Here is a 230,686-nt window from a genome sequence, read left to right on the forward strand (position 1 = left end):
GCTTTGCTAGTTTCAGCATGTTTTCAAGATGAATTTCGCTAAAAGGGGTCTCACGCGGGACTAAAATCAGCTGCCCACGTTCTTTTATAACCACGTCAGCAGCGCGCTCAAGTAAGTTATCTGATGCCCCAACAGCAATGGCAGACACTGAGCCCGCACTACATGGGCAAACCACCATTTTCTTCGGCGCGGCTGAGCCAGATGCAACAGGACTAAACCAGTTATCTTTACCAAATACTTTTAGTTGCTCTGGCGCGGCATTAAAGAGCGTACTGAGCTGTTCAGTTGCTTTATCTTCGTTGCCCGACAGTTTTATATTCGATTCGGTATCAAGCACCACTCTTGCCGCACTTGAGATCAGTACATACACCTGAAACTGCTGCTCAAGTAATACCTCTAGTAACCGTAAGCCATAAGGGGCACCTGAGGCACCGCTAAAAGCTAAGGTTATTTTATCTTTAAATTGCATACAGTTATGCTCCGTATACTGGTTAGTTTTGTTCAAGTGTGCTGATTAAACGCTGATGAATACCTTCAAAGCCACCATTACTCATTATTAAAATATGTTGTGACGGCGCACTTCCTTCAGCAACTGCTGCAATGATTTCCTCAGTGCTTGGCATACAATGCATACCTGCTTTATCTGCGTATTCTTTTAATGACCAGCTTAAGTTTTCAGGTTCAAATAAATACACATCATCGGCAGCTTTTAGGGAATCAATCAAGGTTTGTTGATGCACACCCATTTTCATGGTGTTTGAGCGCGGCTCTAAAATGGCAATAATCTTCTCATCGCCCACTTTTGCACGTAAACCTGCAAGAGTTGTTTTAATTGCCGTTGGGTGATGTGCAAAATCGTCATACACTTTAATGCCATTCACATCGGCTTTTAGCTCCATGCGGCGCTTAGGAGAAATAAACTCTGCTAAACCAGCAATGCTCACTGACACAGCAATCCCGACATGACGAGCGGCTGCAATAGCCATAATGGCATTTTTGACATTGTGCTCGCCCATCGCTTGCCACGATACAACGCCCTGCACTTCCCCTGCTAATAATACTTCAAATTCACTGCCATCAGCTTTAAGCAAGCGGTAATCCCAGTCTCCCGACAGTGTTTCGCTCTCGCTCCAAAGGCCTCGTTCAATCACATCTTGTAGTGCTTCATCTTGGCTTGGCCAAATGACTTTGCCACTACCAGGTAGTGTACGCATCAGGTGGTGAAATTGTTTCTTTATGGCGTTTAAATCTTCAAAAATATCCGCATGATCAAATTCAAGATTATTTAGGATTAAAGTGCGTGGTAAGTAATGTACAAACTTACTGCGTTTATCAAAAAAGGCGGTATCGTATTCGTCGGCTTCAATTACAAAAAACGGGGTTTCGCCAACACGTGCAGACACACCAAAATTTTGCACAATGCCACCAATTAAGAACCCTGGTTTCATACCGGCATACTCTAATAACCATGCCAGCATACTCGCTGTGGTTGTTTTGCCATGCGTACCCGCAACAGCTAAAACCCACGAGTTTTGTAGTAAATTATGTTTTAACCATTCTGGGCCCGAGGTATAAGGTAGGCCCTTATCAAGCACATATTCAACACAGGGATTGCCACGACTCATCGCATTACCAATCACCACCATATCAGGGGCTGGCTCAAGTTGTGCAACGTCATAACCTTGAGTTAGTGTGATACCCAGCTCTTCTAATTGTGTGCTCATCGGCGGGTACACATTTTGATCAGAGCCTGTCACTGTATGACCTAACGATTTAGCGATTGCGGCGATACCACCCATAAAGGTGCCACAAATTCCAAGAATATGAATATGCATCTACTGTCCTGAGCAAAATGAATGATAGATAAAATAAGCCGTTATAATGCCAAATATAAGCTTTACTTACCATTACTACACGGCAATAGACTTTTGCCAAATAACCAACATAAAAAAACACCTCAATTTGAGGTGCTTTTCTAATCAAGCTAAATCTCTACTTACAGCATTAAAAATGCAAACAAACCGACACCAAGTAGTAAGCGATAGATAACAAATGGCATCATCCCCATACGCTCAATCACTTTTAAGAAAAAGAAAATACAGGCATATGCAGATATAAAAGATAAGCCAGCGCCAAGCATCAAGGTATTCCACTCTACGATATGATCGCCAAGAGCCAACTCTATTGTGTAATATAGTCCCATCATTAAAATAACAGGAATAGCCAATAAAAATGAAAAGCGTGCGGCACTTTGCTTATTCATACCCAGCATTAAACCTGCGGTCATAGTAATACCTGACCGTGATGTGCCTGGGATCATAGCCATCGCCTGTGCCATGCCAATCATAAGTGCGGATTTCCAGTTCAGTTGGTAAATCGTTTTGGTTTGCTTACCTTTTGCATCGGCATACCAAAGTAATAAGCCAAACAAAATAGTCGTTACCGCGATCACCCATGCACTACGTAGGTAAAGCTCTATTAAATCTTTAAAAATAAGCCCAAGAATAGCCGCAGGTATCGTGCCTACTATGATCCACCAACCTAGCTTACTATCATCGGTTGCACCTTGTGAGCCAAACGATTTAAACCAAGCGCCAAGAATATCGACCACTTCTTTTCTAAAGTACAGAACAACTGCACCTAAGGTTCCAACGTGAACAGCCACATCAAATGCTAAACCTTGGTCTTGCCACCCGAGAATCTGCGACGGAAGAATTAAATGCGCTGAGCTAGAAATAGGTAAAAACTCAGTCAGTCCTTGAATTAAAGCTAAAACAATTATCTCAATAATACTCATGGGTTAGTAAACTCCACCTTCCATAGTTTTTGTTGCGGGTTATCATAATTATCCCATAGCTGAGCAAGGGTTAGCTTCGCTACGGGGTGAAAAAAATCGGGAGCTATTTCTGCTAAAGGCTGAAGCACAAAAGCATTTTTTGTAATTTCATCTCGCGGTAATTGTGCGGGATAATCACATATAACATCATCATAAAAAAGTAAGTCTAAATCGAGTGTACGCGGGCTAAACTTTTTATCTGCACGAGTACGACCATTATCAAGCTCAATTTGTTTCAATAATTTGCACAACTTCTCAAGAGGTATATCCGTCTTGGCCGCAACCACTGAGTTATAAAAATTATTTCCAGCAAAACCAACCGCTTCACTCTCATAAACTGATGAGTGTACAAAATCGGGGAAGTAAGATTTCAAGGCTATAAGCGCTTGGTGAAGATAATGCTCTTTATTGACATTAGAACCTAGACTAATAAAAATTTGCGCCATTATTAGCTTACCTTACGGCGGGTTATCTCAACGCCCACCGTTTGCGCTTGTGGCACAGCGGCTGGTTTACTGACACGAATAGTTACTTGGTTGGTAGCAAATTCAGTAAGAATAAGTGCAGCCAATTGCTCAACTAAGGTTTCAAGCAACTCAACAGGCTTCGCCGTTGTATGTTCAATAACACGCTCACTCACTTTCGCATAATCAAGTGCAAGGTTTATATCATCGGTTGCTGCAGCGGCTGAGATATCACAAAGCATTTCAATATCAAAATATAAGCTTTGTTTACTTTCTTTTTCAAAATCATATACACCAATGATGGTGTCTACGTGCAGTTGTGATATATATACCTTGTCCATTAAGACTCCAAATGACATAAATATGTAAGGTAAAACAACCTTATGCGCTTATTGATCTTAATAATACGCTTTATAAGCTGTCATAATGTTTTAATATATTAAAATTACCCCTACAATAACGGATAGATTGTTAGTATTTTTTTGTAACAATCTAATCGAAAAAATAGCGGCAGACGGTTTTGCCGCCAATGATAGCCCAAAAGTGCCGATTAAAAAATAAGGAAGCGCGTGTTAGCAGTTTTAATGTTAGTTTTAGCCTATTTACTAGGATCGGTTTCGTCCGCTATCCTTGTTTCTCGGCTATTTAGACTACCAGACCCACGCAGTCATGGATCGAATAACCCTGGAGCCACCAACGTTTACCGCCTCGGTGGAAAGTTACCCGCTGTATTAGTGCTTGTGTTTGACATATTAAAAGGAACGATCCCTGTTTGGGGCGCTTACTTTTTAAACATAGAGCCTCTGATGCTCGGTCTTATCGGTGTTGCAGCATGTCTAGGCCATATGTACCCATTATTTTTTGGCTTTAAAGGCGGAAAAGCCGTTGCCACTGCTTTTGGTACCTTGCTACCTATTGGTTTATCTCTAGGTGGGATGCTAATCACAACTTGGCTGCTAATTATTGCAATTACACGTTATTCATCACTCGCGGCATTAGTGACAGTATCTCTTGCACCGCTTTACACATGGTGGATAAAGCCACTTTATACTTTGCCGGTAACATTTTTAACGGTATTAATTATTTTTCGCCATAGAGCGAATATGACACGTTTGATGTGTGGCGATGAACCAAAGGTTGGGGCTAAGAAAAAAGCCCCAGAAAATGAATAGCGCTTATAACGGCTCAAGAGAATCGATTGGCCAGCGCGGCTTAGTTTTCATATCAAGACTTGCAAATTGCCCTGCTTTTAAACGCTGCATACCGGCATAAGCGATCATTGCACCATTATCTGTACAAAACTCAGTACGCGGGTAATACACGCGCCCTTTCATGCCTTGCATTACACGTTCTAGTTGCGAACGTAATTGAACATTGGCACTTACACCACCTGCAATCACTAAACGTTTAATGGCTGTTTGTTTTAATGCACGTTTACATTTAATGATAAGCGTATCAATAACGGCTGTTTGGAATGCATGTGCGATGTCTGCTTTAGTTTGCTCGTCATCATCGTTATCACGAATCGCAATTGATGCTGCGGTTTTCAAACCACTAAAGCTAAAGTCTAAACCTGGTTTATCTGTCATCGGGCGTGGGAATACAAATCGCTCTGGCGTGCCTTGCTCCGCAAGTTTTGCTAGGCGAGGGCCACCGGGGTAATCAAGACCTAGTAATTTAGCAGTTTTATCAAACGCTTCACCCGCCGCATCATCCACCGACTCACCCAAGACTTCGTACTCACCAATACCTGACACTTTAACCATCATGGTATGGCCGCCCGAGACAAGCAGCGCAATAAACGGAAATTCTGGCTGTTCTTCTTCAAGCATAGGGGCAAGTAAATGACCCTCCATATGGTGAACAGCCACAGCGGGGATGTTCCAACCATAGGCTAGTGAACGGCCAATCGAGGTGCCCACAAGTAAAGCTCCCACGAGGCCTGGGCCTGCCGTATAAGCAATGCCATCTAAGTCTTCAGGGCCACAACCCGCTTGTGCAAACGCCGCATCAATTAACGGTAAGGTTTTGCGTACATGGTCCCGTGATGCAAGTTCTGGCACTACACCGCCGTAGTCTGCATGTACTTTAACTTGGCTGTATAGTTGATGTGCTAATAAGCCTTGTTCATCATCATAAATGGCAATACCTGTTTCATCACATGATGATTCAATACCTAAAATTCGCATCAATTACTCCGCCAATAAAAAACAAACGCGCATTTTACAGCGAAAATACGCATTACTGAACATTAAATTGCAATACCAATGTTGGTTTGACCGTCAGATACCGCAAGCTGTTTAAGCTCTTTTACGTTCTGGGAAGTAATTCGGCCCATTTGCTCTACAAAATCAATAAGTTCAGCAAGCACATCAATTTCATATTGCATTAAAGGGTGCTCACGTACGGCCTTGTTATCAGCCAACTCACCATCAACAGTCAGTTGATACTCAATATAACGTGCGACTGAGGCCTGGGAAATTTTACTGATGTTTAGAAATTCTTGTTCATCTTTTGCCATTAAACCATGCAACATGCCAAGCAATGCCGTTGCTGTATCAATCGCTGGGTATACACCAAACATATCAAAATCATTTAATTCAGGTACATTAGGCTCAATTTTTTCAATTTGCTTCTCAAGGCTAATTTTACTTTTGGGTAGTAAAATTTTCTCCCAACACACACTTAACGCACTACGAAACACGGATCCGTCACCAAACCCTGTGGCTTCGCTAAATAGGGCATAGTTAGGCAACATACGCTCAAGCAATGCACCACCCAAAACCGCTTTTTGTAAATAGTTTAATTCTCTAATACGTTGAAAATTATTCGCTTTCGTCATTCTTTACAGTCCACAAGACCAACATATTTCAAACGTTGACCCATTAAGCTCGCTACATGTTGGGCAAACCCAGTCAGGAGCGGATTGTTTCACTTGCTGGTAGTTTATCAATATTTCGCGCGCCTGGCGCTCTTTTATCGCATAAACTCGTACTTCGACTCCCGTTTGCTCAAATGGGATCTCGCCGAGAGCGCCTTGCAACATTTCACCTTGCAGCTCACATTGAATTCCAGCGCTTTCTAACAACCCTTTAATTATGTTAGCTTGCAAGGCATTCTCAGCCCTAAAAATCCCCACCCAAGTAAATGAATCACCAGTATTATCTTGATTTAAATTATTTTTTTGCAAATTGATTCTCTTTTACTTTGCACGACTTTAAACCTAAGCTACTCTAGCTATTGACCTTTGTGCAACCCATATTTAAAGGCGGCTTAATGACACTTACAACCCCAGGACTACTCTTCCCTGCAATTTCTCTTTTGTTGCTAGCGTATACGAATCGCTTTTTAGTACTTGCTCAGTTAATTCGTGAGCTTAACGCACGTGAAGGTGACTGCATTCGTCCTTTAGTTGTTGCACAAATCGAAAACCTTAGAAAACGAATTAAATTAATAAGAGTGATGCAAGTATATGGTGTCGCTTCATTTTTTATGTGCACTCTTTCTATGTTTGCTTTATTTATTGAATTTAATACCACAGGCATTGTGCTATTTGGGATAAGCCTTGCTAGCCTCGCTTTATCCTTATTAACCTCGTTGTATGAAATCCACATTTCGTGCGATGCAATCGAAATCGAACTTCAGAATATCGAAAAAAAACCACTTTCAGATAAGGCAGAGTAAATTTCTGCCTCTATACTTATTGTTACGAGAAATAACAATAAGTGGTGCGTGCGTGGATGACTTTTTGTTTTCTGATGAACGATTAGAAGAGAGTGATATACAAACTGAAGAGCCTGAATATTGGCACATTCTTGTTGTTGACGACGAAGAAGATATCCATCAGGTTACTAAGCTTGTGCTTGCAGGTTTCACCTTTGAAGGAAAAGGATTGCGCTTTTACGATGCCTATTCGGCAGCCGAAGCCAAAGAGTTTTTAAAAAAGGACATCCCCTTCTCAGTGGCCTTGGTTGATGTTGTTATGGAAACCAACCACGCAGGTCTTGATTTAATTCAATATATACGTGATGACATCGATAATCACGATATTCGCCTAATATTAAGAACAGGGCAACCAGGTGAAGCACCTGAAGAATCTATTATTCGTGATTACGACATAAACGACTATAAAAATAAAACAGAGCTCACTGCAATTAAAATCAAAACACTGCTTTATTCTGCACTGAGAGCGCATCGTGATATTCAGATTATTGACCGTCATAAACACGGTCTTGAGCAAATAATTAATGCATCGGCAAATTTTTTAAAATGCGACAGTGTCCATGAGTTTGCATCAACAATTTTAAGCCATGTCACCAACGTGATGGGTATAAATGATGCCCAAATATATTGCGCCGCCGCCGTCAACTTACAATCATCCCCCGCCACTGATTTTCAGTTGCTCGCCGCATCTGGCGTAGGTCCAACACCAAAGCAAAGCACTATTCCAAATGAAGTAAAAAGCTTATTTATAGATGCTCATGAGCGTAAGTCTTCGCTAAAAACAAGTACTGACTATATAGGTTACTTTCCAACTAAAGCTGGCCTTGAAACCATGTTATACGTGCACAAAGGCACAAAACTTCAATCAACAGATCATCAACTACTGGAGTTTTATGCAAACAATATAGCACTGGCTTATGACAACCTAAAGCTACGAGAGATGGTTAAAGATTCACAAAAAGAGTTATCGTATATTTTGGGGGAAGCTGTTGAAAAACGCTCAAAAGAAACAGGCTCACACGTAAAGCGTGTCGCACTTTATAGTGAACTCCTAGCAAAACTCTCCCAGTTAGATCCATTCCAGTGCGAAATTATTAAACTTGCCTCCCCATTGCACGACATAGGAAAAATAAGTATTCCTGACAATATCTTAAATAAACCAGGCAAATTAGATGAGCACGAGTGGAAAATAATGAAAAACCACGCTCAAATCGGCTATGAAATTCTAAAAAATTCAAGTAACGAGATTTTAAGTTGTGGTGCAACAATCTCTCACCAACATCATGAAAAGTGGGACGGTACAGGTTACCCTCAAGGTTTATCAGGAAGTAATATTCATATTGTCGGCCGTATTACCGCTATTGCCGATGTATTTGATGCACTGTGTAGCGACCGCTGTTATAAAAAAGCATGGCCATTAGAAGACGCATTAACATTAATAAAAGAGCAACGAGGGAAACATTTTGATCCAACTTTAGTCGATATATTACTTGAAAATTTAACACTTTTCCTAGAGATTAAAGACCGATACCCTGATTAGTGTAACTTTTCGGTAAACAACACTTTCCAAAATAGGTACTATAATTTACTATGCCATCGTAAAGTATAATTATTTTGCCTGGATGTAAGGGCTTACTTATAACAAGGGACTATTTAAAGTGAGATTTGAACAACTTGAACAATTCGTTGCACTAGGCGTGCTCAGGCATTTTCGCCAAGCTGCAGAAAAAACTCAAATTAGTACTTCAGCATTAACTCGCAGTATTCAAACGCTCGAGGATGAAATTGGTTATGAGCTTGTCACCCGCTCTACCCGCTCGGTAAAACTAACCAAAGAGGGTGAACTTTTCTTAGAATACGCAAAACAAACCCTTAATAATTTAGAAGAAACGAAAAAACGTTTATTTGAATCATTAAATGGCTGCGTTAACGAAAAGCTTGTCATTGGTTACACAACTAAAGCAAGTACTGTTGTGCCTGTTTCTTGTGGGCAATTTTTAGCTCAGTACCCACACGTAAAAATTGAAATGCAACTACAAGAGCAAGGCGAACTTATTCGTAAATTGCAACTGGGTGAAATAGACATAAGCGTGTGCTCGCAGGCAATGAATAGTATTGGCAGCGACATCCACTTACCAGACCAACTTATCCTATTTGTTTCAAAAGATCACCCGCTTGCTAATAAGAGCGATATTAGTAAACGTGATTTGGCTGACTACCCAATGTACAGTTGTTTTGCACAGTCGAAGCAAGTTCAAACTATGCTTAACGAAGCAGTTGACTCATTCAATAAATCATCAAGCATTAAAGTTGGTAGTATTGAACAGGTGATGGATGGCCTTAAAAAGTCAGATCATATTGCAATTGCAAGCATTGAGCATGCTAACAGTGTTTCTTCTGACTCTGAGCTACTTTTATTAAAAACGAATAAAGGGATCGCTCATGAACAATTGGTTATTCAAACTAATGAGCAGGTTAATGAAAACTCGCATATTAGTCATTTATTAGATTTAATTGAAAAGACAGCGTTATCTAGTCACAACTAACGCATACATTTAAGCTAGCCTTGCAAGCAAAGGCTAGCTCCCTTCTTCACTTAATCATCAACATATTGCATAAAAAGCGTGCATGATTCTTTTTTTCAGCTACACTTACGCACCTTTTTTTGATTGTGCACATGAATGACCGCGCAACTTATTTCCAACACCTATTTAGACGCAATAGAACAAACCGGCTATGCCATTGTTGAAAACGCAATTGATGAAAACTTACTAACTGATTTAATTGCAGATTGTTATCGTATTAATCCGCATTTTCATACTGCGGGAATTGGTCGTTTGAACGACCAACAAATTGATAAAACCATCCGTAAAGATAAGACCTTTTGGTTTGATAGTTCAAGCCAAGCACAAATTACTTATCTTGCGACCATGGAAGCGATAAAGACACAGTTAAACCGCAGTTTTTTCTTAGGGCTGTTTGACTATGAATGCCATTATGCAAAGTATCAACAAGGCGACTTTTATAAAAAACACTATGATGCCTTCAAGGGTCGTTCAAACCGTATTTTTACAACCGTCTGTTATTTAAATACACCTGATTCAGGTGGTGAACTCGTCATCTATAAGCCAAAAAGCAAAGATATTGAGGTCATTGTAAAACCTCAAGCGGGTACACTTGTGATGTTTGAAAGCGAACGCTTCATGCACGAAGTATTACCAGCAGAAGATGTTCGCTACTCGATTGCAGGCTGGTTCAGAAAAAATGCCTCAATCAGCGGAATTATAGACCCGCCAAGATAATGAGCTAAAATGGCAATGGCAAGGAAGCTGCTAAACCTATAAATATCACTAAACCCACATAGTGATTATTTAAAAAAGCTTTAAAACAAGGATCCCGCTCGCGGCCATGAATGAGTTTTTGTTGATAAAGTAAAAAGCCAACTCCAGCAGCCAATCCAAGCCAATAATAAAGACCGAGTTGGTTACTAAGGCCTATATAAGCAAGAATCGCTACAAACAAGGCATTGAGTAAAAAGATAATGTGCCTATCATAACTCGCAAACAAAATAGCTGTTGATTTAACACCTATTTTCAAATCATCATCTCTATCAACCATGGCATACATGGTGTCATAAGCCACAGTCCAAACAAGGTTAGCAATAAATAAAAGCCATGCTTCTACAGGTACTGAACCAATCGAGGCCATATAAGCCATTGGGATAGCCCAACTAAATGCCGCACCAAGCACAACTTGCGGTAATTGGGTATAACGCTTCATAAATGGATAACAAAATGCCAGCGCGAGTGCGCCAAACGACAGCAATATCGTTGACCATCCGAGCATTAACACTAAGCCAAATGCCACTGCAATAAGCAGCACAAATAAACTCAAAGCCTCACCACTTGAAACTAACCCCGCAGCCAATGGGCGCTGTGCTGTGCGTTTTACTGAGCCATCAATTTTACGATCTGCGTAATCATTAATCACACAACCGGCACTACGCATTACAAAGACCCCTAGGCTAAATACGACAAAATTTAGCACGCTAGGCGCGCCTTGATTCGCAAGCCAAAGTGCCCAATATGTTGGCCAAAGCAATAACAAAGTCCCTATTGGTTTATCGGTACGCATCAATTGCTTATAGTAAGGGATATGTGCGATGTGTAATGCAGCTAATTTCATAAGTAAATATAGGCTCCAGGTAAGAAGACTTCAGCAACTAAAAAATGCGCACGAGATAGCGAAAACACACTGCGTCTACCCCATAACATCTGCGGTTCTAAACCTAACTCATTTATAAGAGAATCTAGTTGGTGTTGCTCTGAAAATTCAGCCACTTCAATTTCGGTGCGTAAAAGACTGGGATCTTGGAAAATAACATCGCCTAAAGGCCTTGTACCCATACTTAACAACTGTTGCTTTTTTAGGGTATCATCTGCTGGCAACCAGCTTTGCGCATATACCATAGGCTTGTTATCACAAAGCAATAATACTTCGCGGTTTAATGCGTGACTTAAAGATGTATTTAATAGTGCTTGCTGCTCTGAGGTTAAGTCAAAAGGTGTTTCATTGAGCACATGAACAGAAAACTGTTGGCAATGACTTTTGAGCTTAGCGGTCAATGAGCCCGCTTCTAGCAACCAGCTTTGTTGCTGCTGCGTTAAATGTGGGTAGGCTGATGCCGATTGCCAATCGGCAACTAATGATATTGGGAATTTAGTCACAACAACTCAGTATTTTAAGAAACCGCGCAAATGATATCACTGCAAAACGTTTGGCAAAAGCCATCATTTAATCTCAACAACAGTTAAAATTCTTACAACAACCTGTATCTCTAGTGAGTTTGGGTATAGACTAAAAACCATTGAAAGGGTGGACTATTTTTAACTATGAAAAAATCGTTATTATCAATTTATTTGATATGCCTATTAGCAGTTAATGCAACACTTAGTTTTTCGGCACATGCCGAGTCAAAAGTCGGTTATTTTGGTTTTGAACCAGACATAATTACCAACTATATTGGCCAAGGTAACAAAAAGCTTGGTTATGTGCGTATTACGGTCGATCTTATGCTCAATGACATGTCGGATATCCGTGTCGTAGAACATCATACCCCTTTGCTGCGTGATGCGATTGTTGAAATTCTTTCTAAAGAGCCTGAAGAGAACATCAAGTCGCTTACCGGTCGAGAAGAAATAAGAAAGCGCTGTACTGAAAAGTTAAAAACACTTTTAAAACAAGAAACTGGGCAAGAAATAGTGCGTGAAGTATTGTTCACTAAATACTTATATCACTAGCCATAATAAGTGACGGCAAACGCCGTCACAGATTACTTTAACGGCGCGAAAGTAACTTATCTGATACAGCATAAGCCATACCTGATAAAAGCCCCGCAAGATGCGCCCAGTTAGCCATATTGACAGGTAACATTTCAACAAAGCCTAAAACCAGCCAAACAAGCATAAAACCAACAATACTTTTGCTGACTAAAGGCGGCTCTGTTGGTCTCATTGCACTGTATATCCAACAAAAGCCTAGCAAGCCGTAGACCACGCCACTCAAGCCACCAAAATTAGGCCCAACCAATAAAAACTGTGCCCAGTTACTGAAAAATGAGGTCACTAAAAATAAGCCGACTAAGGTTAACTTTCCACTGCGCTTTTCAATGTCATTACCTAGTGTCATCCACCAAATTAAATTAAAAATTAAATGGATAGCACTAAAATGCACGATTGCTGGTGTAAACCAACTAAGCGGTTGCGCAGGATTAAACTGTAGCATCCGATAAATGGTATCAAAACCACCGAGTAAAAAAGCCACAAAAATCGCTATTGATACTAGCGTGACTGTGCGATTGAGCCAGCTTAATGCTTTAAAACGCGTTTTTAGGTTGAGCGACTGACCTTGGTAAGAAAGTGATGATTGTGTGCTACCCACTTGCCAAGAGGCTTGCAGATACTTTTCATCATGTGGATTTGCAGCAAACTCTTGCCATAATGGTTGAGCTTGATGGAAATGCTCTGGAGCAACACAAATAATGACAGTTTCACCGTCTTCAGAGCGAAGCTCACCTTGTAAGCCTTTGCTTTTAATATAGTCAATAAACCCCTGCGCTGCGCGAGGGTTATTTATGCTGCCCAGTTCAATCATCGTTCAATATGCTCCGGAAGTTGTGTTTGCCAAGCTGTAAAGCCTCCATCCATACTGTAAACATCTTCAAAGCCCTGCTCAACTAAGTAGCTCGCAGCACCTTGAGAACTCACACCATGATAGCAAACAATAATGATTGGCTGATCGAACTCTTTATTCATCATAAACTCGCTAATATTAGCATTTGATAAATGCTCAGAGCCTGGAATGTGACCCGTTTGAAACGAGTTAGGGTCACGAATATCGGCAATCACAACGTCTTCTTTATCTAAAAGCGCAAACGTGTCGCTTACTGAAATATGCTTGTATGACATAATACTCTCTAAACTAAAAAGGCGGCAATCTGCCGCCTTATCACTATAAACGGCACTAATCCCAGTTAAGGATTACTTTACCAGATTGGCCTGAAATCATGGTATCAAAGCCCTCTTGGAAATCATCCACAGAGAACTGGTGAGTAATAATTGGTTTCAGATCAAGGCCTGATTGAATTAAGCTGGCCATTTTATACCAAGTTTCAAACATTTCACGGCCATAAATACCTTTGATAATTAAGCCTTTGAAAATAACTTGGTTCCAATCAACCGCCATATCTGAAGGTGGAATACCTAGCATAGCGATTTTGCCACCGTGATTCATGTTATTAAGCATGCTGTTAAATGCAACTGGCACACCCGACATTTCAAGGCCAATATCAAAGCCTTCTGTCATGCCAAGCTCTTTCATTACATCTTCAAGCTTTTCAGTTGCTACGTTTACTGCACGAGTAGCGCCCATTTTACGCGCTAAATCTAGGCGGTATTCGTTTACGTCAGTGATAACCACATGACGTGCACCAACGTGTTTAGCAACCGCTGCTGCCATGATACCAATTGGGCCAGCCCCCGTGATTAACACGTCTTCACCGACTAAATCAAACGACAACGCTGTGTGTACAGCATTACCGAATGGGTCAAAGATTGATGCTAACTCATCAGGAATGTTATCTGGAATTTTAAATGCATTGAAAGCAGGGATCACAAGGTATTCAGCAAATGCACCTTCGCGATTAACACCAACACCTGTGGTGTTACGACATAAATGTACACGGCCAGCACGACAGTTACGACAGTGACCACAGGTAATATGCCCTTCGCCCGATACACGGTCACCCACTTGGAAACCACGTACTTCTTGGCCCATATCAACCACTTCACCTACATATTCGTGGCCAACGACCATTGGCGTAGGAATTGTATTTTGTGCCCACTCATCCCATTTATAAATATGGACATCTGTTCCACAAATTGCTGTTTTGCGGATTTTAATAAGCAGATCGTTATGACCAACTTCAGGCTTTGGCGCATCAGTCATCCAAATTCCTGGTTCTGCTTTTAATTTAGATAATGCTTTCATGATTCACACTCAATTAAACAAAACCGAAGCAAAGGCTTCGGTTTAGGAAATAAAATTAGATAACACCCATTTCTTTACCAATACGGGTAAAGGCAGCTATTGCAGTGTCTAATTGCTCTTTTGTATGCGCCGCTGAAATTTGCGTACGAATACGTGCTTGACCTTTAGGTACCACAGGGAATGAGAAACCCGTTACGTAAATACCCTCAGCAAGTAATTTGTCTGCCATGGCTGAGGCAACTTTAGCATCGCCTAACATCACAGGAATGATCGCGTGATCTTTACCTGCACAGGTAAAGCCAGCCGCTTCCATTTGTTCACGGAAATATTTTGCGTTGTCCCAAAGCTTAGCGCGTAACTCGCCGCCGTTGCTCAGCATTTCAAGTACTTTAATTGATGCTGTAACAATTGATGGCGCAAGTGAATTTGAGAAAAGATACGGGCGCGAGCGTTGACGTAACCATTCAACGATTTCTTTCTTACCTGATGTGTAACCACCTGATGCGCCGCCCAGTGCTTTACCCAAGGTACCTGTGATGATATCGACACGGTCAAGTACACCACAGTACTCAGGTGTGCCTTTACCATTTTCACCTACAAAACCAACCGCGTGAGAGTCATCCACCATCACTAACGCATCATATTTATCAGCTAGGTCACACACCGCTTCAAGATTACAAATTACGCCGTCCATTGAGAAAACGCCGTCTGTTGCGATGAGTTTTGTTTTAGCACCCGCTTCATCAGCTGCAATAAGTTGCTTTTCAAGGTCGCTCATGTCGTTATTGGCATAACGGAAACGCTTAGCTTTACAAAGACGTACACCATCAATGATCGAAGCATGGTTTAAAGCGTCAGAGATAATCGCATCATCTGGGCCTAGGATAGTTTCGAATAAACCTGCGTTTGCATCAAAACATGATGAGTAAAGAATGGTATCTTCTGTTTCTAAAAACGCAGAAATCTTTTCTTCTAATGTTTTATGAATATCTTGCGTACCACAAATAAAACGGACTGATGCAACACCAAAACCGTGATCATCAAGACCTTGTTGCGCAGCTTTAATTAGCTCTGGGCTATTTGCTAGACCTAAGTAGTTATTTGCACAAAAGTTGATAACTTTATCACCCGATGCAACTTCAATTTGAGCCTGTTGTTGTGAGGTAATAACACGTTCGCTTTTGTATAGACCTTCAGCTTTTACTTCGTCTATTTGTTGCTGAAGCTGATTAAAAAACGCAGATGCTCTCATCTGAAATCTCCAAATAATCTTTTAAATAATCAGAGCCGATTAGCTGTGACTGTGAAATTTGCGCCTATTGTAAAAGCTTAGGCGAACAATTGCACTGTTTGTAGTTCGTCGCACGCCTTGAATGGGTGCGGATTTGCGAAATAAAACTGGTCTTACCTGCTATGAGTGTAAAACCAGAGCAGGTAAGTCGGCTAATGACTCACAAACGATATCAGCATGTTGTTCTGTTGACTCTGCGTAACTTTGCCCTGAACGCACCAATACACGCGTGGCAATACTTGCCCTTTCAGCTGCAATTAAATCTCCCAGCTTATCACCAACCATGATACTTTTTTTAGGGTCAATATCATGCTCAGTAATAGCCTGTAAAAGCATTCCTGGCGCAGGTTTACGACAGTCACACTCTTGCAAATAACTCGCTTGTGCTTTTGTTGGATGATGTGGACAAAAGTAAACCGCGAGAATAGGCACGCCATGACGTTTAAACTCGTCTTTCATCCAAGCTGTTAGATTATGAAAATCCTGCTCTGAATAGTAGCCCCGACCAATTCCCGATTGATTAGTAACCACCACAATTTCGTAGCCATCATCAGTAAACTTTTTGCAGGCATCAAACACACCGGCAACAAATTCAAACTCTTGTGGTTTATACACATAACCGTGATCAATGTTCACCACACCATCACGGTCTAAAAATAATACTTTCTTCATTTCAGTTGCTCTTTCAACACGACAAGGTCAAACATTAAAGTGACATCTTCTACACTAATCTGTGTCATTAGATCTGCCCCTTTAACACGCGTCCCCCATGGTAATTGTTCAGCTATTTTACCCGTTTGCTTAACAAGGTTTTGATGATAAACCTCAACCACGTAATCTTGGTACAAATAAGGACCTGTTCGTTTTGGGTTTGAATGAGCGTATAACCCTATCACAGGCGTGCCAACCGTAACCGCCATATGGGCAGGGCCAGTATCAGGAGCAAGCACTAAAGACGCGCGCTTTAACACACATAACAGCTCTTTGAGCTGAGTTTTACCGACAAGATTCAAAATAGGCGTCTTACTGTGACTAATGATTTGCTCTGCAAGCGTTTCTTCGAGCGGCGTTGGGCCACCCGTAATCACTACCGAGAAACCTTGATTGTGAGCATAGTCAGCAAGTGCTGCATAACGCTCAGGCAACCAATTTCGCTCTTTTTTGCTTGCCGCAGGTGAAATCACAAAAATACGCCCTGCTAAACGCTCTTCACCTAGTAACGTATCAGCAGCTTGCTGGTGCTGCTCAGTAATTGGCATCTGCCAGCTTGGTTGATAGTCAGGCACACCAATGGCGCTCGCAAACCCTTTAAAACCTTCCAACACATGAGCCTCGGCTTGTGGTGCAATGCGCTTATTAATAAACAAGCTATGTAACTCTTTTGCTCGCGCCCAATCAAAGCCAACTTTTATTTTGGCAGGAATACAACGTGCTGCAAGGTTTGCTCTCAGTGCTACTTGCATATGTAGTAACACATCAAATTGTCGACCTTTAAAAACCTGTTTAAGCTGTTTGTAAGCTTGCTTACCTTGTTTTTTATCGAACACCACAAATTCAACACCTGGTAAATCAGCCAGTAACATCGCTTCGATTTTACCAATCACCCAGGTAATTTTTGCCTTAGGATGCGCTTTTTGAATAGCTTGCACAGCCGATACTGCATGGCAAACATCACCAATAGCCGAAAGCCTTAATATACATATTTCTGAATACGAGGTTGAATGAGTCACACGTGCCCTTAGCAACAGCAAATAAAATGCGATCTTAAATTAACTTTGTGCTATTGCAAGTACTTATACGAAATGCCAAAAATACGGTACTATAATAAGCATTGATCGTTAATACGTTAAGTTGTTATGTTTGAGACTCTGCATCAAAAAAATACCACGCTACTTTGTCACCCCGCTTATACACAGTTACTCACTTGCGAGTGGTTTGATGCTGACTTTTGGCAACAACAAAATAAAATTGTTGGCGCTAAAAAAGGCCGTGCAACAGCCTGGTTTTTTAAACATGATCAATTAACCGCTGTGTTAAGGCACTACTGGCGTGGTGGCCTTGTTGGTAAACTTTTAACTGATCAGTATCTTTACTTAGGTTTAGAAAAGACGCGTGTGTATAAAGAATTTTCGCTAATGATGCGCTTATCTGAATTGGGTTTGAATGTACCCACTCCAATAGCAGCGAAAGTCACAACTCATGGCTTGATTTATCGTGGCGATATAATTACCCAAGCAGTGAAAGGCGCACAAAGCTTACTCGATATACTTATTACACGAGCCCTGAATCAGGATGAATTAAAAAAAGTAGCAACAACACTCAGTGAATTTCACAACCACGGGGTATATCACGCAGATTTAAACATCAATAACATCTTATTTGACGATAGCGGTAACGTCTTCATTATTGACTTCGACCGTGGTGAAATAAAGCAACCAGAAGCAAGTTGGCGACAAGAAAATATGAAACGCTTGGCACGTTCATTTGCAAAAGAACAAGGCCGTAACGAAGTTATGCATTGGCAGCAAAGCGATTGGCAGTTACTCATTTGTGAGTACCAAGCACAACTAAAACATTAACTAAAATATGTGACTTTTTATGGGAAGCTAACAATATTTTCATTGTTTAAGGTTTCTAAGAAAGCGGCAATATTTTCAACCTCTTCTTCAGTGAGCTTTTTACCTAATTGGTGCCAACCAGTTAAACGAATAGCTTCTTGTAACGTTGCTGCAGCTCCGTCATGAAAATACGGTGCTGTGTTTGCCACATTTCGCAAACTTGGTACCTTAAATAAATAATCATGATCTTTTCTATTGGTCACCTCCCCCATTCCCCTATCATCTCGATTAGGGTATGGGTTTACGATCCCCATTTTCATTGTGAACTGCCCACCTAAAAGACGACCACTATGACAACTTGCACAACTATTCTCTTGAAACTGTAAAAGACCTCGCTTCTCCTGCGCTGTCAGTGCCTCATTATCACCATTCAGGTAGCGATCAAATCGGTCTTTTGTGATCAATGTTCTTTGAAAGGATGCTAACGCTTTGGTTATATTTTCAAAAGTGAGCGCAGGGCTTGAACGAGCAAAGGCATGCTCAAACTCTTTGCTGTATAAAACATTAAGTTTATCAACAGCCTCTTGCTTACTAGCTAACGCCATTTCATGTTCACTTAATAATGGTTCGCTGGCTTGCTGCTCTAGATTTTCAGCCCTTGCATCCCAGTTTTGGGCAAATTGAAAACCAGCATTCCATGTAGATGGGGCATTCCTGCGCCCTTTTATGCCTAAGGCACCTACTGAAACAACCTTAGCATCATGACCTTGCCCTGCATTTAGTAAGTTGTGACATGAATTGCAAGATTGGCTATTGTTGCTAGATAAACGTGTTTCAAAATAAAGCTTTTTACCTAACTGAATTAATGCGGGCGTGTCTGCATCACTGCGTGGCATTTTTTCAGGAATAACACCAAACACAGATAATGCATTCTGACGAAGTGCTTTGTCCTCTATATCGGTTTGCTTTGCATGTGTATTTAAAGTTAAAGAAGCTGATAACACAATAAAAAGTGTTAGCTTCTTAAATAAGACTACAATCAACTGGTTAATATTCATATCGCTGCAAGTTAAATAAAAAAGCGGCTTTAAATAAAACCGCTTTGTTGCATTACTTAATTATTTGAGATCGAAACGATCAGCCTGCATAACTTTGACCCATGCTTTGATAAAATCATTAACAAAACGTTCTTTTGATGTATCGAAAGCATAAACCTCTGCAACGGCTCTAAGCTCAGCTGATGAGCCAAAGATTAAATCAACCGGTGTGGCTGTGTATTTAAGCTTATCAGTTTTTCTATCTACCCCTTCATAGATATCACCATTTCGTTTCCACTTGGTAGACATATCTAATAAGTTAACGAAAAAGTCATTGCTTAGTACACCAGGTTTATCAGTAAAGACACCATGCTTGCTGGAATTATTCGCACCAAGTACACGCATTCCACCCACTAACACTGTCATCTCAGGTACCGTTAACGCTAGTTGGTCAGCTTTATCAACAAGTGCCTCAGTAGGAGATTTGTAATAGCCTTTTTGATAATAATTTTGAAATCCATCTGCTTTAGGCTCCAACAAAGAAAACGAGTTGATATCTGTTTGCGCTTGGGTTGCATCACCTCGACCTGGTGAAAATGGCACTGTTACCTTAAATCCAGCCTCTTTAGCTGCTTTTTCAATGCCTGTAGCTCCTGCAAGTACAATTGTATCTGCGAGAGAAATCTTACGGCCTCCTCGCGACTTTTTGTTAAAGTCATCTTTCACTTTTTTCAGCTTAGCAATCACTTTTGCAGTGTCTTTTGGTGCATTCACAGCCCAGTCTTTTTGCGGCTGTAAGGCAATGCGTGCTCCATTAGCGCCTCCTCGCATATCTGAATTTCGATAAGAAGCAGCCGATGTCCACGCAACTCTGACTAACTCGGAAACGGTTAAACCTGAATTTAAAATATTACTTTTCAGAGTTTTAATGTCGTTTGCATTAACCAGTTTGTAACTTGGCTTGTCTATTGGGTCTTGCCAAATTAGCTTCTCTTTTGGAAACGCATCACCTAAATAGTTATCTCGAGGTCCCATATCACGGTGAGTCAGTTTGTACCACGCTTTTGCGAATGCTAAGCGGTATTCTTCTGGATCGGCTAGGAATCTTTCCGCAATTTTTCGATATGCAGGGTCAAACTTCAATGCCAAATCAGCTGTTGTCATAACTGGCGGATTGAACTTTCCTTTAACATGCGCATCTGGAACCACTTTATGTAAAGACTCATTCGTCGGTACCCAAATAATCGCCCCACCAGGGCTTTTTGTTTTTTTCCACTCAAAGTTTAAAAGGTTAGATAAGTAAAGCGATGTCCAGCGAGTTGGTGATTGCGTCCACGCTCCCTCAAGACCACTTGTAACAGTGTCTTCAGAGTGGCCTTTACCACACTTATTTTTCCAGCCTAACCCTTGCTCTTCAAGTCCAGCAGCACCTGGCTCAGGGCCGATACATTTTGCCGCTTTATGCGCACCGTGCATTTTTCCAAATGTGTGACCACCGGCAATAAGTGCTAACGTTTCTTCGTCATTCATCGCCATACGGGCAAAAGATTCTCTGATGTTAGCCGCTGAATCAACAGGATCAGGAACACCATTTGGCCCTTCAGGGTTCACATAAATCAACCCCATATGAACAGCTGCAAGAGGTCTTTTTAATTTACCATCAGCCTCTCGTCGGTCACTTGCTAACATTTCAACTTCAGGGCCCCAATAAACCATATCAGGCTCCCAATCGTCTTGGCGGCCTGCGGCAAAACCATATGTTTTAAAGCCCATATTCTCAAGAGACACATTGCCTGCAAGTACTATAAGGTCACCCCAAGAAATAAGTTCACCGTATTTTTGTTTAACTGGCCAAAGTAGTCGACGCGCCTTGTCTAAACTTGCGTTATCTGGCCAGCTATTTAGGGGATCAAATCTTTGTTGGCCTCCACCGGCTCCGCCTCTGCCATCAAGCGTTCGATAAGTTCCTGCGGCATGCCATGTCATACGTATAAAGAAAGGACCATAATTTCCCCAGTCTGCGGGCCACCAGTCCTGAGAGTCTGTGAGTGTTTTATTAATATCGCTTTTCAATGCATTCATATCGAGCTTAGAAAATGCTTTCTTATAATCAAAGTTTTCTCCTAGCGGGTTAGAGCGAGAGTCATGATCACGCAGCGGAGCTAGGTCAACCTGATTTGGCCACCAAAATAGGTTTGATTTTGCCTGATTTTGAGCAACATGGCCGCTACCAACAGCGCCTTTAGGCTTGCTCATTTGAGCTTCAGCCGCAATCCCCTCAAAATTAATAATAATAGCCAGCGCACTGGCTATTATGGTGTACTTGCTAACAATACGGTTATTCATAACATAATCCTCAAACTAATATAATTTTTAAACTACCTATTTAAAATCAAGCCAAACACCTAAATAATCTAAAACTAAAACATTAGAAATTTAGAGAAATTAAGCTCAACAGAATTTAAACTCACAAAAATAAACTAATATGAAAACCAACCTCCTTCATATCGAAAAAACGATATAAAACGACCTACCACCCCTTCTAACCTGCTAATGTGTAACTTGTGGTAGGTACGTTTTAAGCTGTGCAAAGCCCTGAAAGTGGTTAGTTACTGCAACTCAAAATTTGCTTACACGATGCAATACCGTGCATGAGTTTTTATGTCGCACAAATGAAAGAACCTCATTATTAACAACGTACTAAAACCTAACCAACGACAGACCTTTTTTAGATACATTAGATGCAAAATACGTTTAAATAAAATCGATTTTATAGATTATATTAATTTATTTTCTTGATTAAATAATGATAAACAACTAGAAAACAAAGCAGATTATAAAATTTCAAAAACAGGTAAGTAGTGAAAAATAATGATAAAAATTTTGATTTTTAAATTTTCAAAATTAAAAAAGCTCATAAAGGAAAAATAAATAGAACACAATATCAGCAAGTTAAAAGCGACTTTTAAATATAAAGATAAACAGGCAGCAAAAAACAGAACTTTAGTTCTATAGTTAGCTGTAATTTACTAGGAAGTAAGAACTTACTTTAAAGGTAAGATTAAAATATGACTATAAAGACTAATCATAGCAGTCATATTTTTCGGCTTGAATTGACCCCTTGCTTGATCTAAATCAGGCTTTTACTTATTAATTAATAAGTAAAAGCCTTTATAAAAATCAGCTACAGACTGGCTGCTTCGTAAAGGGCGGAGAAAAGCCCACCACTTTAGGGTTAGGGTTGTTTAATTTTACTAATCACATTAGAGGTTGAGCACCCGTCAAGAAACTCAAGCACTTCAACTTTGCCACCATGACGCAAAACATGCTCTGCACCTGCAATTTGCTCAACAGTGTAATCGCCTCCTTTGACGAGTACATCAGGGCTGATCGTTTCAATGAGTTTGGCTGGTGTATCATTTTCTTCTACGCTACCAAATGGGATCACCCAATCGACAGAAGCAAGTGCACTTAATACCATTGCACGCTCTTGTAATGGGTTAATTGGTCGTTCAGGGCCTTTTAATCGCGAAATAGACTCATCGTTATTCAAGCCCACAACTAAGCGATCGCCTCTTGCTTTTGCTTGCGCTAAATAACGCACATGCCCCGCATGAAGGATATCAAAGCAACCGTTTGTGAAGACTATTCTCTCACCATTTTGCTTTGCAAACTCAATATGTTGTAAAACATCGTCAAACGGCGTTTGATAGTGCTCACCTGTTTGCTGTAAGTATTGACCAAGTTTACGGCTAAGCTCTTCAGGAGACACGGTTGCGGCACCAAGTTTACTAACAGCAATCCCCGCCGCAAGGTTGGCAATTTCAACAGCATCCTTAGGCGTCATTCCAGCGCCTAACATGACCGCTAAGGTCGCGATAACCGTATCTCCCGCTCCGGTAACATCACTCACTTCAAGCTCTTGAGCTGCAAAGTCAAACTTTTCAGCTTCGCTTATCAAGGACATGCCTTGTTCTGAACGTGTTAATAACATAGCCGCAATACCTGCTTCACTAATAAGCATGCGTGCGCTGTCTGTTAAGCTTTGCTCTGAACCTGTTTGTCCACCAGCAAGTTTAAACTCGTTTAAATTAGGCGTTATGTAGTCTGCACCACGATATAAATTAAGATCCGATGATTTTGGATCGATAAGTACTGTTTTTCCGGCTTTTTTAGCAACCTGAATCATTGCCTGAATCAAGCTAAGTGAACCTTTGTTGTAATCTGAAAACAATACGAAATCGTAATCATCAAGCACTAACTCTAAGCGGTTAAGTAATAATTGGCTGTGCTGCTCAGTAAAGGTTTCTTCTAAATCAAGGCGAACAACTTGTTGATGTCGGCTTATGACACGCATTTTAGAAATTGTAGGTAGCTCACAAACACTGACTAGCTGAGAATCTATTTTTTCCGAGCTTAAAATTGTTTCAAGGATCTGCCCACTTTCATCTTCGCCAACTAGACCTAGCAGCCCTACTTTGCCATCTAAACGGGCTATATTCTTTGCAACATTTGCCGCGCCACCCGCCTTATCTTCAAACTTACTGACTTTAACGATAGGTACCGGCGCTTCTGGGGAAATACGCCCTGAATCGCCATGCCAGTATCTATCTAGCATGACATCACCAACAACCAAAATACGTGCTTTAGAAAGGTTTTTTAGTAACGCTAAATCCATTACTTTTGCTCCGCTACAACCATATCGATGGCTTCACACAACCAATGACCAATAAACATGTGCGCTTCTTGAATACGTGCTGTTTCGTCATTTTTAATAATAATCGGTAACTTCGCGATATCTTTCACTTTACCGCCATCGCGGCCTGTTAAAGCCACAGTATACGCACCAATTTCATTTGCAGCAGCCAGCGCAAGATTAATATTAGGGCTCGTGCCTGAAGTCGTTAAGCCAATCACTAAGTCATCAGCCTTACATAGCGCTTGAACTTGGCGTTCAAATACCGTGTCAAAGTGGTAGTCATTACTGTGTGCTGTCAGAATAGAGGTGTCTGTTGTAAGCGCAATAGAAGCAAGTGGGCCTCGCTCTAATTTATAGCGAACGACAAACTCTGCAGCAAGATGTTGTGCATCGGCTGCACTACCACCATTACCAAACCAAATCACTTTTCCGCCAGCTTGTAATGTACTATGGCATGCTTCAAGAAGCTGCATCACTTCTGGGTGATAGGTTTCCATCGTTTCAAACAACATTTGATGACGGTTTAAACTCTCTAGGTAGCTTGCCGCTACAGAATCAAGATTAGACATAGATATTCCTCAAAAATAAATAACGGCTTCGCTTACCAAAATAATGCAACGGATAACCAAGTATAGTTCTCTCCAAACACATCTTCACCATAGGTCAGTGTTGTCTCGAGTGTGTGTTCATTCCATTGACGTGTATTACTCAATTGAAGTTCAACTGCTTTTTCATAGTCTGCGCTTGTTTGCCCAAATTCATTTAAATAATTACTTTCGTTTTCAATTAAGGTTAACTTACCACGCCATAAAGAACTAAGGCTCTCATTGTAAGTAAGTTCCATACTATGTACTTGAGTAGGTGGCGCATCTGCATAAACCTTCGCAACGCCATCTGCATGAAAATCACTATAACGCTGATCAGCTGCATAGTGGCCAGTCACAAATCCACCCACCGTATTGCCGTTAACTGGATAAATTTCGTTTACATACCATAGGCTGTGCATATTGGTATATTCATACCTTAATGACATGGCATCTGTCATTTTCGGTAAGAAAAAGCCCACATTGCTTACTGTGTTGCCAAATTGATAGTTTTTATGGTTTTTAGTGTCCTCACCGCCATACTCAAAATAAAGTTCAATGGGCATGCCCCAATTAAAGTTTACGGTACTGGTAATTGTCGCGTATTGATCGCCAAGTTCGTTATCTTTACTCCCTGTAAGGCCAGAGTTGTCGTTTCCAGCAGGGTCAAAAAATGCATCAAACACATCACCTGCATCAACCTTACGAGGACCACCACCAAATTGCATCATACGGTTGATGCCAATTTTCCAACCATTGATTGGCTCAATACTAAAATGCGTACCTGCAAGCTTAGGTGTACCACTATGAAGCTCATTTTGATAAAGGATGCCGTTATCAACATGCTCTAATTCTGAATAGTACAGCTCAAAGTCGAAATTCCACCAATTATGTGCTGGCTGAACCATGCCTATCGATACCGATGGCGCTGTTTTTGCGTTGGTAGAAATCACTTGCGCAGAGTGTTTAAATGGTGAGAACCAATGCTCTTTATAACCAATATTTAATTGAAGATCTTCACCAGCAAAACTAACGAATGTGTTGTAATTTACAAACTTATTAGCTTTAGCACGATAATCAAGACCAACTTGCACTAATGTGTAATCGTTCGCACGCCATATGCCTTCAAAAAAGCCTTGCCCCCACTCATCAGAACTCAAACCTCGCTGATTCGCTATTTGTTTGCTGGTATCAGAGTCAACCTGAAGTTTCACGCCGACGCGAGTTATAGCATCATCACTTTGATAAGGTTTAATCTTAGCGCGAATAGCTGCGACCAATGCAGGCTCAGAGCTTTCTAGTTTAGTGAGTGCTGTCTCGACTTCAGCCAACCGATAAGGTTTAGCCATCGGTGTCCCAGAGGTAAGTGCAAATAGTGTATCTAATTGATGATCAAGCTGTGCGTCCATGCCTATAGGTAAGTAGGCTGTGGGCGTTGCAAATAGTGGGGAGGAACAACTAAGTAACACACCTACAATTGAGGCTTTTATCATTTTTAATTTCATAACTACATAGTCCCTATACAAAGTATTTGAAATATTACCAAATTCGACGCGTCGACACACTTAAAACTCTTAAAGATAACTGTTTTTAACATTTTATATTCAGCTGAGCTATGTTCCACGTTATCATAGCGTTTTATCTATGTTGTAGGCACAGTGATGGCGCGTATTTTATACTCCTTGATTTTATATATACTTAGCCCGCTTATTATCTTCTATCTATACGTGCTAAGGGGTAAAAAAAATGGCGGTTATCGTCATCATTTTGCGGAGCGCTTTGGTTTTTTAGCAACTAAAAAGCAAGATATTGTTATTCATTGCGCATCGGTTGGTGAGGTGCTTGCAGCAACGCCGCTCATAAAAGCTATCAAACAACACAATCCCAATTTAAGTATTTTAGTAACATGCAATACCCCGACGGGCCGTGAGCAAATAAAAAACAACTTCCAAGACTCTGTTAATTACTGTTATTTACCTATTGATTTTCCTGACGCCACTCACCGCTTTTTAAAACGAGCTAAACCTCAAGTACTGTGTATTTTGGAAACAGAGCTGTGGCCCAATTTAATGGCGCAAAGCAATAAACGTGGGATTAAAGTGCTTATTTTAAACGCGCGCCTTTCTGTTAAATCACAGCAGGGTTATCAAAAGGTGATGCCACTAACAAAAGTGATTATGAATTCAATCAGTGCTCTTGCAAGTCATAACCAAGATGATGCGAACCGTTTCATTGAGCTTGGTTTAAAGCCTGAAAAGGTGCGAGTATTTGGCTCTATTAAGTTTGATATCACGCCAACAAATGAACAATTAATTAAAGTCGCTGCACTTAAAAGTCAATATAACAACGAGCGATTTATTTGGGTTGCAGGCTCTACTCACCCCGTTGAGCATGAGCTTATTTTAACTGCTCATGAGAAGCTGTTAAAAACGTTACCCAACGCTCTTTTGATTATTGCTCCGCGACACCCAGAGCAATTTGATAAAGTTGCGGAGATATTAAAAAGTTCAAATTTGAGCTTTAGTCGTCGCAGTGAAGATAACTATAACAACCAACAAGTTGTGCTAGCAGACACGTTAGGTGAGTTACAATGCTTATATGGTGTGGCAAACATCAGCTATGTTGGCGGTAGTTTAATAGAACGAGGCGGCCATAACCCATTAGAGTCAGCTGCGTTTTCTGTTGGCGTATTAGCAGGCCCTCATACTTATAACTTTGACCATATTTATCCTGAGCTGATTAGTGCTTTAGGAGCTAAAACCGTTACCGATGAAAATCACCTTGCTGATACGCTTATCGCTTTGAGTACTGATGTACAAGAGACGATTAAGCTTGGTCAACAAGCTGCGAAGTGCGTCGCTAATAACCAAGGTGCTATTAGCAAAACTGTCAATTTAATTGAGCTTTACTTAGAAAGTTAGAATAGATAAATAGAGAAATAACGTGAGTTCAAAGCACACTATGAATCGCCCAGAAAAACAAATGCGCGAATGGGTATCCAGCGTAATTGTAAAATACAATTTTTGCCCCTTTGCCCGTAAAGAAGTTGAAAGTAATTGCATTCATTATCAAATCAGTCAGTCAGTAACGATTGATGATGCGGTAATGGATATGCTTCACGAGTGTAACGAGCTAGACCAACAAGCACAGCGTGAAACAACACTTTTGATGTTTGAGCAAGGCTTTAAGGATTTTGAAGAGTTCTTAGATTTAGTCGATTTAGCCAATGCACTTTTAGCTGCGCAAGGGTATGAAGGTAAATATCAAATAGCCAACTTTCATCCTGACTATGTATTTGCTGACAGTGATGACAGTGATGCTGCTAATTACACCAATCGTGCACCTTACCCAACGCTGCATTTAATTCGTGAAGCCAGCATGAGCGAAGCGCTAGAAAACTACGATGAACCTGAGTCTATCCCAGAGCGTAATATTAAACTTGCAAGACGCAAAGGCATCGACTTTTGGCAACAGTTACTACAAAACAGCATTAATAAAAAATAAAGCCAGCATTGCTGGCTTTTTAGTTAGTACGAAGACTATTTTTTAACCCACTCACCATTTACTTCAATATAATGGCCAGACTTTGTTTTCTCGATGGTTTTTGCTGCTGCAAGGGCTTCCACTTGCGACAAAGACAAGTTATTCTTTTTCGCAAGCTTTAAATACTGCTCTTTACGCTTGGCATTTATATCGTTAATAAGTGCTTTCGCTTCACTATTATTTACCACTAAGCCTAAATAACCCGAGCTATCTTCACCTACTAATCCTTGGTTTTTTGCATCATCTAGGCTAATTGCCCAAGCAGAAAATGATAAACAAACAGCACTAATTAAAGTGATCACATTCAATTTTTTAAGTTGTAATTTACGCATGTTTGCTCCTTAGAATAATTCACTATCATCACTGAACAGGGTATCAAGTTCTTTATCCACTTTAACGCGGATCTCATGGTCAACTTTTACGTTTAAGTTGATTGTAATTGGCTCTTTCGCTGCCACCTCAACACGGTGAGTACAGGCACTTAAAAGCCCTAAAGCTGTTAGCATTACTAACCATTTAGCCATTATCGCTTCCTTTTTTTGCATACTCTTTTTCAACTCTTTGAGTAATTTCGTCACTTAAGCGCAACGCCCTTAATAAGGTGAACACGTTCTCTTCATGGTTATAATTAAAATTAACCGCTTGTTGCTGTTGTTCATTATAGCCTTGTAAGTTTACACCTAAGTGCAACCAACCATCTGGCTTTAAATCTACGCTACTTTTTAGCTGTTTAATAGCTAAGTTTTCTAACAAACTCAGTGTCGTACTCAACTCTTGTTGCTGCGCTTTTACCGCTTCGAAGCCAGCGTTATTAGTGATCAGCAGTTTACCTTCTCCTTGGTTCACTAACTGCCCTTGCTTTACTGCAATACCTTGCTTATTTATCGTAATAGGCAGTGTCCCTGCCAGTCGTCCTGATAAACTAATACCTGACTCTGCATCTAGGGTGACGAGCTTACTAGCATCTATATTCTCAAACTTAGCCGTGACAGTTTGACTATCAAGCAATGGACAAAATTGATTGACAACAAACGCTCCGCCTAACACATGCCCTGTCACCTTTGATACACAAGGCTTATTATTATCAAGATTTAATCGGCCTTGTACTTTTTTTACAACGGCACCCGCTCGCAGTTCATTGAGTGTAAATTTAGTTGGCACAATATTAAGCTGCCCTGAATTAAACGCACCTTCAATATCGACATTAAAGTCATTAGCAAGGTAATCATTATATAGCGCTGCTAATTTTGCGATCCGAATATCACCCTTTGCCTGCTGTAAATTTACATCGCCTTTTATAATCCCTGAAACAACACCATCAGTAATTGTCACGAGCGGTTCGAATTGGGAAATGATAGGGTTGAACTTTGCTATAGCTTGTTCTGGTATCACTAACTCAAATGGATGCGCAACCTTGGACATATGATGGCTGACAAGCGCCTCCAAGCCATCTGCAAACACATGATGCGTTGCTTGTAAGGCTCTGCTTTGCAAAGCATTAGTTACTATTGAGAGCTTATTTAAGGTAACTTTTGGAGTTATTAATTTAGCGGCTGTGGTTTTTGCATCAATATCGGCAAATAATTCACCCACACTTAAGTCGCTATTTACACTGAGCTCATTCTTGATTTTCAAAACTTGAATCTCATTGTAATTTATAGACTTAGCTTGACTACTTACTTTAGCACTTAAGTGTTGCTCATCACTTAGTTGAGTATCAATATGGCTAGTAAACTCAGTTATTTTTAGGTCTGCTAAAAGCGCATTTTTAGCACTTACATCTGCGGTGAGTTTTCCAACTGTAGGCTTAGAGAGCAATTCATTAACACTCAACTTGCCACTAACCTGAATACCATCAGCCTTAAAATCTAAAAATGCAGGGTGTGAACCCAATGACAGCTGAAAATCTGCAGTAACGTTTTTTTCATTCAAATGCGCATTGAGCTTAAATTCATCAATATCTCTACTAATAAAATCAATGCCAACTTGGCTATTAAGTGATGCGAGCGGATCCAGCAAAGAAAGTGTTGTATTACTCACTGTAATCTCACTTTGCCCTTCAGTTGTTAGCAGTTTTACAATTGGGACTGATAGCCGCTCACCTTCAACAGTTACAGGCTGTTCAATTTGTAACTGCCAATTAAGCGGGAACTGCGCTTCAATAAATGATTGGTGTTGTTGATTTGCTGTGGTGTTTAAGCAGTCTCGGTTTGCACTAAGTTGATTTTGTAAAGCGGATAAATCCGCGTATAGATGCTGTTGATTTAATTGGTACTTAGCACTTGCTTGTCCTTGAGTAGTAAAACTTAACTCACATTGCTCGAAAGCGTGCTGATAATTTGCATTAATTACGCTTTCAATCGCAACCGTAATGCCATCAAACCTAAGCTGTGACTCGCTGGTAAAATGGCTATCTTTTGGTAACTCAATGAATCGCTCAGCTATTTTATCATCAAGGGCAATACTGGCTTTGACTTCATAATTAGCGATTACAACGTCTGCATTAAGGTCACGTGAAACCGTAAAATGGTTTAGGCGTTTTTCATGTATTGCCAACCTAATGGGGTTATCGGTAAACGGTGAGACGACATCAAGCTGCTGAATGCTTATTAGCGGTCTTTGTTCAGGCAGTGTTAGAGCAAGCTTTTTAAATTCGGTTTGCGTTGAATTTGATGCTTGTTTGTCTGCCAAGTTACTGACAGTCAAATTAGCTCGGGAAATTGTCACCTGCTGCTTATTAGCAATAATACCTGCTAACTCAATTTGCTGCCCTTGATAGGTTAAGCATAATTTATCGATACTTAAATCAAGCTTGCGAGTTAATGACCAGTCAATACAGTGAAGCTCAACGCCATTTTTACCAAGCATAGGTGTTAAGTACCACGATGTCAGTGGTAACCTGAACAGATACGCCAACAGCACCACGCTTAGCATGACTCCTAGCAGACCAACGCACGCTCGCTTAAAACTCAAAAAACTCTCCTTGCCTTTGAACTTACACTTACTAGCACTATTATAAACAAAAAGGCTGCACTTAATAGTGCAGCCTTTTAGTTTAAACGGTTTGTATGAACCTAGCTTGTATAGCTAAGTTCTAGCCAACGTTTTTACGTGCGTTGCGGAACATACGCATCCATGGGCTATCCTCTGTCCACTCATCTGGGTGCCATGAGTTAGCTACAGTACGGAATACACGCTCTGGGTGCGGCATCATAACCGTTGCACGACCATCAGTAGAAGTAATACCTGTGATACCTTCTGGCGAGCCATTCGGGTTAGCAGGGTATTGCGTTGTTGGGTTACCGTAGTTATCAACAAACTTCACTGCCACAGTACCTGACTCAAGCGCTGCTTTAACTGCATCAGCGTTTGCGAACTCAGCATGACCTTCACCATGTGAAACAGCGATAGGCATACGTGAACCAGCCATACCATTAAAGAATACCGATGGGTTTTCTTGCACTTCTACAAGGCTAAAGCGAGCTTCAAAACGCTCTGACTTATTCGTTACGAAACGTGGCCAGTGCTCAGTGCCTGGGATCAATTCTTTCAATGTTGAAAGCATTTGACAGCCATTACACACACCTAAGCTGAATGTATCTTCGCGGTGGAAGAAGCTTTGGAACTGCTCACGCGCCATCTCATTAAATAAGATTGACTTAGCCCAGCCTTCACCTGCACCCAATACGTCACCGTAAGAGAAACCACCACATGCCACTAAGCCTTTAAATTGCTCAAGTGTTAAACGACCTTCAAGAATGTCGCTCATGTGCACGTCAACCGCTGCAAAGCCTGCACGGTTAAATGCCGCAGCCATTTCTAAGTGAGAGTTAACGCCTTGCTCACGTAGAATCGCCATTTTCGGCTTCGCACCAGTTGCAATATAAGGCGCTGCAACATCTTCGTTTAAATCAAAGCTTAGTTTTACGTTAAGACCTGGGTCTTTTGCGTCAAATTTAGCGTCAAACTCTTGCTTAGCACACTCAGGGTTATCACGACGTGCTTGCATTTGGTAAGTTGTTTCTGCCCAAATAGTACGAAGCTCAGTACGCGTATGGTTAAGAACCACATCATCACCACGAGTGAATAGCACGCGGTCATCAGCGTTTAGTGCACCAATTTCATGGCTGATAGCTGCTAAGCCGTGATCTGCAAGAACCGCTTTTACTGCATCTAAGTCAGCATTTGCCACTTGGATAACTGCACCTAGCTCTTCATTATAAAGCGCTTCGATGTCTGAACCTGTTAAGCCAGCAAGGTCAACAGTTACACCCGTGTGACCAGCAAATGCCATTTCAGCGATAGTCGTGAATAAACCACCATCAGAACGGTCATGGTAAGCAAGTAACTTGTTATCAGCAACAAGCGCTTGCATTGCTTCATAGAAGCCTTTTAATAGTGCTGGGTTATCAACATCAGGTGTTACATCACCTAGTTGCTTATAAACCTGTGCAAGGCTTGATGCGCCCAGTCGGTTTTGACCCGCACCTAAATCAACTAATAATAGTGATGAATCACCTTTATCAGTACGTAGCTGTGGCGTTACTGTTTTACGCACATCTTCAACACGACCAAAGGCAGTAATGATCAGTGATAATGGTGCAGTAACTGATTTTTGCTCACCGTTTTCATCCCATTGAGTTTTCATCGACATTGAGTCTTTACCCACAGGGATAGTTAAACCAAGTGCCGGACAAAGCTCTTCACCCACCGCTTTAACAGCCTCAAAAAGACCTGCATCTTCGCCTGGGTGACCTGCTGCAGCCATCCAGTTTGCAGATAGCTTAATATTTTCAAGGCCACCGATGTTAGCACACGCGATGTTCGTTAGTGACTCAGCCACAGCTAAACGAGCAGAAGCACCGTAGTTTAAAAGTGCAGCTGGTGTACGTTCACCCAGTGACATTGCTTCACCGTGGTAAGTATCAAACGCAGCGGCTGTTACCGCACAGTTTGCTACTGGCACCTGCCAAGGACCGACCATTTGGTCACGCGCAACTAAACCCGTTACCGTACGGTCACCAATGGTGATTAAGAATGTTTTCTCTGCAATCGTTGGTAGGCGTAATAAACGCTGTGCAGCATCTGCCGCATCAATGTTAGCAACGTCTAATGGCTGTGATTGCGCTTTTTTAGATTCCACTTCACGATGCATTTTTGGTGCTTTACCAAGTAAAACATCAAGCGGAAGATCAACAGGGTTGTTACCGAAGTGGCTATCTTCAACCGTTAAGTGGCGCTCTTCTGTCGCTTCACCAATAACCGCATATTGTGCACGTTCACGTTTACAGATTGCTTCAAAGCGCGCGAAGTCTTCAGCAGCAACCGCTAATACGTAACGCTCTTGAGATTCGTTACACCAAATTTCGTGTGGTGCCATACCCGGCTCATCGTTTGGAATATCACGAAGTTGGAATTTACCACCACGACCACCGTCGTCTACAAGCTCAGGGAATGCGTTTGAAAGACCACCTGCACCCACATCGTGGATGAAAGCGATTGGGTTTGCATCACCTAACTGCCAACATTTATCGATAACTTCCTGACAACGACGTTCCATTTCTGGGTTTTCACGCTGTACCGATGCAAAGTCTAAATCTTCGTTTGATTGGCCTGATGTCATACTAGATGCAGCACCACCACCAAGACCGATGTTCATCGCCGGACCACCTAGTGCGATAAGTTTTGCACCTACAGGGATTTCACCTTTTTGAACATGCTCAGAACGAATGTTACCTAAACCACCTGCAAGCATGATTGGCTTGTGGTAACCACGTACCTCGATACCGTTATGGCTTGATACTTTTTCTTCGTATGTACGGAAGTAACCAAGTAAGTTAGGACGACCAAATTCGTTATTGAATGCCGCGCCACCTAATGGACCTTCAGTCATAATATCCAGTGCATTAACGATACGACCAGGTTTACCGAAGTCTGTTTCCCATGGCTGCTCGTAACCTGGAATACGTAGGTTAGATACAGTGAAGCCAACTAAACCCGCTTTAGGCTTAGAGCCTCGGCCTGTAGCACCTTCATCACGAATCTCACCACCCGAACCTGTTGATGCACCTGAGAATGGCGCAATCGCTGTTGGGTGGTTGTGCGTTTCAACTTTCATCAAGATTTCGATGTTTTCTTGATGGTATGCGTACTCGCCTTCATTGTTCGGGAAGAAACGACCCGCTACTGACCCCTTCATTACCGCTGCGTTATCTTTATAGGCAGATAACACGTTTTCAGGGTTTTGCTCGTAGGTGTTTTTGATCATTTTGAACAATGATTTTGGCTGTTCGATGCCATCGATTGTCCAATCAGCGTTAAAGATTTTATGACGACAATGCTCAGAGTTTGCTTGTGCAAACATGAATAATTCGATGTCGTTCGGGTTACGCCCTAACTTTTGGAAGTTTTCTACCAAGTAATCAATTTCGTCTTCTGCAAGCGCAAAACCTTGCTCAACGTTTGCTTTTGCAAGCGCTTCACGGCCACCACCTAAAATGTCAACTGATGACATTGGACGTGGTTCGTCGTGACGGAATAATTTAGCTGCATCAGCCATATCCGCGTGCGTTGCTTCAGTCATACGGTCATGTAATAACGCTGCAACTTCAGCTGTTTGCTCAGCTGATAGATTACCTTCAACGTAGTATGCAATACCACGCTCAACACGGTGAACTTGGCTTAAGCCACAATTATGTGCAATGTCAGTTGCTTTTGATGCCCAAGGCGAGATAGTACCTGGGCGCGGCGTTACAAGTATTAACGTGCCAGCAGGGGTATGCTCGGCGATCGTTGGACCATAAGTAAGCAGCTTTTCTAGCTTTGTTTGCTCATCGGCTGAAAGTTCAGCAGTAAGATCAGCAAAATGCATAAACTCGGCATAAACGTCAGTGACTGGAAGTTGTGCCTGTTGGCAACGCGCTAAAATTTTCTGAACTCTAAAATCGGAAAGTGCTGGTGCACCACGAAGGATCAACATAGGTATTTTCATCCGGGGTTAGGGATTGAACGATATTTTAGGCGCGTATTATAGTGCAAATAACGCCTAGATTTAACTCAAAATTGCGCTTTTATTTAAATAATCTTCATAACCGCTTTTATGTTTGCAACAATCAAGTACCTTAATACGCGTTATTTTTTCGCAGGTTCTTGTTCTGTATGACTTATCTATTTGCAACCTTGATGCCTTTATTAATTTAAAATAGATATATAAAACTATTCGCCAAGTGACGCAGCTTTGAAGTTTTGCTATAACGGTAAGGTAATGGTTTAAGGGGCATTTATAATCTATGCAAAAGTTACTCGCTATTTTTAGTTTAGTGCTCATGTTATGTGCATGCGATATGCAACAACCGCCTTCGCAACTAGCTCATATCAAGGCGCAGAATAAAATCAGAGTTGGCACTTTAGCTGGCGCGAGTAACTACTATCAAGCACCACAAGGTGTGCAAGGCTTCGAGTATGAGCTTGCTCAAGAATTTGCTGACTATGTTGGTGTTGAGCTTGAAATGGTGCCCTTTTTTAACTTATCAGATATGTTCTCCCGCCTAGAAAATGGCGACTTAGACGTAATAGCTTCAGGACTTACGTACAATACGATTCGCGCTAAGCATTATCGCTTCGGTCCAACTTATCGCACCATTAGTCAGAAACTAGTTTACAAACAAGGCCGTGTTCGCCCCCGCGAATTCGACGATTTAACTGGCAACTTAACCGTGCTTGCAAAAAGCAGTCACTCACTTGCTTTACAGCAATTAAAACAACTTCACCCGACTTTGAGCTGGAATGAAACAGAGGACATGGATGAAGAAGAGTTATTGCAAGCTGTGATTGATGGTGAGATTGACTACACCCTCGCTGACTCGCATACATTGTCATTGTTTCGCCGTTACCACCCTAATTTAAGCATTGGCTTTTCGGTCACCCGAAACGATCCAATTGCATGGGTTTTAAGAAAAGATGGTGATGACTCTTTATATGCTTTAATGGTGCCTTTTTTCGGCGATATAAAACAAACGAACCAGCTTTACGTGCTTGAAGAAAAGTACTTTGGCCATGTGCGCCAATTTAACTATGTAAATACCCTTGCCTATATCGAAGCGATTAAAGAAACATTACCTAAATATCAGCCTTGGTTTGAACAATACGCTGGAAATATTGACTGGCGCTTACTTGCTGCACTGAGCTATCAAGAATCAATGTGGAATCCCAAGGCTAAATCGCCTACTGGGGTTCGTGGTATCATGATGTTAACTCAAGCTACAGCCAAACAAGTTGGCGTAACCAACCGTTTAGCACCTGAGCAAAATATCAAAGGTGGCGCTGAATATTTAGCCCAACTAATCTCTTGGATCCCTGAGCGAATTCCACAACCTGACCGTACATGGTTTGCACTCGCTTCATATAATGTGGGTTGGGGGCATGTAAATGATGCGCGTATTATTACCGAGCAAGAAGGTGCCAGCCCTGATAAATGGGCTGATGTGAAAAAACGTTTACCGCTTTTAATTAAAAAACGCTATTACCGTAAAACTAAATATGGCTATGCACGTGGTGATGTTGCAGTGAAATATGTTGATAATATTCGTCGTTACTATGACGCTTTGGTTTGGCTTGATGAAAACGACGCTATTTCAAACCCGAGTGATGAAGAAGCTATAACGCAACAAGAAGACCCTAATTTGCCAGATAATAACGACAAACAGGGTAAACCTGACAATGAGCAACAAGCAGCTAATACTGAACAAAACAAGTTAAACAATAACTAACCGATACTGCAGAAATCAGTTTACTTGTCATCAAATGATCATTATCTTCTAGGACAATGTCATAATTCATGCCATGCTTTCTCTCACTTTAGGAGCTCACATGTTAAAAAGAAGACGTACCACACATAAATTTAAGCGTAATGTGATTTACTCTACAGCAACACGCCGTCGAATCATGCTACGTAATACACACAAAAAAGTTATTTGGCGCCGCCGTTTATTTGCAATGCAATTAATGGAAGCACAAGAAACCCCAGCAACGCCGGTTGTTTAACTAGGCGTTGCGAGCAGCAAGCTTTGCCGCTTTTTTCTCTTCTCTACGGCGTTTAAAAAACGCTGAAATTACCGCCCCACACTGTTCACCCATTACATCACTGGTTACTTCAACTTGATGATTTAGTCTTGGTTCTTGTAATAGGTTCATAATTGACCCTGCAGATCCTGTTTTTGCATCTTTAGCACCAAATACTAAACGTTTGATACGGCTATGCACCAATAATCCTGCACACATAGAGCAAGGTTCTAAGGTCACGTATAAAGTACAATCAACCAAACGATAGTTATTAAGTACTTTACCCCCTTCACGTATAGCTATCATTTCAGCATGGGCTGAAGGGTCATTATCAGTAATTGAGCGGTTATAACCAGAAGCTATGAGTTGATTATCCTTTACCAGAACTGCACCAACAGGAATTTCATCAATCGCTTCTGCTTTACTTGCAAAAGTGAGGGCTTTTTCCATCCAATACTCATCACTATATTGTTCGCTCATAAATCACACAAAACTTGTAAAACTGTGAGTAATTATACCTAGTTAGTCAATAAAAAGGGCAATAAATACTGCTACACTAAAAAATTAACGCAAATTTTAGTGGCTTTTCCATGGCTCAATGGACCTATATTGCGCTATAATCTCGCGCTTTTTTTATTTCGCTAATAGCAATTCAACTAGGTAAATTTGTTGATTTACAATTTGCAATTGATATCAATACACGGGTAGCAAATGAAATTTCCTGGACGCCGCAGGCATAAACATTATTTTCCAGTGGAAGCTAAAGATCCACTTACTAATCAACTCAACTCAACGGAACGACTACAACGTAGTTACATAACCGGTATCGACCAAATTGTGGTCGACATTGAAGCTAAAGTTGATCAAGCTTTCCTTGATGAATTTCAATTGCGCCGCGGTATGTCGCAAGTCATTGATAACGATATTACCAATGCCCTATACGACCGCCTAAAGCTCAATAACATGGTCGATTATGAATTTGCTGGTGGCACTATTGGCAACACAATGCACAATTATTCGACGCTTGCTGATGACCGTTCAGTATTACTTGGCGTTATGAGTGAGAATATCAAAATTGGTAGTTATGCATACCGCTTTTTATGTAATACCTCTAGCCGCGTAGATCTTGATTATTTACAACCTGTTGATGGACCTATTGGACGCTGCTTTACCTTGATCGACGAAACGGGTGAGCGTACTTTTGCCATCAGTGCAGGCCTTATGAACCACCTTCGCCCTGAATCAATTGATAAAGAACTCATAGAGAACTCATCAGCATTGGTGATCAGCGCCTACTTAATGCGTACACAGGGCGATGAAACCATGACTGACGCAACAATGCAGGCCGTGAAGTATGCCAATGATGCAGGTGTCCCCGTGGTATTAACACTCGGTACTAAGTTCTTAATTGAACAAGACCCTACTTGGTGGGCTGAATTTGTTAAGGAACATGTTGATATTCTTGCGATGAACGAGGAAGAAGGTCTAGCCATTACAGGTTTTGAAGATCCGCTTCTTGCAGCAGATAAAGCCCTTGATTGGACTGACTTAGTGATATGTACAGCCGGCGAAAAAGGCTTATTTATGGCCGGTTATGTCGATGATTCATTCAAGCGTGAAACAGAATACCCACTTCTACCAGGTGCAATCGCAGATTTTAACCGTTACGAGTTTTCGCGCGCAATGCGTAAAGAGGACTGCCAAAACCCAATTCGTGCATATAGCCACACTGCGCCATTTATGGGTGGTCCTGATAGCATTAAAAATACCAATGGCGCAGGTGATTGCGCGTTGGCTGCGGTATTACATGATTTATCAGCGAATGTGTACCACAAACTCAATGTGGCAAACTCAGCGAAGCATCAGCAACCTGCTATGACTTACTCATCGCTTGCACAAATTAGTAAATACGCGAACCGTGCAAGTTATGAAGTACTTGTTCAGCATTCACCACGTTTATCGCGTGGTTTACCTGAACGCGAAGATTGTTTAGAGCAAGTTTACTGGGATCAGTAACCACGACTAAAAAATCGAAATATCCAGTTTCTGGGATAAGCGCTCAAGAGCCGCTATCCCAGCCACTGAGTTTCCATATGAATTTAAGCGTGGTGCCCATACCGCAATCGTAAACTGATTAGGTAACACTGCTAAGATTGTTCCGGATACCCCTGATTTTCCGGGCATGCCTACACGGTAACCGAAATCCCCCGCAGCATCGTATAAACCACTGGTAAACAGTAGCGAATTAAGTTGTTTATTTTGCCTCGCACTCAGTACTTTATTGCCGTGGGCATCTTTGCCCTGATTAGCGAGGTAATTGTAAGCTTTTGCTAATTCAACGCAGTTCAATTCGATGGCACAGAAATTAAAATAAGCCCACAAGACATCATCTACTTCGTTATTAAAATTACCAAATGATTTCATTAAATGTGCCATGGCCGCATTGCGATGACGAAATTCATATTCAGAGTTAGCCACTTTTTTGTCGATTATGACGCTTGGATTCCCTGATAACTGCCGAAATGATTCAAGCATAGAATGCATCGGTGCAGACAGTCGACTGTAAAGCGCATCACATGTCACAATGGCACCAGCATTAATAAATGGGTTACGTGGGATGCCGTGTTCAAACTCAAGTTGGGTCAGTGAGTTAAACGCTGTACCAGAAGGCTCTTTACCTACTCGCTGCCACAGCTCATCCCCATAACGCTGAAGCGCCAAAGTCAGGGTCATTACTTTAGAAACTGATTGAATAGTAAAACGCGCACTACAGTCACCACCGCAGTAAGTTTGACCGTCTACGGTATGAATCGCTATAGCGAACTGATTTGGCTCAACCTCTGCTAGCGCAGGAATATAGTCAGCAACCTTACCTTGGCTCAGTAATGGCTGAACTTCTTTGGTTATTTCATCTAATACATGTTGATAATCAATCTGTGACATACCGCGTCCTTAAAACAAAAAGCCCCGCATTTGCGAGGCTCTGTAGTCTACTAGAGATGGTTCAGTTTTACTCTTAAATTAACTCATTGCTGTTTGCAATTTTTTCATCGCTGTTTTCTCTAGCTGACGAACACGCTCTGCTGAAACATTGTATTTTTCAGCAAGCTCTTGCAGTGTTGCTTTATCATCTGCTAACCAGCGCGCACTAACGATATCTTGCGAGCGCTCATCAAGGGTTTTTAATGCGCTGAATAAACGTGCATGAGATTGCTCTTGCCATTGCTGCTCTTCAATATCATCAGCAAGGTCAGCGCTGCCATCTGTTAAATACTGTACTGGCGAATATGTGCTTGTCGGTGCGTCATCATTATCGTCGCCCGTTAAATCAAAGCCCATATCTTGGCCACTCATACGTGATTCCATCTCACGTACTTCTTTTTCACTTACACCTAGCTCATTAGCAACTGTGCTAACCTCAGCTTGGTTGAACCAACCTAAACGCTTTTTGTTTTTGCGTAGGTTGAAGAATAATTTACGTTGCGCTTTAGTTGTTGCAACTTTCACGATACGCCAGTTTTTTAATACGTATTCATGAATTTCTGCTTTGATCCAGTGTACTGCAAATGAGACCAAACGAACACCGACACTTGGGTCAAAGCGTTTTACCGCTTTCATCAGACCGATGTTACCTTCTTGAATCAAATCAGCTTGCGGTAGACCATAGCCCGAATAGCTTTTTGCAATGTGAGCAACAAAGCGAAGATGTGACATAATGAGTTGCTTTGCAGCATCAAGATCACCTTCTTCCTGAAGACGTGTCGCTAACTGTTTTTCTTTCTCAGCATCAAGCATAGGAATCGTGCTAACAGCTTGAAGATAGCCATCCATACTTGCGCTTTGTTGACCTACAGTAAGTGCCATTGCGTATAAATCTTTACTCATTTTTCACCTCAGTGATAAACATTTTAAAACCATCTTAGCACTCTTTAAACGAGAGTGCTAATTTCAATTAAAAACTTTTTTGAACCTCAGATCAAGTGGTTTTTTTATCTATTTTTAGTCTACGCTAACACGCTGAATATGCGGTGAATTCTAGCTTTAATTGAAAGAGCGATAAATTTATTACTGCTTTTATTTAGCGCTAATAGAGCAGTGTAACAACGAATTGTTACACTTTATTGTTATACTTTATCGGGTTCTATTTCTTTTATATAGCGGCTAACTGATAAGTAAGACCCGACAAAGCCGAGGGCTGTTGCAAGTGCAACTAAAACGCCGAACTCCGACATTGTCAGACCGATTAAATCAAAGCTGGTTTCATAGACGCCCGCCACTTCACTAACCGCACTGCCTAGCCACCACATCATTAGAGCAACACAAATAAAAGAGAACAAGCCACCAATAATACCGTACCAAACCCCTGTCCATAAAAATGGCGCATGAATAAAGGTGTTTGTCGCACCGACTAGCTTCATCACTTGAATTTCTTCTTTTTTGTCCATTATTGATAAGCGGATAGTATTACCAATGATTAAAGTAACAGAGGTTAATAATAGTAGGGCAATAGTGATTACGCTCTCTTTTAATAAACTTAATAGCGCATTCAAACGCTCGAGCCACGCGATATCAAGCTTACCAAAATCAACCTCACGCTCAGCCTCTAGTTTTTTAAGTAATTGCTCTGCTGCATTAGGTTGACGGTGACGAATGGTGGGCGTAACGATAACAACATCAGGCAGTGGATTTGCATCAAGGTATTCCAGTGCTTGGCCAAAACCAGATACCTGTTTAAACTCAGTTAGTGCGTCCCCTTTTGAAATAAACTCCACTTTATCGATTTCAGGATAAAGAGCTAAACGTTTCACTAGGGTCTGCGTTTGTTGCTGAGTCATACTTTCTTTAACAAACAACGAAATTTCTGCCGCTTCTTCAAAACCACTACTCACTTGAGATACATTTTTAACCACTAAATACAAAGTGGCAGGTAAAGTTAAACTCAAGCCTAAAACAGCAATCGTCATCAGTGATGCAAGAGGTGTTCGCCACATTTCACCTAAACTATGCACACCTTGTCGAATAAGGTTCATTATAAAAAAGTAAGGCGAAGCAAAAAATGATTTTTGTTGTCCCTCTGTTTGGCTTGAGCGACTTTTGAATAATAAACTCATAGTGTTTCCTCCGCTAACGGATCTTGAATCATTCGACCATCCTTTAACGTGAGGCTGCGGTATCGCATACGCGCAATCAAACCAATATCATGAGTTGCAATTAATACTGTTGTACCATGGTGGTTAAAATCCTCGAATAAGCGCAGGATATCCATTGAAAGCTCAGGATCTAAATTACCTGTTGGTTCATCAGCTAATAAAATTGGTGGCGAATTAACAATCGCTCTGGCGATCCCTACACGCTGTTGCTCACCACCAGATAAAGTAGCAGGACTACATTTAGCCTTATCGAGCAAGCCAACCTTATCCAGTGCACCATGAACACGTTTAGCAATTTGCTTGTGATGCGTTCCTTCAATCACAAGTGGTAAGGCAACGTTATCAAATACAGAATAACGCTCTAAAAGGCGATGGTTCTGAAAAATAATACCAATATCACGACGAATATACGGGACCTGGCGTGATTTAACGGCATTTAAATCCACACCATTTATTAGTACCTGCCCTGCTGATGGGCGCTCCATGAGGCTAATGAGCTTTAACAAAGTACTTTTACCAGCACCACTATGGCCTGTTAAAAAAGCAAGCTCGCCAGGCTTAATATGAAAGCTGACTTTTTCAAGGGCACGGTGGCCCCCCGGATAGGTTTTACTGACTTGCTGAAAATTTATCATTTTAATTATCAATCATCTTACAGCTAAAAAGGGAGTTAACTCCCTTTTTAATTAGTTATGCATCGTCCTCATCTTGGCTAAACAGCGCATCAATGAAGTCATTACTGTTAAAGGTGCGAAGGTCGTCAATTCCTTCACCAACACCTATGTAACGAATTGGAATATTAAACTTATCTGCTACAGCAAAGATGACTCCACCTTTTGCCGTACCATCTAACTTAGATAATGTGATACCGGTTAAACCAACGCATTCATTAAAAAGTTTTACTTGGCTAATCGCATTCTGACCCGTACCCGCATCAATTGTTAACATTACTTCATGCGGTGCATCAGGGTCTATTTTTTTCATTACGCGGGCTATTTTTTCAAGCTCTTGCATAAGGTTATCTTTATTTTGCAAACGCCCTGCTGTATCAGCGATTAACACATCTACATTACGTGCTTTTGCCGCTTGAAAAGCATCAAATACAACTGAGGCACTGTCTGCGCCAGTGTGCTGAGCAATGACCGGAATGCTGTTACGCTCACCCCATACTTGTAGCTGCTCAACAGCTGCAGCACGGAAGGTATCACCTGCGGCTAACATGACCGACTTACCTTCATTTTGGAATTGCTTCGCAAGTTTACCGATAGTCGTTGTTTTACCAACGCCATTGACACCCACCATTAAGATCACAAATGGCTTTTTATCACCTGATACAACCAACGGCTGCTCAGCAGTTTTAAGCATATCAGCCATTTCTTGCTTCATTAACTCATAAAGAGCATCACCATCTTTTAACTGCTTACGATCCGCTGCATCAGTTAGGTTATCAATCAACTTCATTGTTGTATCAACACCTAAATCTGCTGTTAATAACTGTGTTTCTAGTTCTTCGAATAACTCATCGTCTATTTTCTTACCGCTAAAGATAGAGGCAAAGCCAGAGCCAATATTAACGCGAGTTTTTAATAGACCTTTTTTAAGGCGTGCGAAGAAACCTTCTTTCTTTGGTTTTTCAGCTGCGGCTTGTGCAGCTTTCTCTTGCTCTAAACGTTCTGCTTCTGCAATGCGTTCTTGCTCTAAGCGTTCAGCTTCTACCTTTTCTGCAGCAATACGCTCTTGTTCTAAACGCTCAGCTTCTGCCTTTTCTGCAGCAATGCGTTCTTGCTCTAAACGTTCCGCTTCTGCCTTTTCTGCAGCAATACGCTCTTGCTCTAAACGTTCAGCTTCTGCCTTTTCTGCTGCGATACGTTCTTGTTCTAAACGTTCTACCTTTTCTGCCGCGATACGCTCTTGCTCTAAGCGTTCTGCTTGTGCTTTCTCTGCCGCGATACGCTCTTGCTCTACACGTTCAGCTTCTGCCTTTTCTGCTGCAATACGCTCTTGTTCTAAACGCTCTGCTTCTGCCTTTTCTGCTGCGATACGTTCTTGTTCTAAACGTTCAGCCTCTGCCTTTTCTGCAGCAGCTTGCTCAGCTTCACGCTGCGCTTTTTCAGCAGCAACGCGTTCTTGCTCTAATTTCATTGCGGCTTCTTGCTCAGCAAGGCGAGCTTGTTGTTCACGGCGCTCTTGCTCTGCCGCTTGCTGCTCTTGAGCTAAACGCTCTGCTTCTGCCTTTTCTGCTGCAATGCGCTCTTGTTCTAAACGTTCAGCCTCTGCCTTTTCTGCAGCAGCTTGCTCAGCTTCACGCTCTGCTTTTTCAGCAGCAACGCGTTCTTGCTCTAAACGCTCAGCTTCGGCCTTTTCGGCTGCAATACGCTCTTGCTCTAAACGTTCAGCTTCCGCTTTTTCTGCTGCGATACGTTCTTGTTCTAAACGTTCAGCTTCCGCTTTTTCGGCTTCAATACGCTGTTGTTCTTCTAATTGCTTCTGGTTATCAGCCTCTTTTGCTGCTTGCTCTGTTTGTTGTTTTTCTGATTTGCCAAAACCAAACCAAGACAAGAATTTATTTTTTTTTGCCATACTTGCTAATAACCACTTATAAAAATCTGATAAACTTACATGAATAATAGGTTGGTGATAGTTCAGCTACTTTCAGCCAAACCAAAACGGGTACCATCTATCGCTAAGACACTAATAGTAACACTTTTAGTGCAGTAGAAAAATGACACACTAGCTATAAAGCACAATATTATCTGAGCTAGGTATCAGTTACCATTTATTAGTGAGTTAAATGAGAAAAAAATCAACACCTAATCGCCAAATTAAAGCGACAAGCAATAAGTCAAGCAATGGCTTTATTCGCATCATTAGCGGTCAATTTCGCGGTAGAAAACTTCCGGTCAAAGATGTACAAGGCTTACGCCCAACAACGGATCGAATAAAAGAAACCGTGTTTAATTGGTTAATGCAAGATACCCGAGGTGCAAACGTACTCGATTGCTATGCAGGATCTGGAGGGCTTGGTTTTGAAGCGCTTTCTCGGTTTGCGGCACATACGGTCTTTTTTGAGCTTGATAAAAGCGCAGCAGCACAGCTAAACAACAACATAGCCACTTTGCAACTTGATAATGCCACTGTAAAACAGGGCAATAGCCTAGCGCTTTTAGATAATAATGATAAAAATAAAAAGTTTGATCTAGTTTTTGTTGACCCACCTTTTCGCCAAAACTTGGCCGAAAAAAGTTGTTTATTACTCGAATCAAATCAATGGTTAACTGAGCAAGCGTTAATTTATGTGGAAGTTGAAAGCGAACTAAAAAGCCTAGAAACTCCTAGTAACTGGTTGCTACTAAAAGAAAAATCAGCAGGACAAGTAATTTGTCGCTTGTATCAACGCGCGGCAAATTAACGCTGTTTTGCCATCCTAGTTTCTGTTAATATTATCCTTTACATGTGGTGTTGCTTCGGATTACAATACCGCACCATTTTTGAACCACTTGATCGTTATTCGATCAACTTGAGCAACGCTCATTATTTAGGTAGGTGAATTTTTAATGCCAGTAATTAAAGTAAGAGAGAACGAACCGTTTGACGTAGCACTTCGTCGCTTCAAGCGTTCATGTGAAAAAGCAGGTATCCTTTCAGAAGTTCGTCGTCGCGAGCACTATGAAAAACCAACAGCTGAGCGTAAGCGTAAAAAAGCTGCTGCAGTAAAGCGTCACATGAAGAAGCTTTCTCGCGATAACGCACGTCGCGTTAAATTATACTAATCAGTATTTGGTCTTGTATAAATGAGCCTTTTATTGACGCTAAAAGATGCGCAAAAAGATGCGATGAAGGCAAAAGACAAAGAACGTCTTAAGCCTATCCGCATGGTACTTGCTGCTATCAAGCAACGTGAAATTGACGAGCAAATCACGCTAGACGACGACGGTATTACCGCTGTTTTAGTGAAGCTTGTAAAACAGCGTCGCGACTCTTACACCCAGTATATTGATGCGGGTCGTGAAGATTTAGCTGAAATTGAAGCCAATGAGATTAAAGCTCTTGAAGAATTCTTACCTCAACAATTGAGTGAAGAAGAAATCATAGCACTTATTGACTCGGCTATTGCTGATACAAATGCAGCGGGTATGCAAGACATGGGTAAGGTAATGGGAGTGATCAAAAGCAAAGCTGAAGGTCGTGCCGATTTAGGTAAGATTTCTGGCTTAATCAAGCAACGATTAACTGCCTAACCCCCACATACAGATGTATGATTCAAGCAAACCGAGCCTAGTGCTCGGTTTCTTGCTTTTGAGCTTTTATATAATCACCTTTTGTGTTCAAATCTTACTTTAAATGCAAAAATAGTGCAGGAAAAAACAACAGCCATGGCCGGAAAAATCCCTCGACAGTTTATTGATGATTTACTCGCTCGTACCGATATTGTTGAGTTAATTGATTCAAAAGTTGGCCTAAAAAAAGCGGGAAAAGACTACCAAGCTTGTTGTCCTTTTCATAACGAAAAAACCCCCTCTTTTACCGTCTCCCAAGATAAACAGTTTTATCATTGCTTTGGTTGTGGTGCCAATGGTAATGCCATTTCATTTGTCATGGAATATGACAAACTAGAATTTGTTGATGCTATTGAAGAATTAGCAAGTATGCTTAATTTAGACGTACCTCGCGAGCAAGGCACAAGTTCAGGCCCGCAACGTACCGCTGAACAAAAGCGCTCTGATTACGATTTAATGCTCCATGCTGCACGCTTTTATCAGCATCAATTAAAGCACCATGCTAATTCTAAAACCGTGATTGATTATATTAAAGGTCGTGGTTTAAGTGGCGAAACGGCAAAAAAATTCATGATTGGCTATGCGCCGAGTGAGTGGGAAGCACTGTGTCAGCAACTAGGTCGCAATAAAGAGCAAAAAGAACAGCTAGTAGAGTTAAAACTCGCATCTGAAAAGTCACCAGGTCGCCAATTTGACTTCTTCCGTGACCGACTCATGTTCCCTATTCGCGACAAACGCGGTCGAGTAATCGCGTTTGGTGGCCGTGTTATGCAGGCGGATCAAGGACCTAAATACCTGAACTCGCCGGAAACGCGTATTTTCCATAAAGGTTTTGAACTTTATGGCTTGTACGAAGCTAAGCAAGCTCATAAAAAACTGGACCATATTTTAATTGTCGAAGGTTATATGGACGTGGTTGCTTTAGCTGAGCAAGGTATCGAATATGCCGTTGCAGCCCTTGGTACAGCAACCACCGCAGAACATATGCACACTTTATTTAGAACCACAGATAAAGTGATTTGCTGCTACGACGGTGACCGTGCAGGTCGCGATGCTGCTTGGCGTGCCCTTGAGAATGCACTTCCTTATCTTGCCGATGGAAAGTCATTACAATTTGTATTTTTACCTGACGGTGAAGATCCAGACTCGCTGGTACAAAAAGAAGGCAAAGACGCTTTTGAAGCACGATTAAACGACGCGGATGATTTTAGTAAAGTGCTCTTTAATAAGCTCAGCCAAGAGGTTGACCTAACCCAAGATGCGGGTAAAGCAAAATTACTGAGTGATGCCCTGCCACTGATTGAAAAAATCCCCAGTGATTTTTACCAAGAGAATATTTTAGAACACCTTGGCCGCTTAATTGGTCGAACGCGAGAACAGTTAAATAACCGCGTAAAATCACCAAAGCAGCAACATGCAATTGAACGTAAATTTAAGATCACGCCAATGCGCCAAGCTATTGGTATTTTATTGCAACATCCACACTTAGCGACCAGCATTGCTTATATGCCAGAATTGGCAGAAATGAAAATTGCTGGTATTGAACTTTTTTTACATATCCAACACTTAGCACTAGAGCGACAAGGAATTACAACTGCACAAATTCTTGAGTCATTTCGTGATAGTGCGCAGTATGATGCCCTTGTGAAATTAGCAACTTGGCAACACCAAATAAATGACGATCGTTTAGAAACTGTTTTTAAAAATACTTTTAAATTTATTGAAGACCAGTGTTTAAATTATCGACTAGAGACCCTATTAATAAAAGACAAGACCCAAGGGTTAACAAGCGAAGAACGTCTTGAGTGTCACTTACTGACACAAGCGTTAAAAGGCAGCAACAGCTAGTCAGATTTGAATTATGCTGTTATACTGTGCTATTCACTGCGTCTAGTTAGTTTTCGTTTCGCTTATAAAGCGAGCTGGCGCCTGTTGTATCAACTTTCAGAGTGGAAGAATAAATCTCTATGGATCCAACTCCTCAGTCACAATTAAAGCTTCTGATTCAAAAAGGTAAAGAGCAAGGTTATTTAACTTTTGCAGAAGTTAATGATCACCTTCCACAAGACATTATCGACTCAGATCAGGTAGAAGATATCATTAGCATGATTAATGATATGGGTATCAAGGTAAGTGAAAACGCACCTGATGCCGATGAATTAATGATGCAAGAAACAACGACAGACGAAGACGCAGCAGAAGCCGCGGCCGCTGCACTTGCGACTGTAGAAAAAGAGATCGGTCGAACAACTGACCCTGTCCGCATGTACATGCGTGAAATGGGTACTGTTGAACTACTTACACGTGAAGGCGAAATTGTAATCGCTAAGCGTATCGAAGAAGGTATCAACCAAGTTCAGATTTCAGTTGCTGAATACCCTGAAGCAATTACTTACCTACTCGAGCAGTGGGATAAATTTGAAGCTGAAGAAATGCGCTTAAGCGATATTATTTCAGGCTTTTTCGATCCTAATAATGAAGACGAATCACAAATTTCAGCAACGCATATCGGTTCTGAGTTAAACGAAGAACAGTTAGACGAAGAAGACGATGATAGCGATGATGAAGACAGTGATGATGATGACGACGGTGATGATGATGAAGCTGATACAGGACCAGATCCTGAAGAAGCACGTATTCACTTCGAAAATCTACGTGATCTTTATAATAAAGCGCGTGATACATTTGAAGAAAAAGGTCGCTCTCATCCTGACTCATTAGCTGCTATTACCGAAATCGGCGAGTTATTTAAAACATTTAAGCTAGTTCCAAAACAGTTTGACCGCATGGTAAACAACATGCGCGAAATGATGGACAGAGTGCGTGTTCAAGAACGTCTTATCATGAAGCAAGCGGTTCAAATAGCTAAGCTTCCAAAGAAAACGTTCGTTAAGCACTTTGCTAATAATGAAACAGATACTAGCTGGATCGACCTTGAAATTGCGGCTAACGAAAAGCACTCAGTTAAGCTTGAAGAAGTAAAACCTGAGATCATTCGCTGTATCCAAAAATTAAGCGCAATCGAAGAAAGTACTGGTTTAAGTATTGAACGTATTAAAGACATCAACCGCCGTATGAGCATTGGTGAAGCGAAAGCCCGCCGTGCGAAAAAGGAAATGGTAGAAGCTAACTTACGTCTTGTAATTTCGATTGCGAAAAAATATACCAACCGTGGACTACAATTCTTAGACCTTATTCAAGAAGGTAATATTGGTCTAATGAAGGCGGTTGATAAGTTCGAGTATCGTCGTGGTTATAAGTTCTCAACTTATGCAACATGGTGGATCCGTCAAGCAATTACACGTTCAATTGCTGACCAAGCACGTACTATCCGTATTCCTGTGCACATGATAGAAACGATTAATAAGCTGAATCGTATTTCTCGTCAAATGTTACAAGAAATGGGCCGCGAACCTAATCCAGAAGAATTAGCTGAGCGTATGTTAATGCCTGAAGATAAAATTCGTAAGGTATTGAAAATCGCGAAAGAGCCTATTTCAATGGAAACGCCAATCGGTGATGATGAAGATTCGCACTTAGGTGACTTCATTGAAGATACGACCATTGATTCGCCAATTGATTCTGCAACGATGGAATCGCTACGTGGTGCAACCAATGACGTATTAGCTGGCTTAACAGCGCGTGAAGCGAAAGTACTTCGTATGCGTTTTGGTATCGATATGAACACAGACCATACATTAGAAGAAGTAGGTAAACAATTTGACGTAACACGTGAACGTATTCGTCAAATCGAAGCGAAAGCGTTACGTAAATTACGTCACCCTTCTCGCTCAGACTTACTGAAAAGCTTCTTAGACGCTAAGTAATTACACTGCACTATTAATAACTAAAAGGCCGCTGTTGCGGCCTTTTTTCTATTCGAGAGATTATCATGGCTTGGATCCAAATTCGAATTAATGCAAACGCTGATAATGCTGACATGATCAGTGATTTACTGATGGACACAGGTAGTGCATCAGTGACTTATGTCGATGCAAAAGACACCCCGATTTACGAACCAAAACTGGGGACCGTTCAACTATGGGCTGATACTACAGTGATTGGCCTGTATGACGCTAACCATGATATGGACAGTGTAGTGTCGACATTAAAAGCTGAAGCGACACTCGCTGACAAGCTTGTATATAAAATCGAACAACTTGAAGACAAAGACTGGGAACGTGAGTGGATGGACAACTTCCACCCGATTCAATTTGGTGAGCGCTTATGGATCTGTCCGAGTTGGCGAGATATTCCTGATCCTAGCGCTGTTAACGTATTACTTGACCCAGGCCTTGCATTTGGTACAGGTACACACGCAACGACTGCACTATGTTTGAAGTGGCTGGAAAGCCAAGATCTAACAGGTAAAACTGTGGTCGACTTTGGTTGCGGCTCGGGTATTTTAGGCATAGCGGCCATAAAACTAGGTGCTGAGCGTATGATCGGTATCGATATTGACCCACAAGCCATTGAAGCAAGCCGCGATAATGCAGAGCGTAATGGCGTGGCCGACAAACTTGAAGTCTACTTGCCAGAAGATCAGCCTGAATTTAGCGCTGATATCGTCGTTGCAAACATTCTTGCGCAACCATTAAGAGAGCTTCATGAGGTCATTTTAGGATTGTTGAAACCCAATGGTAAAATTGCCATGTCAGGTATTTTAGAAGAGCAAGCTCAATCTGTTGCCGACGTTTATGCCCCATTTTTAGCCCTTGATGATATCGCCATTGAAGGTGAATGGACACGCGTGAGCGGCACAAAAAAGGCATAAAACAGATAATACTTTTAATCCATAACACGCAAGGTAAAGCCACTATTTAACAGGCTTTACCTTATTTTTACATGCGTAAATTTTACCATTTTAAAACGGCTAAATTTTTTTTGTTTAAATAACAAACAAATCGACCCGCTCGTCAAACTGTTATCAAAAGTCAATACAAAAAGGGCAAAAAAAAGTCACTTTTGTTCAATTTATAGCCTTTGATTTTTGGAAAAAAAACCGTAAACTTAGCGCCCCTTGAAAAGAGGCCTATTGAATAACAGTGCGTATCGGTTCATACCAACTTGAGAACAATGTAATTGTCGCGCCTATGGCAGGCATTACAGACAGACCATTTCGACAACTTTGCCGACGCTTAGGTGCCGGGCTTGCTGTATCTGAAATGCTCTCGTCGAACCCGAAAGTGTGGAAAACCGAAAAGTCGATGAACCGTATGGATCACAGCGGAGAATCGGGTATTCGCTCGGTGCAAATTGCCGGAGCCGATCCTGAGCTTATGGCACAGGCAGCACAATTCAATGTCAGCAATGGTGCACAAATCATAGATATTAATATGGGGTGCCCTGCTAAAAAAGTGAATAAGAAACTCGCAGGCTCTGCCTTATTACAGTTTCCTGAATTAGTAGAAGAGATACTCGATGCGGTTGTTAATGCAGTCGATGTCCCAGTAACACTGAAAATCCGAACTGGATGGGATCAGGATAACCGTAATGGTGTCGAGATTGCGAGCATAGCTGAACGCTATGGCATTGCTTCACTGGCTGTACATGGACGCACGCGCGCATGTATGTATAAAGGTGAAGCGGAGTACGCCACAATTAGGGATATTAAACGTTCAGTATCTATACCTGTTGTCGCCAATGGTGATATTACATCACCAGAAAAAGCAAAACAGGTTTTAGATTATACGGGTGCAGATGCCATTATGATTGGTCGAGCCGCCCAAGGTCGCCCTTGGATTTTTAGGGAGATAGACCACTATTTGCGAACTGGAGAACATTTGCCAGCACCTGAAATTGCAGAGGTGCGAAGCATTTTGATGGAGCATTTAGACAATCTTCATCAGTTTTACGGGGAGCCAATGGGAGCGCGTATCGCTCGAAAGCATGTATCTTGGTATTTGCAAACCCATGACAGTGACGGTCAGTTTAGGCGAGTATTTAATGCGTTAGATAACCCACAGGCACAAATCGACGCATTAGAAGAATACTTTAAAACACTAGCAGCTAACTAAGAAAGAAAGAGACATATAACGATGTTCGAACAAAACGTGACTTCTCCATTTATCACAAACCCTCATGTACAGTCACACGAGAAACCACAGCCGTTGCGTGATGCAGTGAAAAAAGCGGTTCATCACTACTTAAAGCAACTTAATGGTCAAGACGTACAAGACGTATACGACCTTGTTCTTTCTGAGCTAGAAGCACCATTACTTGAAGAAGTAATGACGTATACGCGTGGTAACCAAACTCGTGCAGCAATCTTACTAGGTATCAACCGTGGTACTTTACGTAAGAAGCTTAAAAAATACGGCATGAACTAATACCCGTTATATTGAATCTGTAATCACTCTAACGAGCTATCGTTATAATTGCTTACAGCTTCATAGTAACTGGTAATAAGTTATTGAAAAAAGCACCTTAGGGTGCTTTTTTTATAACGACGAAAACTATGCAAAATCCTCATCCTTTAAACATCGTCTTTTGAGCCATATTCAGTTAAAATACCGCCTTTCTAAGCTAGCTCAAACATTGAGGTAATCAAAACTACAATGGATACACATCGTCCAATTCGTCGCGCACTATTAAGTGTGTCAGATAAAACCGGTATCGTTGAATTTGCTCGCGCTCTTGAAGCACAAGGCGTGGATATTTTATCAACGGGCGGTACTTGCAAATTACTTGCTGATAACGGCATCAAAGTCACTGAAGTATCTGACCATACTGGTCACCCTGAGATCATGGATGGTCGCGTAAAAACACTTCATCCAAAAATTCACGGCGGCATCTTAGCACGTCGCGGTCAAGATGAAGACGTAATGAGCGAGAATAACATCTCTGCTATCGATATCGTTGTAGTTAACTTATACCCCTTCGCAAACACTGTTGCGAAAGAAGACTGCAGCCTAGAAGATGCGATTGAAAACATTGATATCGGTGGTCCAACGATGGTTCGCGCAGCGGCGAAAAACCATAAAGACGTGACTATTGTCGTCAATGCAAAAGATTACGACCGTGTAATCAGCGAAATGCAAAGCAACAACGGTTCAACAACGTATAAAACACGTTTTGACCTAGCAATCGCGGCTTACGAGCACACAGCTCAGTACGATGGCATGATTGCAAACTACTTCGGCAAGATGGTTCCTGACTACACAGAAGAAGCTGCTATCGATACTAAGTTCCCACGTACTATCAACATGCAGTTCACTAAGAAGCAAGATATGCGCTACGGTGAAAACTCACACCAAGACGCCGCTTTTTATGTTGAAAACGACTTAACTGAAGCGTCTGTTGCAACAGCGGTACAACTGCAAGGTAAAGCACTTTCTTACAACAATATTGCTGACACTGATGCGGCATTAGAGTGTGTAAAAGAATTCGACGTACCAGCGTGTGTTATTGTAAAACATGCAAACCCTTGTGGTGTGTCAATTGGTGACAACATTCTTGAAGCCTATGATCGCGCATTCAAAACTGACCCTACATCAGCATTTGGTGGCATAATTGCATTCAACAAAGAATTAGATGCAGACACGGCAGAAGCGATTGTTGCGCGTCAATTTGTTGAAGTTATCATCGCACCTAAAGTATCTGAAGCGGCGGCACAAATTGTATCTGCTAAGCAAAACGTACGTTTATTAGAGTGCGGCGAGTGGACAGGTAATGCTACAGGCCATGACATCAAACGAGTAAATGGCGGAATCCTAGTTCAAGACCGTGACCTTGGCATGGTAACGCAGAGCGATCTTAAAGTTGTCACTAAGCGCCAGCCAACTGAGCAAGAGTTAAAAGACTTATTATTCTGCTGGAAAGTAGCTAAATTCGTTAAGTCGAACGCGATTGTTTATGCACGTGACGGCATGACTATCGGTGTAGGTGCAGGCCAAATGAGCCGTGTTTACTCAGCGAAAATTGCAGGTATCAAAGCAGCTGATGAGAACTTAGAAGTAAAAGGTTCTGTTATGGCATCTGATGCATTCTTCCCGTTCCGTGACGGTATTGATGCCGCTCGCGACGCTGGCATCACAGCTGTTATTCAACCTGGTGGTTCAATGCGTGATGAAGAAGTTATCGCCGCAGCTGACGAAGCAGGTATGGCAATGGTATTCACAGGTATGCGCCATTTCCGCCACTAATCACACAAAGGGTTAAACAGCGTGTTTAACCCTTTTTGTTTGCTACAAATTCACGTATTCTGATTACTAATTGCTTAATTAATGAAGGAACAGACGATGAAATTTGCTCTAAAATCTATACTTGTTGCAAGCCTTACTCTTGCTTCTGCACATGCTCTTAGCCAAGACCTAAACTCAGCACTCACTAAAGCAGTCAGTGCAGCTGAGCGTAGTGATAACAGTGCCCGTGATGAATATCGTCACCCAGTCGAAACGCTTAACTTTTTTGGTTTTGAGCCATCAATGACTGTCGTTGAGATTGCGCCTGGCGGTGGCTGGTATACTGAGATTTTAGCTCCAGCATTAAAAGGTAAAGGGACTTATTATGCAGCACATTTCCCAGCTGATTCCTCAGTAGGTTACTACCAGCGTTCACTCGCAGGGTTTAAAAAGAAAATTGCAGGAGATGCACGCTTCAGTGAAGTAAAACTCACAGAATTTGCACCGAGCACGCATCTTGATATCGCTCCTGCTGGCAGCGCTGATATGGTTTTAACCTTCAGAAATGTTCACAACTGGTACATGGGCAAAGATAAAGAAGGCGCACTAAGCGCATTCAAATCATTTTATAAAGCCCTAAAGCCAGGCGGTACACTTGGTGTTGTTGAACACCGTTTACCAGAACAGCGCAGCGATGAAGATCAGAAATCATCAGGTTATATGAAGCAAAGCTATGTAATTGATATTGCCAAACAAGCTGGCTTTGAACTCGTAGCAAGCAGTGACATTAATGCAAACTCACTTGATACAGCTGATCACCCTAAAGGGGTGTGGACACTCCCACCAAGCCTTCGTTTAGGCGAAAAAGATGCCGCGAAGTATAAAGCGATTGGTGAAAGTGACCGCATGACGCTGAAGTTTAAAAAACCGCTTTAAATAGGATTATTTCGCCATGAATGTACTTGTCATCGGCAGTGGTGGCCGCGAACACGCACTTGCGTTTAAGGCTGCCCAAAACAGTAAAGTAAACACCGTTTTCGTTGCTCCTGGTAACGCAGGCACGGCTCTTGAGCCAAAACTTGAGAACGTTGCAATCAATGTTGAAGAGCTTGAAGGTCTTTTAGCTTTCGCTAAAGAAAACAACGTTGAACTAACCATTGTTGGTCCTGAAGTACCACTGGTACTGGGTGTTGTTGATACATTCCGTGAACACGGTTTAGCTATTTTCGGCCCTACAGCTGGTGCGGCCCAATTAGAAGGCTCTAAATCGTTCACCAAAGACTTCTTGGCTCGCCATAAGATCCCGACTGCTGATTACCAAACCTTTGAGCAAATCGATCCTGCCCTTGAATACCTCAAGGAAAAAGGTGCACCGATTGTTGTTAAGGCTGACGGTTTAGCTGCGGGTAAAGGTGTTATTGTCGCCATGACAGAGCTTGAAGCTGAAGAAGCTATTCGCGATATGCTTGCTGGCAACAGCTTTGGTGAGGCAGGCAGCCGTGTGGTTATCGAAGAGTTCTTAGAAGGTGAAGAAGCGTCTTTTATTGTCATGGTCGATGGCAAAAACGTACTGCCATTTGCAACAAGCCAAGATCACAAACGTGCTTACAATGGCGATAAAGGTCCAAATACTGGTGGTATGGGTGCGTACTCACCTGCGCCAGTTGTGACTGATGAAATTCACCAACGTATCATGAATGAAGTGATTAACCCTACCGTTGAGGGAATGGCAAAAGAAGGCCACCCTTACACAGGTTTCTTGTATGCAGGCCTTATGATTGCTGCGGATGGAACACCAAAGGTTATTGAGTACAATTGTCGTTTTGGTGACCCTGAAACGCAACCTATGATGCTTCGTCTTAAATCAGATCTTGTTGAGCTAATTGAAGCGGCTAACCGTGAAGAGCTTGATAAAACAGATATTGAATTTGACCCTCGTGCAGCAGTTGGTGTTGTTTTAGCTGCAAAAGGCTACCCAGGCAGCTACCCGAAAGGTGATGCGATCAATGGCTTACAAGTAACCTACCCTGAAGGTGAAAAAGTATTCCACGCGGGCACCAAGCAAGATGGCGAGCATGTAGTTACGGCTGGCGGTCGAGTATTGTGTGCAACAGCACTTGGCAATACAGTCACTGAAGCACAACAACGTGCCTATAAGCTTGTTGATGATATTAGCTGGGAAGGTATGGAATACCGCACTGACATCGCTTATCGCGCAATAGCGCGCGAAAAAGCGTAAGGTCAAACCAGTTAAATCTAAGAAAAAGCGCAGTTTATCTGTGCTTTTTTAATGCTACACTATTGAGGAGCCAAACTAAGCTAAGAAGTCATTTTGAATAGTAAAACGCTAAAATATCATTTTTTGTCATTTTTTATTCTTGCGATCTTATTTTTTATTATCTGCACTTTATCGTCTCACTTGGCGAGCCCAACTCGTTACACCATTGACAAAACAGCCCCTGTTTACTCTCAAAATTCTTACTACATTGATGAGACTAAGTCGCTTACTCTTTCACAGTTTTTAAGTGAACCGAGCAAACTTGAAAAAAAGCCTTTTAAGCACATTGAGTGGGATTTAGCCGCAAAAGATTACTGGTTAAAGCTCGATTTAGAAAACAGGCAGCCGAACCCGATTGATTTGTTTATTCATTTTGATAACCCTATGGTTGACTACCTCACTGTGTATCAACTCAATGAACAGCAACAACTTACTAGCACGATTGAACTAGGTGATAAGGTCAGTGAGCTTTCTTTATTTCAGTACAGTACACCACACACCCCTTTAACATTAAAGGGCAGTGAAAAAGTCTCTTTGGTCATAAAAGTAGATACTGTCGGGATCAGCAAAACACCCATCAATATTTACGGTAAAAAAGAGTTTCAAGACTTATTGCGTTCACAAGCTGGTATTTGGGGAATATTTATTGGCGTGCTGATTATGGCTGCTCTTTACAACCTTGTACTTTTTTTGGGTATCCGTGATCGTGTTTATCTCATTTATATTGGCTACATTATTTCTGCCCTCTTGTTGATGGGCTCTGTGCTTGGGTTTGGCTTTTACCTTTGGCCACTGTCTTGGCAATTATTTTTTAACGAAAAAATAGTGTTTAGTAATTACGCTATTGCCTTTTTTACCGTTGCATTTTGCACCATGTTTTTGCGCTATCACAAAGATAATTGCCGACTATATAAGCTGAGCCTTAGCTTCTTGGCTGTTCTTTTCAGCTTAGGCTTAATGAGCTTTTTTATGCTGGAGTATAACTCCTCGAAGATCTTTTTTGCCATGATGGTCATTCTTTATATTTTATGTATTACCATGATTTATAAGAAACTAATTAGTGGTTTCAGATGGGCGAAGTTTTATGTCATGTCATGGATACCGCTTATTATTGGTGCTGCTGTACAGCCACTGGAATTAACTGGCTTTATTCCTTACAGTTTTACAACTCGTCACTTGTTCTTAATAGCCATACTTTGTGAGATTGTTTTAATGGCAATGGCACTGGCTGACAGAGTGCGTTATCAACGCGAAAAAGCGCTGTATCACGCAACTCATACTCAACAAACAAAACTATTAAACCAAGCCATGCTCAAGCAAGGGTACATGAGTTTAATAAATGAAAAACGCAGCGCACATTTGTGTTTAATTAAGATTGAGCAATTCAATGCATTACTTAGCATCTTAAACCCGAGCCAAAGTAGTAAAATTATCACAACGGTTGCTCTTTCGTTAGAAAACCACTTAGCCAAGCATAGACAGTTTATTAACCTTGAATATGCACTGGATAATAGCCCTAAAATAGCTGATCTAGGCAATGGTATGCTGGCCTTTATATCAACCAAAATACAGCCCAAAAGCGACTTATACGATGAGTTAAGTAATATTGCTAAACAACTGCCAAAGCAATATAAAATTGCAGGCCTCGATTTGCAGCTTTATTACCGATTCAGCGTTACCGAACCCATTGAAAATGATGGCTTTGACTCTTGGTTACAACGGGGATTTCTCGCAATTTCTCAAAAACAGGCGATTAAAACTCTCGACTCTGCCTATGTTGATATGGATTTAAGCTTGGCTGCATCATTACAGCACGCTATTCGTAATGAGCAATTAGCGATATATTTACAACCAATCATTGATTTACGCACGGGCAAAATTGCAGGAGCTGAAGCCCTACTACGCTGGCCAAGTGCTCATCAAAATTTAAATATCGAACAACTAATCCAGCTTGCTGAACGAACGGGACTTATCAATGAATTGAGCTTATGGGTAATTGAAAAAGCATGTCAAACTATAGCAAAGCTCAATCAGCACGGACATAAAGAACATACGATTAGTGTTAACTTAAGTGCCAAAAACTTAGCCATTCCTAAACTGGTTGAAAAAATTGAAAATACCATTCTAAAACGAGGTATTTTTGCCAATCAGTTAAAATTTGAACTAACTGAATATGCACTGATAAAAAACCACAAGGATATGATACGCTTTGTTAATGAGTTAAATAAATTAGGGAGCCAAGTGATTTTAGATGACTTTGGCACTGGCTACTCTTCCCTTAATTACTTAGTTAATTACTCGTTTAGCACAATTAAAGTAGATAAATCGTTTATTCTCGATTTAACCAATAACGATACTCACCAAGTGATCGTAAAAACAGCGATTGATATGGCCCATAACCTTGACATGAATATCACGGTCGAGGGGATAGAAGATCAAGAAACTGAGCAACTTCTTATAAAAATGGGGGCTGATCATGGCCAAGGCTACTTTTACAGCAAAGCCTTGGCAGTTGATGAATATCTTGAGCTTATCGACACACAATCGAAATAGAGCGTGTTACACTACCCCTTTTACATCTTTAGGGGCCAAGTAAAGATGCAAGGTACATTGCGTAAACTCAAGTCGACTCACAGTACACCTGTACAATATCAACTACCTGTTGGTGATGAACTAGTACCTTTAAACGACTATATAGGAAAAACACTCACACTCACGTACACCGGTAATATCTTTTGTTGTAACTGTGGCAAGAAAACCAAAAAAAGTTACTCACAAGGACACTGTTTTGTCTGTATGCGCAAACTAGCAAGCTGCGATATGTGTATTATGAAACCCGAAACTTGTCACTATGACCAAGGCACGTGTCGTGAGCCACAGTGGGGCGAAGAAAACTGCATGATCCCGCACTATGTGTATTTAGCAAATACTTCTGGCTTGAAAGTGGGTATTACCCGTCATACACAAATCCCGACCCGCTGGATTGACCAAGGGGCAACTCAAGCACTACCTATTTTTAAAGTACAGACTCGTTTGCAATCAGGTTTAGTTGAAGTAGCGTTAGCCAAGTTTATTGCTGATAAAACCAATTGGCGTAATATGCTAAAAGGGCAATCTGACGTGCTCGACCTAAAGGCTGCTGCCACAGAGTTACTGCCACAAATAGAAGAAAAGTTAGATGAACTTGCCGAGTTATTTGGTGCAACAGCCATCGAAAAACTAGATGAGGACGTTGTGACTCTTGATTACCCTGTCGACGAATATCCAACCAAGATCAGCTCATTCAATTTTGATAAGGCTCCAGAGGTCTCAGGTGTTTTAAAAGGTATTAAGGGCCAATACTTAATTTTTGACACTGGCGTCATTAATATTCGAAAGTTTACTTCTTATGAAATCACCCTAAGCTAAACTATTTTTGAGTATTAAGATAAAAGTCATACCACTGCTGCTTCGTAATGGGGCGGCAGAAATAATAGCCTTGAATCGTGTCGCAGTTAAGCGCTTGTAAGTAGTTTAACTGCTCCACTTTCTCAACACCTTCTGCAACAACGTGTATATTCAAGCTTTTAGCCAATGTCACAATCGCCGAAACAATCTCACTATTACCATATTCATCAGGGACTTTAGCAATAAAGCTGGCGTCAATTTTAAGTGTATCGATAGGCAGCTTGGTTAGATAACTCAATGCTGAATAGCCTGTCCCAAAGTCGTCAAGTGTAATATGTACGCCCAACTTTTTAAGTGCCAGCAACTCTTGTTTAGCTTCACTAAAATGACTTATGAAGCAGCTCTCAGTGAGTTCGACTTCAAGTTTGCATGGGTCCACCTCATACTCTCTCAATAAGCGTTCAACATTAGAAGCCAATTGCCCTTGCCGTAAATGATTGGCTGAAATATTAATCGCTAAACGTCCTGCTTCAATATCATTTCGCTGCCATATCGCTAACTCTTTACAGGCTTGTTCTATAACCCACATATCCAGCTTTACAATTAAGCCAAGTTCTTCTGCCAATGGAATGAATTTAGCTGGGGAGATAACACCTAAGCTTGGCTCCTGCCAACGCAGTAAGGCTTCCACGCCACATATTCGGCCACTTTCAAGGTGTTGCTTCGGCTGATAGTACAGTTCAAACTCATCGTTTTCTATGGCCGTTTGCAAACGGCTCATCATCGCAAGCCGCTCAAGAGAGCGCGCATTCATGGCCGGCTTAAATAATTGAAATGAGTTTCGCCCCACCTCTTTTGCCCGATACATTGCAATATCAGCATGTTTAAGCAAGGTAGCACTATCAATACCATCATCTGGAAACACTGCGGCTCCAATGGAAGCGGTTATCGCCACCACCTGCTCATTAATTAACAAAGGCATACTGACTTGTTGCAAGACCTGCTCTGCAAATCCAAGTAATGCTTCAATCCTCTCAACTTCGCATAAAAGTACAAACTCATCTCCACCTAAACGAGCTAGGGTATCCCCCTCAGGTAGTACAGATGAAATGCGCTCTGCAATTTGCTGTAAAAGATTGTCACCTGCATCATGACCTAGGCTGTCATTCACCTCTTTAAAACGGTCTAAGTCAACAAACATAACGGCTAATAAATCTTGATTACGCTTTGCTGCACTTAACGCAATTGACAACCTATCGTGAAATAACCGCCTATTTGGCAAGCCTGTAAGTTCATCGTAATACGCCAATTGTGAGATTTTTTCTTCCGCTCGCTTACGCTCGGTTATATCACTAAAAATAGCCGCATAGAGTACTTCATCAACATTAGGATCTTTAATTTGAATAATCGTCAGCCATTCAACAAACTCTTCACCGCTTTTTTTACGGTTGCAAATTTCTCCTTGCCAAACCCCTTCATACTCTATGGCATGCCACATTTTTTGATAAAATGAACGGCTGTGTGAGGAGGAGCTTAAAATGCTTGGTCGCTTGCCAATCACTTCATGTTCTTCAAACCCTGTGAGTCGAGTAAATGCAGGGTTAACTTGAATAATCGTGCCATCTTTACGAGTTAGCATGATGCCATCCAATGATGCATCAATAATTTTATTCGCTAAAAATAAATTTCGTTGCGACTTTTGTAAGGCAATATCGCGCTGCTCAATCGCTCGTTCAAGTTCACAGCAATACGCTGACTCTATTTCTGTGATTAAATCAGCAAACGAAATGACCCCACAAATATCAGTCTCTCTGACCGCTAAATGGCGAACATTATGTTCAGACATAAGACGATATGCATCAAACAAACTACTGTCGCTATCTATCTCTATCAATGGATAACTTGCGTATTGCCAACAAGGGTTAAGCCATTCGGTTTGAATAATTAGCCCAACAATATCTCGCTGTGTGATAATGCCATGAATATCCAAGGCTGGATTATAAACAAGCACACTTTCTAGGCGGCTCGTGCGCATAATTTCTACTACGCTTTCTATTGGCAAATTTGCATCAACAATGTCTAATTCAGTGCGATATTGTTCATGAATAGGACGAAATTGTAGGTAGTGATCAAGCCCTTGATTGTGCACAATATCCGACAAGCTCAACATACCAACAGGCTGTTTCTCGCTATTCATAACTAATAAGTGTCGAATACCATGCTGTTGAAAGCGCAGTGTCGCATCGCTCAGTAAACACTGACTAGGCACGGACACCACCGGTGCTGACATAACTTCATGAATAGGTACATTTTTAAATTCAGAGCTTGTAATATCAACATGTAGGCAGTCCGCTTCAGTCCATATACCAACAATGGATTGATCATGTTTAACAAAAATAGCAGTCACACTATGAACATGCATCAACCGCACAGCATCAACCAAAGGGGTATGTGCAGGGCACGATACCAGCTTTTGCGAAATAACATCCCCGACCTTTTGATGCCGTCTTGGTTGATTCATAAGTAGACTTACCTAGTTCTTACAGGAATTAGCAATTATAATCATTTCAATCTTTCGGGCTTTGATACAGGACAATAAATGCAATTTTCATTTCCTTTAATCATTTTTAGTAAGCAGGAAATAGCGCACCTTGAAGGTGAGAGCGACTTAAATGATTTTCTGTATGGTTTAACTAAGGAGCAAAGAAACGGGCTTTTATTATTGAATAAAGCTGGAAGGTACTTTGATTTATATAACAACGACGTGACACCAATCACAAGCACAGAACTGGCAAAACGAGTGACGCAACAACTTGCGCAAGAGGGTATCTGCTGCTTGAGTAAAGTAACTCAATTAACACCAGAACAAGCTTTTGTGATGCTAGATAATTAAGCTGTATCCACCAGCGCTTTAATATGAGCCACAGCACTGCGCCCTAGTGCTGACAAGGCATACCCACCTTCTAAAAATGACACAATTCCTTTGCAGCCTTGTTGCTGGCATAGCTCTGCTAATTGAGATGTAAGCCAAGCGTAGTCATCTTCAACAAATTTCAAACTTGCCATGTCATCTTCTAAATGTGCATCAAACCCCGCACTAATAAACAATAACTCGGGGTTAAATTCAGTTAGTTTAGGTAACCACTGCTCATAATAAACCGCTTTTAAATCAGTCCCATCGCTGGCGATAGGCAGCGGTGAATTAACCAAAGTCGCATTATTTTCAACTGCTGTATTAGGATAGAATGGATGCTGAAACAAAGAGCAAAACAGTACATTGTCATCGTCTAAAAAGATGTCTTGTGTGCCGTTTCCGTGGTGAACATCAAAATCAACAATGGCAATGCGTTTCACCCCTTTGCTTTTGGCATACTGCACAGCAATTGCTAAATTATTAAACACACAAAAACCAGCAGAGGTTGTCCTGTTTGCATGATGACCTGGCGGCCTGACTGAACAAAAAGCGGCATCTAGCTTATCAGCAAGAATTTCATCAACAGCTAATAACCCAGCGCCAACGGCACGTTCAATTGCTTTCATTGAGTCGGGACACAGCCATGTATCACCATCAAGTTCTGCAAGGCCTGACTCTGGAATGGTTTGCTCTACGTGACGCACCAAAGACTCATCGTGGGCACGTAAAAAATCTTCACGTGTGGCTTTTGGAGCTTGTAAATGAGTGACTGCAATATCAACACCGCTTGCCAGTAAGCGGTCAGTGATCATATCTAAACGCGCAGGACATTCAGGGTGATCTTCAATCATTTTATGTTTTCGACAAAATGGATGAGAGATAACGGCCGTTCTCATTGCGCGCTCCTTGAAGTAAATGTCAGCCAATTATAACAAAGCCGCTTTTGAGCGGCTTTGCGACTTTGGTTTACTTTTTAGCTTGTAAATCTAGGTTTCTAAAATCAAAGCTAAAATCTGTCACGGCAGTTGAAACTGCTCGCATCTTGGCGCTTTCAACGCGGTTTTCGGGACTCATTTGAAACTCAATAAATGCATCGGCTTCAAGTAGCTTTTCATCCCACTTCACAATAAACGTATTACCCGTGTAATGCTCAAGCTGGCCTTTCAAACGTTTAGTATGCGTAAAGTCGATACGTAACTGCCCATTAAGCTCTTCGATTACCACATCACCATACCAGTTATCATGCAGTGTGCCTGTGTAATTTATATTTGGTAGCTTTGGTTGGTAATCTGCCGGTGTTTCTGGTTTAGCATTTGCGTTGGCTTTTTCTTTACCTTCAAAGTGCTTTTTAGCTAACTCTTCTACCCAATCTTTATCTTCCAAATCCAACGCATCTTCAAGCACTTCATAGGTAACTGCGGATAACGCACTAAATGCTTGCTGGTTAGTTAAAATAACGATACCAAGATTTTTTTCTGGTAGTAAAGTCACCTGAGAGACCATACCTAAAATCCCACCACCATGGCCTAATTTTTTAATGCCATGAAAATCTTCAATACTCCAGCCTAAGCCATAGCCTCTAAATTGTTGATGGTACGCCTCGTAAGCACTTTTCGATGCTAAAGAGGTAATATGCGGGTGCCACATTTGCTGTTGCTGCTGCTCAGTAAATAACTGTTCGCCATTTGGCATTTTTCCATGCGCAAGTTGCGTGCGTAGCCACTGGCTCATATCATTAACACTTGAAGCGATAGCACCGGCACCACGAAAGTCTTCTAAATAATTAACAAAAAACGGGTGTAACTGACCATCCATAGGAATATGCCCTGTGGCCCAGTTTTTATTACTTTCTGGAATGCGTGAAAAACCAGCTCGAGAGTTTTTCATATCAAGTGGCTCTAGAATATTTTTCTCGATATAATCATTCCAGCTCATCCCTGACACACGTGCTACAACCTCACCAGCGGTCACAAACATTAAGTTGTTATACGCATATTTACTACGAAAACTACTGGCTGGTTTTAAGTACTTAAGACCAGCAATGATTTCATCAACCGATTTATCGGTGTCAGGCCAAATCATTAAGTCGCCCTGCCCTAAACCCAGGCCACTACGGTGACTCAATAAATCACGAATCGTCATTTCACGTGTTACATAAGGGTCATACAGGCGAAACTCAGGCAGATGATCAATTACTTTATCATCCCAGCTTAACTTTCCCTCATCTATAAGCTTCGCTAAAGCGGCTGCTGTAAATGCTTTCGTATTTGAGGCGATACCAAATAAAGTGTCTTTATTAACCTTTTTACCCGTATCAAGGTTGGTCACACCAAACCCTTTTGCCAAAACGACTTTGTCATTTTCAACAATGGCAACAGCCATCCCAGGCACATCAAAACGTGCCATTGATGTTTCAATTACTTGCTCAATTTTTTCACTGTCGATATCAGCGTAACTAAAGAATGAACAGCTTGATAATAAGGCCGCAGCAACGGCTAGTTTACACAGTTTCATAATGTCCCTTGGTCGTTTTTATTGTTGTGAATAGCGAACTCTCTCGCTGCTCGGGTTTTATCTGGATCATCGCAACTTTCGCGCGCGAGTATTGAGTCACTGTAATCATTTGGCACGCCAGCTTCAAGCGCGCCGCGATGAACATGCTGTAGATACCAGTCGAATGGCAAAAGAGTAGCGTCTAATGTATTGGCAATATAACAATGTGCTGTTAATTGCTCTCCATCTAACAATTCAACACACACATCAACGCAATCATAACGAGGGCCTTCAATCGTATCTAGCATCGCTTTTTCATCTTCATTAAGCTCATAGACGACCCCATAAACGAGTGCGTCTAACTGAGAGGTTTGGCGAACACTGCATTTCGCTGAGCCATCGGTACTGACCATATCAAATGTCAGCTCGTAACCTCTGAGTAAGGCTGTGCCTATACGTTTTGCTTGAGGTAATCGTGCCAACAACCGATTTGATGACATGTTTGAACCAAACGAAAAATTATAGATAGTCATAATTCACCTTACACAACAACACGAATGGCCAGCGCAATTAAGATCACGCCGATACCTCGATCAAACCAGAAACCACTTTTTAAGAAAAATTCTCGCACAGCGGCTTTTGATAACACCAGTGATAAACATGAAAACCACACCCAAGTTGCCAAAGCCATATACATACCATAGCTTGCTTGCACTAATACTGGGGTCTCAGGGCTGATAACTAATGTAAAGAGCGACATAAAAAACAGTGTTGCTTTTGGGTTCAGTGCATTGGTAAAAAAGCCACGTCTAAAAGCTTTATACACAGACTCAGGCTCAGCCTGAGCAAGCGTTTGCTGTGTATTATCAGCCGGTTTTGCACTACGTAAAGCTTGTACGCCTAAATAAGCTAGATAAGCACCCGCCACATATTTTAATGCCATAAATAAGCTCGGCGATTGCGATAAAATGAGGGCAACACCTAATACACAATAGGCAACATGAAGTAAAATGGCAGCCCCCACCCCCGCACTTGTCCATAGTGCATTTTGACGACCATGCTGAATACTTTGCTTAAGCACAACAGCAAAGTCAGGGCCTGGACTTGCAACAGCAAAAAAATGCGCAACTGCAATTAATAAAAATTCATCTAAATACGGCACTGATTATTTACCCTACTTTTTGTTCATCCAACGCCAGTAATAGCGGATTAGCACTACTATTAACTAATAACTTTATTTGCTTTTGCGCTTTCTTATACTGACCTCGCAAATGAGGCTTCAGGTATTTTTTAGACTGATTATCGCCTTTAAAATGCGATACCAAAGCATGCATAAATAAGGTTTGCGGTTCAGTCAATGCAGCTTGGCGATTGGCATAGGGGTTATAACCACATCCACAGCCCCCTTTAAACTGATACACAGTATTGCTCATCATCACACCAAACCCTAAAAAACAAGCAAGCGCGTCGCTGGCCTGTGGTAAAAACTCTTTACCGCCAGGAGGTAAAACACCAACATGATGAATTAATACTGTCGCCAGTGTTCCAGCAAAGCTCGCAACTAAGTCTTGTGGCTGATTTATTTGGTTTGGATTAAACGACACATTAATTAAGTGATTCGCAGGCACAATTAACTGAGCATGCTCTCCTCTTAGAGAAGCCTGAAATTCAAAATGCGGAAATACCTGCGGGACCAGCTGTGATGGTGATACTAAATTTACAGGCCACGCCTTCATCCCCGCATAGCCAACGACGCGAGAAAATACCGTTTTAGCCATATCTTCAACACTTGTGACACTGTCTGGGAAAAACTGGCCATTGGGTAGTACAATCTGCGTCTTGTGTAAAAAGTAGTCGCTATCAAAATGCTCAACAGCCCATATAAATGTGTCTATCAGCCACTGTTGCTCCTGCTCGTCAAGTAAGGGAGCTGATTTAAATAGGGTTAACATGTTTACTCTTGTCCTTGCGCCCACTGCCATGCATCCGTGTTATAAAGCGGAACGGTTGATAAAGCATGGTGATGACTGCCTGATGATTCTTTTGTCGAATATGATAAATACAGAAGAGTACGGGTTGGTGCATCGTAAATACGACGCACCTTCAATGACTTAAATAAAATACTCTTTGATGATTTAAATACCACATCGCCAGATTTACTGCGGTCTATTTTTTGTAACTGTTCAGCAGTAATGGGGCCAGTTTGACGACAAGCAATTGACATATCTGAAGGATCTGCAAAATCAAGATTTGCTTCAATATGGCTGATATGACAGGTAACACCACTAATGATTGGATCTTGTTGCGATACCACTTTGATATCTTTAGTCGTAAATAATCCTAAACTTACAGAAGCCGCGTCATCGGAACAACCATTCAACAAGATGACTGAGGCTGCCAGTGCAGCAAGTTTTAGTGTCTTCATCTTCGTTATCCTTATTAAAAAGCGATAGTTGTCCATTTACAACTATTTGCTTGCTATGTTTCAATACTATCTCAAAATATCTTCAACAACGAGCACCTAAACAATGAAAAAATCGCTTGGTTTACTGTGTTTAATGTTCTTAAGTAGTACCGCTCACGCAGGCTACTCTATTAGCGCCGGTTTCGGCAAAAACTTTACTAATTCGGTGCAAACCGAAGAAAACCTAAAAATTGAGCTTGAGGATGACAGTCATTTTACTGTCAGCCTTGATAGAACCATTGATAATGCTCGTTATGGTTTCTTTTATTCAGCAACTGAACTTGATATGAAAGACCAAGCCAACAAGCAAGTCGAGATGCAATACCTGCTATTTCAAAGTGCCGTAGAAGTGCCCTTAACTGACCATATAGTCGGTTTTGTTGGTGCTCAAATTGGCGCAAATCACGTCAGCACTGATTTTGCTGACTCCGACACTTTTTTTACCTCAGGCTTATACGGTGGTGCTGAGTACCTATTTAGCGACCAAGCGCGTATTTATGTTGAAACTCGCTGGTTGGCGACTATTGTAAATAATGCAAGTAACATCTCATGTACTTTGCCTGCATCCGAAAACGAACAATGCCTTTGGCACTTCGATGGTGATGTATTAAACCAATTTCAAACAAACATCGGTTTTAGTTACCGCTTTTAAGGAAGAGCCCCATGCCGCATATTGTTATTGAACATTCAGAAGATCTCCCTATTCTTCCTCAAGTGCTGGTTGAAAAAGTCCACCAAGCTGTATTCGACTCTGGTTTATTCGAATTATCGGCCATTAAAACACGTGCCATTGCCTACCAACACTATGAACTAGGTGAAGGGAAAGATGGCTTCATCCATATTGCCGCATCTATCATGGAAGGCAGAACCGTTGAACAAAAGCAGCAACTAAGCGAACAACTACTTAATTGCTTAAGCAAGTACTGTCGGCGTTCTTACAGTTTAAGTGTAAACATTTATGATATGAGCCCTGATATTTATCGTAAGTGCTAATTTTACTGCGGCAGAAATGCCGCAGGAAGACGCTTAATTTCAATCTCAGGTGACAGGTATCCTGTGTATACAAGCCAGCGTTCATCATCCACATAGGTCAACCCTGATGAACGACTATAAGCACGCTCGGGTAATGCCATCACATCAAAATGCTGTTTTTTCACCACGTCATAATAACTAATACGATAATCACCAACGCGTACTTTGAAATAATAAATACGCGCATTATGGTATTCGTTCTTACTTACATATAACCACGAAAAATGCCTCGCTAAATGAATATCATCAACAAGTACTTGTTCTTGCCCCGTTTCATGGTGTTTTATCCATATAGCCTTATTGTTATCAGTAAAAAGAATATCACCCGATGATAACTCAACAGCATATTTAGCAGGAGAACTTATCACTTTACCAAGGTTATTACCTTTTAAATCAAATCGATAAACATAATCGTTGTCTGACACAAGAATAGATTGGTTATCACTAGACCACGTTGGTTTGCGTGCATAGGCAAATGGAATATTTAACGCTTGCCTCTTATCGAGTTTAAAGTCATATAGATAAAGCATACTTTGCCCTTTATCCAGCACTGAAAACAAAATGTAGCGCCCATCCTTTGACCACGTTGGGTCAAATATTTGTCCAATAACATGTGGAAAGCTCGTCAACTGTTTACGCGAGCTTGCATCTGGGTTCACTATCCATAATTGAGAGCTGCCAGACTCATTTGATACATACAGTAGCTTTTTCTGCACCGAGTTATATTCAGGAAAAAGAGAGCTAAAATTAGTAGAGAGCATAGAAAAAGGTGAACTGGCAACTTGTTCATCAATTTTTAACCGTGTAATCACCTTGTCTATATCCCATTGATGAAAATAAACACTGCCATCAGCACTATACCTTGGCGAACTCATCCCTGCCACTTGAGTATTAATCAGCTTTTGCTGTTCAATATCGAAGAAAAAACCATAACGCTTCCCGCCTTTAGTTGCCGAAAAAACCAGTAAGTTCTTATTCGGATGCCAATCAACACCATGAATAAAAGCAAAGTTTGGAGTGAGTCGTTTAGCTTGCCCTGTTTGTACATCAACCATAAAAAGTGCTTGCTGGTCGTTTTCAACATTACGAGTAACCACAACATATTTTGCATCAGGTGAAAACGACACAGATTCATCGTTAATATGGCAATAGTCACCACAAGGAATCGATGTTTCGTGTAGGTTATCTGATTCAAGGTTCAGTAACTTAATGCGGCTTACCGTTTCACCGGCTTCGGTTACATACTCACCGATATAAGCGAGTGTTTTACCATCTGCACTGACATCAAGATCAGTTCCACCTTCGCGGCGACATTCACTCAGGACAACGCTCGTCGCATTCACAAGTGATAGTTTCACTATTTCGCACGCATTGCTTTGCGTATAACGATAGTAATATAAGGTGCTTGAGTCAGGGCTAAACACGGAGCGCCCTTCAGTCTGTGCACTGTCAGTTAACTGTTTTGCAGGGTGTTCAGGAAAATGGAGGTCACGTAAATATAAATCCGCAGATTTATCTAAGAGGCGCCATGAGTAAACTAAGTAATGTTGATCATTTGATACGGCAGGATAAATTTCACGTCCAGGGCTTGCTGTTACACTTTCTATACTATTTATCGGCATCACAAAGGCCGTGTGCTGCTTTGTTTGATAACTAGAAACATACCAAAATACACACGCAGCAAATACGCAAAGTATAAATACAGCAGCAACACTATAAAGTTGAGAACGTTTGAAACTAGGTGTATTTTCTTTAGGCTGCTGTTCAATTTTTTCAGGTGATTGAACCAATCGATACCCTGTCTTACGCAAGGTTTCAATGTAACTTGAGTTTGGGTCTAATTCTTTAAACGCCTTACGTAAATGCCAAATAGCATTTGTTAACGCCTTCTCTCCTACAAAATGGTTACCATCCCAAACAAGATTAATTAACTCTTCGCGAGTAATTGGCTCAGGATAACGGGCAACTAAACAACCTAATAACTCGATGAATTTAGGCTGTAAAACGTGCTCACTATCATCACAAACTAGTTTATTTTCAAGGGGATTAATTGTACACCGACCCAAACGGTAGGCGTGATGAGTGGTTTCCATTAAGTCTAAACTTAACCTCTTTTTAGATTTCTAGACGTGTATTTAGCTATCAATTTATCTCAAATAACAATGATTAACCAGCATTATAATTGTCAATAAGTTGACAGCGCAAAAATAACAACACATTGATTTTAAACGAATAGATATTAAATAGATATAAAATAGAGAGATAAACGAGTCACTAAAGATTGCAGTTGTATTCACATTTTTATAAAAAAATTTACGTCAATACCGACAAACCGGGGTGTTGTTCACTGTAAATTTTAACTGCCCTTAAAAGAGCAGCGCTCTGGTTTCACACAACTAAAAATAAAATAAGTACAACTAGGAACGCCTGTGAGAAATCTACTAACTAAGCCTTGTGCAATAGCGCTTGCTGTTGCCAGTGGTTTTAGCCAACATGCACTTGCTAATGAAACAGACATTGCACGCACAGCTAATACCAGCCCTGCAATCAAAGAACAAAACGAAACACCCGAAAAAATTATCGTTACGGGCTCACGTATAAAACGAGACAGCTTTTCGATACCCACGCCACTGGTTACTATGAACCGTGACGCAATCCTTGATACTGGGTTAACGAATTTATCTGATATTTTAGTCGATAACATGCCTGCACTGAGTGAGAGCATAGGTAATACCACCAGCCAATCAAGTGTTTCAGCAACCGGTTTATCAACGGTTCAACTTAGAGATTTAGGCGCTAACCGTACACTGACACTGATTGATGGTCGTCGTGTTGTTTCAAACAGCTACAGTGGTAATTACGTTAGTTTAAACACCATTCCTAGCGGCATGGTTGAACGCGTTGAAATAATTAGTGGCGGTGCATCGGCAACCTATGGGGCAGATGCGGTCGCAGGTGTTGTAAATATAATTACTCAATCGAAAAAAGAAGGCTTCGACTTTAAAGCCAATACAGGTGAAACAACTGATGGTGGCGGTAAAGAGTTTACCCTTGACTTAAATTACGGCACCTCATTTGCCGATGATCGCGGCTATGCATATTTCAGTGCTAACTGGGACCGTGATTTTGGCATGACGTTTTACGACCGTAAACGTGCGCAGATTGAAGATAGCTACGATTATGACCCTGAACGCATGTGTAATGTGATGCAAACAGCCGATGGCGACCAATGTATGCGCGACATCACTCAAGCTGACTGGGTAAGCAAAAGCGACGGTATTCCTGGCGGTGTGTTCTTAGAAAATAGCCGTAACGACACACAATTTTGGTATGACGGTCAAACTCTACGTGATGACTGGAAAGGGAATGAAGAAATTTACGGCATCAACTCTAATCAATACGTGATGCTGGATGTGCCAAGCGATAACTTCTCAACGGCACTGAAAATCGACTTTGACTTAACAGATGACGTTATGCTGTACGCACAGGTACAATACAGTGACAGTGGCTCATTTAACAATAAGTCTCCAGAGGATGAGTACGAAGGAGCTTTTGTACCTCGCTATGATCCCGTCACTGGCGATCCACTTTCAGATGTTGCACCAGGTTATATTCCAATTGATAACCCTTATGTGCCGCAAGAAATCTTAGATGCCAACCCATATAAAGATCGTATTTATTGGGATCGTCGTTTTAGTGAAGTGGGTAATATCAGTACTGATAACACACGTAAAACGATTCGTAGCTGGGCAGGTTTACAGGGGACACTCTTTAATGGTGAATGGGATTGGGATGTATCAGCTAGCTATGGTCGCTTCACTCAACATCAAGTTCGTAGCAATGAGTTAAACACAGTAAAACTAAGCCAAGCTTTACAAGCTGAGGAGCTTGCTGATGGCACAATCCAATGTATTGATGAAGCAGCTCGCGCAGCAGGCTGCGTGCCTATCAATTTGTTTGGCGAAGGGTCAATCACTGATGACATGGCGGCATGGATACGTACTAATCCGGTTATTGATACCGAAATTAAACAATATGGCGTAGTCGGTTACATTGCTGGTGACTTATTTGAACTACCAGCAGGCTCAGTGTCGGCTGTATTTGGTGGTGAATACCGTAAAGATAGCCAAGATCTAAAAACCAGTGATGATATGAAATCCGGTGGTATCACCTTTAACTATGTACCAAACTTCTACGGTGAAGTTGAAGTCTATGAGGCCTTTGCAGAACTTGCAATCCCACTGTTAAAAGATGCACCACTGGCAAAAAACTTAAGTGCTGAAACGTCACTTCGTTTGGCTAATTACAGCATGGAAAACGTCAATACAGTTGCCAGCTACAAACTCGGTATTTTTTGGGAGCCTATCGAAGGCTATGCTTTTAGAGCGAATTATGCACGTGCGCAGCGTGCGCCAACCATCACTGAACTTATGTCACCACCGCGTGGCGATTACGACAGCTATGATGATATTTGTGATGGTTTAACTGCAACATCGACTAAACCAGGTCACGATAACTGTCGCAAAGAGCCGACTTTAGCTGCGCAACTTGCTGCCGATCCTGATTTCGAATTTAACGATGAAAATAACAGTTATTCACCTGGCGCTGGTAATGAAAACTTGAAAGAAGAAACTGCCGATACGTATACGTTTGGCATCACAGTGGCACCTGCGTTTTTAGACAATTTCAACCTTGCGGTTGACTACTATGATATTGCAATTGTCGATGCAATTTCGCAGATCAGTAATGAAAACATCATGCGTGAATGTTACGACTCTGAAGTTGCGTGGGGAGCTGAAAACACCTTCTGTAATGATATTACCCGTAATAATGAAGGCAATATTATTAAGGTTTTACAACGCCAATATAACCTCGATGAGCTCACAGCTAGAGGCTATGATGTGGTTGCACAGTACAAGCTTGATTTTGACAGTTATGGTCAACTCTCGTTAAAGCTTGATTATAATCACGTGATTGAAAACTCACAGACCTATGAAGGCCTCGATGGTAGCTTAGTAACCAGTCATTACGCAGGCTATGGTCGCACTAAAGATAAAGCGTCAATGTCGATTACTTGGCGTAATGATGATCTACGTATTCGCTGGCGTACAAATTTCTTAGGCTCGTTTAAAGCAAGCCAGAGTCTTGAAGAAGATTACAATGAGTATGTAGCCGAAAATGATGCCCGCTGTGAGGCTGGTGAAGATACCTGTATTAGTAACCCAGAAAAACTTGCCTACCAAGATTATGGCTCGTTCTTAAAACACAGCCTTTCAGCGTCTTACACTTTGTCACTTGGTAAACAAAGCCAACTACGCGTATTCGGTGGTGTAAATAACGTGTTTGATAATAAAGGTGATTTTTATCCTTCAGGGCGTGGTAATTATTACTCTGAGTATGGTGGGGGTAAAGGTCGTTATGTGTATGTAGGCGCACAATATAGTTTTTAACATTTTCATATAAACCCCAGCTAGGCTGACAACAAAGGCGTATTTTTTAATGCGCCTTTTATCTTTTCCAGCTTTGCATCTCAACTAATCGAGACTCTGTACGCGCATACTCAAATGCCAGTTTTTGTCCTTGATATATATCACTAATGCCCGCCTCAGCCGAGATCAGCAGTAATCGACCTCTGTCATAAAACTCATCAACTAGAGCAATAAAGCGCCGTGCTTCATCATCTAAAAAGTGCTCTTGTAAATCCTGTTTTTCACGTTGATAACTGTCCTCAATACCATGCACAATTTGTTTACCCGTGGCTCCGCGTCCCATTACTGGCACATTGAGCAAATAAACACGCTGAAAGCGCTCTGCTAAATAAATGTAATCTGCTGTGCTTCTAGCCCCTGAACATAACGCCATAAAGTCAAACATAATGGCATCTTGAGCTTGCAGTTCACAGCGAAGATGACGATGGCAAACCTCTATCGTTGTTTGCTTTTGTACTGCTTGCTCTTGGTTTAAAAAGCGCTCTATTAGGGCACTTTTGTTATCAATAAAGTAATGTTCGGTTTGTTTACCAAAGCGAAAGCGATGATCGGTATTGCCTTCAACACTTAAAATATGACAATGATCATTTAACAAATCGATAGTGGGTAAAAATTGTGCTCGTTGTAAACCGTTGCGATACAACTGCTCAGGTTGACAGTTAGACGTCGCCGCTAACACCACTTGGTGCTCAAACAAGGCTTTGAATAAGCCACCTAAAATCATCGCATCGCCAATATCAGAAACAAAGAACTCATCAAAGCAAATCAAACGAATGTTCTGTGCCCACTCCTTAGCAATAATCGTCAGTGGGTTTTTCTGCCCCTGTAGTTGAACCAAACGCTCATGTACTTGCTTCATAAAATGGTGAAAGTGCAAACGCTGCTTAGCATCAATATTGACCAGTTTGAAAAACACATCCATCAACATGGATTTACCACGCCCAACTGGGCCGTATAAATAAACCCCTTTTATTGACTTAGCGCTTTGCCACCAATGTCTTGGCGCAGCTAATTCTGTGGCTAGATTATCAAGCGCATTAATCGCTGTGCGCTGGGCATGGTCTTCATGCAGTTCGCCTTTGGCTATTTGCGCTTGGTAATACCTTAATATTTGTCCTTGCTGTACTGTCATAGGTCACTAGTATCCGCTATACTCGCGGCCATTGTAGCCGACTAAAAATGTGATCCCAATGAAATTCCCATGCCGTTTAGATAAATTTATCAGCCATATTGCTGAATTACCTCGCAGTAAAACCAAAGCAGGTATCAAACGTAAATACGCCACTGTAAATGGCGAGGTGATCACCTCATTTGATTATTCTATCAGCCAAGATGACGACGTGCGCTGGCAAGGCGAGCCGTTGGTCTTTTTAGGCAAACGCTACTTCATGCTTCATAAGCCTGCAGGCTATGTGTGTGCCAATAAAGATGACCTTCACCCGACCGTATTTGACTTACTCGATGAGCCAAACATGAGCGACTTTCATGTTGCTGGTCGTTTAGATATAGATACCACAGGCTTAGTGATCATCACCAATGATGGTGACTGGTCGCACAAAATAACTTCACCAAAGCACAACAAGTTCAAAACTTATTTAGTTGAAACGCAAGAACCGGTGGATGAAGAAGCTATTGCAGCCCTAGAGCAAGGTGTACAGCTTCATAACGAAAAAGAGCTAACTCGCCCTGCCATTGTTGAAAAACTTGCAAGCTATAGCTTACGCCTATCCATTTGTGAAGGTAAATATCATCAAGTTAAACGAATGCTGGCCGCAGTTGATAACAAAGTTGTTGAACTACACCGTGAAAAAATTGCCAATATTCATCTTGATGAAAATCTAGCGAGTGGTGAATACCGCCCCTTGACTGCTGCTGAGCTTTCGCTCTAAATAGGTACTTGAACAAATATCATGATAACGCTGTCATTTTTACTTAATAAAAGCTAACAAGTTGCCGATAAACATGGTAGAAAAGTAGAGGGGATATAATAAAAGGAGGCTAACTGTGTTATCAGGACTAGCTTTAAAAACAAAAATTAGCTTATTTGCTACCGCTATTTTTATTGCACTTTGCGCAATAGCTTTATTGGGTTTACAGTCGTTACGTCATGCGAGTGAGAGCGATAACATTGCGCGTATTAACCAATTAATGAAAAGCACAACAAATATCGTTGAGCAATTCGAATTGATGGTAAAAAATGGCCAGCTTGATGAAAATCAAGCTAAAGAGTTGGCAACTCAGGTTTTAAGAGAAAATAAATATCACGATTCAGAGTATGTTTATGTCGTCGACAATAATTTAGATTTTCTTGCCACGCCACATGACCCAGAGCTTCATGGTACCAGCTTTAATGACTTTAAAGATGCCAGCGGTAACAGCATTGGTCGCATGGTCGAAAAACTAGTGGGTAATACCACAAATAAAATTATTACTTACCATTGGGACTCCGTCCGTGATGGCGAAACAGTAGACTTAACGTCTGTTGTACAAAAAACACCGCTGTTTGGCTGGTATGTTGGCACAGGAATTAGTGCAAAAGAAGTCGATGAACGATACTGGAGCACAGCAAAGTGGCTATTGGGTTTATCTATGCTCATTGCCATAGCCCTCACGTTTGCAATTGCACGCTTTGGCTCATCACTGACCAATGCACTGGGTGGTGAAATCGATGAAGTAATTGATATTGTTAAAAACGTCTCACGTGGCAACCTCCACTCAACTATCCGCCAAGATGCACCAAGTGAAAGTATCATTGCGGCCATGCATTATATGCAACAAGGCTTACGCGGCGTTGTTGATGGCATTAAAGACGTAACTGATAGCCTCAAAAATCAAAGTGTTGATAACGAGTCTCGCTCTGTTGAGCTTGATAAACTCACCCGTAGTTTAAATGAAGAAACACAAATGGTTGCCTCAGCCATTACCGAACTGACCGCCTCAGCGCAAACAGTTGTTGAGCATGCCGAACAAGCAGCCTACTCAGTACAAGAAGCTGAGAACCAAGGGCAAAGCGCAAGCCACTTAACCAACGAAGCAGCACAAACAATCGCACTTTTAGAGCAACAAATTGACAGCGCTGGTAATAACATTCAAGTTCTTGATGACGAAGTAAATAATATCGCTAATGTGCTCAGTGTTATTCAAGGAATTGCAGAGCAAACGAATCTATTAGCCCTTAATGCAGCCATTGAGGCAGCTCGTGCTGGCGAACAAGGTAGAGGGTTTGCAGTTGTCGCTGATGAAGTCCGTGGCCTTGCACAACGAACACAAACCAGTACCGAAGAAATCCGCAACATGATTGGTAAATTACAATCAGCAACACAAGATGCTAAATCATCTGTTGCACTCAGTATTTCGACCAGTGAGCAAACTGTGGCTAAATCAACCAAAGCCAATGAAGAACTAAACCGAGTTGCGAGTTCATTAAGTGCAATCGCACAAATGAGCCATCAAATAGCTATAGCAGCTAAAGAGCAATTAGACGCAGGTGAAGATACAGCAAAACGTGTGGTGACCATTTCAGATACTGCCTCACAAACAGCTAACGTATCCAGTCAGGCACATACGGCAACCGATTCAATCAAAGGCCTTACAGCTGATTTAGAGACAGAAACAGCTAAATTTAGCTAACTATCCACGTATCAAAAGTCAGACATTAAAAAGCCCAGTTAAGTTTACTGGGCTTTTAAGACTTAATCTGTACCAAATCGAAATCGGCCATTCCAGGCACTATTTTTTGTAATCGAGATTCAGTGACATCTAGTGAGTTTAAACACTCACAGTATTCAGAGGCTTTCATTTCAAGCTGCTCCGCTTTCTTTTGCAGTGACTTATCTATTTCCTTAGAGATAATATCCATACGCTGACCCATGTCGTTAATGCGATCTTCGATATTTCCTTCACGTGATTTAAACGCATCACCTAATGAAACTAAAATAGCCCCTAATGAGCCATGCACTGCTGAGTGAATTTTTTGGCTAATCTCTTTGGTAAAAAAGTCATCGATTTTCGACAATGATTGCGGGGCGATAAAGAAAAAGTCATCGCCACGCTTAAACTTATCCATCAGAGCACGTTCAACATACTGTAATTGCGTTTTAAGTACTTCAGGTTCTTTGTCGGACATGCCCTCTACGACCTGCTCAATAGCACTCAAACCTAGATTTACACCATCAGTGGCCAGTTCAACTAATTCAGGCACAGTGTCACGAATACCTAAACTAAACTGCTCCACGACTTTGCTTTCTTCTGGATTCAGGTCAACCCAATAGCCACGAATAAATAACTGAGTATTGTTGTTTATTTGTACACGGGTTTGGCCTTTATCAACAATACGAATAACATCATCTGTAATGATCAAGCCGTGACTAAGCTCAACTTCGCATTGTTTTTTAGCTAATGAGGCATAACTTGAAAAACTCGAGAATGTAATAGCTGCCGCAAGCAGCGAGCGAGAAAAAAACGCCATATACACCCCAAGAAGACAAAAAGAGAGGTCAGTAGATTAGCAAAAATCCAGTTTTATGCAAGTAAAACGCCTAGCTATGCTAGGCGCCTTAAAAGAAAGGTGAGTTAAATTGGCGAACCCGGTGGCATTGGCAATACTTTAAAGTTTGCAGGCCACTCACCGCTTGCTAAAAAGTGGCTGATTTGTTCGCTTAAATATTGCTTGAAGGCACTATCACCTACTGATGCACTTCCTAGCATTGATTCTTGCTGGTAACTCTTTGCAAGCTTGCCAAGGTAATAACGAAACTGTGCTTGTACCTCAGGCGCGACTTTATCACTCGTTACTAAATCAGCAAATTGCTTAGCCGTTAAAAGCTGCACTCGTTGGCTAATCTTACCCGCCATTCCTTGGGCAATTTTTTGCTCGAAAATTTGCTGATAAGTTTGAGCTAATAATGAATCTAAACTATAAAATGCATCGCTACGCGCTTGTTGCTGCGCGAGGCGATTAACACGCTGGCTATTAAATAATAGGCTTAAACTATGTGCAGCTGCGACTTCAGGCAATGCCATAGCATCCAGGGTTAACCCTGTACGACCGACAATGCTCTCGCGTGATTTAGATTCCCCATACGCTTTTGGTGGAATAAGCGCTAACACTGACTCAGGTAAAACAAGATTCTCAGCTTTTAGTGTAGCAAGTAATGCATCAACAGCCGCTTGCTGGGTTTGCTTAGTTACAACTTGCGCCCCTTTTGGCTCAGAGTCATCACGTACTTCATATTCGTAATTAACACCGGCAATTAATTTAACCGCAGCTTCAACTTGATAGCGATGGAATAAATAAAGTGGCACTAGCATTTCTTCTAATTGCGATAACGCAGTCCCCGTTTTGATATTTTCAATACCAAAGCTCGTCAGCGCTTGTTTGCGAATATCAAGTACACGCATTAACTCATCACTTGGTGAACGACCGTTATCCCACAAATGCCCCGTTGGATGAGCGCCCCCTTTAGCACGTGCATCACTGTCCGAAATAAATTCCAACCCTTTGCTTTTATTTTCAGCTAAAATTGCGGCCAGTTGTTGTGGTTCATCTTGGTTTGTAAAATCGCTATAACCATATTTTATCACTTGTGTGTCCCACACTCCCATACCAGAGGCATAGCCTCGGCTCACATCCAGTTTGCCTTGCTCATTGAAACTAAGTAGCGGGTGAGGATAGTCCATTACCGATGCTCTATCAGCGACCGACGCTGAAAAGTTATGTGCAATCCCTAAAGTGTGGCCTATTTCATGAGCGCTTAGTTGACGAATACGATCAAGAGCCATTGCTTGTAAACGAGTAGCAACTTCATTACCTTCAAAATAAGGGGCAGCTAATGCCTCAGCAATAAGGATATCTTGACGTACACGTAATGAGCCCAGTGTTACATGGCCTTTAATAATTTCGCCCGTTCTCGGGTCTATCACTGAGCTGCCATACGACCAGCCACGTGTTGCACGGTGTACCCATTGGATCACGTTGTAGCGTATATCCATAGGATTAGCATCATCAGGTAACACTTTAACGATAAATGCGTTCTTATAGCCAGCAGCATTGAATGCATCATTCCACCATTTAGCGCCCTCTAACAAGGCTGTTTTAACTGGCTCAGGCACGCCCGGATCTAAATAGTAAACAATCGGTTCAACGGGTTCGCTAATTGGCAGGCTCGGATCTTTTTTTGCTAAACGGTGGCGCGGGATATAACGCACATACATAGACTCACCAAGTGGTGCGGCGTAATCTTTATGCTCAATACTCCAGTAACCTGATTGAGGGTGGAATTGACGTGGTGTGTAGTTATCATCAGGCAGTTCAATAAAAGAATGATGCATATGTACTGTAAGTATGTGAGGATCAGCGCTCACTTGACGAACAAACTCACCTGGGTTACTACCTTGAAAAGTGAGTATTGCCTCTAACTCTGTATTTTTCACAAATGCGTTTGAACGAGCTAAATAGACTGCGCTTCGGTTACCATCTAAATTAAAGCTCCCCTGCGAAGTTGCAGCTAAACGACGACTTACACCGTGTACATCACTCAATAAATAAGGAGTATAGTCTACAAGCACCGCTGAGTCTGACTCTGCAACAACACTAAAGCCCGCAAGAATACTCGAAGCAAACGCTTCTTTGATACTTTGCTGCTCGGCCAAGTTGGTCGTATTCGCTCGATAATAAGTATTCAATGCTCGTAACATCACCTTATCACCAAAACGTTCAAATTGTACTAAATAGGTATTGCCAAGTTGCCCTCGATCAAGGCCTATATCATTTGAGCCCACGCCATAAGGTAAGCTTTGCTGAAGTAAAAAAGGTTGCTTTAGTTTATCAACTGCAACATACACTTTGCCGCTTTCAGAATCATAATAGAAAGAATAATAGCCCGAAAAATGACTCATTTTTTCAGTAAAATCATTTATAGGCTTAATTGCTGCGTGTGCTTGAGTTATTATAGTAAGCAGCACAGCTAAGAGCAGGTATCGTAGTAATGGTATTTTTTGCATAATCTTATCTTTGTTATTCGCGTTTTAAATACTGTACAGGTATTAGGCAGTATAAAGTATCGCCAACAAAAAACAGCTATTTAAGACGAAATTCAGCGCTTGCTAAGACATTCTCTCTCACACTTAAAAATGTCTGGCTACAACGTTATCAGGAAAATAGAATGCGTAGACTCCCACCGGTATTATTAGAAGATGGTTGCCCTCGTGAACTGATCTCATTGATCAGAACAGTGCTTGCGGCATGTAAAGAAATTTCATTCCGTGTTGGTCAAGGTGCCTTATCAGGTGTGTTAGGTTCAACTCTTGACGAAAATATTCAGGGTGAAACACAAAAGAAATTAGATGTACTTACCAATCAGCTTCTAAAAGACATTTTACTCGAATCGGGCTACGTAAAAGCCATTGCTTCTGAGGAAGAAGATTTTACCGTTGCGGGTAACCCTGATGCTAAATACATCGTTGCCTTTGACCCGCTTGATGGCTCTTCAAATACCGATATTAACTCACTGGTTGGTACGATTTTCTCAATTATGGCAGCGCCTGATGGCGCGGATCCTGCTGATCCAAGTATATTTATGCAACCGGGTAAAAACCAAGTTGCAGCGGGTTATGTATTATATGGCCCATCTACCGTGCTGGCATTAACAACTGGCAAAGGCACACGCTTTTTCACCTTAGATAAAACGCACGGAACCTTCTTATTAACAGAAGATTTTGCAAAAGTCCCTGAAGACACTAGCGAATTTGCTATTAATGCCTCGAATCAGCGCCATTGGCAACCGGCGATGCAAAATTACATCAATGACTTAATTGCTGGTGACACAGGCCCTCGTGGTCGTAACTTCAACATGCGCTGGATTGCTGCAATGGTGGGTGATGTGCACCGTGTTTTATGTCGTGGTGGTATTTTCACTTACCCGACCGATACGAAAGATCCAAATAAACCTAACAAATTACGTTTACTATACGAAGCAAACCCTATGGCGATGTTAATCGAACAAGCTGGCGGTATTGCCTCAACGGGCACAGAGCGCATCATGGATATTCAACCTGACGCTATCCACCAACGTGTTGCGGTGATCTTAGGCTCGAAAAACGAAGTTGAAACCTGCTTGAACTATCATAAGTAGCAACAAGTACATACCTTAGGCTGAAAGATATAAGACTCTTTCAGCCTAAGGTCAGTTCTAATAACTTCTTTAGCGTACTTTTACTCAACTCACCCATTTGCTCGTTATTACTTAAGGCAAAGATCGCGCCTTCAACCTCACTTTCATCGATGTCTTGACGAGATTCCAATACATTTGCCCAAAGTTCTAACTCATCGATATCTATTTCGCCGTCAATAACACGCTGTAAAACCTGACAAAAAACGTCTTGCGTAACGATATACACATCACCTTGATTGTCAGGGCTGCTGGTAATAATAGAGATTGCCTCAAATCGGTTTTCACCAAATCGGGCAAACTCATCTAATGCGTCTAATTTATCCATTTGCTATGCTTACCTTTTCAATCTCAAAGCATCTTTTTACTGAATGACAACCCTTACTTGCTCGCAATGCAAAGCAACACTTAACTGCCAAGCCGACAATATAAATGCTTGTTGGTGTAATGAATTACCCGCCATTTTACCACTTGATGAAGCAGCTACATCCTGTTTGTGCCGTGATTGTACAATTAAGGAAATAAATTTATTTTTATCCAAACTATACCAACAGCCTCTTAAGCAACAACTCGCTTTTGCCAACCCTTTCTATCACCAAGGTAAGTTAATTGAAAATCTCGATTACACAATGAAAAACAACTACATGGTATTTAGTCGCTGGTTCTTTTTAAAGCGCGGACATTGCTGTAAAAACGACTGCACCCACTGCCCTTTTTCCGATAGTTAATATCCAGATAGAGTATTTATTCAATTATTTTGCATTTTATTGCAAATAACGCATGACTACGAGAATAAAAATACACTATAATTGGATATAAATTCACTAAATCAATCTCTTTTAAGCTTAAATTACTAGCTACGCCTATTTTTTAAGCATAAATTTATTGTAACTACATCGGAATCAAACATGAATACCTTTAGGCCTGCTCTACTTGCAAGTGCAATTTCTGCGGTTTTAATCAATAGCAATATGGCATTTGCAGCAGAAGATACTATCGACGTCGATAAATCAATTGAAACAATTCAAATTACTGCAACACGACGAGCAGGTTCTGTGCAAGATGCACCACTCAATATTACGGCCCTAAATGGCGATGTAATTAGCGACCAAAATATTAGTGATTTAGAAGATGTTGCACGCTGGGTGCCAGGCCTAACGATTTCTGATCAAGGTGGCCGTGAAGGTTCTCCGATTATCGTTCGTGGTTTGAACACCAATACCTCTGACCGTATTTCTGATAGCGGCACAGTCGCAACTTATGTTGGTGAAATCCCACTTAGTATTGATTTACGTTTAACTGATGTTGATCGCATGGAAGTACTCATCGGCCCACAAGGTACACTGTATGGCGCAGGGACTTTAGGCGGTGCGATCCGTTATTTGCTTAAACAACCCGATCTAGATTTAACAGAAGGTCAGGTAACAGGTGATGTATTTAGCATTAACGAAAGTGACGGCACAGGCGGTGAGTTTGGCGTGGTATTCAACACCCCGCTAATTGAAGAAAAACTAGCTCTTCGCGCTAGCTTAAATTATTACGATAACCCGGGTTACATTGACTACACGCACGTGGTTCAAGAGCCAGGTGTATCAAATCCGAATCCTGACTTTTCTGACAGCAGTGATGTTAACGCCAACTTAAAAAGCGTAAGCGATGTTAACGATGAGCAAATCACCACAGCACGTTTATCACTGCGTTGGCTTGCAACCGAAGATGTAGATGCAACGCTTAACTACTTCTATCAAAAACAAGAAAATGGCGGTAACTCAACATCGCAATACGGCTCTCTTGCTAATAGCAGTGCGCTACAAGGTATCCCAGGAAAGTACGAAAACGTTGCCCGTGTACTTGAGCCAGGCGAAGAAGAAAACGATTTATTAAGCTTAGAGATTAAAGCGGATCTTGGTTTTGCTGAGTTGGTATCGGCATCTGGTTGGTCTAGCTATGAGCAATCTGGTCAGCGCGACCAAACCGATCTACTTTACGATATTTGGTCAGGTTATGCCGACTTCCCTTCTTTCGTTGGCTACACACACGACACCTCTGAGCGCGATACCTTCACGCAAGAACTTCGTTTAGTTTCAAATAGTAGTAGCGCTTTTAACTGGATCGTAGGTGGCTTCTATAACAAATTAGAAAGTCACTCAGATGACCGTGAGTACACGCCAGGTCTGACTGAATATTGGGGTGGCGGTATCCCTAATGTTGAACAAGACCTTGAGTACATTCTAATTTCAGATAGCGAAACCACTGAAAAAGCACTTTTTGGTGAAATCGGCTACAGCATTACAGATCAGCTTGATGTAACTCTAGGTGCACGTTTTTACGAATACGATGTTTCTACAACATCAGGTTCTGCTACACCGCTTTACTCAGGGGATTTTGATTCTCTTGCTAATCTAGATATGGAAACGGTTAGTGCCAGCGATAGCGGTAACTTATTTAAGTTTAATGCTAATTACACATTTGATAACGGTATTCTTGCTTACTTTACTGTGAGTGAAGGTTTCCGTATTGGTGGTGGTAACGGTATTGCTCCTTGCCCTGATGTATTACCTGAGCAACAAATAGTTTGTGCCCTGCCAAACGAAGAAGATTACAAACCAGATACAACGGTCAACTACGAGCTAGGCTTTAAGTCATCATGGTTACGTAACCGCCTACACTTCAATGCAGCGCTATTTAATGTTGATTGGAAAGATGCGCAAGTAGGTAGCAGCACTGTAAATGGCCAAGAGCTAATTACTTCGAACGCAGGCTCTGCTAATTCAAAAGGTGTTGAGCTTTCTACTCGTGCAATGATTGGTGACAACTGGGCTGCATATGCGACATACGCGTATGCAAAGGCTGAATTGACCGAAGATGCGCCGTACTTATTTGGCGTGTTAGGCGATGACTTAGCGCAGTACCAAAGCTACTATGATGGTGCTAAAGGCGACCGTTTACCAGGTGCTCCTGAGCATCAATTCTCGTTTGGTCTTCGTTACGAGCAAGATGTCTTAGGTGATAAGTTATTAAGCGTAAACTACGGTATCACAGCGCAAAGTGATGTAATCACCAAAGTAGGCTTAAAAGCAGACGGCGAAGTATTACCAGGTTATGCACTAAGTAACTTATCTGCCAAAATTACTGGCGATATGTGGTCTGCAACGCTTTACGTAGACAACTTATTCGATAAATATGCATTCACTTCTGTACGTCGTGATAAGTCTTGGGCAGGTATGTCGCAATATGCTGAGCTTAACAAAGAGCTACCTGAGCTACAGCGTGTTTATGGTCACTACACCACCGCGCCTCGTACCATCGGTATGAAGTTTAGCTACAACTTTGAGCTGTAATTAAACATCCCCATAAAAGCCTTGCCTCCTTTAGGCAGGGCTTTTTAATAATTAAGTATTCTGGTGAATTGGTATACTATGCGCTTATGCTAAATGATACCCAACAAGCGCTTCGCGCTCATATCCAACAGTTGTTAAGCAACAAACAACTAAACGATGCACATCACCTACTTGTGCAGCGGCTAAAACAAAATCCTGAAGACCACGTATGTTACTTTTTACTCAGCGAAGTCAACACCGCAGCTGGCGATATCAACAAAGCGATTAAGCTGCTTGAGAAAGCGCTAATCCTAGCCCCTTTTGCGATTTATCATTTAGCACTTGCCAAGTTATACGTACTGTTAGGCAAAATAAGTAATGCGGCTGTGCATTATCAAAGCGCTCTACAAACAACTGACTTTGGTGCCGCTGATTTTGATACATTAGCCAATATTGCGACCCGTTTAGGGCATTATGACGACGCCCTTAGCTTTCAAAAAGCAGCCTACCAACGCAACAAGGATAACCCACAAATTAGCTATAATTTGGCGGTGTGTTATAAAATTCACGGACTGTTCGATGAAGCTAAAAGCTTGTTACAGCAACTAACCACACAGCAAGCTAGTTTTTATCAAGCCCACTATTCGCAGGCTGAACTCAATACTGTTATAGATGCAGAGCTACATATTCAAAAACTACAAGCCTTGGCGGATAGAGAAAAAAGCATTATTGACCAACAAGTGTATTTTCATAGTCTTGCTCTTAATTATGAGCACCTTAATGACTACAAAAATGCATTTAAATACTTTGCACTAAGTAAGCAAGCGATAGCCGGTAAACTTAATTATCAAGCCACACAGCATCGCCACTTTTGTCAAAAACTGATTACCCATAGCAAACAGCAAGCAATTGAAAGTAGTGACTCTGAGCTCTCACCGGTTTTTGTCGTTGGCATGCCCCGCTCTGGTACAACCTTAGTTGAGAAAATCCTTAATCAAAGTACACAATTGCAAGGCATTGGGGAATTAAACGATATTGCGCAATTGATACAACACGCCACGCAATCAGCTCGTGTGATTGACAGCGAAATGCTCGGTAAGGCATATGAATCTGAGGCGATAAAGACAGCACTGACTAACTATCAACAAAGAGCCCAGCTGCTAAGTGATGGCCTAAGAAGTTGTGATAAACAGCCATTTAACTTTTACTATATTGATTTTATTTTAGCGGCTTTTCCTAATGCTAAAATCGTTTGTATGCTGCGGGACTGGCAAGATTGCAGCATTGCCAACTTTAGGCAGATGTATAGCCCGCAAAGTGTGTTCCATCACTACAGCTTTACACTTGAGGATATTGCCTCGTTCCATCAAGATTACTCGGCATTAGTCAGTCATTTTGCTAACAAGTATCCTGAGAACGTTTTTTTACAAAGCTATGAGCAATTGGTGGCAGAGCCTCCCCTACAAACTCAAAAGCTCTATGCGTTTTGTGATTTAAGCTGGCAGGAAAACTGCCTGACTTTTTATAAAAACAATGCAGCATCAGCCACGGCGAGTAAAAAGCAAATTCGCCAGCCACTGAATAAAAACAGTATCGGCAGCTGGCAAAATTACGCTGAGCTTATTGATGTGGGCCTGTTTCAATAGGTAAGTCGTGACGAGCGCCCCACTCACTCCATGAGCCATCGTAAACACGTAAGTTGGCGTAACCGCATTCATCGGCACACAATGCAATTGCGCAAGCGGTTACACCTGAACCACAGCTAAACTGTAACTGGGTGTGATGCGGCGCTATGTGTTGCTCAAATAATGCCTGCAACTCGCTTAGCGATTTAAGCTCACCGTTATTTAGCACTGTTGCAAGAGATAAACTGTGACTATTTGGAATATGACCACTACGCATGCCTTCACGCGGCTCTTCGTGTTCGCCGGTAAATCGCTCATAAGGACGAGCATCGAGTGTTAGTGTGCTTTGTTCATCCAGTGAGTTAAGTACTTGCTCAGCACTGATAAAGTAATCAGCGCGGGGGCTGGCAACAAAGTTGCCTTGACCAGTAGCAGCTGAATAGCTTGCTTGTGTTGCGTAGCCAAGTGCCTGCCACTTAGCTAAACCGCCACTTAGAACTTTTACGTTATCAAAGCCCATTGCTTTAAACATCCACCACGCACGCGCTGAACTGAATAAACCTTGATCCTCATAAATGACAACCAGAGAGTCTTGGTTAACCCCTGCAAGCTGCATATGCTCTGTAAACTGCTCACTACTGCACATCATACTTGGTATAGGGTTAGTACTATCAGCCAGCGTCTTTTTGAAATCAAAACGCTGTGCATTAGGCAGCATTGCTTTAGGCGCATACTCACCTGGCATGCCAGGGCGCACCATTCCCGCATCAAAAGTTATGATATTTGCATTATTATAATTTTTATTGAGCCATTCTGGCGTGATTATATTTTTCATTTTGACCTTCCAACTGGAATAACTAACTCTACTTTAAGCTCAAATAAGTCTAGATAATACGTTGTATTTAATGTCATATTCATACGCACTTTCTTATTATGATGATAAACTACGAATAAATACATAACTGGGCAAGAACTAGATTAGATAATAACGGTCTAACCCCAGCAAAATTGAGCCTTATTTTTTCAAAAAATGAGTTGGGTATTGTCATTCATACCCTCTATCATCTTTGAAAAAATAAGATGAAAGTAAACTTATTGAGAATGAAAAAGCCCTTGCTAACTAATCTAACGTTAAAAAGATAAGCATTAGCAAGAAATAGTTAAAGATTAATCTCTCAAGAACATAGCAAATAAAAACATCTCGGCCTCATTCAAATGCCCAAAAACCAAACAATTGATAGTAAAAAAATCCAAGGGAATATACTGGTTGTACTTCCCAAGTTCATTGGCGATACAATTAATTGCACCCCAGCAATCAAAATGCTTAAAACACTTTACCCGAACAAAAAAATCTATGTGTTAGCACGCCCACATCTTGTTGAAATGCTATCTAGAGATAACTCGATTGAGGTTATTTCTGATAATCGCTTTGATACGCATCAGCCTTGCTCACTTTTAAGCCAAGCGAGTATATTAAAAAAAGCCAATATCGACTTAGCAATCATACTAAGAAATTCTCTTTCAGAAGCGCTCCTTTGTTTTGCAGCTAAGATTAAATATCGTATTGGCTATGCACAAAATGGACGTTCACCACTACTAACTCACACATTAAAGCTTAATAAAAATCACCATTATATTTACCGCTATTGCCGTTTAATAAACGAGACACATGGGTACCCTTTTTCAGAAATCCCCAATACCGAAGTGCAAGCTAAAAAGAGTCACTACATAAAACAGAATAAAAAGAAAAAGCTAGGTATTTACTTTGGTGGTAAAAATAAACGATGCCGTCATTACCCAGAAGATCTCGCAACTCAAACCTTGGAAAAACTTAGTGAAGAGCACCCTGACTGCGATTTTTATATTGTTGGCGATCCTTCAGAGAAGGATGAGGCTGAGCAGTTAGTCGCTAAACTTAATAATAGCAATGCGTCAATCACGAACCTAGCCGGTCAAACCTCTATGCTAGAAATGCTCGACTTAGTTGCGTCTTTAGATTTATTTATTACCATTGACTCTGGCCCTATGCATATTGCAGCCGCCGCAAACATCCCATGTGTGGTATTAGTCGGGTTAGGCACATCGCCTTGGAGTACTGTTGCCCCGAAGCAAAAGAATTACATTGCCTTGGTTGCCAACGGCCAGCAATTAATAGACAGTGAACTCATAAGAGACATAAAGCCTAGCCAAATTTGTGAGGCGGTTAATCAGCTAATTTAAATATTGATCACTTGTGAACGCATGGGCGCTAAGCGCTCTAAAAGCGTGTTTTGCAGCCGCTGAGGTATATGCTGCTCGTCCATTGCGTTTATTAAAAGCTCAACAACGCGGTTAAAGTCTTTTTCAGATATATTCATACCGGTATGAATATCAATCATCGAATCGCCTGTATAGCTGCAAGGCCCATCGGTCACTGAGCATAAATGTGAAATGAAGCCTTGACGAAAGTGCGCTACATTTGCTTGCTTAAAATACTCAAGAATCTTGCTATCGTGCCCTATCTGGTTAATAAAACTATCAACCAGCTTTTCTATACCTTGCTGTCCATCCAATTGTTGATAGAGGCTAAGCTGGTTTGTTGCTCTACACCCACTCAGCAATACCACAAGTGCAAAAACATAAAGAACATATTTCATTACCAATATCCTGTCACTGACAAATACCAACCTGTTTGATCATCTGCTCCCGCAATACGCCCTAAATCAAGCCATGCAGCAGTGACACTAATATGTTTATTAGGAAACCAAGCAATAAATATATCTTTCCAATCTTGTTCCGAAAGACCAAGATTATTACTTTTTTCACGGTACTCGATACCCACTGCCACCTGATGCGTTAAAAATACAGCACTGGACGCTTCAAATAACAATTTTTCAGCGCTGTTTTTACCCCCATATCCTAATAAGCCTAATTGGTTAGCCTCGCTGTAACGCACAGTGGTGTTCCAAAACCAATTATATCCAGCAAGTGCCCCTAAGTGGAGTTTACTTGCTGCAATATAAACATCGGTGCCTTTTGTATCCTCAGCGCCTAAAAGTGAAGCAATTGCACCGTTTTGTAGTTCCTTATGCTGCACTCCCAAACTTACTTGTGGCCATTCACTGTAAACAATATCACCATAAAGCCTTATTTTAGCCGCACTAATTGATTGTTCAATTTGAGTGTCCAATGCAGGCACATCAAATTGCTGCTGCGCATAGCTAAGTTCTACACGATCAAATAAGTTAAACTGCACGCCACACACATCTAAGCGGTAGTCAGTTACATCTGCACGACTACAAAAGCCGTTGATTGCCACTTCATCAGCGCTTGCATAACCTGCTAATTGCGCCCACGGTACTAACCCGCCTCCAGCACTTCCTTCGACTTGCGAAACCCCAGGGGTTGCCAGCAACTTTCCCGTTGCAGCGAGACTTGAAGCCGCGCTAGCTAAACAATATAAACCCACAAACCATTTAAGATGCTTCATTGTATTGTGCTAACCATTGAATAAATTGTTCGGACTTGAGAGGTCGACTTAAATAATACCCTTGTGCATAGTCACACTGTATTTGTGTAAGTAAATCAAGAGATGCTTCATTCTCAACCCCTTCTGCTACAACCGAAAAGCCGAGTTGATGGCCTAGGCTTACGGTCGATTGAACTATGTATTGATCTTGCTTAGATTGATCTAGCTTTAAAATAAAACACTTATCTAGCTTTAATTCATCAATAGGCAGCGATTTCAGACGTCCAAGCGATGTTTGCCCCACACCATAGTCATCCAAAGAAATCTTAACGCCTAAGCCTTTTAAATTCTCAAGCGCTTTTATTCCTTGCTCTTCATTTTCGATCATGTCGCGCTCTGTAAGCTCGATAGTGATTAAATGACCACTTAACTGGTGTGTTTTGAGTTGTTTAGCCAAATGAGAGTAGAAGCTCGGGTAAGCAATATCCTGCGCCGACACATTAATAGCTGCCTGCATCGAAATGCCCATTTGCTGCCACTGCGCAACTTGTGAAACAACCGTCTTAACTACCCAAGCCGTTAACTCAACAATCACACCGGATTGCTCTGCTAAATCGATAAATAACTCTGGGGAAACCCATTGACCATCTTTACGTTGCCAACGAATCAGTGACTCAACTTTATCAATACATTGCGTTTTAATATTTAGCTTGGGTTGATAGGTCATAAAAAGCTGCCCGTCATCATCAAATAACGCTTGCTTTAGTTCATCTATAATAGCCAATCGTTCGAGGTGCTCTTCGTCCTCACCTTCTTGATAGTAGTGCACATTCTTTTGTTCAGATGATGCTGTATCAACGGCAATTAATACACGGCGCATTAAATCATCAGGCTTCACACCTTGCGACATACAATGAACTACACCAGTACTAAAGCGTAAGGTTATATTTAACCCTCGAATTAAATAGCCCACTTGTAATTGTGCCATTAACTCCATCACACTGCTTTTTAGTTGCCCTGCTTTTTGACTGGGGAATAAAGTTAAAAACTCATCGCCACCAATTCGAGCATTCACTCCACCAATCTGCTCTGAGTACTGACAAATTCGCTCTGCCACCGCTTTTAAGCATTCATCACCAATGCGTGGGCCCAGTTTATCGTTAATATGTCGAAGGCCTCTGATATCAATTGCCACTAAGGTGTAATCAATTCCAAGTCCTAACAAAGACTCCATTTTTTCGAGCATGGCACTGCGAGTTAAAAAGCCAGTTAAAGAATCATGACTTGCTTGAAAGCTGATTTGCTGCTCACGCTCTTTAATATCATTACCCATATTATTGAAAGCATCGATAAGTGTTGTAATCTCACTACTTTGCTTTTTGCCAACAAAGTCTGCTTGATAATTACCACGGGCAAATTGCTGCGCCAGCAATGTAAGCTGTAATAAAGGGGTCGTTAAATTTTTAGCTAAAAAGCCACTGGTCAACACCCCAATGAACACCGTAATAACCGCTAAAATAATGATAGTAAAAAAGAGTTGCTCAAATTCTCGGTAACTTAACGTTAAGTCTGCACTAAGTAATACTGTAACCTGATGTCCTGACAATGAGGGAAGTTGAATTAAACGATTACGATAAACTGGCTTTTCCCCAAAAATCCGATGTGTCATTTTATTATTGAAGTGTTCAAGTACTGAGCTTCCATAAAGGTCATCCGTGAGCGATGTTTCAACAACATCATCCTCTTGACCAATAAAGCTCACATCCATTGTAGTCAGGTTTTTCAACTCTTTAGCAACTAAGTCAGTAATTTTGAACCCAACGAGGCTGTATGCCACTGTACGAGGCGCTCTCACTGGCAGTAAGATCACCTGATATAAAGTTTTATCAATAATAATAAAATTTGATTGCTCAGCATGCTTCAGCAGTTCACGCATCAAAGGGGTAAACTCATCAGAGGTATGATTTAACTCAGTATTTGCCGATACAAGTTGACCCGACAAATCAATTAACATCATTAAATCTGCGTTAATACGCCGACTGTGATTATTTAAAACGCTACTAATTGTGTCGGCATCTTGCGTGGCAATAGCTTGTTTAAAACCAAAATCAGCAGTCAGCACTTTCGCAGCCGTTAACAATAAGCTTTCTTTGGCGCTAAGATACTGCTTGAACACATTCTCAGCAACATTGATATCTTCAACTAACTTTTGATTATTAAAACGATTTGTTGACCACCAAGAACTTAATAAACTCACCAGTGTGGTAAGTAAAACTAAACCCACGCATAGCGCAATAATTCGCCCTCTTAAACTATTAACCATTATTTACCTTAAACATCTCGCCAAATGTATTTCGTGGTGCAGGTTCCACAGTCTCAACAATAACTTCATAAAACTTTTTAGGAGATTGATTTACAATGAGTGACTGCTTAAAAGTAATATCGCTTACTTGGTTTGGGTGCCAAATAGTTAAACTTAGTGGATATATAACGTCCTTAAGTGTTGCCATTCCCTGTTGATTTGTTTTTGTAGCCCGATGATTTTTAGCGACATAAATATAGCCGACCATTGAATCATGGATATTACAACCAAGTACCACAACACCTGAGGTATCAAATTTTTCAGGCTTTTCGGGTTGCCCCGCATACAGCTTTATATCAAAGACTTTAGCAGGCGAAAAAGAGTAAACATGGTGACGAATATCATCACTATTAGGAAAATCCACTAACTGCCCTTGTTGAACAATCAGTACCGTAGGAGAAAATTGTTTATTAACTTGATCCATTACCGCGACTGGAAGAGGCGTAGATTCATTATTTTTTATTGCAACCTGCTCAATAACAGCGTCAGATAACGGATTACCTAGCTGGTCACGAACAACAAATGAAATATCCGCTGCAAACAAAGTTGAACTGGTAAAGAGTGCAAGACCACACGTCGCGCGAAGACAATGCGCAAATAAAAACATAGGTTGGTTCCTTGCTTAGCTTATTCTGCTAATTAGTATAGATTAATCTTGTGTTAAGTTAATGACTGAAAGCAGGAAAAGCAAGAAAAAAGCCAAGCAAACGTACCTAAAACATAAACTTGGCTTAAAAATAAGAAAGGCCTTGAAGGAATATTAGGCCTAAAAATGTGTTTAACTGTGTTTAATCAAACCGTATTCGCTGTCTAAAATAGCAATCACTTCACCACGCGGATCGCTTGGTATCGTTATTTTTTCGCCCACTATTTTACTTGCGATACCAACATAAGTATCAGACACTTCAAGCATCACAGATTCAGGTAATGTGTAATCTTTTGCTAATTGCTCGCGCTCACCCATACGATCTTTATTTAACAATACATCACTGTCTGGCACATTATTAATTAATAACTGGCGGAAACCTTCTTTTGAATTTTCAACTATTTTACCATCACGATAAGCAGGGCCATCCCAAATACGTGATGAATCAGGCGTGCCCACTTCGTCAATATAAATAAGCTTGTCAGAGCCATCGATATCTTCTACATAACCAAACTCAAACTTGGTATCTACGAAGATTTGGTCAAGCTGTGCTAACTCATCACTAATAAGCTTAAAGCCCTCAACTAGCAATTGCTCATATTTAGCGACATCGTCTTCAGATTTAAAATTAAATACTGATAGATTATTAGTAATGTTTTCGCGGGTGATATTAACATCGTCCACCTCAGGAATTTCGGCAACACCTGTGATGATCCCTTTTGTTGATGGTGTAATAAGTACATCATCTAACTTTTGATTAGCTGTTAGACCTTCAGGCAAATCAATACCACAGAAATTGCGTGTACCTTTCGCGTAATCTCGCCACATGCTACCTGTAATATATTGGCGAGCAATGGCTTCAACTTTTACAGTGCTTGCTTTACGCACAATCCACACATATGGATGTGGAATATCAACAATGTGATTACCTGCAAGACCTGCTTTGTCAAATAACTTAAACCAATGTGATGCCACTGAGTTTAAAGCAATACCTTTACCTGGCACACCATTTAAACCATTTTCACCTTGCCAAATACAATCAAACGCAGAAATACGGTCTGAAATAACCATAATAGCTAGCTCAGTTCCCTTTGGAACTTGGTAACCTTTTTCATTAATTAAACGAGCGCTGTCTTCATCAGTTAACCAATAAACTGAACGCACTTTACCACTGTGTACCGCACCTTTGGTACGGATCGGTAAATCATCGTTTACGTCTAAAACTTTATAGCTAGTCATGCTATCTCCGAAAGTATTTGGCATGCTCAAATGAGCACATGTATGGGATTGGGGTTATGGCCGCCTATAATAATCTAGACGCTATGAAAGCTCAATCATTGCGCTACGATCCGCTTTTCAATTCTCATGACAAAATCAATAAACTTTAAATGTTCTGTAATTTTGCTGTCATAAACAAAACTTCGCTATAATAGCGCCCTCACAATAGGAGGTTTTCTTGGATTACTTAGCAGCTACCGCAGAAAAAAAATACTTAATGTATATTTCACAGAATTATTCATACGCCATCTTGCGCCCTCTACAGCAAGAAATTTTAGCTCATGGCGGTGAGGTTAAGTGGTTTCTAGAAGGAGATGAGGTTAACCCTGATTTTCTTCACCAAGAAGAGCAACGTTTGATGTCATTAAACGATGTAAAAGAATGGCAGCCCGATATTGTCTATCTACCAGGAAATATTGTTCCAAACTTTATCCCCGGTAAAAAAGTCAAAGTTTTTCATGGCTTTAATTCAGGAAAACGCGTTAATAATGGCTTAGATAATCATTTTAAAATTCGTGACTGTTTTGATTTATATTGCACTCAAGGGCCATCGACTACGACCACCTTTACAGAGCTTGCTCAGAAGCATGGCTACTTTCAAGTAAAAGAAACAGGTTGGCCAACACTGGATCCCTACTTTTCTGAGGTCGAAAATAACCCTTACGAAGATAAGCAAGATCCGCGTAAAACATTACTCATTTGCTCGACTTTTTCTCGGCGTATCTCACTTGCTCCAAAGCTTTATGAACAAATTAAAGCATTTAGCGAGCAAGGAAAATGGCGCATTTTAATGCAGTTTCATCCTAAAATGCCAAGCGAACTCGTTGCGCAATATAAAGCGCTACAAAATGAAAACTTAACCTTTGTAGAAACCGACAATGTTTTACCGCTTCTAAAAGCAGCGGATGTAATGCTCTGTGATACCTCATCGATATTACTGATGTTTATTTTACAACGTAAGCCTGTGGTGACCTTCTGCAACCAAAACCCAGATGAGCATCTCGTTGACATTACAGATGCAGATAAAATCGAACAGGCCATCGATTATGCTCTCACAGAGCCCGATGAACTAATGGCTAAAATTGAACACTTCTGCCAACAGTTACACCCATATCAGGACGGCTTATCGAGTCAGCGTGTACTTGCTGCCAGCAATGAATTACTATTGAGCAATCCAGCACTTAAGCCAAAACCACGTAATTTTATTCGTAACCTCAAAATGCGTAAAAAGTTAAATTACTGGCGATGGTAACAACTTATAGGTCGTTATGATCACGCTTTCAAATGTGCTATTTAAGTGGCACTCACAACAAACGACGCCAACGATCAATATTGCACAATTGCAGATTGATCAAGGCGAACATGTTTTTCTTCATGGCCCGAGTGGCTGCGGTAAATCAACTTTGCTGTCTTTGCTTGCCGGTGTTGCTACTCCTAACAAAGGCACAATTGAGTTACTAGGCAAAGCAATAAACCAACTTAGTAATAGCCAGCGCGACCGTTTTCGTGCCGACCATATTGGTTATATTTTCCAAAACTTTAATTTACTGTCTTATTTATCGCCCATTGAGAACGTAACATTAGGCTGCCAGTTTTCGACATCTCGCAAACATCATGCGCTTCAAAACAATGCCACTATTAATGCAGAAGCGAGCCGACTGCTTACAGCGTTAGGGTTAACAGGCAGCTTACAGCATCAAGCTGTCGGTGAATTAAGTATTGGTCAACAACAACGTGTTGCAGCAGCCAGAGCATTTATAGGTAGCCCAGAAATCATTATCGCCGATGAACCAACCTCGGCACTAGACACACAAAACCGTCAAGCATTTGTGAAGTTACTGTTTGAACAAGCCACAGCCACTAATAGCACGCTCGTGTTTGTCAGTCATGATGAGACCCTGCGCAGCCTTTTCAAACGCAGCATTGACCTTGTTGAACTACAAGGAGGCAGACATGCTACTACTTAAACTTGCCGCAAAAAGCTTATTCAATCGCAAAGCCAGTGCTTTGCTTACGTTATTCACTATTGCTATTAGTGTGATGTTGCTCATGTCGATTGAGCGTGTTCGTATCGATGCCAAAAGTAGCTTTAGTAATACCATTTCTGGCACAGATTTGATCGTTGGCGCTCGCACGGGCGACATTCAATTACTGCTCTCTTCTGTATTTCGTATTGGGCATGCTAATAACGGCGTCAGTTGGCAAAGTTATCAGTATATTGCAAAGCAACGAGGAGTAAGCTGGAGCATTCCACTGTCGTTAGGTGATAGCCATAAAGGCCTTGCGGTGCTTGGTACAAACAAGGACTACTTTACTCACTATCGCTTTGGTAAGAAGCAGCCATTAAGCTTTGCAAACGGCCATGAGTTCAATCACTTATTTGACGTTGTTCTTGGTGCTGATGTAGCCAAATCCCTTGGCTATCAACTGGGTGATAAGGTCGTGATTGCTCACGGCATGGGTAATACTAGCTTTCATAACCATGATGATAACCCATTTACCGTTGTTGGTATTTTACAAGCAACAGGTACACCCGTTGATAAAACCTTGCATATTCCACTTGCAGCGATTGATGAAATTCATGGTGGTCATAGTCATCAACATGAAAAAGCCCACGACCACGACCACGACCACGACCAGCATGATGATGTCGATCTCATTGGCACACCAAAACAAATAACCGCTTTTCTACTCGGTTTTGATTCGCCACTGTACACCCTACAAGTACGCCGTAATATTAACCAATACAAAGAGGAGGCATTACTTGCCATCATGCCTGGTGTGACCTTACGTGAATTGTGGGAAATGCTCTCAATTGTCGAAAAAATATTATTACTTTTTTCAATTGTGGTGGTCATTATTAGTTTACTTGGCATGTTGACCAGCTTGCTGTCGAACTTAAATCAGCGTCGCAGAGAATTGGCTATTTTGCGCTCGGTAGGCGCTAGGCCTTGGCATATTTTTACATTGATAAGCGCAGAGTCATTACTCATCACTGGGCTAGGCTGCCTTGTTGGTGTCGCCTTGTTCTATGCTTTAATGCTATTCGGCGCAGGTTACTTGCAAAGCCATGCCGGAATAAGCCTTAATATAGCGCTATTATCGGCCTATGAACTCATGCTATTAGCTGCGATAATGTTTGCAGGTTTTATCGTTGGGTTGATACCTGCAACCCGCGCATATTTTTACTCACTTGCCGATGGCATGAGTATCAAAATTTAAGGAATTTTATGCAATTTTTTCAAAAATTTATTGCTGTTGCCATGCTTTTATCCTGCACGTTAGCAAATGCAGGCGAACCTAAAGAAATTTTTTGGGAAGACTTAATCCCACAAGGGCATGTACAAATTGACACCCAAGCACAAGCTAACCATGAGGGTTCAGAACAAAATTGGGTACAACCTGATTTAGATGCGCCGGTTGTTAAAGAACTAAACGGCCAATCAGTTAGTTTGCCTGGCTTTGTAGTGCCGCTAGAGGGCGACAGCGAAGTAATAACTGAGTTTTTACTGGTGCCATATTTTGGTGCCTGTATCCATGTACCACCCCCGCCACCTAATCAAATTGTGCATGTCACAATTGAAGGGGGTGTGCCTATTGAAAGCCTATATGATGCAATCGTTGTTACAGGCGTGATTAGCACAGAAACTTGGTCGGGTGAAATTGCGCAAGTTGGCTATAAAATGAAAGCGGTCGGTGTCGCCCCATTTGAACTATAATTTAAAAGCACGCCGAGGCGTGCTTTTTTGATGGTTGCTTTCAGCGTCACTTTTGGCAATTAGAACAGTAAACCGTGCTTCTTTGCCCTAATCTAATTTCCTTTAATGGCTCTTTACAATTAACACATGGCTCGCCTTTGCGACCATAAACCAATAATTGCTGCGCAAAATACCCTGGCTTACCGTCACTTTGGGCAAAGTCTTTTAATGTTGTGCCACCTTGTGTAATAGCCGCTGCAAGGGTTTCTTTAATAATAGGCACCAATTGCTGATAACGCTTTAAAGACACCTTACCGGCTTCTCGTTTAGGATGAATTCCAGCCTTAAATAGCGACTCATTGGCATAGATATTACCAACACCAACCACCACAGCGTTATCCATAATAAATTGTTTAATGGGTACTTTTTTGTTTCGTGACTGCTCAAAAACGCGCTCTGCAACAAACTCTTCTGTTAACGGCTCAGGCCCTAGCTTTGACAGCAAGGTATGGCATTCATTTGGCGCTTGCCATAAGCAAGCACCAAAACGACGAGCATCATTAAGCCGTAACGCTTTACCAGACGCTAAAATAAACTCAATATGGTCATGTTTTTTTAAAGGCTCAGTTGCATCCACAACACGTAAATTACCCGACATTCCTAAGTGCAAAATCACACTACCCAACTCACAACCGAGTAATAAATATTTTGCTCTACGCTCTACTGAGGTAACTTTAAGCCCTTGCAATTGATAAACATCATCAGGCACAGGCCAACGCATGCTGGCGTTATGAATATTTACTTTAGTCACTGTTTGGTTAAGCACATGCGGCGTTATTCCCAAACGGCTAACTTCAACTTCTGGTAATTCAGGCATCTATGACTCTCTTAAAACGGGTATAGCGGAAATAACTTAACGACATCAGCTTGCTCAAGCTCAAATACCCGTTGTAACCGCTTATCCAATAAATAGTATTGCTGCTCAATGCTATATAACTGATACACCGCTGGCAATTGCTCACCAGCAAGCCATACAGAGGCAACATAATCCGCAGACGCCTTTGAAATTTTACTCACTGGCAGCGCTGCTATGGTTAATTGCTGACGCTGCCAACGTTCGACTAATTGTTCGAGCGTCTGTTCATCGGCTTGCCATGTAATGCTTTGTAACTCTTGGCTCCGCCACGAAGTACCTATGCGCTCAATTTTCAGTTCAGGAAAAGCCATTGCTAAAATAAAGCTTTGCTCAGGCAGTAGAGCTTGAACGCCCTCATTCACAGGGGGAGTATTGAGCTTTTTGTGCAAACCGTTAAAGAAAAAAATCATCAACAGCATCGAAATAATCACCACATTATTCCATGCTTTTCGGCTCAAACGCATCGTATCTTCCTCACTTTTCAATACCTTAAAGTGTAACTAAAAAGTCCATTAATTGGCAGTTGTAATTGATCAACAAAATTTCATGTCTGTTATGTATCAATCTGTAGAGACTTTGCTAAAATATCCGCCAAATTTAAAGGAGTTCCGTCAATGTCAATGTATGTAGTGGGTCATAAGATCCCTGATTCAGATTCAATTTGCGGTGCAATTGCGCTTGCTTATTTAAAAAACCAAATCGAAGAACCTGCAATACCAACGCGTTTAGGTGAAGTATCGCCTGAAACACAGTTTATCCTAGATAAATTTGGTTTCGAAGCCCCTGAGCTAAAGCTTAGCTACGCAGGTGAAGACGTTTATATCGTTGACCATACAGAAAAAACACAAGCACCTGATGACATCGATGAAGCACGTGTTGTGGGTGTCGTTGATCACCACAAACTAGGCGATTTAACATCATCAACACCGCTTGAGTGTTGGATCCGTCCTGTTGGCTGTTCAAACACTATCATCAAAATGATGTATGACTTCTACAATGTAGAGATTCCAAAAGATATCGCAGGCATCATGTTATGTGCAATTTTAAGCGACACTGTAATCTTTAAATCACCAACCTGTACAACGGCTGACATCAAGTGTGTTGAAGCACTTGCTGAAATCGCAGGTATCGAAGATTTTAAAGAGCTTGGCATGGAAATGTTCAAGGTGAAATCAGCGGTTGAAGGCACACCTGCACGCGACTTAGTCATGCGTGATTTCAAAGACTTCAACATGAACGGTAAGCTAGTAGGTATTGGCCAGCTAGAAGTGATCGACCTTGCTGTATTTGATGAAATCAAAGCAGATCTTGAAGCTGATATCGCAAAGCTTAAAGAAGAAGGCGGTCGCCACTCAGTATTACTCCTGTTAACTGATATCATGAAAGAAGGCTCTGAAATGCTAATTGCGTCTGATGACGTATCAGTAATCGAAGCTGCCTATGATGTTAAATCAGAAGATGGTCGCGTATGGTTAGATGGCGTATTAAGCCGTAAGAAGCAAGTAGTACCGCCACTACAAGACGCTTTTGCAAAGATCTAATCTTACGAAATAGACACAAAAAAGCCGATGTAACTTCACTTCAAACATCGGCTTTTTTATTACTCTATTATTAAGTTTTTATCTAGATATTACTAAAGGCTACCTATAATAGGTGCTTTTTTAAAAACGGCGTTATCTCAGAGAATAACTTTATTTGGCTTTCTTGATCGTCAAAAAAGTGTGTTCCATCCTCTATTTCAACATATTTAATATCTAGCTGTTTTCTCGCTTTGTCATAGAAATCTTTCGATTGATTATAATTAACGCGCGTATCGTTATTACCATGTATTAAAAGAATCGGCGCCTTAATGTGGTTAATTTTTCTTATTGCTGATACCTCAGCTAACGCATCGATAGACTTATCATCTTTAACATCAACGATATTACCTAAGTATTTCCCTTGTCTATCTGTTTTCGTAACAAAAGTTTCAAGGTCTGAGACGCCTGATATACTCACCACACATTTAAAGCGCTTGGGCTCTTGAAAGGCAGCTGTTAAGGCAACATAACCACCGTAGCTTGCGCCAAAAATACAGGCATTATCTTTTTTAGCTAAACCTTGCGCAATTGCCCAATCCATTGCCTCATACACATCTTGTTGCATACGTTTACCCCACTGGTAATAACCAGCCGTTTCAAATGCGCTACCAAAGCCTGCAGAGCCCCTAAAGTTAACTTGCAATACAGAAAACCCTAATTCAACAAGATACTGAAGCTCTTTGTCAAAATACTTATAATCTCTAGCGTGCGGACCACCATGCGGCATAACGATCAATGGCGGGTTTTTAACATTTGCTGGCTGCGTAAAGTAACCCGTTATTTCCAGACCATCACTGGCTTTAAAGCTATAATTTTGTACTGGGCTAAATGACTTTCTGACTAAATAAGGATATTTCGATAACCAAACACCTCCTTTTTGAGTATTTAAGTCGAAGTAATAATAAGTTGGCGGCGTAACATCGTTAGTGACTGATACTAATAATCGCGTATGATCTCGGCTACGGCTGCTGATTGTGGCCTGCTTTCCTTTAAATAGGCCTGCCACTTCACGCTCTTGTGCGCCATCTTTGTCATCAAAATAGTGAGTGCGATAGTAGTCATCAAAAAAAGATACACCGATAAACTCACCCTCATTATCAGTTATTGCGCCATCGAGATCATATTTATCATTACTAAAAATCAACTCCTCAAACTTGCCTGCTTCTATGTTATAGAGCCAAAGAGCTTCACGTCCAAGCTCCCTATTAGAAAGCACATACGCTTTGGAGCCATCTTTTGATAAAGCTTGAATAGAAAAAGTATCATCTTCCCCCCACACCTGTGAGTGAATTTTTTTGAGCTCTGCGTCTTTATTTGCTCTATACCAAATTGATGCTGTAAATACGTCATCTTTTTCTTCAACGGCTAGTCCAAGTCTGATAACCCCTTTACTATCTGCATACCAGCTACCAATATCATTTTTGTTACCCTGAACTTTATCAAAGCCAGATGTGCCTAAATGCACACGATAGACAACATAGCCTTTATCATTTTTGTCGTAGGTGGAAATCAGTGCATAATCGGTTTCATCCTTGAGTGATGATACTAACTCAAATGACTGATACTTATACCAACGATCATCTGTAAAACGCGGAGATGTGAGCACTTTAGTTTCAGAGGTTTCTACATTGATAGAGTACAACCGAGATACTCTGAAAAACTGACCATTTACATATTCAGGATAACTTGCCGATACGATAATGTAGCGATTACCTGACCAGCGAATAAAATCAACACGGTCTTTGTTTTTCTTTAACCGCGCCAACACCTTAAAATCAATATCAGGAAACTTAGTAACACTAATAGTTGGGCCTGAATCAGTATTATAAAGTGTCGCAATAAGCTCACCATTTGGCGATAAGCTTGGCTGCTCAACCATTGGAAGTTTAGCGTATTGTTCCCATACAGGGGCTTTAGCATTGACAATAAATGTTGCCAAAAGCAGGATTGTCATGATTCCTTTTAACATATTTTCCCTTTTGAATTAATCAGTTAAATGACCATAAAAGGGTAACACACGAAAAACAATTAACACAGGGTTAATTCATCATTAACGCTTCAAGGGGGATTATTTAATATTAAATAACCACCTCTATAGAGGTGGTTTGAACATTGATATTTGGTAGGGTAAGTCAGCTTTATAACTGCGTTGCATTACGCTGGCGTAACACTTCAAATAAACAAATACCGGTCGCAACTGAGACATTTAAGCTTGATACCGTGCCCGCCATTGGAATTTTAACGAGTAAATCACAATGCTCACGAGTCAGGCGGCGCATACCATCTCCTTCTGCGCCCATAACAACAGCCATAGGTCCAGTGAGATTTGCATCAAATAACTCTGTATCTGTTTCACCGGCAGTGCCGACAACCCAAACGCCAGCATCTTTAATTTCACGCAAGGTACGCGCAAGATTAGTGACTTGTACCAATGGTACTGTTTCCGCTGCGCCGCACGCTACTTTGCGTGCTGTGCCGTTGAGTTTGGCAGATTTATCTTTAGGAACGATAATCGCGTGTACACCCGCGGCATCAGCGCTACGTAAACAGGCTCCTAAATTATGCGGATCAGTAATACCATCAAGCACCAATAAGAAAGGTGTTTCTTCACGGGCTATGATCTCATCTAGATCTTTTTCATTATACATACGCGCCGCTTTTACATTGGCAATAATGCCCTGGTGTTGTTCACCATTGGCTTTATTATCAAGCGCTTTACGCTGCATAAACTGTACAGAAATACCGAATTTACGTGCTTGGTCAATAACCGGATTTAAACGTTTGTCTTCACGACCTTTTAAAGCGTATATTTCTAAAAAGCGCTCAGGCTCTTTTGCTAAAATTGCTTCAACTGAGTGAAAGCCAAAAATTAATTCATTACTCACGTATTATTTGCTCCTCGGCCATTACGTTTACGGGCATTCTTACCCGGTCTTTTTGCCTTTTTAGTGGCTTTTTTCTTACTCTTTTTGTTACTGGCTTTTACTGCATCAGCTTTTTTACTACTTGGCTTTTTGCGCCCTTTAGAAGGAGAAGACTTGCCACGTTTTTCGTTCTCTTTATCGCCTGATTTTGCTTCAAAGCGACTTGATTCAGATTTTTTACCAGGAATTTTACCTGCTTTAAGCTGGGCACGAACACTTGGTTTTGCAGGGGCGCTACGGCCACGACGACGTGCATAACGGTCTTGTTGTGCTTCGCCTGCTAACACTAAGTTTATGCGACGCTCATCAAGACTGACAGATGAAACCTGAACCGTTAATTTATCGCCTAAACGATAAACAGTGTGGGTTTGTTCTCCAATCAAGCAATGCTTAGCACCATCGTAATGGAAATACTCATTGCCTAAGTTGGTTACGTGGATCATGCCATCGATTTGTAAATCGTCTAAGCGTACAAATAAACCAAAGTTAGTTACCGATGAGATCACCCCACCAAATTCGTCACCAACATGGTCTTGCATAAATTCACATTTAAGCCAATCTGCGACTTCGCGAGTTGCGTCATCAGCACGGCGTTCAGTGGTTGAACACTGCTCACCTAAAATATCAACTTCGTCATCAGTGTATGCGTACTCACCCGATGTTTGCTGACCTTGCGCTTTAAGCACGGCTTTAATTGCGCGGTGCACCACTAAATCAGGGTAACGACGAATAGGCGACGTAAAATGGGCATAGGCTGGCAAAGCCAAACCAAAGTGACCAATGTTATCTGGCTGATACACCGCTTGCTTCATTGAACGGAGTAACATGGTTTGAATAAGCTCAGCTTCAGGACGGTCGCCTAATTTTGCTAACACTTGAGTGATTTCTTTTGGTGTTGGCTCATCAGAAATCGCGGTTTCAATACCAAGCTCTGATAAAAAGTTTCTGAAGAAACCAAGCTTTTCACCATCCGGCTCATCATGCACACGATAAAGCGCACTTGCTTCGTGTTTTTCTAATAAACGGGCAGCTGATACGTTCGCAAGAATCATGCACTCTTCGATAAGTTTGTGTGCATCATTGCGCACCACAGGCACGATTGATTCAATCTTACGGTGTGCATTAAACACAAAACGCGTTTCTAAGGTTTCAAACTCAATCGCACCACGTTCTTGGCGTGCTGCTTTTAGTGCCATATACATTTGCTGTAAGTCAGTTAAATGCGGCACCATCTTGGCATATTCTTCACGCAGCTTTTCATCGCCTTGTAAAATCGCATTCACTTTAGTGTAGGTAAAACGAGCGTGTGAATTCATCACCGCTTCGTAAAATTTATACCCAGATAACTTACCTGCATCCGACACTGTCATCTCAGCAACCATACACAAGCGGTCAACTTCAGGGTTTAACGAACATAAACCATTCGATAACACTTTTGGCAGCATCGGAATAACTTGCTCAGGGAAGTACACTGAGTTACCACGCTCGATCGCTTCTTTATTCAGAGGCGTATTCATCCCTACGTAGTGCGACACATCGGCAATGGCTACCCATAAACGCCAACCACCTGATGGTTTACGCTCACAATAAACGGCATCGTCAAAGTCTCGGGCATCTTCACCGTCGATAGTAACCAGCGGTAAGTCACGTAAATCTACACGACCTTGCTTTGCTTGCTCATCAACAAATTCGCCTAAATGAGCAACTTGCTTTTCAACCGCTTCTGGCCACACATGAGGAATATCGTGATTGCGTAGTGCAACTTCAATTTCCATCCCTGGTGCTAAGTGCTCACCGAGAACTTCGGTTACTTTACCTACTGCATTCATATGTCGGCTTGGGTTTTGAGTAATTTTCACCTGCACCATTTGGTTGTGGCGCGCGCCATTTTCACTACCCGGTAGTATCATAATGTCTTGCGTTATGCGTGGGTCTTCTGCCACAACAACAGCAATACCATGCTCAACAAAATAGCGGCCAACAATCGGTGCTCGTTCATTGGTTAATACCTTAATGATACGTGCTTCGCACTTGCCGCTTGAACCTTTGCGATTGCCTTTGGCAAGCACAATGTCACCGTGCAACACCATATTCATTTGGTGCTTTGCGATAAACCAATCTTTACTCTCACCTTCAACTTCTAAAAAGCCGAATCCGTCACGATGACCAATGACCTTGCCTTTAACCAAGCCAGATTCATCGATCAATGCGTAGCATTTAAACTTATTGAAATACAGTTGACCATCGCGCTCCATAGCACGTAAACGACGTTTGAACGCTATTTGGCGCTCTGTATCGTTCACATGTAATTCGTCACAAAGTTGTGTGAAGTTTGCTGGTTTGGTGCGAGATTCTAAGTGAGTAAGTATAAACTCACGGCTAGGGACGGGGTTTTCGTACTTTTCTTGTTCTCGACTGAGATTGGGATCCTGTTTTGACATTCACTATCTTGTTAGTTGGTTATGTTGTTATTTTAACCCATAACCTAACAATGAGACAGGCAAAAGCTATGAAACTTTTAAGAAATTGATTAAACCAGTTTTCGCACTCAAATTGTTCAATAATTTAATAGCAAAATTAAGGACCTTATAACCACCCTTTTCTCTTTGCAATTCTAGCAGCGTCGATACGGTTACTTGCATTTAATTTACTAATCGCCTCTGATAAGTAATTACGAACGGTCCCCTCACTTAAGTATAATTTAGCTGCAATCATTTGCGTTTTTAACCCCTCTGCAGCTAACTTTAATGATGCCCGTTCTTTTTCTGTGAGTGGGTCTCTATCATCTAAAGCACTTAAAACTAATTCAGGATCTATCACTTTATGCCCAGACATGACTTTTTTAAGTGCTAGAATTAAACTATCACTTGATGCCTCTTTAAGAATAAACCCCTTTACACCGGCATCTAAAGAGCGCCTGATATAGCCTGCTTTAGAAAAAGTAGTCATGATTACTATACGACTTTCACTCTTTTCTATTGCCAACTTTTCTGCAAGTTCAATTCCTGATAACTCCGGCATTTCAATATCTGTAAGTACGATGTCAGGTTTACACTTTGGTATTTCAGCAAGTGCCACCTTGCCATTTTCAGCCTGACCAATTACTTGAATATTTTCATCAAGGCCTAAAAGAGCAGCAACAGCTCCTCTAACTAACGCTTGATCTTCAACAAGATAGACCCTTATCATTCAGCCTGCTCCGATTTAATACTCAAAGGCAATTTAATAAATGCAACGAACTGTTGATTGCAAAAACTAAACTCGGCCTTTCCCCCTAGCTGTAGAGCTCGCTCTTTAATTCCCGACAGACCATTTCCAAGTGTAACTTGGCTATTTTCATTCGCATTATTTTTCATTTTAATGTCAACACTATCCAGTGTTTGTAATATTGATATTTCACAATATTTAGAACTACTATGGCGCAATATATTGGTTACAGCCTCTTTAATTATTAGGTTAGCAACTCCTTCTAATTTTGCTGGCAAGTCAACAATCTTAATATTATGAATAACTTTGAAGCCACTCTCCTCTAACCGAACAATTAACCTATTAATTTGTGTATCTATATCCAATTCTTTTAAATCAGTTACAACTTTTCTCACATCACTTAATAGCTCCCTAGCCAACTCCGCAACCTGAAAAATTTCCGATCCTGCTTGAGCCTGTCTATTAGCTTGACTGAATTTGCTCGCGAGTTCCGCTTTTAAAGCGATTGAAGATAAAGAGTGGCCTAAAACATCATGCAAATCTCTAGCTATGCGCTCTCGCTCTGCAATTGCCGCAAACTGCTCTAACTGTTTGCTATTTTGCTCTTCTCGGCGTTTATGGAAAAATTCATTACGCCCTGCAATGCCATAACTAAATAAAGCGACCAGCAATATAAGAGAACCACTGAGAAAATATTCAGCATAATTTTCATTGATTATTTGGCTACTAGATAGCAAAGCTAAAAGTAGTATCGAAATTGCAAAAATACGCGCACGGCTCGAAAAGTTATAGCCTACAATATATGCTACAAAGCCAAATAAAGTCGCGGAGCCAACTGTTAGGTAACTAGCAATGACACAAACCAAAATAAGCGACATTAGTTGCAGCCAAACTTGTTCTGTTCCTCTTTGTGTTGCTTTCACATACAAATAAATAAAAATGAAGTACAACAGAACAATCGCGAACATCTGCATAAAGTCAGTGCTTTCAATTTGGAAAATACTCGGAAGCAAATAGAATCCCGAAAAAAGCAGTGGCCCCCAATTCCAAAAAGAGGTCAAATTCGTTTTTTTATCCTTAAGTCGACTATTAAACATATCACTTGCTGCTTTAGTTTGTTTGAAATTTTAGCCCAATTATTCCGACTAAAATTAATATAATACAGATTATCTGAGATATCGTAATAGACTCTCTAAGCCATATCACACTAAATATTGATACCCCAACAGTACCAATACCGACCCAAATCGCATAACTAATTCCGAGAGGTAATGACTTTAAAGCAAATGACAAAAAGGCAAAGCTGGCCCACATAGCTGCAAATGTAACAACTGAAGGCCATAGTTTAGTAAAGCCATTTGACTGCTTCATAGCGAGTGCCCATATAACCTCAAAAATTCCTGCAATTAATAAACTTATCCACGCCGCATTATTCATTTTTATTCCTCCAGAAAGTAAAGGCTTAACTATTACTTTTTCTACTTGGCGAAATAAGTGAATTTTGTCATTGATTAAACTGACATTTGTCATAAAAAAGCTATGAAACTTTTAAGAAAGTGATTAATTCTGGCAAAAAATGAGGCGTTGATATTCTTTGCAGCAAACACTCTGTGTTAATATTTTCGGTAAATAACAATACACTAACAAATTTATATGGATATTAACTTAACCCACTACCTATCAACGATGGCCTATAACAGCGCCTATATTGGTCTGTTCATTGCGATTATAGCCCTTGCAAAATTGTCCTATAACCTAGCAACCCCTTATAACACCACCAGCCAATTAACCGACAATGCCAACTGTGCTTTAGGTTTATCTATTGGCGGCTACTTAGGTGCGATTACTATTATTTATGGTTTTGTGTTGGCGGGGCCTAGCCAAGGTCTACTAAGCGATTTGATGAATGTATCACTTTACAGCGTATTAGGTATGGTGCTACTTACTTGCTCACGCATTTTGAATGACAAGTTACTACTGCGATTGTTCTGCAATCAAGAGCAATTAATCAACCAACAAAACGAGGCGGTTGGCCTAGTACAAGCAGCTAACTATATGGCCGCAGCACTGATCATTGGTGGCGCATTAACAGGCGAAGGAACCTGGTTATCAGCCATCGTCTTCTATTTACTCGGGCAATTGATGCTGATCATTTTTGCCAAAGGCTATGATCGCCTGACAAGTTTCAACCTTCATGAGCAACTCGAAAAAGGCAATAAAGCCGTCGCACTTAGCTTTTCTGCCACTATGTTGGCATTAGCCATAATCTTATGCCATGCACTGATTGGTGGCTTCCACAGCTGGCAACAAAGCCTGAGTTTATTCTTTATTGACGCATTATTTGGCTTTTTAATTTTACCAATTGTGCGCTACCTCGTTGATAAAATTATCTTTAGTAAAATCTCCCTCGACCAAGCAATGCACGACAACAACACTGCAGTGGCGGTTATTGAAAGTAGCATTGCAGTCTGTGTCGCAGTAATCATTACTATCGCTATTTAAGCTTATTCATGGAGTAACGGATGAACATCTATAAGCTTTGTATTATTGCTGCCATCACATTTTTGGCCTGCTTAATAATACGATCAGACCTACAGACGCCTCTAATGAGTGGCCAATATGGTAATTTTAAAGACTACGATGGACAAGACAAAGCCTACCTATTTACAGTGCCTGAAGATGGCCAAATGATGCGTTTAGAAATAAAAGGTAGGCTGCCTTTAAATTCATGGAAAGCCATTGATATGGAAATTTTTGACCCTGAAGGCAACTATCTATTCAGTTATTCTGATGAGCTATGGGCTGAATCTGGACGTGACTCTGAAGGTGAATGGCGAGAATATAAGAGCAGGGCTTATCATGATGTTCACTTCCCTAAAAAAGGCCAATATAGTGCATATGTAAGCAGTAGTTTTGGCCCTAATAATAGCGCTAAGCATTTCAGTTATACATTTCGTATCATTCCAATCAAAGGCAATATCAGTTTCATCGACCCTCTACTTTGGATCACAGGCATAATAGCAGGCTTCTCTTTAATTGTTATTTTGCATCGACTTGGCGCAAAGAGAGAAAACTCTGAACTTACTTATAAACCAATCAACACGTTAAGCCCAAAGGCTATGAAAGCAATGGAAACCCATATCCCAGCTTGGCCAATTGCATTGTTGTTTTTCGTGCCTGTGCTAGTTGCATCTTTGATTGCTTATAGCAAAGGCGATAATGAGCACGATTGGCAAGTTTATTCATATCACCACTTCAATATAAACGTTGATAAACAATTACGTGAGCAAAGTATTGGCAGCGCAGGTTTCCGTTCACGAGGCGGCTCAGGTGGTAAGTAAGTCAATTCGCGAAAGCCACATTTTACTGTTTAGTATTTTTGTTGCTGGACTTTGCTCTATTATTTATGAATTATTAATTGCAACCACTGGCGCCTATTTTTTAGGTGATAGCATCACCCAATTTTCCCTGACAATTGGCGTATATATGGCGGCAATGGGGGTTGGCTCTTATTTTTCGCGTTTTGTGCCTGATAAGCCATTGCTGGTGTATTTTATTGGTTTTGAGCTACTACTTGCGTTACTAGGTGGCTTGAGTGTGCCATTACTATACTTCGCTTATGCGTATGGCTTACCACTACAAGTGATTAGTGTTTTACTCACCACCTTAATAGGTATTTTAATTGGTTTAGAAATTCCGTTGTTAAGCCGCTTAATGGAAAAACATTATGCGCTAAAAGCAAACCTTGCCAATGTACTATCAATTGACTACTTTGGTGCCCTGCTCGCGACTTTATTATTCCCTTTTCTCTTCTTACCTTGGCTGGGGGTATTTAAAACAGCCCTAAGCTTTGGCTTAATGAACCTAAGTATTGCGCTATTATTGCTGTGGTACTTTATTGACCATATCAGCACTCATCGTCGACACGTGCTAAGACTCACTCTCATTTTAGTTAGTCTCATATTGGTGCTTTGTTTATTTGCTAGTAAACAGCTCACCCATCTTTGGCAAAGCCAAATCTATGATGATCGTGTCGTCCACTCGGAGCAAACGCCTTATCAACAAATCGTACTGACTCGCCATAAAGATGATATTCGGCTTTATTTAAACGGTGGCTTACAGTTTTCATCGATTGATGAATATCGTTATCACGAAGCGCTTATTCATCCAGCTATGGTGCGCCATGGCAATGCAAAACGTATTCTAATTTTAGGCGGTGGTGATGGCTTAGCAGCTAGAGAGCTTTTAAAATACCCACAACTAGAGTCTATTACCCTTGTCGATTTAGACCCTGCTGTTGCCAAACTTGCACGGACTAATTACAACCTCACAACCCTTAATCAACAATCGCTAAATGATCCAAAGGTTACGGTTATTCATCAAGATGCCTATGTGTTTATTGAGCAAGGCAAGCAACTGTTCGATATCATTTTTATTGATTTACCTGACCCAAAGGCGATTAACTTAGCACGGCTCTACAGCAAACAATTTTACCAATTAGTGAAAGCTAGATTGCCTGACAATGGCATTGTTGTGACCCAAGCAACGAGCCCGTTTTTTGCGAAGCAGGCATTTTGGTCTATCAACAATACGCTCCGCGCAGCAGGCTTCGCCCATACTTTGCCTTATCATTTAAACGTACCGTCTTTTGGTGAATGGGGCTTTGTTATGGCTTGTAATTTGATATGTAGCAATCACCAGTTATTGCCTGTTAACACTCGCTTTTACCGCCCTGAAAATGATGCTCAACTATTTATTTTCTCCCCCGATATTAGCGCTAACAATGAAAAAGTATCGACGCTTGATGAGCCTAATGTGCTCCACTATTACTTGCAAGGTTGGAAATATTGGAACTAACCGAATGGATTAGCCTATTTAGGGAGTTTACAAAGTAAAGGATTACCGTTACAAAGAGAGCTAATAACAACAAACAAAAGGTTTGTAATGCAGGCGCACAAACAGAGCCTTATGTACTTACACATTGCAGTGCTACTATTCGGTGGCACGGCATTATTTGCCAAATTGGTCAGCCTAAGTGCATTAGATATTACCGTTTATAGAACAGCGATTGCAGGCTGTGCCTTACTGATTTTACTCACAATTCAACACAAAGCCATTAAGCTTCACTCTCGTCGTGATTACCTTATAGCCTTGCTACTTGGCATCACTGTTGGAATACATTGGCTCACCTACTTTGCTGGCATGCAATTGGCGGGGATTGCGGTGGGTATGATTGCCTTTTTTACTTACCCTGTGATTACGGTATTTTTAGAACCTTTTTTTTATGGCAGCAAACCACAGCTCAAAGATATAGCAAGTGCCTTGGTAGTTATGTTGGGTATTTACTTACTCATTCCTGATGCCAGCTTAGGTAATGATGTGACCTTAGGGATTGCCATTGGTATTTTATCGGCGTTCTTTTTTGCTTTTAGAAATATTGTGCATAAGCGTTACTTTAGCCAATATGGCGGCCCACAAACCATGCTTTATCAAACTTGGATCGCGTGTATTATGTTGTGCGCGTTTGTCGAAATACCACCATTACAAGTTGATACAATAAATTGGCTGCTATTAATTACCGTAGGGGTTATTTTTACAGCAGCACCGCATTCACTGTTTGCAGCAAGCTTAAAACATTTATCCGCTTCAACCGCTGGTTTAATATCTTGTTTGCAACCTTTATACGGTACGTTTTTCGCTTTTTTAATTTTGCATGAGCAACCTACAATTAGCACACTTATTGGTGGTACATTAGTGATTAGTGCCGCTTTTTATGAAACATGGTCAGTGACTCGGAAACACAAGCAATGATGAAAGTATTCGCTCACAGAGGTGCCAGTGGTACCTATCCAGAAAATACCAAAAGCGCCATTATTGCCGCAGTAGATTTGGCAGTAGATGGTATCGAAATTGACGTACAAAGCTGCATTGATGATTATATGATCATTCACGACACTTGGCTCGATCGCACAACCTCTGGTCGCGGTAAAGTAAATGCCTGCACAAAAGAGCAAATTCAACAATATGATGCAGGTAACGGAGAAGTTGTTCCCTGTCTGCAAGATGCCATTGACTGGGTAGAAGATAAAACGCTTTTAAACCTTGAACTAAAACACACTTTTTCTTTAGATAAGTTTGTTGAGATGATAGAGTCAAACATTAGTATTGGAAAAATATCAAGAGACAATATTTTGGTATCATCCTTTGATCATCATCAACTCATGTGGCTCAAACAAAAGTTACCATGGGTAAAAATTGGCGCTCTTACGGCTTCAATTCCAATCAATTACAGTGAATTTGCTCAAAAACTGCATGCCTACAGCATTCATATAGATAAAAACTTTATAAACCATGAATTTGTTGCAGATGCAAAACAACGAGGCCTTCAAGTTTATGCTTACACGGTCGATAAAGTAGAAGATATTGAATTAATGTTAAGTTATGGCGTGGATGGTATTTTTACCAATTTCCCGTGTCATACACAAATGACACTTCAATCACTGTAACTCAGCAAGAGTAAGCTATACTGTTGAATTGAGTGGCATTGAATAAGACTAAGAAACGTCCAAATGAATCAACACAACACCTTAATGAGTAGCTATATGCGCATGTATAATTTTATCGAACAGACTTTCTTTTACACCTTAACGCGTAAAATTGTCGGTAATTTAGGATTTGTGTTTGCATTCCAAGCTATCACTTTAATCTGGCTTTACAATAGCCTGTCTGAGCAACAAGCAAGCATGGGCTTGTTTTGGCTGATGGCGTTTATCATCGTCGCGAGCTTTATTTTTACTATTTTCTATATGCGCTTTTTAATAGTTCGCCCAGTCCAAGCCATGCGTGACACTTTAGCGCATATAAACAGTCATGATGCTGATCTATCTGCTAAATTACCACACTTCACATTCGATGAATTCAGAGATCTCAGTGAGCAATACAATACCTTTACGGCACACTTAGGTGAGCTACTCGCGACAACTTATCAAAGTGCGCAAGCCAGTGCCCAGAGCAGCTCAAAGATGACTCAATCAATGCAACAAACGGCAGAGATTAGCCATCAACAAATTAAATTTAGCCATACAATTACTGATTCAAGTAACCAAATTACTTCAAGTTTAGAAAATATTTCGGCTAACACAGACAGTGTACATACGATTAACAGTGAGCATCTGGCATTTGTGAAACATTCAGCCACTGAGCTCTCTGCCCTTGTTAAGAAGGTCGCGATGATTAGCCAAATTTTAGCTAACTTCTCAGCGACTATTTCAGGTTTAAAAGAAAACAGTGAAAATATTCGCGCTATTTTAAAAATGGTTGAAGAGTTTTCCGACCAAACTAATTTGCTTGCATTAAATGCAGCGATTGAAGCGGCACGCGCTGGCGAAGCTGGACGAGGCTTTGCTGTGGTTGCAGATGAAGTGAGAACACTTTCAATAAAAGTGAATGATGCGACCCGTCAAATAAGTGACTTCATCAATCAAATGAATTCGTTAGTTAATGAAACAAACAAAGAATCAGAGCAGTTAATTAGTCATTCTAGCGATGCAGAAACAGCGATTAGTGACACCTCTGCAGGGTTTAGTAATATGCTTGGCGAATTTGAGCAAAATCAGCAGCAATTACAACAAATAGTCAGTGCAGTGCATTTGCTGGAACAAACACAAACACAAACTCATCAAAGTGTTGAACAAATTGTGACATTAGGTGAACAAGCGAAACAGCAAATAGATGAGTCACTGGCTGATTGTGAGCAATCACATTTACTAAGTCAACAAACACTACAACAGCTAAAGCGGTTTGTTTAAGGCTCGTTTTTAGCTCTTTTGTTTTAACTATTTATGGTAAAGTAGCCACTTCTTGGCTACTTTTTTATTGAATGTGACAACTCCTACTACCGATTACCAACAACTCGCTTTGCAAATTAAACAATGGGGTAAAGACCTTGGTTTTGCCGAAGTGGGGATCACCGATATCGATCTCACTAAGCATGAAGCACAGCTTCAGCGCTGGCTAGATAAAGGCTATCATGGTGAGATGGAGTACATGGCTGCCCACGGTATGAAACGTGCTCGCCCTGCTGAATTAGTTCCAGGTACACAAAGGGTCATCTCAGTTAAGATGAATTACCTGCCCCCCGATGCCAGCTTTGCAAAAAACTTAAAGCAAACAAACAAAGCGTACATCAGCCGTTATGCCTTAGGTCGGGACTATCATAAGCTACTTCGTAATCGTCTAAAAAAACTCGGCCAAAAGATTGAGCAGCATGTTGGCGAGCTAGGGTTTCGCCCATTTGTCGACTCTGCGCCAGTACTTGAAAGGCAACTTGCTGAAAAAGCAGGCTTAGGTTGGCGAGGTAAGCATAGCCTGTTAATCAATAAAGAGGCGGGCTCTTGGTTTTTTTTAGGTGAGTTATTTGTTGATATTCCACTGCCTATCGACGAGGAAAACACCTTTGAAGGCTGTGGTAAATGTGTTGCTTGTATGACGTTATGCCCTACAGGCGCGATTGTAGAGCCTTATGTAGTGGATGCTCGTAAATGTATTTCATACTTAACAATCGAGCTACAAGGCGCGATCCCTGAAGAGTATCGTCCTTTACTCGGTAATCGGGTGTACGGTTGTGACGATTGCCAGCTCGTCTGCCCATGGAATCGTTATGGTCAAATAACGGATGAAGCTGATTTTCACCCGCGAAAGCAATTAAAAGATCAAGATCTCTTAACTCTTTTTGCTTGGGATGAACCAACATTTTTAAAAAATACTGAAGGTAGTCCTATCCGACGAATAGGCCACCAGCGATGGCAGAGAAATCTCGCTGTCGGCTTGGGTAATGCTGAATATAACGAAAAAATAGTGGCAACATTGAGCGACGCGCTTAAAAGCGCAACTCCACTTGTAAAAGAGCACATAGAGTGGGCGCTTGATCAACAGACCCATAAGCGCCAACAACAGTTACGTAAAACAGCACGACTTATCCGTATTGTAGAAAAAGGCTTACCACGAGACGCTTAGCGCGTTACCTCATAAATGTTAGCCTTTGAGTAACAAGGATAAATCGTCTTCAATTTCTTTAAATGCCGCTTTAACACCTTGTACTGACTCTTCACGTGCAACTGAATTTTGAATCGTTTCATCAACTTTTTGATAAATGAAAACCTCTTGGTCTTCATCAAGCCCCATTGTTGGTATTCGCTGTTCAAGGTCTTCCTGTAGTTGTTTAAAAACAGCTTCGTTATTGAGACGGTTATCATTTAACAGCTCAATTAAGCCACGAAACTTACTATGTACTTTACCCACCGCATCATTTAATTGCTGTTGCTGACGAATAAGCTCTTTTTTAGTAATAATCGCTTTAAGCTGTTGCTCGGTAACACTCACCAAAAAGCAAATATGATCTCGAATTCGACCATGCTTATCAGGGTCTTGTTCAGGCATATTGAGGATCAATAAACTGATCATTTCATAGTTCACTAAAATTCGGCTCGAAAACTCATGTAAGCGGCCTTTATTTTTTAGCATTTCAAACAGTTCAACCACAATAGGTGAGCATATCCCTGTTACAGAAAAATGCTCTACCCCTGAGTCAAGACGAAACTCAACATTGCTTTGTAAATCGAATGAGCTTAAACAATGGAGCAATGCCTTTCCTAGCTCTTGTTCATTATCAATAGAACCAATATGTTCAATATAATTAACAATTTGACCCATCTCACTGCTATTTGCCATCGCATTAAACGCTGTCGATGTTGCATCCTCGACTTGTTGTTCTAAGGACTCTTTTTCAATGAGTACTTGGTGTAGATGCTGAAGCTTCAGTTTTAATTCTTCATGCCCAAATGGCTTCACAATATAATCTTCGGCACCAACCGAATATCCCTCCATACGCTCTTCAACTGTGCCTCTTGCCGATACAAACATAACAATAATATTTGCTGTGTTTGGGTTTTCTTTAAGCTTTCGGCATACCTCATAACCACTCATTTGCGGCATACTTACATCAAGTAAAATAACTTGTGGGTCAAACTCTTCAACTACGGCTAAGCATTCTGGACCACTGTTAACCATTTTTAATTCAAAATCGAGCTCTTCTAGAATCTCTTCAATGATCTCTAAATTAAAAGGCTCATCATCAACTGCTAAAATTCGTTTTAAGGCCATCTCACCCTCTTCCATTTTAATTTAAGCTTCATAATTGCTTTGCACTCGCTCTTCATTTGTTAAATGCTGAGGAAAGTCAATTTCTAAAGGCAGGGTCACTAAAATAGTGGCACCACCGTACTCGTTGTTACTTGCTACAATAGTGCCTTGATGTAGCAAAACAAACTCACGGCAAATCGCTAAACCGAGTCCTGTGCCTCCTGCACCGCTATTGGTTTTACTGCTTTGTTCAAACTTTGCGAATACTTTTTCTAATTCATCGTCAGGTATACCTATGCCACGATCAACAACTGCAATTTCAGCCGACCCATTGCTTAGCGCCAGCTTTATGTCTATATCGCTATTGGGTTCACTAAATTTAAGCGCATTGCCAAGTAAGTTACGCATAATTTGATTAATTTGCTCTTCATCACACTCAAGTGTGATGTTTGGATTAGGCGCAATTAATTTAATAGTGATATTACGTTCAAGCGCTGTACCCGAGACATCATCAATACTGGTTTTTATGATATTCATCAGGCTATGCTTCTGCGGATTAAAAGGAAATTTACCAACATCAAGCTTAGATAGGTCGAGCAAGTTATTGAGTAAAGAAAGTAACCGTTCACCACTTTGCTCTATTCGTGATAAATACTTATTAAGTTTCTCTTTACTGAGATCATCATTGGCTACTTTTTCTAAGCCAAAACGTGCGAAGCTAAGAATAGAATGCATAGGTGTTCTTAGCTCGTGAGACATATTAGCTAAAAACTCTGACTTACTGTGATTGGCAGCTTCAGCGACATTTTTTGCGTGCTCTAACTGGGCTGTGCGTGCTTTAACTTCTTCTTCTAGAGTGTCTTTTGCTTCAAGAAGTAACTCTTCTTTTTCCTTAAGGTGCGTAACATTCTTAAAGATGACAGCAAGTGCTATTTCACCGTGATGGTCAATTTCATTGAACGAGCCTACCAATGGAACCGATGCACCATTTTTCTTTAGTAGCTTTAAATCACAACTAAATTGTCGATTCTTATTAAGTGTACTGACTTTATCTTTTATACGTTTAGTCGAGGCTAAGTCAAAAAAGTCATACACCGAGCAATTTTCAAACTCTTTTAATGACTTCTCAAATAACGACTCACAGGCATCATTGGTCTCAATAATTTTACCGTTTCGATCAAATAGAATTATCGCATCGGGTGTATGCTTAAAAATAACACGTAAAAGGCTATCTTTTTCAATGAGTGCATCAACCGTGTTTTGTAAACGCTCTACTAACTCTGCATTATGACGTTTTAGTAGTTCAGTTTGCCAAAGCTTATGAACCGATTGCAGTAAGCTATTGTCATCTATGGGCTTAATTAGAACATCTTCAACACCTTGGCGAATAGCAGCAACCATGGAGACTTGATCGGGCTTAGAGGTATAAAGTAAACAGCGGCAATTAGGTTGCAATGTTTTGAATTTATTAAATAGCTCAAGACCAGTACCATCCTCAAAGGTAAAATCACTAATTAATAAATCAATTGTGTGCTGGTTCACCAACTCTACCGCAGAGAATATATTCTCTGCGGTGAAGGTTTTAATATGTGCACCTTTTAAATTGTGCGCGATCTTATTTAATCGCTCAGGGCAGTGATCAACAAGTAAAACCGTAGGAAGTTTTAAGATATTATCGGAATCAAGTTCAAGCACGCCTTCTAATAGAGCGCTGATCTCTTTGTTGGCAAAGAAAGGGTATATGACCACCGCATTGGGCAGCAAACGATTAATCTCACTAAAGTGTTCAAGTAAATCACTGCGCTGTGCTTTAGGGGCCAAAAGTAAAAGGTGCTCTTGAGAAAACACTTCCATTAGCTTCTTGATAGTATCTGTTGGTACACCATGTGAAGCAGCAACAAGATCAAACTGTTGAGTTAAAACAGCATTATCAACCATTGAAAAGTGTATCAGCTCAACCCTACAACCTATGAGCTCAAGTAACACCTTGACTCGCATTGCTAAAACACTATTACTATCAACAATTAATATCTTTCGCACTTTACACTACGCCCACTTAATCATGTTACTTAATTAGCGTAGTCGAAAAAAAACGATGCAGCACAATTTACACCGTATTTTTTTATTAGTTTATGAACAAACTATGAATCTAAATGTTTTCCCAAAATAGTTAAGCTGTAAGGCTTTTCATCCATAATTGCCACATTCGGCAATTCACCCCATACTTTATAATTAAATAAATTAAAGAGCTTAATACTCGGTAGGTTATGACTAAAAATAAATGCCAAAAGTACTTTTATTTTAAGTGTGCTTGCATGGGTCTCTGCGAATGTCAGCAATTGTTTTCCTAGCCCTTTTCCTTGTGCACTTGCGGTAATATAAATGCTCACTTCAACAGTGCCATCGTAAGCGGGTCGTCCGTAAAAAGACTTGTAACTTATCCATGCTAAAACCTTCCCTTCTTGTTCATATACGAAAATAGGCCGATTAATAGAATGGGATAAGAACCATGCTTCTTTATCTGCAACAGTTACCTCTTCGGTATCTGCTGTTACCATACGTCCTGGGATTGTTTCATTATAGATTGCGACAATTGCCGCTAAATCATCATAAGTTGCTGTACGAATAGTCATAAAACGAATATTTGGTGATCACTTTTGCGCATATTAGCGTATATTCGATTGGAAAAACTAGCAGGAAATAACCATGTATAAATTTGCTTTGTTACTTAGTGCAACTCTTTTAACCACTCAGGTTGCAGCTCAAACGCCCGCATCATCAAACACAACACAAACACAATGTGATGATTTCACTAATGTTGAATTACGGAAGCTTCGTTCCAAAGAAACGATAAACCTATGCCAATTTAAAGACAAACCATTGCTAATCGTTAATACCGCAAGCAACTGTGGTTTCACCCCGCAGTTTGAGGGCTTAGAAGCACTAAACAAAGAATATAAAGACCAAGGCTTAGTTATTTTGGGTTTTCCGTCTGATGATTTTTTCCAAGAAGAAGATGATGAAAAAGAGACTGCCGATGTATGTTTCATAAACTACGGAGTCACGTTCAATATGTTCGCGACCAGCGAAGTGAGAGGCAGCGGCGCAAACCCTGTATTCCAACATTTAAATAAGGTAACTAGCTCACCAAACTGGAATTTTTATAAGTATCTCGTTTCCGCCGACAGAAAAACGGTGACGCGCTTTAACAGCAAAACTAAACCGCAATCAGAGAAATTGCGCAAAGCTATAGAAACAGAGCTAGCTACACAATAAATTTAATTGTTCGTTCATTAAATATTGAACTAGACTATTCATTTAATTCATAAAAACACACATTGTGGGGAGTAATTATGGCAGTAGCCAGCGCGAGGCATATCTTAGTAGACAGTGAAGCACACTGTTTAGACTTAAAACAGCAAATAGAACAGGGTGCAAACTTTGCAGATCTTGCACGAGCTCACTCAAATTGCCCATCAGGTCAAGATGGCGGTGCATTAGGTGAGTTTGGACCAGGGATGATGGTGCCAGAATTCGATAAAGTGGTATTCTCAGCTCCAGTAAACCAAGTACAAGGCCCTGTTCAGACTCAGTTCGGTTATCACTTACTTGAAGTCACCAGCCGTACAGATTGATACAAATACCAATAAATGAGCCGCTTACAGCGGCTTTTTTTTCGACAGGAGATCATCATGGAATTACTCGGTTCAACAACTTCTCCCTTTGTTAGACGTATTCGAATATGGGCTGACTTAAATGGACTTGCTTTAGTATTTAAAAATCTAGATATATTTTCTGAGCAAGATAGGCAGACGATGATAACTCATAGCCCTGCAAGAAAAATTCCTATCCTTATTGATAATGGCTTTAGCTTATACGATTCAAATTCAATTATTCGCTACCTACTCGAAAAAACAAATCAGCCACTGTTGAGTTGGCGACAAGAAAACTTTCTTACCATCATTAATGCCTGTAATGACTCATTAGTAGAAATACTACTATGCCAACGCTCAGGGTTCGATACACACACTGACAAACTGTTTTTTAATTTACAGAATGAACGAATTGCTGAAACATTAACCTATTTAAATAATCATTTATCTGAGCCAGTATTTAAAAGCTGTGAATACCTCAACATCAGTTTATACTGCTTGCTAGATTGGATCCGCTTCCGCGAATTAACTGATTTTAGCCAACTAGAAAAGTTAGTTGGTTTTTATCATGAATTCGCCGATAAAGCGGCGGTACAACAAACAGATCCACGAAAATAAGATAAGGGTTAGGCAAATGAGCGATATCGAAATTGAATCAGAATTAGTAAGCTTCGTTGAAAAAGTTCGTCTCAACGAGACAATGTGGGCACTCGGTGCCGAAGATGGTGGTTTTGTTGTCTGTGAGTCAAACCAATTTAGCGACACTGATGTCCTATTACTTTGGGGCACCGAAGACGCCGCCAAAGCACAATGCAAAGACGAATGGCAAGACTATACGCCAGTTGAAATTGGCTTAGACGAGTTTCTTGATGAATGGGTTGAAGACCTAAACGAAGATGATGCACTGGTTGGTTTAAACTGGAATGATGACCAAGTCTGTGTAGAAATCGAGCCTGTGGGACTTGCTAAAGCGCTTTGTGACTAACCCTATCACGGCACTACGTTCACTATCGTAGTGTCGTTAGGCTGGAAACTAAACGTTGTTCAGGTATACTCTTTAAAGCGTCTTTATTATCAAGGTATTAGGTTGAAGTCCCATCTCGGTCGCCGGCCCTTTTCGGCCATGGAATTACATACCCTGTATAACGGTTACATCTACAGTGATCAACGCCTTCCTCGTGAGCAAGCAAAGCACTGGCACTTTTGGCTGCCTTTGTTTGCTTATTACACCGGTGCCTACAGCGATGAAATTGGTCATTTAACTCTAGATAACATTACCACTTGTGATGGTATTCGCTGCTTTGATTTTCACACTCATGGTAAGATAAAACCACGCTATGTGCCCATCCACAATGCATTACTTAATGCAGGACTTGATCAATACTTAAATTTTTTAAGCGAACAAAACCAACAACGGTTAATGTTTGATTTACCGGCTAAGTCAGGCCGCTATAGCGAAAAAGTACGCATTTGGTTTTCCGGTGAAGGTGAACGTGCTGGTTATTTACAAAAATGTGCTATTCCCAGTGTTGACCAACAAGGAATGAAAACGGCGATTAGTAGCTTACGGCTCAACTTTGAACAACAAATTCGTATTCATGCACTGCAAGCAAACAGCAAAGATGCCTTTAACTACTTACTTGGTTTTAAAGATTTCAACGAGCAACGTTTTACGGATATGCCACTATTAAACACCGTGCTACAAAATGTGCGACAAATCAACCCGCAACTACATTGGCAACGCTTCATCGACCGCCATCATTAGCTGACAAACTTTGTTACTAACTATTTATTACTGTTCAAATTAAAACCTGATAGCATGGTATTTCGCCCCTCATAGCAGGTGCCTTTCTAACAACAAAAAATCAGGGATACTTATGTTCTTAAAAAGTCTATTAACAGTGAGTGTTGCACTTGCTGTTAGCTCAGCCCATGCCAATGAATATGTTATCGAAAAGCTTGCCAAGCCTAGCTCACAACAAGTAAAACTTACGCTTGATCCTGCAAAAGACAATTTTTCTGGTCATACCGACATTGCCCTTGAAGTACTTAAAGCAACGAATTATATCGAACTAAACGGTATTGATTACGCTGTGAGTATGGCCAAGATTTTAGGTGCAGAGAACTGCGACCTCAGTGCTGAAATGCTAAAAACAGGTAAAGTTAAATTCACCTGTGATGAAAAAATTCAGCCTGGTAAATACACTTTAAAGATTGATTTTACAGCACCTTACAACCGTCAAAGTGTCGGTTTATATAAAACGCTTGATCAGGGTACGCCTTACCTATTTACTCAATTTGAAATGAGCGATGCCCGCCGTGCATTCCCTGTATTTGACGAGCCTAGCTATAAAATTCCATTCCAGCTAACAATCACAGCGCCAACATCTCAAAAAGTGTATGCCAACACACCAGTATTAAAAACCAAGGTTGATGGCGAGATGACAACACACTTTTTTGATAAAACGCCGCCTATTCCTTCTTACTTAGTAGCAATGGCTGTAGGCCCATTTGAAGAGCTTGAAATTAAAGGCATGCCAATTCCTGGTCGTGTACTGACACCGCAAGGTAAAATTCACCTTGCTGATTACGCAAAAGAAAACATGCCGCGCGTATTAAAAGCACTGGAAGATTACTTTGGCATCCCATACGTTTATAAAAAACTGGATTCAGTTGCGGTACCAGAATTCCCATTTGGCGCGATGGAAAATGCAGGCCTTGTTACTTACCGTGAAGATATTCTTCTAGTCGACCTTGCCACTGCAACACGTAGTAAAAAAGAGCGCAATGTATCAATCATTGCCCATGAATTAGCTCACCAATGGTACGGTAACCTAGTCACCATGAAATGGTGGAATGATTTATGGTTAAACGAAGCGTTTGCAAGCTGGATGGCTGCGAAAATCACCGCACAAATCAACCCTGAGTTTGAGTCACACCTAGACTTACCACAAAACCATGTAATGGCACTCGATGCACGCTTAAGTACTAAGCCTATTCGTAAGCCAATAAAAACCGAAGCTGACATCATGGATGGCCTTGGCCTTGCTTACAGTAAAGGCAGTGCGGTGCTTTCAATGGTGGAGAACTGGATTGGCGAAGAAGCATTCCAGCAAGGTATTCAAGCTTACTTGAAGAAGTTCTCATATAAAAATGCAGAAGCAGCAGACCTTTGGCAAGCATTAGGCGAAGCCTCGAATAAAGACGTTGCAAGTGTACTAAAATCGTTTATCGAACAATCATCTTTCCCACTTATCAAAGTAACCCAAGACGGTAAGAAAATTAATATTAGCCAAAGCCGCTTTGTGAATGCCGGTGTTGATGCGCCAGGACAACTGTGGAATGTTCCGGTTGCAATTAAATATGGTGCAGGCGATAAAGTTGAAACAGCCAATATATTACTGAACAAAGAGACACAACAGCTAACCCTCGATTTTGAACCTGAGTGGATTTATCCAGATCAAGGCGCCATGGGTTATTACCGCTGGCTATTAGATGACGCACAGTTTAGTGCCCTACTCGACAACGCAGCGGATAAGCTAACCGTGCGAGAGCGCTTAGCGCTTCTTTCGGCGGTAGACTCCCTATTAGATGCAGGCGTTATTTCTGCTGCAAATCTAATGCAAACCCTTGAAGCATTCGTAAGCGATGCGCACCCGCTTGTTGCTAATACAGCCCTTGGTTATTTAGCGTCGCAAAAACGTGTATTTGAAGATGACAGCAACCGTGATTTATGGCCTAAATTTATCCGTAACAGCATTGCACCAGCGGCGAAGCAATACGGTCTAACAGCAAAAGTGAATGAAGATGCTGCTGTATCACAATTACGCGCACAGGTTATTAGCCGTTTAGGTTTTGATGGCGAAGATCAAAAAGTGATTGATACAGCAAAAGCACAAGCAGCGCTTTATTTGAATAACCCTGAAAATGTTGACCCATATTTAGCTTCAACCTACCTAAATTTAGCAGCCTATCACGGCGATGCAAAGCTCCTTGAAAAGTACAAGCAAACCTTTAAAACAACCAAAGACCCGCAAGTACGTACTAAGATGCTAGCTGCGATGGGGTATTTCGGAAAGCCTGAGCTACAAAAAGCGGTATTAGATTATAGCCTAACAGATGAAGTAACGGCCTCAGATATGCGAACATTATTAGGTGGCCTAAGTTATGGTAAAGAACGCCAAGCATTGTTCATTGATTGGATCTACAAAAATTACGATGCTATCACTAAGAGCTTACCGCCTTTCTTTGTTCCAAACTTGCCGTTTTTCACAACCGCAAACTGTGATGCGAAAAGCCTAGAAAAAACAAAAACCTTCTTTACAGATAAAATTTCTGAACAACCTGGCTATGCTCGCACTTTGAGCAAGTTAGAGGAAGGAGTGAATGATTGTATCGCACTTAAGAAACGTGAGCTAAGCTCAGTGAATAGTTTTCTTAAACGCTAACAACCACGTTAAATAAGGGCCACATGTGTGGCCCTTATCATTGTGCTAAAATAGTACTTAGCTGCTTAATAAATAATTCAACGGCTTGAGTGGTTGTCACTTTAAAAGCAACGCCATAATGAATGGGCTGAGCACTTTTATAAATCCGTGTAGGGAAACGTGTCATTTCACTACTATGAAAGTAATCTTTAACTCTAGAGATACCTTCCAAAGCTTCAAAATCAGCGCTAAACACTTCAAAAGCAGGCCTTATAATTAATTTAGCCTGACCACTTTGCTCATGCACATAAAACGCCTCTTTGGAGTGAGCAAGCATGAACTCGTTAATATTTTTTATTTTAAAGTTACTACGACAGCCTAATTTTATAAGCTGTTCACTAAGTTGTGCTGCAGATAAAGACAAGTGCGCGCCTTGTTAAAAATGATCAATAATAAATACAGTACAGTAATCTGTTGAAAATCGTTACTTATTTATTACACACAAATGCAAGCTTACGATTATGATAACTTAATCGTGTAATTGAGGTTTCACAATAACGACCTAAATCAAGCCACTGCGATACCCCCCCTGCATCAGTCAAATCACGTTTATAAATACGGCTTTGAACTGCATACGCCACGGTGTGCTCATTCACTAATGTAAAATCTTGTACTGCTTCAGGTAATCGAAATAAATCAGCAACTTCACTCGTTTTAGGTGAAAAGCGCGCCAACCAATGCTGGTTATCTTTTTTGTAGCTAAACAAAAAGCTGTTTGTGTGTTTATCAAAAATAAGTGTACGACCAATATCACCGGCAATAACTTGAGGTTTAGCAGCAGCGAGTGATGTGTATTGTAAGGTATGTGGTTCCCCCAAAATAAACATAACAAGATCATTGTCGGCTCCCCAAGCATGGTAGCCAACAGGCTCAATCCATTCAAAAATACGACTCGCTTGTTGGTCTGATTTTAAAGGGTATTGCCACAATTTTTGCTTACCATCCTTTTCCACCACGATGGCTGATAAAGCCTGTTTGTCAGGCATTAAAGTAGGTGAATATTCACTAACAGGAGAATTGGTTAGGTTAAAGGCACTTTGACTGGCAAAATCAAAATAATACAAGTCAGTTTGTGATTGCCCCTGCTCAGCAATTACTTCATGGGTATAATAAACACCTTGGTCAATCAAAAATGGTTGATTGTTATAGCTTGTATCATCGGTAATACGAGACACCTTCATGCCATAAGGTGTATCCAGATCAGCTAATAATATTTCGCTTTTCGGCATCGCAGCATCCACTGCACTTGATAAAAATGTACTTGTCAGTGCAAAAAATAAAGGCGAAATTAATTTCATGTTGCTCTCTCGTTTTAATTTTTATTCGCTCATGATAGCGTTATTTAATTGGCCAGTCACTTGACCTTACTATACTCGACCTTTATAACTAAGGCGTGTTTGTTTTTTGTTACTTTAACTAAGTGCTTGAGCAAATAACACGACTTCACTAATAACGAGAACAATTATGTCAGCTAAACACCCAATTATCGCAATTACCGGCTCATCTGGTGCAGGCACAACCACCACCACGAATGCCATTAAGCATATCTTTAGAAGCTTAAATATTGATGCGGCCTTTATCGAGGGTGATAGCTTTCATCGTTATACGCGTCCTGAAATGGATAAAAAAGTTCGTGAAGCACAGCAAGAGGGCAAGCACATAAGCTATTTTGGTCGTGAAGCTAACGACTTTGGTGCACTCGAAGAATTATTCTACCAATATGGTGAAACTGGCCAAGGAAAAATTAGACGCTACTTACATACTTTCGACGAAGCGGTTCCTTATAACCAATTACCGGGAACCTTTACACCTTGGCAAGATTTAGAATCAAATACAGATATCTTGTTCTATGAAGGTCTACATGGTGGTGCTGTCGATGAGAATCATGATGTTGCTAAGCATGTCGATTTATTGATTGGCATGGTGCCTATCATCAACCTTGAATGGATCCAAAAACTAATCCGTGATACCTCAGAACGAGGCCACTCTCGCGAGGCTGTCATGGGCTCAATTGTGCGCAGTATGGACGACTACATCAACCACATTACACCACAATTCTCACGTACTCATATTAACTTCCAGCGCGTGCCAACGGTTGATACTTCAAACCCATTTAGCGCTAAAGATATTCCGTCACTAGACGAAAGCTTTGTTGTTATCCGTTTTCGTGGCATTGAAGATGTAGATTTTCCATATTATCTACGCATGATTGAAGGTAGTTTTATGTCACGTATAAACACCCTCGTTGTACCAGGTGGGAAAATGGGTTTGGCGATGGAACTTGTTTTAACACCGCTAATCAAAGACATCATTTTGAAAAAACGTGCGCTGGAAAATTTAGCCCCAGTTGACTTGCCGATTTAAATCACTCGGGTACACTGCTGACTTAACTAGGAATGATGGAGTCGTCAGCTTGAAAGAAACATTACGTGTTATTGTCGGTTCAAAGAACCCTGTTAAAATTAACGCAGCTAAACATGTCTTTAGCCTTTACTTCCCAGACCATATCATTGAATGCAAAGGTGAACATGCGCCATCTGGCGTGCCTGATCAGCCGCTAGGTGAAGATGAGACCCGCATAGGTGCTGAAAACCGTGTAAAGTACTGCCAAACTCACTTTGACGCTGACTTTTATGCAGCGATGGAAGGTGGCGCAGAACAGTTTAGTTATGGTGCAGCAACCTTTGCCTTTGTGGTTATTGCAAATAAACAACAATTTAGTGTTGGTCGCAGTAGTAACCTCCCCTTACCGCAATCTTTTTACGATGCCTTACTGGCCGGTAAAGAACTGGGTGACGTCATGGATGATGCGTTCAATACCGTTAATATCAAACAACAAGGGGGCGCTATTGGCTTATTAACCAATCACCTTGCTACCCGTGAAAGCACCTATACACAAGCGCTTACACTAGCAATGGCGCCATTTTTACACCCGAGCTTATTTAATCAGTAGTTAGGATAACCATGAAGTATAGCCACGTATTATTCGATGCCGATGAAACCCTATTCAGTTTTAATGCATTTGAAGGGTTAAAGGTGATGTTCGCCAATTATGGCGTAGAATTTACTGATGCAGACTATCAGCATTACCAAGCCACTAATAAACCTCTTTGGGTTGCCTATCAAAAGCATGAGATCACTGCCAGTGAGCTACAAATAACCCGTTTTACCCAGTGGGCTAACAAACTTAATGTTCCCGCTAAAACTCTCAACGATGGCTTTTTAGATGCAATGGCATCAATTTGTGTACCACTACCTGGTGCTGTTGAGTTGTTGGCAAAGTTAAAGCCGCATGCAAAGCTGGGGATTATTACTAATGGCTTTGCAAAATTACAGCAAAAACGCCTAGAGCATACAGGTTTACAAGATATGTTTGATTGGCTCGTTATTTCAGAGTTAGTAGGTAAAGCAAAGCCTGCTCCTGAAATTTTTCAGCACACGTTTCAATTAATGGGCAATCCGCCAAAAGAGCAAATCTTAATGGTTGGTGATACAGCGGCCAGCGATATTTTGGGGGGTCATAATGTGGGTATCGATACGTGCTGGTTGCAACACCCAGGTGTTCTATTACCTGAAGATATTAAACCAACTTATCAAATCAAGCAGTTAGTAGAGCTTGAAGCTATTCTTGGATTATAAGCAAGGCAAAAAAAATGACGCTAAAAGCGTCATTTTTTATAACTGTAATATGCTTGCGATTAAGCTGTCGCTACTTCTAGGCCAGGTGCAGGCATAGTCACTGGGGTCTCAAATGTTGCCCACTCCCATGCTGACTCAGTTGCCATAATTTTACGAAGTAGTTTATTGTTTAAATCATGGCCTGATTTATAAGCCGTGATTTTACCTAGAATGTTGTGGCCAGTCATAAACATGTCGCCGACACAGTCTAAGATTTTGTGTTTAACAAACTCATCGCTATAACGTAAGCCGTTTGGATTTAGTACTTTAAAGTCATCCAAAACAACTGCGTTATCCATGCTACCACCTAATGCTAGGTTATTAGCATGCATATACTCGATATCTTTCATAAAGCCAAAAGTACGTGCACGGCTGATTTCTTCAGTGAAGCTCTGCGTAGTAATATCTAAACCGATACGTTGGCGGCTTTCATTGATCGCTGGGTGATCAAACGCAATTTCAAAGTCGATGTGAAAACCATCATAGGGTTCTATTTCAGCCCACTTATCGCCTTCTTCAATACGTACTTTTTCTTTAATACGAATAAAGCGCTTAGCTGCATTTACTTCTTTAATGCCGCCTTTTTGTAACAAGTAGATGAATGGTAATGCACTACCATCCATAATCGGCACTTCTGAGCTATCTAATTCAACAATTAGATTATCAATCCCCATTGCCGCAACGGCAGCAATAAGGTGCTCAGTCGTTGATAAGCGAACACCATCTTTATTTGTTAAACAGGTACACAATTGCGTATCGCCAACGGCTTCAGGTGTTGTTTCAAAATCAACAACCGGGTCAAGGTCCACACGACGAAATACAATCCCAGTATTTGCGCTCGCAGGTCGGAGAGTAATAGTGACCTTCTCACCTTTATGAAGTCCAATTCCTATGGCTTTGACTACTTCTGCAATCGTACGCTGTTTAATCATAGGTTCGCTCACTTATAGTTACAGTTAGACGGCGGATTGTATCATAAATACACTCAACTGCCAAATTTGTTTACTTTTCAGGCAAAATACCATAAAAAAATCTTAGTCAGCTTGTTTTCTCAAAAACGCTGGAATGTCGAAATAATCGCCACCCTCTGACTTATCAGATTTTTTACTGCTTTCAGTATTACTTGATACTGAACTACTTGTTGTACTTTGCTTCACAGATTCTTGCTTATCAACACTTGCTGACACGCTTACATCGTCGCTACTACCTTGGCTTGCAAAGCTTGGCACGTACATGCTGCTAGTAGATTGGCTTGTTGTGCTTTGCACATCTGAACCCGATGCTTTTTTAAAGCCATTATCAACAATACCAAACTGTGGACGACGCTCGCCACCTAAACCTGTTGCAACGACAGTAACGCGTAACTCATCACTCATTTCAGGGTCAATTACCGCACCGACAACCACCGTTGCATTTTCTGACGCAAGCGCTTTAACGTGATTACCAACAATCTCAAACTCTTCAATCGCAATATCCATACCTGCTGTGATATTAACTAGAATGCCTTTAGCACCTGTTAAATCGACATCTTCAAGTAATGGGCTTGAAATAGCGGCTTCTGCTGCTTCTTGCGCACGGTCAGGACCAGATGCTGACGCAGTACCCATCATCGCAGTCCCCATCGCTGACATAACAGTACGTACGTCGGCGAAATCCACGTTGATTAGACCAGAGCGTGTGATTAATTCTGCAATACCTTGAACCGCACCAAATAACACGTCATTAGCTTTTGCGAAGGCATCTAATAGTGTAGTGCCTTTGCCTAAAACTTTAAGCAATTTATTGTTCGGAATTGTAATAAGTGAATCAACAGTTTCTGACAATTCATTAATACCTTGTTCAGCCGCTGCGGCACGCTTTTTACCTTCAAAGTCAAATGGGCGTGTTACTACTGCAACAGTTAAGATCCCTAACTCTTTAGCAATTTTAGCAACCACAGGAGCCGCACCGGTACCAGTACCACCGCCCATGCCCGCTGCGATAAATACCATGTCAGCACCTTCAAGGCTTGCACGGATTGTTTCAGCATCTTCTTCCGCCGAATTACGACCCACTTCAGGGTTGGCTCCAGCACCTAAACCAGAAGTGATTTGTGTACCTAGCTGTACCGTGACATCTGCTGATGAATTACGCAGTGCTTGTGCATCCGTATTCGCCGCAATGAAGCGTACACCTTCAATTTGTTGTTTTACCATGTGCTCGACAGCGTTACCGCCGCCACCGCCCACGCCAATTACTTTAATGACAGCTTCTTCGCTGTGCTGTTCCATTATATCAAACATCTTTACTCTCCGACTTGAGTCTTAAAACTCACCTTGGAACCACTTCGTAATACGGTTCCACCAATTATTATCACCTTCTGCTTTCGACTTTTGTGCATTCATCGATTGCATTGTACGGCCGTATTGTAACAAACCAACAGCGGTTGCGTACGAAGGATCATCAACATAATCTGTCAAACCAACTATCCCAATTGGTTTGCCAATTCTTACAGGCATTTGGAAAATGTCTTCTGCCACCTCCATTGCACCTGTCATTTTTGCCGTCCCGCCAGTAATGACAAGACCGGCAGCAATTTGGTCTTCTAAACCTGAGCGGCGTATTTCTTCCATTGCCAACTCAAATAATTCTCTAAATCGTGGCTCAACTACCTCAGATAAGGTATGGCGCGACATAATACGTGCAGGTCGACCACCCACACTCGGCACTTCAATGGTGTCTTCATTGCTTGCCATTTGGCTGCTTGCACACGCATATTGTACTTTGAGTGATTCAGCATGCGATATAGGTGTTCTAAATATTTTTGCAATATCGCCAGTCACCTGATTGCCCGCAACCGGAATAACTGCTGAGTGACGAAGTGCACCATTAATATAAATGGTGATATCCATCGTTCCGCCACCGATATCCATAACAGCCACACCCAGCTCTTTTTCATCATCTGTCAGAACGGAATAGCATGACGCTAATGCCGTAAATATCAGTTGATCAACTTCTAACCCACAGCGCTCAACACATTTTTCTATGTTTTTAGCCATGTCATTTGAGCAAGTAATGATGTGCGCACGCGCTTCCATACGTACCCCACTCATGCCTAATGGGTTTTTAATCCCCTCTTGCATATCAATGCTGTATTCTTGCGGTAACGCATGCAGCATTTTGCGTTCAGCTGAAATAGGCACTGAGCGTGCAATGTGAATCACATTCTCAATATCTTCATCTGTGACTTCAGTGTTGTTAATCGCAACCACGCCGCTTTCGTTTTGACACTGAATATGTTTACCAGAAATACCTAAATAAACAGAGCTGATACGGCAATCTGCCATTAGTTCAGCTTCATCAATAGCGCGACGAATCGATTCAGAAACAAGGTTAAGGTCGTTAACGCCACCTTTGTCCATACCATGCGAAACTTGGCTGCCAACCCCCACAATGCTGAGTTTATTATCTGCGGTGATTTCACCAACGGTGGCCACTACCTTTGAGGTGCCAACGTCTAATCCAATCACTAGGTTTCTTTCTGCTGACTTAGTCATGCCTTACTCTTATTTTCTAATTGTTCCTCTTGCAGTGGCTTCCAGCTCACTGCAAGACCGGTATCGTACCGTAAATCAACAACATCAATTTGTGCATTTACACGTTGTTCCATGCGCGGATACACATCTATAAAACGTTGTACACGCTTTGCTTTTTCTTTACGCCCCAAATTAAGGCGAATGCCATTATCAAGCCACAGCTGCCATGAAAAACGCTCTGAAAGCGCGAGGCTTGTTAGCTCTAAATTATTCACTTTTAGCATCGCTTTAAATTGACCAAATGCCGTCCATGCTTCTATCTCACTCCCCTCAGGGCCATAAAGCTTGGGTAATGTACTTGGTAATTTATCACTGCTTGCTTGAAACACTTCACCAGACTGATTTAACAATAAATCATCATTCCAATGTGCAACCGCTTCATGCTCAACCACATACACTTGAATGGTGTCTGGCCACTGCTTTCTGACCGATGCAGTCGCCACCCAAGGCAAACTTTGTACTAAGCGTTGCACATGTTTAACATCCAATTCAAAAAAACTCGATAAGTCGGCTTTTTTTATTGCGCTAATAATTGCCTTTTCATCCGTATACTTAGGCTCACCTTGTACAGCTAAATGCTTTATTTGCGCATCTTTATTTTCGACCAACCAATCTGACACACCGGTAGTGATTTTAACCAAACTAAAAATCACGATGAGAAAAAAGCTCACGCCAAAGATCAACGACCAATTGAGCCGCTGCTTTAACTGTTGTGCTTTTTCTAAAAAGTGATGCATATTAAAGGGTTTGCTCCAAAATGCGAACAACTAATTGCTCAAAACTCGCTCCGTTGGCTTTTGCTGCCATTGGTACCAATGATTTTTCAGTCATGCCAGGAACTGTATTGACTTCGAGTAAGTAAAAATTACCTTGCTCATCGCGCATCGCATCGACACGTCCCCAACCGCTGGCCCCGACTAAATCAAATGCTTTTAATGCCATATCTTGCAACAGTTCAGTTTCTTGCACAGATATATCCGCAGGGCAATGGTACTGAGTTGTACTTGACTGATACTTAGCTTGATAGTCATAAAAACCATTTGGCGTGGTCATTTCAATGACCGGCTGAACATCGTGTCCAAGCACAGCAACGGTAAACTCACGCCCCGTGATCCACTGCTCAACAAGCACTTGACTATCAAACTTAAATGCAGCGTTGAGCGCAGTATCTAGTTGCTCTGCGTTACTCGCCTCAGCCATACCAATGCTTGAGCCTTCATGTGACGGCTTAACCATCACTTTGCCAAATTCATTAATAATTGCTTGGCTATCAAACTCATAGCGGCTATCAACAACAGCATAAGGAGCGGTACTTAAGCCCATTGCTTTAAACAAGTGTTTACAGCGTACTTTATCCATCGCCAGTGCTGAGCCTAAAACATCACTACCGGTATAAGGAATCCCCATAAACTCAAGAGCACCTTGAATAGTACCGTCTTCACCACCGCGACCATGTAGAGCAATGAACACACGTTCAATGTTTAGCTCTTTTAATTGCCACAAAGGCTGATCTTTTGGATCAAAAGCAATGGCATCAACGCCCACACTTTGCAAAGCATTCAATACAGCTTGGCCTGATTTTAGAGAAACTTCTCGTTCCGCAGATGTGCCGCCAAAAAGCACTGCTACTTTGCCAAATTTGTCGCTTAACTGGCTCATACATTTACCTGCTTCAGTTGTTCAATAGATAAGTTAGTAGCCGCGAGCGTCTTAACTAACTGACCAATGTTACCAGCACCTTGAGTTAATACTAAATCATTATCTTGCAGAAGGTTAGCAAGAACGCCTGCAAGCTCAGAGCTATTGGCAACATGAATAGGCTCTTTGCCTCGTTGACGCAAACTACGGCATAAACTCTTACTATCGGCTCCGACTATTGGCTCTTCACCTGCTGAATACACATCAAGTAATAAAAGTTGATCGACATCTGCCAATACTTTCACGAAATCTTCATACAAGTCACGTGTACGGCTATAGCGGTGAGGCTGATAAACCATCACTAAGCGCTTATCAGGCCAACCTTCGCGCACTGCCGCAATGGTTGCTGCAACTTCTGATGGATGATGACCATAGTCGTCCACCAACATGACATTACCACGTTCATTATCAAAAGTGCCGTAATGCTGAAAACGACGACCCACTCCTTCAAACTGCGCAAGCGCCTCTAAAATCGCTTGGTTAGCAATATGCTGATCTTTGGCAACAGCAATAGCCGCTGTTGCATTTAAAGCGTTGTGCTTACCAGGCATATTTAAAGTTACAGGTAAGCTTTCACCTTGTTTATTCACAACATCGAACGAGCATGTGTTAGCTGTTTGACTGAAGTTAAGCATTCTATAATCTGCATCCGTTGACTCACCATAGGTGATCACTGGGCGGCCAAAACGTGGAATAAGCTCAGCAGCAACGTCTGAATCGATACAGACAACGGCGAGACCGTAAAATGGCAGGTTGTGGATGAAATCGACATAGGTATCTTTCATCTTCTCTAAGCTGCCACCATAGGTATCCATGTGATCTTCTTCAACATTCGTGATCACCGATACCATAGGTTGTAAATGCAAAAATGATGCATCACTTTCATCGGCTTCTGCAATCAAGAAATCACTCTTACCGACTTTGGCATTACTACCTGCGCTATTTAAAAGACCACCAATTATAAAGGTTGGATCAAGACCTGCTTGCGCATAAATACTCGCGATTAAGCTGGTTGTAGTTGTTTTACCGTGTGTTCCTGCCACAGCAATACCGTGGCGAAAACGCATTAGCTCAGCAAGCATTTCTGCACGGCGAACAATAGGGATACGCGCTGCTCTGGCCGCTTTAATTTCGGGGTTTTGCTCATTGATTGCACTTGATACCACCACAACGCTGGCATCTTTTACATTGTTTTCATCATGGCCAATAAACACTTCTGCGCCAACATGAATTAAGCGCTCAGTCATCGCACTGTGCGCAATATCAGAGCCAGTAATACGGTAACCTTCAAAAGCAAGTACTTCGGCAATACCACCCATCCCTGCACCGCCAATTCCGACAAAGTGGATGGTGTCGATACGACGCATCGCAGGGCGCGTGTTGTTTTCTTTCATCATGCTTTCTTTCACTACGAATCTCTTCTATCTACTAGCTGCTCACAGCGGTTTGCAACCTTGGCTGTGGCATCTAAAATAGCAAGCTGTTTTGCTTTGCTTGCCATTATGGAAATTTTTTCTGGTGCAATTAAGTACGGTGTCAACAAATCCACCACCGCCTCTTTAGAAAACGCGTTTTGTTGCATCATCAGTGCAGCACCTGAGTTAACTAAATAAGCAGCATTAGCAGTTTGATGGTCATCCACTGCGTGTGGGAACGGCACAAATAATGCCATTCGACCTGCTGCAGCAATCTCACTAACCGTTAATGCACCAGCACGGCAAATAACCAAATCAGCCCATTGATACGCACTATCCATATCATCAATAAACTCAGCCACTTTCGTACTTTCAGCAAGACCTAGTTGTTGATAGTCTGCCGTGACTTTTTGTTCATTATTTTTTCCGGTTTGGTGCCATATATTAAGCGTTGTTTGCGCTGAAAGTGCACTGAATACAGCAGGTAAAGTGTGATTAAGCACCTGCGCTCCCAACGATCCCCCCACAACTAATATATTAGTGGGTGTGCTTGTTTGTTTGGCACTGACTTGAGCAACACTTGTCCTCACTGGATTACCGACTACCTCGCACTGTCCCTTAGCAAATGCTGAAGGAAAAGCCGCTAAGACTTTGCTGGCAAACTTAGCTAACCAACGATTACTCATACCAGCGACTGCATTTTGCTCATGAATCACTAACGGGATACCTAAGCTTTTCGCTGCAACCCCTGTTGGTCCTGTCACATAACCGCCCATTGCAAGTACCACATCAGGGCGTTGTGCTTTTAAAATTTTACGCGCTTGAAAAATCGCATTCATCACCATAAATGGTGCTTTAATTAGCCGTTTAATACCATTGCCTCGCACCCCTTTGACATCGATAAAATCAATTTCAATATTGTGCTTAGGGACCACAGTTGCTTCCATTCGATCAGGTGTACCAATCCAGCTAACCTGCCAGCCTTGCTGTTTGAGAAAGTCAGCCACTGCAATGCCTGGAAAAATATGTCCACCAGTACCACCGGCAACAACAAGTAATTTTTTACTCATCGCTTACCTCCTGAAGTCGCTTGCTTGGTCGCCATTTTAGTTTCAAAGTCAATACGTAAAAGTACACCTGTGGCTATCGTCATTACTAATAAGCTTGAACCACCATAAGAAATAAATGGCAGTGTTAAGCCTTTGGTTGGCAAAATACCGGCACTCGCGCCGACATTCACCATGGTTTGAAAAGCAAACCAAATACCTATCGCAAACGCAAAATAGCCTTCATACTCTTTTCCGCATTTAAGTGCCTTTTGACCAATTAATAATGCTCTGAATACCAAAACAGCCAACACACATAAAATACTCATAACCCCAAAAAAGCCGAGTTCTTCGCCAATTACAGCAAAAATAAAGTCATTATGCGCTTCTGGTAGGTACTGCAATTTTTGTACGCTGTTACCCAAACCTTGCCCAAACCAGCCCCCTTGGCTGTATGCCATTAGCGACTGCACGAGTTGATATCCTTTACCAAACGGGTCTTCCCACGGCTCTAAAAAGCCTACAACACGTGCCATACGGTAAGGTTCAGCAATGATCAATCCGACAACGGCAGCAACGCCTGTTAAAATCAATACAAAAAACTGCCACAGCTTCGCACCGGCTAAAAATAATAGGCCCACCGTCGTAACAAATAGTACCACCACGGTACCCAAGTCAGGTTGTAATAAAATTAATAAAGCATATGCACCAAATACCACCATAGGCTTTGCGAAGCCTTTTAAGTTTTCTTGCACTTCTTCTCGCTTACGAACCAAGTAGCCAGCGATGTAACTAAAAAAGTATAATTTAGCCGCTTCTGCAACCTGAAAACCCACAGGCCCAATCGGGATCCAGCGTTTTGCACCATTCACTTCGCGACCTACAACAAGAACTAATAAAAGCAAAGCAAGGCCAAGTAATAACAAATAGGGATTACTTCGTTTCCACCAATCCATAGGTACATTGGTTGTGATCCAAAATAAGATAAACCCCATAACAAGGAACATCGCATGGCGAATAATGATATGGTAAGGGTCGTCAAATAACCTTTCAGCGGTAGGCATCGAAGCACTGGTTACCATGACAAAACCAACACCAATCAGCATTATCATGCAATACAATAAGGGGACATCATAAAGCTGTGCTGACTGTTTAGGTGTTAATGCGTCACGGATATCTGCAAATGCAATCATACTGCCTCCGCCAATACGCATTGCGTAAAGTCATCACCGCGTTGCATGTAGTTGTTATACATATCAATACTCGCACAAGCTGGCGCTAAAAGTACGATATCACCATCAACACTTAGTTTTTTCGCTAGCTGCACAGCTTCATGCATATTCGTGGTTAAGTGACCTTTATCACTCAGTGCCACGAGTGCTTTGGCGTCTTTACCAAAACATACTAAGGCTTTGACTTTGTTGGTTAGATACGGTTTTAGAGCATCTAAATCAGCCCCTTTCGCATCACCACCTGCAATAACAACTAACTGTTTTGCTTGGTCAGCTAGGCTTTCAATGGCTGCGATAGTTGCGCCGACATTGGTCGCCTTTGAATCATTAAAATACTTTACACCCTTAATTTCAGCAACAAACTGACAACGGTGCGCAAGTCCTGTAAATGCGCCGAATGCTTGCTCATAATGTGCTACTGTTATGTCAAAAGGGCTTAGCAATGCCATTACAGCTAAGGCATTTTGTTGATTATGCGAGCCCACTACTTTCAAACTGCTTGCAGGTAACACGGGTTTCCCATGAGCTGCAAAATAGTGCTCACCTTGATGTTCAATCAGTGCATAGTCTGCATGCGCGAGGGCAAAGCTTACTTGTGGTTGTTTTGCTGTGTGCGTTGCCACATCAATAGCATTGACGACAGCAAGCTCTGATCCGTTATAAATACTTTGTTTTGAATCTATATAAGCTTGGTAGCTTGAATAACGATCTAAATGATCTTCGCTCACATTAAGTACGCAAGCGCTTTTGGCTTTTAAGCTGTGCGTGGTATCAAGTTGAAAACTCGACAGCTCAAGTACATACACATCGTAGTCTTGCGACAGTAAATCAAGCACCGCAGTGCCAATGTTACCGCCAAGGCCTACTTTATAACCGGCAGCTTTAAGCACTTCAAACGCTAATGTAACAACGGTCGACTTACCATTTGAGCCCGTCACTGCCACAATGGGTTTATTTGTTAGGCGCGCGAACAACTCAACATCACCAATCACTTCCACACCAGCATCAATTGCGTTTGCGACAGCCGGTGTCGCTAAGCTTAGACCTGGACTGATGATAATAATGTCATTGCTGCTCAGGTGGGCATTATTTAAATCACCAAAGTGAGTCGTTAACTCACTAGCATGCTCGCTTAACCAATCTGCACCCGGTGGCGCTGTGCGGCTATCAACAACAATTGGCTTTATATTCTGAGATAATAAAAAACGCACAATGCCCAGACCGGTTACACCGAGTCCGAGCACTGTAATTTTTCTATTTTTTATCTCGTTAATAACTGTCATTTACCTGATCTTCAATGTAGCAAGGCCAGCAAGAACTAGCACAATTGAAATAATCCAAAAGCGCACAATTACGCGCGGCTCAGGCCAACCTTTCAACTCATAGTGATGATGAATGGGTGCCATTCTAAAAATACGTTGGCCGCGTAATTTGTAAGAGCCTACCTGTAAAATCACTGATAAGGCTTCCATTACAAATACACCACCCATAATAATTAAAATAAGTTCTTGTCGAACGAGTACCGCAATAATGCCAAGTGCTCCGCCCAGCGCTAATGAGCCAACATCTCCCATAAATACTTGCGCTGGGTAAGTGTTAAACCATAAAAAACCAAGGCCTGCACCAACAATCGCGGTACATACCACAACCAGCTCACTTGCCAGTGGTAAATGAGGAATATGTAAGTAGCTTGAGAAATTCACATTACCGGTGAGGTAAGCAATAATAGCAAGTGCCGAAGCCACTAAAATAGTAGGTACAATTGCTAAACCATCAAGGCCGTCTGTCAGGTTTACTGCATTCGATGTGCCGACGATTACAAAGTAAGTCATGACGATATAAAACAAGCCTAGCTGCGGCAATACATCTTTAAAAAACGGCACAACCAAAGACGTTTCACTTGCTTGCTGCGATGTAAAATACAACGCACTAGCCACGACTAAAGCAATGACTGACTGCCAAAAATACTTCCATTTAGCAATCAGTCCTTTTGGATCCTTACGAATAACCTTGCGGTAATCATCAATAAAGCCAACGATACCTAATGATCCCACAACAAATAAAGTTGCCCAAACATACTTATTAGATAAGTCAGCCCACAGCAATGTGCTGGTAAAAATAGCACCTAGAATCAAAATGCCACCCATGGTTGGCGTGCCTTTTTTCGACAAGTGAGACTCTGGTCCATCATGACGAACGACTTGACCAATTTGCATCTTTTGCAAGCCACGGATTAATATTGGACCAAAATAAAGTGATATAAGTAATGCTGTTAAAATACCTAAAATCGCGCGCAGCGTTAGGTACGAAAAGACATTAAAACCGCTGTAATATTGTGTTAAATACTCTGCCAGCCAAACTAACATGACGATACTCCATTGTTGCCATTTTGCTGGCTATTAACTAAATCTGCGACGACTAGTTCCATACGAGAACTACGTGACCCTTTTACAACTATCGTGGTTTTTTGCTGAGACTGAGCAAGCACACTCTGCAATTGTTGTAGTAATTGTTCGCGGCTTGAGAAGTGGCGGTTGGGCTTTTCAAATACATCACTGGCTGACTTGCTCAATACGCCTAAGCTGTATAGCTCATCAATCCCTTTTTGCTGTGCGTACTCGCCGACTTGTTGATGATAAAAACGCGCTTCTTCGCCAAGCTCGCCCATATCACCAAGTGCAAAAATGCGACGACCTGGCATATCACTTAATAAATCAATCGCCGCCTTTACAGACTGTACATTGGCATTATAAGTGTCATCAATCACAGTCAGCGTGTCAGAGACTTTGAGTACATTCACACGACCTTTAACTTCACCCATGGTTGCCAGTGCCGATGCAATGCTTTCTAAGCTTACGCCAAGCTCAGTCGTTAAGGCTGTGGCAATCAGTGCATTAGCAATATTGTGCTTACCAGGTAGAGCAAGGGTGACAGGTACTTTTTTATCTTGATTACACAGCATAAAAGATGCGCGAGCTTGTTCATCAAGCACCACACCTTCTGCCCAATAATCTAATTGCTTGCTAGTAGAAAAGCGTTTTACGTTGCGATCATTTAGTTTGGTGAGCCAAAAATCAGCAAAATCGCTGTCACAGTTAACCACGGCTACACCATCTGGCTTTAAGCCATCATAGATTTCGCCCTTTGCTGTTGCTACACCTTGTAATGAGCCAAAACCTTCTAAGTGAGAAGCTGCTACATTACACACCACGGCAACATCGGGTTTAGTCATTGCAACAGTGTAAGCAATCTCACCAATGTGATTCGCGCCCAATTCAATCACCGCATATTCATGCTGTGGTTCAAGGCGTAATAAAGTCAGTGGCACACCAATGTCATTATTAAAGTTGCCTTTCGTCGAAAGCACTTCGCCGTGCCCTGACAAAATTGCCGCACACATTTCTTTTACGGTTGTCTTACCAACACTGCCTGTAATCGCAATAGTTTTAGGTGCAACTTGCGCCATAACGGCTGAGCCAATTTCACCTAGCGCAATGCGTGTATCAGTCACCACAAACTGCACAATATCGACATTAACAGGATGTGCCACTATCACGGCAATCGCCCCTTTTTCTTTGGCTTGTGCTATAAATTTGTGGCCATCAAAGTTTGGTCCTTGAAGCGCTAAAAACACGTCTCCCTCACAGAGGGTACGCGTATCTGTATTTATATTTTTAACTTGTTGATTACCACCTTGGTAATCGGTTGCTAGAACGTTTGCTAGCCAATCAAAATCCATAGGGATCATAACTGCGCCCCTTGCGATTTTTCTTTTAATTGTTGTTGTACATATTGACGATCACAGAAATCGATACGTTGCTCGCCAATAATTTGATAATCTTCGTGGCCTTTACCTGCAATAAGAATGACATCATCGGCACTTGCTTGTTCTATTGCGTAGCTGATTGCGCGAGCGCGATCTGCTTCACTGTGAGCTTGCTCTGGATGTTCAAGCCCAGCAATAACATCAGCAATAATCACGTTAGGATCTTCACTGCGTGGATTATCGCTGGTGACAATAATACGGTCTGCATTCCCTTCTGCAGCTTTTGCCATCATTGGGCGTTTGCCTTTATCGCGGTCACCGCCGCAACCAAATACACAACTCACGCCACCCGGAACATGTTTTTGCAATGCTTGTAATGCAAGTGCCAGTGCATCAGGAGTGTGAGCGTAATCTACAATACAGGTTGGTTGGCCTGGCGCACTAAATGCCTGCATACGCCCTGCAACAGGCTGCAAAGTACTACACGCATCGGCTAATAATTTAAGTGGATACCCTAAGCCAAGAAGCGTTGCGAGTGCAGCAGCCAAGTTATAAAGATTGAATTCACCAAATAAAGCGCATGTAATATATGCATCGCCCCAGCTGGTTTCGAACTTAGCGGCAATACCTGTGTTGTCATAGGTTACTTCACTGAAATAGACAAAACGTGCGTTTTCAGGTGTTAAGTTTTTATGTCCATAACAAACAAGGTTATTAAAGTCGTATTTTTCTAACCACAACTCAACTTGCGCATCATCTTGATTCAGTACGACAAGTTCAGGATTATGGTCACGCATTAACATCAGTTTAGCGTCACCATATGCTTCCATTGAGCCATGATAGTCTAAATGATCCCGTGAAAGGTTAGTAAATACTGCCGCCTTAAACTGGCAATGTTCAACACGTTGTTGAACTAAGCCATGGGATGAAACTTCCATTGCCACAATGTCAGTATGCTGTTGTTCTAATTCAGATAGAATACGCTGTAAGTCAACACTTGAAGGGGTAGTATTCATCAGTGGCGTTAAGTTATCAGGGTGACCATAACCTAGAGTGCCTATGACCGCAGCTGACTTATGACACTGCTGTGCTAAATGCGCAATCATAGCTGTGGTTGTTGACTTACCATTGGTGCCCGTGACACCCACTAATTCAAGTTGTTTAGAAGGTTGGCCATAAAAAGCAGCGGCCAAAGCAGGTAATTTCTTAGCTAAATCAGTAATTAAAAAAAGTGGTTCAAAATGGCTCTCAAACTGACATAAACGGTCTGCAATGATTGCCACAGCACCATTTTCAATAGCTTTATCAATAAATTGGCCACCATCAAGTTGGTGCCCTTTAATTGCGACAAATACATCGCCTGGTTTTACGTCTCGGCTATCAAGACGAAGTTGATTCACCAATAAGGTATTGGCTTCAACATCAATATGATTAAGAATCGGTTTTAAATCACGCATCGTTATCTTTGCCTTCTACGTACGCAACCGCATCTTTGTCCGGTGCGACGTTTAAAATTCTTAAGGCATTGGAGACAATCTCTGCAAACGCAGGGCCTGCCGTCGCACCGCCATAATACACATCTCCACCGGGTTCATTAATCATTACTACAACAGCTAAACGAGGGTTACTGGCCGGTGCGACACCTGCAAAGTAACCGACATATTCGTCACCATAGCCACCCACAGCAGCTTTTTTAGAGGTTCCCGTTTTACCCGCAGCACGATAGCCATCAACTTTAACGCTTCTAGCCGTACCATCTTTTTCAAATACGCTCTCCATCATGTGAACTACGGCCTCAACGTCTTTTTGTTGAAAGACACGCTCACCCTCAGGAATTGAATCTTGCTTTAAAACTGTTAACGGACGCATTACACCACCCGAGCCAAGCATGGCGTAGAAACGGGCCATTTGTGCTGTGCTCACCGCGAGGTTATAGCCAAATGAAAGCGCTGCTATCTCGTGATCTGACCAACGTCGATTAGGGTAAAATAAGCCGCTGCTTTCACCGACCATGCCTGTTCCACTGTCGCTTCCGAAACCTACTTTTTGATAAAGACCAACAAAATAGTCTTTCGGTACGGTTTGGCTCACTTTTGTAACACCCATATTACTTGAATACTTCAAGATTTCTCTTAAAGTCATTTCACCATGGTTTCGTGTATCTTGTACTAAGCTGCCACCTACGCGCATCCAGCCTGGGTAAGTATCAATGATGTCATCCGGTTGGATCGAGCCGTAGTCTAAACCAGCTAAAATGGCTAGCGGCTTAACAGTTGAGCCTGGCTCAAATAAATCTGTAATAGCACGGTTACGACGCTTATGAGGTGCTGCATCGTTAAGGTTATTAGGGTTAAACGAAGGGCTATTAACCATCGCTAACACTTCGCCTGTTTTTACATCGACGACCATCGCTGATCCTGAGGTTGCTTTATATGTCAGCACTGCCGACTTAACAGCCTTATAGGCGATTGCCTGAATACGTTGATCAATACTAAGCTGTATATTTTCAGGTTCAACACGCTCACGCTCATCAAGTACTTCCACTTCACGACCTTGCGCATCTTTACGAATAGTACGTTGCCCTTCGACACCTGTAAGTTGTTTTTCGTAAAGTTTTTCAATGCCTTCAATACCGTGACCATCAATGTTAGTAAAACCAATAACATGCGCTGTCACTTCACCGGCAGGGTAATAGCGTTTTGATTCATCAAGTAAATGGATACCAGGTAAACGTAAATCACCAATATAATTTGCTACAGCGGGAGTCACTTGACGCTTTAAATAAACAAAGCGGCGTTTAGGGTTATCGCGCAGGCGTGCATTAATTTTCTTTGGCTCAATACGAAGCACATCAGCCAACTCTCGCCAACGTAAATCGTGGTTATAGTACGTGGCAATACGTTTATTGAGCTCATTGGTGTTTTCAGCAAGGGCATTTTGGTCTTCACCATTTTTACGGGCTTGGCGAAGTACTTTGCTTACTAAAGATTTATGAAGTGCTTTTGGATCTGCATAAACGCTAACAACAGGAACACTAACGGCAAGCTCTTTACCATTGCGATCGAAAATCATGCCCCGTTGTACATGTTGTTTTTCAACCCGCACTGTGCGTTTATCACTTTCTGAACGGGCTTTATCAGGCTCAATCACTTGTAAATAGGCAGCACGAGCAACTAACGTCATAAAGACGAGTAGAACAACTGAACACACGAGCGTAAAACGCCATGTGATCAAGGTATTTGTTGGCTTTTTCCCTCTGCTTCTCATTGCAGTACTACCACCTGTTCATCTTGGCTAGTTGGCCTTTTCATTTCAAGCTGCATGGTCGCAACTTCTTCGATGCGCGCATGCTGTGAGTAAAACTCTTCTTCTACCAACAAGTAGCGCCACTCTAAATCGAGTTCATCACGCTCTTGCAATAATTTATCCTGCTCAATTAACTGTTGACGCGCTAAGTGTGTCACTTGAACAACACCCAAGCTCGATGCAAGGATCACAACCAACAAGGCCAAGGTCAGCTTATTAGCTCCTAGGCCTTTAAAAATTTCTTTAAATAAGTTTGGTTGGCGATGCGTCGCTTTTGCTTTCATTACAATCTCTGCGCAACCCTTAGTACCGAACTACGCGAACGAGGATTCATTTCAATCTCCGTTTTGCTAGGCTTAATGGCTTTACCCACTGCCTTTAACGTCAGGTTTTTGTTTATTTGTGCGTCTGTTAAAGGCAGACCTCTGGGTATCGCCTCTCCCTTACTCTGTTTTTTAATAAACTGCTTAACAATGCGATCTTCTAACGAGTGGAACGAGATAACGACTAAACGCCCACCTGGTTTTAAAACGTCAACAGCGGCTTGCAGTGCAGTTTGAATTTCTTCAAGTTCACTGTTGATATAAATACGGATCGCTTGGAATGTGCGTGTTGCAGGGTGCTTATGTTTATCTTTTACGGGGACTGCTTCATCGACCAAATCAGCAAGCTGCTTGGTGCTAGTAATCGCAGTGTGCTCACGAGTCTCAATAATTTTATGAGCAATACGGCGACCAAACTTTTCTTCGCCATAGGTTTTGATCACATGAGTGATGTCTTCAAGTTCAGCTTCCGCTAGCCATTGTGCTGCGCTGCGACCACTGGTTGGATCCATACGCATATCAAGCGGGCCATCTTTCATAAAACTAAAGCCGCGCTCAGCATCATCTAGCTGTGGTGAAGAAACACCGATATCTAACAAAATACCATCAACCTTGCCGATTAAATTGTTGTCTTCAGCAACCGTTTTTAAGTTTGAAAAACGGGTATGGGCAATTGAAAATCGCGTATCGTCGGCAAATTTTTCGGCGGCTTTAATCGCTTGCGGATCTTGATCGATTGCTTGTAAGCGACCTTGATCACTTAAACGCGCAAGAATTTGACCTGAATGTCCGCCGCGACCAAATGTGCCATCCATGTAAATGCCTTCGGGTTTAATATCCAAAGCATCTATGGTTTCGTCCATCAGTACAGAGACATGTTCAAATTGCGCTGTCATTAGCTATTTTTTGCCTTTTTATTATTGTGGTTAGAGTGAAAAGTTATCGAACTCAGGATTTGCCTCAAAATCACCTAGGCGTTCAATTTCAGTATCTTGGCGCATTTGCTCATGCCAACGATCTTCATCCCAAATTTCAAACTTATTCATCAAGCCAACCAACATGATTTTTTTTCCAAGTTCTGCATGAGCCCGTAACGACGGCGCAAGCAAGATTCGGCCATTTTTATCTAGTTGATACTCTGTAGCATTACCGAGCAACATTCGTTGCATACGGCGTGCACGTGGATTCATGTTAGAGATCTTTAATAATCGCGATTCAATTTCTAACCATTCAGCTAATGGGTACAACCACAAACAAGGTTCATTTAAAGCAACAGTGCAAATAACCGTGCCCTGATCTTCAGACAAGATCGCATCTCGGTACTTGGTTGGTACCGCAAAGCGTCCTTTATCATCCAAACTCAGAGAGCTCGCACCCCGAAACATAGCTTGCCTTAAAATTAGGTTGTTAATCGCTGACGATTATTTCTGATCCAATTTGATCCACTAAAAACCACTTTTTACCACAGTGCTCCAGTTTAGGGCTTGACAAGCCATTTTGTCAAGTAAGCTGATCATCATACTCGCCTTCTAAAGCCAGAAAAAATAAGGGCTCAAGCAAAGCTACTGAATTAAGTGGGAAAAAGTGGCAAACAAAGAAAAAATTTTTTTTACCTATTTTATTGGGTAAAAATGATGAATGAATGAGCAGTGAATAGTTACACTATTTCTACCGCACTGTAATTTTTACTCAGTTACCCTGCAAGAGTTACGAGAAAACAACGCTAAAACAAAAACCATTCAATTCGAAAAACCATAAACCATTAAAACTTAAGGATATTTATATTTGGTATGAAGGTTGCGACATATAAACTACCAACTAATGGCAATATTTAAGGAATGATTATGACTACCGCAACGACAAAATCGAACTCAACTGCAACAAGCAACAGCAATGTAGATCCGAAAGCGGCTCAAGTTGAAGCGCCATTCACAGACAAAGCAACTGAAGCAGCACATCACGCTGTGGATGCTTTATCGACTCGTGCAGCCAGTGCCGAGCACAGTGTTCGCCAAGGTGCGTCGAGCTCTGCTAAAACGCTTTCTGAAAAGCAAGCTGTAGCGCGTGCTAAATTTAATGAATATAGCGGCAAAACACGTCAGCTTGCCTCAGAAAACCCACTTGCAACAGCAGGTATTGCGTTTGCAGCGGGTATGCTAGTAACTGCACTTATTCGCCGTAAGTAATTGTTATGCAGTCTTCTCAACCTACAGATGAGAAAACGCAAGATGCCACTGATCAGAAATCAAACGCTGATCAGTGGCAAGATCATCTTGCCAAACTCTCAGACTACTCTAAGCAGCTATACGTCGATTACCGAAAACAAGCGGGTATATGTAAAGAATTAGCAGCCGCTGAGTGGCGTTTATCAACACGCTCGTTGGCACTCACTATTATTATGCTGGTTTGTTTTGCAGGTGGTTTAGTGCTGTTATGGGCCGGTTTACTTGCCACAATCGGCATTGGCATATTCACCCTAAGTCAATCGCTAATATTATCAGCGATCTCATTAATCGCTTTGCAATTACTTTGTTTAGCATGGCTTTGGAAAAATATAGGTTATGTCAGCAGCAAGATTGGGTTTGATAAATCAGTACGTAGTTTTAAACAGCTTCTTAATATTGATAAGGATGAATCATGATTATTGATTATTTTATTAATAAGCCTCAAAAAAATGTACGCTCACTTAGCGAACAAATGGATTTGGCTGATGAATTAAAGCGCCAACATCATCAAGCTTTTAATTATCGTTTAAAACGCTTTGCAGTAAGCAAAGCCGGTATCGCAAGTGCTTTTACCGCAGGGATGGGTTATCAAGCAATGAAAAGTGATGAACCTTCGAAAGGTCCGGTTAAGCAAGTAACTCAGTTTGCTTGGTTGTTAAGATTACTATAATCATGATTTATATCATCTAAATCTATTTTGCTACTTCTCATTTTCACTTTATGCTATTAACTTAAAGCTATTATGGCTAATAGGATAGGTTACTGTGAAAAAACGGATTGTGTTAACAGGTGGACCAGGTGGTGGTAAAACAACGGCAATTGATTTATTACGACGTGAATTTTCAAATCAAATTGTAGTTGTTCCTGAATCTGCAACCATGCTGTTTAGTGGTGGGATAGAGCGTAATGATTCACCAAGTCTAATCAAAGCACAACAACAAGCAATTTATAATCTCCAGAAGCACCTTGAACATATCCAACGCACCAAACATCCAGATCGTTTAATGCTTTGCGATCGTGGCAGTTTAGATGGGCTCGCCTATTGGCCCGATAACCCTGATGAGTTTTTCGTATATCTGAACACCGATTTAAAAACTGAGCTCGCGCAATATGACGCTGTTATATTTTTCGAAACCGCAGCTAAATCAGGTCAAAGCATCCACTCAAATAACCCTGTCAGAAATGAATCAGACAACCAAGCAATTATACTTGACGACAAACTTCAAGCCGTTTGGTCGCAACACCCAAATTTTAATTTAGTGAAAAGTTCAGAGTCATTTATTCAAAAGGTGATGTTTGGCATCGACACTATCCGCAAGGTCATGGATAGTTATAACTAACAGCTTAATCAGTCATTAAACTGTTAGTTATCAGAGTCTATTAACCTCGATTATGTGCTCGGTTGTAATCTATTTCAGGCCCTTTTGGCACAACTTGGGTTGGGTTAATCATGGTGTGGCTAAAATAGTAATGACGTTTTATATGATAAAAATCAACGGTCTTACTCACACCTTCAATTTGATATAACTCACGCAAATAGTTGCTGATCGCCGGATAGCTCTCGATAGTATGCAAATTACATTTAAAATGCCCCACATACACACTGTCGAAGCGAATTAAAGTGGTGAATAAACGCCAATCAGCTTCTGTCAGTGTCTCACCCACTAAATAACGATTAGCAGTTAAACGTTGCTCAATTTTATCTAAAGCGGCAAAAAGATCATCAAAGGCTTCTGTGTATGCGTCTTGCGTTGTTGCAAAGCCCGCACGATACACGCCGTTATTAATGTTGTGATAAACAAACTCATTAACTTCATCAATTTCAGAGCGTAGCGACTGTGGATAAAAATCTCGCTCATTACCTGTAAGAGTATTAAACGCAATATTGAACATACGAATAATTTCAGCAGACTCATTACTGACAATACGCTGCGTTTTTTTATCCCACAGTACGGGAACCGTCACACGGCCTGAATAATCAGCTTTATTACGCGTATAAATTTGATGCATAAAGTCGCTATTGAAAAGTGCATCACCGGTGCTGTGATTGTCTTTATCAAACGTCCAGCCGTGCTCTAGCATATCAGGGCTTACAACCGACACACTGATATAATCTTCCAGGCCTTTTAAATGGCGAAAAATCAAAGTGCGATGCGCCCAAGGACAGGCTAAAGAGACATAAAGGTGGTAGCGATCTTTTTCTGCTTTAAAGCCAGCATCACCACTTGGTCCTGCACTGCCATCTGCGGTGATCCAGTTACGTAACTGGGCTGCCTCTCGCTTAAATTCACCTTGGTTGTTGTCTGTGTCGTACCATTTATCTTGCCATTGGCCATTTACTAGTAATCCCACAATAACCTCCTATAGTGTGCCAAATTTACCTTGTTGATAGTCTTGTACTGCCTGATGTAATTCTGCTTGAGTCGTCATTACAAACGGGCCCATGTGAGCGATTGGTTGCTTAAGTGGCGAGCCTGCTAGTATCAAAACCCCCGCACCGATTTGCGAGTTAAATTCAATGTCACTACCTGGTTCTAAAATCAGTAAGCTTCCCGCTTTAACTGGACCGCCCTGTTCAGTATGAATTTCTCCGGTATGGATATAAATCATCATCTTAGTTTGTGTAAGCGGTGCATGGTAAAACTGCGTACCAGCGGGTAAAGTCACATCAGCAAGCATGCCGTCAGCTGCGAGATCTTGTAGGCTAGATACCTGCTCTTCACCAGCAAATTGCCAGCTTCCTGCCAACGCTTTAAGCTCAACACCCTGCTCATTTTGAGTCGTTGGCGCTGGCGCTTCAGTGGTATCTTGATATCGCGGCGCTCTTAGCTTCTCGGCACTTGGCATATTGAGCCAAACCTGAAAGCCGTGCATGCCTTCTTTGGCATCTGCTAATGGCATTTCACTGTGAATGACACCAAAACCGGTACTCATCCACTGCACATCGCCAGCACGAATGGCTTTTTTGTTACCCATTTGATCTTGGTGCTCAAAACCTCCTTTAATAATATACGTAAAAGTTTCAATACCACGATGGGGATGCGCGGGAAAACCACCCATAAAATCACTGTGATCATCTGACTTAAGTTCATCGATCATTAAAAAAGGATCTAAATACTTGCCATCAAAGCCCGGAATACGGCTGATGTTTACACCATCACCATCTTGTGTGGCATGGCTATTTAACTGTTGAATCACTTTCATAACTTTACTCCCGTAAATTGTATGAAATGATTGTAGGCGCTAATTTAACTAACAACTATGCGTAAAAGTCGCGCCAATCATTCTATTTATGAGAATGCTCATTTTGCTGCTTAGTTAACCTATCAGCCACAGTTGCTCCGCGCTCGCCAACTTCTTTTACTGGCCCTACAGTACTATCAATCAGTGTTTGTTGCTCTGTACTGGCATTAATCGCCGCCCCAAAAATAATGATATAAGCACTGATATAAAGCCACATCAGCATGATCACTACACCACCTAACGAGCCATACGTCTCGTTGTAGCTTGCAAATTGTGAGACATAATATGAAAAGCCAATGGATGCGACGATCCACAGTAACGTGGCAAGTATTGAGCCTGGGGTGATCCAACGCCATTTTGCAGGAGTGCGATGAGGTGCGTACCGATATAAAAATGCTAAAGCGCAGTTAAAAATAATGGCTAATAGTGGCCAAGTAATAAGCTTAATCATTAAATCAATAAGCTCTGTTAGACCAACTAAGTTTAGTACTATGGGTAAAATACCAATGATCAACAACGCCACCAGCGCAACAACAATCGCGCCCAGTGAAAATAGAAAACGTACCAGTAACGCCACAAAGAACTGTCGTTTGTTATATTGATGATAGGTAATGTTACAAGCTGTAATGAGTGCTTGGCAGCCTTTGCTACTACTCCAAACAGTCAATAACAAAGTACCTATTGCACTCATACTTAATACTTTTTGCGACTGCTGTGTCACCTCACTGACTTGCATCAGAATAATATCGCGACTACTGGTTGGTAAGATGGCAATCACTTTATCAAGTTGATCATGAATGTCGGTTGGTGAAGCAAAATAAGCATAAACAGACACTATCGCAGCCAAAGCGGGAAAAATAGCCAATAGCGCATAAAATGCAACACCAGCCGCCACAAAAGATAAATTATCTTGTGATAAATTATGGTAAACCCGCTTGCTAATATCCCACCAACCTCGCATTGGAATTTCTACCGGCGAGTGAGCCTGAAAACCGCGATTGTCTTTAATCATATGTGACCTAAAAAATTGCTTCGATAACTGCATAAAGGTGCAAACAACTTGCCAGTCGTAATGGCGCCTAATTTGCATTGAACTAAGCTTATAAGAGTAAAGCAATTATCCATGGAGCGGTGCTATGAGCTATTATTTAATTTTTAAAAATCAATTAGCTAACTTGCTGATATCGAACACATCTGTAGTACCAAAGGCGGTCAACGATAGTTTATCTTGGCAAGATTTAAACTCACAAGTTACGCAGTTTTTACACACTGCATGGCAAATGTTACCTGCTCTGACACTAGGTATTACAGCGATTATTATCTGCTACTTATTAGCTCGCCCTTTATCGTATTTATTAATAAAACCACTTGGTTTTGTAAGTGAAAGCAAGCTATTACATGTGGTAACACGGCGTTTTTTTAGCATCATTATCATCTTATTTGGTGTGTACTTATTTTTGCGTCTTGCAGGGCTCACCAGTTTTGCCGTGGCAATTATGAGCGGAACTGGCTTAGTCGGACTTATTTTAGGTTTTGCTTTTCGAGATATTGCCGAAAACTTTATCTCAAGTATGCTGCTCAGTGTGCAGCGCCCTTTTCGTATTGATGATGTTATCGAAGTGGATGGTCGCTTAGGGGTAGTTAAAAAGGTTACGGCTCGCGCTACTACTTTGGTTGATTTTGATGGCAACCACATTCAAATTCCCAATGCGAGCGTGTATAAAAACGTGATTAAAAACCTCACTGCCAACCCCAAAATGCGAGGCCATTTTACTGTTGGTATTGGTTACGATAATGACATTCGCTATGCCCAACAATTAGCAATGAAGGTGGTTAATCAAAACCCTGCTGTTATTAATGATCCACCGAGTCAGGTCTTGATTGAATCGCTTGGCTCTGCCACTCTCAACTTAACAATATATTTTTGGGTAAATAGCAGCGAACATAGCACTGTTAAAGTCGCCTCACAATTAATGCGAGAGCTGGTCAATACTTACTTAGCCGAGCAAATAAGCATGCCTGATGATGCCCGCGAGCGAATTATTTTAAATAGCGATAACGATCAACCAAGCAATACCGAAAGTGCGCCTATAAAAACAACAAAATCACTCGACGACCACAGCCTTGATGACGTGAGCAGTGACGCCGATGATATTCGCGAACAGGCCGATCAATCTCGCGACCCTGAACAGGGGAGTAATATAATTTAAAGTACTTGAGAACTAAGTTTCATCATTGGGTTTATCTTGCATAGCGCGTTTAAACCCTTTGACTGACGTCCCTAAATCTCCACCTATTCGAGATAGTTTTTTGGTGCCAAATAGAAGCACCACAATTGCGGCAATAATGGCTAATTGCCAAACACTAATTCCTGCCATAACAACCTCTTTTTAAATTAAAAGCGCCCATGACAGGCGCTTGTACAACACTAACATTAGGAATAATAAAATTAGAAACTAGCTCGAACCCCCAAGGCAACTTGAGTACCGAAACGCTCAAGATAACTAACTTGGTCAGTACGCTTGGTGTAACCCCAATAACGCTCATTCGTTAAGTTCGTTGCTTCGGCAAACACAGTGAATTGATCACTGATGTTATAGCTCATGCTGGCATCTAACTGACCATAATCAGAGATCCAATATGGACCACCCCATGCATCAGGATCCGACAAGAATTTGCTGCGCCAGTTATACGCTAAACGCGCTTGGAAACCATATTGTTCATAGTAAACCACGGCGTTATATGAATTTTTCGACATGCCTCTAAATGGTAAGCCTGACTCTTTCAGCTCTGGCTCATCATAGCTACTGTCAACATAGGTGTAATTAAGCTGAAAACCTAAGCCATTGAAAGGTTCTGGTAATAAGTTTTCAAGCGATTGCTGATAAGCAAACTCAGCCCCTTTGATAGTTGCACCGTACTTACTCTTACCAGGGTAAGATGCAAAGTAACGTACACCTTCAATTTCAACAGGGCTTTCTACGTAATCGATAAATGATTTCAGGTCTTTTACGAACACCCCACCACTTAACGAGCTACTGTCTTCAAAGTACCACTCCAAGGTCATATCGGCTTGATTTGCTTCTTCTGGTGTTAACGATGAATCGCCCATAGAAAGTTGTGGTAAACCTTCGCGATACGTATCAAAGTTTGGCGCAAGCCATGGGCGTAAATAGCCTAACGATGGGCGGCTAATCACTTGTGCCGCAGAAAAACGGTAAATCAAATCATCGGTAATACTAAGCTTAAAGTTCATGCTTGGTAAAATGTTGCTGTAGTCTCCTTTAAATGATTGCTCAACGGTTTCGCGCCAACCATTTTCAAGTGGTTTACCATCCACTTGTAACTCAATTAACGAAAGGTCATACACTGACCCTTTAGAGCTCACTTCTGTTTGCGAACCACGAATACCGACGTTTAACATATACGGCATGTTTGCAAGGGTGCTTTCGAGCGTCACTTGCGCATACGCGGTAAGAACTTCTTCGGTTACCTCATAAGTGCCCGATGAATTAAGTGATGCAACAATGCTCTTATCGGTCGCTTCAGCATTAATTGAACGATAATAAGCAAGTAACTTATCGTAATCGAAACTTGGCCATGGCTCAGGCGTAATGCTACTTTCACCTTCTAAGAAGTTATCGAAGTTCGCCTCAACAAACACATCGCTTGGGATTTCAAAGAGGTTAAAGTCACCAACATTCACCACGGTGCTGTCATCAAATTCATAACCATCACGCTCTAAATATTGACCACCATTACTAAATTGGCTGGCATTTTTTGATGCATATTCAAGTTGACTCTTAGTTTGTTCAAGGTAAGTTAAACCAAAATCAACACGGGTAACTAAATCACTTTCCGGCACAAACGTACCGGTAAACTTAAAGTCATTAACCGTGTCTTCAACCCCAGTACCTGTATTACGGCTATAGTGAGCACCGTAAGATTGATCCGCAGTTAAGCCTGGCGATAAGGTCACATCTGGTAGCATATTACCTGTGGTGTAATCAATCCCAATTGAGTCAATAAAACCACGCGCAACAATAAAGCGGTTATCACCCCCGTTTTCATTTTTCGCTTTTGAATGTGCAACATCTACAGCCAGTGTTAGACCATCCATTGGATACCATTTGGCATTAAGGGCAAACTGATAAGTATCGGTTTTACGAGGGTTGGTTAAGTTAAGTAGCTCCACCATTGTGTTACCGGTTTGCGTCATTGATACTACACGGCCTGTGTCATCAAATTCTGCATCAGTAAACACTGGCGTGCCTGGCGTCCAGCTTTCATCATAGTTAACAAAACCAATTTGATAGCGATGACCGTCAGTATTGTAACGTGAATAAAGAGCATCAAAGTTAATATCTAGGGTATCTGTTGGACGCCATTGCATTGCTAACGTTGCACCGACGCGTTCACGCACATCCTGCGCGTTCGCAAAATACATGTAGCTCGGGATTTTTGAGGCAAATATTTCACTTTGCCCATCAATTTCTCCGTTACCGTTCATGTCGACTGGCACACCTGCGCTGTCTGCTCCCCAACCTTCTTCTTCGTCAAAAAAGCCGCTTGCTGAGTATGTGTCTGCACGTAAGGTTTTCTTAGAATACGCACCCGAGAAAAGCACACCAAAGGTATCATCATTAAAGTTGTCACCGATGATGAATGAAGCATGTGGATGTACATCGCCTGTTCGCGATTCATAAATCCCCTTTGCTGAAGCGCTCAAGGTAAAGCCATCTTGGTCTAGTGGTTTACGCGTTTCGATATCAACAACTGCACCAATGCCCCCTTCAATTAAGCGTGCTTCTGGTGACTTATACACTTGAAGTGCTCCGACTAATTCTGAAGCAATTGTATCAAAGTTAAAGTCGCGGCCTGAGTTTTCAGACGCCAGCTTACGACCATTCAACGTGGTAATGTTGTAGCCGCCACCTAAACCACGCACTAAAATATTTTGCCCTTCACCGCCATTACGGGTAATGGTGATGCCCGGAATACGCTGCAATGCTTCGGCTAAATTTTCATCTGGGAACTTACCGATGTCATCAGCGACAACGACGTCAACGACTGTCGTTGCTTCTTTCTTTCGAAAGTTTGATTCTTTAATACTGCTACGGATCCCTGTAACTTCAATAACCTCAACATCCTCTTCGGCCTTACTATCGTTTTCTTGTTGTTGAGCCGTCGCAGCGAAACTGACTGATGAGGCCAGAATCGAGCTTATCAACACGCTCAAATATGTTTTTCTAGTTGTTGTTGCCATGATGATTTCCTGTTTTTAATGTTCAGTTTTTTTCACCATTAAAATGGTAATGAGTAAGGCCTTATATTTAATCTATAACAAAATGAAACAATCTAGCAACAATAAATTACCTTATGAAACTTTCGATAGTTACGAAATGAGTTTTATATATGAATAAAATGGCTTCAAATGCCTTTAAATATGGGAATTTAATTTCGAAAGTTACGATAATGATTTTTTTTAAAGATTTTCTTCCGGTGGGCTGGCACGATCTATTTTGGATAATAAAAAAGGCGGCAAAAGCCACCTTTCATCAATCCTATTTAACTAGAGAGTTAAACAGTAATCACTTCGATACCTAAGCTCGTTAATGATTCAACGAACTCTGCTGGCATATTTTTATCGGTGACCAGCACATCGATTGATTTAAGCGGCAATACATTATACAAAGCACGCTTACCAAATTTACTTGAATCTGTGACTGCAATGACTTTATCTGCGCGGGTGCACATGGTGCGATTCAACATTGCCTCGGGCTCATAATGGGTGGTGATCCCCGCTTCTGAGTCGATACCATCAACCCCTAAAATAACCTTTTTAAAGTTATATTTGCTAAGTGCTTGCTCGACTTCATTTGAGTAAAAAGACATTGATTTCTTTCGCAATTGCCCACCCAGCATAAACACATTTGCATCTTCAATATCAGCCAGTACATGGGCAATATTAAGGCCGTTTGTCATCACCGTAAGGCCCTGCTTATTGGTTAATGCTTTGGCAACTTCTTCTGTGGTGGTGCCAGAATCAATAATTAATGAATCGCCATCATCAACCAAACTTGCCACAGCTTTCGCTAATAACACTTTCACAGCGTAGTTTTCGTTATGCTTATCTTTTACCGAAAGCTCTTTAGCCAATTTATCGCAGGCAATTGCCCCACCACGAGAACGGACAACTAAGCCTCGTTTACCGAGCTCGTTAAGATCATGGCGAATGCTAACCTCCGAAATATCAAAGGTCTTTGCCAGATCTTTAACATTTACTTTGCCATTTTCCTCGGTCATCAGAACGATTTTTTGTCTTCTTTCTATTGTGGTTAGCATAGCTGTCCTGTTGTTTTAATAGCTGCTTTCAAATTTGTAGTTCAATATTACACAATTTACAGTTTCAAAGCCAAACTTAGTTTTGAAACAAAATATAACTTTCAAACCTTACGAATTTTGTTTTATGATTATTTCACAACAAACTTCTTTGGTGACAAAAATGACAACACAAAGCTCACTGTTAAAGCAAACAGAACACACCAATCGCACGCAATTACTGCCTATGATGATCATAGGTGGCTTGTTTTTCTTATTTGGCTTTATAACCTGGCTTAACGGCTCTCTGATCCCATTTTTACAAATGGTCTGCGATCTCAACCATATTGAAGCTTACATGGTGACACTGGTGTTTTATATCGCCTATACCGTGATGGCACTGCCAAGCGCTAAGGTTTTGCAAATATTCAGCTATAAGCATGGTATGTCGTTTGGTTTAGGTACCATGGCATTTGGTGCACTGTTGTTTATTCCTGCGGCACAAATTCAAGCGTATTGGTTGTTTTTAGTTGCCTTATTTACGTTAGGTAGTGGCCTCACCTTATTACAAACCGCTGCGAATCCTTACATCGTGCTTATTGGCTCTAAAGACACGGCAGCCGTGCGCATTAGCATTATGGGTATTCTCAATAAGAGCGCCGGTGTGGTGGCTCCATTGCTCTTCTCAGCAATTGTGTTTAGCGACATTGCCAGCTTTAGCCCAGAAGCTCTGGCCCAATTGAACAGCATTCAAAAACAATTGCAGTTACAAGAACTGGCTAATCGTTTAATTACTCCTTACTTTATAATGGCAATCGCATTAGCGATATTAGCGGCATTAATTATGCTGGCCCCGCTACCTGATATTGAGCAACCTAAAACCAACAATAACAGCGAGAGTAAATCTGCCCTGCAATTTCCACACTTAGTTTTAGGCGTGATTGCCCTATTCTTTTACATAGGTGCAGAAGTCATTGCCGGCGACACTATTGGCCTTTACGGCAAAGAACAAGGGGTATTGCAGTTCGCAGAACTCACCTCTTACACCATGGGCTTTATGGTGCTAGGTTATGTTTTAGGTATCGTGTTAATTCCTCGCTTTTTTAGTCAGCAACAGGCGCTGATATTTTCCGCCTTAAGTGGTTGTGTGTTTTCACTTGGTATCATTTTGATTGAACCGCAACAAACTGCGATTGCAAACGTAGTGCTCTTTTGGCTTGCTGATAACAGTTTTCCAGATACCGTGTTATTTGTTGCATTACTTGGCTTATCGAATGCGCTGGTATGGCCGACCATTTGGCCTATGGCCCTTGCAAATCTTGGCGATAAAACTCAAACCGGCGCGGCATTACTGATTATGGGGATTTCTGGTGGCGCTCTATTGCCTTTGGTATACGGTGTATTTGCAGAATATACAGGCAATGCACAACAAGCTTACTATCTGTTGATCCCTTGCTATGCGTTTATTCTTTATTACGCACTGATTGGTCACAAACTAACAAGTTGGCGTAAATAACGACATGGGCAGGCTTAGTTGTTTTACTATTTAACTAGCCTGCAATTTTTCTGATGTGAAATAGCCCAGTAGCAAAAATTCACGCACGGTAAAAATACACTTATAAATTAAGTACTCGTCACGCTTATCAGGGCTCACTTCTGAAAGAGGTAAGGCTTGCTGCGCTATTATGCGCTGTTGCTTCTGCAAAGAGATAGTAAATAAACCTGTGAGTTTGTCTGCTAATTGCGACGATGAAAGAGCACCTTCTGCAATCAGCTCAGCGCCTTTTAAGCATGCCGTACGCTCAGTAATACTAAGTGTATTTGCTAGCATTAAATCTGTGAAAGCGACTAAATTAAAGTACAGCTGCTCATTTGGCTCTAGCTCTAAAATAACCGCCTGCATTTGCGTGACCACATCCCGATGCGCCGCTGTTTTAAGCACCTCAAAATGATTGCCATCCACTTTATCAAATAGCTGAGTCGCAGCCACTGGCGTAATAGCCGCACCGAATAATGCTGCTAAATATTTAATGGCATTTCGCCTTTGTAGATCAGCCATTGAATACCCCATTTTGATAATGTCGTGCAGCATGATCGGCGGCTCTTGCAGTAAATGCCATATAGGTTAACGAAGGGTTCTGATAACCCGACGAGCACATAAACGAGCCGTCAGTGACATAGACGTTACGCACACTATGAATTTGGTTGTAACGATTAAGCACTGAGGTTGTAGCATCATGTCCCATGCGCGCAGTTCCCATTTCGTGGATAGCTTGCCCCGGCGCTGAGCCTTTATCGTACGCTTGCACATTTTGATAACCAGCTTTGCTGAGCATCTCGAAGGCCTGCGCTTTCATATCCTCGCGCATGCGCTGCTCGTTTTCAGCAAATTGGCAATCAAAATTAACTAAAGGTAATCCCCATTGATCTTTTAATACCGGATCTAAGCTCATTTTATTACGATGATAAGGCAGGCATTCACCAAAGCCTATTAATGCAACTTGCCAAGGCCCAGGTTTGGCAAGCTCTTCTCGAAAAGCCTTACCAAAGCTAAGTTCTTTAAAGCCCCGTCGCCAATCTTTGCGTGTTGCGTATCCTTGATAGCCATAGCCGCGAATAAAGCTATGCTGCTCGCTATCATTAAGATTTCGAAAACGCGGAATATGAAAGCCAACGGGTCTGTCGCCATCATTAAAGTCATCAGCAAAACCTTTTGGTTCACCCGTTGCGCCAACCCTAAAATGGTGATCCATGAGGTTATGCCCAAGCTCTCCACTATCGTTCCCTAAGCCATTGGGGAAGCGTGCAGAGGTTGAATTTAATAACAAGGCTGTTGTAGCCACCGTTGATGCGCAGCAAAAAATAATCTTCGCTTGCGCGATACGCTCTTTTTTAGATTCCGCATCAATTACTTTCACACCTGTGGCTTGCCCGCTTTCTGGATTGTAAATAATCTCTTTAGCAATGGAGTGAGTCTGAATAGTGAGTCGTCCAGTACGCATCGCTGCAGGTAAGGTCGAGGCTAAACTACTAAAATAACTACCGGTTGGACAACCTCGCATACAGCGGTTGCGCTTGCTGCATGGAGCACGACCTTGCTCAGGCTTGGCCTTAGTTAAATGCGCAACTCGCCCGATGGTGAGGTGCCGATTAGTGTAGTGAGTTAATAAACTTTGTTTAAGCTGCTGCTCTACAGCATTAAGCGCAAAAGGAGGTAAGTAAGGTCCATCTGGTAGCTGAGGTAAGTTCAGCGTTTCGCCAATAACCCCGATGTAGGCTTCGACTTTATCGTACCAAGGCGCAATATCTTGATAGCGCACAGGCCAATCAACACCGTGACCATCTTGTTTGTTGGCTGCAAAATCTATATCACTGAGGCGCAAGCATTGCCGCCCCCAAGTTAATGAACGCCCACCAAGATGATACCCTCTGATCCAATCAAAACGCTGAGATTCTTGATAAGGGTGCTGCAAATCATTCACAAACCAGTGTTTTATTGATTGCTTAGTGGCATAGCCAGTGCGTGCTTGTTTAGCTTGATTCTGTTTTTCTAGTAGGCTGGGCCTGTCGCGAAATGGCAGTTGCCAATCATCTTTAAAGGCAGTGATATAGTCAGTACCGTGCACAACCTGCCTGCCACGTTCAAGTAACAGTACATTGAGCCCTTTTTCGGTCAGTTCTTTAGCAGCCCAGCCGCCAGTAATGCCACTACCAATAACAATGGCATCGAATACTTTTGCCTGCATTCTCACTTAACTTTTAAAAGATTTGCTTACCCGCGCAGATCGTTGCTTGAACAGAAAAGTCTTTATCGAGCAGGGCAAAATTAGCCTGCTTACCTACCGCAATACTGCCTATTTGCTCCGCTTTATTTAAAAACTCAGCGGGTACTAAACTGGCCATGTTAGTTGCTTCAACTAGGCTTGCGTCGGTTAGGTTATAAAAGCGTTCAACGCCAACTTCCATGGTTAATGTACTGCCCGCTAAAGAGCCGCTCTCAGTTCGTGCAACACCTTGCTCAACCACAATAGGAAGCTCACCTAAACGGTAGCGACCATCTTGTAAGCCTCCGGCGCTCACGCAGTCTGTGATCAGAGCAATTTTATCTGCCCCTTTTAAACGGTAAACCATGTTCATGATGCTCGGGTGCAAATGAATACCGTCAGGAATAAGCTCAACCATGGCATCCTTGTCCATCAATAGTGCCCCCGTACAACCAGGATCACGATGATGAATACCGCGCATACCATTAAAAATATGCACACCACCGCAAGCACCATGGGCAAGAGCTTGTGTTGTTTGCTCAAAATTAGCATCTGTATGACCCAGCATCACACGCACACCTTTATCGGTGATATAGCGGATCATGTCGGGGGATTTAAGTAGTTCTGGCGCCAACGCAAATGAGCTTAAGCAACCTTCACATGCGGCATAAATTTCATCAAATCGCTGTTTAGTAAGCTCTAAAAAAAATGACTCGTTGTGCGCGCCTTTATGCGCTTCTGCAAAAAATAAGCCTTCGTTATAAGCCCCTAGCAACTGCGCCCCAGTCAAGCCTTTTTGATAGGCACTCGCCATATTTTTATAAGCTTGAATTGAGACGTCCCAGTCTGCAGTCACCGTTGTGCCAACAAAACCCGTTACGCCGTGCTTTGCTAAAGAACGAGAAATAGTCTCTAGTGATTCTGGGGTACCGTCCATAATATCGCAGCCTTCGCGGCCATGAATATGTAAATCGATAAAGCCCGGAAATAAGCTATGCTCACCTAAATCTATTACCTCGATCTCGGGCGCTATTTGCATGGTAATTGCAGTAATTTTACCTTGCTCAACCAAGACCGCATGATCGAGTAAAACCGCATCAGCAGTCACCACTTTTGCGGCTTTTAAGTAATAGCGATTAAGATGCTTTGGAATTAGCATGAACACTTCCTATTATTGCAGCGCCTCTTACGCCGCTAGAATCACCAAATTTTGCGCGCTTCACGTCGGGCACGGCAAAACCTGAAAATAAATGAGTTTGAATTGCGTCAGGGAGCTTTTCTACAATTGCATCAATGAGCGACAAACCGCCCCCCAGTACGATAACTTCTGGGTGTAAACTTTTACTAATAGCAGCAAAGGTTTCGCCAAGAATATCTAAGTAACAAGCGAGCACCTTTAAGGCTTGCTCATCCGAGCGCTTGATATCGTTTGCCCATTCAATCGCAGATTTAGGAGATTGCGTAATATGTTGATACAAGGTTTGTACACCAGGCCCAGCAATATAACTTTCGACACAGCCATTTAAACCACAGCCACATTTTAAAACCGGCAGCTGGTATTTTTGCTGCAAATACGCAGACAGCGGTAAATGACCGTACTCCCCCGACATACCCAAGCCTTGGTTAAACAAGGTTCCATCAATGCACATACCACCCGCCGCACCAGTGCCAACAATAGCACCAAATACTCGGCTGTAACCTTCACCAGCTCCGCCATTAGCTTCTGATAAGGCGAAACATCGGGTGTCATTTAATATCGCAACAGGGCGTTTTAATAATGCTTGAAGATCGTTGGCAATCAATTTGCCTGTGGCACACGGCACATTAGCCGACAGCACTTTACCTTCATCATTAACGATACCTGGCATACCGATGCCCACCGCACCTTGGCAACCTGTCAGCTCATCGGCTTTAATTACCTGCTGATAAATTGCGTGCAAAAATTGCTGATAGTCATCCGTTGGCGTAGTAATACGCCAACTTTGCTGTTGCTCTAAATTATCATTAAAAATGGCGGTCTCTATTTTTGTACCACCAATATCGAGTCCGTAAACAGCCATACTTTACCCAACACTACTTAGCGAGAAGTTAATGGGTAAATAGTTACCCCTTTTACAACACGGTTAACTTCGCCCGTCGGACAAGGATTATCAGGTGTTAAACCGAGTGACATTGATTTATAAAATGCAAAAATCTGACAATAGACAATATAATACAAGCCTTGCCAAACATCATCTAGCTCGACCAGTTCAGTATTTAACGCCAGTTTTTTAACCGCTAAACATTGTTGGTCATTTAATAGTTCATTATGTAAATCAGCATCATACAAACTACTATAAAAATCACTTGAGGCCATTAATAACACTGCGGTTTTATCATTAATGATGGTTTTAGGACCATGACGAAAGCCAAGCGGGGTTTCAAAGTAACTAATTAAATCCCCATTGGTCAGCTCTAAGCACTTTAAAGCCGCTTCTTTAGCATAGCCAAGTAACGAGCCAGCCCCTAAAAACACCAAACGTTCAATGTCAGTTTGCGCGAATTGCTTAATGTCATCAAGTTGGGTTTCGAGCAGCAGATCTGTTTGCCTTGCAACTTCTGCGAGCTGATTAGCATCAGGGGTAAAAATACATAAGGTTGAAAGTAACATCGAAGTGAAGCTACTGGTCATTGCAAAGCTTTCATCCAGAGTTTCTTTTGGCATTAGTACACTAAAGCTGTTTCTTTTAGCTGCCGCCCTTTTCGCTAATTCACCATTTTCATTACAGGTAATAACCAAGTGAAAGCATTTTTCAACAACTTGCTCTACGATATCGACCGCAGCAACACTTTCAGGACTGTTACCTGAGCGCGCATAAGAAATAAGTAAGGTTGGTGTGCTCTTTTGTAAAAACCCATGTGGGTTAGACACAATGTCCGTGGTGCTAACTGCACGCACATTTAAATCAGTTTTAGCTGTTAAGTGTGGTGCTAATGCTTCACCCACATAGGCTGATGTGCCAGCCCCTGTTAATACGATTTGTAATTCTTTTAATGCCAAAATTGGCACTAAAAAGTCATTAATTTCAGCGCGATCATTATTAACCAGTTTTGCCGTATTACGCCATGAACTTGGCTGTTGTGAAATTTCTTTTGCTGTCCAATAAGCGCTTTGCTGCTTAAGCTCTGTTTCGTTTAATGATAGATACTGCGTCATAATTAATTCTCTCTCAACACCACTTATTGATTACAAGCACGCGAATAGGTATTCGTGACTTCCATTATTTTATTAAGTACTAACTCACGCGGTGATGAGTTAATTTTGCCATTGTTCAATGCCTTGTATTGCGCTGGCATAAATTGGCTAAGCAAAGTCTGTGGAATAGTTTGCCCTTCTAAGTTGGCAAATAAAGTTTCTACTGTTTGCTTTATTTCATCTTCAGGCCAGTAGTAACGAATACGGTCGCTATAACTATAAGCTCTAAACAGCTTAGCTTCAGCACCTTGTGTTGGGTAAAACTTATTCCAGTAATGTGGCTTTTCTAGCATGATGCGCTCACATACATCACGTAAATTTGAACGCTTAGCCGCTTCGACTAATTGATCTTCAATATAAGATAACGCAAACAACCCTTCGCGTAGTGCATAGGTTAGCTGTGGACCCACTTTTAATATGGCAAAGTGATCTTGCACCAACTCGTGATAGCAATGATCTGGCTGATAGTCGGTAGAGTGAGCTTCATAAACAAGATTATCGACAGTGGTGATAAACTCTTTCAGTTTTTGCGCTTCATTACGTTGGTAATCAAAAACTTGATGGTTATCAAACTCAACTCCCGGCTGCACAACAACAGCAATAACGCGTGACCACACATCGCTTATGTTTAAGTTAGCAAATGCAGCCTGATGTAATTCGATTGTTTGCTGCACTCCCTCAACATGCGATACCTCAATAATTTCATGCTCTTGTGTTGCGCCACCCGGAGGAGGGACCTCAGTGCCCACTACATACAGAATATCGTTATCTTTTGCTGATGACTCAGCGGCTTGGCACATCAACGCGGCACGCTTGGCAATTTCGGCATCAGCTAAACGCTCTCCATCGTCAGCGCATGGCATACTGGCATCTAAATGAATTTTCTTAAAACCCGCACTTGCATAGGCTTTTACTAGTTCAACAGCTTTAACCATCGCAACGTCTGCAGGCTCATTTACCCAACACACTGGGCCTAAATGATCACCACCTAAAATAATGCGCTGGGTATCTAACCCTACTTTTTCCGCTATTGCATGAACAAACTCAACGAAGTCATGGGGCTTCATTCCTGTGTAACCACCAAACTGATTAACTTGATTCGCTGTAGCTTCAATTAAAATTTCGGTGTCATCATTTAGAGCTTGCAACATTGCTGCTTCGATAACGAGCGGGTGTGCACAACACACAGAATAAATGCCCTGCACTTGCCCTACTCGATTGTTATTTATAATCGTTTTTAATGCATTCATGGTTTCCTCCAAGCAGCTTACGCCTATGGTTAGATACGTGATTTGAAATTACACTAGCACAGCGCGAAACAACCCGCAACAAAACGAAAGGTAATGAAAGGTGAAAGGTAAGTTAAAAACACACTAATAACGGTATTTTATAAGAATAAAAATGATAAACCCCAAAACTACGAAAGAATTTGAAAGCATTTAATTGTAATTGACTTTGAGTTGCGATATAACAGAAACAACTGAAACACACTATTAAAATAATCTCAGTGATTTAGGTATCGTTATGACAATAGATAGACGTAGTTTTTTAAAATCTGCCGCAGCCATTACCGCCGCGACAGTTGTGACTGGCTGTGCGAAAAGCCAACAAGGTGATAATCAAAGCACACCACTTGCCGCACAAGGTAAAAGCGTTATGGGCTTAGCTGTGCCAGCAATGGATGTGGTACGTGTTGGTTTTATTGGGGTTGGTCAACGTGGTAGCGGCCATGTAAAACACCTTTGCCATATTGAGGGTGTTGAAATTAAAGCTATTTGCGATACAGATCAGCTAATGCTTGATAAGTCTGTTAACTATGTTGTTGAAAAAGGCTTACCTAAACCAACTGCTTATACGGGTTCTGATAAAGCCTATTTAGACATGCTTGCTCGCGATGACATCGACATTGTGATCATTTCAACGCCTTGGCGTTGGCACACACCAATGAGTGTCGAGACCATGGAAAGTGGCAAACATGCCTTTGTTGAAGTACCCGCAGCAACCACGATGGAAGAGTGTTGGCAACTAGTAAATACCGCAGAGCGCACGCAAAAGAACTGCATGATGATGGAAAACGTTAACTACGGTCGTGACGAGTTAATGGTATTAAACATGGTTCGTAAAGGCGTATTTGGTGAGTTACTACACGGTGAAGCCGCTTATATTCATGACCTGCGTTGGCAAATGAAAGAAATTGACCGCAGTACTGGCTCGTGGCGTACTTATTGGCATACAAAAGTAAACGGTAACTTATACCCAACCCATGGTTTAGGCCCTGTATCTCAGTATATGAATATCAACCGAGGGGATCGCTTTGATTTTGTTACCTCAGTCAGTTCACCAGCACTTGGACGCGCCGCCTATGCAGAGCGTGAATTCCCTGCAGGCCACGAACGTCGTTCACTTAAATTTACTGCTGGCGACATGAACACCAGCATAATTAAAACAGTGAAAGGTCGTAGCATTATGGTGCAGCACGACACCACAAGCCCACGCCCGTACAGTCGCCATAACCTAATTCAAGGTACTAATGGAACATTTGCCGGTTTCCCCAATCGTATTGCCCTTGAAGATGTGCCACCAGCGATTGCAAAAATTTACCAACAGCAATATGAAGCTGAGCTCGCAGCGTGGGAAAAAGCGGGTTCACAAGGTCGTAAGCCACATATGCAAAACTTCCATAGTTGGGATCAAGATATGGAAAAATGGCGTGCTGAATTTGATCATCCACTGTGGAAACGCATGGGTGAAGAAGCGGTTCGTAACGGCGGCCACGGCGGTATGGACTTCATTATGCTTTGGCGCATGATCTACTGCTTACGCAATAATGAGCCACTCGATCAAGATGTATACGATGCCGCAGCATGGTCATCAATCTTCCCGCAAAGTATGGCATCGGTTGCAGATAGAAGTAACAGTAAAACAATTCCAGACTTTACTCGTGGCGCTTGGCAAACAGGCAAGCCTCTGGGGATTGTGTCTTAATACACCTTTCCTAAAATATAAAGCCCGCAGCGTATGCTGCGAGCTTTTTTGTGCTTTGTCGCAGCTAATTATTTACTGAGCATGGGCTGCAGCGCGAAAAATTGTATTAGTTAGCAGTACATTCATACCTTCAAGGTAAGCACGGTAGGTTGGTGATTGTGTAAAGCCAATCACCATGCCTTTACCTTGCGGTTGATGAACTAATAATGGCTTATACGCAAGCTGTGCTTTATTTTGCTGCCACAGATAACCACTCGCCAAAACATCGTCTTTACCTGTAAACCACGCCAAGTTTTTACCTGAGTTCAGTTTTATTGGTGTGTAAATATCATTACCGTAAGCCACCGCAACAAGGTCTTTATCAACCCCTGCTGTTAACCAATGCTCTTGGTCTACTTCAACATTAGCAAGTACACCGGCTACATAGTCTGGCGATGTATGTGGCTCAATGCTCGCTGCTTTTAAATCATCGCGAGAAGCAAATAACTGCCCTGCCACTTTACTGCTTTTATCATCGCTGCTGTCGGCTTTATCTTCTCGGTAAGCTTGCTCACGCTTAACATCTAATAAGCCGTAATCAGCATTACTAGTAAAGCGGTTTGCATTACCAAGGGCAATCAACACGCCACCTGCTTCAACCCAGCTTTTTAAATTAGCCGCACCTGATTTACCGAGCACTTGCTCGTAATCACCTTCCGGTAAAATAAGCACTTGGTAATCACTTAAATCAGCCCATGCAAGCATTGGCGTACGAATCGCCGTAACGGGGTAACCTAGCTGCCTTTCGATAACAAAACGGGTGTTACCGGCACTTAGCTCACTGGTGGGTGCATCCCATGCCATCGCCACTTTTGGCGCCACCATGGTCACTGTTTTGTTACTACCAAAGCTTGGACCTTCAATCACCCAACTTGAATCAACACCATCAACTATTGCACCTGTTTGCTCGGCGATTTTGCTAATTTTAGCAAGTAGTTCTTTGTCATTTAAACGCTTTTCGATTACTAAACTACCCGCTGGGTACTTAGTTTTATCGCCTAATATAAATGCTTGGTCAGCACTTTTCAGTTTAATGCCTGCTTGCAATGCTGCTGTTAAAAAGCGTGCTGCGGCCGTATCACCCCAAGCAACGATATAAGCCACAGAAGCTTCGGGGTTATTTACTTTGCCAAGTAGTGTGTCGTCGGCCTGAACCGCTTTGCTTTCTGCGCTAACAGTGCGATCACAACTATCGCTATCAACATTAAACATCATCGGCAGTGACCAACCTGTGACATCGTATATTTCATCGTCAAGGTTACGAGCACGACGTCTTTCTTGCTCTTTTACGAATGCCTCAGCCATATCAACTTGGTCTGTAAACGTGGTGCGCACAAATACACCACGCGGCTGTGCGGTATCAATAAAATAGCTACCCGCTTTATACTTAACGCCACATGCTTTGAACTCTTCAGTTGCTTGTTTAACTTCAACACCATGTTCAGCCATTAACGTTGCTAGTCTGTGAGCGCCTTCACGGTTACTTTGTTTAGGTAAAATATAAACACGCTCTTTGCTATCTTTACCCGAATCAATCGCATCAACTTGATATTGATAAAAATCGCTCAGTAACTTTTCACGTTGATTGGCAGCCCCTTCGGCGGTTGAAATTGACGCTACAAACTGACGTTTTACGGTATTAAAATAACTGAGTAGTTCACCGGTGTTTTTCTCAAACACATGACCACGAGCTGAGCCTACTTCATATGTTGATGCAGACGCCCCATAAAATACTGGCCAGCTATCGCCGTAGCCAGGGTAAAAGGCATCAAAAATTTCACGGGTAAAATAATCAAAACCAAACTCATCAAAATACTTTGCATGATTTTGACCAATCGCATCCATGTTGGCGATTTGTGTTTTTGTCATATGTGGGTTAAATGGCTGAGCAGCTGGTGCAAAGTAGTAAGATTGATCGCCGCCCATTTCATGAATATCAACCACCACTTGTGGTTTATATTTATTGATTGCTGCCACTCTTCCCTTTGTTTCAGGCTGAGTAAGTGCTAACCAATCACGGTTCATATCAAACAAATAATGGTTTGTTCGCCCTCTTGGCCACGGCTCATTATGCTCTGCACTTAAGCGATCGGCACTGTGCTCAAGACCGACGGTTGCATAGTAACGAGTAACAAATCGCTCACGACCATCTGGGTTTTGTAATGGGTCGATAAAGACCACTGTATTGTCTAAAATTTTGCTGTTAACAGCATCATTAGGAGCTGCTAATAAATGATACGCTGTAAATAATGCGGCATCGGTTGAGCTAATTTCATTCCCATGTACCGCATACTGAAGCCACACTGATGTCGGTAAGTTTTTAATGAGCGACTTAGCTTCTTTTTCAGAAGTAATTCGCGGATCAGCCAAGGCTTGTGTGTTATTCGAAAGGGTTTCTAATGAACTAATATGCTCAGCGGTGCCAACCACCGCATAAACCAGTTCACGCCCTTCCCAGCTATTTGCGTACTTAAACACTTTAATACGATTAGGTGCCGCCTTTTCAAGGGCACTGAGGTAACGGCGCATATCGTTGTAATTAGTAATACGCTCACCTACATCATAACCAAGAACCTGCTTAAACGTAGGTATATCAGTATTGTAAACAGTACCAGGCCACATCACTTCGGTATTGTTAATACTTGCAGTGGCACTAAAGCTGACAGACATTGCCATCATGCACATTGAAACTGCTTTGATTGCTCCCTTTGCTAACATATGAATTCCACCCATTAAAAAAACGTAAATAAACTAGTTACCAACATATAAAACTATTGAAAATAAGGGAATTAAAAGCGTTAGAAAGGCCTAAATTAGGGTTAACTGGAAATAACACCCCTTGTCAGTGAGAGTCATAAGTGCAAGGGGTATTAGGTGTGATTTGATTTTATGCTTTGGTCTTCAAGAAATCATACAGCTCATCTTTCAGCGCCGCTCTTTGATGTTTCTTTTCATGCATTTCACTGTCATCGATCGGAGAACTATTGAGCTCAAGTTCTCTAATTTCTTTATCCATGTCATCATATCGCTGCATGGTATTTTTAAAGTGCGCATCACTTTTAGCAAGGGTGTGGATTAATTCATTAAACTCTGGGAATTCATTCAATAACGAGTGTTTTTCGCCTAGCATGGGCAACTCCTTTGACTAGAATTAGATTTCAAATTCACTGTAACATTGTGCAAAATAGAGTCAACGTCGCAACCTTGTCCGAGATCAATAATGGTGGCGATTAGGGAATGATAGTACCTAGTTAAAAATTGCTTGTGATTTAGAAAGCTAAAAACCTCGACATATACCGAGGCTCTTGTGTTAGTTAATGAGTCAGCAAGTGGCATTAAAAAAGCAAAAAGCCAGTAGCATTCACTACGGGCTTTAATCTAATTTGGTGAGTCAGCCAGTAAGCCGCTGTTTTGTATGCGCGGAGTGGATTTTCTTCCCCAAAAAACAAAAGCCCCGCATCGCTGCGGGGCTTTAATCTAATTTGGTGAGTCAGCCAATAAGCCGGGTTCTGTCGTGGATAATCATTCGTCTAGGCCATAAATTGCTCTATGGCTCAAGCAACCTACCCGGTTCTCACGTGGGCCACGCGTTCATTATTTAAAATGATAGAACCCTATTTGGTCTTGCTCCGGGTGGAGTTTACCTTGCAACCAACTGTTACCAGTGGTCCGGTGCGCTCTTACCGCACCCTTTCACCCTTACCAACCGAAGTTGGCGGTCTCCTCTCTGCTGCACTTGTCGTAGGCTCGCGCCCCCCAGCCGTTAGCTGGCACCCTGCCCTGTGGAGCCCGGACTTTCCTCCCCCTGCGCATTTTCGTTGCAGGCAGCGATTATCTCGGCTGACTCGGCGCGCAGTATACCTGAGCACGCACGTCTATGCAGTAAAGAATTAGTCTTTTTCGTCAATAATTGCTTTATAAAGTGCGTTTTTCTTCAAACCAAAATACTCAGCTACAACACCACAAGCTTTTTTCAGTGGCATTTCGGCTTCGAGTAAACCAAGCATACGGCGCGCATCTTCTGGAATATCATCACTTTGCTTTGCCTTACCTGGGAGCATAAGCACAATTTCGCCGCGCTGCTTAGTTGGATCATCGGTTAAAAACTGCTTTAGCTCAGCAACGCTGCCATTAAAGAAGGTTTCGAAGGTTTTTGTTAGCTCTTTCGCAAACACCACAGGCTGCTCTGAGCCGAGCGCCTCTTCTAAATCATCAAGGCTTGCCATAATGCGGTGAGTACTTTCATACATGATGCTGGTTATACCTGAGTTTACCGCTTCAATAAAAAAAGTTTGTCTGGCTTTACTTTTTGCTGGCGTAAAACCAATAAACTGAAAACGGTCAGTTGGTAAGCCTGAGCAGCATACCGCAGTGATCGCAGCACAGGCACCAGGCACAGGCGTTACATGTGCGCCTTGTTCACGACATAAATTAACAACCGCATAACCTGGGTCACTAATTAATGGTGTGCCGGCATCTGATACCAAGGCAATGTTCATTCCCTGCTCAAGCCAGTCAACTATTTGCTGCGCTTTTTGTTTTTCGTTGTGATCATGTAAAGCAAAGGTTTTTGCTTTGATATTAAAGTGACTTAACAACTTCCCCGTATGGCGAGTATCTTCAGCGGCTATTAAGTCAACCTCAGATAGGGTCTGAATGGCACGCTGACTAATGTCATCAAAGTTACCAATAGGCGTGGCAACAATGTAAAGAGTGCCGATTTTATCTGAATTGTCCTCATTTAACATTGAGGTCTCCTGCGTCAGTCAGTAATATAAGCAAATCGCGTTAACGTATTGGGAAATCATTGTGCGACTTAAACTTGTTAGTCTATTAATTGTATTGTCAGGGTTATCGGCTTGTAGCACAACCGAAAAACCATCAAATAGTACAGAAAATCCATCGAGCCAATCGAGTAGTGCTCTGTCACAATTAACCGACGCACAATCTATGTATCAAACGGCACTTAATCGCCAAGGTGCTGATAAAATCCAACTACTTTATACAGCCCGAGATGCAGCGATTAGTGAAGAGCGTTGGTCTCTTTTAGAGAATATCTGTTTAGAGCTTGAAGCAACTCCCAGCGTAGACCAAATTCAAAACAAGCTTTACATTGCGTTAGCACAAGAGCAGCAAGGTAAAAGCGATCTTGCACTTGAGCAACTACGAGTACTTGAGCCTGAGCTGAATCTGCCTGAACATAAGGCTTGGCATCAGTATTTAACGGGTCGAGTTTACGCATCACAAGGTTTGCCAAAACAAGCCATGCCCTATTATTTTGCGGCTTCAACAATTAGTAATGATAACAACTTTAGCGTTGCAAATTTAAATCAGGATTTATGGCATAGCCTTACTCAGCTTTCATCGTATGCACTAGAGCGCTTTAACCGCGGTTCTGTTGTGCAACAAGGTTGGGTTAATTTAGCGCTTTATCATCAAGTATACTTAGGCGCGCCTGTCGAGCTGCACCAAGCAATGAATAATTGGATGAGACGCTACCCAGGGCACCCTGCTGCTGAGGTGCTACCAAAAAAAGTGACCGAACTAATTGAAGTCGAGCCACTAACGGTTAATCGCCTTGCTGTACTCATTCCACAGTCAGGTGCGAATGAACGTTTAGGCGATGCACTCAAAGCAGGTGTACTCGCTGCACTTGATAACAACCCGCTAGAAGAAACCTTATTTATAGACGAATCGCTGTCAGCGGCAGAAATTGCCCTAAAACTCACTGAATTTAAAGCCGATTTTGTTATTGGCCCTTTACTCAAAAGTAATATTGAAAAATTAAGCACGGCGCAAACACTTATTGATTACCCTGTTATGCACCTAAATACGTTTGATGGTGAACGAGTGTCTCAACAGCACTTTTTCTTTGCTTTAAACCCTGAACATGAAGTGCAACAAGCACTTGAGCGCTTTTTAACAGCGGGTTACCAAAAGCCAATGCTGCTGGCACCAAATAATAGTAATGGCCAACGCTTAGTTGAATACTTCAATACGCAATGGCAACGCTATAGTGAGGTTAAACCACAAGTTGGCTTCTACGCTAGTAAAGATGATATGCCTAAAACTATTACAGGCTTATTAGAGGTAGACCAAAGTAAAGAGCGCATTAAAGTCGTTAAGTCATTATTTAGGCAAGAGGTTGAGAGCGAAACGCGATCGCGTAGCGATGTGGATGTTATCTACATTCTTGGAGATGCAACCGAGACACGCCTAATAAAGCCTTACTTGGATGTTAATGTCAGTACTTTTGCTGAACGTATTCCGCTTTACGCTAGTTCAAAAAGCCATAGTAAGCAAATAGATAGAACTGACAAAGGTGACCTTGATGGCCTTTATTTCACGGAACTCCCTTGGATGCTCGAAGGTCAAATAAAGCAACATAACTTACGTCAGCAATATGAGAGCCTTTGGCCTGAAAATGCCGATATTAACCAGCGTTTATTTGCGATGACCTATGACGCAACCAGTATGCTGGGAAGCGTAAAACAATTGAGTATGGTTGCAGGCAAGCGCTTTAATGGCATCAGTGGCGAGTTGAGCATTGCCAGTAATGGCCATGTCACACGCTCTTTAGATTGGGCGCAATATAAGAATAAACAAATTATTGCTGTTGATTTAGCAACTGAGCAACCTATACCGTTATTCATGCAATCAGCTTCAGGAATTAGCTCTGCAGAATAGCCAATAAGATTCAAGGATGAGGTCATGTCGTGGTTCAAAGAGTTATGGCAAAATAGCCGCGAGAAAGGTTTATATTATGAAAAGCAAGCCGAAAGCTACCTGAAGCAGCACGGCTTAAAAACCATTGAGTGTAATTACTTATGCCAATATGGTGAGCTTGATCTCATTATGCGAGAAGGCAATACACTCGTATTTGTCGAAGTGAAGTTTCGAAAGAACAAACTTCGTGGTGGCGCGAATTATGCGCTTAGCCAACAAAAGCAGCAACGGCTTAGGCGAACTATCGCCCATTACCTTGCAGATAAAAAATTACCCAACCAGAGTATGCGCATTGATTACGTCGCCATAACAGGTGAACAAGATAGTGAAATAAACTGGTTTAGAAATGTATATTAACATCAAAGGCTAACAAGCCTTATTGGTAGGTTATGCAAGAAACTATTAAAAAGATTTTTACCGAAAATATTCAAGTCCAAATAGCCGCTGGTGAAGTTTTGCCAAGTGCTCTTGAGTCTGCAGCATTTACCATTGCACAAAGTCTTATAAATGGAAATAAGTTACTTTGCTGCGGTACCGCTAACTGTCATATGCTTGCACAACATATGGCAGGCTTACTTATTAACTTTTATGAAACTGAACGCCCTTGCCTACCCGCTGTTGCGCTTGCGCAAGAGCAAGTTAACCTTGGCCAAAGCAATCATAACGATGAACATGAAGCTTTTGCGAGACAAATTCGCGCTTTTGCTCAAGAAGGTGACTTATTACTCGCTATTGCAGTGAATGGCAATGAGAAACAAATTATTTCTGCTGTAGAGGCTGCACTAACCCGCGATATGAAAGTCATTGTATTAGTCGGTGACGATGGCGGAGAGTTAGTTGGTTTATTAGGCCCTAACGATGTAGAGATCCGTGTCCCTTCAAAACGCCCAAGTCGAATTGTTGAATCTCATCTCGTTAATTTACACTGCTTAGGTGAGCTTATTGATTTAACCTTATTCCCACAGGAAGAAAACAATGTTTAAACAGTCTCTTATTGTCATAAGTACCGTATTACTTCTACAGGGTTGCGCTGCAGCAGTCGTTGCTGGCACAGCAGGTGCTGTCACCTCAGCCAATGATCGCCGTACAATAGGCTCACAAATTGATGACAACAACATTGAAATTAAAAGCTCTATTGCTATAAGTGAAAATGAGCGCCTGCACAAATTTGCCAATGTAAATGTAATCAGTGTGAATGGTATTGTACTGATGATTGGGCAAGTTGCTAACCAAGAAATGAAAAACGAAGCACAACGTGCTATCGAAGGCGTGGATGGCATACGTAAAATTCATAACCAAATTCGTATAAGCTCAAATATTGGTATGAGTACACAAACTCACGACTCATGGCTAACATCAAAAGTAAAAACGCAATTACTCACCACAGAGAACATCAGTAGCAATAATATAAAAGTGGTCACAGAGAATGGCGAAGTCTTTTTAATGGGCTTAGTGAGCAATACAGAAGCTAATTTAGCCGTTGAAGTAGCACGTAATGTTTCAGGTGTTGAACGAGTCATTAAGGTATTCGAATACCTATAACTTTCGCCACTAATAATAAAAAACCCGCTTCAAAAGCGGGTTTTTTGTAAGTCTGAAAGGTTATTTAATCACTCGTAAGTGAGACCCTTTTTTCTTCTCTGGTTTAGTCGGCGGCTCATCATCTGGCGTAATATCGTCAGGAGTTTCAACACTTTCTAATACCGGAGCAAACTCTTCTTCGTCCTCGATGAATTCTTCTGCAGTAAATACAGTCCCTTCACCATTCTCACGTGCGTAAATTGCGAGTACAGCGCCCATAGGTACGTATACTTGCATAGGCTGTCCACCAAAGCGTGCATTAAAGCTTAGCTGTTGGTTATCCATAGCAAAATTTGTAACTGCCGATGGGCTAATGTTTAAAACGATCTGACCGTCTTGAACAAACTGAGTTGGCACTTGTACAGCAGGAAAATCAGCGTTCACAACTAAATGTGGTGTGCACTGATTATCAACAATCCAATCAAAGAAAGCGCGTAGTAAATAAGGACGATTAGGCGTCATTATAAACGGATCTCACGCTCAGCTTCAGTGAGTGAAGCTTGGAATGATTCACGCTCAAATAAACGCAACATGTATTCTTTAAGCTCTTTCGCGCCTGCACCAGTAAGCTCAATACCAAGTTCTGGTAAACGCCAAAGTAGTGGTGCTAAGTAACAATCAACTAGGCTGAACTCTTCACTCATGAAGTAAGGAGCTTCAGAGAAGATAGGAGCAATTGCAAGTAATGCTTCTGTCAGCTCTTTACGCGCTTGAGCTGCTTCACTGCTACCGCTTGAAATTTTGTTAGCTAAGCTATACCAGTCAGTATCAATGCGATGCATCATTAGACGACTACGGCCACGCATAACCGGATAAACTGGCATTAGTGGAGGATGAGGAAAACGTTCATCAAGGTATTCCATGATGATGTTTGCCTGATATAAACCAAGCTCACGATCGATCAGTGTGGGTACTGTACCGTAAGGGTTAATTTCATGAAGTGCTTCTGGCAGGTTATCCTTTTCAGCCAGGTGAATGTCAACACTTACACCTTTTTCAGCAAGTACAATACGTACTTGATGGCTATACATACAGTTAGCACCAGAAAACAGGGTCATTACAGGGCGCTTATTGGCAGCTACGGCCATGCCTACCTCCATTATATTACAAAAACAGCAATAGGGGCTTAAGCCCCTATCACAAAATTACCTTTCAACATGCCCAGGATTAGTGAACATCTCTCCAGTATTCTTTCTTCAGCATGAATGCCAAGATAAATAGAATCACTAGGAAACCAATTACCTTAAGACCTAACGCTTCTGACTCTAAACGTGACGGTTCGCCAACATAAGCCAAGAAGTTAGTTAAGTCACGAGCAGCACGGTCGTACTCATCGTCACTCATTTCACCGGTACCATCTGTTTCAGTGCCAACAACTTTAGTCACAGTATGACCATGTTCTTCGACTTCTTCAGTGATTGGTGTTGGTAAGCCCTGTAGCTCTTGAAGAACATGAGGCATACCTACCGATGGGAAAACAATATTATTTACGCCAAACGGACGTGATTCATCTTTATAGAACGACTTCAGATATGTATAAATCCAGTCAGTTCCACGAACACGTGCTACAAGTGTTAAGTCTGGTGGCGCAGCACCAAACCACTTAGCAGCATCTTCTTTACCGATCGCGTTTTTGATATGGCTACCTACTTTTGAACCGTCAAAAATAAGTTGTTCTTGACCAATTTCAGTAGGAATACCGATATCGCGGAACGTACGTTCATAACGCTGATACTGCATTTGGTGACAACCAAGACAGTAGTTCATGAACAATTTAGCACCACGTTGTAAAGACGCATTGTCTTTTAGGTCAATGTTCGCATCCATTAACGGAACCGAAGGACCTGCTGCCATTGTCAACGATGGCAACAATGCGAATAAACCGATAATTAGCTTTTTCATCATTTCGTCAACCTCGTTGGTAATGGCTTAGTTTTCTCATTCTTACTGTAAACAAATAACAATACGAAGAACATGAAGTATGTCACAGTCGTGATTTGTGATAACAGCGTTTTGAAATCAGTTTGTGGTGTTGCACCAACCCAACCCAAGATAATGAAAGTTACCACGAATTGAGCAATGTTTAACTTGTGTAAGCCACAACGATAACGAATAGAGCGAACCGAACCACGGTCAATCCAAGGTAGTAACGCAAGCACTACGATAGATGCACCCATCGCGATAACACCAATTAGTTTATCTGGGATAGCACGCAGAATCGCATAGAATGGCGTGAAGTACCAAACAGGGAAAATGTGCTCAGGTGTTTTCAGTGGGTTCGCAGCTTCGAAGTTTGGCGCTTCTAAGAAGAAACCATTCATCGCTGGCATAAAGAATACAACCCAACAGAATAAGATTAAGAAACCAACCACACCCACAATATCTTTCACTGTGTAGTAAGGGTGGAACGGGATTGCATCAACAATGTCTTTCTTGTTGGTGTAATACTCGTGGAATTTGAATTTAGGTTTATCTTCTTCAGCAACAGAACCTTTCTTACGCTTGATTTCAACACCATCTGGGTTGTTTGAACCCACTTCGTGAAGTGCAACAATGTGTAAGAATACTAAAATAACGATAACTAAAGGTAACGCAATTACGTGAAGTGCGAAGAAGCGGTTAAGCGTTGCACCAGAGATTACGTAGTCACCACGGATCCAAAGCGTTAAGTCATCACCAATAACCGGAATCGCACCGAATAGTGAAATGATTACCTGTGCCCCCCAGAAAGACATTTGTCCCCAAGGAAGTAAGTAACCCATGAAAGCTTCAGCCATAAGTGCTAAGAAGATGAACATACCGAATAACCACAGTAACTCACGTGGTTTTTGGTAAGAGCCGTAGATCATGCCACGGAACATGTGCAGATAAACAACGATAAAGAACGCTGAAGCACCTGTTGAGTGAAGGTAACGAAGTAACCAGCCGTATTCAACATCACGCATGATGTATTCTACCGATGCGAAAGCACCCTCAGCAGACGGCACAAAGTTCATTGTTAACCAAATACCCGTTACGATTTGGTTAACAAGTACTAACATGGCTAATGAGCCAAAGAAGTACCAGAAGTTAAAGTTTTTTGGTGCTGGATACTGTGCGATATGCATGTTCCAAACACGTGTCATTGGAATACGATCGTCGATCCAACCAATAATTTTACCAAACATTATGCCACTCCTTCTTCTTCACCGACTAAGATAGTCGTGTCATCAATGAAGGTGTACGGAGGGATTTCTAGATTTAATGGCGCAGGTACAGATTGGAATACACGACCAGCCATATCAAATTTAGAACCATGACACGGACAGAAGAAACCGTCATCTGTGCCCTCTACTTTTTCACCAAAGCCACCTTGTAAGAAGCTCGGAGAACAACCTAAGTGTGTACAAATACCCACAGCAACGAAAATCTCTGGTCGTTGTGAACGGTATTCATTGGTTGATGATTCAGGTTGTTGAGGCTCTTCAGATGCAGGATCACGAAGTTGACCTTCATGCTCTTTCATCTGTTCAAGCATTCTCGGGGTACGTGATATAACCCATACAGGCTTACCACGCCACTCGACACGTATTAATTGTCCTGACTCAAGCTTGCTGATATCTACTTCTACAGGCGCACCCGCAGATTTAGCTCGCTCACTTGGATTCCAAGACGCAATAAAAGGAACAGCAGCCCCAGCCGCACCAACACCACCAACAACAGAGGTAGCTATGGTTAAAAAGCGACGTCGGCCATTGTCTACAGGCGCATTGCTCATCCACTTATCTCCACTATGATTCCCAACACTTGCCATATTGAGAACATCAGTTACAGCAGGTTAATTTTTAGAAATTTCAAAATAGACGCGATCATAATTAAAAGCCTTGATTAAAACAAGGTTATTCACAGTCTCATGCTTGAATAAACCCGTTTTAATACTTTATTAATTTGGGTTAGCTCGAGTATGAAGCCGCTATTTATGATAACGCATATAAAAAAACAATATACTGACCAAGATCAACCTCACTAAGAGGAAACAGAATTCTGTATTAGCTGTTGTTGAACTCACTCACATTACTTGCCCTCCAATTGTAGCAAAAAAATTCATCAATTAACTGATGGATTTAAGCTAATTTTGCTAAATCATGAAGTTTTTTTACTGTAATACGTAGGAATTACTAAGAGCGGTTAAATATCGAGCGAAAAAATGAAACATCTGTGCGTAAAGGATGCTTGATTTTGCTCCCCCTCTATAACGAATTGAGAGTCAGCCACTTAAAGTGAGGAATGAGAATATGGTTTGTGAGTTAACCGTGGCGGCTGAATAAATCAATACACTTTTTACACGAAAACAAAAAACCCAGCCGAAGCTGGGTTTTTGGTATTCTGATAAACGTAAATATTAACGTTTTGAGAATTGTGGACGCTTACGTGCTTTCTTAAGACCCACTTTCTTACGCTCAACTTTACGTGCATCACGTGTAACGAAACCTGCTTTACGAAGTGTAGGACGTAGTGACTCGTCAAACTCCATAAGTGCGCGAGTGATACCGTGACGGATAGCACCAGCTTGACCAGTAGTACCACCACCTGAAACAGTGATGTGTAGGTCAAACTTTTCAGTCATTTCTACGTGCTCTAATGCTTGACGAACAACCATGCGAGCAGTCTCACGACCAAAGTACTCTTCTAGAGAGCGCTTGTTGATTACGATGTTACCAGTGCCTGGGCGTAAGAATACGCGAGCACTTGAACTTTTACGACGACCTGTACCGTAGTATTGATTTGCCATGATAGTGCTCCTTAAATGTCTAGAACCTGAGGCTGTTGTGCAGCATGGTTGTGCTCAGTACCCGCGTAAACTTTAAGTTTACGGTACATTGCGCGGCCTAAAGGACCACGTGGCAACATGCCTTTAACAGCTTTTTCGATAATCATTTCAGGCTTTGCAGCTTGAAGCTTGTCGAAAGTAGTAGACTTAAGACCACCTGGGAAACCAGTATGAGCGTGGTACATTTTGTCTTTTGCTTTATTACCAGTAACAGTCACTTTCTCTGCGTTGATAACGATGATGTAATCACCAGTATCTACGTGAGGAGTGTACTCAGCTTTATGCTTACCGCGTAGGCGACGAGCGATTTCAGTAGCGATGCGACCTAAAGTTTTACCTTCAGCGTCAACTACGTACCAGTCACGTTTTACTGTTTCTGGCTTAGCAACAAACGTTTTCATTTATTAAAATCCAATGTTTTCTTATTTAAAACCACAGGTAATTATCATTAATTACCGCTCTAAGTTGAATGCTTTAACCCCTTCGAGTTTAAGACTTTGAGCCATCAATTAGAGGCTAAACTAATATCAGGCAATAGAACGCAACGTGGCAGACGCGGGAGTATACCAGCACTTAAACCACATTGCTATATGATGGTCGTTTTTTATTCTAAAAAATAAAGCATAGCCGCTAGGCTTGTCAGGCACATTTCAATGAAAGAAATTGCGCCAACAGCTTTATGCCAACAGCTTTATGCCAAATGCTCTTTTGCTAAATATTCGAGCGATTGCATTTCTTGTAATCGGCTAATGCAACGCTTAAATTCAAAATTTAAATTTCCCTCGCTATACAACTCTGTAATTGGCTTTTCAGCGGAGATAATCAGGGTTACATGACGCTCATAAAATTCATCCACTAAGGCGATAAAACGACGTGCCGCATCATCATTAGCCTGACCAAGTGCTTTTACGTTCGACAAAATCACCGTATTATAAAGTCGGCTTATTTCCATATAATCGACTTGGCTGCGAGCTGTTTCGCACAGTTCACTAAACTCAAACATGGCAATACAGTCTGAAACTTTACGGGTTTTGATCATCCGCCCTTCAATTTCAATTGCCTTATCAAGCACACCTGGCTCAGGCGACAATTTATCGAAATATTCAAATAAATTTTCATCAGCCTGCTTATCAAGCGGGCTATGGAAAATCTCAGCCTGCTCTAGTGTACGTAATCGATAATCAATACCAGAATCAACATTGACGATTTCGGTATTCGCTTTTACCAACTCAATCGCTGGTAAAAAACGGGCCCGTTGTAAACCGTTACGATACAACTCATCAGGCACAATGTTTGACGTCGCAACGAGCACAATGCCGCGTTCAAATAATGCTTCCATCAAACCACCTAGCAGCATTGCATCGGTAATATCTTGTACAAAGAACTCATCGAAACAGATAATGTCTGTTTCGGACTTAAAGATATCGGCAACAACGTTCAATGGATTACGGGTGTTTTTTAACTTTTTAAGCTCATCATGCACGCGATGCATAAAACGGTGAAAGTGCACACGCATTTTACGTTCGGTGGGTAAAGCTTCGTAAAACGTATCAACTAAATAGGTCTTACCTCTGCCCACTCCACCCCAAAAATACAGCCCTTTTATGCTAGGCGTGCTATCTTTAGAGAATAGTTTGGCAAACCATCCCTTCGCGGCGGGTTTGTCTGCCGTTAGGTCATCATAGAGTCTTTGCAAATGGCGCACTGCATTTTCTTGCGCTGCATCATGTACAAAGTCTTCTCGCTGTAAATCTTGTTGGTATTTTTGCCAAGGAGTCATAGGTCGTTACAATAAAACACAGTTAAATTTGCACAGTATATTAACACGCATCGTATCTCAGGGTATATTAACCCGCAGTATGATTTCACAATCACATTAAGCTTTTTTTAATATAGATTGGACTATAAAGGCTTCAACAGCATAGTTTTTGTTATTTTTCCCAAAGGGGTAGATTTATGGGTACTATTACCTGGATAGGTATTTTAATCATTGTTGCAATCTCGGCATTCTTCATTGGCGCATTTGTAACTAAAAAGCAATTTAAACAAGACGAATTAGAAGAGCAAGTTGAACAAGCCAACAATGCACTTGAGCAATATCGCCAAGATGTTGCTGATCATCTCGCAAGCACAGGTAAACTAGTATCTAAAATGAAGGATAACTATGACCAATTGCTTAACCATGTTGAAGAAACAAATAAGTTATTACTTGCTGATAAGAAGCAGCACCCTGCTGAGCCTTTCTTTTCGAAAGAAACCACTGAGCAGCTACAAAATTCATTAAAAGATCGCAGCAGCGATCGCTCAAACGCCGAGGCTCAGCCAGCTGACTACGTTGTTGGTGAGAGTGGCTTGTTTGCCGGTGAAAATAAAGTTTCAGAACATTCTAAAGCCTCTTGATGAACTTTTTTTTGACCCCATAGTCTTTAGGTATAACAGCTTTATATCTAAACCAAGAAAAGGGCTGCTTACGCAGCCTTTTTCTTTTTGGGCGAGTTAACATCAAAAATTAACACGCCTCATTTGCTTTAACTCTGAAATCTCTGAAGTGGAGTAAACCCAGACTATGAAAATGAAATTATCTGTTATTAGTGCTGCCCTTTTGTCGTCAAGCTTATTATTGAGTCCGGCGATTGCTACTGCAAAACTTCCTATTGCAGTTAATGGTCAACAGTTACCTACCTTAGCGCCTATGCTTGAACAGATCACCCCTGGGGTTGTCAGTATCCAAGTTTCTGGCTCAAAAGAAGTACGCCGCCGTGCAACACCCTTTGATGACTTTTTTGGTGTCCCCCGAGGTGGTAGCCAAAAACGCCAGTTTAGCGGTCTTGGGTCAGGTGTAATCATTGATGCAAAAGAGGGTTATGTAGTCACCAACAACCATGTGATCGAAGACGCAGAAAAAATGGTCGTCACGTTAGAGGACGGTCGTGAGTATGAAGCAACAAAAATCGGTAGTGATAAAGAGTCTGATGTCGCATTGCTGCAAATTGATGCCGAAGACTTAACAGCCCTGAAGATTGCCGATTCAGATAAACTTCGTGTGGGTGACTTTGCCGTTGCGATTGGTAACCCATTTGGTTTAAGTCACACCGTGACATCAGGTATCGTCAGTGCCCTTGGCCGCAGCGGTTTAAATATAGAAGGCTATGAAGACTTTATTCAAACCGATGCTGCTATTAACCAAGGTAACTCTGGCGGCGCCTTAGTTAACCTAAATGGTGAACTAATTGGTATCAATACGGCTATCTTAGGCGCCTCAGGCGGTAACGTAGGTATTGGTTTTGCCATTCCATCAACCATGATGAAAAACCTTGTTGACCAAATTATTGAGCACGGTGAGGTTCGACGTGGCTCACTAGGTATTTCAGGTCGTCCACTTGATGCAGGCCTTGCTAAAGCGCAAAAGCTCGATGTGAAACAAGGTGCTTATGTGATGCAAGTAATGGATGATACCGCAGCGAGTAAAGCAGGCATAAAGGCTGGTGATGTCATTATTAGTGTTGATGGTAGCGAGATCAGTGGTTTTCATGAACTGCGCAGTAAGATAGCTACCCTAGGTGAAGGTAAAAAAGTCAAACTGGGCATTTATCGTGATGGTAAAGTTAAAACAGTGAGCGTTACCTTAGATGGTGCAGCAAGCTCAGTGTCCGCTGGCGAAGAAACCCACCCTGCTTTCCAAGGCGCAACCCTTGAAAACACGCAAAAAAGTGATGGTAAAGGCGTAGAGGTTACCTCGGTAGAAGCTCGCTCACCAGCAGCACGAGTAGGCTTGGAAGAGGGAGATGTGATCATGCAAGTCAACCGACAACGCGTTGAGAATATCCGAGATATGCACAAGATTATTGAAAACACCCAAGGCAATATTGTCCTAGGTGTAAAACGTGGAAGAGAGCTTATTTTTGTTCTTATCCAATAAACTTAATTGATTAATCATGAAAAAATAACAGTGGTGCTTGCCGCTGTTATTTTTTTTGTGCCATCATTAAGGGATTGCTCACTGATAATAAGAATACTGTGCTTAAACTTTTAAAATTTATTCTTCCACCACTTTTCACAGGCTTAGGCATTGCCTTTTTAGTCGTTTTGCTCAGTCCTACGATGCGCGCGGCGCTGTTTCCGAATGTCAGCCTACCGGATGCAATATCAACTCAACATATGAGTTTTGCGGATGCAGTCCATCGTGCTGCTCCTTCGGTAGTGACTATTTTTTCAGAAAGCATCAGTAATCAACCTCGTTATAAGCGACAAAATACCATTCAAGAGCTTGGTTCTGGTGTAATCATGTCGCAAGACGGGTATATTTTAACGAATTATCATGTCATTAATAATGCCGATCAAATCATTGTTATTTTAACTGATGGTCGTCGCTTTTATGATGTTCAGTTAATTGGCTTTGATACAATCACAGACTTGGCCTTATTAAAGATCAATTCTGATCATTTACCTGTTATCCCGATTAATGATGACTTCAAGCCTCGCGTTGGTGATGTTGTTTTAGCGATAGGTAACCCACTTAATTTAGGGCAAACAATTACTCAAGGTATTATCAGTGCAACAGGAAAACAAAAAATTACAGATAGTCCTTACAATAACTTGCTCCAGATGGACGCTGCGATAAACGTGGGTAACTCGGGTGGTGCATTAGTTAATTCTCGGGGTGATTTAGTTGGTATTACTTCTGCACAATTTAAAACCCGTGAAAATTTAGATATACAAGGTATTTTCTTTGCAGTGCCCTACTCACTGGCAAAGGATATTATGGACAAGCTGATTAAACATGGTCGTGTTGTCAGAGGCTATCTTGGCTTTACAGGTACGGCTGTTGATAGCACGGGTAAAGATGTGAGTGACAGCTACACACCCGTCACTGGAATGCGTATTAATAACCTCGATCCCCTAGGCCCTGCTTGGCAAGCGGGTATTAAAGAGCAAGATATTGTGATTAAGATCGCCGGCTTATCGGTCGCTAACCCACAGCAGGTTCTCGAAAAAATCGGGAACACCGAACCTGGCAAAGAAATTGAATTTGAGCTCTACCGTGATGGTAAAATATTGAAAATCATGGTGACAGTTGCTGAACTCGAAACCAAATTATAAGCACAAAAAAGGCCTAACTTAGTATTAGGCCTTTTTTACACTTAACGTTCTCTAACTAATTTGAGCGGCGCTTAATATTAGCGCCTAGCGCACTAAGTTTATCCTCAATGCGCTGGTAACCACGATCAACGTGGTAAATACGATCAACAATCGTCTCACCTTGCGCTACAATCCCCGTTAAGATAAGGCTCGCTGAAGCGCGTAGATCCGTTGCCATTACTTGTGCACCTGACAACTTATCGGTATCTCCACAAATCGCTGTATTGCCCTCTAAACGAATATTAGCCCCCATACGCTGCAACTCAGGCACGTGCATAAAACGGTTTTCGAAGATCGTTTCTGTGATTGTTGCACTGCCTTTTGCCACAACATTAAGTGCGGTAAATTGTGCTTGCATATCTGTTGGAAAACCTGGGTGTGGCATGGTTTTGATATTCACGGCTTTTAAATCACGGTCGCGCATATCTAGATAAATACTGTTATCTGTCACTTCAACCAATGCATTAGTGGCACGCAGTTTTTCAATCACAGGATCAAGGCTATGGTAGTGGGTATTTTTACACAGTACCTCGCCACCGGCCATTGCCGCAGCAACCAAGAAAGTGCCTGTCTCAATACGATCTGGCAATATGCTATATTCACAGCCAGAAAGCGACTCAACGCCTTCAATTTCGATTCGGCTCGTACCTGCGCCAGTGATCTTTGCGCCCATTGCGATTAAGCAATTAGCAAGATCGGTAATTTCAGGCTCACGGGCTGCATTCTCAAGTACAGTTTTACCATCAGCCAGCGTTGCCGCCATTAATAAGTTTTCAGTAGCGCCGACACTGACCATTTCCATGAAAATCTCAGCACCTTTTAAGCGACCGTCGACTTTGGCATTTATATAACCGTTTTCAACCTTAATCGCCGCGCCCATGCGCTCAAGACCCTGAATATGGATATCAACAGGACGAGCACCAATTGCACAGCCGCCAGGCAATGAAACTTGAGCTTCGCCAAAACGCGCAACCAGCGGCCCTAAAGCTAAAACCGAGGCACGCATCTGCTTAACTAATTCATAAGGTGCAAGTGTCTTATTGACTGTTGCGCCATCAATTACAAGCTTATCTTGTTGCCACTCTACATTTGCGCCCAGCGTTTTTAACAAGGCTTCTGTGGTACCGATATCGCGCAAGCGAGGAACATTACTAAAGGTACTTTTGCCCTGCCCTAACAGTGCAGCAAAAAGGATTGGCAGAGCGGCGTTTTTAGCGCCAGAGATAGTGACTTCACCAGCCAGTGATGTACCACCTTGAATAACAAATTGATCCATGAGGAGGTCCTGTGACTATTGTGGAAGTATAAATTTTTGTTCGCGTTTCCACTCTGTTGGTGTAAATGCTTTGATTGACACTGCGTGGATGGTACCGTCTGAGATAGTCGCCATTAATGGAGCATATACCAGTTGCTGCTTTTTAACGCGAGATAAACCATCAAAACACTCACCAACAGCAATCACTTCATAGTGGCTACCGTTTGCTTTAACAATTACTTCATCTAATTTTAATTCGTCGCGTAATAACGTTTCGACTTGGCTTGTTTCCATAAATCTCACTCAAAAAGGTTTGTGACCTGACCTAATTGCATTAATTTCTGCAGTTGATCAGGGCTGTTTTTCAGCTCAAGGCGCACACCTTGCTGCTTTAATTCTGCGAAAGAATGAATTAACCAAGCTAAGCCCGCCGTGTCAACCCTAGAGACCTCAGAAAGGTCAAAATACCATGTTTTATGCTTAGTTTGTGGCTTCATATTCAGAAGTCGTTCATGGCTGATAGAATTTCGAGTCAGTTCACCGCTAACTCGAAATTGGTCATCGTCGAGTTGAGTAATCGATACTTTACTCATTCCCACCTTCACCTCTAAATTGCACTGGCAGTTGGCTCTTTTGCTCTAGTAAGTCACTCACATGCTCAATACCTTGCTGACGTAAGATACCTTGAAACTCACTTTGCTTTGCATCCAGTAAACTGATCCCTTCTGCAATCATGTCGTAAGCGCGCCAATCACCATCACGATCTTCACGTACTTTAAAATCAATTTTGATATCAGGTTTGCCCGACTCTACAATTTTTGTCTTAACTAAAACAACGTCTTGACCTTTAAAAGGCTGAGCAGGGCCAAACTCTACACTTTGATTGGTATATTGTGTGAATACACCTGCATACGTCGCAATTAAATACTTTTGAAACACGTCAATAAAGCGCTGTAACTCTTTAATTGCTTTTTCTTTTTCAGCCTTATCCTCGATTGCTCTTACTTTTGAAACATGATTACCCAAAACACGAAGCGCTGCGTATTTATAATCAATGTATGGCATCAACTCTTCTTCAACGATAACACGCAAGTGCTCTTTGTCTTTGGCAATTAATGGCTGATCTTTAGTAATACGTGCGAATGTATTGTCAGACACTTCACGCACCATTTTATATGGATCTTTTAAATCGACGGTTGGTTCTGCCGCGTTGGCACTTAGTGCACATACAGCACTTAAACATAACAAAAATTTCTTAAACATAATTACTCACCACCCTGGTTGAATAAGAACTGACCGATTAGCTCTTCAAGTACTAATGCTGATTTAGTATCAGTAATGTAATCACCATCAGCTAATGCTTTACTCTCGACACCAAATAGTTCATCTAAGCCTGCATCTTGCTCATCGGCAGTCACTTCACTTCCCATACAACGTTGCTCAGCTGACTGTGGCGCAATAACAGGATTAATACCTAAATATTGCTCACCCAAAATACCTGACGTTAAAATAGAGATTGATGTCGTGTCCGAAAACTTACATAAATAGTTCGCATCAATAGCCATGTTAACCACAGGAACAAACTCTTTAGGATGAATTGAGATAGACTCGACACGACCCACAACAACCCCCCCCACTTTTATTGGCGCACGCGCTTTTAAAGAGCCAATATTTTCAAACTTTGCATTAAGCTGGTAGGTCTCACCACTGCCGCTGATCCCCGCATTGGCGACTTTAAATGCTAATAACGCAAATGCAGCAATACCAAGGGCTACAAAAAAGCCAACTAAAATTTCTAATTTCCGTGAATTCATCTTTATACCCTAATTAGCTGGTAAACATTACCGCTGTTAAAATAAAGTCAAAACCTAATACTGCCAGTGACGAGTGCACAACGGTTTCTGTTGTGGCTTTGCTTATCCCTTCTGAGGTTGGGATACAGTCATACCCTTTATAAAGAGCAATCCAAGTCACGATCATGGCAAAAACAAAACTTTTAATCATGCCGTTTACTATATCTTGTTGGAACGACACCTGCGATTGCATGATTGACCAGAAGCTCCCTGAGTCAACACCAAGCCAATCAACACCCACTAAATGAGCGCCTATAATAGCTACCGCAGAAAAGATAAGTGCCAATATGGGCATGCTAATGAAACCAGCCCAAAATCGAGGCGCAATAATTCGCTTGAGCGGATCAATTGCCATCATCTCTAGACTCGATAGTTGCTCGGTTGCTTTCATTAAACCGATTTCCGCCGTTAAAGCACTTCCCGCTCTACCAGCAAAAAGCAGTGCTGTAACCACAGGCCCAAGCTCACGCAATAAACTAAGTGCAACCAATGGACCTAAACTGTCCTCAGCACCATAACCAACCAATACAGTGTAGCCTTGGAGCGCAAGTACCATACCTATAAATAAGCCTGACACCATAATAATAAGCAGCGATTGCGACCCCACCATATACAACTGGCGTATAAGTAAAGGTGTGCCCTTTTTAAAGTTTGGCTTGTTAACTAAGGCGCCAAATAGCATTTGTGTAGAACGACCCAGTGCAGCAAAACGCCCTAAGGTTTTATGTCCTAGCTTTTGCAAAAGATCAAACATTGCGCACTCCTAATAACTCTTCACTGTATTCAGGAGCTGGGTAATGAAAAGGCACGGGGCCATCAGACAAACCTTTTAAGAATTGTTGTACTAATTCAGACTCGTGGTTCTGCATTTGCTCAGGGGAACCTTCGCCTATCACCCCTTGTTCAGCAATTATAATAACATGGTCTGCAATGCTTAAAACTTCAGTGACATCATGGGTAACAATTAAAGAGGATAAACCGAGCACCTGATTAAGTGATTTTATGAGTTTCACTAACACCCCCATCGAAATAGGATCTTGGCCAGCAAAAGGCTCATCATACATAATGAGTTCAGGATCAAGTGCAATAGAGCGCGCTAGTGCAGCACGCCTTGCCATACCACCCGATAATTCAGATGGCATCAAATCTTGCGCACCACGTAAACCAACGGCTTGTAGTTTCATTAACACGACAAGACGAATTAAGTCTTCACTGAGTTGCGTGTGTTCACGTAAAGGAAAAGCAATGTTATCAAATACAGTCATATCAGTGAACAAAGCGCCACTTTGAAATAACATGCTCATTTTTGTACGGGCAGCATAAAGTGCCTTGCGCGACATACTAGGGATACTCTGCCCTTCGAACAAAATGTCACCCGAGTCAGGCTTAAGTTGGCCACCGATTAAGCGTAACATGGTGGTTTTACCAATGCCGCTTGGTCCCATAATAGCGGTGATTTTGCCTTTCGGAATGTTAAAAGTCATATTTTTATATATGATTCTATCGCCCCGTGAAAAGGTTACATCCTTGATTTCTACTATTGATTGCGACAAGTCGCTCTCCATAACTTTTTTCACTAGTTTTGCCATTTTAAGGGTTTTTTAGTCAAGATGGAAAAAACAAATCGTAAAATTTTGTAATATTTTCTATCGAAATAATCTATATTAGAAATGTCGAACTTAATACACGCTTAAATTTAGTTTCCAAAAAACACCCATTTAAAACATTCAGTCTATTCTTTTACTTATACTTTCAGGTTTGCTTTTGTTACTATTTGCAGTCATCTGTTTAAGTAATATTGGCGTATAAAAATGGTGACTTCTTTTGTCATTTTAATTATTGGTTTTGCCGCACTTGTATGGAGTGCAGACCGTTTTGTTTACGGGGCAGCGGCACTGGCAAAAAACATGGGGATCCCAACCCTAATCATTGGCCTTACGGTTGTTGCCATGGGTTCATCGGCACCAGAAATGATGGTATCAGCATCAGCAGCCCTTGCAGGCAAAACAGATACCGCTGTAGGTAATGCTGTTGGCTCTAATATTACTAACATCCTACTAGTATTAGGCATTACTGCACTATTAAGACCTTTATCTGTCTCTTCTACAACACTCAAACGTGAGATGCCGTTAGTACTCTTAGTGTCAGTTGCTTCTTGGTATATATTCTCTGATAACTTCTTTTCATTTGGTGAAGGTATTGCGCTATTTGTTGGCTTTATTGTTTTCCTTGTAGGCTTAGTTATTATTTCTTTAAGGGATAAAAACCAAGCGGATGACCCTTTCGTCTCTGAAGCATGTGAAGATATCCCCGATAATGTTTCTACAGGCTCAGCTTTGTTTTGGCTTGTTGTGGGTATGATCCTTCTTCCTATCAGTTCACACTTTCTGGTTGGCTCGGCAGTAGATATTGCAAAATACTTTGGCTTAAGCGACTTGGTGATTGGGTTGACCATCATTGCTATTGGCACCAGTTTACCTGAACTAGCAGCCTGTATTGCAGGTGTACTAAAGAATGAGGATGATTTAGCCTTAGGTAATATTGTTGGCTCGAACTTATTCAATCTGTTGGCAGTATTGCCCCTAGCAGGGATTATCAACCCATCAATCATCGACCCTTCAGCGGCAAACCGAGATGCTCTGATTATGATTGGCGCAACCATTGCTTTAATCGCCATGTCATTGAACTTAAGAGGTGCTCGTCGTATCAATAGAATCGAAGGTGGTTTATTGTTAGTCGCATTTATTGCATACCAAGGCTATATTTTCAGCCAAATAGGATAACAAATGACGCAGCAAAGCTTTATTGCGCAAGGTAAGCGAGTTCTTGAAGTTGAAGCGCAAGCATTAAGAGAAATTGAACAGTATATCAATGCTGATTTCGAACATGCCTGCCAATTAATGTTTCATTGCACAGGGCGTATTATTGTCATAGGTATGGGTAAATCAGGCCATATCGGCAACAAAATAGCCGCTACATTAGCAAGTACAGGCACCCCTGCATTTTTTGTTCACCCAGGTGAAGCGAGTCATGGTGACTTAGGTATGATCACACGTGAAGATGTTGTGATGTGCATTTCAAATTCAGGTGAAACCAGTGAAGTGCTTGGTATTATTCCTGTTATTAAACGTATTGGCGCAAAAATGATATCTCTAACAGGTAACCCTAACTCAACTATGGGGAAGCTATCGGATGTCCATGTGTGCATCAAAGTTAGCCAAGAAGCGTGTCCATTGGGCCTCGCCCCTACTGCCAGCACCACTGCGACATTAGTTATGGGCGATGCGATAGCCGTTGCCCTACTCGAAGCGCGCGGTTTTACTGCCGATGATTTTGCTTTATCTCACCCAGGGGGGAGCCTAGGTAAGCGCTTATTACTGAGCCTTGAAGACGTCATGCATACTGGCAGTGCCACACCTATCGTTACCGAGTCCCAAAGCGTTAAAGATGCGCTGATAGAAATGTCAGCCAAAGGCCTTGGTATGACAGCCATTGTCGATGAAAACAAAAAGCTTGCAGGTCTGTTTACTGACGGTGATTTACGCCGTATTTTAGAGCAACGCGTCGATATTCATAACACATCGATTAGCCAAGTAATGACACGCTCATGCACCACCGCACATGCAGATATGCTCGCTGCGGAAGCATTGAATATTATGGAACGAAAACGCATTAACGGTTTAATAATAATAGATGAAAGTAATACACCGATTGGCGCACTTAATATGCAAGACCTTTTAAAAGCAGGGGTACTTTAAACATGACGTTTGCCGAGCTTTATCAGCCATTAAGCACAGATGTAAGCCAACGTGCTCAGAAAATAAAACTACTCATTTGCGATATTGATGGCGTTTTCTCTGATGGCCGTATTTACTTAGGAAATAACGGTGAAGAACTCAAAGCGTTTAATACCAAAGATGGCTTTGGTATCAAAGCATTAATAAATAGTGGCTTTGAGGTTGCGGTTATTACAGGGCGACATTCACAAATAGTTCAGCAACGCATGACTAGCCTAACAGTACAACACATCTATCAAGGTCAAGAAAACAAGCTTATTGCGTATCAAGAATTAAAAGACAAACTGGCTTTGACCGATGAGCAAATAGCTTATATCGGTGATGATGGCCCTGATTTACCCGTCATGGAAAAGGTAGGCTTTGCCGTTGCTGTAAACGATGCTCACCCACTTATAAAAAGACTCGCTCATTACACTACCATGTTACCCGGAGGGTTTGGTGCTGTGCGAGAGCTGACTGATTTATTAATGCTGGAAAACGCGAAAGCGTTAACAACTGATGGAACCAGCGCATGAATATAGCCCGTATTTTACTGAGTATTGTTTTTGTTTGTTGCATGATCTGGTTATGGTATCCGTACTTTAGCCAACCAACAGGCGCAATAAACAGTGAAGACGAGATAATCGCAACACCGGATTACACCGCTATTGCGCTAAAGCAAACTGCGTATGATGAGCAAGGTAACATCAGCCATAAAGTCGCTGCGGCTAAAATGGAGCTATACCAGCAATTAGGATTTACTTTTTTTGAACAGCCTATTTTTACCATCTATGGGGATCAACAGGTTTGGCAGGTAAAAGCAAAAGAGGCTACCTTGTACGAAAACGATCAGCTCATTTTTGAAGGTGACGTTGTTGCAAAAAATCTAACTCATAATGGCATGATTGAAGATATCAACGCAGAAAATATCAATGTCGATATTGAAAAAATGACCATGTACTCAAAACAACCTGTTACATTAACAGGCCCAAACTTAAAGATTACCGGTAAAGGTTTAAAAGCCGATTTAAAAGCCGAAATCGTCGAGTTAACTAACCATACACGAACCATATACTATGACCAATAAACTTAAAAAATTACTTCTAATCCCAAGCTTATTGATTGCGTTTTCAAGCGCTGCTGCAGACCAAGCGGGTACTCCTATCAGCATTAGCTCAGATCGCCAAGTAGGTCAGTTAAAAAATGGTGTAGGGATTTTTGAAGAAAATGTAGAAATAACCCATGGTAATCGTCGTATTACCGCAGATCGCCTAGAAGCACATGCAGGTGAAGTTGATGGTACTGTTTCACTTATCATTGCCACAGGTAAGCCAGCCTACTTTGAAGAAAAACAAGAAGATGGCACGGTTATGAGCGCCAGCGCAGACGAAGTTCGTTACGATGTAGCAAAGCGTTTACTCACATTAGTTGGCGATGCGCAAGTGACACAAGCAGGGCAAAAAGTCAGCGCAAAAAGTATAACTTATGACATGGAACAACAGCTAATTAGTGCTGAAAAAGACGAAAACTCAACGGATCGTGTGCATACAATCTTAGTGCCTGTTGATAATAAAAAAGATGATAAAGGCCAGCCATGAGTACATTAAAAGCAGAGCTGCTAGCAAAGAGCTATAAAGGCCGCCAAGTTGTCAAAAATGTGGGACTAGAAGTCGAAGCAGGCAGTATTGTCGGCTTACTAGGTCCTAATGGTGCAGGTAAAACCACCACCTTTTATATGATTGTTGGGCTAGTGCCAAGCGACAAAGGTAAAATTAGTATTGATGACAACGACATCACTTTATTACCCATGCATAATCGTGCTCGATTAGGTATTGGCTATTTACCTCAAGAATCATCCATTTTTAGAAAGTTGACAGTCTACCAAAACCTGATGGCGATTCTTGAAACACGCAAAGATCTTAAAAAACAGCAACGAGAAGAAACACTCAATAACCTGCTTGATGAATTTAGTATTCAGCACATCCGAGATAGCCAAGGTATGGCGCTATCAGGAGGCGAGCGTCGCCGTGTTGAAATCGCGCGAGCATTAGCCGCAGATCCAAAATTTATTCTGCTAGATGAGCCTTTTGCTGGTGTTGATCCAATTTCAGTGTTAGATATAAAGAAAATTATAGAGCATTTGAAAAACCGTGGTATCGGTGTACTAATAACTGACCATAATGTTCGAGAAACCCTTGATGTTTGTGAAAAAGCCTACATTGTTTCTCATGGGGAGCTAATTGCATCAGGCACGCCTGAGCACGTATTAGCAGACCAAACGGTACGCGATGTCTATCTAGGCGAGCAATTCAGGTTGTAACCAATACACCATCGACTAGAGCATCTGCTAGACTTACAATAATGACAACATATTGATATTGACTCAAAGTAGTATCAATCAATGATTTAAAAGGATTGTTAGGGATACATGAGGCAATCATTACAGCTGCGCATGGGCCAGCAACTTACAATGACTCCACAACTGCAACAAGCCATTCGCTTATTGCAGCTTAGTACATTGGATCTCCAGCAAGAAATACAAGAAGCGCTTGATAGTAATCCTCTGCTTGAAGTGGAAGAAGCGGATTATAATGAAGAAGCGATCGGTAAAAACGAACAAAAATCTGACTCTGATGATTCACAAGTCACAGCTACGGCAGAAGAAGCACCCAGTGAATACGAGCAAGAGAGCAGTGATGCACTCAATAAAGATACCGTCAGTGACGACCTAGCAATGGATGTCACGTGGGATGAGTACATGAGTGCAGCCCCTTCAACCTCGTCAGGGCCAATGCCAGAAGATGAGTCTATTTACCAAGGTGCGTCAACCGAAACTCTCCATGAATATCTGATGTGGCAACTACAGTTGACCCCATTTAGTCCGACTGACGAAGCGATTGCTGTTGCTATAGTCGAAGCTATCGATGACTCAGGTATTTTAACTGTGAGTTGTGAGGATATTGTTGAAAGCTTTAATCAAAATGATGATGAAGAAGAAATAGAACTTGATGAAGTCGAAGCGGTCTTAAAAAGAATACAGCTATTTGATCCTGTCGGCATTGGTGCTCGCAGCTTACAAGAGTGCCTATGTATACAACTTCGTCAATTCGATGCAGATACACCTTATTTGGCTGAAACTAAAATGGTTTTATCTGAGCACATCGAATTATTAGCAAGTCGCGACTATCGTACTTTGATGAAAAAGACTAAGCTTAAAGAAAACGAGCTTAAAGAAGTGATGACACTTATCCATAGCTTAAACCCTAAGCCCGCGGATAGCATCGTACGTGAAGAGTCTGAATACGTCATACCTGATGTATCGGTAAAAAAAGTAAAAGGTCGTTGGGTGGTTGAGCTAAACCCTGACTGTATGCCAAAGATCAGAGTGAACAGCCAGTATGCGGCTATGTCACGCTCTGTAAAATCAAGCAGTGACAGCCAGTTTATTCGCTCTCATCTGCAAGAAGCTAAGTGGTTTATTAAAAGCTTAGAGAGTCGGAATGATACTTTATTAAAAGTAACGAACTGTATTGTTCAACAACAACAGGCTTTCTTTGAACACGGCCCAGAGGCGATGAAGCCGATGGTGCTAAATGATGTCGCTGAAATGGTCGAAATGCATGAATCGACGATTTCACGGGTAACAACGCAAAAATATATGCATACCCCAAGGGGTATTTTTGAGTTGAAATATTTCTTCTCAAGCCACGTCAGCACAGAAAATGGTGGCGAGTGTTCATCAACGGCAATACGCGCTTTAATCAAAAAGCTTATTGCCGCAGAAAACTCAGCGAAGCCATTGAGTGACAGTAAGATTGCAGATATATTGGCTGAGCAAGGAATTAAAGTAGCTAGACGTACAATTGCAAAATACCGAGAGTCTCTAGCAATACCGCCGTCTAATCAGCGTAAAAGCTTGATTTAGACGTTTTACATAGAAGGAAAATGCTTATGCAACTAAACCTAACTGGTCGTCATGTAGAAATCACAGATTCATTAAAAGACTATGTAAACACCAAGTTTGCGAAACTAGAAAGGCATTTTGATCATATTAATAATGTTCATGTCATTCTAGATGTAGAAAAATTAAGTCAAAAAGCAGAAGCAACTTTACATGTAAACGGAGGCGAACTGTTTGCCTCTACAGAGCATCAAGATATGTACGCGGCCATCGACTCGCTAATTGATAAGCTTGATCGCCAAGTTATTAAACACAAAGAGAAATTAGCTCGACACTAAATTATGAAACTTAGTTCACTTACTAGCCAGGACTGCAGCAAAGCTGCGGTCCTTTTTAATAGCAAAAAAAGAATTCTCGAATTTATCAGCGAACTCGCTCATAAGCAGCTTCCTCATCTATCGCAGCAAGATATTCTTAATGCTTTACTCAATCGAGAAAAGTTGGGGAGTACAGGAATTGGTAGAGGCATTGCTATTCCGCATGGTCGTATGTCGGGTGCTGATAAACCACATGCGTTTATTATAGTGAGCGAATCGCCAATTAACTTTGATGCAATTGACAACCGCCCTGTTGATATTTTTGTTGCACTCATCGTACCTGATGGAGACTGCCAACTTCATTTAAAGACCTTATCAACAATTGCTGATAGACTAAAAGATAAAGAATTTTGTAAACAGTTACGCAGCGCAAAAACCGATCAGGAACTGTTTCAAGTTATTGCATCAGAGGCATAAATGGAATTAATTATTATCAGTGGCCGTTCTGGCTCAGGTAAATCAGTCGCTTTACGAGTCCTTGAGGACCTTGGTTATTATTGCGTTGATAATATTCCTGTAAACCTATTACCTTCGCTAGTGCGTAGTGTTTCTGATAATTACGACAAAATAGCGGTCAGTATCGATGTGCGTAACCTGCCAAAAGAGCAACAAGAATTTAATGATATTCTTGAATACTTGCCAGGTTTCGCCAACCCAACATTATTTTACCTTGATAGTGATGATCAAACACTCATTAAACGTTTCTCTGAGACAAGACGCTTACACCCGCTTTCTTTAGATTCTTTACCGCTCGATTTAGCAATTAAGCAAGAAAAAATACTGCTTGATGTCCTAATTACCCGCGCTGATTTTATGATCGACACAACGGATTTAAGTGTACATCAGCTAGCAGAGTCAATTCGTGAGAAGATTCTCGGTAAAAAAGATAAAAAGCTCATTATTACCTTTATGTCATTTGGCTTTAAGCATGGTATCCCGAAAGAAGCTGACTATGTATTTGATGCACGCTTTTTACCAAACCCGCACTGGGAGCCAGATCTTAAGCCACTTACAGGGCTCGACCAACCCGTTAAAGATTACCTTGCAAGCCATAGCATAGTGCAAAAATTTACTTGGCAGATTCAAACCTTTGTGCAAACGTGGTTACCACACCTTGAACGCAATAACCGCAGTTATTTAACTATCGCAATTGGCTGCACGGGTGGACAGCATCGCTCTGTTTACTTAGCACAGACGATTGGTGAAAGTTTCGCGAAAAGCCATGCGAATGTAAAAATTCGCCATCGTGAGCAAGACTTATAACAAGGGCTTTAACATGTATGCTGAAAATACGTTTTTAATTCAAAACAAACTTGGCTTACACGCGCGCGCAGCAACTGTACTTGCACAACTTGCACTGCAATTTGATGCTAAAATTATGTTATATCAAGATGACAAAGAAGCTGAAGGTGACAGTGTACTTGCTCTAATGTTATTAGAGAGCAGTCAAGGTAAAGAAGTTCGAGTTGTATGCGAAGGCCCTGATGCAACTGCTGCACTTAATGCAATAGGTGAATTAATAGCACAACGCTTTCATGAGCAAGAATAGCATTTGCTAAGCACGAAAGATTTACGTTAAACTTAACTTAGATATTTAAATTTCTCTTAAATATCTTACTTTTAAGTCATTCGTTCATCTTATATAACAAATATTCTTAATATAATGGTTGCTTTAAACGATAACTCAGCAAATTTATTATTGTGCAACTATGCTGTATTTATTTAGCCAGAGCTCACTTTTTTAGTTGTAAGGACGCCAATGCCAGAAGCCTTTGAACAAGATTACCCACTACAACAACTTAAACAGGTGACCAAGTCACTTAATAGTGGTCAATTTGTTCAAGTGCGCGGTATGCTAGCTAAAACAGCACCTTGCGATACAGCACTGTTACTTGAGTCATCTCCTCATAAAATCCGCCGCATGTTGTGGCAACTCGTTGATCCGGATGTACGTGGTGACGTACTTGAAGAGCTGTCAGAAGATGTACGTCTTGGTATTATTGCCCAGATGGAACCTGAGCATATTGCCGCCGCAACTGAGGACATGGACGATGATGACTTAGGTGAAGTACTTCGTAGCTTACCTGATACTGTCTATCAAGATGTTGTCGGGGCTATGGATACGCAAGATAGAGAAAGAGCGACTCAAGCACTTTCTTATCAGGAGCGCTCTGCAGGCGCACTAATGAATAGTGATACTGTCACTATTCGCCCCGATGTTACATTAGACGTTGTACTGCGTTATTTACGTCTACGTGGTGAGCTACCTGAAGGTACAGATGATCTGTACGTGGTTGATAAACATAACTGCTTTTTAGGCGCCTTGTCATTAACGACACTTTTAACCAGCCCATCAGACAAAATTGTTCGCGACTTAATGGATGAAGAATGTGAGTCTATTCTCATTTCGATGGACGAAAGTGATGTTGCTCAACTATTTGAGCGTCATAACTGGATTTCCGCGCCTGTTGTGGATGATAACGCCCACTTGCTTGGTCGTATAACCATCGATGACATCGTTGACGTCATTCGTGAAGATGCAGAGCATAGCATGCTTAGCCTAGCGGGTCTTGATGATGAAGAAGACACCTTTGCACCCGTTCTGAAAAGCTCGCAGCGTCGCTCTATTTGGCTTGGGGTTAACCTATTAACCGCATTGTTAGCTGCCATCGTTGCAAGCTTCTTTGAAAACACCTTAGCAATCTTACCAATCCTGGCGGTACTTAATGGAATTGTGCCTTCAATGGGAGGAGTTGCTGGTAGCCAAACTCTTACCTTAGTTATTCGTGGTATAGCCGTTGGCCATATTAATCAAACCAACCAACGCTTTTTATTACTCAAAGAACTCGCCATTGGGGCACTAAATGGTGTTATTTGGTCGATATTAATCGCCGGTGTTGTCGCACTTTGGCAGTGGGACTTTGAGCTCGGTGCGGTGCTAGCCTTCGCGATGTTTATGAATCTCGTTGCAGCAGGTATTGCTGGTGCGAGCATTCCTTTAATCTTAAAGAAAATGAAAATTGACCCTGCTCTTGCAGGCAGTGTCGTGCTGACCACCGTCACCGATATTGTGGGTATTTTTGCCTTTTTAGGCACCGCAACCTGGTTATTAATCTAATTTAATATAAAAACGGCCCTTCTAAGGGCCGTATTTATATTTACTTTGCACGCTGCTTATTTTTACCAACTCTAGGTTTAGTATTGGCCTTTTTAAACTGGCTAAAACCAGTATGACGTGTCAGTGCTGCACGGCCTTTACCGCCCTTCCCTTTCGCTGCTTTCTCATTGCGCCCCTCTTCAGGCACCAAGCAATTTGGTCCTTTACCAATTAAGTTCGCCTTACCCATTTTTTTTAGCGCTTCACGGATCATTGGCCAACCTGCTGGATCATGATAACGCAATATAGCCTTGTGTAAACGACGCTGGCGTGCACCTTTTGGTACAGCTACTTGCTCAGTATTGTTTTTAATATTACGCAGCGAGTTCATCTCAGTGTGATAGATCGTTGTTGCATTTGCCATGGGTGATGGATAAAAGTTTTGTACTTGATCAAGTTTAAAGTCATGAGACTTTAACCACAGCGCCATGTTCACCATATCTTCGTCTTTGGTGCCTGGATGAGCAGAAATAAAATACGGGATCAAGTACTGCTTCTTACCCGCTTCTTTCGAATACTTATCAAATAACTCTTTAAACTTATCGTAGGCACCCATACCCGGCTTCATCATTTTAGAGAGTGGGCCATCTTCAGTATGCTCTGGAGCTATTTTCAAGTAACCACCAACATGGTGAGTAACTAACTCTTTTACATAACGAGGATCTTCAACTGCTAAGTCATAACGAACGCCAGAGGCAATTAAAATCTTCTTCACACCTTTAACGTCACGAGCCTTTTTATAAAGTTCGATAGTTGGCGTGTGATCAGTGTCCATATGCTTACAAATATCAGGGTATACACAGGATAAACGACGACACGTGCTTTCTGCCTTTTTGCTCTTACAGCGTAACTTATACATATTCGCTGTCGGCCCACCTAAGTCAGAAATAACTCCTGTAAAACCTGGCACTTTGTCACGAATTTGCTCAATTTCATCAATGATAGATTGCTCAGAACGGCTTTGGATAATGCGCCCTTCATGTTCAGTAATCGAACAGAATGAACACCCGCCGAAACAGCCACGCATAATATTCACTGAGGTTTTGATCATCTCGTAGGCAGGGATTTTCTCATCACCATAACTTGGGTGTGGAATACGCTGATAAGGTAAACCGAATACCCCATCCATCTCTTCTGTTTCAAGTGGGAATGCAGGCGGATTGACCCAAATAGAACGATCGCCATGACGTTGAAATAACGCACGCGCACAGCCAGGGTTTGTTTCTTGGTGCAAAATACGCGATGCATGGGCATAAAGTGGTTTATTCACACTCACTTGCTCATACGCTGGCAGCTTAACGTATGTCTTTTCCCATGGCTTAGGCCGCGCAGGCTGAATAGTAATTGGTTTAGCAGCCTCGGCGGTTAAATCAATACCCGCTTGTTTAAACTCAGACTTACTACAACCAACATCATCGGCCCCATAAGGATTTGGAATGGGATCAATCTTACCGATTTTATCGATGGCAGTGGAATCACTACCACGCCAGCCTGGTAAAGGCTCTTTACGAATAACCGCAGTACCGCGGATATCTTGAATTGTCTCTATGGCTTCGCCACAAGCGATGCGGTGAGCAACCTCAACTAGTGGGCGCTCGGCATTACCGTAAATAAGAATATCCGCTTTGGCATCAAACAACACACTACGGCGTACTTTTTCTTGCCAATAATCATAATGAGCAATTCGACGTAAACTCGCCTCAATACCACCAATGATCAATGGTACATCTTTATAGGCCTCACGGCAGCGTTGACTGTATACAACCACTGCGCGATCAGGACGCTTACCGCCAACATTACCAGGAGTATAAGCATCATCATGACGAATACGTTTTTCTGCGGTATAACGGTTGATCATTGAGTCCATGTTACCCGCGGTTACACCAAAGAATAAATTAGGCTTACCTAACGCCATAAAAGCATCTTTAGAGTTCCAATCAGGCTGGGCAATGATACCAACACGAAACCCCTGCGATTCAAGCATGCGACCAATCACCGCCATGCCAAAACTAGGATGGTCAACATACGCATCACCACTGACGATAATAATGTCACAGCTATCCCAGCCCAACGCATCCATCTCAGCGCGAGTAGTGGGTAAAAATGGCGCTGTGCCATAGCATTCGGCCCAATATTTAGGATAAGAAAACAGGCCGCGCTCGGCTTTTAATGCGCTCATAAAATATACTCTGCTACCAAAAGGGGGCGAATTATACCCCACTATGAATCATTATTATAGAAAACAAAACGCCCTTCAATTGAAGGGCGTTAGCATATGGGTACATTTTTTAAAGAGCCACTTAATGCTTGGCTTGCAAATACGTTATTAACTCTTTTTCTGGCATAGGCTTAGCATACATAAAGCCTTGTACTTCATCACAGCCAAGTTCTCCTAGATAATCAGCTTGAGCTTGTGTTTCCACCCCTTCTGCGATGGTTTTCAAGCCGAGTCTTGCGCCTAAAGAAATAATTAATGCTGCAATTGCTTCACTATCCTTATCTGGTAAGTCTTTAACAAATGCCCTATCAATTTTTAAGCGATCTAACGGGAGTTGTTGTAAATAACTGAGTGATGAAAACCCTGTACCAAAATCATCAATCGCAATCTCTATGCCAAACTCTTTCAATTCTTTTAAGGTGGTAATAACACTAGCAAGTTCGTCCATAACCACGCTTTCTGTTACTTCTAACTCTATAAATTGCGGCTTAACCTGGTATTGGTTTAATGTATTTTTTACCTGCTGTGCGTAACCTTTCACTTTAAACTGAGGCACTGACACATTAACCGCTATACTAATTTCGATGCCCATAGCTTCTAGTCGCTTTTGCTGCATACATGCTTGTTCTAGTACCCATTGGCCAATATCAACAATTAAGCCAGCATCTTCTGCCATAGGCACAAAAATAGCCGGAGAAATATATTGACCATTTCCAGAGGGCCAACGCAACAATGCTTCACAGCCAATAATCTCAAGGGTCGTTAAATCAAGTTGTGGTTGAAACCATACTTCTAGCTTACGTTGCTCAAAGTCTTGACGTAACTGTCTGATAATTCCTAATCGCCACGCCATTTTTTCTTCCATATCAGGCGTATAAGTAACCACGGCTTCCATTGACTGCTTTTTAGCTTGGTTTAGCGCGATATAACCTAATTTTAAAGTCTCGATCCCTGCTTGCTGAAAATCGCTTTGGTTACATAAACCTATTTTAAAGTTAATAGATAAAATATGTTCCCCAGCATTAAATGGTAAACTCAAATGCTCTCGAAGTAGCTCAAGATCATACTGCTCTTTTGGCAATAGCAAACCAAACACATCCGCACCAATGCGCGATATTAGCTCTGCATTAGGGTATTCTTGCTCAAGCCTTTCAACGATGGCCATTAACAACAGGTTGCCAATTTCTTGACCTAAGCCATTGTTTATATCTGAAAAATGCGCAACATCTATTAATAAAAATACGTAATCATTTTTATTTGGCTGGTAGAAGCGTTCAATTTTGTTCATAAAATCATTACGGTTAGGCAGGCCCGTTAAGATATCTTTATAGGCAGCATCACGCAGACGATTAAATAAACGAACATTATCTAATCCCACACTTACGTTGGTGAGGAATATTTCAGCAAACTGAAGTTGTGACGGGCTTGGAATATGCTCTGTTTCCAAGTAGATTGCAGCTTGACGGTTTTTACTTTTCAGTAAGTAGGTGCTATCAATCTCTGTATGTTGGTGCTGTGACTGCTCTAGGCAATTTTTAACTTGTAAAATAATGCGACCATCATCAAGTTGCTCAATACCTTGTCCAATAAAACTGTTATATTCTGCACAGCCCCCTAACACACATATTTGATTATCATCTTCTAAGGAGCCACACACGACCCCTTTCGGCTCACAATCTAAAATAAACGATAATTGTTTAATCACAGCCATCGTAAATGCTTTAATATCAGTAAACCCTAAAATAGCTTTTGAAGCATAAAGAATGTTGTTCAGCGCACGACTTTGAAACTCAAGCTGACAAACTTGCTCATACGAGCGAATAGCAGTAACCAGTGATGTAATTAGCTTACTACGTGTTAATTCTGTTTTCGTCTTGTAATCATTAATATCATACTCACGAATTACTTTTTCTTCTGGGGCATAACCTGGTTGCCCTGTACGTAAAATAATACGTACGTTATGGTTATTTAGGCATTCGCGAACTTGTTTAACAACCTGCAAGCCTGCATCATCAGACTCCATTACAACATCAAGTAATACAACAGAAATAGATAAATTTTCTTTAAGGACAGTGAGCGCTTCGGCCCCTGAGTAGGCATGGTGAAAGCGTAACGTTTTATCCCAAAACTCTACACCAGAAAGAGCAAGTTTAGTCACAGAGTGTATCTCAGGATCATCATCAACAATTAATACATCCCAAAAATCCGAAACAGACTCCTCTAGCGGCTGCTCATCATCCTGATCACTAAATAAAAAGTCGTTACTCTCTGATGCCATTAATAATTCCTTAGACTACTCATCCAAAAACTGCAACGATGACTCCATCCCATTTTACAGCCTTGATGGAAAATTCTACCACTTAATTTGACTATGATACATTGCTGATAACTTATATTGTGTAGATTATAGTCTATGATACGTATAATGTTATGAAAGCTATAAAATTATTACCTGAGGTGAGATTATTAAACTATTCGTTCTGTGTATAAAAACACTGTTTATATGTGCCCTTATAACTTTAGTGGTTGGGCTGATGCTTTCACAGCAATATACCGTAAATAAAGCAATAACAGTCACCGCGAAGCGTGATGATATTGCCTCGCTCGTTACGGACTTGAACCAGTGGCCACAGTGGCAACCTTGGGAAGCAGTCGATCCGAGTATTCAGTTTACACTTGCTGAGCCAAGTCAAGGTGTCGGTGCCCACCAATTTTGGGATAGCCGTTGGGGAGCGGGTGAAATGACAATTACACAAATGAACGACGAAGGAATGAGCTTTAACCTTTTATTTAATCAAGAACACATTGCTCGAGGTTCTATTCGTTACTTAAATCAAGGCAGTGATGTTGAAGTCATATGTACGCTTCATGGTGAGGTAAATACCCCAATTATAGGTGGCTACCTTGCCCTTTTAAGCCAATACATACTTAACAACACAGTAAAACTTGCGCTTAATAATATAAAAACACATGCGCAATTAACCACTACCGACAAGGCCAATGCCACCGATGACAGTCAAAACGGCACAAGCAAGAGTTAATCTTGCAAATATTATAGAAAACCAACTAGGGTATTCTATTCATAAATCTCCTTCTGCAAAAATTAATAACGCAGACAGTGATAGCTATTCTTCACAAGGCCAACAACAACTTCCCTACAAAATAAAGGCTAATGTGGGCTTATTAGAGCGAGCTCACACTCGTCAAGAGATTCAATTTATTAAGCGCCAAGAAAATATAGAAACAATCATGGCTATGGCAATGGGCTTTTGCCCTGATGTAACAGGACGCCATCAACCTGATTCGGATTGGATAGAGCGTTTCATAAGTTTATGCGAAGATACGGCCAATACTTCAATGCAAAAGCTCTGGGCTAAGATATTGGCAGGTGAAACTGTTTCGCCTGGCACTTTTTCAATAAAAAGCCTGCAAACACTCAAGCATATGACTCAGCGTGAAGCTGACGCACTTCAGCGCTGCACATCGCTATGTGGTTTTAATGAAAAAGATAACAGTAACCTTATTTTGTTGGGCTTTTATAAAAAGCCTTCCTTGTTTGATTTACTACGTAAAGGTAACAAGGTGTCATTAAACTTAGGTAAAACACCTGTCAGTTTTCCTGATATTTTGACACTGATGGATATTAACCTATTATACCGAAAAGAGATCGAATCGGCTGTTTTAAAAGCCGGACAGGAATTTAATTTAAGCTTTATGCATCAGCGCTTAACCCTAAAAGCAAAAAGTAATGACTTAGTACTGAGCTATTATAAATTTACACAAACGGGGGATGAGCTAAGAAAGCTTATTGCCTCACCTGTTAACAAGGCCTACAAACAAATAGTATCTACATCGTTAGAAGAGGAATTCGAAACTAGCTGGCAAGTAAACAAATAACCTGCCAGCTACTTTTACTAAGTAAAGTGCTTAGAAGTGTACTTGAATACCCGCAAATGGGCCTGATGCATCAATATCTGTATAAATATCATCAACATCATCAAGTTCTAAGGTCATTGAGCGGTAACCGGCTTTAACGTCTAAATCAACCGCAAGATTATCAAGTAACGCATACGCGATACCCACTTGGTAGTCTTGTACTTTGCTATCATCAATCGCAAGCATACTTCCTTCAAAGAAAACGCTCAGACCTGTCAGTGGCAAACCCACTTCCGCACGACCGTAAACTAAAGGAACGAAGCCAGAAAAATCAACACGTTCTGTTGATGCAGGGCCACCATTTTGTGACGTACCAGTGACAACGATATCACCATCAAATTGCTTAGCGTTTAAGCCTAAATCAATCGAAACGAGATCATTATCAAAAATCTCGTAATAAAGAATATAATCGATATGAGATAAATCACTCACCGTGCCTACTTGCGTACCAACAACATAATCAGCATCACCAAAACTAAACGTATCATCTAAGGTTGTTGAGCCATTTAGCTCAAGCTCAGTGTACTTAAATTTAAAGTTAGGAACTAAAGGCACTGGATGCTCTAATGCCGCGTAATAACTAATGAATGTCTCATCATCATAATTAAAGTTTTGTAAGTTGTCGTTTTGAGCAAAACTACCACTATTATCTGACCGCCAGCCATCAACACCCAAGTACAGGCCCAATAAAGTATCAGCTTGTGCTGTAGGTGCTAAACAGGCCATCGACAGCGCGGCCGCTAAACAGTACTTTTTCATCATTTTATCCTTGCGCTAAAAGTTCGCTAAGTTCAATTAGAGCCGCATTGGCTCGCGAAATATAATTTGCCATCACCAGTGAATGGTTTGCTACAAAGCCAAACCCACTGCCATTAAGAATCATCGGGCTCCACACAGTTTCTTGTGTAGCTTCTAATTCACGAATAATTTGCTGCAGGCTCACTCGAGCATTTTTCTTTTCTAATACATCGGCAAAATCATACTCCACCGCTTGTAAAAAGTGCAGTAATGCCCATGTTGCACCTCGCGACTCATAAAATACATCATCAATTTGCCACCAAGATGTTTTCACTTGATTTTGCAATGGGGTGTACGTTGCTTGATGAGCTGCTGTATCGCCGGCTAAATCCGTGTTTAAACGATCTTGACCGACACTAGCACTTAATCGTTGGCTTAAGCTACCAAGGCGCTTCTCAGCCTCTTTTAGCCAGCTACGCAAGTTATCTGCACGAGCATAAAATTGACTGTCTCTGTCATTTTGGTCGGCAATTTGGCTTCGGTAAACAATGAGGTAATTGATACCTTTTTGATACTCTGCTTCTGCACTTGGCCATGCCCACGCCTCAGAGCTAATATTAAATTGTGGTTGTGCCTTTTTAAGTGCTGCATGTTCTGTTGATTGGGATTGTGAACGGCTAAAGTCTTTTCGCATCGACAATACTAAGTCTCGCGTCATCTCAAGCGCGCCATATTCCCATGCAGGCATATTATCCATCATTACACTAGGTGGCATAATATCATTAGATAGATAACCACCCGGTTTATTTAACAGCGTATCAGCAACATTGATTAGCGTGCTTGTCGTGGTATAGCCCGTCACAAATTTATCGCCGCGCATTTGTGCTTCTTGCTTCGCCTTGCTTACCACATCCATACGAGCAGGTTCACTGCTCCAATAAACGGCAATTGCATAAAAAATAATTAAGATTATAAGCAACGCACTGGCTATTTTTCCTTTGTGTTCAGACATATTATCTCCTAGTGATGTGAGTGCTCTTTACTTTTTTGCGGTTTTTCTTCTGACATTGTTTGTAAAGACACAACTTTAGCTTGAGTAAAAACTCGATTTCCATCATTAAAATATAGCGTGAGTTTTCGTTCTTGCCCTGCTTTTAGCTTATCTTCTGGCTCAAACACCATCAAATGATAACCCCCTGGTTTAAACTCAACACTACTGTGGGCATCAATCTTTAATGACAAAACCTGCTCCATTTTCATCATACCATCCACATGTGTATGCTGATGAATTTCAACGCGCCCTAAACCATCTAGTTCAGCCTTCGTTAAAACAGCTGCATGATTGCTAGGGTTTGTGATAGTCATATAAGCAACACTGGCTTTGCTCGCGGGTAAAAACTCACGGACTTGTGCATTACTGACTGAAATTTCAGCGCTATCATTATGGTCATGACCACTATGAGCAAATGAAAAAGTGCTATAAAGCAAACTTGCAGTAAGAAAAGAGAGTGCGGGTAACAGCTTCATCGTGCTTTAATCCTTGTTAAGACATCAACTTACCCGCTAAATTTAGCATACTTTGTTTATTAAGGCAGTTTATTAAGGCGCTAAGCCGCCGATTTTTTGTTATCAGCAATCAACCAGCATAATGCGGCGATTAACAACAATGGCCATGCAACCATCACTGAGCCAAATAGAAACGCAAGCACAACACCAATCAGAGCAACAACACCTGCGCCAAGTAAGCCAATAGTGAATAATGCAACACCAGCAACAACGACAATCACTGCCACTATCGCACCGATGACTTCAAGCCCTGCCCAGCTCATATCAGCAATTGATAACGGCAACTGCCATGAGTCAAACGATACGAATGACACTGCATCGGTACACAGCAATAGCATTGCTAAGACGATGATAGCTAACGTTTTCATGCTCTACTCCTAGTAACCTTTTACTGGTAAAGAACAGTGAGCAATTAAATAACCCACGCCTATTAACAGCGGCATATTAATCAGTAGTATGATCATCACCAATCGCGTAGACCATACAGGAAACCCTAAACGCGCAGCGAGTCCGCTACACACACCCGAGATTTTCTTATTGCTTAAATCTCGATACCAACGTGATGATGTATGATAAGTGTTCATTATTAACCTCCTAAGCCGACTGCTTCATCGTTGCTTTTAAATCAGCAAGCTCTTTATCGATTGCTTCGTCTTTCTCTAAGGCAGCGATTTGTGCTGCTGTTGAATTTGCGGCATCACCTTGTGTAAGTTCATACGCCTCAACTTGCGATTCAATGTTTTCAACACGCTGCTCTAAGTAGTCAAAACGTGCTAATGCATCTTCAACTTTACTGCTATGCAACTGCTCTTTTACTTTTAAGCGTGCTGTAACAACGCGTTCTTTTTGCATGTAAGTCAGCTGTTTGGCTTTTGCATCTGCAAGCTTGTTTTGTAAACGCTGACAATCATCAGTTAATTTAGATAGTGACTCTGCCACTTTATCCATTTCAGCTTGTTGCGCTTCAATTTCTGTCGTTAAACGCTGCTTTTCAACTAATGCTGCTTTGGCAAGATCGTCACGATCTTTACTCAACGCTTTTTCTGCTTTCGCTTGCCAGTCAGCTATTTTTGCTTGCTTTACAGCGATTTCACGCTTCATTTGCTTTTCTTGCGTTAAAAATGTCGCAGCGGTTGCACGGCATTCCGTCAGTGCATCCTGCATTTCTTGCACTAGTAGATTAAGTAACTTTTCAGGGTCTTCCGCTTTATCGAGTGCTGCAGAAAGGTTTGCCTGAATAATGTCATTTACGCGATTTAATACACCCATGTGACTCTCCTGTTGATAATTGGGTTAATACAGCTAGGAGATTCCAATTCTTGTGCCAACTAACAAATAAATTAATTTTGTTATTTAGATACAATAAGTTGAGTTAATAAAATTTAGATTTTGACTGACTAGTGACTGAATAAGAAATAACTAATTTGACTAAAAAATTAACTTTTTCACCAAATTTTAGGATCAAAAAAAGCCACAAAATGTGGCTTTTTTAACGAGGTATATGATTAGACTTCTGGGACAAAACTTAAGGCTTTATCCATAACAGTTAAGTCAGCCGTTTTACCATGCCCGTTCTCAGACAAATGACGTCTAAAACCACGCGCACCAGGTTGGCCTTGAAAAATTCCCAACATATGGCGAGCAATATGCCAAAAATTAGCACCTTTGCTCATTTCATCTTCAATATAGTCATACATAGCGCGCACAACCTGATGACGACTCAGCGTAAAGGCTTCATCACCATAAATTTTTTCATCCACTTCAGATAAAATAAACGGATTACTATACGCTTCACGGCCAATCATAATACCGTCAACATAATCAAGGTGAGCTATGCTATCAGCGATGGTTTTCACGCCACCATTTAAGCTTAAGTGCAGCTGCGAGTAATCTTTTTTCAACTGATAAACACGCGGGTAATCAAGAGGTGGGATCTCACGGTTTTCTTTTGGGCTTAGACCATTTAACCATGCTTTACGCGCATGAATAATAAAGTCATCACACCCCACATCATGACTTGCTTCTATTAAGGCACACAAAAACTCATACGAATCTTGCTCATCAATACCAATACGAGTTTTAACCGTAACAGGAATCGTCACTTCGGCCTTCATTACTGCAACGCAATCAGCAACAAGTTTAGGCTCAGCCATTAAACAAGCACCAAAGCGGCCATTTTGCACGCGATCAGACGGACATCCCACATTTAAATTTACTTCATGATAGCCACGCTCTGCCGCTAATTTTGCACATTTAGCCAACGCTTCAGGATCTGAGCCACCAAGTTGCAATGCCACAGGCCCTTCATGCTCATTAAAGTGTAAGTAGTCACCTTTACCAAATAAAATAGCGCCGGTTGTCACCATCTCAGTGTAAAGCACAGCATGCTTAGTCATTTTGCGGTGAAAGGTTCGACAGTGACGATCAGTCCAATCTAACATGGGTGCCACGCTAAACCGTCTAAACCCTGTATTACCTGCTATTACTGGGCTAGAGCCCTTATTTAGTGTGTTACTCATATAGTCTGAATTGCCTTGAATTGCCTTGAATTGCCGCGAGTTTCGATATAGAGTGCCCCAAATGGGCCCCATTTGGGGTAGGACTAAATACAGTAAAAACGGCTAACCATGGCTTCATTTAATATTGAAAAACGCGCTAAAACTAATGGCTCTTTTAGTTACCGAGCAGTTGTTCGCGTTAAAAAAGATGGCAAAATTATACACCGAGAGTCTAAAACTTTCAGTAAAAAAGAACTGGCACGTAGCTGGGGCTTAAATCGTTCTAGTGCTATTGAGAATGATGAGGTATTTAATCGCGGTACTGTCGTTTCTATTTTTGAGCTATTAAATTTATATTTTAATGATCATGATCTTTGGAATGCAACTGGCCGCACAAAACAGTTTGTAATAAAAATGCTGATGGATTGCGACATTGCAAAAGTACAGACTAATGAGCTTAAGACAAGCGACTTAATTGAGCACTGTAAAAACCGAAGGAGCGCAGGAGCTGGGCCAGCAACTATTTATCACGATGTTGCATATTTAAGAAGTGTTATGAAAAAGGCAGGGCCAGTGTGGAACATCGATGCTAATTATAAAATATTCGAAGATGCTGTGCCGGTGCTCATTGAAATGGATTTAGTTGGCAAAAGCCAAAAGCGAACTCGCCGCCCTACCGATAATGAATTAGATAAATTGCGCGATGGTTTAAAGGAACGCATGAACTTTAGGCCGAATGGCAAAGTTAGAATCCCTTTTTTAGATATTCTAGATTTTAGTATTTTAACTTGTATGCGCATTGGTGAAGTTTGTAAGTTGCGCTGGGATGATTTGAACAAAGATCATAAAACTATATTAGTTCGTGACAGAAAAGACCCGCGTAAAAAAGAAGGTAATCACATGCTAGTACCTTTACTTGCTGGCTCTTTTGATATTGCTATTAAACAGCCTAAAGATGGTGAACTAATTTTTCCTTACAATCCAAAATCTGTTACAGCAGGTTTTCAACGTGTGCGTAATTCCTTAGGTATTGAGGATTTACGTTATCATGATTTGCGTCGCGAAGGTGCGAGCCGCTTATTTGAAAAAGGCTATTCAATAGAAGAAGTGGCCCAAGTAACAGGCCACCGTAATTTAAATATTTTGTGGCAAGTTTATACGCAATTATTCCCGCATAAACTTCATGATAAATTTACTAACTAAACATAATCAGCTGTTTGCATTTACTTTAACATTGGAGAACAATCATGGTTGAATTTATTTTAAAGTTAATTTTCCCCTTAACTTCTACACTCTTAGCAGGTCTTGCAATTTATTTTACCTGGCAGCAATCAAAATCAAATAGGCAACATAACGAATTATCTGTTAGACCTGCAATATGTAGTAATTTTGACACTCACCAAAATGAACTCAACTTTACAATTACAAATAAAGGCTTAGGCCCTGCTATCGTCGATGAGTTTAAGTTCTATCATAAAAATGAACTAATCACTTATTCGAAATTTGAAGAAATAATTAATGAAAAATATCGCAAGGTAAGTGCTTTTAAAAAACCACCAATTACTTCTACTCAAAGTCAGGGCAGCTATATAGCCAAAGATGAAACTATTACCATATTAAAATTGACCTTGCATGACCTACTGAAACAACCCAATATTTCCAACATTTTCAAAGAAATAGAATCAACTTTTTCTTTGGAATTTGAGTACACTTCTTTCTATGGGAATACCAAAACTAAAAAACTCCAATTCAGTACAAGAGAATAACTACTCAACTATTGGTTCTAACCGACAGCTAAGACCTGCAGCTTCAGCTTTATAACCAACAAAATCAGCTTTCTCTGTTGGTGTTGGTAGTGGTGAGTTATGTGTGTGAGTTGATAAGGTTTGATTCATTTGTTCAACCAAACCGATTAAATCAAGCAGCACTTGAGCCACGTTGACTGAGCTATCTCCTAACCACACTGTTTTGCCTTCGACCTTTGCAAGTTCACTTGCCTTAGCATGTAAGGTTTTTAATGTTTTTAGATTCATGTTTTCAGTGGCTTCAATATCCACTTGTTTCTTACTGCCAAGCAATAAGCCTTCAAGTGCAACGATTAAGGCCTTTTCACCAACGACTGTTTTTAAGGCGCCCATTATTTCATTGACTTGGTTGCCATCTACTTTGTTTATATCGTGGGTGTCTATGCTGCAGGTGCGTTGGTGATATTGTTCTGTGCGGTTGCGCGATTTTATTCTGCTGGTATCGCTCTGCTGTGTTATTTCCCCATCCGTTGAAAAATGCCAGTGACCATCGCGGCCTTGTAGCTTGCTGCGGCTACTTTGTTGTAGCGTGACATCGGTGCGCTTGTGTTCTGGCACCAAACTTTGCCAAGGTAATAAGTTGGTGATCACAGGGTGACTGTTCAATCCATCAATGTATTGTATTAAGCAATGCATGCCTGGTGCAGGTTCGTTTAACACACCATGATCAGCGGCTTGGCCTGTGCCTAATGTGACTTGCTGAAATACAGGCACCACTAATGGTTCGCCTGTTTTAGGGTTAAGCAATTGCACATCAGCACCTTTAAGTGGTTTAAAGACACTGCTGATTGTTGCCGTTACGGGTATGTCATAAATACGCTCTATACGTGCCAACTGCGGCAAATGCTTACGCTGCCCAAGCTCTGGAAAGTAGCGCAGTATTAAGCGCTTTATAGCGTTTTTGACCATCTGATCACCTGTCTATCATCTTGTAATGTCACCTCTGTAATAAAGCGCCCATTTAACTTTATACCTGGGCGTAACTTAGGGATTGCCATAAGCATGCCTGTGTTTGAAGCTGTTACTTTAATGGGGTGTTCTTCAAAGTCGGTGATTTCAGTGTTTGCCCAGCGTGAGTCGTGCCAGCTACCTGCATACACTTTCCCATCAGGGCGCTGCTGAAATATAAACTGAGGAATACTGAACACATCAGCGCATTGCCTTAGCGCTTCAATCCCTGTGCCATGGTGATAAAAAGCCGGCACGGCGGTTTGTGTGTAATCTGCATCAGGGTAAACAAACGCTAAACCTGTTTTACTTAGCTCGTCACACACGTTCGCAAAGGTGGCATGACGAATAGCAAAGTTATGGGCAAACGATAAGGCGCCGATCAATTCACGGCACGTTAAAAACCAGCGACCATTACTTTGATGCTTGGCCTCAATCACACCTAAAAAATACGGCTGCATAGCATCTAGGGTGTAACCTATGTGTAACTCAACAATCCCTTGTGGTTCATGCTCTGTGACAACAATAAAGCTTGCACGGCCAGTGCTGAACAGATCAAGCTGCGTATTTTCACTAACAATATTCGTCACCTGTGAGCCACCAATGGTAAGCACTTTAATTAGCCGGTTACTACTCATGGCCCTTCACTTTTTTCAAACGCAGCTTGTACTGTGGTGTGTCCATCAACGGCTTGGGTTTGGCTATTCTCTTTAGCCTTACCATCAATTTGCTGCTGATTACGCTCAGCGGTTGAAAGGACTTCAAGCAACTTAAACGTGACTTGCCACGCTTTAACCTCTTCAAGCTCAACCGCTTTTACTTCATCATTGAACTTCGCTTTACGTATTTTGTATGCTTCTGTGATTTCACTGTTAATGGTGTACTGTAGACGGGCGCCATTTTCATCGGTTGCTTTGGCCTGTGTAATTAACTCGGCAAGTTCAGCATGATCCTTAAAAGGAATTTTTGTATTGATAGTGACCACACCAGGCTTAACCCCTTTGTCACCCGACAAGGTAAAGGAACCTAACCCGCTTAAGTCATCACTTGGCAACTTAATGCCACAATTAATACGTATTTCATAACCTGGTACTTGCCAGCCATTTAACGTGATCATGCAAAAAGCTCTTTAATTGTTTGAATGTTATCGCCACTGCCAACAAACACGCAGTAAGCCCAGTGCATGTCGTTATTACCTAATGTTTCAATTTGCTGTGCAAGCGCTCGCGCACTTTGTGCATTGCTGTGCGTTACCGTTAAGCTTGCACCCGCTTGAAAGGTTGTTTCAGTTAGTCGATTATCACGGACAGCTTTTAACTGCTCGGTGTCAGTAAGTGCCGCATTAATATCTGTAATGAGTTGCACACCTTCGTCGTTCACCAGCTGCTTGCTTTTATCAACAAAGGCATTAGCAACCGCAGGCAATGCACAGCAATCATTTACATCCTGCCATTCAATTGATTGCTCTGTTGTAGGCAGGCGCATTTTATCGGTATCAAGGGTTGCTAAGCTGCTTGCATGTTGCTGTGCATGCGTAAATACAGGCAGCGCACACAGGGTATTAAAAGCCGTAAGCTTGCTTGATAAACCTGCTGCACTTGGGGCACTGCAACTAAGTATGACCGCATTGAATACGTTAGGTCGTTGCTGCCTTGTTGCATCGTTGATTGCTTTTGCAAGTAACTGACTCCCCGCCGCTGCCGTAATAAGGCTAGGCGTTTGATAACTGTTTAGGGCAATGATATGAATGCTCTTGCACGCAGCATTCAGTGCCGCCCTGCTTTGTGTATTAAACGAAGCTGGTATTTCCATAGCGTTACCTAAAAGCCGTAAGCAGTGACTTTAACGAGCCGTAAGCCCACACAAAAAACCACATAGGGTATGCTTTCCAACGAGGTACACCGTAGAACGTAAGCAAAATAAAGAACTCGTAATGTGCATTCTCACGACCCGTTTTTAATGCGTAGTCATGCCAAATAGCCGCGGGTAAGCCTTTACCAAAAGGGTTATGAAACCAGCGCACATACCAAGGTAAAGTAAACCCGTCTGTGACAAAGAACCGATGCACCTCACCAAACTTAGTTTTGAGTGGCTCAAGTAATTGTGCTTTGCCTGCACTGATAAAGTTAAGTTTTACTTGCATAGCTACACCCTAAATGACAGAGAACTTACGTTCTGTTAGCTCAAAAATATCTTGCTCATAGTCGGTATTGATAAGCGCTTGATTAACAATCCACACGCCATTGGTTTCAAATTTAAGTGGCAAGGTGAATACACCTTCTACCACTTCGGCAGGCATTAATTGAACACGGCCCGTATCAACGCGCTTAAACGGCACTTTGAATTTACGATCAGGGATAGCTAATTTTCCTGTCGCAATCACCGCATCACTTGATTGCGGCACCGTGTATTCGTTTTCATTGTTTACATACCCCTCAAGCTGCCCTGCAACGTTATCAATAATGACGGGGATTAACTGTGTTTCTTTTGGTGCAATGCTCGCAAGATAGTCATCAACATTGTAATCACTGACAAGCGCTTTAGAGCCAATATAATCAGCAAAGAAATAGGCCTTCCCATCAATATCTACGATACTCTGTTGCTTAAATAACGTGATACTATCGGGGAGCTGTGGTGCGATAGCACCTGATTGAATTAATAATAAAACTTGCATGTCATGTTCCTTCGCTTGCACTTAGCGGAATACGAAAACCTGTTGTTTCATAAAGACAATTCGACGCCCACTCTTCTAATGCTTGTCGAGTGAAATATTTATTCGAGATGTTAGTCATAGCGAAGTAACCATGTTGCTCTTGCATATCCGACATAAATAGATCTTTTGATACTTGCGTAAGCCCTCCTGAAAACATATTCACTGCAAAGGAGTGGCTGGTACGCAATGGCGTCTTTCCTGCTTTTGCTGTTGTCATATCTAAGTCAGGGTTAATGCCAAATAAAATGCTGCAAATATCATATGTGTACCCGCCACTGCTTGACGAACCGATTGATGAACCGATTAGCGATAACGAACCATTGAATAACGCAATGCCTGAAAAATCTTTGTCGGTCGATGTAGAAGTTGGATTACTTCTTAACTGCCTCACTATGCCGACCTCTGGTATGTCATCCGTTTTTGTGAGGGTATTTAAGTCAACCAGCTTTGATGCGCTTCGCGTATTATTCGAATACAAGTGAGTACAGTATAAAGTGCCATCTTCAAGTATACCGAAACTCGATATCAACTCTGTATTTTCGTATGCAGTAGGGCTCACTACTGCCGTCATATCAATCAAGTTAACTTTTACAATTCTGTGATAACTAGAGGTATTTTCATCAACAAGGCCAATAAAGTGCGGTACACCATCAATCAAATGTATGATTGAAACGCTTCCTTTAAATGAAACATTATTTCGCGGTAAGTCGTTTCTCAATAATACCCATCGAATAGAGCCATCTTTGTTGTAATACCGAAGCCCTGTCGCATGTATATCGATATAACCACCTAGCGCATCATAAACGTTTGGATAAGTTCGTGATGCAACTGAGCCAAATGTATAACTCGCTGCTGTTGTTGCATCATAAATGTATGCTAAACGCTCATTTTCAGGCCATGGCAATAACTGCGTGGTTCTATGTAAGAACTCCCCAGCTTTAAACCCATCGTTGCGCTGCTTAACAATGCTATCCATTTAAAACTCCCATACATCATCTGCGGCGTTATAAACAAACACCCGCTCGTTTTTATCATCAGCCACGATGTTCACTTGCACATCGACCGCACCATCTTCTAGACGCTTAAACTTTATTGCTTCAGTCTCAGCAATTTTTAGTATTGGTACACCGCTGCTAGCCCTTACTGAAAACCAATCCCCATCTTGTAATTGGGTTTCGTCTTTACGAGTAATTGGCGCCGCGAACTCTGCGGCTTTTAACGAATAACGATTAAAAACAGTGATTGGCCCCTCTGGTTTAAACGGTAAATTAGTGATGTAGTCTGTTTTTTCTAGGTATTGCGCATGTGTGTGGACATCAAATTCAGACTTACTAACAAATTCCCCTGTTTGCACTTGCCATGGCAACGCGTTTAACGTGATATTCAAGTCGTCGGCAATGTTTTGGCTTCGCCATACAATGCTTTTCGCGCTGTAGTTTCCATAAACCTCAGCACTCGTTTTTGTTTTACTTTGTCGTGCAGTCATGACCACCGCGATAAGGATTTGCTCATTATTCGCCTTGGTCGCAACGGCGCCATACCAGTTATAGTCAAAGTCGCCGACGTCGTAGCCCATCACGGCACTGATCACCACGGCATTACCATCGATGCGCGATACCGCTTTAACAGGTTCACTGTGCACAATGTTTGCTGGGATCACCGTGTTTGGGTCTATTGGCGCGGTTTCGTCTTGGCCGTCAATATTCGCAAACACAAAATGCGTAATGTTTTGTACTTCATCACCGGCGAATACGGCGTTGCGATAATCTAAGCCCGCATTGGTTATTTGTAATTGACTCACCCTGTTACCTCTTGATCATATTCCACAAGGCCAATGGCATCGGTTGTATTGACCGTTGCCATCGCGCTTAAAAAGTAGCGGCGGCATGTTCTGCCATACTGCTCGATGACTTCATTAACAAGTTGCTCTTTGCCGCTAAACTCATCTTCTAACATGGCAATTTCCACCATATCCCAATCAAAGCCTGGTACGCGCTCATTCACTTGGATATAACCAAAACCAAGACGCTTAAAGATCCGCTCCATGCCAACATTTGAGCCAGCATCAGTGGCATTGGCAAACGCATGTTTTACACGCAAGCCATAAAGTGCGGCTGATTCACCTGGTAAGCGATTAATAGAGCGCTCCCATGCAAGCAAGTCTAAAATAGCGGTTTGTGCTGTTTCGCTGTGTTGCTGCTCAAGCCACCAAAGTAGATAGCTCTCCACTTCCTGCCAGTAACTTTGCGCAACCTTTGCCAGTGCTTCTGCATCTTTGCCGCTCAACCAACTAGGTAATTGCGGTACTAATTCATCACGCATTCGTTAGCACCATACTGTTGATTGCCGGCAACCATAATTCGCAGTTAATATCTGCATTGTCGAAACGGATTGTCTTAAGCTCTCGAAACTCTGCGTGTAATTCGCTGGCGAGCTGGCTAAAACTAAATAATGTGTTGGGCCGACATCGAGTGACATGCTTGTAAGCCGCGTTTTGTCTGAATGCTGCACGAATAAACTGCTCAATGTCGGCACGACGATCAGCGGTATTAGGGTGTTGTTGATAGTTCGCGACAATATCAAAGGGCTGATAGTTAATTGCATAAACCTGCAAATCATCGCCACTGCCGTGATTACCTTCAGCAATGTGATTGTTAATTTGGTTCAATAAAGCCGTGCTGATTGCACCTACATCTAAATACACATAGGTATTTGCACTACCTGGTCCCCGTGGTGCGTTCTTTTCAAATACGATGTTATCAACTGAAATACCCGTAAAGGTTGAAATAATAGAGCGATACACCGCATCAACGTGATAACTGCCTAAAGACGAAAACGCATCACGTATACGCAATCGATAGTTATCATCTGTTTCAACGTCTTGCCCTGCTCTGGTTAGCCAATCAGCCTTATTCGTAGCTGTGAGGTTTTCAATATCTGAGATAACACGTACATAGTAACCCGCGGCTAAGTTGTAGCTTTGCCCTGTCTGCTCAGCCTCGACTGACACAGTGTGTGTTGCCTCTCCCACAGCAAAGATTTGGTCAAATAATGTCACGACACGATATACGTGCCCGTTGATCGGTAAGCTTTCTATTACCGTGCCTCGGGGGATCACTAATTCAGTGTCGATATCTGTGCGTGTAAATTCAATCAGTCCTTTTGCTTTTACTGCAGGCAACTTAAAGGTTTTGCGCGATTCGCCATGTTGTTCTAACCATTCATCACTGGCAAGCATAACAAAGGAATTAGGCATTACCTTTGTGATCAAGCTATCGATAAGCTGTCGTGCAGGCTCGACCATGATGGATTTTTGCAAACGAAAGAACGGGCTAAACGTGCTTGTGTTGTTAACCGAAAACTCACCTTGCTCAACATGCTTTTGCCACAGTGCATGCAGTTCTTCATCCGTGACAGGAATGCCCGCGGCTTGAAGCTCTTGCTTAAATAACGTGATGTAGTCCATTAAATGGCCCCCTCAATCGTGTGAGCGGTGACACTAATTTCACCTGTCAGCTGCTTTATCACTTTGATGGTGCCAGGCTTCAAACGCTGATCTTGCTCCACTATCAACTCTATCTCCGTTAAAATTTTGGCAACGATGTTGTTATTACGAAGGCCAATGAGCTCAACCAGTTTGCCGCTTTCAATAATGCGGTGCTTAATATCCTGTGCAATCACATCGCTATTCGTTAGCTGGCTAGGCACGGCAAAGCTATCAAGGGCCAAGTCCTGATCAACAATATTTAAATCAATATTGATAGTTGTCATTAGCCTGTAAGCTCCATCATTGTTTCAATACTGTTTAATGGGTCTTCAGACTTAACCGTTAAATTATCGATGTAGACACGTTTACTGTTATCCGTTTGACGCGAATTGTCTGTGTTGTTACTTGTTGCTAGGCTTTGCAAATATGCTGACTTTTTCACACTTGGCTTATAGCTTTTACTGTGTTGTTGGGTACTCAGTTGCTCAACGCTGTTAGCATTGGTGTGTACTGCGTTAGTAACTGCCTGATCTGTTTTTGCTACTGTTTGGCTAATATGACTGTTCAGGCCAGATAATTCGGCTTGTTTTGCATTAAAAACAGGCGAATTAGCAGCGTTAGTAAAATGGTTAGCTGAAGCATAGTTATTCGTAACAGTACGACTAGGTAAAGCAGTAGCATTATCAAGAATGCGTTTGCCATAGTCGCGGCTATAGGCCTGATCCGCATGCTGCATAACTAAGTTTTTTGGTTGGCTGCGGTCAATGTTTTCATAGGCTGATACCGCTTCTGTTCTTATTTTTGCTTCGGTATCGTCAATAAGACCAAGCTTTTCAAGTAACCACTTAACACTGTCAATCACGTAATCAAACGATGCTTTCACATTCGCAAATGCTTGCATGAGTGCTTGACCCCATGCCGTGTTTTGGAATGCGGCAACAAGATCATCCCAGTAATAAATCAGCGCAGCCACAGCGGCAACCAATGCGATAATACCCGCAACAACCCATGTAACAGGGTTTGCCCACAGTGCAGCATTAAATAACCATGTGGCGGCTTTACCTGCCAACATCACGGTTTTAAACGCACCAAACGCAATCGATGCAGCGGCGACTGTCGCAATAAGTGATAAGAATCCCAGTACACGTAAAGCAATCAACGCCCCTTGCCAAAGCTTAGTCAGTAAAGTTAAACCACTGGTGAGTGCAGCGGTTGATACGAGCGCCATACGATAAAGGCCCATTGTGAAAATAACCAACCCATACACGGTGATCAGCGCAATAATGCCCACCACAGCCGTTGCTATCACACTGGATAAAACAGGAAAGCGCTCAGTCAGAGAAACGATATACGCAAAGCCAGCGGCGAGTTGTTCAATAAACGGTTCAACCACAGGTAGTAAACGATTTCCTACCGCGGTGGCTGCGGCATTAAACGAACCGACTAAACGATCCCACGGGCTGGCAATAATGTTTGCCATTTCCGCGGCTTTTGATGCGTCTTGTACATTTTCAAAGGTGTTAATGCCTGCTTTGAGCTTATCAACTTTGGTGCTCAGTACGTCGATTGCTTTCGCGCCCTGCTTACCAAAGATTTGTGTCAGCACATCACCGCGTTGTACAGAACCCAATGAGGATAAGCGTTCATTGATACGCCCTAACACCACATCAATCGCCAACATATCACCATTATCGGCGGTCAGTTTAATACCCAGTGCGTCTTGTGCTTTACCAATGCCCTGTAATAACGAAGCCGCTTGCGTGCCTGCCACTGAGCCTGATTTAGCAACCAGCTGTAATTCACCTACTAAGGCAAATTGCTGCGCTGAGCTTAAGCCAATATTGGTTGCCGTTGCCCCAAGGTTGGCAAATGCGGCTTGCATTTCAGCACCGGTGGTTTTGTATAGTTGTACCGCTGTCGCTGTTTGGCCTGCAATTTGATTTACCCAATTGGCCTTCCCCATTTTATTGGCGGTTTGCTCAAAAATACCGTACATGGTGCCCATGTAGCTGGTGATTGTTGACGCGTCCGCTTTGGTCGCCACAGCGAGCATGTTTGATGTTTTCGTAAACTCTGATAATTCATCACCATTTAAGCCCGCAATCGCAGACTGAATATCATAAGCGCTTCGCACAAACTCAGCGGAGTCACCGCCAAATTGAAAGCCAAACTCATACGAGGTTTTAGTCAGTTTTTGTAACGCATCATCGGCAACACCCAATGATTGCACTTCACCCAATGCGGCCACATGATCAATGGCGGGATTTAAAGAACGAGCCAGCGCAAAACCGCCTGCGACAGCCGTTGTTGCACCGCGCATCATTTGGTCTTGCGCTGTTCGTGCTTGGCTGCTCAGCTGATTAATTTTAGCCATGACTTTATTAACCGGCCCAGTGACTTTATCAATGATGCCGATTGAATAAGTGAGCTTATCTAACTTGCTGAGGGTTGCCATTAATCGCCGCCTATTGCTTCACAAATACCGTTGTTTACGGCTATTGCTAAGTTCTCTTGTTCACTGGTGTATAAGTAAAGAGCCTGTGCCAAGCTTTCATCCGTTGGTGGGATCACGCCAAAGTATTTAGCGTGATACGCCAACAACTGATCAAGTTTGTTTTTGCCTATTTGCTTGGCTCGGCTTTCGATTTTTTTACTTTGAAATTAAACTCTGGTTGATACACTTCAACCACAGCACCCACTAAGAACAATGGTGCACCAGGCTCTTGCACTAACTCTTTTAGCTTCGCTTCATGACTTTCAATGACGGTGTCTAACAAAAAGTTGGTTGCCGGTTGCACTTTGTTATTAGGCTGCGTTGCATTTAAATACTTGTTGTAGTCGTTAGCGTTAATGCTAAAGGTGATTTCACCTTTCGAAGTCTCAACGGTAATTTTCTTTTCAAACGCCATGATCAATACTCTCTTTAATATCTGCTTGGTCTAGCAGCGTGTAGGTAAAATAAGGGCCATACTTGGCAGCGGATTGCTCACACAAGGCAATGAACTCGTCAAAGTCATTTGGATTTGCAAACACCTGGCAACCGGCAGACCACTTATCAACTTGGATTGATGTGGTTTTACTGTTTGCGCGGTGGCAGTTAATGCCAAAGTAACCTTGTTGTAGTTGCGCCTCTGGTGTGACGTCCGTGTCTAACTCGGTGTCTTTGTTGTTGTCACGCAAGACAACAACGGGTTTATGTTGCACAAGGGCGCGGTATTTCCCTTGGTGATAACCCAACGTCCATAAGCTTTTATGCTGCCCTGCAATTAGCACGGCGGTACCGTCTACGTTCATTGGGTGTTTACGCCAGTAAAGGCCTGCGTCTGTGGTGGCCTTAAACTGGTTTAATTGCCACTCACCACCTTGTTGATACAGCACACAAATCGCATCATTAAACGTATTGGCACGGGTATTTGCATGGCGAATACCAATAATGTTTAGGTTTAATTCACCTTCAAACACACGGTAGCCACATGCTTGTAATGTATGAAGTAACGCTGTAACAGATAGATTGCGAATGGCTTTAGTCATTACAGATCTCTCACTTCATCAGCGGTTAAATACGGCACACCATTGATTTTGATAAAATCAGGGCTCGTCACAGGGCACTTAATCGAGGTAACGTCTTCATCCCCTCCTTCCGCTTTCAGATCAAGCAAGTCTTCTAGCTGCGGTAAACAACCAAATGCCTCAATGTTCTTTTTCCCTGCTGATACCTCAGCATTGAATGCCACATCAAACGGCTCAATCCCCTTCCAGCTTCCCGCTTTTTCTGCTTGTGATTGCACAATTAGCCAGTTCTCATGATCAAGCTTTAAGGTTACTTCCGCTGACACAGGGCCATCAATGTAGCCTTTAGGCACACCACGCACGGTTTTAGGTTTTCGGCCATCGGTGATTTTTACCTGTGCTTCAATTACGTGCACCATTGACGAACCAATGAACACATCAAAATCTTTACCACCTAATACTTTTTGCATGTGCCTTACTCCTGATCTTGGCGGTCTAACATGATGCCGACGAGGATTTCACTTGGTGAATCATACGGCGTGATTTTCATCATTACTTGGATTTGCTTAGCGCTCAGCCATGTAATGCTAATGCTGTCTTCTTTCGGCGGTTCAATGAGACCTGGGAACTTATCTGCACCAATGTTCACTGACTTACTCATTTCGCGTAATGGTTTACTCATCACGCGCTTGCCAAATTCAGTGCCACTGGGGCTGTTGTTTAAGCGGCGGTTCTTAATGTTTTGAATCGCAATGATGCGAACAGCCCGCGCGGCCTTATCAACAATGCGACCATTTTCAATTTGTTGAAAATCGCCGCCTTCTGCATCAAGGGTGTTCACATCACCAAAGTACACACCATCAAAATCAGCATAAAACTGTGTGCAACTAAAGCGCTGTGCATCCAGTGCTGCCGTGGTTGTATTGGTGAGTGGTTTGCCTTCGGCATCTTCTGGTAGTGGCATTAAAGACATGGCACCCGTCAGTACACGCATTGGGCTATCTGCAATCGTGACTGAGCGTTTACACAAGCGCCCTGTTACCGCGCCGAGTTCATCACCAAATAGCAATGGCACCACCGCTACACGGGGGGCAACCACGCCATCTGTCAACGGTTGAAGCGCGGTTACTAAGTCAGACCACGTTTGCTCTGCGGCAAGACCTGGCGCAGCAACAAGAATATGAACCCGTCTTGCAAGACTTGATAAGATTTCGAGGGCTTTAGCTTGGTAACTTTCAATGTCGGCTTTGCCTGTAACAGGCGTACAAATCACGATGATTTCAGGACTGACATCTTGATCCATCGCTTTATCAATGAGCGCCATAATGTCCGCACCAACAGCATGAGGAATGGCATAACCACTGACCAAATCATCACCGTTACGCTGCCATGCTTTTACTTGTGTTTTTAATGGCGAATCAGCTTCACCAAATTCACTGTCAAAATCACTTTGTGCATTAATAGGTAGAATTTTGCCGTTACTCTCTGGCCCTTCGCCAATGAATAACACGCTGCGCTCCACTTCTTTCGTAGCGCCACTGCCTGTTTGTATGGCTGCAACGGATACTTTACCTTGTGCCATGGTCGTTCCTTATTTGCTGCGCTACGCCACTTGCATAGCTTTGTTTAAAATAAAACTCTGTTGCTCTTTTTGTTCAGAGGCGGTCTGCCCTAAAAATGAGCGGGCAGGCAAATCAATCTGCCAACTGCTCTTACTTGAGCTGCCCTTTAGTTCGCGCAGTAAAAACCCTGCTTGGTTTTTACTTAAATGCTCGGTTATCCAGATTATCGTAGGCCGTTTCGTGCCTTTACCTTTCCCCCGCGGGATTGTGTAACCCGCCGCAATTAATGCACGGGCGAGGTTTTTTGTTGCTGGCCCATCTTTAGTTTGATTGCCAGCACTTGATTGTTTTTCTACATCAAGGCTGACCCCTTCTTGATGGGCGCGGGCGATCTTTGCAGTGCGTGTGTGATTAAAGTACACACGGCCGCTATCAGGTCCGTACCGCACTTTCATGCGACGCTTAAGCTTGGTGAGCATTTTCTTTTTTCTGCCGTTTGCCCTGCCTTGCCAGCGCTTCCCCATCAAGTCTTGTTGTTCAGTGATCCGCGTTTTACTGCTTCGGTTTGCCGCCCTAATTGCACCGCGTATTAAATTGCGGCGCTTGTTCGGGTTAAGACGTAAAAACGCGAGCTGCTCTTTACTTTGCCCCTCGTCAAATTTGACGTTAAGCACGGCTTATTTGCCCTAGCAATGTAAACTCTTCAGCAATCCACACGCTTTGTTCACCAAAGTCATAACGTATGCCGTCTAATTCAAACGGGCCGTTGTCTGTTTGAACAAGCTCAATCTCTTCACATAGCTGTTCAATCATCAATTCAACTTCATTGCTGTTGTCATCATTCACATCAGCACTGAATTCAATGTCGTGGCTGTCGTATTTACCGCCATTGTTTTGCAGCCAAAACGAGGCAAAGGCGCAAATCAATGCTGCTGGCGCTGAGCACGGGTTTATACTGATCACCCCTGAGTAATAAAAACGTGCTGCTAATAACCCGTTTCCATTTATGGTTTTGCTACAGGGCTCAATGCGTCCGCCTTCAATCCAACTGTCAAACTGAGTATCAAGGGCTAATTTGTGCCCCTGATACACAACGCTAACTAAATGCTGTTTAAGCATTGCTATTTTGCTTTGGCTCATAGCAATTCAACCGATAAGTTAACGCTGAGCGACTGCAATAAACGCAAAGCGTTAATACTCTCGCGTTGCCAATGCTCATGATTATCTACAGCTGATTGGCTCTGTGCTGTCGCGTTATCACGATGTGTACTGCCAAGCTTTGATACCAGCAAATTTGCTTTGGCTTTGCTGTACACAGCATCACAGTAAAAAATCACTTGTTGCGCGTTAAGCGGCTCGCCATTGGTCAGTTGAACACCGTCTAGCTCTTGGTTTATTTCTGCTTGAGCACGGGTGAGTTTTTCAACGAGCAGATCCGATTTATTCGCGTATTCGCTGGCAACCGCGTAATGCTCAATAAAGTGAGCCGTGCCGAGTGCTGGGTAATAGCCATTGCCTGGCACTTCAACATTGACGCTTTGTAAATCTGCTTGTGGCATACCGCTTAAATTCATCACACACCTTTCACTAAACCATTCACATGACAATTAAATTGGGTGTGGGCGCCACTTAGTCACATACGTTAAGCAAGCAATGCGAACGCTGTGCTAAGTTGCCCACCGGCGATGGAGCTAGTCAGCGTCAGCCGCTTTTTCTGGCTCGCTTTGTTTTAGTAACTTTTGCAGGTCTTTTAATAAGGTTTTAACCCCTGCTTTATCGTTAATGGCTTGAGCTTGCTCAGCGAAAATCGCAGCAAAGCCGTAATTGTGTAATGACGCATCGACCTTAGCCGTGATGGCGTAGAGCTTGCCGCCCACTACCTCTAAGCCTGTCCAGTTTTGGCTTTTCACGATATTGATTAAGCGATGCAGTACAAAACTGATTTCAAATAGCCCATCATGTTTTGATTCTGATAAGTAAAAGTTGGCATCGTCGTACAACTGATCGATAACGAACGCAGGCCAATGCTTGGTATTAAACACAGTGGGTAATGGCTGCTTTTGTTCAATCATCAATGGCAATAGCTCTAACACTGCATCCCAGCGTTTTAAATCAACTAGCCAAATAAATACCCATGCCAGCACGGTGTTGGGGTGGTTTTGGCCGCTTAAACGATAGCGGTTGATATAACCTAGGTAGTCATTACGCTTTAGGGCTTCAGACTTGTAACTGGCTTTATCAGCAATATCGCTAAATGTTTTTAGTTGAGCTAAGTCAGACTCGATGGCCGCTACAAAAAACGGGTACTCTTTTTGCTCATTGTCGGTTACTGGCGTATTAGCTTGAACGGCTTCAACCGCTGCTGTTGGCGCCTTTGTGTCAGTGCTATTTGGTACGCTGCTTGCTGTTTTGGCTAATGATTTTTTAACTAAGCTCATTTAAAAACACTCTACTAGTTGGTTAAAAAGAGCCGCCCTGAAACTAGGAAAAAAGGGCGGCAATTGCTGCTGTTAGTAAACTAAACCCAGCCGTCACCTGCTTGATTTGGTAACTTCACATTGGCTGATTCAAAGTAAATCGCTTTTTCTAGGTCTTCGACGTAGTAGCAATCGTTACGTGACAGGTAGTCTTCAACACGTTTTTTCTTCGCGTTATTTTCAACGCTCGTACGGGTTGAACCTGTTTGCACGTAGTGACTTAGGTTGTCAAAGCTGGTGACTAAGATGCCGCGAGCAGGGAAAAAAGGAATTTTGTAACTCGCCAAGCCTCCATAGGTTTCAATGACCTGTTGAAGCTCAATCTTGGTCTTTTCGCTTGGTGTATGTGCTTGCTTGGCGTACAGCTTATTTTTATCGTGTGCGAGTAGTTCATCACCGATAATCGCCACCATGTTGGCACGTTTATGCTCTGGAATACCTTGCAATGCGTCATGCACTGCTTGATCGAGGTTTTCATAGTCGCCGCCTGCACCAATACGGATTTCATTCACTGTGACACCTTCAGTCACAACACGCTCTGGTGCATCACGGCGAAGTAATTGCAACCAACCAATGTTGACGTCATTCATCATTGGGTATGCCACAATATCCGTGGTATCAGCGGCATGCGTACCATTCCAACCGATTTTGATGATATCCAGTGCAATCGCCTGGCGAACGTGGTTACGGTAGCGTTCATGGAAATCAGGGAACTTCGACCACTGATCCATTTTCACCCATGTGATATGAATGTCACATTCAGTTGGGTAACAGCGGTATTCGCGTTTATCGAGCTTCGATACATCGCGGGTTTTACGCTCTTTGGTGTCGTCGGTTTCAACACCGGCACGACCCGTCACACCACCGTCAACACTCATGATCACCGATTGACCGACTAGATCATCAACCGGTGCGGTATTAATCATCTGTAAGAATTCAGACGATTCATACACCGCGTCGTATAGGCGTTGCTCTACAGTCGGCTCAACGTTAAATTGCTCTGACATTGATGCCACGCCATAGTTAACGGCCATGCCTGCCATAATGGCAACAAATAATTCTCTGGTTCTTGTCTTCATGTTCTTTCCTGCGTTTAACTTGGTTACGTTCAATCCGTGTGGTTACAGCAACTGGCTGTATTTACCCTCGTCGCCTTCGGGTTCATCGTCGGCGTCGGTGGTATTACCCGCAGGTGCGTTTACTGCTTTTTCAAACTTGTCTGTCAGTTCTGTAAGCAGTTTTTTCGTTGAGGATAGCTCTTCTTTTAGATCAGCTACTTCAGTGCTTTCATCATCTTCAGGCGGTGTTTCTTCGTCTTCCACTTTAGTGGCTGAGAATGAATCAAGCTTTGTTGAAAAGCCGTCTAGCTTTTGGCTGAATTCGGCAAGCGGTGTGCCCAGTGCATCTTTTAATGCGGTGGCTAAGTCTTCTGGTTTCATATCGGGTTCTTCCTGATTGAATGAAAATAGTCGTTTAAAAAAGGGTTTTTTAGTGGGTTCATCATCGACGGGATCGCATGCCCCTAATTCGACTTTTAATAAGGCGACGTCCTTGTCGTCTGGCTCACTCTTACTGCTAAAGTTAATACGGTCTGTGTAGCAACTCGCTGGGTAATCGGTGACAGCAAGACCTGTTAGGTAGGTTTTGCCCGAGCCCATAAAGTCACGTTTTATTTCAATGCTGAAGTACACCGCTTGATCGGCTTTGTTTAGCTCAACAAAACTTTGATTTGGTGCAAGCACAGCGTATAAGCACACCACACCTTCTTCGTTTTCGTATGCTTCAACGCTCAACACATCGCCCAACATGCCTGCTATATCAACGTTGTGTAGGTTTTTAGCTGCCCAGCCCGACCAATTGAACTCATGATCAAGGTTGATACGCGCGCCATATTTGCGCGGGTTGTAGGTTTCGACAATGTCGGCTACGTCTTGCTCTGTGATTTCACGACCATCAACTGTCATGCCTACCGCAGCAATGGAAAGTGGTTTTGTACGTAGTTGACTTGGCATAAATAAAACCTTTGTTGGTTGAGCGTTTTGCTTTAAAGTTGCTTGCAGTTTGCACCCTCTTTTTACACCTTTCCAACGGTTTAACTTTTTGAAATTCCTATATTTAGCTTTTAGGAATTGATAGGTTTTTAACTGACAGATCACACGCTTTATAACGAATACACTGCCGCTATGGATTATTAAACGCGGTGCATTATGAAAGCGAACTACGGACCAGAAATACGCAAAAAAGCACAAGACTTGTATGTGGTTGAAGGTTACACGGTGGATGAAATTGCCGACCTGGATGACATGCCAAGTGCGCGTAGTGTTCGCCGTTGGGCTGAGGCGGGCAAATGGGAGGATATGTGTCCAAGCTATAACGCTGAAATGGCCTTTAGCAAACGCA

General features: G+C 41.8%; 227 protein-coding genes, 1 other RNA gene and 1 pseudogene (2 of these 229 only partly in view). 88 read left to right on the forward strand and 141 right to left on the reverse strand.

The window, feature by feature from the left end; translation table 11 throughout:
- The 5 genes from LY624_RS13865 to folB form a co-directional block, all read right to left on the reverse strand.
- Positions 1–469: the 5' portion of a flavin prenyltransferase UbiX gene (locus LY624_RS13865; protein WP_062568736.1), read on the reverse strand. It extends 155 nt beyond the left edge of the window; the window shows 469 of its 624 coding nt (coding positions 1–469); it begins with the start codon at positions 467–469; the stop codon falls past the left edge of the window.
- 22 nt (positions 470–491) lie between these two features.
- Positions 492–1,835: a UDP-N-acetylmuramate:L-alanyl-gamma-D-glutamyl-meso-diaminopimelate ligase gene (gene mpl / locus LY624_RS13870; protein WP_341803235.1), complete on the reverse strand. Its 1,344-nt coding sequence runs from the start codon at positions 1,833–1,835 to the stop codon at positions 492–494.
- 161 nt (positions 1,836–1,996) lie between these two features.
- Positions 1,997–2,797 carry an undecaprenyl-diphosphate phosphatase gene (locus tag LY624_RS13875; protein WP_062568734.1) on the reverse strand — a complete coding sequence of 267 codons (801 nt, stop codon included), beginning with the start codon at positions 2,795–2,797 and terminating at the stop codon, positions 1,997–1,999.
- Complete coding sequence (gene folK, locus LY624_RS13880; RefSeq protein WP_341803237.1) at positions 2,794–3,282, reverse strand: 2-amino-4-hydroxy-6-hydroxymethyldihydropteridine diphosphokinase; 489 nt, start codon at positions 3,280–3,282, stop codon at positions 2,794–2,796. The genes LY624_RS13875 and folK overlap by 4 nt, the downstream gene beginning before the upstream one ends.
- 2 nt (positions 3,283–3,284) lie before the next feature.
- Positions 3,285–3,641: a dihydroneopterin aldolase gene (folB, locus tag LY624_RS13885; RefSeq protein WP_062568732.1), complete on the reverse strand. Its 357-nt coding sequence runs from the start codon at positions 3,639–3,641 to the stop codon at positions 3,285–3,287.
- A gap of 228 nt (positions 3,642–3,869) precedes the next feature.
- On the opposite strand from folB, the gene plsY reads away from it, so the two are divergent.
- Entirely contained in the window at positions 3,870–4,472 is a 603-nt protein-coding gene (gene plsY / locus LY624_RS13890; RefSeq protein WP_130149489.1) for a glycerol-3-phosphate 1-O-acyltransferase PlsY, read from the forward strand.
- Between the two features lie 3 nt (positions 4,473–4,475).
- Here the strand turns inward: plsY and tsaD are convergent, their stop codons facing one another.
- The 3 genes and pseudogenes from tsaD to LY624_RS13905 all read right to left on the reverse strand — a co-directional run bounded on the left by tsaD (position 4,476) and on the right by LY624_RS13905 (position 6,490).
- Positions 4,476–5,489 (reverse strand): tRNA (adenosine(37)-N6)-threonylcarbamoyltransferase complex transferase subunit TsaD, encoded by a 1,014-nt coding sequence (gene tsaD, locus LY624_RS13895; RefSeq protein ID WP_341803238.1) that lies wholly within the window; start codon positions 5,487–5,489, stop codon positions 4,476–4,478.
- Positions 5,490–5,551: 62 nt separating this feature from the next.
- Positions 5,552–6,142, reverse strand: a complete 591-nt coding sequence (locus LY624_RS13900) for a YjaG family protein (protein WP_130149487.1) — start codon at positions 6,140–6,142, stop codon at positions 5,552–5,554.
- Positions 6,126–6,490, reverse strand: a pseudogene (locus LY624_RS13905) (putative signal transducing protein). The gene LY624_RS13900 and the pseudogene LY624_RS13905 overlap by 17 nt, the downstream one beginning before the upstream one ends.
- An 86-nt stretch (positions 6,491–6,576) precedes the next feature.
- Here LY624_RS13905 and LY624_RS13910 point away from each other — a divergent pair.
- The 4 genes from LY624_RS13910 (at position 6,577) to LY624_RS13925 (ending at position 10,325) form a co-directional block, all read left to right on the forward strand.
- Positions 6,577–6,984: a DUF2721 domain-containing protein gene (locus tag LY624_RS13910; protein WP_130149486.1), complete on the forward strand. Its 408-nt coding sequence runs from the start codon at positions 6,577–6,579 to the stop codon at positions 6,982–6,984.
- A gap of 52 nt (positions 6,985–7,036) precedes the next feature.
- The gene (locus LY624_RS13915) at positions 7,037–8,563 is read left to right on the forward strand and encodes a DUF3369 domain-containing protein (RefSeq protein WP_341803240.1); all 1,527 of its coding nucleotides are present in this window, start codon (positions 7,037–7,039) and stop codon (positions 8,561–8,563) included.
- Between the two features lie 118 nt (positions 8,564–8,681).
- A complete protein-coding gene (locus LY624_RS13920) occupies positions 8,682–9,569 on the forward strand; it encodes a LysR family transcriptional regulator (protein ID WP_130149484.1) in 888 nt (295 codons plus the stop codon).
- A gap of 135 nt (positions 9,570–9,704) precedes the next feature.
- Positions 9,705–10,325 (forward strand): 2OG-Fe(II) oxygenase, encoded by a 621-nt coding sequence (locus tag LY624_RS13925; RefSeq protein ID WP_341803241.1) that lies wholly within the window; start codon positions 9,705–9,707, stop codon positions 10,323–10,325.
- A gap of 4 nt (positions 10,326–10,329) precedes the next feature.
- On the opposite strand, the gene ubiA is transcribed toward LY624_RS13925, so the two are convergent.
- Positions 10,330–11,208, reverse strand: coding sequence for a 4-hydroxybenzoate octaprenyltransferase (ubiA, locus tag LY624_RS13930; RefSeq protein ID WP_237119948.1), 879 nt, complete (start codon positions 11,206–11,208; stop codon positions 10,330–10,332).
- Positions 11,205–11,750: a chorismate--pyruvate lyase family protein gene (locus LY624_RS13935; protein WP_341803242.1), complete on the reverse strand. Its 546-nt coding sequence runs from the start codon at positions 11,748–11,750 to the stop codon at positions 11,205–11,207. The genes ubiA and LY624_RS13935 overlap by 4 nt, the downstream gene beginning before the upstream one ends.
- A 165-nt stretch (positions 11,751–11,915) precedes the next feature.
- Between LY624_RS13935 and LY624_RS13940 the strand changes: the two genes are divergently transcribed.
- Positions 11,916–12,323 (forward strand): flagellar basal body-associated protein FliL, encoded by a 408-nt coding sequence (locus tag LY624_RS13940; protein ID WP_341803243.1) that lies wholly within the window; start codon positions 11,916–11,918, stop codon positions 12,321–12,323.
- A 37-nt stretch (positions 12,324–12,360) separates the two neighbouring features.
- Here LY624_RS13940 and glpG read toward each other — a convergent pair whose 3' ends face one another.
- From glpG to LY624_RS13970, 6 genes are all read right to left on the reverse strand, one after another.
- A complete protein-coding gene (gene glpG, locus LY624_RS13945; RefSeq protein ID WP_341803244.1) occupies positions 12,361–13,176 on the reverse strand; it encodes a rhomboid family intramembrane serine protease GlpG in 816 nt (271 codons plus the stop codon).
- On the reverse strand, positions 13,173–13,490 hold the full coding sequence (glpE, locus tag LY624_RS13950) for a thiosulfate sulfurtransferase GlpE (protein WP_130149478.1): 318 nt from the start codon (positions 13,488–13,490) through the stop codon (positions 13,173–13,175). The genes glpG and glpE overlap by 4 nt, the downstream gene beginning before the upstream one ends.
- Before the next feature lie 55 nt (positions 13,491–13,545).
- A complete protein-coding gene (tdh, locus tag LY624_RS13955) occupies positions 13,546–14,571 on the reverse strand; it encodes an L-threonine 3-dehydrogenase (protein ID WP_062568718.1) in 1,026 nt (341 codons plus the stop codon).
- Between the two features lie 55 nt (positions 14,572–14,626).
- Positions 14,627–15,823 carry a glycine C-acetyltransferase gene (locus tag LY624_RS13960; protein ID WP_062568717.1) on the reverse strand — a complete coding sequence of 399 codons (1,197 nt, stop codon included), beginning with the start codon at positions 15,821–15,823 and terminating at the stop codon, positions 14,627–14,629.
- Between the two features lie 159 nt (positions 15,824–15,982).
- A complete protein-coding gene (gene gmhB, locus LY624_RS13965; RefSeq protein WP_237119951.1) occupies positions 15,983–16,534 on the reverse strand; it encodes a D-glycero-beta-D-manno-heptose 1,7-bisphosphate 7-phosphatase in 552 nt (183 codons plus the stop codon).
- Positions 16,531–17,592, reverse strand: a complete 1,062-nt coding sequence (locus LY624_RS13970; protein WP_341803245.1) for a glycosyltransferase family 9 protein — start codon at positions 17,590–17,592, stop codon at positions 16,531–16,533. Before LY624_RS13970 ends, gmhB begins: the two co-directional genes overlap by 4 nt.
- A gap of 126 nt (positions 17,593–17,718) precedes the next feature.
- Between LY624_RS13970 and LY624_RS13975 the strand changes: the two genes are divergently transcribed.
- On the forward strand, positions 17,719–18,441 hold the full coding sequence (locus tag LY624_RS13975; protein ID WP_341803246.1) for a 3-deoxy-D-manno-octulosonic acid kinase: 723 nt from the start codon (positions 17,719–17,721) through the stop codon (positions 18,439–18,441).
- Positions 18,442–18,458: 17 nt separating this feature from the next.
- Here the strand turns inward: LY624_RS13975 and LY624_RS13980 are convergent, their stop codons facing one another.
- The 5 genes from LY624_RS13980 to LY624_RS14000 form a co-directional block, all read right to left on the reverse strand.
- A complete protein-coding gene (locus LY624_RS13980) occupies positions 18,459–19,478 on the reverse strand; it encodes a cytochrome-c peroxidase (protein ID WP_341803247.1) in 1,020 nt (339 codons plus the stop codon).
- Positions 19,479–19,538: 60 nt separating this feature from the next.
- Entirely contained in the window at positions 19,539–21,803 is a 2,265-nt protein-coding gene (gene katG / locus LY624_RS13985) for a catalase/peroxidase HPI (protein WP_341803248.1), read from the reverse strand.
- A gap of 889 nt (positions 21,804–22,692) precedes the next feature.
- Complete coding sequence (hldE, locus tag LY624_RS13990) at positions 22,693–24,135, reverse strand: bifunctional D-glycero-beta-D-manno-heptose-7-phosphate kinase/D-glycero-beta-D-manno-heptose 1-phosphate adenylyltransferase HldE (RefSeq protein WP_341803249.1); 1,443 nt, start codon at positions 24,133–24,135, stop codon at positions 22,693–22,695.
- Positions 24,135–24,725, reverse strand: coding sequence for a D-sedoheptulose-7-phosphate isomerase (locus tag LY624_RS13995; protein ID WP_130149471.1), 591 nt, complete (start codon positions 24,723–24,725; stop codon positions 24,135–24,137). Before LY624_RS13995 ends, hldE begins: the two co-directional genes overlap by 1 nt.
- Positions 24,726–24,757: 32 nt before the next feature.
- On the reverse strand, positions 24,758–26,245 hold the full coding sequence (locus LY624_RS14000; RefSeq protein ID WP_130149470.1) for a capsule assembly Wzi family protein: 1,488 nt from the start codon (positions 26,243–26,245) through the stop codon (positions 24,758–24,760).
- A gap of 156 nt (positions 26,246–26,401) precedes the next feature.
- Here LY624_RS14000 and waaA point away from each other — a divergent pair, with 156 nt between their 5' ends.
- Both waaA and LY624_RS14010 read left to right on the forward strand, forming a co-directional pair.
- Entirely contained in the window at positions 26,402–27,661 is a 1,260-nt protein-coding gene (waaA, locus tag LY624_RS14005) for a lipid IV(A) 3-deoxy-D-manno-octulosonic acid transferase (protein WP_341803250.1), read from the forward strand.
- Positions 27,662–27,701: 40 nt separating this feature from the next.
- Positions 27,702–28,244 carry a DUF1415 domain-containing protein gene (locus LY624_RS14010; protein WP_341804411.1) on the forward strand — a complete coding sequence of 181 codons (543 nt, stop codon included), beginning with the start codon at positions 27,702–27,704 and terminating at the stop codon, positions 28,242–28,244.
- A 35-nt stretch (positions 28,245–28,279) separates the two neighbouring features.
- On the opposite strand, the gene LY624_RS14015 is transcribed toward LY624_RS14010, so the two are convergent.
- The 4 genes from LY624_RS14015 to purL form a co-directional block, all read right to left on the reverse strand.
- Positions 28,280–28,615 carry a YdbL family protein gene (locus LY624_RS14015; RefSeq protein ID WP_130149468.1) on the reverse strand — a complete coding sequence of 112 codons (336 nt, stop codon included), beginning with the start codon at positions 28,613–28,615 and terminating at the stop codon, positions 28,280–28,282.
- A 9-nt stretch (positions 28,616–28,624) separates the two neighbouring features.
- On the reverse strand, positions 28,625–28,807 hold the full coding sequence (locus tag LY624_RS14020) for a YnbE family lipoprotein (protein ID WP_062568706.1): 183 nt from the start codon (positions 28,805–28,807) through the stop codon (positions 28,625–28,627).
- Complete coding sequence (locus tag LY624_RS14025) at positions 28,800–31,256, reverse strand: YdbH domain-containing protein (protein WP_341803251.1); 2,457 nt, start codon at positions 31,254–31,256, stop codon at positions 28,800–28,802. The genes LY624_RS14020 and LY624_RS14025 overlap by 8 nt, the downstream gene beginning before the upstream one ends.
- A 121-nt stretch (positions 31,257–31,377) precedes the next feature.
- Positions 31,378–35,262 carry a phosphoribosylformylglycinamidine synthase gene (gene purL, locus LY624_RS14030; protein WP_341803252.1) on the reverse strand — a complete coding sequence of 1,295 codons (3,885 nt, stop codon included), beginning with the start codon at positions 35,260–35,262 and terminating at the stop codon, positions 31,378–31,380.
- 310 nt (positions 35,263–35,572) lie between these two features.
- Between purL and mltF the strand changes: the two genes are divergently transcribed.
- Both mltF and LY624_RS14040 read left to right on the forward strand, forming a co-directional pair.
- Positions 35,573–37,051, forward strand: a complete 1,479-nt coding sequence (gene mltF, locus LY624_RS14035; RefSeq protein WP_341803253.1) for a membrane-bound lytic murein transglycosylase MltF — start codon at positions 35,573–35,575, stop codon at positions 37,049–37,051.
- 100 nt (positions 37,052–37,151) lie between these two features.
- Entirely contained in the window at positions 37,152–37,325 is a 174-nt protein-coding gene (locus LY624_RS14040; RefSeq protein ID WP_162898022.1) for a hypothetical protein, read from the forward strand.
- Here LY624_RS14040 and tadA read toward each other — a convergent pair whose 3' ends face one another.
- Positions 37,326–37,823: a tRNA adenosine(34) deaminase TadA gene (gene tadA, locus LY624_RS14045; protein WP_341803254.1), complete on the reverse strand. Its 498-nt coding sequence runs from the start codon at positions 37,821–37,823 to the stop codon at positions 37,326–37,328. It abuts the gene before it with no gap.
- A 231-nt stretch (positions 37,824–38,054) separates the two neighbouring features.
- Between tadA and LY624_RS14050 the strand changes: the two genes are divergently transcribed.
- On the forward strand, positions 38,055–39,359 hold the full coding sequence (locus tag LY624_RS14050) for an inosine/guanosine kinase (protein WP_130149463.1): 1,305 nt from the start codon (positions 38,055–38,057) through the stop codon (positions 39,357–39,359).
- A gap of 6 nt (positions 39,360–39,365) precedes the next feature.
- On the opposite strand, the gene glsB is transcribed toward LY624_RS14050, so the two are convergent.
- The 5 genes from glsB to ftsY all read right to left on the reverse strand — a co-directional run bounded on the left by glsB (position 39,366) and on the right by ftsY (position 45,073).
- Positions 39,366–40,286: a glutaminase B gene (glsB, locus tag LY624_RS14055; RefSeq protein WP_341803255.1), complete on the reverse strand. Its 921-nt coding sequence runs from the start codon at positions 40,284–40,286 to the stop codon at positions 39,366–39,368.
- Positions 40,287–40,364: 78 nt separating this feature from the next.
- Entirely contained in the window at positions 40,365–41,228 is an 864-nt protein-coding gene (gene rpoH, locus LY624_RS14060; protein WP_130149461.1) for an RNA polymerase sigma factor RpoH, read from the reverse strand.
- A 239-nt stretch (positions 41,229–41,467) separates the two neighbouring features.
- Positions 41,468–42,454 carry a permease-like cell division protein FtsX gene (ftsX, locus tag LY624_RS14065; protein WP_237119963.1) on the reverse strand — a complete coding sequence of 329 codons (987 nt, stop codon included), beginning with the start codon at positions 42,452–42,454 and terminating at the stop codon, positions 41,468–41,470.
- Positions 42,451–43,128 (reverse strand): cell division ATP-binding protein FtsE, encoded by a 678-nt coding sequence (gene ftsE / locus LY624_RS14070; RefSeq protein WP_062568697.1) that lies wholly within the window; start codon positions 43,126–43,128, stop codon positions 42,451–42,453. Before ftsE ends, ftsX begins: the two co-directional genes overlap by 4 nt.
- Before the next feature lie 55 nt (positions 43,129–43,183).
- Complete coding sequence (ftsY, locus tag LY624_RS14075) at positions 43,184–45,073, reverse strand: signal recognition particle-docking protein FtsY (protein ID WP_341803256.1); 1,890 nt, start codon at positions 45,071–45,073, stop codon at positions 43,184–43,186.
- 211 nt (positions 45,074–45,284) lie between these two features.
- On the opposite strand from ftsY, the gene rsmD reads away from it, so the two are divergent.
- The 13 genes from rsmD to LY624_RS14140 all read left to right on the forward strand — a co-directional run bounded on the left by rsmD (position 45,285) and on the right by LY624_RS14140 (position 60,579).
- A complete protein-coding gene (gene rsmD / locus LY624_RS14080; RefSeq protein WP_130149458.1) occupies positions 45,285–45,902 on the forward strand; it encodes a 16S rRNA (guanine(966)-N(2))-methyltransferase RsmD in 618 nt (205 codons plus the stop codon).
- Positions 45,903–46,047: 145 nt separating this feature from the next.
- Positions 46,048–46,263 carry a 30S ribosomal protein S21 gene (rpsU, locus tag LY624_RS14085; RefSeq protein WP_002957797.1) on the forward strand — a complete coding sequence of 72 codons (216 nt, stop codon included), beginning with the start codon at positions 46,048–46,050 and terminating at the stop codon, positions 46,261–46,263.
- A 21-nt stretch (positions 46,264–46,284) separates the two neighbouring features.
- Positions 46,285–46,731, forward strand: a complete 447-nt coding sequence (locus LY624_RS14090; protein ID WP_062568695.1) for a GatB/YqeY domain-containing protein — start codon at positions 46,285–46,287, stop codon at positions 46,729–46,731.
- Between the two features lie 135 nt (positions 46,732–46,866).
- A complete protein-coding gene (gene dnaG / locus LY624_RS14095) occupies positions 46,867–48,618 on the forward strand; it encodes a DNA primase (RefSeq protein WP_341804412.1) in 1,752 nt (583 codons plus the stop codon).
- 119 nt (positions 48,619–48,737) lie between these two features.
- Entirely contained in the window at positions 48,738–50,597 is a 1,860-nt protein-coding gene (gene rpoD, locus LY624_RS14100) for an RNA polymerase sigma factor RpoD (RefSeq protein WP_130149456.1), read from the forward strand.
- Positions 50,598–50,662: 65 nt separating this feature from the next.
- Entirely contained in the window at positions 50,663–51,544 is an 882-nt protein-coding gene (gene prmA, locus LY624_RS14105) for a 50S ribosomal protein L11 methyltransferase (protein ID WP_237119966.1), read from the forward strand.
- 271 nt (positions 51,545–51,815) lie between these two features.
- The gene (gene dusB / locus LY624_RS14110) at positions 51,816–52,787 is read left to right on the forward strand and encodes a tRNA dihydrouridine synthase DusB (RefSeq protein WP_062568691.1); all 972 of its coding nucleotides are present in this window, start codon (positions 51,816–51,818) and stop codon (positions 52,785–52,787) included.
- Positions 52,788–52,808: 21 nt separating this feature from the next.
- Positions 52,809–53,099 (forward strand): DNA-binding transcriptional regulator Fis, encoded by a 291-nt coding sequence (fis, locus tag LY624_RS14115; protein ID WP_002957804.1) that lies wholly within the window; start codon positions 52,809–52,811, stop codon positions 53,097–53,099.
- Positions 53,100–53,327: 228 nt separating this feature from the next.
- Positions 53,328–54,914 (forward strand): bifunctional phosphoribosylaminoimidazolecarboxamide formyltransferase/IMP cyclohydrolase, encoded by a 1,587-nt coding sequence (gene purH / locus LY624_RS14120; RefSeq protein ID WP_130149454.1) that lies wholly within the window; start codon positions 53,328–53,330, stop codon positions 54,912–54,914.
- Between the two features lie 96 nt (positions 54,915–55,010).
- Positions 55,011–55,829 carry a class I SAM-dependent methyltransferase gene (locus LY624_RS14125; protein WP_130149453.1) on the forward strand — a complete coding sequence of 273 codons (819 nt, stop codon included), beginning with the start codon at positions 55,011–55,013 and terminating at the stop codon, positions 55,827–55,829.
- 16 nt (positions 55,830–55,845) lie between these two features.
- Positions 55,846–57,132, forward strand: a complete 1,287-nt coding sequence (gene purD, locus LY624_RS14130) for a phosphoribosylamine--glycine ligase (RefSeq protein WP_341803257.1) — start codon at positions 55,846–55,848, stop codon at positions 57,130–57,132.
- Positions 57,133–57,225: 93 nt separating this feature from the next.
- On the forward strand, positions 57,226–59,724 hold the full coding sequence (locus tag LY624_RS14135; RefSeq protein ID WP_341803258.1) for an EAL domain-containing protein: 2,499 nt from the start codon (positions 57,226–57,228) through the stop codon (positions 59,722–59,724).
- A 45-nt stretch (positions 59,725–59,769) separates the two neighbouring features.
- A complete protein-coding gene (locus tag LY624_RS14140) occupies positions 59,770–60,579 on the forward strand; it encodes a DUF2797 domain-containing protein (protein ID WP_237119970.1) in 810 nt (269 codons plus the stop codon).
- A gap of 1 nt (position 60,580) precedes the next feature.
- Here LY624_RS14140 and LY624_RS14145 read toward each other — a convergent pair whose 3' ends face one another.
- Positions 60,581–63,079: an EAL domain-containing protein gene (locus LY624_RS14145; RefSeq protein ID WP_341803259.1), complete on the reverse strand. Its 2,499-nt coding sequence runs from the start codon at positions 63,077–63,079 to the stop codon at positions 60,581–60,583.
- Between the two features lie 78 nt (positions 63,080–63,157).
- Here LY624_RS14145 and LY624_RS14150 point away from each other — a divergent pair, with 78 nt between their 5' ends.
- Positions 63,158–63,451 (forward strand): hypothetical protein, encoded by a 294-nt coding sequence (locus LY624_RS14150; RefSeq protein WP_130149448.1) that lies wholly within the window; start codon positions 63,158–63,160, stop codon positions 63,449–63,451.
- Here the strand turns inward: LY624_RS14150 and LY624_RS14155 are convergent.
- The 6 genes from LY624_RS14155 to LY624_RS14180 all read right to left on the reverse strand — a co-directional run bounded on the left by LY624_RS14155 (position 63,448) and on the right by LY624_RS14180 (position 68,390).
- Positions 63,448–64,368: a histone deacetylase family protein gene (locus LY624_RS14155; RefSeq protein WP_130149447.1), complete on the reverse strand. Its 921-nt coding sequence runs from the start codon at positions 64,366–64,368 to the stop codon at positions 63,448–63,450. The genes LY624_RS14150 and LY624_RS14155 overlap by 4 nt on opposite strands.
- A 70-nt stretch (positions 64,369–64,438) precedes the next feature.
- Positions 64,439–65,986, reverse strand: a complete 1,548-nt coding sequence (locus LY624_RS14160; RefSeq protein ID WP_130149446.1) for a serine hydrolase — start codon at positions 65,984–65,986, stop codon at positions 64,439–64,441.
- Positions 65,983–66,498, reverse strand: coding sequence for a gamma-glutamylcyclotransferase family protein (locus LY624_RS14165; RefSeq protein WP_130149445.1), 516 nt, complete (start codon positions 66,496–66,498; stop codon positions 65,983–65,985). Before LY624_RS14165 ends, LY624_RS14160 begins: the two co-directional genes overlap by 4 nt.
- 8 nt (positions 66,499–66,506) lie before the next feature.
- Positions 66,507–67,127 carry a LysE family translocator gene (locus LY624_RS14170; protein WP_130149444.1) on the reverse strand — a complete coding sequence of 207 codons (621 nt, stop codon included), beginning with the start codon at positions 67,125–67,127 and terminating at the stop codon, positions 66,507–66,509.
- 7 nt (positions 67,128–67,134) lie between these two features.
- Positions 67,135–67,917 carry a hypothetical protein gene (locus LY624_RS14175; RefSeq protein ID WP_130149443.1) on the reverse strand — a complete coding sequence of 261 codons (783 nt, stop codon included), beginning with the start codon at positions 67,915–67,917 and terminating at the stop codon, positions 67,135–67,137.
- A 2-nt stretch (positions 67,918–67,919) separates the two neighbouring features.
- A complete protein-coding gene (locus LY624_RS14180; protein WP_341803260.1) occupies positions 67,920–68,390 on the reverse strand; it encodes a CreA family protein in 471 nt (156 codons plus the stop codon).
- Between the two features lie 103 nt (positions 68,391–68,493).
- On the opposite strand from LY624_RS14180, the gene LY624_RS14185 reads away from it, so the two are divergent.
- Both LY624_RS14185 and LY624_RS14190 read left to right on the forward strand, forming a co-directional pair.
- A complete protein-coding gene (locus LY624_RS14185) occupies positions 68,494–69,081 on the forward strand; it encodes a hypothetical protein (RefSeq protein ID WP_237119978.1) in 588 nt (195 codons plus the stop codon).
- Positions 69,082–69,092: 11 nt separating this feature from the next.
- Positions 69,093–69,422 carry a 5-carboxymethyl-2-hydroxymuconate Delta-isomerase gene (locus LY624_RS14190; protein ID WP_341803261.1) on the forward strand — a complete coding sequence of 110 codons (330 nt, stop codon included), beginning with the start codon at positions 69,093–69,095 and terminating at the stop codon, positions 69,420–69,422.
- A 2-nt stretch (positions 69,423–69,424) separates the two neighbouring features.
- Here LY624_RS14190 and LY624_RS14195 read toward each other — a convergent pair whose 3' ends face one another.
- Positions 69,425–71,554 (reverse strand): winged helix-turn-helix domain-containing protein, encoded by a 2,130-nt coding sequence (locus LY624_RS14195; protein ID WP_341803262.1) that lies wholly within the window; start codon positions 71,552–71,554, stop codon positions 69,425–69,427.
- Positions 71,555–71,890: 336 nt separating this feature from the next.
- Here LY624_RS14195 and LY624_RS14200 point away from each other — a divergent pair, with 336 nt between their 5' ends.
- Positions 71,891–74,911, forward strand: a complete 3,021-nt coding sequence (locus tag LY624_RS14200) for a TonB-dependent receptor domain-containing protein (RefSeq protein WP_130149438.1) — start codon at positions 71,891–71,893, stop codon at positions 74,909–74,911.
- Positions 74,912–74,969: 58 nt separating this feature from the next.
- On the opposite strand, the gene zapE (LY624_RS14205) is transcribed toward LY624_RS14200, so the two are convergent.
- Entirely contained in the window at positions 74,970–76,082 is a 1,113-nt protein-coding gene (zapE, locus tag LY624_RS14205) for a cell division protein ZapE (protein ID WP_341803263.1), read from the reverse strand.
- A gap of 58 nt (positions 76,083–76,140) precedes the next feature.
- Between zapE (LY624_RS14205) and rsuA the strand changes: the two genes are divergently transcribed.
- Both rsuA and LY624_RS14215 read left to right on the forward strand, forming a co-directional pair.
- Positions 76,141–76,839 carry a 16S rRNA pseudouridine(516) synthase RsuA gene (gene rsuA, locus LY624_RS14210; RefSeq protein WP_130149436.1) on the forward strand — a complete coding sequence of 233 codons (699 nt, stop codon included), beginning with the start codon at positions 76,141–76,143 and terminating at the stop codon, positions 76,837–76,839.
- A 115-nt stretch (positions 76,840–76,954) separates the two neighbouring features.
- Positions 76,955–78,580 carry a methyl-accepting chemotaxis protein gene (locus LY624_RS14215; protein ID WP_341803264.1) on the forward strand — a complete coding sequence of 542 codons (1,626 nt, stop codon included), beginning with the start codon at positions 76,955–76,957 and terminating at the stop codon, positions 78,578–78,580.
- A 55-nt stretch (positions 78,581–78,635) separates the two neighbouring features.
- Here LY624_RS14215 and LY624_RS14220 read toward each other — a convergent pair whose 3' ends face one another.
- On the reverse strand, positions 78,636–79,418 hold the full coding sequence (locus LY624_RS14220; protein ID WP_062568663.1) for a YggN family protein: 783 nt from the start codon (positions 79,416–79,418) through the stop codon (positions 78,636–78,638).
- Between the two features lie 104 nt (positions 79,419–79,522).
- Positions 79,523–81,952, reverse strand: a complete 2,430-nt coding sequence (locus tag LY624_RS14225) for a zinc-dependent metalloprotease (RefSeq protein ID WP_341803265.1) — start codon at positions 81,950–81,952, stop codon at positions 79,523–79,525.
- A 161-nt stretch (positions 81,953–82,113) separates the two neighbouring features.
- On the opposite strand from LY624_RS14225, the gene LY624_RS14230 reads away from it, so the two are divergent.
- Complete coding sequence (locus LY624_RS14230) at positions 82,114–83,082, forward strand: class 1 fructose-bisphosphatase (RefSeq protein WP_062568661.1); 969 nt, start codon at positions 82,114–82,116, stop codon at positions 83,080–83,082.
- Between the two features lie 40 nt (positions 83,083–83,122).
- Here LY624_RS14230 and LY624_RS14235 read toward each other — a convergent pair whose 3' ends face one another.
- Positions 83,123–83,446 (reverse strand): hypothetical protein, encoded by a 324-nt coding sequence (locus LY624_RS14235; RefSeq protein WP_130149433.1) that lies wholly within the window; start codon positions 83,444–83,446, stop codon positions 83,123–83,125.
- Positions 83,447–83,489: 43 nt separating this feature from the next.
- Between LY624_RS14235 and LY624_RS14240 the strand changes: the two genes are divergently transcribed.
- The 3 genes from LY624_RS14240 (at position 83,490) to LY624_RS14250 (ending at position 88,084) form a co-directional block, all read left to right on the forward strand.
- The gene (locus LY624_RS14240) at positions 83,490–83,846 is read left to right on the forward strand and encodes a DUF5522 domain-containing protein (RefSeq protein ID WP_130149432.1); all 357 of its coding nucleotides are present in this window, start codon (positions 83,490–83,492) and stop codon (positions 83,844–83,846) included.
- Positions 83,847–84,026: 180 nt separating this feature from the next.
- Positions 84,027–86,459, forward strand: coding sequence for a TonB-dependent receptor (locus tag LY624_RS14245; RefSeq protein WP_341803266.1), 2,433 nt, complete (start codon positions 84,027–84,029; stop codon positions 86,457–86,459).
- An 86-nt stretch (positions 86,460–86,545) separates the two neighbouring features.
- Positions 86,546–88,084, forward strand: coding sequence for a tetratricopeptide repeat-containing sulfotransferase family protein (locus tag LY624_RS14250; RefSeq protein ID WP_341803267.1), 1,539 nt, complete (start codon positions 86,546–86,548; stop codon positions 88,082–88,084).
- Here the strand turns inward: LY624_RS14250 and LY624_RS14255 are convergent.
- Positions 88,059–88,898, reverse strand: coding sequence for a sulfurtransferase (locus LY624_RS14255; RefSeq protein WP_341803268.1), 840 nt, complete (start codon positions 88,896–88,898; stop codon positions 88,059–88,061). The two genes, LY624_RS14250 and LY624_RS14255, sit on opposite strands and share 26 nt — an antisense overlap.
- Positions 88,899–89,278: 380 nt before the next feature.
- Between LY624_RS14255 and LY624_RS14260 the strand changes: the two genes are divergently transcribed.
- A complete protein-coding gene (locus tag LY624_RS14260) occupies positions 89,279–90,283 on the forward strand; it encodes a glycosyltransferase family 9 protein (RefSeq protein ID WP_341803269.1) in 1,005 nt (334 codons plus the stop codon).
- On the opposite strand, the gene LY624_RS14265 is transcribed toward LY624_RS14260, so the two are convergent.
- From LY624_RS14265 to LY624_RS14285, 5 genes are all read right to left on the reverse strand, one after another.
- Positions 90,280–90,699 (reverse strand): group I truncated hemoglobin, encoded by a 420-nt coding sequence (locus LY624_RS14265; protein WP_130149427.1) that lies wholly within the window; start codon positions 90,697–90,699, stop codon positions 90,280–90,282. The two genes, LY624_RS14260 and LY624_RS14265, sit on opposite strands and share 4 nt — an antisense overlap.
- Positions 90,699–91,532 (reverse strand): DUF3034 family protein, encoded by an 834-nt coding sequence (locus LY624_RS14270; RefSeq protein ID WP_341803270.1) that lies wholly within the window; start codon positions 91,530–91,532, stop codon positions 90,699–90,701. Before LY624_RS14270 ends, LY624_RS14265 begins: the two co-directional genes overlap by 1 nt.
- Positions 91,519–93,834, reverse strand: coding sequence for a bifunctional diguanylate cyclase/phosphodiesterase (locus LY624_RS14275; RefSeq protein ID WP_341803271.1), 2,316 nt, complete (start codon positions 93,832–93,834; stop codon positions 91,519–91,521). The genes LY624_RS14270 and LY624_RS14275 overlap by 14 nt, the downstream gene beginning before the upstream one ends.
- The gene (locus tag LY624_RS14280) at positions 93,827–94,480 is read right to left on the reverse strand and encodes a methylamine utilization protein (protein WP_341803272.1); all 654 of its coding nucleotides are present in this window, start codon (positions 94,478–94,480) and stop codon (positions 93,827–93,829) included. Before LY624_RS14280 ends, LY624_RS14275 begins: the two co-directional genes overlap by 8 nt.
- A gap of 171 nt (positions 94,481–94,651) precedes the next feature.
- Entirely contained in the window at positions 94,652–95,758 is a 1,107-nt protein-coding gene (locus tag LY624_RS14285; RefSeq protein WP_130149423.1) for a phosphoribosylaminoimidazolesuccinocarboxamide synthase, read from the reverse strand.
- A gap of 217 nt (positions 95,759–95,975) precedes the next feature.
- On the opposite strand from LY624_RS14285, the gene LY624_RS14290 reads away from it, so the two are divergent.
- The 4 genes from LY624_RS14290 to LY624_RS14305 are packed head-to-tail and all read left to right on the forward strand — an operon-like array spanning position 95,976 to position 99,516.
- Positions 95,976–97,049, forward strand: a complete 1,074-nt coding sequence (locus LY624_RS14290) for a CDP-glycerol glycerophosphotransferase family protein (protein WP_341803273.1) — start codon at positions 95,976–95,978, stop codon at positions 97,047–97,049.
- Between the two features lie 16 nt (positions 97,050–97,065).
- On the forward strand, positions 97,066–97,764 hold the full coding sequence (locus tag LY624_RS14295) for an ABC transporter ATP-binding protein (protein ID WP_341803274.1): 699 nt from the start codon (positions 97,066–97,068) through the stop codon (positions 97,762–97,764).
- Positions 97,751–99,019: an ABC transporter permease gene (locus LY624_RS14300; RefSeq protein WP_341803275.1), complete on the forward strand. Its 1,269-nt coding sequence runs from the start codon at positions 97,751–97,753 to the stop codon at positions 99,017–99,019. The genes LY624_RS14295 and LY624_RS14300 overlap by 14 nt, the downstream gene beginning before the upstream one ends.
- Before the next feature lie 8 nt (positions 99,020–99,027).
- On the forward strand, positions 99,028–99,516 hold the full coding sequence (locus LY624_RS14305; protein ID WP_371354442.1) for a DUF3299 domain-containing protein: 489 nt from the start codon (positions 99,028–99,030) through the stop codon (positions 99,514–99,516).
- Between the two features lie 46 nt (positions 99,517–99,562).
- Here LY624_RS14305 and mutM read toward each other — a convergent pair whose 3' ends face one another.
- Both mutM and LY624_RS14315 read right to left on the reverse strand, forming a co-directional pair.
- Positions 99,563–100,372 (reverse strand): bifunctional DNA-formamidopyrimidine glycosylase/DNA-(apurinic or apyrimidinic site) lyase, encoded by an 810-nt coding sequence (gene mutM / locus LY624_RS14310; protein WP_130149419.1) that lies wholly within the window; start codon positions 100,370–100,372, stop codon positions 99,563–99,565.
- Between the two features lie 11 nt (positions 100,373–100,383).
- Positions 100,384–100,875, reverse strand: coding sequence for a hypothetical protein (locus tag LY624_RS14315; RefSeq protein WP_341803276.1), 492 nt, complete (start codon positions 100,873–100,875; stop codon positions 100,384–100,386).
- Positions 100,876–101,025: 150 nt separating this feature from the next.
- On the opposite strand from LY624_RS14315, the gene LY624_RS14320 reads away from it, so the two are divergent.
- Positions 101,026–101,952 carry a manganese-dependent inorganic pyrophosphatase gene (locus LY624_RS14320; protein WP_130149417.1) on the forward strand — a complete coding sequence of 309 codons (927 nt, stop codon included), beginning with the start codon at positions 101,026–101,028 and terminating at the stop codon, positions 101,950–101,952.
- Between the two features lie 103 nt (positions 101,953–102,055).
- Here LY624_RS14320 and LY624_RS14325 read toward each other — a convergent pair whose 3' ends face one another.
- The 6 genes from LY624_RS14325 to LY624_RS14350 form a co-directional block, all read right to left on the reverse strand.
- Positions 102,056–103,960, reverse strand: coding sequence for an alpha/beta hydrolase family protein (locus LY624_RS14325; RefSeq protein WP_341803277.1), 1,905 nt, complete (start codon positions 103,958–103,960; stop codon positions 102,056–102,058).
- Positions 103,961–104,129: 169 nt separating this feature from the next.
- Entirely contained in the window at positions 104,130–104,876 is a 747-nt protein-coding gene (rlmB, locus tag LY624_RS14330) for a 23S rRNA (guanosine(2251)-2'-O)-methyltransferase RlmB (RefSeq protein ID WP_062568643.1), read from the reverse strand.
- On the reverse strand, positions 104,873–107,356 hold the full coding sequence (gene rnr, locus LY624_RS14335; protein WP_341803278.1) for a ribonuclease R: 2,484 nt from the start codon (positions 107,354–107,356) through the stop codon (positions 104,873–104,875). The genes rlmB and rnr overlap by 4 nt, the downstream gene beginning before the upstream one ends.
- A gap of 145 nt (positions 107,357–107,501) precedes the next feature.
- Positions 107,502–108,104 carry a response regulator transcription factor gene (locus LY624_RS14340; RefSeq protein ID WP_054552706.1) on the reverse strand — a complete coding sequence of 201 codons (603 nt, stop codon included), beginning with the start codon at positions 108,102–108,104 and terminating at the stop codon, positions 107,502–107,504.
- Positions 108,101–109,045, reverse strand: a complete 945-nt coding sequence (locus tag LY624_RS14345) for a sensor histidine kinase (RefSeq protein WP_341803279.1) — start codon at positions 109,043–109,045, stop codon at positions 108,101–108,103. The genes LY624_RS14340 and LY624_RS14345 overlap by 4 nt, the downstream gene beginning before the upstream one ends.
- A 187-nt stretch (positions 109,046–109,232) precedes the next feature.
- A complete protein-coding gene (locus LY624_RS14350; protein ID WP_341803280.1) occupies positions 109,233–109,652 on the reverse strand; it encodes a DMT family transporter in 420 nt (139 codons plus the stop codon).
- A 123-nt stretch (positions 109,653–109,775) separates the two neighbouring features.
- Between LY624_RS14350 and LY624_RS14355 the strand changes: the two genes are divergently transcribed.
- The 7 genes from LY624_RS14355 (at position 109,776) to queG (ending at position 117,137) form a co-directional block, all read left to right on the forward strand.
- Positions 109,776–110,624 carry a DUF350 domain-containing protein gene (locus LY624_RS14355; protein ID WP_341803281.1) on the forward strand — a complete coding sequence of 283 codons (849 nt, stop codon included), beginning with the start codon at positions 109,776–109,778 and terminating at the stop codon, positions 110,622–110,624.
- A gap of 104 nt (positions 110,625–110,728) precedes the next feature.
- Positions 110,729–111,463: a hypothetical protein gene (locus LY624_RS14360; protein WP_130149415.1), complete on the forward strand. Its 735-nt coding sequence runs from the start codon at positions 110,729–110,731 to the stop codon at positions 111,461–111,463.
- Positions 111,453–112,979 carry a polyamine aminopropyltransferase gene (locus LY624_RS14365; RefSeq protein ID WP_341803282.1) on the forward strand — a complete coding sequence of 509 codons (1,527 nt, stop codon included), beginning with the start codon at positions 111,453–111,455 and terminating at the stop codon, positions 112,977–112,979. Before LY624_RS14360 ends, LY624_RS14365 begins: the two co-directional genes overlap by 11 nt.
- Before the next feature lie 87 nt (positions 112,980–113,066).
- Positions 113,067–113,933 carry a DMT family transporter gene (locus LY624_RS14370; RefSeq protein ID WP_341803283.1) on the forward strand — a complete coding sequence of 289 codons (867 nt, stop codon included), beginning with the start codon at positions 113,067–113,069 and terminating at the stop codon, positions 113,931–113,933.
- Entirely contained in the window at positions 113,930–114,628 is a 699-nt protein-coding gene (locus LY624_RS14375; RefSeq protein ID WP_341803284.1) for a glycerophosphodiester phosphodiesterase, read from the forward strand. Before LY624_RS14370 ends, LY624_RS14375 begins: the two co-directional genes overlap by 4 nt.
- A gap of 84 nt (positions 114,629–114,712) precedes the next feature.
- Entirely contained in the window at positions 114,713–115,930 is a 1,218-nt protein-coding gene (locus tag LY624_RS14380) for a methyl-accepting chemotaxis protein (protein WP_341804413.1), read from the forward strand.
- Between the two features lie 73 nt (positions 115,931–116,003).
- On the forward strand, positions 116,004–117,137 hold the full coding sequence (gene queG / locus LY624_RS14385) for a tRNA epoxyqueuosine(34) reductase QueG (RefSeq protein WP_341804414.1): 1,134 nt from the start codon (positions 116,004–116,006) through the stop codon (positions 117,135–117,137).
- A gap of 18 nt (positions 117,138–117,155) precedes the next feature.
- On the opposite strand, the gene LY624_RS14390 is transcribed toward queG, so the two are convergent.
- The 3 genes from LY624_RS14390 to LY624_RS14400 form a co-directional block, all read right to left on the reverse strand.
- Complete coding sequence (locus tag LY624_RS14390) at positions 117,156–118,283, reverse strand: response regulator (RefSeq protein WP_341803285.1); 1,128 nt, start codon at positions 118,281–118,283, stop codon at positions 117,156–117,158.
- Between the two features lie 21 nt (positions 118,284–118,304).
- Positions 118,305–120,260 carry a hybrid sensor histidine kinase/response regulator gene (locus tag LY624_RS14395; protein WP_130149633.1) on the reverse strand — a complete coding sequence of 652 codons (1,956 nt, stop codon included), beginning with the start codon at positions 120,258–120,260 and terminating at the stop codon, positions 118,305–118,307.
- 143 nt (positions 120,261–120,403) lie between these two features.
- Complete coding sequence (locus LY624_RS14400; protein WP_130149411.1) at positions 120,404–120,895, reverse strand: GNAT family N-acetyltransferase; 492 nt, start codon at positions 120,893–120,895, stop codon at positions 120,404–120,406.
- Positions 120,896–120,968: 73 nt separating this feature from the next.
- On the opposite strand from LY624_RS14400, the gene LY624_RS14405 reads away from it, so the two are divergent.
- The 6 genes from LY624_RS14405 (at position 120,969) to LY624_RS14430 (ending at position 126,363) form a co-directional block, all read left to right on the forward strand.
- Positions 120,969–121,538 (forward strand): glutathione peroxidase, encoded by a 570-nt coding sequence (locus tag LY624_RS14405; protein WP_130149410.1) that lies wholly within the window; start codon positions 120,969–120,971, stop codon positions 121,536–121,538.
- 77 nt (positions 121,539–121,615) lie between these two features.
- Positions 121,616–121,897, forward strand: coding sequence for a peptidylprolyl isomerase (locus tag LY624_RS14410; protein WP_341803286.1), 282 nt, complete (start codon positions 121,616–121,618; stop codon positions 121,895–121,897).
- Between the two features lie 57 nt (positions 121,898–121,954).
- Positions 121,955–122,533, forward strand: coding sequence for a glutathione S-transferase family protein (locus tag LY624_RS14415; RefSeq protein WP_130149409.1), 579 nt, complete (start codon positions 121,955–121,957; stop codon positions 122,531–122,533).
- Between the two features lie 16 nt (positions 122,534–122,549).
- Positions 122,550–122,900: a DUF2750 domain-containing protein gene (locus LY624_RS14420; RefSeq protein WP_062568632.1), complete on the forward strand. Its 351-nt coding sequence runs from the start codon at positions 122,550–122,552 to the stop codon at positions 122,898–122,900.
- Positions 122,901–123,002: 102 nt separating this feature from the next.
- Positions 123,003–123,680 carry a hypothetical protein gene (locus LY624_RS14425; RefSeq protein ID WP_130149408.1) on the forward strand — a complete coding sequence of 226 codons (678 nt, stop codon included), beginning with the start codon at positions 123,003–123,005 and terminating at the stop codon, positions 123,678–123,680.
- A gap of 112 nt (positions 123,681–123,792) precedes the next feature.
- Positions 123,793–126,363, forward strand: a complete 2,571-nt coding sequence (locus LY624_RS14430) for a M1 family metallopeptidase (RefSeq protein WP_341803287.1) — start codon at positions 123,793–123,795, stop codon at positions 126,361–126,363.
- 37 nt (positions 126,364–126,400) lie between these two features.
- On the opposite strand, the gene LY624_RS14435 is transcribed toward LY624_RS14430, so the two are convergent.
- Together LY624_RS14435 and LY624_RS14440 are read right to left on the reverse strand one after the other, a co-directional pair.
- Positions 126,401–126,766, reverse strand: coding sequence for a hypothetical protein (locus LY624_RS14435; protein WP_237120009.1), 366 nt, complete (start codon positions 126,764–126,766; stop codon positions 126,401–126,403).
- A 64-nt stretch (positions 126,767–126,830) separates the two neighbouring features.
- Positions 126,831–127,700: a hypothetical protein gene (locus LY624_RS14440; RefSeq protein WP_341803288.1), complete on the reverse strand. Its 870-nt coding sequence runs from the start codon at positions 127,698–127,700 to the stop codon at positions 126,831–126,833.
- A gap of 166 nt (positions 127,701–127,866) precedes the next feature.
- On the opposite strand from LY624_RS14440, the gene LY624_RS14445 reads away from it, so the two are divergent.
- The 3 genes from LY624_RS14445 to yjjG are packed head-to-tail and all read left to right on the forward strand — an operon-like array spanning position 127,867 to position 130,041.
- Complete coding sequence (locus LY624_RS14445; protein WP_341803289.1) at positions 127,867–128,766, forward strand: phosphoribulokinase; 900 nt, start codon at positions 127,867–127,869, stop codon at positions 128,764–128,766.
- 49 nt (positions 128,767–128,815) lie between these two features.
- Positions 128,816–129,355, forward strand: a complete 540-nt coding sequence (gene yjjX, locus LY624_RS14450; RefSeq protein WP_341803290.1) for an inosine/xanthosine triphosphatase — start codon at positions 128,816–128,818, stop codon at positions 129,353–129,355.
- A gap of 11 nt (positions 129,356–129,366) precedes the next feature.
- Complete coding sequence (yjjG, locus tag LY624_RS14455; RefSeq protein WP_341803291.1) at positions 129,367–130,041, forward strand: pyrimidine 5'-nucleotidase; 675 nt, start codon at positions 129,367–129,369, stop codon at positions 130,039–130,041.
- A 59-nt stretch (positions 130,042–130,100) separates the two neighbouring features.
- On the opposite strand, the gene lpxC is transcribed toward yjjG, so the two are convergent.
- The 16 genes from lpxC to mraZ all read right to left on the reverse strand — a co-directional run bounded on the left by lpxC (position 130,101) and on the right by mraZ (position 147,826).
- Positions 130,101–131,012: a UDP-3-O-acyl-N-acetylglucosamine deacetylase gene (gene lpxC, locus LY624_RS14460; RefSeq protein WP_062568624.1), complete on the reverse strand. Its 912-nt coding sequence runs from the start codon at positions 131,010–131,012 to the stop codon at positions 130,101–130,103.
- A gap of 102 nt (positions 131,013–131,114) precedes the next feature.
- Complete coding sequence (gene ftsZ / locus LY624_RS14465) at positions 131,115–132,362, reverse strand: cell division protein FtsZ (protein WP_341803292.1); 1,248 nt, start codon at positions 132,360–132,362, stop codon at positions 131,115–131,117.
- Between the two features lie 21 nt (positions 132,363–132,383).
- A complete protein-coding gene (gene ftsA, locus LY624_RS14470) occupies positions 132,384–133,616 on the reverse strand; it encodes a cell division protein FtsA (protein ID WP_062568622.1) in 1,233 nt (410 codons plus the stop codon).
- Positions 133,613–134,392 (reverse strand): cell division protein FtsQ/DivIB, encoded by a 780-nt coding sequence (locus LY624_RS14475; protein ID WP_341803293.1) that lies wholly within the window; start codon positions 134,390–134,392, stop codon positions 133,613–133,615. Before LY624_RS14475 ends, ftsA begins: the two co-directional genes overlap by 4 nt.
- Before the next feature lies 1 nt (position 134,393).
- Complete coding sequence (locus LY624_RS14480; protein ID WP_341803294.1) at positions 134,394–135,314, reverse strand: D-alanine--D-alanine ligase; 921 nt, start codon at positions 135,312–135,314, stop codon at positions 134,394–134,396.
- Positions 135,311–136,747, reverse strand: a complete 1,437-nt coding sequence (gene murC, locus LY624_RS14485; RefSeq protein ID WP_371354518.1) for a UDP-N-acetylmuramate--L-alanine ligase — start codon at positions 136,745–136,747, stop codon at positions 135,311–135,313. The genes LY624_RS14480 and murC overlap by 4 nt, the downstream gene beginning before the upstream one ends.
- A gap of 14 nt (positions 136,748–136,761) precedes the next feature.
- Positions 136,762–137,838: an undecaprenyldiphospho-muramoylpentapeptide beta-N-acetylglucosaminyltransferase gene (gene murG, locus LY624_RS14490; protein ID WP_341803295.1), complete on the reverse strand. Its 1,077-nt coding sequence runs from the start codon at positions 137,836–137,838 to the stop codon at positions 136,762–136,764.
- Entirely contained in the window at positions 137,835–139,007 is a 1,173-nt protein-coding gene (gene ftsW / locus LY624_RS14495) for a cell division protein FtsW (RefSeq protein ID WP_062568617.1), read from the reverse strand. Before ftsW ends, murG begins: the two co-directional genes overlap by 4 nt.
- Complete coding sequence (gene murD, locus LY624_RS14500; RefSeq protein ID WP_341803296.1) at positions 139,004–140,329, reverse strand: UDP-N-acetylmuramoyl-L-alanine--D-glutamate ligase; 1,326 nt, start codon at positions 140,327–140,329, stop codon at positions 139,004–139,006. Before murD ends, ftsW begins: the two co-directional genes overlap by 4 nt.
- Positions 140,330–141,412 (reverse strand): phospho-N-acetylmuramoyl-pentapeptide-transferase, encoded by a 1,083-nt coding sequence (mraY, locus tag LY624_RS14505; protein WP_193987822.1) that lies wholly within the window; start codon positions 141,410–141,412, stop codon positions 140,330–140,332.
- Entirely contained in the window at positions 141,406–142,794 is a 1,389-nt protein-coding gene (locus tag LY624_RS14510) for a UDP-N-acetylmuramoyl-tripeptide--D-alanyl-D-alanine ligase (protein ID WP_341803297.1), read from the reverse strand. The genes mraY and LY624_RS14510 overlap by 7 nt, the downstream gene beginning before the upstream one ends.
- Positions 142,791–144,269 (reverse strand): UDP-N-acetylmuramoyl-L-alanyl-D-glutamate--2,6-diaminopimelate ligase, encoded by a 1,479-nt coding sequence (murE, locus tag LY624_RS14515; protein WP_341803298.1) that lies wholly within the window; start codon positions 144,267–144,269, stop codon positions 142,791–142,793. Before murE ends, LY624_RS14510 begins: the two co-directional genes overlap by 4 nt.
- Positions 144,262–146,079: a penicillin-binding transpeptidase domain-containing protein gene (locus LY624_RS14520; RefSeq protein ID WP_062568612.1), complete on the reverse strand. Its 1,818-nt coding sequence runs from the start codon at positions 146,077–146,079 to the stop codon at positions 144,262–144,264. The genes murE and LY624_RS14520 overlap by 8 nt, the downstream gene beginning before the upstream one ends.
- Positions 146,076–146,402: a cell division protein FtsL gene (gene ftsL, locus LY624_RS14525; RefSeq protein ID WP_130149393.1), complete on the reverse strand. Its 327-nt coding sequence runs from the start codon at positions 146,400–146,402 to the stop codon at positions 146,076–146,078. The genes LY624_RS14520 and ftsL overlap by 4 nt, the downstream gene beginning before the upstream one ends.
- A complete protein-coding gene (gene rsmH / locus LY624_RS14530) occupies positions 146,402–147,337 on the reverse strand; it encodes a 16S rRNA (cytosine(1402)-N(4))-methyltransferase RsmH (RefSeq protein WP_062568610.1) in 936 nt (311 codons plus the stop codon). The genes ftsL and rsmH overlap by 1 nt, the downstream gene beginning before the upstream one ends.
- A 30-nt stretch (positions 147,338–147,367) precedes the next feature.
- The gene (gene mraZ, locus LY624_RS14535) at positions 147,368–147,826 is read right to left on the reverse strand and encodes a division/cell wall cluster transcriptional repressor MraZ (protein ID WP_036971213.1); all 459 of its coding nucleotides are present in this window, start codon (positions 147,824–147,826) and stop codon (positions 147,368–147,370) included.
- A gap of 459 nt (positions 147,827–148,285) precedes the next feature.
- On the opposite strand from mraZ, the gene LY624_RS14540 reads away from it, so the two are divergent.
- From LY624_RS14540 to LY624_RS14555, 4 genes are all read left to right on the forward strand, one after another.
- Positions 148,286–148,627 (forward strand): DUF883 domain-containing protein, encoded by a 342-nt coding sequence (locus LY624_RS14540; protein WP_130149392.1) that lies wholly within the window; start codon positions 148,286–148,288, stop codon positions 148,625–148,627.
- Positions 148,628–148,632: 5 nt separating this feature from the next.
- Complete coding sequence (locus tag LY624_RS14545; protein ID WP_130149391.1) at positions 148,633–149,082, forward strand: hypothetical protein; 450 nt, start codon at positions 148,633–148,635, stop codon at positions 149,080–149,082.
- Complete coding sequence (locus LY624_RS14550) at positions 149,079–149,336, forward strand: hypothetical protein (RefSeq protein WP_062568607.1); 258 nt, start codon at positions 149,079–149,081, stop codon at positions 149,334–149,336. The genes LY624_RS14545 and LY624_RS14550 overlap by 4 nt, the downstream gene beginning before the upstream one ends.
- Positions 149,337–149,430: 94 nt before the next feature.
- Positions 149,431–150,006: an AAA family ATPase gene (locus LY624_RS14555; protein WP_341803299.1), complete on the forward strand. Its 576-nt coding sequence runs from the start codon at positions 149,431–149,433 to the stop codon at positions 150,004–150,006.
- A 40-nt stretch (positions 150,007–150,046) separates the two neighbouring features.
- On the opposite strand, the gene LY624_RS14560 is transcribed toward LY624_RS14555, so the two are convergent.
- The 3 genes from LY624_RS14560 to LY624_RS14570 form a co-directional block, all read right to left on the reverse strand.
- Positions 150,047–151,018, reverse strand: coding sequence for a glutathione S-transferase family protein (locus LY624_RS14560; RefSeq protein WP_341803300.1), 972 nt, complete (start codon positions 151,016–151,018; stop codon positions 150,047–150,049).
- A 9-nt stretch (positions 151,019–151,027) separates the two neighbouring features.
- A complete protein-coding gene (locus LY624_RS14565; protein ID WP_341803301.1) occupies positions 151,028–151,870 on the reverse strand; it encodes a pirin family protein in 843 nt (280 codons plus the stop codon).
- An 82-nt stretch (positions 151,871–151,952) separates the two neighbouring features.
- The gene (locus LY624_RS14570; RefSeq protein ID WP_341803302.1) at positions 151,953–152,921 is read right to left on the reverse strand and encodes a YihY/virulence factor BrkB family protein; all 969 of its coding nucleotides are present in this window, start codon (positions 152,919–152,921) and stop codon (positions 151,953–151,955) included.
- Between the two features lie 124 nt (positions 152,922–153,045).
- Here LY624_RS14570 and LY624_RS14575 point away from each other — a divergent pair, with 124 nt between their 5' ends.
- Positions 153,046–154,119 (forward strand): mechanosensitive ion channel family protein, encoded by a 1,074-nt coding sequence (locus tag LY624_RS14575; RefSeq protein ID WP_341803303.1) that lies wholly within the window; start codon positions 153,046–153,048, stop codon positions 154,117–154,119.
- 12 nt (positions 154,120–154,131) lie between these two features.
- On the opposite strand, the gene tatA is transcribed toward LY624_RS14575, so the two are convergent.
- From tatA to agaR, 3 genes are all read right to left on the reverse strand, one after another.
- Positions 154,132–154,287, reverse strand: a complete 156-nt coding sequence (gene tatA / locus LY624_RS14580; RefSeq protein WP_341803304.1) for a twin-arginine translocase TatA/TatE family subunit — start codon at positions 154,285–154,287, stop codon at positions 154,132–154,134.
- Positions 154,288–154,358: 71 nt separating this feature from the next.
- Complete coding sequence (locus LY624_RS14585; protein ID WP_341803305.1) at positions 154,359–157,175, reverse strand: TonB-dependent receptor; 2,817 nt, start codon at positions 157,173–157,175, stop codon at positions 154,359–154,361.
- Positions 157,176–157,489: 314 nt separating this feature from the next.
- Complete coding sequence (gene agaR, locus LY624_RS14590; RefSeq protein ID WP_054561067.1) at positions 157,490–158,254, reverse strand: transcriptional repressor AgaR; 765 nt, start codon at positions 158,252–158,254, stop codon at positions 157,490–157,492.
- 160 nt (positions 158,255–158,414) lie between these two features.
- Between agaR and LY624_RS14595 the strand changes: the two genes are divergently transcribed.
- The gene (locus LY624_RS14595; RefSeq protein ID WP_341803306.1) at positions 158,415–159,746 is read left to right on the forward strand and encodes a sugar MFS transporter; all 1,332 of its coding nucleotides are present in this window, start codon (positions 158,415–158,417) and stop codon (positions 159,744–159,746) included.
- A gap of 30 nt (positions 159,747–159,776) precedes the next feature.
- On the opposite strand, the gene LY624_RS14600 is transcribed toward LY624_RS14595, so the two are convergent.
- Genes LY624_RS14600 through LY624_RS14625 form a run of 6 tightly spaced genes read right to left on the reverse strand, consistent with a single transcriptional unit; the run spans position 159,777 to position 166,479 of the window.
- Positions 159,777–160,289, reverse strand: coding sequence for a hypothetical protein (locus LY624_RS14600; RefSeq protein WP_237120024.1), 513 nt, complete (start codon positions 160,287–160,289; stop codon positions 159,777–159,779).
- The gene (locus tag LY624_RS14605; protein ID WP_341803307.1) at positions 160,282–161,976 is read right to left on the reverse strand and encodes a GMC family oxidoreductase; all 1,695 of its coding nucleotides are present in this window, start codon (positions 161,974–161,976) and stop codon (positions 160,282–160,284) included. Before LY624_RS14605 ends, LY624_RS14600 begins: the two co-directional genes overlap by 8 nt.
- Positions 161,977–161,989: 13 nt before the next feature.
- The gene (gene nagA, locus LY624_RS14610) at positions 161,990–163,153 is read right to left on the reverse strand and encodes an N-acetylglucosamine-6-phosphate deacetylase (protein ID WP_341803308.1); all 1,164 of its coding nucleotides are present in this window, start codon (positions 163,151–163,153) and stop codon (positions 161,990–161,992) included.
- Positions 163,131–164,054: an ROK family protein gene (locus tag LY624_RS14615; RefSeq protein WP_130149380.1), complete on the reverse strand. Its 924-nt coding sequence runs from the start codon at positions 164,052–164,054 to the stop codon at positions 163,131–163,133. The genes nagA and LY624_RS14615 overlap by 23 nt, the downstream gene beginning before the upstream one ends.
- 17 nt (positions 164,055–164,071) lie before the next feature.
- Positions 164,072–165,190, reverse strand: a complete 1,119-nt coding sequence (locus LY624_RS14620) for an SIS domain-containing protein (RefSeq protein ID WP_130149379.1) — start codon at positions 165,188–165,190, stop codon at positions 164,072–164,074.
- Between the two features lie 23 nt (positions 165,191–165,213).
- The gene (locus tag LY624_RS14625; protein WP_341803309.1) at positions 165,214–166,479 is read right to left on the reverse strand and encodes a D-tagatose-bisphosphate aldolase, class II, non-catalytic subunit; all 1,266 of its coding nucleotides are present in this window, start codon (positions 166,477–166,479) and stop codon (positions 165,214–165,216) included.
- Between the two features lie 274 nt (positions 166,480–166,753).
- On the opposite strand from LY624_RS14625, the gene LY624_RS14630 reads away from it, so the two are divergent.
- A complete protein-coding gene (locus tag LY624_RS14630; RefSeq protein WP_341803310.1) occupies positions 166,754–168,214 on the forward strand; it encodes a Gfo/Idh/MocA family protein in 1,461 nt (486 codons plus the stop codon).
- A gap of 72 nt (positions 168,215–168,286) precedes the next feature.
- Here LY624_RS14630 and LY624_RS14635 read toward each other — a convergent pair whose 3' ends face one another.
- The 4 genes from LY624_RS14635 to rsmI form a co-directional block, all read right to left on the reverse strand.
- Positions 168,287–170,971, reverse strand: a complete 2,685-nt coding sequence (locus LY624_RS14635; protein WP_341803311.1) for a M14 family metallopeptidase — start codon at positions 170,969–170,971, stop codon at positions 168,287–168,289.
- 169 nt (positions 170,972–171,140) lie between these two features.
- The gene (locus LY624_RS14640) at positions 171,141–171,383 is read right to left on the reverse strand and encodes a YdcH family protein (RefSeq protein ID WP_130149375.1); all 243 of its coding nucleotides are present in this window, start codon (positions 171,381–171,383) and stop codon (positions 171,141–171,143) included.
- 352 nt (positions 171,384–171,735) lie between these two features.
- Positions 171,736–172,101: RNase P RNA component class A (gene rnpB, locus LY624_RS14645), an RNA gene on the reverse strand.
- Between the two features lie 42 nt (positions 172,102–172,143).
- Entirely contained in the window at positions 172,144–173,001 is an 858-nt protein-coding gene (gene rsmI / locus LY624_RS14650; protein WP_341803312.1) for a 16S rRNA (cytidine(1402)-2'-O)-methyltransferase, read from the reverse strand.
- A gap of 61 nt (positions 173,002–173,062) precedes the next feature.
- Between rsmI and LY624_RS14655 the strand changes: the two genes are divergently transcribed.
- Genes LY624_RS14655 through dolP form a run of 4 tightly spaced genes read left to right on the forward strand, consistent with a single transcriptional unit; the run spans position 173,063 to position 176,521 of the window.
- A complete protein-coding gene (locus tag LY624_RS14655) occupies positions 173,063–174,940 on the forward strand; it encodes a penicillin-binding protein activator (protein WP_341803313.1) in 1,878 nt (625 codons plus the stop codon).
- 24 nt (positions 174,941–174,964) lie between these two features.
- Positions 174,965–175,336 (forward strand): YraN family protein, encoded by a 372-nt coding sequence (locus LY624_RS14660; RefSeq protein ID WP_237120040.1) that lies wholly within the window; start codon positions 174,965–174,967, stop codon positions 175,334–175,336.
- A 32-nt stretch (positions 175,337–175,368) separates the two neighbouring features.
- A complete protein-coding gene (locus LY624_RS14665; protein WP_130149371.1) occupies positions 175,369–175,962 on the forward strand; it encodes an SIS domain-containing protein in 594 nt (197 codons plus the stop codon).
- Positions 175,955–176,521 carry a division/outer membrane stress-associated lipid-binding lipoprotein gene (dolP, locus tag LY624_RS14670; protein ID WP_062568580.1) on the forward strand — a complete coding sequence of 189 codons (567 nt, stop codon included), beginning with the start codon at positions 175,955–175,957 and terminating at the stop codon, positions 176,519–176,521. The genes LY624_RS14665 and dolP overlap by 8 nt, the downstream gene beginning before the upstream one ends.
- Positions 176,522–176,581: 60 nt before the next feature.
- Here the strand turns inward: dolP and LY624_RS14675 are convergent, their stop codons facing one another.
- The 8 genes from LY624_RS14675 to zapE (LY624_RS14710) all read right to left on the reverse strand — a co-directional run bounded on the left by LY624_RS14675 (position 176,582) and on the right by zapE (LY624_RS14710) (position 183,150).
- Positions 176,582–177,022: a ClpXP protease specificity-enhancing factor gene (locus tag LY624_RS14675; protein WP_062568579.1), complete on the reverse strand. Its 441-nt coding sequence runs from the start codon at positions 177,020–177,022 to the stop codon at positions 176,582–176,584.
- Positions 177,022–177,648: a stringent starvation protein SspA gene (gene sspA / locus LY624_RS14680; protein WP_062568578.1), complete on the reverse strand. Its 627-nt coding sequence runs from the start codon at positions 177,646–177,648 to the stop codon at positions 177,022–177,024. Before sspA ends, LY624_RS14675 begins: the two co-directional genes overlap by 1 nt.
- Before the next feature lie 79 nt (positions 177,649–177,727).
- Positions 177,728–178,465, reverse strand: a complete 738-nt coding sequence (locus tag LY624_RS14685; RefSeq protein ID WP_062568577.1) for a cytochrome c1 — start codon at positions 178,463–178,465, stop codon at positions 177,728–177,730.
- A complete protein-coding gene (locus LY624_RS14690) occupies positions 178,462–179,727 on the reverse strand; it encodes a cytochrome b (protein WP_062568576.1) in 1,266 nt (421 codons plus the stop codon). Before LY624_RS14690 ends, LY624_RS14685 begins: the two co-directional genes overlap by 4 nt.
- Positions 179,727–180,317 carry a ubiquinol-cytochrome c reductase iron-sulfur subunit gene (petA, locus tag LY624_RS14695; protein WP_062568575.1) on the reverse strand — a complete coding sequence of 197 codons (591 nt, stop codon included), beginning with the start codon at positions 180,315–180,317 and terminating at the stop codon, positions 179,727–179,729. The genes LY624_RS14690 and petA overlap by 1 nt, the downstream gene beginning before the upstream one ends.
- Before the next feature lie 624 nt (positions 180,318–180,941).
- A complete protein-coding gene (rpsI, locus tag LY624_RS14700) occupies positions 180,942–181,334 on the reverse strand; it encodes a 30S ribosomal protein S9 (RefSeq protein ID WP_095209788.1) in 393 nt (130 codons plus the stop codon).
- 8 nt (positions 181,335–181,342) lie between these two features.
- Positions 181,343–181,771, reverse strand: a complete 429-nt coding sequence (gene rplM / locus LY624_RS14705) for a 50S ribosomal protein L13 (RefSeq protein ID WP_062568574.1) — start codon at positions 181,769–181,771, stop codon at positions 181,343–181,345.
- A 290-nt stretch (positions 181,772–182,061) separates the two neighbouring features.
- On the reverse strand, positions 182,062–183,150 hold the full coding sequence (zapE, locus tag LY624_RS14710) for a cell division protein ZapE (protein WP_193987850.1): 1,089 nt from the start codon (positions 183,148–183,150) through the stop codon (positions 182,062–182,064).
- 176 nt (positions 183,151–183,326) lie between these two features.
- Between zapE (LY624_RS14710) and LY624_RS14715 the strand changes: the two genes are divergently transcribed.
- The 3 genes from LY624_RS14715 to LY624_RS14725 all read left to right on the forward strand — a co-directional run bounded on the left by LY624_RS14715 (position 183,327) and on the right by LY624_RS14725 (position 186,470).
- A complete protein-coding gene (locus tag LY624_RS14715; RefSeq protein WP_062568572.1) occupies positions 183,327–183,770 on the forward strand; it encodes a YhcB family protein in 444 nt (147 codons plus the stop codon).
- Between the two features lie 166 nt (positions 183,771–183,936).
- On the forward strand, positions 183,937–185,289 hold the full coding sequence (locus LY624_RS14720; RefSeq protein WP_062568571.1) for a Do family serine endopeptidase: 1,353 nt from the start codon (positions 183,937–183,939) through the stop codon (positions 185,287–185,289).
- Positions 185,290–185,387: 98 nt separating this feature from the next.
- The gene (locus LY624_RS14725) at positions 185,388–186,470 is read left to right on the forward strand and encodes a trypsin-like peptidase domain-containing protein (RefSeq protein ID WP_130149369.1); all 1,083 of its coding nucleotides are present in this window, start codon (positions 185,388–185,390) and stop codon (positions 186,468–186,470) included.
- A 55-nt stretch (positions 186,471–186,525) separates the two neighbouring features.
- Here the strand turns inward: LY624_RS14725 and murA are convergent, their stop codons facing one another.
- The 7 genes from murA to LY624_RS14760 are packed head-to-tail and all read right to left on the reverse strand — an operon-like array spanning position 186,526 to position 191,182.
- Complete coding sequence (murA, locus tag LY624_RS14730; RefSeq protein WP_341803314.1) at positions 186,526–187,785, reverse strand: UDP-N-acetylglucosamine 1-carboxyvinyltransferase; 1,260 nt, start codon at positions 187,783–187,785, stop codon at positions 186,526–186,528.
- Positions 187,786–187,800: 15 nt separating this feature from the next.
- On the reverse strand, positions 187,801–188,058 hold the full coding sequence (locus tag LY624_RS14735) for a BolA family protein (protein WP_062568568.1): 258 nt from the start codon (positions 188,056–188,058) through the stop codon (positions 187,801–187,803).
- A 5-nt stretch (positions 188,059–188,063) separates the two neighbouring features.
- On the reverse strand, positions 188,064–188,357 hold the full coding sequence (locus tag LY624_RS14740) for an STAS domain-containing protein (RefSeq protein ID WP_130149368.1): 294 nt from the start codon (positions 188,355–188,357) through the stop codon (positions 188,064–188,066).
- Positions 188,350–189,027 (reverse strand): MlaC/ttg2D family ABC transporter substrate-binding protein, encoded by a 678-nt coding sequence (locus LY624_RS14745; protein ID WP_237120041.1) that lies wholly within the window; start codon positions 189,025–189,027, stop codon positions 188,350–188,352. Before LY624_RS14745 ends, LY624_RS14740 begins: the two co-directional genes overlap by 8 nt.
- A 2-nt stretch (positions 189,028–189,029) precedes the next feature.
- A complete protein-coding gene (gene mlaD, locus LY624_RS14750; RefSeq protein WP_130149366.1) occupies positions 189,030–189,578 on the reverse strand; it encodes an outer membrane lipid asymmetry maintenance protein MlaD in 549 nt (182 codons plus the stop codon).
- A 13-nt stretch (positions 189,579–189,591) separates the two neighbouring features.
- Positions 189,592–190,371, reverse strand: coding sequence for a lipid asymmetry maintenance ABC transporter permease subunit MlaE (mlaE, locus tag LY624_RS14755; RefSeq protein WP_062568564.1), 780 nt, complete (start codon positions 190,369–190,371; stop codon positions 189,592–189,594).
- On the reverse strand, positions 190,364–191,182 hold the full coding sequence (locus LY624_RS14760; RefSeq protein WP_130149631.1) for an ATP-binding cassette domain-containing protein: 819 nt from the start codon (positions 191,180–191,182) through the stop codon (positions 190,364–190,366). Before LY624_RS14760 ends, mlaE begins: the two co-directional genes overlap by 8 nt.
- 246 nt (positions 191,183–191,428) lie before the next feature.
- On the opposite strand from LY624_RS14760, the gene LY624_RS14765 reads away from it, so the two are divergent.
- From LY624_RS14765 to mgtE, 12 genes are all read left to right on the forward strand, one after another.
- On the forward strand, positions 191,429–192,400 hold the full coding sequence (locus LY624_RS14765) for a calcium/sodium antiporter (RefSeq protein WP_130149365.1): 972 nt from the start codon (positions 191,429–191,431) through the stop codon (positions 192,398–192,400).
- A gap of 3 nt (positions 192,401–192,403) precedes the next feature.
- Positions 192,404–193,375: a KpsF/GutQ family sugar-phosphate isomerase gene (locus tag LY624_RS14770; RefSeq protein ID WP_062568561.1), complete on the forward strand. Its 972-nt coding sequence runs from the start codon at positions 192,404–192,406 to the stop codon at positions 193,373–193,375.
- A 2-nt stretch (positions 193,376–193,377) separates the two neighbouring features.
- The gene (kdsC, locus tag LY624_RS14775; protein ID WP_130149364.1) at positions 193,378–193,929 is read left to right on the forward strand and encodes a 3-deoxy-manno-octulosonate-8-phosphatase KdsC; all 552 of its coding nucleotides are present in this window, start codon (positions 193,378–193,380) and stop codon (positions 193,927–193,929) included.
- Complete coding sequence (gene lptC, locus LY624_RS14780) at positions 193,926–194,480, forward strand: LPS export ABC transporter periplasmic protein LptC (protein ID WP_062568559.1); 555 nt, start codon at positions 193,926–193,928, stop codon at positions 194,478–194,480. Before kdsC ends, lptC begins: the two co-directional genes overlap by 4 nt.
- Complete coding sequence (gene lptA / locus LY624_RS14785; protein ID WP_062568558.1) at positions 194,470–194,991, forward strand: lipopolysaccharide transport periplasmic protein LptA; 522 nt, start codon at positions 194,470–194,472, stop codon at positions 194,989–194,991. The genes lptC and lptA overlap by 11 nt, the downstream gene beginning before the upstream one ends.
- Complete coding sequence (gene lptB / locus LY624_RS14790) at positions 194,988–195,713, forward strand: LPS export ABC transporter ATP-binding protein (RefSeq protein WP_062568557.1); 726 nt, start codon at positions 194,988–194,990, stop codon at positions 195,711–195,713. Before lptA ends, lptB begins: the two co-directional genes overlap by 4 nt.
- Before the next feature lie 108 nt (positions 195,714–195,821).
- A complete protein-coding gene (locus LY624_RS14795; RefSeq protein WP_341803315.1) occupies positions 195,822–197,318 on the forward strand; it encodes an RNA polymerase factor sigma-54 in 1,497 nt (498 codons plus the stop codon).
- Between the two features lie 26 nt (positions 197,319–197,344).
- A complete protein-coding gene (hpf, locus tag LY624_RS14800; RefSeq protein ID WP_062568555.1) occupies positions 197,345–197,632 on the forward strand; it encodes a ribosome hibernation promoting factor in 288 nt (95 codons plus the stop codon).
- A 3-nt stretch (positions 197,633–197,635) separates the two neighbouring features.
- Positions 197,636–198,088, forward strand: coding sequence for a PTS IIA-like nitrogen regulatory protein PtsN (gene ptsN, locus LY624_RS14805; protein ID WP_341803316.1), 453 nt, complete (start codon positions 197,636–197,638; stop codon positions 198,086–198,088).
- Complete coding sequence (gene rapZ / locus LY624_RS14810) at positions 198,089–198,934, forward strand: RNase adapter RapZ (protein ID WP_130149362.1); 846 nt, start codon at positions 198,089–198,091, stop codon at positions 198,932–198,934.
- A gap of 13 nt (positions 198,935–198,947) precedes the next feature.
- Complete coding sequence (locus tag LY624_RS14815; protein WP_062568552.1) at positions 198,948–199,220, forward strand: HPr family phosphocarrier protein; 273 nt, start codon at positions 198,948–198,950, stop codon at positions 199,218–199,220.
- A gap of 210 nt (positions 199,221–199,430) precedes the next feature.
- Positions 199,431–200,789 carry a magnesium transporter gene (gene mgtE / locus LY624_RS14820; protein ID WP_341803317.1) on the forward strand — a complete coding sequence of 453 codons (1,359 nt, stop codon included), beginning with the start codon at positions 199,431–199,433 and terminating at the stop codon, positions 200,787–200,789.
- 40 nt (positions 200,790–200,829) lie between these two features.
- On the opposite strand, the gene LY624_RS14825 is transcribed toward mgtE, so the two are convergent.
- Both LY624_RS14825 and LY624_RS14830 read right to left on the reverse strand, forming a co-directional pair.
- The gene (locus LY624_RS14825) at positions 200,830–203,007 is read right to left on the reverse strand and encodes a YgiQ family radical SAM protein (protein ID WP_341803318.1); all 2,178 of its coding nucleotides are present in this window, start codon (positions 203,005–203,007) and stop codon (positions 200,830–200,832) included.
- 121 nt (positions 203,008–203,128) lie between these two features.
- A complete protein-coding gene (locus LY624_RS14830; protein WP_341803319.1) occupies positions 203,129–205,324 on the reverse strand; it encodes a bifunctional diguanylate cyclase/phosphodiesterase in 2,196 nt (731 codons plus the stop codon).
- Between the two features lie 256 nt (positions 205,325–205,580).
- Between LY624_RS14830 and LY624_RS14835 the strand changes: the two genes are divergently transcribed.
- The gene (locus LY624_RS14835) at positions 205,581–206,087 is read left to right on the forward strand and encodes an SRPBCC family protein (protein WP_130149358.1); all 507 of its coding nucleotides are present in this window, start codon (positions 205,581–205,583) and stop codon (positions 206,085–206,087) included.
- On the forward strand, positions 206,056–206,943 hold the full coding sequence (locus tag LY624_RS14840; RefSeq protein ID WP_341803320.1) for a TIGR03899 family protein: 888 nt from the start codon (positions 206,056–206,058) through the stop codon (positions 206,941–206,943). The genes LY624_RS14835 and LY624_RS14840 overlap by 32 nt, the downstream gene beginning before the upstream one ends.
- A gap of 30 nt (positions 206,944–206,973) precedes the next feature.
- On the opposite strand, the gene LY624_RS14845 is transcribed toward LY624_RS14840, so the two are convergent.
- The 7 genes from LY624_RS14845 to dusA all read right to left on the reverse strand — a co-directional run bounded on the left by LY624_RS14845 (position 206,974) and on the right by dusA (position 211,727).
- Positions 206,974–207,741, reverse strand: coding sequence for a TIGR04219 family outer membrane beta-barrel protein (locus tag LY624_RS14845; RefSeq protein ID WP_130149630.1), 768 nt, complete (start codon positions 207,739–207,741; stop codon positions 206,974–206,976).
- Between the two features lie 4 nt (positions 207,742–207,745).
- Positions 207,746–208,732: a DUF2333 family protein gene (locus LY624_RS14850; RefSeq protein WP_341803321.1), complete on the reverse strand. Its 987-nt coding sequence runs from the start codon at positions 208,730–208,732 to the stop codon at positions 207,746–207,748.
- An 8-nt stretch (positions 208,733–208,740) separates the two neighbouring features.
- Positions 208,741–209,247: a copper chaperone PCu(A)C gene (locus LY624_RS14855; protein WP_130149355.1), complete on the reverse strand. Its 507-nt coding sequence runs from the start codon at positions 209,245–209,247 to the stop codon at positions 208,741–208,743.
- Between the two features lie 80 nt (positions 209,248–209,327).
- A complete protein-coding gene (locus tag LY624_RS14860; RefSeq protein ID WP_130149354.1) occupies positions 209,328–209,654 on the reverse strand; it encodes a hypothetical protein in 327 nt (108 codons plus the stop codon).
- Positions 209,655–209,663: 9 nt separating this feature from the next.
- Positions 209,664–209,870 (reverse strand): PspC domain-containing protein, encoded by a 207-nt coding sequence (locus LY624_RS14865; RefSeq protein WP_130149353.1) that lies wholly within the window; start codon positions 209,868–209,870, stop codon positions 209,664–209,666.
- A 10-nt stretch (positions 209,871–209,880) separates the two neighbouring features.
- The gene (locus LY624_RS14870; protein ID WP_341803322.1) at positions 209,881–210,555 is read right to left on the reverse strand and encodes a PspA/IM30 family protein; all 675 of its coding nucleotides are present in this window, start codon (positions 210,553–210,555) and stop codon (positions 209,881–209,883) included.
- A gap of 236 nt (positions 210,556–210,791) precedes the next feature.
- A complete protein-coding gene (gene dusA / locus LY624_RS14875; protein ID WP_445936743.1) occupies positions 210,792–211,727 on the reverse strand; it encodes a tRNA-dihydrouridine(20/20a) synthase DusA in 936 nt (311 codons plus the stop codon).
- Between the two features lie 186 nt (positions 211,728–211,913).
- Here dusA and LY624_RS14880 point away from each other — a divergent pair, with 186 nt between their 5' ends.
- Positions 211,914–212,987, forward strand: a complete 1,074-nt coding sequence (locus tag LY624_RS14880) for a site-specific integrase (RefSeq protein ID WP_341803324.1) — start codon at positions 211,914–211,916, stop codon at positions 212,985–212,987.
- Positions 212,988–213,031: 44 nt separating this feature from the next.
- The gene (locus LY624_RS14885; protein WP_341803325.1) at positions 213,032–213,550 is read left to right on the forward strand and encodes a hypothetical protein; all 519 of its coding nucleotides are present in this window, start codon (positions 213,032–213,034) and stop codon (positions 213,548–213,550) included.
- On the opposite strand, the gene LY624_RS14890 is transcribed toward LY624_RS14885, so the two are convergent.
- The 23 genes from LY624_RS14890 to LY624_RS14995 form a co-directional block, all read right to left on the reverse strand.
- Positions 213,551–214,498: a hypothetical protein gene (locus LY624_RS14890; protein ID WP_341803326.1), complete on the reverse strand. Its 948-nt coding sequence runs from the start codon at positions 214,496–214,498 to the stop codon at positions 213,551–213,553.
- Complete coding sequence (locus LY624_RS14895; RefSeq protein ID WP_341803327.1) at positions 214,480–215,175, reverse strand: hypothetical protein; 696 nt, start codon at positions 215,173–215,175, stop codon at positions 214,480–214,482. The genes LY624_RS14890 and LY624_RS14895 overlap by 19 nt, the downstream gene beginning before the upstream one ends.
- Positions 215,172–215,654: a baseplate complex protein gene (locus LY624_RS14900; RefSeq protein WP_341803328.1), complete on the reverse strand. Its 483-nt coding sequence runs from the start codon at positions 215,652–215,654 to the stop codon at positions 215,172–215,174. Before LY624_RS14900 ends, LY624_RS14895 begins: the two co-directional genes overlap by 4 nt.
- On the reverse strand, positions 215,651–216,349 hold the full coding sequence (locus tag LY624_RS14905; protein ID WP_341803329.1) for a hypothetical protein: 699 nt from the start codon (positions 216,347–216,349) through the stop codon (positions 215,651–215,653). The genes LY624_RS14900 and LY624_RS14905 overlap by 4 nt, the downstream gene beginning before the upstream one ends.
- 4 nt (positions 216,350–216,353) lie before the next feature.
- Positions 216,354–216,680 carry a DUF1353 domain-containing protein gene (locus LY624_RS14910; protein WP_341803330.1) on the reverse strand — a complete coding sequence of 109 codons (327 nt, stop codon included), beginning with the start codon at positions 216,678–216,680 and terminating at the stop codon, positions 216,354–216,356.
- Between the two features lie 9 nt (positions 216,681–216,689).
- Complete coding sequence (locus LY624_RS14915; RefSeq protein ID WP_341803331.1) at positions 216,690–217,211, reverse strand: hypothetical protein; 522 nt, start codon at positions 217,209–217,211, stop codon at positions 216,690–216,692.
- Between the two features lies 1 nt (position 217,212).
- Complete coding sequence (locus LY624_RS14920; RefSeq protein WP_341803332.1) at positions 217,213–218,226, reverse strand: hypothetical protein; 1,014 nt, start codon at positions 218,224–218,226, stop codon at positions 217,213–217,215.
- Positions 218,227–219,051, reverse strand: coding sequence for a phage tail-collar fiber domain-containing protein (locus LY624_RS14925; protein ID WP_341803333.1), 825 nt, complete (start codon positions 219,049–219,051; stop codon positions 218,227–218,229).
- Positions 219,048–219,572 carry a hypothetical protein gene (locus tag LY624_RS14930; protein ID WP_341803334.1) on the reverse strand — a complete coding sequence of 175 codons (525 nt, stop codon included), beginning with the start codon at positions 219,570–219,572 and terminating at the stop codon, positions 219,048–219,050. The genes LY624_RS14925 and LY624_RS14930 overlap by 4 nt, the downstream gene beginning before the upstream one ends.
- Positions 219,565–220,716 (reverse strand): baseplate J/gp47 family protein, encoded by a 1,152-nt coding sequence (locus LY624_RS14935; RefSeq protein ID WP_341803335.1) that lies wholly within the window; start codon positions 220,714–220,716, stop codon positions 219,565–219,567. The genes LY624_RS14930 and LY624_RS14935 overlap by 8 nt, the downstream gene beginning before the upstream one ends.
- Entirely contained in the window at positions 220,716–221,021 is a 306-nt protein-coding gene (locus LY624_RS14940) for a DUF2590 family protein (RefSeq protein WP_341803336.1), read from the reverse strand. The genes LY624_RS14935 and LY624_RS14940 overlap by 1 nt, the downstream gene beginning before the upstream one ends.
- Positions 221,021–223,192 carry a phage tail tape measure protein gene (locus tag LY624_RS14945; RefSeq protein WP_341803337.1) on the reverse strand — a complete coding sequence of 724 codons (2,172 nt, stop codon included), beginning with the start codon at positions 223,190–223,192 and terminating at the stop codon, positions 221,021–221,023. Before LY624_RS14945 ends, LY624_RS14940 begins: the two co-directional genes overlap by 1 nt.
- Positions 223,192–223,308 carry a DUF6890 family protein gene (locus tag LY624_RS21355; protein ID WP_445936714.1) on the reverse strand — a complete coding sequence of 39 codons (117 nt, stop codon included), beginning with the start codon at positions 223,306–223,308 and terminating at the stop codon, positions 223,192–223,194. The genes LY624_RS14945 and LY624_RS21355 overlap by 1 nt, the downstream gene beginning before the upstream one ends.
- A 50-nt stretch (positions 223,309–223,358) precedes the next feature.
- Positions 223,359–223,646 carry a putative phage tail assembly chaperone gene (locus LY624_RS14950; protein ID WP_341803338.1) on the reverse strand — a complete coding sequence of 96 codons (288 nt, stop codon included), beginning with the start codon at positions 223,644–223,646 and terminating at the stop codon, positions 223,359–223,361.
- Complete coding sequence (locus tag LY624_RS14955) at positions 223,636–224,268, reverse strand: hypothetical protein (RefSeq protein ID WP_341803339.1); 633 nt, start codon at positions 224,266–224,268, stop codon at positions 223,636–223,638. Before LY624_RS14955 ends, LY624_RS14950 begins: the two co-directional genes overlap by 11 nt.
- The gene (locus tag LY624_RS14960) at positions 224,268–224,717 is read right to left on the reverse strand and encodes a phage protein (RefSeq protein ID WP_341803340.1); all 450 of its coding nucleotides are present in this window, start codon (positions 224,715–224,717) and stop codon (positions 224,268–224,270) included. Before LY624_RS14960 ends, LY624_RS14955 begins: the two co-directional genes overlap by 1 nt.
- 5 nt (positions 224,718–224,722) lie before the next feature.
- Positions 224,723–225,829, reverse strand: coding sequence for a DUF2586 domain-containing protein (locus tag LY624_RS14965; RefSeq protein ID WP_341803341.1), 1,107 nt, complete (start codon positions 225,827–225,829; stop codon positions 224,723–224,725).
- A gap of 21 nt (positions 225,830–225,850) precedes the next feature.
- Positions 225,851–226,483: a phage virion morphogenesis protein gene (locus tag LY624_RS14970; protein ID WP_341803342.1), complete on the reverse strand. Its 633-nt coding sequence runs from the start codon at positions 226,481–226,483 to the stop codon at positions 225,851–225,853.
- On the reverse strand, positions 226,476–226,949 hold the full coding sequence (locus LY624_RS14975) for a phage tail protein (RefSeq protein WP_341803343.1): 474 nt from the start codon (positions 226,947–226,949) through the stop codon (positions 226,476–226,478). The genes LY624_RS14970 and LY624_RS14975 overlap by 8 nt, the downstream gene beginning before the upstream one ends.
- Positions 226,946–227,383: a phage head protein gene (locus LY624_RS14980; protein ID WP_341803344.1), complete on the reverse strand. Its 438-nt coding sequence runs from the start codon at positions 227,381–227,383 to the stop codon at positions 226,946–226,948. The genes LY624_RS14975 and LY624_RS14980 overlap by 4 nt, the downstream gene beginning before the upstream one ends.
- A gap of 117 nt (positions 227,384–227,500) precedes the next feature.
- Positions 227,501–228,247 carry a phage terminase small subunit gene (gpM, locus tag LY624_RS14985; RefSeq protein WP_341803345.1) on the reverse strand — a complete coding sequence of 249 codons (747 nt, stop codon included), beginning with the start codon at positions 228,245–228,247 and terminating at the stop codon, positions 227,501–227,503.
- Positions 228,248–228,327: 80 nt separating this feature from the next.
- Positions 228,328–229,365, reverse strand: a complete 1,038-nt coding sequence (locus LY624_RS14990) for a phage major capsid protein, P2 family (RefSeq protein ID WP_341803346.1) — start codon at positions 229,363–229,365, stop codon at positions 228,328–228,330.
- A gap of 42 nt (positions 229,366–229,407) precedes the next feature.
- Complete coding sequence (locus LY624_RS14995; protein ID WP_341803347.1) at positions 229,408–230,298, reverse strand: GPO family capsid scaffolding protein; 891 nt, start codon at positions 230,296–230,298, stop codon at positions 229,408–229,410.
- A gap of 195 nt (positions 230,299–230,493) precedes the next feature.
- Here LY624_RS14995 and LY624_RS15000 point away from each other — a divergent pair, with 195 nt between their 5' ends.
- Positions 230,494–230,686 carry the beginning of a terminase large subunit domain-containing protein gene (locus tag LY624_RS15000; protein WP_341803348.1) on the forward strand. Its footprint extends 1,580 nt past the window's final position, so the window shows 193 of its 1,773 coding nt (coding positions 1–193); it begins with the start codon at positions 230,494–230,496; the stop codon falls past the right edge of the window.

The organism is Pseudoalteromonas sp. N1230-9, from assembly GCF_032716425.1.
Classification (GTDB): domain Bacteria; phylum Pseudomonadota; class Gammaproteobacteria; order Enterobacterales; family Alteromonadaceae; genus Pseudoalteromonas.

Excerpts from the sequence above, each read along its gene's own strand:
- mpl (WP_341803235.1), bottom strand. The coding sequence starts at position 1,835 with ATGCATATTCATATTCTTGGAATTTGTGGCACCTTTATGGGTGGTATC.
- LY624_RS13875 (WP_062568734.1), bottom strand. The coding sequence starts at position 2,797 with ATGAGTATTATTGAGATAATTGTTTTAGCTTTAATTCAAGGACTGACT.
- folK (WP_341803237.1), bottom strand. The coding sequence starts at position 3,282 with ATGGCGCAAATTTTTATTAGTCTAGGTTCTAATGTCAATAAAGAGCAT.
- folB (WP_062568732.1), bottom strand. The coding sequence starts at position 3,641 with ATGGACAAGGTATATATATCACAACTGCACGTAGACACCATCATTGGT.
- tsaD (WP_341803238.1), bottom strand. The coding sequence starts at position 5,489 with ATGCGAATTTTAGGTATTGAATCATCATGTGATGAAACAGGTATTGCC.
- LY624_RS13900 (WP_130149487.1), bottom strand. The coding sequence starts at position 6,142 with ATGACGAAAGCGAATAATTTTCAACGTATTAGAGAATTAAACTATTTA.
- LY624_RS13910 (WP_130149486.1), top strand. The coding sequence starts at position 6,577 with ATGACACTTACAACCCCAGGACTACTCTTCCCTGCAATTTCTCTTTTG.
- LY624_RS13925 (WP_341803241.1), top strand. The coding sequence starts at position 9,705 with ATGACCGCGCAACTTATTTCCAACACCTATTTAGACGCAATAGAACAA.
- ubiA (WP_237119948.1), bottom strand. The coding sequence starts at position 11,208 with ATGAAATTAGCTGCATTACACATCGCACATATCCCTTACTATAAGCAA.
- LY624_RS13940 (WP_341803243.1), top strand. The coding sequence starts at position 11,916 with ATGAAAAAATCGTTATTATCAATTTATTTGATATGCCTATTAGCAGTT.
- glpG (WP_341803244.1), bottom strand. The coding sequence starts at position 13,176 with ATGATTGAACTGGGCAGCATAAATAACCCTCGCGCAGCGCAGGGGTTT.
- glpE (WP_130149478.1), bottom strand. The coding sequence starts at position 13,490 with ATGTCATACAAGCATATTTCAGTAAGCGACACGTTTGCGCTTTTAGAT.
- tdh (WP_062568718.1), bottom strand. The coding sequence starts at position 14,571 with ATGAAAGCATTATCTAAATTAAAAGCAGAACCAGGAATTTGGATGACT.
- LY624_RS13960 (WP_062568717.1), bottom strand. The coding sequence starts at position 15,823 with ATGAGAGCATCTGCGTTTTTTAATCAGCTTCAGCAACAAATAGACGAA.
- gmhB (WP_237119951.1), bottom strand. The coding sequence starts at position 16,534 with ATGAAGAAAGTATTATTTTTAGACCGTGATGGTGTGGTGAACATTGAT.
- LY624_RS13975 (WP_341803246.1), top strand. The coding sequence starts at position 17,719 with ATGTTTGAGACTCTGCATCAAAAAAATACCACGCTACTTTGTCACCCC.
- LY624_RS13980 (WP_341803247.1), bottom strand. The coding sequence starts at position 19,478 with ATGAATATTAACCAGTTGATTGTAGTCTTATTTAAGAAGCTAACACTT.
- katG (WP_341803248.1), bottom strand. The coding sequence starts at position 21,803 with ATGAATAACCGTATTGTTAGCAAGTACACCATAATAGCCAGTGCGCTG.
- hldE (WP_341803249.1), bottom strand. The coding sequence starts at position 24,135 with ATGGATTTAGCGTTACTAAAAAACCTTTCTAAAGCACGTATTTTGGTT.
- LY624_RS13995 (WP_130149471.1), bottom strand. The coding sequence starts at position 24,725 with ATGTCTAATCTTGATTCTGTAGCGGCAAGCTACCTAGAGAGTTTAAAC.
- LY624_RS14000 (WP_130149470.1), bottom strand. The coding sequence starts at position 26,245 with ATGAAATTAAAAATGATAAAAGCCTCAATTGTAGGTGTGTTACTTAGT.
- waaA (WP_341803250.1), top strand. The coding sequence starts at position 26,402 with ATGGCGCGTATTTTATACTCCTTGATTTTATATATACTTAGCCCGCTT.
- LY624_RS14010 (WP_341804411.1), top strand. The coding sequence starts at position 27,702 with ATGAATCGCCCAGAAAAACAAATGCGCGAATGGGTATCCAGCGTAATT.
- LY624_RS14015 (WP_130149468.1), bottom strand. The coding sequence starts at position 28,615 with ATGCGTAAATTACAACTTAAAAAATTGAATGTGATCACTTTAATTAGT.
- LY624_RS14020 (WP_062568706.1), bottom strand. The coding sequence starts at position 28,807 with ATGGCTAAATGGTTAGTAATGCTAACAGCTTTAGGGCTTTTAAGTGCC.
- purL (WP_341803252.1), bottom strand. The coding sequence starts at position 35,262 with ATGTTGATCCTTCGTGGTGCACCAGCACTTTCCGATTTTAGAGTTCAG.
- mltF (WP_341803253.1), top strand. The coding sequence starts at position 35,573 with ATGCAAAAGTTACTCGCTATTTTTAGTTTAGTGCTCATGTTATGTGCA.
- LY624_RS14040 (WP_162898022.1), top strand. The coding sequence starts at position 37,152 with ATGTTAAAAAGAAGACGTACCACACATAAATTTAAGCGTAATGTGATT.
- tadA (WP_341803254.1), bottom strand. The coding sequence starts at position 37,823 with ATGAGCGAACAATATAGTGATGAGTATTGGATGGAAAAAGCCCTCACT.
- LY624_RS14050 (WP_130149463.1), top strand. The coding sequence starts at position 38,055 with ATGAAATTTCCTGGACGCCGCAGGCATAAACATTATTTTCCAGTGGAA.
- glsB (WP_341803255.1), bottom strand. The coding sequence starts at position 40,286 with ATGTCACAGATTGATTATCAACATGTATTAGATGAAATAACCAAAGAA.
- rpoH (WP_130149461.1), bottom strand. The coding sequence starts at position 41,228 with ATGAGTAAAGATTTATACGCAATGGCACTTACTGTAGGTCAACAAAGC.
- ftsX (WP_237119963.1), bottom strand. The coding sequence starts at position 42,454 with ATGAGTTTATTATTCAAAAGTCGCTCAAGCCAAACAGAGGGACAACAA.
- ftsE (WP_062568697.1), bottom strand. The coding sequence starts at position 43,128 with ATGATAAATTTTCAGCAAGTCAGTAAAACCTATCCGGGGGGCCACCGT.
- ftsY (WP_341803256.1), bottom strand. The coding sequence starts at position 45,073 with ATGGCAAAAAAAAATAAATTCTTGTCTTGGTTTGGTTTTGGCAAATCA.
- rsmD (WP_130149458.1), top strand. The coding sequence starts at position 45,285 with ATGAGAAAAAAATCAACACCTAATCGCCAAATTAAAGCGACAAGCAAT.
- rpsU (WP_002957797.1), top strand. The coding sequence starts at position 46,048 with ATGCCAGTAATTAAAGTAAGAGAGAACGAACCGTTTGACGTAGCACTT.
- LY624_RS14090 (WP_062568695.1), top strand. The coding sequence starts at position 46,285 with ATGAGCCTTTTATTGACGCTAAAAGATGCGCAAAAAGATGCGATGAAG.
- dnaG (WP_341804412.1), top strand. The coding sequence starts at position 46,867 with ATGGCCGGAAAAATCCCTCGACAGTTTATTGATGATTTACTCGCTCGT.
- rpoD (WP_130149456.1), top strand. The coding sequence starts at position 48,738 with ATGGATCCAACTCCTCAGTCACAATTAAAGCTTCTGATTCAAAAAGGT.
- prmA (WP_237119966.1), top strand. The coding sequence starts at position 50,663 with ATGGCTTGGATCCAAATTCGAATTAATGCAAACGCTGATAATGCTGAC.
- fis (WP_002957804.1), top strand. The coding sequence starts at position 52,809 with ATGTTCGAACAAAACGTGACTTCTCCATTTATCACAAACCCTCATGTA.
- purH (WP_130149454.1), top strand. The coding sequence starts at position 53,328 with ATGGATACACATCGTCCAATTCGTCGCGCACTATTAAGTGTGTCAGAT.
- LY624_RS14125 (WP_130149453.1), top strand. The coding sequence starts at position 55,011 with ATGAAATTTGCTCTAAAATCTATACTTGTTGCAAGCCTTACTCTTGCT.
- purD (WP_341803257.1), top strand. The coding sequence starts at position 55,846 with ATGAATGTACTTGTCATCGGCAGTGGTGGCCGCGAACACGCACTTGCG.
- LY624_RS14140 (WP_237119970.1), top strand. The coding sequence starts at position 59,770 with ATGCAAGGTACATTGCGTAAACTCAAGTCGACTCACAGTACACCTGTA.
- LY624_RS14145 (WP_341803259.1), bottom strand. The coding sequence starts at position 63,079 with ATGAATCAACCAAGACGGCATCAAAAGGTCGGGGATGTTATTTCGCAA.
- LY624_RS14150 (WP_130149448.1), top strand. The coding sequence starts at position 63,158 with ATGCAATTTTCATTTCCTTTAATCATTTTTAGTAAGCAGGAAATAGCG.
- LY624_RS14155 (WP_130149447.1), bottom strand. The coding sequence starts at position 64,368 with ATGAGAACGGCCGTTATCTCTCATCCATTTTGTCGAAAACATAAAATG.
- LY624_RS14160 (WP_130149446.1), bottom strand. The coding sequence starts at position 65,986 with ATGAAACTGTGTAAACTAGCCGTTGCTGCGGCCTTATTATCAAGCTGT.
- LY624_RS14165 (WP_130149445.1), bottom strand. The coding sequence starts at position 66,498 with ATGACTATCTATAATTTTTCGTTTGGTTCAAACATGTCATCAAATCGG.
- LY624_RS14175 (WP_130149443.1), bottom strand. The coding sequence starts at position 67,917 with ATGTTAACCCTATTTAAATCAGCTCCCTTACTTGACGAGCAGGAGCAA.
- LY624_RS14180 (WP_341803260.1), bottom strand. The coding sequence starts at position 68,390 with ATGAAGACACTAAAACTTGCTGCACTGGCAGCCTCAGTCATCTTGTTG.
- LY624_RS14185 (WP_237119978.1), top strand. The coding sequence starts at position 68,494 with ATGAAAAAATCGCTTGGTTTACTGTGTTTAATGTTCTTAAGTAGTACC.
- LY624_RS14190 (WP_341803261.1), top strand. The coding sequence starts at position 69,093 with ATGCCGCATATTGTTATTGAACATTCAGAAGATCTCCCTATTCTTCCT.
- LY624_RS14195 (WP_341803262.1), bottom strand. The coding sequence starts at position 71,554 with ATGGAAACCACTCATCACGCCTACCGTTTGGGTCGGTGTACAATTAAT.
- zapE (WP_341803263.1), bottom strand. The coding sequence starts at position 76,082 with ATGACAGTACAGCAAGGACAAATATTAAGGTATTACCAAGCGCAAATA.
- rsuA (WP_130149436.1), top strand. The coding sequence starts at position 76,141 with ATGAAATTCCCATGCCGTTTAGATAAATTTATCAGCCATATTGCTGAA.
- LY624_RS14220 (WP_062568663.1), bottom strand. The coding sequence starts at position 79,418 with ATGGCGTTTTTTTCTCGCTCGCTGCTTGCGGCAGCTATTACATTCTCG.
- LY624_RS14225 (WP_341803265.1), bottom strand. The coding sequence starts at position 81,952 with ATGCAAAAAATACCATTACTACGATACCTGCTCTTAGCTGTGCTGCTT.
- LY624_RS14230 (WP_062568661.1), top strand. The coding sequence starts at position 82,114 with ATGCGTAGACTCCCACCGGTATTATTAGAAGATGGTTGCCCTCGTGAA.
- LY624_RS14235 (WP_130149433.1), bottom strand. The coding sequence starts at position 83,446 with ATGGATAAATTAGACGCATTAGATGAGTTTGCCCGATTTGGTGAAAAC.
- LY624_RS14240 (WP_130149432.1), top strand. The coding sequence starts at position 83,490 with ATGACAACCCTTACTTGCTCGCAATGCAAAGCAACACTTAACTGCCAA.
- LY624_RS14245 (WP_341803266.1), top strand. The coding sequence starts at position 84,027 with ATGAATACCTTTAGGCCTGCTCTACTTGCAAGTGCAATTTCTGCGGTT.
- LY624_RS14250 (WP_341803267.1), top strand. The coding sequence starts at position 86,546 with ATGCTAAATGATACCCAACAAGCGCTTCGCGCTCATATCCAACAGTTG.
- LY624_RS14255 (WP_341803268.1), bottom strand. The coding sequence starts at position 88,898 with ATGAAAAATATAATCACGCCAGAATGGCTCAATAAAAATTATAATAAT.
- LY624_RS14260 (WP_341803269.1), top strand. The coding sequence starts at position 89,279 with ATGCCCAAAAACCAAACAATTGATAGTAAAAAAATCCAAGGGAATATA.
- LY624_RS14265 (WP_130149427.1), bottom strand. The coding sequence starts at position 90,699 with ATGAAATATGTTCTTTATGTTTTTGCACTTGTGGTATTGCTGAGTGGG.
- LY624_RS14270 (WP_341803270.1), bottom strand. The coding sequence starts at position 91,532 with ATGAAGCATCTTAAATGGTTTGTGGGTTTATATTGTTTAGCTAGCGCG.
- LY624_RS14275 (WP_341803271.1), bottom strand. The coding sequence starts at position 93,834 with ATGGTTAATAGTTTAAGAGGGCGAATTATTGCGCTATGCGTGGGTTTA.
- LY624_RS14280 (WP_341803272.1), bottom strand. The coding sequence starts at position 94,480 with ATGTTTTTATTTGCGCATTGTCTTCGCGCGACGTGTGGTCTTGCACTC.
- LY624_RS14285 (WP_130149423.1), bottom strand. The coding sequence starts at position 95,758 with ATGACTAGCTATAAAGTTTTAGACGTAAACGATGATTTACCGATCCGT.
- LY624_RS14295 (WP_341803274.1), top strand. The coding sequence starts at position 97,066 with ATGATCACGCTTTCAAATGTGCTATTTAAGTGGCACTCACAACAAACG.
- LY624_RS14300 (WP_341803275.1), top strand. The coding sequence starts at position 97,751 with ATGCTACTACTTAAACTTGCCGCAAAAAGCTTATTCAATCGCAAAGCC.
- LY624_RS14305 (WP_371354442.1), top strand. The coding sequence starts at position 99,028 with ATGCAATTTTTTCAAAAATTTATTGCTGTTGCCATGCTTTTATCCTGC.
- mutM (WP_130149419.1), bottom strand. The coding sequence starts at position 100,372 with ATGCCTGAATTACCAGAAGTTGAAGTTAGCCGTTTGGGAATAACGCCG.
- LY624_RS14315 (WP_341803276.1), bottom strand. The coding sequence starts at position 100,875 with ATGCGTTTGAGCCGAAAAGCATGGAATAATGTGGTGATTATTTCGATG.
- LY624_RS14320 (WP_130149417.1), top strand. The coding sequence starts at position 101,026 with ATGTCAATGTATGTAGTGGGTCATAAGATCCCTGATTCAGATTCAATT.
- LY624_RS14325 (WP_341803277.1), bottom strand. The coding sequence starts at position 103,960 with ATGTTAAAAGGAATCATGACAATCCTGCTTTTGGCAACATTTATTGTC.
- rnr (WP_341803278.1), bottom strand. The coding sequence starts at position 107,356 with ATGTCAAAACAGGATCCCAATCTCAGTCGAGAACAAGAAAAGTACGAA.
- LY624_RS14340 (WP_054552706.1), bottom strand. The coding sequence starts at position 108,104 with ATGATAAGGGTCTATCTTGTTGAAGATCAAGCGTTAGTTAGAGGAGCT.
- LY624_RS14350 (WP_341803280.1), bottom strand. The coding sequence starts at position 109,652 with ATGACAAATGTCAGTTTAATCAATGACAAAATTCACTTATTTCGCCAA.
- LY624_RS14355 (WP_341803281.1), top strand. The coding sequence starts at position 109,776 with ATGGATATTAACTTAACCCACTACCTATCAACGATGGCCTATAACAGC.
- LY624_RS14360 (WP_130149415.1), top strand. The coding sequence starts at position 110,729 with ATGAGTGGCCAATATGGTAATTTTAAAGACTACGATGGACAAGACAAA.
- LY624_RS14370 (WP_341803283.1), top strand. The coding sequence starts at position 113,067 with ATGCAGGCGCACAAACAGAGCCTTATGTACTTACACATTGCAGTGCTA.
- LY624_RS14375 (WP_341803284.1), top strand. The coding sequence starts at position 113,930 with ATGATGAAAGTATTCGCTCACAGAGGTGCCAGTGGTACCTATCCAGAA.
- LY624_RS14380 (WP_341804413.1), top strand. The coding sequence starts at position 114,713 with ATGAGTAGCTATATGCGCATGTATAATTTTATCGAACAGACTTTCTTT.
- LY624_RS14390 (WP_341803285.1), bottom strand. The coding sequence starts at position 118,283 with ATGGCCTTAAAACGAATTTTAGCAGTTGATGATGAGCCTTTTAATTTA.
- LY624_RS14395 (WP_130149633.1), bottom strand. The coding sequence starts at position 120,260 with ATGCGAGTCAAGGTGTTACTTGAGCTCATAGGTTGTAGGGTTGAGCTG.
- LY624_RS14400 (WP_130149411.1), bottom strand. The coding sequence starts at position 120,895 with ATGACTATTCGTACAGCAACTTATGATGATTTAGCGGCAATTGTCGCA.
- LY624_RS14405 (WP_130149410.1), top strand. The coding sequence starts at position 120,969 with ATGTATAAATTTGCTTTGTTACTTAGTGCAACTCTTTTAACCACTCAG.
- LY624_RS14410 (WP_341803286.1), top strand. The coding sequence starts at position 121,616 with ATGGCAGTAGCCAGCGCGAGGCATATCTTAGTAGACAGTGAAGCACAC.
- LY624_RS14415 (WP_130149409.1), top strand. The coding sequence starts at position 121,955 with ATGGAATTACTCGGTTCAACAACTTCTCCCTTTGTTAGACGTATTCGA.
- LY624_RS14420 (WP_062568632.1), top strand. The coding sequence starts at position 122,550 with ATGAGCGATATCGAAATTGAATCAGAATTAGTAAGCTTCGTTGAAAAA.
- LY624_RS14430 (WP_341803287.1), top strand. The coding sequence starts at position 123,793 with ATGTTCTTAAAAAGTCTATTAACAGTGAGTGTTGCACTTGCTGTTAGC.
- LY624_RS14440 (WP_341803288.1), bottom strand. The coding sequence starts at position 127,700 with ATGAAATTAATTTCGCCTTTATTTTTTGCACTGACAAGTACATTTTTA.
- LY624_RS14445 (WP_341803289.1), top strand. The coding sequence starts at position 127,867 with ATGTCAGCTAAACACCCAATTATCGCAATTACCGGCTCATCTGGTGCA.
- yjjG (WP_341803291.1), top strand. The coding sequence starts at position 129,367 with ATGAAGTATAGCCACGTATTATTCGATGCCGATGAAACCCTATTCAGT.
- lpxC (WP_062568624.1), bottom strand. The coding sequence starts at position 131,012 with ATGATTAAACAGCGTACGATTGCAGAAGTAGTCAAAGCCATAGGAATT.
- ftsZ (WP_341803292.1), bottom strand. The coding sequence starts at position 132,362 with ATGTTTGATATAATGGAACAGCACAGCGAAGAAGCTGTCATTAAAGTA.
- ftsA (WP_062568622.1), bottom strand. The coding sequence starts at position 133,616 with ATGACTAAGTCAGCAGAAAGAAACCTAGTGATTGGATTAGACGTTGGC.
- LY624_RS14475 (WP_341803293.1), bottom strand. The coding sequence starts at position 134,392 with ATGCATCACTTTTTAGAAAAAGCACAACAGTTAAAGCAGCGGCTCAAT.
- LY624_RS14480 (WP_341803294.1), bottom strand. The coding sequence starts at position 135,314 with ATGAGCCAGTTAAGCGACAAATTTGGCAAAGTAGCAGTGCTTTTTGGC.
- murC (WP_371354518.1), bottom strand. The coding sequence starts at position 136,747 with ATGAAAGAAAACAACACGCGCCCTGCGATGCGTCGTATCGACACCATC.
- murG (WP_341803295.1), bottom strand. The coding sequence starts at position 137,838 with ATGAGTAAAAAATTACTTGTTGTTGCCGGTGGTACTGGTGGACATATT.
- ftsW (WP_062568617.1), bottom strand. The coding sequence starts at position 139,007 with ATGATTGCATTTGCAGATATCCGTGACGCATTAACACCTAAACAGTCA.
- murD (WP_341803296.1), bottom strand. The coding sequence starts at position 140,329 with ATGACAGTTATTAACGAGATAAAAAATAGAAAAATTACAGTGCTCGGA.
- mraY (WP_193987822.1), bottom strand. The coding sequence starts at position 141,412 with ATGTTAGTTTGGCTGGCAGAGTATTTAACACAATATTACAGCGGTTTT.
- LY624_RS14510 (WP_341803297.1), bottom strand. The coding sequence starts at position 142,794 with ATGATCCCTATGGATTTTGATTGGCTAGCAAACGTTCTAGCAACCGAT.
- murE (WP_341803298.1), bottom strand. The coding sequence starts at position 144,269 with ATGCGTGATTTAAAACCGATTCTTAATCATATTGATGTTGAAGCCAAT.
- LY624_RS14520 (WP_062568612.1), bottom strand. The coding sequence starts at position 146,079 with ATGAGAAGCAGAGGGAAAAAGCCAACAAATACCTTGATCACATGGCGT.
- ftsL (WP_130149393.1), bottom strand. The coding sequence starts at position 146,402 with ATGAAAGCAAAAGCGACGCATCGCCAACCAAACTTATTTAAAGAAATT.
- rsmH (WP_062568610.1), bottom strand. The coding sequence starts at position 147,337 with ATGACAGCGCAATTTGAACATGTCTCTGTACTGATGGACGAAACCATA.
- mraZ (WP_036971213.1), bottom strand. The coding sequence starts at position 147,826 with ATGTTTCGGGGTGCGAGCTCTCTGAGTTTGGATGATAAAGGACGCTTT.
- LY624_RS14540 (WP_130149392.1), top strand. The coding sequence starts at position 148,286 with ATGACTACCGCAACGACAAAATCGAACTCAACTGCAACAAGCAACAGC.
- LY624_RS14545 (WP_130149391.1), top strand. The coding sequence starts at position 148,633 with ATGCAGTCTTCTCAACCTACAGATGAGAAAACGCAAGATGCCACTGAT.
- LY624_RS14550 (WP_062568607.1), top strand. The coding sequence starts at position 149,079 with ATGATTATTGATTATTTTATTAATAAGCCTCAAAAAAATGTACGCTCA.
- LY624_RS14565 (WP_341803301.1), bottom strand. The coding sequence starts at position 151,870 with ATGAAAGTGATTCAACAGTTAAATAGCCATGCCACACAAGATGGTGAT.
- LY624_RS14570 (WP_341803302.1), bottom strand. The coding sequence starts at position 152,921 with ATGATTAAAGACAATCGCGGTTTTCAGGCTCACTCGCCGGTAGAAATT.
- LY624_RS14575 (WP_341803303.1), top strand. The coding sequence starts at position 153,046 with ATGAGCTATTATTTAATTTTTAAAAATCAATTAGCTAACTTGCTGATA.
- tatA (WP_341803304.1), bottom strand. The coding sequence starts at position 154,287 with ATGGCAGGAATTAGTGTTTGGCAATTAGCCATTATTGCCGCAATTGTG.
- LY624_RS14585 (WP_341803305.1), bottom strand. The coding sequence starts at position 157,175 with ATGGCAACAACAACTAGAAAAACATATTTGAGCGTGTTGATAAGCTCG.
- agaR (WP_054561067.1), bottom strand. The coding sequence starts at position 158,254 with ATGCTAACCACAATAGAAAGAAGACAAAAAATCGTTCTGATGACCGAG.
- LY624_RS14595 (WP_341803306.1), top strand. The coding sequence starts at position 158,415 with ATGACAACACAAAGCTCACTGTTAAAGCAAACAGAACACACCAATCGC.
- LY624_RS14600 (WP_237120024.1), bottom strand. The coding sequence starts at position 160,289 with ATGGCTGATCTACAAAGGCGAAATGCCATTAAATATTTAGCAGCATTA.
- LY624_RS14605 (WP_341803307.1), bottom strand. The coding sequence starts at position 161,976 with ATGCAGGCAAAAGTATTCGATGCCATTGTTATTGGTAGTGGCATTACT.
- nagA (WP_341803308.1), bottom strand. The coding sequence starts at position 163,153 with ATGCTAATTCCAAAGCATCTTAATCGCTATTACTTAAAAGCCGCAAAA.
- LY624_RS14615 (WP_130149380.1), bottom strand. The coding sequence starts at position 164,054 with ATGGCTGTTTACGGACTCGATATTGGTGGTACAAAAATAGAGACCGCC.
- LY624_RS14620 (WP_130149379.1), bottom strand. The coding sequence starts at position 165,190 with ATGACGCAGTATCTATCATTAAACGAAACAGAGCTTAAGCAGCAAAGC.
- LY624_RS14625 (WP_341803309.1), bottom strand. The coding sequence starts at position 166,479 with ATGAATGCATTAAAAACGATTATAAATAACAATCGAGTAGGGCAAGTG.
- LY624_RS14630 (WP_341803310.1), top strand. The coding sequence starts at position 166,754 with ATGACAATAGATAGACGTAGTTTTTTAAAATCTGCCGCAGCCATTACC.
- LY624_RS14635 (WP_341803311.1), bottom strand. The coding sequence starts at position 170,971 with ATGTTAGCAAAGGGAGCAATCAAAGCAGTTTCAATGTGCATGATGGCA.
- LY624_RS14640 (WP_130149375.1), bottom strand. The coding sequence starts at position 171,383 with ATGCTAGGCGAAAAACACTCGTTATTGAATGAATTCCCAGAGTTTAAT.
- rsmI (WP_341803312.1), bottom strand. The coding sequence starts at position 173,001 with ATGTTAAATGAGGACAATTCAGATAAAATCGGCACTCTTTACATTGTT.
- LY624_RS14660 (WP_237120040.1), top strand. The coding sequence starts at position 174,965 with ATGTCGTGGTTCAAAGAGTTATGGCAAAATAGCCGCGAGAAAGGTTTA.
- LY624_RS14665 (WP_130149371.1), top strand. The coding sequence starts at position 175,369 with ATGCAAGAAACTATTAAAAAGATTTTTACCGAAAATATTCAAGTCCAA.
- dolP (WP_062568580.1), top strand. The coding sequence starts at position 175,955 with ATGTTTAAACAGTCTCTTATTGTCATAAGTACCGTATTACTTCTACAG.
- LY624_RS14675 (WP_062568579.1), bottom strand. The coding sequence starts at position 177,022 with ATGACGCCTAATCGTCCTTATTTACTACGCGCTTTCTTTGATTGGATT.
- sspA (WP_062568578.1), bottom strand. The coding sequence starts at position 177,648 with ATGGCCGTAGCTGCCAATAAGCGCCCTGTAATGACCCTGTTTTCTGGT.
- LY624_RS14685 (WP_062568577.1), bottom strand. The coding sequence starts at position 178,465 with ATGATGAAAAAGCTAATTATCGGTTTATTCGCATTGTTGCCATCGTTG.
- LY624_RS14690 (WP_062568576.1), bottom strand. The coding sequence starts at position 179,727 with ATGTTTGGTAAAATTATTGGTTGGATCGACGATCGTATTCCAATGACA.
- petA (WP_062568575.1), bottom strand. The coding sequence starts at position 180,317 with ATGAGCAATGCGCCTGTAGACAATGGCCGACGTCGCTTTTTAACCATA.
- rplM (WP_062568574.1), bottom strand. The coding sequence starts at position 181,771 with ATGAAAACGTTTGTTGCTAAGCCAGAAACAGTAAAACGTGACTGGTAC.
- zapE (WP_193987850.1), bottom strand. The coding sequence starts at position 183,150 with ATGACTCCTTGGCAAAAATACCAACAAGATTTACAGCGAGAAGACTTT.
- LY624_RS14715 (WP_062568572.1), top strand. The coding sequence starts at position 183,327 with ATGGGTACTATTACCTGGATAGGTATTTTAATCATTGTTGCAATCTCG.
- LY624_RS14720 (WP_062568571.1), top strand. The coding sequence starts at position 183,937 with ATGAAAATGAAATTATCTGTTATTAGTGCTGCCCTTTTGTCGTCAAGC.
- murA (WP_341803314.1), bottom strand. The coding sequence starts at position 187,785 with ATGGATCAATTTGTTATTCAAGGTGGTACATCACTGGCTGGTGAAGTC.
- LY624_RS14735 (WP_062568568.1), bottom strand. The coding sequence starts at position 188,058 with ATGGAAACAAGCCAAGTCGAAACGTTATTACGCGACGAATTAAAATTA.
- LY624_RS14740 (WP_130149368.1), bottom strand. The coding sequence starts at position 188,357 with ATGAGTAAAGTATCGATTACTCAACTCGACGATGACCAATTTCGAGTT.
- LY624_RS14745 (WP_237120041.1), bottom strand. The coding sequence starts at position 189,027 with ATGTTTAAGAAATTTTTGTTATGTTTAAGTGCTGTATGTGCACTAAGT.
- mlaD (WP_130149366.1), bottom strand. The coding sequence starts at position 189,578 with ATGAATTCACGGAAATTAGAAATTTTAGTTGGCTTTTTTGTAGCCCTT.
- mlaE (WP_062568564.1), bottom strand. The coding sequence starts at position 190,371 with ATGTTTGATCTTTTGCAAAAGCTAGGACATAAAACCTTAGGGCGTTTT.
- LY624_RS14760 (WP_130149631.1), bottom strand. The coding sequence starts at position 191,182 with ATGGAGAGCGACTTGTCGCAATCAATAGTAGAAATCAAGGATGTAACC.
- LY624_RS14765 (WP_130149365.1), top strand. The coding sequence starts at position 191,429 with ATGGTGACTTCTTTTGTCATTTTAATTATTGGTTTTGCCGCACTTGTA.
- LY624_RS14770 (WP_062568561.1), top strand. The coding sequence starts at position 192,404 with ATGACGCAGCAAAGCTTTATTGCGCAAGGTAAGCGAGTTCTTGAAGTT.
- kdsC (WP_130149364.1), top strand. The coding sequence starts at position 193,378 with ATGACGTTTGCCGAGCTTTATCAGCCATTAAGCACAGATGTAAGCCAA.
- lptC (WP_062568559.1), top strand. The coding sequence starts at position 193,926 with ATGAATATAGCCCGTATTTTACTGAGTATTGTTTTTGTTTGTTGCATG.
- lptA (WP_062568558.1), top strand. The coding sequence starts at position 194,470 with ATGACCAATAAACTTAAAAAATTACTTCTAATCCCAAGCTTATTGATT.
- lptB (WP_062568557.1), top strand. The coding sequence starts at position 194,988 with ATGAGTACATTAAAAGCAGAGCTGCTAGCAAAGAGCTATAAAGGCCGC.
- LY624_RS14795 (WP_341803315.1), top strand. The coding sequence starts at position 195,822 with ATGAGGCAATCATTACAGCTGCGCATGGGCCAGCAACTTACAATGACT.
- hpf (WP_062568555.1), top strand. The coding sequence starts at position 197,345 with ATGCAACTAAACCTAACTGGTCGTCATGTAGAAATCACAGATTCATTA.
- ptsN (WP_341803316.1), top strand. The coding sequence starts at position 197,636 with ATGAAACTTAGTTCACTTACTAGCCAGGACTGCAGCAAAGCTGCGGTC.
- rapZ (WP_130149362.1), top strand. The coding sequence starts at position 198,089 with ATGGAATTAATTATTATCAGTGGCCGTTCTGGCTCAGGTAAATCAGTC.
- LY624_RS14815 (WP_062568552.1), top strand. The coding sequence starts at position 198,948 with ATGTATGCTGAAAATACGTTTTTAATTCAAAACAAACTTGGCTTACAC.
- mgtE (WP_341803317.1), top strand. The coding sequence starts at position 199,431 with ATGCCAGAAGCCTTTGAACAAGATTACCCACTACAACAACTTAAACAG.
- LY624_RS14825 (WP_341803318.1), bottom strand. The coding sequence starts at position 203,007 with ATGAGCGCATTAAAAGCCGAGCGCGGCCTGTTTTCTTATCCTAAATAT.
- LY624_RS14830 (WP_341803319.1), bottom strand. The coding sequence starts at position 205,324 with ATGGCATCAGAGAGTAACGACTTTTTATTTAGTGATCAGGATGATGAG.
- LY624_RS14835 (WP_130149358.1), top strand. The coding sequence starts at position 205,581 with ATGCTTTCACAGCAATATACCGTAAATAAAGCAATAACAGTCACCGCG.
- LY624_RS14840 (WP_341803320.1), top strand. The coding sequence starts at position 206,056 with ATGACAGTCAAAACGGCACAAGCAAGAGTTAATCTTGCAAATATTATA.
- LY624_RS14845 (WP_130149630.1), bottom strand. The coding sequence starts at position 207,741 with ATGAAAAAGTACTGTTTAGCGGCCGCGCTGTCGATGGCCTGTTTAGCA.
- LY624_RS14850 (WP_341803321.1), bottom strand. The coding sequence starts at position 208,732 with ATGTCTGAACACAAAGGAAAAATAGCCAGTGCGTTGCTTATAATCTTA.
- LY624_RS14855 (WP_130149355.1), bottom strand. The coding sequence starts at position 209,247 with ATGAAGCTGTTACCCGCACTCTCTTTTCTTACTGCAAGTTTGCTTTAT.
- LY624_RS14860 (WP_130149354.1), bottom strand. The coding sequence starts at position 209,654 with ATGAAAACGTTAGCTATCATCGTCTTAGCAATGCTATTGCTGTGTACC.
- LY624_RS14865 (WP_130149353.1), bottom strand. The coding sequence starts at position 209,870 with ATGAACACTTATCATACATCATCACGTTGGTATCGAGATTTAAGCAAT.
- LY624_RS14870 (WP_341803322.1), bottom strand. The coding sequence starts at position 210,555 with ATGGGTGTATTAAATCGCGTAAATGACATTATTCAGGCAAACCTTTCT.
- dusA (WP_445936743.1), bottom strand. The coding sequence starts at position 211,727 with ATGTTAGATTGGACTGATCGTCACTGTCGAACCTTTCACCGCAAAATG.
- LY624_RS14880 (WP_341803324.1), top strand. The coding sequence starts at position 211,914 with ATGGCTTCATTTAATATTGAAAAACGCGCTAAAACTAATGGCTCTTTT.
- LY624_RS14885 (WP_341803325.1), top strand. The coding sequence starts at position 213,032 with ATGGTTGAATTTATTTTAAAGTTAATTTTCCCCTTAACTTCTACACTC.
- LY624_RS14890 (WP_341803326.1), bottom strand. The coding sequence starts at position 214,498 with ATGGTCAAAAACGCTATAAAGCGCTTAATACTGCGCTACTTTCCAGAG.
- LY624_RS14895 (WP_341803327.1), bottom strand. The coding sequence starts at position 215,175 with ATGAGTAGTAACCGGCTAATTAAAGTGCTTACCATTGGTGGCTCACAG.
- LY624_RS14900 (WP_341803328.1), bottom strand. The coding sequence starts at position 215,654 with ATGATCACGTTAAATGGCTGGCAAGTACCAGGTTATGAAATACGTATT.
- LY624_RS14905 (WP_341803329.1), bottom strand. The coding sequence starts at position 216,349 with ATGGAAATACCAGCTTCGTTTAATACACAAAGCAGGGCGGCACTGAAT.
- LY624_RS14910 (WP_341803330.1), bottom strand. The coding sequence starts at position 216,680 with ATGCAAGTAAAACTTAACTTTATCAGTGCAGGCAAAGCACAATTACTT.
- LY624_RS14915 (WP_341803331.1), bottom strand. The coding sequence starts at position 217,211 with ATGCAAGTTTTATTATTAATTCAATCAGGTGCTATCGCACCACAGCTC.
- LY624_RS14920 (WP_341803332.1), bottom strand. The coding sequence starts at position 218,226 with ATGGATAGCATTGTTAAGCAGCGCAACGATGGGTTTAAAGCTGGGGAG.
- LY624_RS14930 (WP_341803334.1), bottom strand. The coding sequence starts at position 219,572 with ATGCGTGATGAATTAGTACCGCAATTACCTAGTTGGTTGAGCGGCAAA.
- LY624_RS14935 (WP_341803335.1), bottom strand. The coding sequence starts at position 220,716 with ATGGACTACATCACGTTATTTAAGCAAGAGCTTCAAGCCGCGGGCATT.
- LY624_RS14940 (WP_341803336.1), bottom strand. The coding sequence starts at position 221,021 with ATGACAACTATCAATATTGATTTAAATATTGTTGATCAGGACTTGGCC.
- LY624_RS14945 (WP_341803337.1), bottom strand. The coding sequence starts at position 223,192 with ATGGCAACCCTCAGCAAGTTAGATAAGCTCACTTATTCAATCGGCATC.
- LY624_RS14950 (WP_341803338.1), bottom strand. The coding sequence starts at position 223,646 with ATGGCGTTTGAAAAGAAAATTACCGTTGAGACTTCGAAAGGTGAAATC.
- LY624_RS14955 (WP_341803339.1), bottom strand. The coding sequence starts at position 224,268 with ATGACTAAAGCCATTCGCAATCTATCTGTTACAGCGTTACTTCATACA.
- LY624_RS14960 (WP_341803340.1), bottom strand. The coding sequence starts at position 224,717 with ATGCAAAAAGTATTAGGTGGTAAAGATTTTGATGTGTTCATTGGTTCG.
- LY624_RS14965 (WP_341803341.1), bottom strand. The coding sequence starts at position 225,829 with ATGGCACAAGGTAAAGTATCCGTTGCAGCCATACAAACAGGCAGTGGC.
- LY624_RS14975 (WP_341803343.1), bottom strand. The coding sequence starts at position 226,949 with ATGAGCCAAAGCAAAATAGCAATGCTTAAACAGCATTTAGTTAGCGTT.
- LY624_RS14980 (WP_341803344.1), bottom strand. The coding sequence starts at position 227,383 with ATGAATTTAAGCGGTATGCCACAAGCAGATTTACAAAGCGTCAATGTT.
- gpM (WP_341803345.1), bottom strand. The coding sequence starts at position 228,247 with ATGAGCTTAGTTAAAAAATCATTAGCCAAAACAGCAAGCAGCGTACCA.
- LY624_RS14990 (WP_341803346.1), bottom strand. The coding sequence starts at position 229,365 with ATGAAGACAAGAACCAGAGAATTATTTGTTGCCATTATGGCAGGCATG.
- LY624_RS14995 (WP_341803347.1), bottom strand. The coding sequence starts at position 230,298 with ATGCCAAGTCAACTACGTACAAAACCACTTTCCATTGCTGCGGTAGGC.